Here is a 223403-nt window from a genome sequence, read left to right on the forward strand (position 1 = left end):
CGCCCACCGCGGCCTCGGCGGCGGCCGCCCGCTCCCGCTCCAGCAGCCAGCCGCGCTCCCCGACGGCCTCCTGGTACCGGCGGTGGGCCCGCTGCCAGGCCAGGCTGAATCCGGCCGCGACGGCGCATGCCACCACCAGCGCGCCGAGCAGTCCGCTGTCCCAGGAATCCCCCACCCGGTCAGTCTTTCAGTCGGCCGGTGCCTGCCGCATCACACCGGAGGTGCAGTCAGGTACATCCGTGGGATGACCTGCGACGACGGTTACATCCCAAGCGGGATGACCGGCGGGGCCAGGCCCTTCTAGCGTCGTGCCATGACCACTGACCACAAGCTGACGGCGGTGTCGACCCCCGGAGCGACCGGGGGCCGGGACACCGTGGTGCGACTGTCCGACGTCCACAAGGAGTACGGCGACACCAAGGCGCTGGACGGCCTCGACCTGGAGATCCGGGCCGGCGAGGCGGTCGCCGTGATGGGGCCCTCGGGCTGCGGCAAGTCCACCATGCTGAACCTGGCGGCCGGGCTGGACCGGGCCACCGCCGGCACCGTCGAGGTGCACGGTCAGGACCTGGGCGCGCTGGACGAGACCGGCCTGGCCCTGTTCCGGCGCCGCCACATCGGCATGATCTTCCAGTTCTTCAACCTGATCGACGACCTGCCGGCACTGGACAACGTGGCGCTGGCCGCCCAGCTCACCGGCGTCTCGGCCCGGCAGGCGCGCCGCCGCGCCCTGGAACTGCTCGACGAACTCGGGGTGGCCGACCGCAAGGACGCCTATCCGGCGGTGCTCAGCGGTGGACAGCGCCAACGGGTCGCGGTGGCACGGGCGTTGATGAACCGGCCGGCGCTGCTGCTGGCCGACGAGCCGACCGGGGCGCTGGACAGCCGCTCCGGGGAGCAGGTGATGGACCTGCTGATCGACCTCAACCAGATCGGGCAGACGCTGCTGATCGTCACCCACGACCCGCAGTTGGCCCACCGCTGTGCCAACCGCCTGGTCGAGGTCGCCGACGGCCGGGTGGCCCGCGAGACCATGCTGGAGCCGAGCGCATGAGCATTCGCGACACCAGCTGGGTTCGCCTGCGTGACGTCCGTACCGAGTGCAGCGAGGTGGGCGCATGAGCGCGGTGTGGCGGGCCTCGCGCGGCGCGGTGCGGCGGCGCAAGTTGCAGACCACCGTGATCGGACTGGTCGTCTTCGGCTGCACCGTGACGGTGGTGCTCGCGCTCTCCGTGCTCGCCGTGACCAGAGCGCCCTTCGACGACGCTTTCGGCAAGCAGCGCGGCGCCCATGTGGTGGCGAGCTTCAACGCCGCCACCACCACGCCGGCGCAGTTGGCCGGCACCGCCCACCGACCCGGCGTGCAGGCCGCCGCCGGGCCGTTCGCCGAGACGACCTTGGAGATGCCCGGCGACTGGCTCGGCTACGCCCCCGGCTCCATCACCGTGGTCGGCCGTGCCGATCCGGGCGGGCCGGTGGACCGGGTCGAACTGCGGGCGGGTCGCTGGGCCACCGGGCCCGGCGAGATCGTGATCGAGAACAACGACTTCTCCGGCGGCCAGCTGGGCGTCAAGATCACGCCCAAGGGGATGCCGCCACTGACCGTGGTCGGCTGGGCCGCCAGCATGAGCCAGTCAGCCCGTGGCTGGGTGACCCCGGAGGAGATGGCCGCGCTGCATCCGACGGCGTACCAGATGCTCTACCGCTTCTCCGCGGCCGACACCGACCAGCAACTCCACGCCTCGCTTGGCACGGCCACTGCAGGTCTCCCGACCGGTGCGTTGGCCAGCGCGCAGACCTATCTGACGCTCAAGCAGCAGTTCTCGGCGGGGGCTGACTCCTTCCTGCCGCTGCTGACCGCCTTCGGGGTGCTCGGCCTGGTGATCGCGGTGCTGCTCGTCGGCAATGTGGTGAGCAGTGCGGTGGTCGCCGGCTTCCGGCACATCGGGGTGCTCAAGGCGATCGGCTTCACCCCGCGCCAGGTGGTCGCCGTCTATCTGGGCATGCTCCTGGTGCCCGCACTGGCCGGGGCGGTGCTCGGCAGCCTGGTCGGGGCCGCGTTGGCGGTGCCGTTCATGAATGTCGCGTTCGCCGGTATCGCCACCGGCACCGCCGACGTCACGCACCCGGTCCTCTGGGCGCCGCTCAGCTGTGTCGTGGGCATGCCGGTGCTGGTCGCGCTCGCCGCCCTGGTGCCCGCGCTGCGTGCCGGGCGGCTCTCCGCCACCCGGGCGATCGCCGCCGGCAGCGCGCCGCGGGCCGGGCGCGGGCTGCGGGTGCAGCGGGCGCTCAGCGGGTCCGGGCTGCCGCGCGCCGTGAGCCTGGGCCTCGGCCAGCCGTTCGCCCGCCCGGCCAGGACCGCGCTGACCATGGCCGCCATCGTGCTCGGTGTCACCGCGGTGACGCTGGCCACCGGGCTGAGCAGCACCATCCTCGCCGCCGGTCGGAGCGGATCGCCGCCGGTCGGCACCGGGGTCGAGGTGGACCTGGGGCAGGCCACCGACCGCCAGCAGGAACCCAAGCTGAGCCCGGACGAGATCGAGGCCCGGCTGCGCGCCCTGCCCGGGACCAGGCTGCTGACCCGCCGGTACCTGACCCTGGTCAGCATGACCGGATCCAGCCAGTCGGTGTACGCCGACTTCTACGGCGGTGACGACTGGCAACGGGAGGCCAACGTGACCGTCGGCCGTCTGCCCACCGGGCCGAACGAGGTGGTGGCCGGGCCGGCCTTCCTGGCGCAGCACGGGCTGCACCTCGGCGACCGGGTCACCCTGGAACTGGCCGGGCGTCAGCTGTCGGTGGCCATCGTCGGCGAGCCGCTGGAGGGGAACGCCAGCGTGGTGACGTCCAACTGGCAGACGGCGCTCGACCTCACCCCGCAGCCCCGGGTCAACTCCTACGAGGTGCGCATCGCACCGGGCACGGACAGTGCGGCCTACGCCAAGGCGGTTCAGGCGATCGATCCCGGGCTCTACCCGTCCGTGCAGACGCCGTCCGGCGCCACGGCCCCGACCGTGTCGGTGGTCGGGTTCACCACGGTGTTCAGCATCCTGCTCGGCAGCGTCGCGGCGCTCGGCGTCTTCAACACCGTGCTGCTCACCGTGCGCGAGCGGCGGCGGGAGTTGGGGATGCTCAAGTCGATCGGCATGACGCCACGTCAGGTCGTGGCGATGACGCTCACCTCGGTGGCCGGGCTCGGCCTGGCCAGTGCGGCGATCGGCGTGCCGCTCGGGATCCTGGTGCACCGGCTGATCGTGGACCACATCCCGATCATGGTGTTCTCGGAGGCCATGAAGGACGTCTGGCACGTGCCGCAGCTGATCGGCCTCGCGCTGGCCGGAGTCGGTATCGCCCTGCTCGGCGCCCTGGTGCCGGCTCGCGGTGCGGCCCGGCTGCCGATCGCCGAGGCGCTGCGCACCGAGTAGCGCCCGGTTGCCGCCCCGTGCGGTGCCGCCACGTCGAACGCGGCGGCACCGCACGGGAGTTGTGGCGTCAGCAGCAGCCGCCAGTGTTGCCGCCGGGCGGCAGAGCAGCGGAGAGCCCGGCCTGCGCCGGCGCCTTGGGCTTGCCGCTGTCGGACGCCCAGGCGGCCCCGCCTATGACGAGCGCCAGGCCGCAAACGGCCCCGACTATGGCAGCGACGATCTTGTTCACGTGCTGGTCCCCCCAGTGACGATCCGGTAACCGACGGTCAGTCGACTACTAAAGTGACGTAGTACGTGGCTCGATGTCAAAGGGTTCAGTGTGCTTCCTGTTGCGGATTGTGCTCAGGTCGTCCCGCCGCTACGGCTGCGCGTCGTACTCCTCGCGGGCTTGCGCCACCTGGGGGAGGTTGGCGGTGGCCCAGTCCGTCAGGTGGGCGAAGACCGGGGCCAGGCTGCGGCCGAGCTCGCTGATCTCGTACTCCACACGCGGCGGCACCTCGGGGTGGTAGGTGCGCACGATCAGGCCGTCGCGCTCCAGTTGGCGCAGCCGCTGGGTGAGCACCTTGGGGGTGATCGAGGCGATCCGGCGCTGCACCTCAACGAACCGCTGGCGACCGTGCGTGTGCAGGGTCCACAGGATCGGTGTGGTCCAGCGGCTGAACACGATGTCCACCACCGGCCCGATCGGGCAGGCGAATTCCGGACCGCTCGCCGCGTCGTTCTCCATTTCCACGCCAACTCCCCTTCGGCATAGTCACTTTCCTCTAGGTACCTACTATATCGATGCTGTTAGCGTCCTCCCGTTGACCGAAACGGCCCGCAACGGGGCTGATCAGCATGGGAGTTGCAAAGATGATCGTGGTGACCGGAGCGACCGGTAACGTGGGCCGACCGCTGGTGGCGGCGCTGGCCGAACGGCGGGCCGGGGAGGTGGTCGCGGTGTCCCGCTCGGCGGCCCCGCAGCCCGCCGGGGTCCGCCACCAGGTGGCCGACCTGGCCGATCCGCAGAGCCTGCGGTCCGCGTTCGAGGGCGCCGAGGCGCTCTTCCTGCACGACGGCGGTGCCGGCGGGCAGGCCCAGCGCGCCGCCGGCATCCTGGCGTCGGCCAAGGCCGCCGGGGTGCGGCGGGTGGTGCTGCTGTCCAGCCTCGGCGTGGTGACCCGGCCCGACTCCCCCTCGCACGGCGGCGTGATGCGCGCCACCGAGGAGGCGGTGTACGCGTCCGGCCTGGACTGGACGGTGCTGCGGCCCGGCGCCTTCGCCTCCAACGCCTTCGCCTGGGCCGAGTCGGTGCGCACCCGGCGCACCATCGAGGCGCCGTTCGGTGACGTGGGACTGCCGCTGGTCGACCCGGCCGACATCGCGGAGGTGGCGGCCGTGGCGCTGTGCGAGGACGGACATGCGGGCCAGGCCTACGAGTTGACCGGTCCGGGGCTGAGCGCGCCGCGCGAGCAGGCCGCCGTTTTCGGTGAACTGCTCGGCGAGCCGGTGGAGTTCGTCGAGCAGACCGAGGAGCAGGCCCGGGCGCAGCTGCTGCGGTTGATGCCGGAGCCGGTGGTCGACACCACCCTGGCCATCCTCGGTGCGCCCACCCCGGCCGAGCAGCGGATCAGCCCCGATGTCGAGAAGCTGCTCGGCCGCCCGGCTCGGCCCTTCGCCGACTGGGCGCGGCGGAACCTGCCCGCGTTCCGCTGACGGGCGGGCCCACCGGAACCTGCCCGCTTTTGACGGGCGGGCCCACCGGAGCCTGCCCGCTTTTGACGGGCGGGCCCATCGGAACCTGCCCGCTTTTGACGGGCGGGCCCATCGGAAAATCGCTCGGCCCGGGCTGCCGTCGGCCCCTAGCATGCGGCGATACCTGGCCCAAGCCCCGAGAGGAAGTCCCACCGTGACCGAGGTCCTTGCCGCGATCAGCCTTGCAGAGCACGCCGTGTCGGCCGCCATGGCCCGCGTGCTGCCGCGCGAGCTGGCCGAGCGGGACCCGCTGGTCCGACCCTCCGAGCACGCGGACTTCCAGTCGAACGTGGCGCTGGCGCTGGCCAAGCCGGCCGGGCTGGCGTCCCGGGAGCTGGCCCAGGGGCTGGCTCGGGAGTTGGCGGCGGACGGTCCGCTGGCGGTGGAGCTCTCCGGCCCCGGGTTCCTCAACCTGGTGCTGGCGGACGCTTGGATCTGGCAGCAGGTCGAATCCCGGCTCGCCGACCCCCGGCAGCGGCTCGGCGTCGGCGAGCCGCTGACCGGCACCCGGTTCGTGGTCGACTACTCCGGCCCGAACATCGCCAAGGAGATGCACGTCGGGCACCTGCGGACCAATGCGATCGGCGACTCGCTGGCCCGGGTGCTCGGCTTCCTCGGCGCCGACGTGGTTCGGCAGAACCATCTCGGCGACTGGGGAACCAACTTCGGCATGCTGATCCAGTACCTCGTCGAGCACCCCGAGCTGAACTGGCGGCAGGCCGACCCGAGCGGGCAGGTCTCGGCGCTCGACGCGCTCTACAAGACGTCCCGCCAAGCCTTCGACGGCGACCCCGAGTTCGCCGAGCGGGCCCGGCTGCGGGTGGTGGCGCTGCAGAGCGGCGAGGCGGCCACCACGGCGGTCTGGCAGGAGCTGGTGGCGGTCTCCACCGAGGCATTCCAGCAGCTCTACGACCGGATGGGCCTGCTGCTGACCCCGCAGGACATCGACGCCGAATCCCGGCACAACGCGGAACTTCCGGACCTGGTCCAGGAGTTGGTGGATGCCGGGATCGCAGTGGAGAGCGGCGGCGCTTCTTGCGTATTCTTCGACGACATCACCGGGCCCGAGGGGGAGCCGGTGCCGCTGATCCTGCGCAAGCAGGACGGCGGTTACGGGTACGCGGCCAGCGACCTGGCCACCATCCGGCACCGGGTCGACGAGCTCGGCGCCGACCGGATCCTGTACGTGGTCGACGCCCGGCAGGCGATGCACTTCCGGATGGTCTTCGCCACCGCACGGCGGGCCGGCTGGCTGCCGGAGCACGTCGAGGCGGTGCACGTGCCCTTCGGCACCGTGATGGGCCCGGGCGGCACGCCGTTCAAGACCCGGTCCGGTGACACCGTGCGGCTGGCCACGCTACTGGACGCGGCGGTCGCGGGGGTGCGGGAGGTCATGGCAGACAAGCCGCACGACCTGACCGGCGACGAACTGGAGCAGGTGGTGCAGGCGGCCGGGATCGGCGCCGTCAAGTACGCCGACCTGTCCACCTCCAGGGCGAAGAACTATGTGTTCGACATTGAGCAGATCGTCTCGCTGCAGGGCAACACCGGTGTCTACCTGCAGTACGCGCACGCCCGGGTGCGGGCCATCCTGGCCAAGGCGGGCGCTGCTCCAGCGGACGAACTGCCTTCGGTGGACCCGTCGTTGCCGCTGCACCCGGCCGAGCGGGCGCTGATCCTGCTGCTGGACGGCCTGGACGCCGTACTGCGCGAGGTCGCCCAGGAACTGGAGCCGCACCGGCTGTGCGGGTACCTGTTCTCGCTGGCGAAGGCGTTCACCGAGTTCTACGGCGCCTGCCCGGTCCTGAAGGCCGACACCCCCGCCCTGCGCGCCAACCGGCTCGCGCTCTGCCGGCTCACCGCCGCCACCCTCGCCCAGGGCCTCGCCCTGCTGGGCTTGCGGGCGCCGGAGCGGATCTAGCGCTGTGCGGCGACAAGGGGGCTCCCCTGCCGAGGGGTTCGGCGGGGGAGTGCCCCTTTTCCGGTGCGATGCACGGGGTTCCCCCGCCGAGGGGGTTCGGCTGGGCAACACCCTTTTGGCGTTATGCATGCTTGGCGGTCGCCCGTTCGACGAGCGCCACGGCGAGCACCCCGGCAGCCAGTACCACCACGCCGGCGCCGGAGAGGGTGCTCATGGTGCCGAGGACGGCGACGCCCAGGGCTGAGCCGGCCTGGCGGATGCCGTTGAGGGCGCCCTGGCCCGTGGCGGCCAGCTCGGTGGGAGCGGCGACGGCCATCTCCGCCGCGGCGCTGGGGATGGAGAGGGTGCCGGCGGCGGCCAGGGCGAGTTCGGCGACCAGCACCAAGGCGAGCGGCGGGTGGTGGCCGGTGGCGGACAGGAGCAGCAGGCCGGCCAGCACGGTGGCCGACATGCCGGCCAGCAGCACCGGGCGGGCACCGTGCCGGGCCACCAGGCGGCCGGTGAAGAAGGGCATCACGCAGACCGGCAGGGTCAGCGGCAGCGAGGCCAGCCCGGCGTCGAGCGGCGAGAGCCGGTAGGTGTGCTGCAGCCACAGGTCCAGCAGGTAGAGGCCGCCGTAGAAGGCGAAGCAGGAGACGGCGCCGGCCACCAGGGCGGCCCGCACCCGGGGCAAGGCCAGCAGGGACGGCGGCAGCACCGGCGTGGCCACCCGGCGCTCCACCACGGTCAGTGCGGCGAACGCCGCCACCGCCAGAGCCAGCGGCACCAGGGTCAGGAGCGAGCCCCAGCCGGACACCCCGGCCTCGACCAGCCCGAAGGTCAGTGCGCCCAGGGCACCCGTGGAGAGCAGCAGGCCGGGGCGGTCCAGGGCGCGCGCTGCCTGCCGGGGCGGGGTGGGTAGCAGGCGGGACAGCGCCAGGGCGCCCAGCGCGATCGGCGGTGCGGCCAGGAACACCAGCCGCCAGCCGCCGAGTTGGACCAGCAGCCCGCCGAGCACCGGGCCGCCGGCCGCGCCCAGGCCGCTGAGGGCGACCCAGGCGCCGATCGCCCGGGTGCGGCGGGCCGGGTCGGGGTTGAGCGCGATCAGCAGGGCCAGAGAGGCGGGCACCAGGCCGGCCCCCGCGGCGCCGAGCAGGGCCCGGCCGGCGATCAGGGAGCCGACCTCGGGCGCGGCGGCGCACAGGGTGGAGAGCACGGCGAAGGCGGCGAGCGCGGCCCGGTAGACCCGGCGCGGGCCCCAGCGGTCGGCGAGCACGCCGGCGGCGAGCAGCAGTCCGGCGAAGACCACGGTGTAGGCGTCGACCGCCCAGGGCACCGCGGCCGGGGCGGGGTGCAGCGAGTGCTGGAGGTCGGGCACGGCGACGTTGAGGATGGAGGTGTCGAGCAGCACCAGGAGGTTCCCGGCCGCGATCCCCGCGAAGGCGAGGCGGGACCGGCGCGGTGACGGTGCGGTGGGTTGGTCGGTGGGGGAGGGGCGGGTTTCCGAGGTCAGGGCCTTGGTGGTCATGGCAGTCACCCTCGCCGGAACGACCCCGCTCCGGCGACGCCCAAAGTTCGATGGCCCCATCGGAGAATCCGATGGCCCGTCAGTAAGCTTGTCGCCATGGACCTCCGCTACCTGCGCGCCTTCGTGGCAGTCGCCGACCACGGCGGCATCTCGGCCGCCGCCCAGCAGCTCGGCTACGCCCAGTCCAGCGTCAGTGCGCAGCTCAAGCGGCTTGAGGCGGAGCTCGGGGCGGCCGTGTTGCTGCGGGTCGGCACCGGAGCCATCCTCACCGAGGCCGGCCGGCGCCTGCTGCCGCACGCCCGGGAGGCCCTGGAACTCGACGAGCGGATGCGGCGGGCGGTGCTCGGCGAGCGACCCAGGCTGCGGATCGGTGCCCAGGAGTCGCTGGCGCACGCCTGGCTGCCGGATGTGCTGGCGGCCTTCGAGTACGGCGCGGGCGGGCCGGACACCACCGCCGAGGTGGACCTCAGCGTGGGCAGCAGGACCAAGCTCGATGCGCTGTTCACGGCCGGGGAGCTGGACGTGGCCTTCCAGTACGACGCGGGGGTGCGCGTCCTCGGGCCGTCCGCGGTGGTCGGGCATGACCGCACGGTGCTGGCCGCCGGGTCGTCCCATCCACTGGCACGGGTCGGCACGGTGACGGCTGAGCAGCTGCTGCGGTACGAGTTCCTGGTGGCCGAGCCGGGGTGCACCTCGGAGATGCTGGTGGACCGGTTCGGCCGCGACCTGCTGGTGGGGGCCCAGGTCGCGATGGTGACCGGCTCGCTCGCCGCACTGCTCCGGCTGACCGGGCACGGCCGCGGGGTCACCCTGCTGCCGGAGATGGCGGTCGCCCGGGAGCTGGAGAGCGGCGAGCTGGTCGAGCTGCCGCTGGCCGAGCAGGTCCGGCCGGTGAGCATCGTCGCCAAGTGGCATCCCCGGCTGGGGCTGGCCGACGGCCCGCTGCGCGCCCTGCTGGAGGTGGCCCGCCGGGCCGATCCCCTCCCGGAGCCGGCGCTCCGGGGCAGCGAGGCCTCCCAAGTCTCCTGACTGACACGGGGATCGGGCACCCATGCCTCCCGAGTCTCCTGACCAAGGGCCCCCAGTACCCAGGCCGCTCAAGTCTCCTGACCGGCAGAGGGACTCAGGCGCTCGGCCCGCGCAAGCCTCCTGACCGGCCAGGTCCTCCGGCGGCTAGACCTTCAAGCGGTCAGTTCCTCCGGCGGTCAGTTCCTCCGGCGGTCAGTTCCTCAAGCGGTCAGTTCGTCAAGCAGCCAGGCCCTCAAGCGACCATCCCCTCAAGCCGCCAGGGCCAGCGCCGGCCGCCCGGCTGCCAGGCCGGCCGGCTGGCGGCGGCGCAGCACCAGGGCGGCGCAGACGGCGGCCAGCGGCAGCTCGGCGCCGGCCGCCATGGCGAGCGCGGCCCACAGGTCGCTGTCGGCGGCGGAACTGCCGATGTCCCAGCAGGCGTCCCCGACGAGCAGCAGGGCCGCCCCCGCGGCGAACGGGCGGTGCAGCCCGCTGCCCCGGTGCAGCAGCAGCGCCGTGCCCGCCAGGCAGACCGCCTCGCCGAGGTCGAGCAGCACCCAGCCGGTCGCATTCCGCAAGGTCAGCGCCAGCACGGCCATCCACGGCAGCAGCGCCAGCGCCGCACCGCCGAGCACCCGCACCCGCCACCGCATCGAGACCTTCACCGCGCCCACCGTGCCGCCCCCCGTTCCCTAAGTCCGTAAGTTCCTGAGTCCTTGAGCCCTGAGTCCCCGCCGACTCCGTGACCGCCCGTCAGACCAGCCGGGCCGGCCGCAGCCGCTCGATGCCGCCGTCCGCCCGCCGGGCCATCACCGCCAGCGCCGGCCCGCTCGTCCAGGCCAGCCAGAAGCCGCCCGCCAGCACCACCGCCTCGGTCTGCTCCCAGCGCGCCCGCACCCGGGTCTGTGCGAAGGCGACGTCGGGCGCCGAGCCGTCGGCCGCCAGCCGACCCCAGGCGAGGCCGCCGACGCGGGAGCGCCGAGCGCCGCGCAGCACCTCGGAGTTGAGCGAGCTGGCGACCAGGACGTCTATCAGCTCACCCGACTCGTAGACCTCGAGGGCGGGGCGGCCCGCCTGGCCCGCGACCGCGCGCACCGACCACGGGCCGCCGATCGGACCGACCGGCATCGTCGACTGCCGGAGCTCCCGCACCGTGTTCATCCCGTCTCCCCTGACGTGCTCGACCTGCGTGCTCGGACCGGCCGGAGCCGGTTCTCTGACACCAACAAGCTTTCCGTCTCCGGGCGCTGGCGTCGTTAGCCCTTGGGCCCGTCTTTGGGGTGTAGCTAGGTACACCCTCAGGAGTAGCCCCCGCACCCGTGCCCGGCCTCGACCAGGCCCTTTAAGCTGGCGCCGTGATCAGGACCACCAGTCGACTCCGGGAGCGGCTCCGCCAGGGCGCCGCGCACCCGAGCCTGGCCTGGGTGCGGGAGGCGGGCGAGCAGTACCGCACCGCGCCCAGCCCCCGGCCGCCGGTGCCGTGGTCCAGGGCGGCCGCCCACGAGGGGCTGCTGGTGGCCGCCGGGGCGCCGTTCGTGCTGCCCCTGCTGTTCCTGTTGACGATCGATCAGTTCTGGCTCTCCTGCACCGCCCTGATGGTGCTGTTCACCGGGTGGTTGTCGCGGGCGCAGCGCAGCCGGTTCCGCGCCCTGGGCGGGCTGGCCATTCCGGAGCTCCCGCCGGCCGCCCCGCCCGGCACGCCGTGGCCGAGGCGCCTGCTGGCCTGGTGCACCGCGGAGTCCAGCTACCGGCAGCTCGGCTACCACCTGGTGGTCGGCCCGCTGCTGACGCTGCTCGGGGCCGCGGCGCTGCTCGGCTGCGGCGCCGGTGTGCTGCTCAGCACGGTGATCGGCTGGGGCTGGATGATGCCGCGCGGCACCGCGGTGCGCGGCGGCGGCCAGACGCCGAGCGTGCTGATCTTCACGCTGATCGGCGGGGCCCTGCTGTTCGCCGCGCCCTGGCTGCTGGTGCGAATAGCCCGGATCGACCGCCGCGCGGCGCGGGCCCTGCTCGGCCCGAGCCGGGCCCGCGAGCTCCAGCAGCGGGTGGCGGATCTGGCCGAGAGCAGGGCCGGCGTGGTCGACGCGGCCGATGCCGAGCGCCGCCGGATCGAGCGGGATCTGCACGACGGCGCCCAGCAGCGGCTGGTCTCGCTGGCGATGAACCTCGGCCTGGCCCGCAAGACCCTCAAGGACGTGTCGCCCGAGGCGATGCAGGTGATCGTCGACGCCCATGAGGAGGCCCAGGCCGCCATCGCCGAGCTGCGCGACCTGGTCCGCGGCCTGCATCCGGTGGTGCTGGAGGACCGCGGGCTGGATGCGGCGCTCTCCGGCATCGCGGCCCGCGCCCCGCTGCCGGTCCGCCTCGACGTCCGGCTGGAGCGGCGGATGGCGTCCACGGTGGAGGCGGTCGCCTACTTCGTGGTCTCCGAGGCGCTGGCCAATGTCGCCAAGCACGCCCAGGCTTCCCGGGTGGACCTGTCGGTCAGCCAGCTCGGCCCCACCCTGCGCATCGTCATCACCGACGACGGGATCGGCGGCGCCGACCCCACCCGCGGTACCGGTCTGGTCGGGCTGCGCAAGCGCGCCGCCTCGGTCGACGGGACGCTCACCATCAGCAGCCCCCTCGGGGGCCCGACCGTCATCACTGTGGAGTTGCCGTGCGAGCTGTGATCGCCGAGGACTCGGTCCTGCTACGGGTGGGCCTGGTCAAGGTGCTGGAGGCGGTGGGCTTCGAGGTGGTGGCCGCCGTCAGCGACGCCGAGGCGCTGCTCGCCGCCGTCGAGGAGCACCAGCCGCAGGTGGTAGTGACGGACGTGCGGATGCCGCCCGGCTTCACCGACGAGGGCGTGCGCGCCGCGCTGCTGATCCGCCGCCAGTGGCCCGAGATCGCGGTGCTGCTGCTCTCCCAGTACGTGGAGGAGCGGTATGCCGCCGATCTGCTGGCCTCCAACACCAGCGGCGTCGGCTATCTCCTCAAGGAGCGGGTGGCCAACGTCGACGACTTCGTGGACGCGTTGCAGCGGGTCGCGGCCGGCGGCACCGCGCTGGATCCGGAGGTGGTGTCCCAGCTGCTGGTCCGCCGGCACCGGGATCCGCTGGAGCGGCTCACCCCGCGTGAGCGCGATGTGCTGAAGCTGATGGCCCAGGGCCACTCCAACACCGCGATAGCCGAGTCCCTGGTGGTCAGCGACAGCGCGGTGGCCAAGCACATCAGCAGCATCTTCACCAAGCTGGAGCTGCCCACCGCCGACGCCACCCACCGCCGGGTGCTCGCCGTGCTGCGGTACCTCGGGGAGGGCTGAGCGTGACGGGGGAGTACCGCCGCTGGCGCGCCGTCGGCCTGCTGGCGGCCGCGCTGCTGATGGTGCTCGGCGCCGGCCAGACCTGGCACCTCGTCGCCCAGCAGGCGGGCGTCACCAACTACGTCTACCAGAGTCAGGTCACCGCCCTGGAGCTGACGCTGGAGAACGCCACCGCCCGGATCATGCCCAGCCCCGACGGCGCGGTCACGGTCAACCAGATCGACCACTGGACGCTCAGCCGCCCGCGGATCACCCGCGAACTGGACGGCACCGTACTGAAGATCGCCATGCACTGCCCCGGCGTGGTGCCGATCGGCTCGATGGGCTGTGCGGCCACTTTCGACATCAGGGTGCCGTCCACCGCCGCGGTGACGCTCAAGGGCAGCAGCACCGACACCACCATCAGCGGCCTGTCGGGTGACCTCAACCTGAGCGCCACCTCCGGCTCCTTCCAGCTGACCGACGTGTCGGGCCGGCTGACCGCCCAGGTGACCAGCGGTTCCGTGACCGGCAGCGGGATCGCCTCGGCCGAGGCGAGCGCCCGGGTCAGCTCCGGGTCCGCCGATCTGACCTTCGCGGCCGCGCCGCACCGGCTGACGATGGCGGCCGCCTCGGGGTCGCTCCGGGCGGCGCTGCCGCGCGGCACCGGTTACCGGCTGGCTGTCGCCATCGGCTCCGGCGGCCGGGACGTCGACCCCGCCCTGGACAATCCCTCCTCCACCAGCAGCATCACCGCCAGCGCCGACTCCGGCTCGGTGACGCTGCGGCGCATCGGCGGCTAGGGCCGCTCTGATGGAGCATGCCGGGAGCACGACGCCGAAGCACGCGCGCCCGGCGGCGTCGGCCGCAGGCGTCACCGCGACCTGATCGACAAGAGAGGCCCTGGGCGGCCAGGCGGGGCGCTGCGCCAGGTGGGGGACAATGGAGAGTCCCGTCCACCGAATCCGCCGAGGTCCGCGCATGACGACCACGTCCGCTCCCGCCGCCGTTCCCGCGGCGGCGCCGCTGTCGATCGGCCCGCTCCAGGTCTGGCCGCCGGTGGTGCTGGCGCCGATGGCGGGCATCACCAACGCCCCGTTCCGCACCCTGTGCCGGGAGCAGTCCGACGGCCGCGGCCTGTTCGTCAGCGAGATGATCACCACGCGGGCACTGGTCGAGCGGAACGCCAAGACCATGCAGCTGATCCAGTTCGACCCCAGCGAGAAGCCCCGGTCGATCCAGCTCTACGGCGTGGACCCGGCGACGGTCGGCAAGGCGGCCCGGATGATCGCCGAGGAGGATCTGGCCGACCACATCGATCTCAACTTCGGCTGCCCGGTCCCCAAGGTGACCCGCAAGGGCGGCGGCTCGGCCCTCCCCTACAAGCGCAACCTGCTGCGCGAGCTGCTGCGCGAGGCGGTGGCCGGGGCCGGCGACCTGCCGGTGACCATGAAGATGCGCAAGGGCATCGACGACGACCACCTCACCTTCCTGGACGCCGGCCGGATCGGCGCCGAGGAGGGGGTGTCCGCGATCGCGCTGCACGGCCGCACCGCCGCCCAGCACTACGGTGGCCAGGCCGACTGGTCGGCGATCGCCCGGCTGCGCGAGGCAGTGCCCGCGCACATCCCGGTGCTCGGCAACGGCGACATCTGGTCGGCCCCCGACGCGCTGCGGATGATGCGCGAGACCGGCTGCGACGGTGTGGTGGTCGGCCGCGGCTGCCTGGGCCGGCCGTGGCTCTTCAAGGACCTGGTCTCGGTCTTCGAGGGCGTTACCGACCCGGTCCGCCCGAGCTTCGCCGAGGTGGCGGCCACCATGGTGCGCCACGCCCAGCTGCTCGGTCAGTGGATGAACGACGAGCACCGCGGCGTGGTGGACTTCCGCAAGCACGTGGCCTGGTACACCAAGGGCTTCTCGGTCGGCTCGCAGCTGCGGGTCAAGCTCGCCATGGTGAGCTCGCTGGCCGAGCTGGCCGAGCTGCTGGCCGAGGTGGACCAGGAGCAGCGCTGGCCCGACTCGGCGGACGGCCCGCGCGGCCGCACCAGCGGCAACGGCCGGGTGGTCCTGCCGGACGGCTGGTTGGACGATCCGTACGACTGCGCCACTCCCAGCATTGACGCCGAATCGGACACCTCTGGCGGCTGAGTTATACGGGACGTAGAAATAGGCCGCCGACCCCGCTGGGACGGCATGGCAGAGCCCTCTTGGCCAATCTGGCCAAGAGGGCTCCTTTTTGGCAGATCTTCATCACTCTCGGCAAGCAAAACGGCGCGTTGCGCGATGATGTGACGAGTTTCCATACGTACGATGAGCGAGCCGCGTCCGTGACTCTTGCCACACGGAGTTGCGACTGACGGTCAGTCAGGGGTGCCGAAGACGCCATGATGTCCAAATCGCCTTCCGAACGGGCAGTGGTGCGGATCCGGCCCGCTGGCTGCAGGAAATCAAGCCGGGGAAACACGGCGGTTCGCCTGCCACTACCCTCTGTCCGGGCTATGTGATCTTCGGGTGTCCATGCGTTCAATTCTTGAATGGTCGCTAGCGTCAGCCGGACGATTTCAGCAACAAAGGTGAACGGCTTCACAAGCTTTTGATCTCGGGGGTAACACGAGGCTCCGGGGATCGGACGGCCTATCGACGGCGCGCAGCAGCCTTCGATCTGGGTATGTTCTCCGGCGTCAGGGCAACCCCGTGCGAGGAGACCGACCCGTGGCGGCGACGCAGAAGTTTGTTTACTCCTTCACCGAAGGAAACAAGGACCTCAAGGACCTGCTGGGCGGCAAGGGTGCCAACCTCGCCGAGATGACCAACCTCGGTCTCCCGGTTCCCCCCGGTTTCACCCTCACCACCGAGGCCTGCAAGGTCTTCCTGGAGACCGGCGCCGAGCCGGCCTCGCTCAACGACGAGGTGAGCCGACACCTGGCCGGCCTCGAGGAGCAGATGGGCAAGAAGCTCGGCCAGGCCGACAACCCGCTGCTGGTGTCGGTCCGCTCCGGTGCCAAGTTCTCCATGCCGGGCATGATGGACACCGTCCTCAACATCGGCCTGTCCGACGCCTCGGTGGCCGGCCTGGCCGCCCAGTCCGGCAACGAGCGGTTCGCCTGGGACTCCTACCGCCGCCTCGTCCAGATGTTCGGCAAGACCGTGCTGGGCGTCGACGGCGAGCTCTTCGAGGAGGCGCTGGACGAGGCCAAGCACGCCAAGGGCACCACCAACGACCTGGACCTCACCGCCGAGGACCTCAAGGCGCTGGTCGAGACCTTCAAGGCGATCGTGCTGCGCGAGACCGGCAAGGAGTTCCCGCAGGATCCGCGCCAGCAGATGGACCTCGCCATCCACGCCGTCTTCCACTCCTGGAACGGCGACCGGGCCCGCCTCTACCGCCGCCAGGAGCGCATCCCCAACGACCTGGGCACCGCGGTCAACGTCTGCACCATGGTCTTCGGCAACCTCGGCGAGGACTCCGGCACCGGTGTCGCCTTCACCCGCGACCCCTCCACCGGCGCGCCGGGCGTCTACGGCGACTACCTCTCCAACGCCCAGGGCGAGGACGTGGTGGCCGGCATCCGCAACACCCTCCAGCTCGCCGACCTGGAGCAGCTCGACAAGAAGTCGTACGACGAGCTGATGGCGATCATGCAGAAGCTCGAACTGCACTACCGCGACCTGTGCGACATCGAGTTCACCATCGAGCGCGGCAAGCTGTGGATGCTGCAGACCCGGATCGGCAAGCGCACCGCCGCCGCCGCGTTCCGGATCGCCGTCCAGCTGGTCGACCAGGGCCTGATCGACCTGGACGAGGCGCTGCACCGGGTCACCGGCGGCCAGCTCGCCCAGCTGATGTTCCCGCGGTTCGCCCCCGAGTCCACCTCCAAGCAGATCGCCCGCGGCCTGGCCGCCTCGCCGGGCGCCGCGATCGGCAAGGTGGTCTTCGACTCCTACACCGCCGTCAAGTGGTCCCGCTCCGGCGAGAAGGTCATCCTGGTCCGCCGCGAGACCAACCCGGACGACCTGGACGGCATGATCGCCGCCGAGGGCATCCTCACCTCGCGCGGCGGCAAGACCTCGCACGCGGCCGTGGTGGCCCGCGGCATGGGCAAGACCTGTGTCTGCGGCGCCGAGGAGCTCGAGGTCGACACCAAGCGCCGCAAGATGACCACCGCCGGCGGCCTGGTCATCGAGGAGGGCGACGTCGTCTCCATCGACGGCGGCACCGGCAAGGTCTACCTCGGTGAGGTACCCGTGCTGCCGTCCCCGGTGGTCGAGTACTTCGAGGGCACCCTGCACGCCGGCGCCGACGTCCAGGGCGGCCTGGTGCAGGCCGTGCACCGGATCATGTCGCACGCCGACGGCCGCCGCCGCCTCGCGGTGCGCGCCAACGCCGACAACGCCGAGGACGCGAACCGGGCCCGCCGGTACGGCGCCCAGGGCATCGGCCTGTGCCGCACCGAGCACATGTTCCTCGGCGAGGAGCGCCGCAAGGAGGTCGAGCACCTGATCCTGGCGGACAACGACAAGGACCGCGAGCAGGCCCTCTCCACCCTGCTGCCCCTGCAGAAGGGCGACTTCGTCGAGCTCTTCCAGTCGATGGACGGACTGCCGGTCACGGTGCGGCTGCTCGACCCGCCGCTGCACGAGTTCCTGCCCGACATCACCGAGCTCTCGGTCCGGGTGGCGCTCGCCGAGGCCCGCAAGGACCCGAACGAGAACGACCTGCGCCTGCTCCAGGCGGTGCACAAGCTGCACGAGCAGAACCCGATGCTGGGTCTGCGCGGCGTCCGGCTCGGCCTGGTCATCCCCGGCCTGTTCGGCATGCAGGTGCGCGCCATCGCGGAGGCCGCGGCCGAGCGCAAGCTGGCCGGCGGCGACCCGCGCCCCGAGGTGATGATCCCGCTGGTCGGCACCGTCCAGGAGCTGGAGATCGTCCGCGAGGAGTGCGAGCGGGTCCTCGCGGAGGTCGCGGTTTCCACCGGCGTCCAGCTGGACATCAAGCTGGGTACCATGATCGAACTTCCGCGGGCCGCCGTGACGGCCGGTCAGATCGCCGAGGCCGCCGAGTTCTTCTCGTTCGGGACCAACGACCTCACCCAGACGGTGTGGGGCTTCTCCCGCGACGACGTGGAGGCCTCGTTCTTCACGGCCTACCTGGAGAAGGGCATCTTCGGGGTCTCCCCGTTCGAGACCATCGACCGGGACGGTGTCGGCTCGCTGGTCAAGCACGCGGTCAAGGAGGGCCGGGCCACCCGTCCCGACCTGAAGCTCGGCGTCTGCGGCGAGCACGGCGGTGACCCGGAGTCGGTGCACTTCTTCCACGAGGCGGGGCTGGACTACGTCTCCTGCTCGCCCTTCCGGATCCCGGTGGCGCGACTGGAGGCCGGCCGCGCCGCCATCGAGACTGCGGGCAGCGACTCGCGCTGACCCGCATCCCCCTCCGACGGGGAGGGGCGTCCGTCGGTGCTCGGCGCAGGAGAACCGCCGGACGTAACGCGGCCGGGTGGAGTGGACAACGGCGTCCGCTCCACCCGGCCGCGTGCCATGTCGGGCCGTTCCGGCCCCGGGCCGCCGAGCTGCTCCAATCGAGTGAGGGTCGGCACCCTGCTGATCATCGGACCGCCGCCGACCGGCAAGCTGGAGCCCATGACCAGCCGTCTCCGCGTGATCGCCGTCGCCATCGTGCTCTGCTGCGCCGTCGCGGCCGCCGCGGTGTACGCGGTGACGACCCACCAGACTCCCGCCGCCCGCCCCACCGGCCAGGCGCTGCCGACCACCGCGGCGGGCGGGGTCTGCCGCTCCAAGCTGCCCGGCCAGGCCCAGGACACCATCGGCCTGATCGCCAAGGGCGGCCCGTTCCCGTACCGCACCGACGGCGTCGTCTTCGACAACCGGGAGAGCCGGCTGCCCAGGCAGCGCGGCGGCTACTACCACGAGTACACCGTGGTCACCCCGGGCGCCGGGGACCGCGGCGCCCGTCGGATCGTCACCGGCGGCACCGGCGAGGAGTACTGGACGCAGGACCACTACGCCAGCTTCCAGCGGATCGACCCGGCCTGCTGACGCCGGGTCAGCGGGCCCTGGTCCAGGTGATCCGGTGGTACGGCCCGTGCGGTCCGGTGGCCAGCAGGGTGCGCAGCTCGCGGACGATCGGCCCGGCGTCGGCGCGCAGCTGCTGCGGCGTCGCCCGGACCACGGGCAGCCGCGCCGCCTGCAGCCGGTTGCCCCGGGTCAGGGAGCGCTCGTAGTCGGCGGGCCGCAGGTGCCAGGCCCGCGAGTCGATCTCCAGCGCCACGCAGGCCTGCGGCCAGAACGCGTCCGGCACCGCGAGGAACCGCCCGTCCAGCAGCAGCACCGGGTTCCACAGCGGCTCCGGCAGCCCGCACCGCCGCAGCAGGTCGCGCGCCTCGGCCTCGGCGATCGAGTACACCCCGCAGGTCAGCTCGTCCGCCACGTGCTGCACGTGCGGCAGTGCCACGCCGGCCGCCGGTCCGCCGAGCAACCGGGCCAGCAGATCGGCCCGGTCGCAGTGCCGCCCCTGCACCGCCTCCGCGCAGAGCGCCCGGAACTGCCGCCCGCCGGTCAGGAACAGCGCCGAGTCGGCCAGCGCCCGGGCCACCCCGACGCTCCACAACCCGTCGTCACGCTCCACCCCGGCCGGCATGCCGCCCACCCGGCTCGGCGCCCGGTGCACCCGGACGAAGTCCCGGCTGGCCACCCGCCGGCCGCCCGGGATCAGCACGTCGACGACCTCGACGTCCGCCGGATGCCCGGCACTGGGCAGCCCCGCGTCCGCCAGCACCGCCAGACCGGTCAGCAGCACCGAGCCGGGTTTGGGTCGCTCGCCCTTGGGCGCCGCATAGCTGAGCGCGGCCCGCAGGCGCTGATGCGGGGTCAGCCGCCCGCTCTGCAGGCAGATCACCCGGGGCAGCACCCGCTGCCAGGGCCCGCCGGGCCGCAGCCGGTGGGCGATCGTCCCGGAGGGCACCCCGTGCTCGATCAGCTGCGCACGGGTCAGGATGTGCTGCTGGTCGGCGCCGAGCAGCCGGACGGCCTCGAGGGCGGTCATCGCAGTCATGGCGGGGTGGTGCCCCGCCGGTCCGTGGGTATGCGAAAGGTCCCCCGCAGGGGGTCAGCCCGGCTGTGTGTTGACTTCGGCGACTGCGACGGATTCGACGCCCGGATGGCCCAAGCCCCGGACTCCGGCGACCCGTCAGGCGGGGATCAGCGGACCGGTGGGTCTGACGCACTCCTGGTCGAGTTCGCGCCCCATGCCCCGGCCGATCCCCCGGTCCGGCGCGCTCGGCGAGGTGGCCGCGGCGATCCGCAGCTCGATGATGTCCCGCACCGCCGGCCACTCCTCGGCCAGGATCGAGTAGAACGCGGTGCTGCGCACCACCCCGTCCAGGCCCCGGCTGTGCGCCCGCCGGACCCCCTCGGGGGTGGCGCCGAGCCGCTCGATGGCCGCCCGGGAGCGCAGGTTGCGGGCGTCGGCCCGCAGCGAGATCCGCTGCACGCCCCAGGTCTCGAAGGCGTGGCGGAGCATCAGCAGCTTGGCCTCGGTGTTGATCCCGGTGCCCTGGGCGTGCCGGGAGAGCCAGGTGCGGCCGATCTCGGCGGCATCCGGCACGGCGGTGGCCGGGTCGCCGACCGGGCCGGCCGGCAGCGGAGGCCAGACCACCGGCCCCTGCCAGTAGTCCAGCTCGAGGAACCGGGTCGAGCCCACCACCAGGCCGTCGGACGCCCGCACGGTGGCGAACGCCAGCGACCGGCCGGCCGCCAGGTCGGCCCGGGCGGCGGCGATGAACTCCAGCGCACCGTCCAGCCCTTGCGGGACGGCGGTGAAGCCGAAGGTCGAGCGGTCCTCGGCCGCCGCGGCGGCCAGGCCTTCGGCGTGCTGCTCGGTGAGGGGCTCCAGCCGAACGGTACGGCCGGTGAGGGTGACTGGTGCAGGCACGGAACCTTCGATCCTTCGGCAGTCGGAGGGACCTCGCGCCCAGCGTGCGGGCGGTTGGAGGCAGGTCGCCCCGCCCGATGCGGTCCGCTCAACCTGGGTACGCCGGAGCCTCGGTCGTACGTCGGGTGGCAGCGGCCCTCGGGCGGGCAGCGCGGTGCCGGAGAGCCCGGTTGGCATGAACCGGTCCGGCGAGGAGGTGCGGGGGGACAGTGTGCGTCCGCGAGATGGCCGAAGAGGGAATGAGTGCGCGAAGGGAAGCAGGCGGCCAGGTGAAGGCAAGGTGTGATTCTGGGGCTGACCGTACACGTTCGGGACGGCGGCCTACGGCGTGACAGACGACGTGGCGACGGCGCGACGATGCGGGGCAGCGAGAGGACGATACATGTCGATGCCGCCCGCGTCACTTCGCGGCGCGCCAGCCGGGTGCGCCGCCCTGCCCCGACTGGCCCAGCGGTGCCGTCTGAGTCACTCGATCGCCGTGCTGACCTGCGGTGATGCCCGGTCGGCGGAAGAGGCGTGAACAGTACCGGTCAATGTCATCCGAAGGGCCGGGGCGGTGTCGGGAATGTCAGCGCCCTGCGGCACGCTGGTGTGTGTGACCGACAGGCAGGACCGACGAGAAACGGATCGGGTGCGCGGTGCGTGATCCCAAGGAGCTGTACGAGCTGGAACCACACGGTGTGGCGGCGCTGGAGGCTGCCCGCGCCGGGCTGGTGGACGGTCCGGTGCTGCTCTACCAGTTCGATGGCTTCATGGACGCCGGGGAGGCCGGCGGCCAGGTGATGGCCCACCTGCAGGAGCAGGGCAGCCCGCTGGTGGTCGCCCGGTTCGACCACGACCGCCTGGTCGACTACCGGGCCCGCCGCCCCGCCATGACCTTCGACCAGGAGAGCTGGGTCTCCTACGACCCGCCGGAGCTGCTGGTGCAGCTCGTCCAGGACGCCACCGGTACGCCGTTCCTGCTGCTCACCGGCCCGGAGCCGGATGTCGAGTGGGAGGCCTTCGCGGCCGCCGTGGCCGAGTTGGTCGACGAGCTCGGGGTGCGCCTCGCGGTGGACTTCCACGGCATCCCGATGGGTGTGCCGCACACCCGCCCGGTCGGCCTGACCCCGCACGGCAACCGGCTGGACCTGGCCCCGGGCTACCCGCGCTGGTTCGAGCGGGCCCAGGTGCCCGGCAGTGCCCAGGCCCTGGTCGAGTACCGCCTGGCCGAGGCGGGGCACGACGTGCTGGGCTTCGCCGTGCACGTGCCGCACTACGTGGCCCGCTCGCCCTACCCGGCCGCCGCGGTGACGATCCTGGAGGCGGTCCAGGCCGCCACCGGCCTGGTGCTGCCCGGCAACGAGCTGCGCCAGCGGATCGCCGAGGTGCATGCCGACATCGAGGAGCAGCTCTCGCACGGTGACGGCGAGCTGCGCTCCGCGATCCGCGGCATGGAGGGGCAGTACGACGCGGTGGCCGGCGCCGAGAGCAGGGAGAGCCTGCTCGCCCAGGCCGCCGACCTGCCCTCCGCCGAGGAGCTCGGCCGCCAGTTCGAGCAGTTCCTGGCCGAGCACGAGCAGGGCGAGTAGGCGGGCCGGTTCGGCTCGGAACCATGCCGGGGGCACCGGGCGTTGGGCGGGGTGTGATGCGTCGACCGATGGGCCTGGGGCTCGTGCTGGTGCTGCTCGCGCTGGCCGGTTGTACGGCCGGCGGCGGGCGGCCCGCGCCTGCCGGTGCGTCGGGGAGCGCGCCACCCAGCGCCAAGGCCCGCGCCTGGGTGCCCGGCGGGCCCTATGCGGCCCTCGGCGACTCCTACACGGCCGGGCTGCAACTGCAGCCGGCCGGCGGCGGCCCCAAGGGCTGCGGCCGGTCGGCGGCCAACTATCCGTCGCTGGTCGCCCAGGGCCTCGGCCTGACGGGCGGCCAGTTCACGGACGTCAGCTGCACCAGCGCCACCACGGCCGACCTGACGGGCGCCCAACAGGTCTCGGGCGGTCCGAACCCGCCCCAGCTGGACGCGCTCAATGCGCAGACCAGGCTGGTCACGGTCGGCATCGGCGGCAATGACGGGGGCTTCACCAACGTCTTCACCGAGTGCGCGGAGCAGGGGCTGCTCCACCTGGTGGCGGTGGCCAAGGACCAGGCGCCGTGCAAGGCCCACTACACCGCCGCCGACGGCAGTGACCAGCTGAGCGGCGTGCTGAAGACGGTGGGCGACCGGGTCTTTGCGGTGCTGCGCCAGGTGGCCCAGCGGTCGCCCCAGGCCAAGGTCTTCCTGGTCGGCTACCCGGCGCTGCTGCCCAGCGATCCCGCCTCCTGCGGCGGGCTGCTCGGCGACACCGTCAGCAAGGGCGATCTGGCCTTCCTCGCGGAGCAGGAGCAGCGGTTGAACACCGTGCTGCGCGACCAGGCGGCGGCCGCCGGCGCGGTCTACGTGGACACCTACGCGCCCACCCAGGGGCATGACATGTGCGCCGGGCAGTCGGCCCGCTGGGTGGAGCCGCCGCTGCCGGCCGGTGGCATGGCACCGCTGCACCCCAACTTGGCCGGGCAGCAGGCGATGGCCGCCGCGGTGCTGGGGAGCATCCGGGCGGCCCACTGACCGGCGGTCCGCGCTACGGCTTCGACCAGTCGGTGCCGAGTGCGATCGCGGTGAGCTGGTCCGTGGTCAGGGCCAGCGGGCCGCCGGTGTAGGTGTAGCCGTTGGGGCCGTTCCACTCGGCGACCGTCACCCGGGTGCCGGCCGTGGTCAGGGTGTCCACCTGGGCGCCGTGCGTGGTGGCGGTGTCGCCGGAGCCGTTGGAGTCGATGCTCACGCTGGTCCCGCCCTGGGCGTGGGTGAGGTTGCCGTGGGCCCGAGCGCCCTCATCGAAGGCCTTCTGGATGGTGTCCGGGGCGAGCTTGCCGAAGCCGGGCAGCACGGTGATGCTCACCATGCTGGTCCGCCCGTTGAGCGTGACGGCCAGGTGGCCGGTGCCGGGGGTGACCTGCTTGCTGGTGTCGACCACCTTGGTGGCCTCGGTCGGCAGCAGCCGGGTGGCTGCGGCCACCACCTGCTCCGGCGTCGGCTCGGGCCCGATCTTCGGGTCCGTGGCAGTGAGCTTGGCGACCGATGGCGCCCACATCGGGCTTGCCGCCACGGCCGCCAGCTGGTCGTCGGTCAGCAGCCGGTCCTCGGGGTGGGCGATGGTACGCGGTGGGGCCTCGCTGATCCGCAGCTGCCGCCCGTCGGCACCGGTATAGACCACTGCCGTTCCCTCCGGCGTGTCCGCGGGCTGCCGCTCCACCACGAGCACCGAGCCGTCCGGCTGGGTGGAGCGGGAGCAGCCGGCGATCGGCACGGAGAACGGGTCGGGGCACTGGGTGCCGTTCGTCCACTGCGTGAGCGGCATCGGACGCCGGTTGGTGGCGATCTGCAGCCGGGCGGCGGCATGGCCGGTGTCGTAGTCCAGCGAGACGGCCGGCCCCAGCCCCGTGGCCAGACCGGAGTTGACGTCGCTGAACCGGCCCGGCGGCAGCAGCGAGCTGAGGGTGGCGAGCACGGTGTGCTCGTCGAGGGACTGGTCGGACACACCGCTGTGCGCAGTGGAAGCCGCGGCTGACACCGGCGCGGTCGCGCCGCCCGGCCGGAGCGCGGTGGCGGTCAGCCCGGCGGCCAGCAGCACCGCGGCGCCGCTCGCCAGCGCGGCCCGGCGCCTGGCCCGCAGCCGGCGGCCGCGCCGCTCGGCCGGATCGACCAGCGCGGCGCCCGGCACATCCGGCGCCAACTCGGCGGCCTCCCGCAGGACTTGGGTGAGGTTCTCGTCGAACGAAGGCATGGTGAAGCAACCCCTTCTGCGAAGTCGTCGGATGGTCAGTGCTCGGCGAGCTGCGTCAACTCATCGCCCAGCACGGCGCGCAGCCTGGCCAGCGCCCGGCTGCAGCGGGTGCGCACGCCGCTGGCGCTCAGTCGCAGCAGCTCGGCGGTCTCCTCGGCGCTGCGGTCCTCCCAGTAGCGCAGCACCAGCACCGCCCGGTCCTGCGGCGGCAGTTCGCGCAGCGCCGCGAGCAGGGTGAGCCGCAGCTCGGGTGCGCCCTCGGGCGCCGCGGCCTCGCTGAAGCCGGCCGTCACCTGCTCGCTGCTGCTGCGCCGCCGCCGGTGCGTCAGGAAGACGTTGACCAGCACGGTCTGCGCGTAGGCGGCCGGGTTGTCGAGCCGGCGCAGCCGCCGCCAGCGGGCGAACATCCGGGCCAGGGCCTCCTGCGCCAGGTCCTCGGCCAGGTGCGCGTCACCGCCCGTCAGCAGGAAGGCCGTTCGGACCAGCTGCGGTCCGCGGGCGGCGGCGAACTCCCGGAAGTCCGGTTGCCGCGGCGCCTCGCCGCTTGATGATGTGCGCTTCATACCCTTACGACGCGCCGGCCGTCAGATCGCGTCCCACCCGGTTCCGGGTGCGTCGCAGTCGGTTGTCGACCGGTCGTGCTGGTGACGGCCCGGAGTGGTGCCGAAGGCGTGCCGGAACGCCTCGATGAAGGCACTGGGGGAGTGGTAGCCGCAGGCGGTCGCGGTGGCCGTGACCGAGCGGCCCTCGGCCAGCAGCACCAGGGCGTGGTGCAGCCGCAGTTGGGCCCGCCACTGCGGGAAGCTCAGGCCCAGCTCGCGGCGGAACAGCCGGCTCAGGGTGCGCTCCCCGGCGCCGACCGCGCGGCCGAGCTCGGCCAGGGTGCGCGGATCGCCGGGGTCGGCGGTGAGCAGCGCGGCCAGGTCGCGCAGCCGGGGATCACGCGGTTGCGGCAGCCCGAGCGGCAGTTCGGGCGCCTGGCGCAGCTGGTCCAGCGCGGCCTGCTCCAGGGTGCGGGCGGGCCGCCCGGTGGGCGCGTCGGGTCCGGTGAGGGCGGCGATCAGCTCGCGCAGCAGCGGGCTGACGGCGAGCACGGCCGGGCCGGCCAGCCGCAGCGGGTTGACCGTCGCCGGGAACACCAGGCAGCGCAACTCGCTCGGCCCGTGCGCCTGATGGGTGTGCGGCACGCCGGCCGGCAGCCAGACCGCGCGGTACGGCGGCACCACCCAGCTGCCCTGCGCCGTGGTCATCCGCAGCACTCCGCGTCCGGGCCAGGCCAGCTGGTTGACGTCGTGGTAGTGCCACTCGACCTGCTCCCGGTCGGCCATCGGGCGCAGTGACGGCCCGGGCGCGTCCCGGTGGGCCCAGTTGTGGCGGGTTGGCGACACAACTGGGCAGGATAACGGAAGCCGGAACACCCTCCGGAGGGCCAGGCTGGCTCCATGACGAGCCGTGAGACCGGTGTCTGGCGCCGGATGCGACTGTGGGGCGCGGCGCATGCCGTCGACGACCTCTACCAGGGCCTGGTGCCCGCCATGGTGCCGTACTTCGTGCTGGAGCGCGGCTGGGGCTATGTGGCGGCCGGCGGACTGACGCTGGCCGCCACGCTCGGCAGCGCGCTGCCGCAACCGCTGATCGGCCTCGCGGTGGACCGCTGGCGGCTGCCCTGGCTGGCGGCGGCCGGGGTGGCGCTGGCCGGGACGGGGGTGGGGCTGTCCGGGCTGGTCAGCGGCTACCCGGTGGTCTGGGCGCTGCTGCTGCTCTCCGGGGTCGGGGTGTCGATGTTCCACCCGGCGGCCGGCAAGGCGGCCCGGCAGGCGGCGGGGGAGAGCACCACCGCGATGAGCGTCTTCGCGGCCGGCGGCAGCGTGGGCTTCTTCCTGGCCCCGGTGCTGGCCACTCCGGCGCTGGCGGCCTGGGGGGTGAAGTCGACCGCGCTCTTCCTGGCGCCGGCGCTGCTGACGGCCGTGCTGCTGCACCGGGCCGGCGGGCGGCGCGCAGTGGCGGCGACCGGGGCGCCCGCCGGGGCCGATGGGACGGACCACTGGGGGCCGTTCCTGGTGCTCACCGGGGTGGCCGTGGTGCGCTCGATGGTCTTCTTCGGGGTCAGCACCTTCATCGAGCTCTACTGGCTGCGTCAGCTGCATGCCTCGCACGCGCTGAGCGGGGCGGCGCTGGCCTGCTTCCTGGCCGGCGGGGTGACCGGGACGCTGGGCGGCGGTCGGCTGGCGGACCGGATCGGCATGGTGCGCACCGCGCAGCTGGGGACGGTGCTGGTCGTGCCGATGCTGTTGGCGCTGCTGCTGGTGCCGGGGCGGTATCTGCCGCTGCTGTTCGCGGTGTTGACCGGGGCGGTGCTCAATCTGCCGTTCGCGGTGATGGTGAAGCTGGGGCAGGACTATCTGCCGAGCCGGCCTGGGACGGCGACCGGGGTGACGCTGGGGCTGGCGGTGAGCGTTGGCGGGCTGGTCGCGCCGCCGCTCGGTCTGGTGGCTCAAGCGGACGGCCCGCGCGGGGTGTTGGCGGTGGTCTGCGCGATGCCGGTGGCCGCTGTGCTGCTCGGGGCGTTCCTGGTGGAGCCGGAGCGGCTCAGGCGGTCGGGGCGGCCGTCATCGGCCGGGTCGGCAGATCCCGGTGCCGGCGGATCGGCGAGCACAGCAGCACCGTCGCGGCCAGCGGTACGGCCGCGCAGCTGAGCCACATCGCCGTGCCGAGGCCGAACGCCTGGGCCAGGCCGCCGCCGAGCAGCGCGCCGATCGGCATGGTGCCGTAGACCACGACGGCGGTGGTGGCGCTGGTGCGGCCGAACATTTCGGCGGGCACGTACCGTTGGATGAAGGTGGCCCGCAGCACATTGCCGGCCACCACGCCGCCGGAGACCGCCAGGCCGCCGACCAGGTAGCAGGCCGCACCGGCGCCCCTGTCGGCGAGCGGGATCAGCAACGCCAGGACGGGCAGCCCGAGTTGGAAGAGCAGCAGGGCCCGCGCGGTGCCGATCGCGGTGCCGGCCCGGCGGGCCACCGCGGCGCCGGCGATGCCGCCGAGGCCGGACAGCGCGATCAGGGTGCCGATCAGGCCCTGCGGCAGCCCGGCGCGGTTCAGCAGGAAGATCACCTGGATCGACTGGTAGGCCGTCAGCGCCAGGTTGGAGAGCCCGCCGTAGGCGAGGATCGAGCGCAGCCAGCTGTCGCCCAGCACCAGCCGCAGCCCTTCGCCGACGTCCTGCCGCAGGCTGCGCCGGTCCGCCGGCGCGGTCCGCCGCTCGGCCTCGTGGATCCGGGCCGTGCAGAGCACCGAGACCAGGAAGGTCACGGTGTTGGCGAACAGGCCGTTCACCGGCCCGAAGAACTGGGCGATGGCACCGGCCGAGCTCCTGCCCGCGAACTGGGCGACCGACGCGCTGCCCTGGATCTTGGCGTTGCCCTCGGCGCGGTCCGGCTCGGCCACCAGGGTGGGCAGCAGGGCGGTGTAGGCGGTCTGGAAGAAGACGGCGCTGACTCCGGCGCAGAAGGCCACCGCCAGCAGCTGGGGGAAGGTCAGCAGGCCGAGCGTGCCGGCCACCGGAATGGTCAGGTAGAGCAGCAGCGAGCAGGCCGCCGCGGCCAGCATCACCGGCCGGCGGCGCAGCCGGTCCACCCAGGCGCCGGCCGGCAGGCCGAGCAGCAGCCAGGGCAGCCAGGCGGCGGCGGTGAGCGAGCTGACCTTGAGCGCGTCGGCGTGCAGCACGACGGTGGCGATCAGCGGTAACGCCAGGTTGGTCACCGAGCTGCCGAACTGGCCGGTCACCTCGCCGGTGTAGAGCAGCCGGAAGTCGCGGTTGCGGCGCAGCAGGCTGCTGCCGGGCGTGCCGACGGTCGGGGCGGTGGTCGGGGCGGCGGTGCGGGTCAGGGTGCGCATCAGGACTCCTCGTCGGTCGCGTGCTCGTCGGTGGCGCTGTCGGGGCCGAACATCGGCAGGGTCTGGAACTGGATCAGCACCGGGCGGGCCTCGGCGGGCCGCGGGGCGTCGGGCTCCGGCGCATGGCGGCGGATCACCGCCAGCAGTTCGGCGCCGAGGGCTCCCAACTGCTCCGGCGTCATCCACACCTCGCCCCAGTCGGACATGTTTCCGGTGCCCACCCACTCGGGCGTGAGCGGTGTGGCCAGGGCCCGGGCGGCGCGCTGGAAGGAGCGCTCCAGGTAGTGGCGCTTGTAGACGTCGAGCGCCTGGGCGGTCGCGGGGTCCACGGTCAGCTCGGCGCTGTTGAAGGTCATCTTCGGCGAGCTGCGCTGCCACCAGCGCTCGCGCTTGGTGCCGCGCTCCTGGTCCTCGTTGATGAATCCGTGCTCGGCCAGCCGGCGCAGGTGCCAGCTGAGCGTTCCGGTGTTCTCCCCGAGGCGTTCGGCGAGCTTGGCGGAGGTGGCCGGCCCCTCGTCGGTCAGCAGGTCCAGGATCCGCATCCGCAGCGGGTGGGCCAGGGCGCGCAGGCTGCGCGGGTCGACGGTACGGGCCTGCGGGGTGGGCTGTTCGTCGTTCATGTCGTCGTTCATGACCACGAAGATATCTTGCAGAGGATTCTCTGCATAGAGCAATCTGCAGAGAATCCTCTGCAACTTTGGAGCCGTGAGCGCGCTGACCCCGATCCGTCACTGGCTCGGCGTACCGTGTCGCTGATGGACGACCCGACGAACGACGAGCACGCCGAAGCCCGCTGGGTGCCCGAGCCGGACAAGCGGCCCGGCCGCACCGCCTTCCAGCGCGACCGCGCCCGGGTGCTGCACTCCGCCGCGCTGCGCCGGCTGGCCGGCACCACCCAGGTGGTCGCCCCGATGCGCAGCGACTTCCCCCGCACCCGGCTCACCCACTCGCTCGAATGCGCCCAGGTGGGGCGGGAGTTGGGGGCGGCCCTGGGCTGCGATCCGGATCTGGTGGAGACCGCCTGCCTCTCCCACGACCTGGGCCACCCGCCGTTCGGACACAACGGTGAGCAAGCGCTTGATCTGGCCGCCGCGGCCTGCGGCGGCTTCGAGGGCAACGCCCAGTCGCTGCGCATCCTCACCCGCCTGGAGCCCAAGCGCTTCGCCCCGCTGGACGAGCCGGCGGCCCGGCTGGCCCCCTGGCCCGGCCGCAGCGTCGGGCTCAACCTGACCCGGGCCGCGCTCGACGCCGCCACCAAGTACCCCTGGCCGCGCGGCGGCCACCCCACCGACCCCGACTCGCCCAAGTTCGGCGTCTACACCGACGACCTGCCGGTCTTCCGCTGGCTGCGCTCCGGCGCCCCGCACGGCCGCAAGTGCTTCGAGGCCATCGTGATGGACTGGTCCGACGACGTGGCCTACTCCACCCACGACGTGGAGGACGGCATCTACGCCGGCCACATCGACCCCGCCGCGCTGTCCAGCCCCGCCGAGCGGGCCGAGCTGTGCAAGGTCGCCGAGCAGTACGCGCCGGGCGCCGAGCCCGAGGAGTTCGCCGCCGCCCTGGACCGCCTGCAGCGCGAGGAGTGGTGGCCGCGCGGCTACGACGGCTCGCCGCGCTCCCGGGCCGGCCTCAAGGACCTCACCAGCCAGCTGATCGGCCGGTTCTGCCTGGCCGCCGAGCAGGCCACCCGGGCCCGCTACGGTCCGGGGCGGCTCACCAGGTACGCGGCCGAGCTGGTGGTGCCGCGCCCGGTGCGGCTGGAGTGCGCCGTCCTCAAGGCGGTCGCGGTGCGCTATGTGATGCAGCGCGTCGAGCAGGCCCAGCTGCGGGCCCGCCAGCGGGTGGTGATCGCGGAGCTGGCCGAGCTGCTGTCCGCAGGCGACCCCGCCGAGCTGGACCCGGTCTTCGCCGCCCAGTACGCCCACGCCGCCGACGACGGCGCCGCGCTGCGCGCCGTGATCGACCAGATCGCCAGCCTCACCGACGCCTCCGCCCTGGCCCTGCACGCCCGCCTGACCGGCACGCCACTCCAGTAAACTTCCCCGAGTGGCCGGGCGGATCAGGGACGAAGACGTACAGCGAGTGCGCGACGCGCTGCCCATCGACGTGATCGTCGGTGACTACGTACAGCTCACCAATGGTGGCGGCGGCCAGCTGAAGGGCGTCTGCCCGTTCCACGACGAGAAGTCCGCCTCCTTCTACGTCAGCCCCAGCAAGGGTGTCTTCCACTGCTTCGGCTGCCAGGAGAGCGGCGACACCATCACCTTCCTGCAGAAGATCGAGCACTTCTCGTTCGCCGAGGCCGTGGAGCGGATGGCCGCCCAGGCGAACATCACGCTGCGCTACGAGGAGGGCGGCTACAACAGCCGCGGCCAGCAGGGTGAGCGCACCCGGCTGGTCGAGGCGCACAAGGTGGCCGCCGCCTACTACCGGGAGCAGCTGGAGGGTCCGGAGGCCGAGATCGGCCGGGCGTTCCTGGCCGAGCGCGGCTTCGACGCCGCCGCGGCCGCCCACTTCGGCGTCGGCTACGCCCCGGCCGGCTGGGAGCACCTGGTGCGCTACCTGCGCGGCAAGGGCTTCACCGACCGGGAGATCCTGCAGGGCGGCCTGGCCTCGCAGGGTCAGCGCGGCGGCCTGATCGACCGGTTCCGGGGCCGCCTGGTCTGGCCGATCCGGGACGTGGCCGGCGAGGTGGTGGGCTTCGGCGCCCGCCGGCTGCGCGAGGACGACAACGGCCCCAAGTACCTCAACACCCCCGAGACGCCGATCTACAAGAAGTCGCACGTCCTCTACGGCATCGACCTGGCCAAGAAGGAGATCGCCAAGTCCGGCCGGGCCGTGGTGGTCGAGGGCTACACCGATGTGATGGCCTGCCACCTCGCCGGTGTCACCACGGCGGTGGCCACCTGCGGTACGGCGTTCGCCGAGGACCACATCAAGATCATCCGCCGGCTGCTGATGGACACCTCGGCCTACCGCGGCGAGACGGTCTTCACCTTCGACGGCGACGCGGCCGGCCAGAAGGCGGCGCTGCGGGCCTTCGAGGACGACCAGAAGTTCGCCGCCCGCACCTCGATCGCGATCAGCCCCGGCGGCATGGACCCGTGCGAACTGCGGCTGGCCCAGGGCGAGGAGGCGGTCCGCGAGCTGATCGCCCACCCGGTGCCGCTGTTCGAGTTCGCGCTGCGCACCACGGTGGCCCGGCACCGGGTGGACGCCGCCGAGGGACGGGCCGCCGCCCTGGAGGAGGCCGCCCCGATCGTCGCCAAGATCAAGGACCCGTCCATCCGGCACGAGTACGCCGTCCAACTGGCCGGCCTGCTGGGCATCCTGGACGAGCAGTTCGTGGTCCGCCGGGTGGCCCAGATCTCCCGCTGGCAGCGGGAGGCGCCGCAGCAGGGGCGCGGGCAGCAGCAGCGCGGCCAGGCGGCCCGCCGGCAGCCCGCCCCGCAGCCGGCCGCCGCGCCCCGGCTGAACCCCCACGACCGGGCCAGTTCCGCGGAGCGCGAGCTGCTGAAGCTCGCGTTGCAGCGGGCCGAGGTGGTCAACCCCTACTTCGACCAGTTCGGCGAGGACGAGTTCACCACCCCCCAGTACGCCGCCGTCCGGCGGGCCGTCGGCAAGGCCGGCGGCACGGTCCACGGGCAGGGCGTGCCGGGTTTCCTCGGCCTGGTCAACGAGGCCGCGGAGAACGACCAGGTCCGCATGGTGATCGCCGAGCTGACCGTGGAACCGCTGCGCCACAAGCTCGTTGACGAGCACTACGCGGGGCAGATCCTGGTGGCGGTCCGGCTGCAGGCGGTGGACCGCCGGCTGGCCGAGGTGCACAGCCACCTCCAGCGGATCGCCAGCCGCTCCACCGCCGAGGAGCTGACGCCGGTGCAGCAGGAGCTCTACGCGCTTCAGCAGTACAAGGAGAGCCTGAAGACGCGCGGCGCCGCCGGCCTGTAGCGCACCGGTGCGGTACCGGTGCGGCCCCGGTGTGGCGCAGCGCATGCTGGAAGGGCCACACTGAAAGGGTCTCAGTCCGTCGCGGTACGGGCCCCAGGGCTCGCGGAGGGTGGGCCCCTTGGAGATCGCCAGACCGGCCGAGGACGTGCTCGACGAGCTGGACGAGCCGCTCGGCGAAGAGTCCGGCCGGCCGTCGGACGAACCGCCGGACGAGGAGCCCGCCGAGCCGCTCGCCGCCCCGCCGGAGGGCACCGGCCCGGCCGCCGACCTGTTCCGCCAGTACCTGCGCGAGATCGGCCGGATCCGGCTGCTCACCGCCGCGGAGGAGGTGGAGCTCGCCCGGCAGGTGGAGGCCGGCCTGTTCGCCGAGGACCACCTGCGCCGCCACGGCCTGCCCGACGGCCAGCTGGCCGACGAGCTCGACCAGCTGGTGGTGCTCGGCCGCACCGCCAAGCGCCGCCTGATCGAGGCCAATCTGCGCCTGGTGGTCTCGGTCGCCAAGCGGTTCACCGGCCGCGGGCTCACCATGCTCGACCTGGTGCAGGAGGGCAACGTCGGGCTGATCCGCGCGGTCGAGAAGTTCGACTTCACCCGCGGCTACAAGTTCTCCACCTACGCCACCTGGTGGATCCGGCAGGCGATGAGCCGGGCCCTCGCCGACCAGGCCCGCACCATCCGGGTGCCGGTGCACGTGGTGGAGCTGATCAACCGGGTGCTGCGGATGCAGCGCAAGCTGCTCCAGGAGCGCGGGGAGGAGCCGACCCCCGCCGAGGTGGCGGTGGTCCTGGAGCTCACCGAGGCCCGGGTCCGGGAGGTGCTGCGGCTGGCCCAGGAGCCGATCTCGCTGCACATCCCGGTCGGCACCGAGGAGGACGTGGCGCTCGGCGACCTGATCGAGGACGCCGACGCCGCCGAGCCCGCCGAGAGCGCGGCCTTCCTGCTGCTGCGCGAGCACCTGGAGGCGGTGCTGGCCACCCTCGGCGAGCGCGAGCGCAAGGTGGTCGAGCTGCGCTACGGGCTGGTCGACGGGCGGGTGCGCACCCTGGAGGAGATCGGTGAGCTCTTCGGCGTGACCCGGGAGCGGATCCGCCAGATCGAGTCCAAGACCCTCGCCAAGCTGCGCGACCACGCCTTCGCCGACCAGCTGCGCGGCTACCTCGACTGACTACGGCACCGTGACCGACTACGGCACCGTGACCGACTACGGCACCGTGACCGACTACGGCACGGTCCAGCGCTGGGCGCCGGTGCCGTTGCAGCTCCAGATCTGGAGCTGGGTGCCGTTGGTGGTGTTGCTGTTCGGCAGATCCAGGCAGAGGCCGGACGGCGGGTTGAGCAGTGAGCCGTCCGAGCGCGGCCACCACTGCTGGGCCCCGGTGCCGTTGCACGGCCACAGGTCCACCAGGGTGCCGGGTGTCGTCCCGCTGCCCGCCGCGTCCATGCAGGCGCCGAGCACCTGGAGGCTGCCGTCCGAGGCCGGCGTCCACTGCTGGGCGCCGGTGCCGTTGCAGTCCCAGACCTGGATCTTGTTGCCCCAGGAGAGCTTGCTCTGGTCGTCGTCCACGCACTTGCCCGCCAGGCCGGTGATCTGGCCGGTAATCGGGCTGGCCGGGCCGGTGTCGAAGGACGGCGGGGCGTCCGCCGGCGAGGTGCCCCAGTTCTGCGGGTCGGTGCTGCTGAGCCCGTAGGCCAGGGTGCCGCCGTTCTGCACGAAGCCCTCGCCCAGCCACGGCTGCTGGGACGGTGAGCCGTTGACCTGCAAGCTGGTCACATAGGGCGTGTTGTCGGCCGCGCCGGGCGCGGTGATGTCGATCGTCACCCCGTTGCCCCGGGTGATCGTGATGCCCGGGAAGAGCGGGCTGGCGAGTGCCAGTTCGGCCCGTCCGGGGATCTCCGGGTACATCCCGAGGGCGGCCCAGACGGCCCAGGCGGACATCTCGCCGAGGTCGTCGTTGCCGGCCTCGCCGGTCGGGCCGTACGAGTACAGCGTGGTCAGCGCCTGGCGGACCACGGCCTCGGTCCGGTCGGGCCGGCCCGCGTAGTCGTAGAGCCAGGGGATGGCCGTCGACGGTTCGTTCGCCAGGTAGGCGCCCGCCGACCACGGGCCCGCGTTCAGGCCGTTGGCGAAGAGCGTGTCCAATCGGGAGACCACCGGGCCCGGGCCGCCCAGCGCGGCGATCAGACCCTTGGGGTTCTGCGGCACCAGCCAGGTGTACTGGGCACCGTCGCCCTCCAGCCACCCGTTCTGCGAGGTCGGGGCGAAGCTCGGAAAGCTGTGGTCGGCGTTGCGCGGTTCGAGGTACAGGTCGTTGTTGTTGAGGATGTCGCGCCAGTACGAGGAGCTGTGCAGCAGCACGTCGTGGATCGCCGTGTCGCCCAGCCGGTCCGCGAGTTGGGAGATCGCGAAGTCGGCGGTGGCGTACTCCAGGGTGGTGGCGCCGCTCCAGCTGTTCGCGGCCGGCACGAAGCCCTCGCTCGCCTCGCTCTGCCAGCCCGGCCGCTCGTTGTCCTTCACGGTGCCCTGCCAGGACTCCCAGAGCAGGTTCCAGTAGTCGAAGTCGGTGGCACCGAAGGCGACCAGGTCGCTGCCGATGATCGGCAGCGGGTCGCCGTTCATCACCCCGGTGTTGCCGTCGGCCAGTGTCCAGCGGTCCAGGTATCCCGCCTGGGCCCCCTGGTTGACGATCGACTGGGCGACGTCCGAGGCCTGCTGCGGGGCCAGGAACGCCAGCAGCTGTGCCTGGGAGCGGTAGATGTCCCAGCCGGAGAAGTCGGCGTACTCGGCGTGCCCCGCTGGGACGGTGTGGAGCTGCCCGTCGAAGCCCGGGTAGCGGCCGTCCGTGTCGCTGAACACGCTCGGGTCCTGGAGGGCGTGGTACAGCGCGCTGTAGAAGGTCACGGTGTCGAAGACGTTCCCGCCCGCCACGGCGATCCGTTGCAGCATGCCGTTCCAGGCTCCCCGGGTCGCCGACGTGACCTGGGCGAAGCTCTCACCTCCCTGCTCCGCCTGGAGGTTGGCGTAGGCGTTGGCCGCGCTGACGAAGGAGATGCCGACCTTCGCCGTGACGGTGGGGTTGGCCGAGGTGTCGAAGGAGACCTGGGCCAGTGACCCGCCGGTGAGGCTGCTGCTCGCGAACGGGCGGTCGAACACCACCGTGAAGAACAGCCGGTAGTGGTTGCCGCTGCCGCAGAAGTTGCCGCTGTCGGTGTAGCCGGCGATCCCGTTGGAGCTGATCGTCACGCTGCCGGTGGCGGCGTTGAAGGCCTTGCCCGCGTCCACGGTGAGCGAGGCGGTCTGGCCGGCCGGGTAGGTGAACTGGGCGGTGCCGGAGCGCTGGGTGACCGCGAGACCGGTTCTGATCCCGTCGTCGAAGGTGACCGAGTAGGTGCCGGGCGAGGCCGACTCGTTGCTGTGCGAGAAGGTCGAGTAGCCGGGTGGGCTGCTGCCGAGGAACGGCAGGAACGGGACGTTTCCGTAGTCCCCGCAGCCCGCGCCGGAGATGTGGGTGAGGCTGAAGCCGCGGATCCGGTTGTCGTTGTAGTCGTAGCCGCCGTTCTGGTAGGTGACGGTGTCCGGGCTCCACTGGATCATGCCCAGCGGTGCGACCGCGCCCGGGAAGGTGTTGCCGCCCCCCGCGCCGTTGCCGTAGTCGGGGGCACCCTGGGCGGTGCCGACGAAGGGGTTGACCCACTGCGCGGGGTCGCTGACGGTGATGTGCCGCGTGGTGGCCGCCGCTTCGGGGGCGCGTTGCAGACCGGCCGCGGCCATCAGGGTGACGCAGGCGGTCAGGGCGATCGCCCCGCGCCGGTGCGGGCGGCGCGGGGGGTCGCCCGGGCCCCGCCGAGTGGCGGGGCCGGACGGGTTGGCGGGACTGCCCGGCCGCCGCACGGGGCGGGGCGGGCACGGGGGCCGATGGGGCCGCAGGTGGCGCGAAATTCCGGGGCGTCGCAAGATACGCAACTGAGCCCACCTCCTGACTTTCCGTCAGTGTTCCCTTGCAGAGGGTGATGACGCAGGAGGTCGTGCATCTGTTCGGGATTTTTTCGGCAGGCGGGTTGACAGGTCGTCAGCTTGCCATTCTTGATGCCCTAGTGGTGGAAGGCGCTCGACGGCTCGATCCCGCGGTTCTGCAACGGCGCCGGCTGGGCCTGCAGTTCGGGCAGCAGCCGCTCCAGGTCGTCGAGCAGCATGTCGGCCAGATCCAGGGTGAACCCGTTGCGGCAGACCACCCGCAGCACCGACAGGTCGGTCCGGTTCTCCGGGAAGGTGTAGGCGGGCACCTGCCAGCCGCGCTCCCGCAGCCGCCGCGAGACGTCGAAGACGTCGAACGAGGTGACGCCGTCGGCCACCGTGAAGGCGAAGACCGGGAGTTGGTCGCCGCGGGTGATCAGCCGGAAGGCGCCCAGCTTCTCGATCCCGGTCGCCAGGTGGCGGGCCACATGGCGGCAGGACTGCTGGACCGCGCGGTAGCCCTCGAAGCCCAGCCGCAGGAACTGGTAGTACTGCGCGACCACTTCGGAGCCGGGCCGGGAGAAGTTCAGCGCGAAGGTCGGCATGTCGCCGCCCAGGTAGTTGACCTTGAAGACCAGCTCCTCGGGCAGCGCCTCGCGGTCCCGCCAGAGCGCCCAGCCGACACCGGGGTAGACCAGGCCGTACTTGTGGCCGGAGGTGTTGATGGAGGCCACCCGGGGCAGCTGGAAGTCCCAGAGCAGGTCGGTGTCCAGGAACGGCGCGACCATGGCGCCGGAGGCGCCGTCCACGTGCACCGGGATGTCCAGGCCGGTGCGCCGCTGCAGCGCGTCCAGTGCGTCGCAGATCTCCTTGATCGGCTCGTAGGAGCCGTCGAAGGTGGAGCCGAGCACGCCCACCACGCCGATGGTGTTCTCATCGCACAGCGCCAGCGCGGAATCGGCGTCCAGGTGGAACCGGTCGCCCTCCATCGGCGCGAGCCGGCACTCCACCTCCCAGAAGTTGCAGAACTTCTCCCAACAGACCTGCACATTGGCGCCCATCACCAGGTTGGGCTTGGCGCCGGCGTCGTAGCGGTCCTGGTTGCGCCGCATCCAGCGGCGCTTGAGCGCCAGCCCGGCCAGCATGCAGGCCTCGCTGGAGCCGGTGGTGGAGCAGCCCACCGCCTGGTCGGGATCGGGCGCGTGCCACAGGTCGGCCAGGATCGCCACGCAGCGCCGCTCCAGCTCGGCGGTCTGCGGGTACTCGTCCTTGTCGATCATGTTCTTGTCGAAGCACTCGGCCATCAGCTTGTCCGCCTCCGCCTCCATCGAGGTGGTGACGAAGGTGGCCAGGTTCAGCTTGGCGTTGCCGTCCAGCATCAGCTCGTCGTGGATCAGCTGGTAGGCGATGTGCGGCGGCAGCGGGACGTTGTGCAGTCGGTGCTTCGGCGGGGCCTGGCGCATCGCGCCGATCGGATCGGCCTCGCCCAGCAACGCGTTGACGGTCAGTCGGTGGTCGGAGCTCGACCCCTTGTGCAGCGCCATTCCTCGGATGCCCTTCGGTGGAAGACCAGCAGGGCCATCCACGCTAGGCCATCTCGGCGATCTCCGGGTGGACTTGATCCCGCACCACGCCGTACTGCTGGCGTACTGCGTTACCGAACGGCTGATCCCGCTCCGGTTCCAGCACCGTCGCCCCCGGCAGCTCCCAGTGCGGCGGTGCGGCGGTGCCGGCCAGCGCCCACGCCGCCTGCCGCGCCGCACCGCGGGCCGCGTGGGCCCCCGGTGGCGGTATCACGACCGTGGTGCCGAAGATCAGCGAGGCGATGTCGCGGACCGCGGGCAGCCGCCCGACCGCGCCGAGCAGGAACACCCGACGGATCGTCACCCCCTTGGCGCGCAGCCGGTCCAGCGCGTCCGCGATGTTGCAGAGCATGCCCTCGACGGCGGCCCTGGCCAGGTGCTCGGGACGCATCGAGTCGGCCCGAAGGCCCGTCAGGGTGCCTGCGGCGTGCGGGAGTCGGGGCGTGCGCTCGCCGTCCAGGTAGGGCAGCAGCACCAGGCCGTAGGCGCCGGGGGTGGAGCGCAGCGCCAGCTCGCTCAGCTGCTCCAAGTCGACGCCGAGCAGCTGAGCGGTGGACCGCAGCACCCCGGCGGCGTTGAGCGTGCCGACCATCGGCAGGTGCCGCCCGGTGGCGTCGGCGAACGAGGAGACGATGCCGGACGGGTCCACCACCGGTTCGTCGTGCACCGCGAAGATCGTCCCGGAGGCCCCCAGTGACACCACCGCGTCCCCGGACTCCAGCCCGAGGCCGAGCGCGGCCGCCATGTTGTCGCCGGTGCCGGCCGAGATCAGCAGCCCCTCGGGGGTGTGCCCGGCCGGCTCGTTGGGCGCCAGCACCTCGGGCAGCCGGGTCAGCTCGTGCCCCAGCGCCAGCTTCACCAGGTCCTGCCGGTACTCGCCGGTGAGCGGCGACCAGTAGCCGGTGCCGGAGGCGTCACCCCGGTCGGTGGTGCGCCGCTGCGGATGGCCGAGCAGCTGCCAGACCAGCCAGTCGTGCGGCAGCAGCACCTCGGCGATCCGGCGGGCGTTGGCCGGCTCGAACTCGGCCAGCCAGCGCAGCTTGGCGATGGTGTACGTGGCGGTCGGCACCGCGCCGATCACCGAGGTCCAGGCGGCCGGGCCGCCGAGCGCGTCCACCAGCTGGGCGGCCGCGCCCGAGGAGCGCGGGTCGGTCCACAGCAGCGCCGGGCGGACCAGCACCCCGCCCGCGTCCAGCCCGATCAGGCTGTGCCGCTGCGCGGAGACGCCGATCGCCCGCACGCTCTCCAGCAGCCCGCCGTGCGCCGCCTCGCCCAGCGAATGCAGCCAGGACTGCGGGTCCGCCTCGGTGCTGCGGGCCCGGGACGCCTCCGACTCCGGGTGCGGAGCCTTGCCGGAGCGCAGCACCTCACCGGTGTCCGCGTCACACGCGACGATCCGGGTGCGAGTGGTCGAGCTGTCGATGCCCGCGACGATGGCCATGCAGGAGATCATGCCGCAGCCGTGGCATCCGGCCCTGGCGCGGCCCGCAAGTGTTGCGCACTCGGTACGCCCCGGTGCTGCCTGGCTCAGCGGCGGACGGTGCCCCAGCTGTCGTCCTCCGGCCGGCGGCGGTTGAAGCAGGCCACCCGGTCGGTGACCGCGTCCGGCAGCCGGTCGCCGACCCGGTCGGTCACCGCGCCCACCGCCTTGCAAGCCGCCAGGCCCGCCGTCCGGCGGGCCCGGTGGGTGGCATCCTGCACCACCGGGTGCTGGGCGACCCGGCGGGCGGCCTCGGCCAGCTGCTCGTAGCGCTGCCGGCCGGCCCGGGCGCCCAGCACGTACCCGGCGGCGGCTCCCACGACGAACGAAAGCTTCATCTTCATCTCTCGGTCTCCACCCTTGTGTCGCGGCAGTTGCCGCGGTGCCCTACCCGTCGCGGCCGCCGGCGAACCCCGGAAGTTACCCGGCGGTTCACCCAGCATCCCGCGCCCTGCGCGCCCGCCGCCAACCGGGGTGCGCCGACCGGCGGGGTGCCCCCTCACCTGCTGAAGCGGGGGAAGCGATTGGCGGACCACCCCCCTGGATGCGCTAATGTATGTCCCGCAGCGAGCACCGAGCGGTGCGCGCGGCGGAACAGACGATCCCGCATAGCTCAATTGGCAGAGCAGCCGGCTGTTAACCGGCAGGTTTTTGGTTCGAGTCCAAATGCGGGAGCTCAGGCAGCCGTCCTGCGGACGCCTGGTTGTGCGATCCCCCATAGCTCAATTGGCAGAGCAGCCGACTGTTAATCGGCAGGTTATTGGTTCGAGTCCAATTGGGGGAGCCACCACGCCGAATGCCCTCCGGCCCGCGCCGGGGGGCATTCGCCGTTCTCCGGCCGGCCGGCTGCCTCCCGCCGGTCGCGCCGAATGCCGGTCACGCCGGCTGGGTGGCCTGCTGGAAGAGCGCGCTGACCCGGTCGTCGAAGCTGACGCTGTAGGAGATGTCCGGGCTGTCCCCGCCCTGCTGGTAGCCGCCGATCACCCCGACCAGCTGCCCGTCGCCGGTCAGCCACGGGCTGCCGCTGGTGCCGTCGGAGAAGCCGGCGCAGTCGAACTCCTCCTGGGTGGCGCTCTGAGAGGTGGTCCGGGCCGAGCAGGTGATCGGCTCCTCGTGGTCCGCCGGGTAGCCGGTGACGGTCACCGGGAGGTCGAAACCGCGGCCGACGGCGATCGGGCTGCCGCCGCCCACCGCGTCCTCGATCTGCCGGCCGTTGTTCGGCTCGACGGTGAGGAACGCGACGTCGTACTCCGGGTCGCCGTCGTCCTGCCAGTGCTGGTCGACGGTCACCTTGGAGACCGCCCAGCTGCCCAGCGGCCCCGAGCCGTTCCGGTAGGCGGGGACGAAGGCCAGCCCCGGCACCGGGCCGTCGCCGGTCTGGTAGACGCAGTGCGCGGCGGTGATCAGCAGATTGCGGCCCGGGCTGTCCACCACGCTGGCCGTGCAGGACCGGGCGTTGCCCTCGTCGGGCAGTTGCAGCACGCCGATCCGATCGTTCACGCCGTTGGAGACGGCGGTCACCGCCGTGACCGTGGGAGCGGGGTGCGGCGGGTCGAGTCCGGCCCCGCAGCCCGCCGTACCGGCCGCCAGTCCGGCCGCGGCAGCGCCGATCGCCACCCGGCCGCGCAGCCGCCGCGCCATCCGTGTTCCACCTCTCGGGCCTGGTGGCGCGCGCCGCGCCCACATGTCTGACCCAAGATCTACCAAATCCGCCCGGTTCTGCGCCAGGCTTGGCAGGGTGCGAACCCATTCGGTGTTTCAGCTGGTCGCACGGTTGTAGAGGGCCTGGACGGCGTCCCCGAAGTAGCTGCTGTACGAGGTGTCGGGGGTGTTCCCGCCCTCCTGGTAGCCGCCGATCACGCCGACCACCGTGCCGGTCCTGGTGCCGGGGTCGAAGCCGGTGACCCAGGGGCTGCCGCTGGTGCCGCCGCTGTAGTCCGGGCAGTCGATCCGCAGCTGGGTGGCGCTCTGCTGGCTGGTGAGGTTCATGCAGGTGATCGGTACGTCCTGGCTGCTGGGGTATCCGGTCAGCCGGACCCGCAGCTGGTAGCCCTTGTTGATGCCGAGCCTGTTGGCGCCCAGCACCTGCTGCACCTGCTTGCCGCCCTGCGGCTCGACGATCGCGAAGGCCACGTCCAGGTCGGGGTTGCCGCCGTTCGCCCAGCTCGGGTCGACGGTGATGGCGCCCAGCGGCCAGACCCCGCTGGGCGCGTCGCCGCCGCGGTAGCCGGGCACGAAGACCAGGTCGGACCGCTGCCCCGCACCCGGGTCGTAGACGCAGTGCGCCGCGGTGACGATCAGGTTCTGGCCCGCGCTGTCCACCACGCTGGCGGTGCAGAAGTGGTCGCCGCCGGTGTCGTGCGTGAAGACCGCGCCGACCAGGCCGTTGTTCGCGGTGGGGGAGGCGGTGCGGGTGGTGCCCTTGCGCTTGTCGAAGGCGGCCAGGAAGCGCTTCCGGTTCCAGCCGCTGTCGCCGTCGGCCACCGAGCTCGCCGGGGCCGTGCCGACCGAAGCCGCGCCGCCGTGCGCGCTGCCGGAGGAGCACCCCGTGACCGCCGCCGGGGTGAGCAGTGCCAGCGCCACCGCGAGCACCGCCTTACGCACCGTCATACGCCTCCTCGCCGGACGCGGGGACCGGGAGCGCGCTCATGGCACGCCCCCGGCGAGCACCACGGCTGATCGACCGGATATGCTGCCCGAGGCGGCCCAGCAGGGCCGTCTGTGCTGCGGTGTACCAGTCACGGTGGTGGCAGGTACACGTGGTGAAGTGGGGCGGTAGCTCAGCCGGTTAGAGCAGGGGACTCATAATCCCTGGGTCGTGGGTTCGAGTCCCACCCGCCCTACTCCGAACGCAGGTCCGGGCCCCGAGAAGGGGTTCTTGGCCAGGCGACACGGCTGGAGAGCCCGACCGAAACTGTAGGGCACGACGAGCCCGCGGCACGGTGCGCAACGCCGAGATTCACCCTACGGCGGACATTCCGATGACCCGGTGCTGACGGGCGACTGGTGAAGCCGGTTCAGGCGGGCCGCTGACGTTGCGCCAGAAGGATGATCTTTCCGTCGCCGGGTTGTATGCGCACAGTGGCGCTGTGTGATCGTTTGTCACATGCGACGTATGGCCCTCTCCGCACTGTTCGCCGCCGCCACCCTGGTCGGGATGGCCGCGGCGCCCGCTCAGGCCGCCTCCGGTCAGGTGGTGGTCTACAGCACCCAGCTCCGACCGCTGGACGTCTACAAGGACCCGCGCGGCTGCATCAAGCTGCCGGTGGACGCGCATGTGCTGGACAACCTGACCGACTCCACCATCACGGTCTACGCCGACCCGTTCTGCACCATCCCGCTCACCGAGAACGCGCTCACCCTCGGGCAGCTCAAGCCCGGGTACGGCACGCACGTCTCGGGAGCGGGCAGCTTCAGGGCCTGACGGGCCGTCGAACGGCGGCCGCCGGGGGATGGCAGGGCTCCGCCGGGCGGAGCCTCCCACCGGTCCGGCGTCGGAGGCGCTGACGCCGGTCCGGGCGCGGCCGACCGAGGGGCGGCGGCGGGACTCCAGGTCCCGTCGCCGCCCCTTCGCGCGCGGCCGGCCCGCTCAGCCGAGCCGGTCCGCCAGCCAGCGGGCGCCGCGCACCAGGGCCGCGCGACGGCGCCCGCGGCGCGAGTTCCCCCGGGCCTGCTGCGGGATGGCGCCCGGCGGCGCGGCGGCCAGCGAGGCCAGCCGGGCGGCGGCGCGGGCCAGGTCGGCGCGCAGGCGGCGGCGCCGGCCCGGGTCGGTGGTGTGCTGCAGGGCCGCGTGCAGCCCTTCTATCTCGGCGACGGCGGCGGCCAGTCGCAGCGAGTCTGCGGAGTTGGCGGACCGGTGGTCCCCCCACGGCATGGTCAGCGCTGTTCCCTTCGATCGGGTCCTTCGTGGTTCCTTGGGACGGGGTCTGGGCGGCTCAGCCGTAGCTGAGGCCGGAGCACGGGTCGGTGTCGGCGGGTCTGATGTTCTGTGTGATGCCGCTCGGCAGCCCGGTCGGCGAGGCACCGGTCGAGGCACCGGCCACGGCACGGGTCGAGCCCTGGGTGGAGGCGGCCGCCGAGCCGGTGGACTGGCTGCCGGAGGGACCGTCGGTCGCCGTGGCGTCGGGCGAGTCGCCGTCGGCGACCGGGCTGCCGGACTCGCTGGGCAGGGTGGCGGCGTAGTCGGCGCCGACGGTGACGGTCAGGGTGGTGACCGACGGACCCGCCACGGCCTGGGCGCCTGGGAAGTACCGGGCCAGCTGTTCGGCGGCCGCCTGCTTGCCCGCCGGGTATTCGACGACCGTGAGGGCGCGCTGGATCCCGTTGGGGTCCGTGCCGACGTCGCGGTAGCCGCGGGCCCGCAGCAACTGCGCCACCTGGGGCGACAGCCCGGGGACGGGGCTGCCGTTCTGCACCACGATCGGCACGGTGAGGTCGCCGGACGGGCCGGCCGTGGGGGCCGCCGTGCTGCCCGGGCGGTCGGCGGCGCGGTCGTTCAGGGTGCGGTCCTGGCGCAGCAGCGTCCACAGCGTGTCGACGTCCGGGTGGATCAGCGCCACCCGTTCTCCCGCGTACTGCCACGGCGCGGTCACGAAGTTCACGTCGGCGAGTTTGATCGACCGCAGTGAGCGGATGAACGAGGCCAGCTTCAGCGGGCTGCCCAGGCCCTGATCGACCGTCAGCGACTTGGTGGCGGCGTCGGCCAGCGGGAGCAGGGCGGTCAGGTCGAAGCCCTTGGCCTGGATCTTCTTGATCAGCGAAGCCAGGAAGGCCTGCTGACGCTTCATCCGGCCGATGTCCGAGCCGTCTCCGAGCCCGTGGCGCGCTCGCACGAAGTCCAGTGCGCTCTGCCCGCTGACCGTCTGCAGGCCCTTCTTCAGGTGGATCCCGAAGCCGTCCACGTCATTGGGCACGCAGACCTGCACGCCGCCGACCGCGCTGGTCATCGCGGCGAAGCCCTTGAAGTCCACCACCACGGTGTGGTGCACCCGCAGTCCGGTCATGGTCTCCACGGTGTTCTGGCTGCACGCCGGGTTGCCGGTCGGGGAGGAGCCCACCGAGAACGCCGAGTTGAACATCTGCTCGTGCTGCGGCTCGGTCCACTTGCCGCCCGGCAGCAGGCAGGGCGGGATGTCCACCAGGGCGTCGCGGGGGATCGAGACGGCCACCGCGTGACGGTGGTCGGCGTAGACGTGCAGCAGGATGGCGGTGTCGGAGTTGCCCGCACCGATGTCGCCGCCGGCCAGGGCGTTGTTGCCGTCGGCCCGGCTGTCCGAGCCGAGCACCAGCACGTTGACCGGGGTATTGCCGGCCCCGCCCGACGGGCCGTCAGGAGGACGGTGCGAGGAGAGGCCGGCGCTGGAGAAGATCGAGAGGTTGCCGTCGAGCCGTTCGTAGAACCAGAAGCCGGCCCCGGCTGTTCCCAGCACCAGGGCAGCCGCGGTCAGCACGGCGACCTTCGCCAGGCGGCGGCGCCGTGGGTGGGCAGCTGACGGTTCAGCACTTAGGCTGGTGGTTTCTACTCCGTCCTGGGCGTGCTGCTCCCCGGGATTGGCCTCGGGATCGGTCATGGGGCTGTCTTTCGTGCGGTTGCCGACAGATCAGTGGGCCGGCGGCTCCTCCGGGGCCAGTCGGGAGGACGGTCCGGCCGAATGATCCGGTTGCACACTTGCGCAATTTAGCAAGTTTTGGGCATGCCGCATACCCCCGACAACCGTGTTGGCGGAGGATGCGGCTATTCGGCGCAGGAAATCAGAACGTGGGAGTGTCGGGCTGCGTGCCGGTTGACGGCATGTCAGGAGTGCCCGGGATCCCCGGCATGCCGGGTACACCGTGAGTACCGGGCCCGCCGGGACCACCGCCAGGGGTGCCGGAGCGGTTCGCGGTGCCGTGCACCGTCGGCGCGCCGTACGGCGGCGGGGTGGGCGCGGCCGGTGCGGTGGGCGCGGCGGCCTCGCGCGGGGTGGCCCGCAGGTACATGGTGTCGTCGTCGCGCGCCTCGCCCTGGCCCGGCACCGTCCCGGCGGCCGGGGTGGCGGGCGTCGCGGCGATGGTCGGCTTGGGCGGCGCGATGACGCCGGAGGACTCCGGCTGCGGCTCCAGCTCGTTCCGCCCGGCGGCGTCGCTCAGCTTCAGCATGATCCCGGTGAGCAGCCAGTTGGCCAGCGTCGACGAACCACCGGCGGCCAGGAACGGCAGCGCCTTGCCGGTCAGCGGGATCAGGCCGCTGACGCCGCCGACCACCACGAAGACCTGCAGCCCCACCGCGCTGGCGAGGCCGGTGGCGAGCAGCTTGCCGAACGGGTCGGAGAGCGCGATCGCGGTCTTCAGCCCGCGCTGCACGAAGAGCCCGTAGACCAGCAGCACGGCCGTGACGCCGGCCAGGCCCAGCTCCTCGCCGACCGTGGTGAAGATGAAGTCGCTGCGGCCGGCGAAGCTGATCAGCCAGGGCCGGCCGCTGCCCAGCCCGGTGCCGGTGAGGTGGCCGGTGCCGAAGCTGAACAGCGCCTCGGCCGGCTGGTTGGAGATCAGCGCCGGGTCGTGGTGCGCCTTGTAGTAGTCCAGCGGGTGCAGCCACGCCACCACGCGGCCGTGCACGTGCGGCTCGATGGAGCCGACCACCGCGGCGCCGCCGACCGCCATCAGCAGGCCGAGGATCGTCCAGCTGGTCCGCTCGGTGGCCACGTAGAGCATCACGATGAAGACGCCGAAGAAGATCAGCGAGGTGCCCAGGTCGCGTTCGAAGATCAGCACCAGCAGGCTGATCACCCAGATCGCCAGCACCGGCCCGAGGTTGCGCATCCGCGGCAGGCTCATGCCCATGACCTTGCGGCCGACCAGCGCCAGCGCGTCCCGGCTCATCATCAGGTAGCCCGCGAAGAAGACGCAGATCGCCAGCTTCACGAACTCGTCCGGCTCCAGCTGCGGCAGGCCCGGGACCTTGATCCAGCGCTTGGCGCCGAAGTCGTCGCCGGGGAAGAAGGCGGGCGCGGCCAGCAGCACCAGCCCGCCGACCATCACGATGTAGACGTAGCGCTGGAAGAACCGGTGGTGCTTGACGAAGGCGATCATCGCCATCGCGATCGGCACCGAGATGAAGAGGAACTGCACCTGCGAGGGCGCGGCCGGGAGCTTCTGGTAGTCGCCCTTGGCGGAGTGGATGATCGCGTAGGACTGGTCCAGCCGGTTGAGCAGCACCAGGCCGAGCCCGTTGAGCAGCACCGCGCAGGGCAGGATCAGCGGGTCCGCGTACCGGGCGTACTTGCGCATCACCAGGTGCGCGCCGAACACCAGCACGGTGAAGGAGACCCCGTAGACCAGCAGCCCCGGCGGCATCTTGTTGTTCATCGCCAGGTCGGCGTCGATGTAGGCGAACAGGCAGATCGCGAGGGCGAAGGCCAACAGCGCCGCCTCGATGTTGCGCCGCCGGTCGGCCCCGCGTTGGCCCTCGGCACGCTGGCTGGCCCGTTGGCTGCCTATCACACGAACTCCCCACCGGCACGGCACACTGGACCGGCGAATTCTCGCATGCCGCGCCGGGTGGCCCCGTCACCGACCCGAGACCAAGGGGCACCGACCCGAGACCAAGGGGGCGTGTACCGCGACCTACGCGCCGGGGGGCGGCGCGGCTAGACTGAGCCGCCGCACAACAGGGAGAGGGGTAGCACGGATGACGGGCTGGAGCAGGCTCGACGACCCCTCGCCACAGCTGCTGCAGCAGGCAGCCGCGTCCTTCGGTCTGCTCGCCTCCACCATGCGGCTGCACATCGTCTGGGTGCTCAGTCAGGGCGAGGCCGACGTCGGCACCCTGGCCGACCGGGTCGGCGGCACCCTGCAGGCGGTCAGCCAGCACCTGGCCAAGCTCAAGCTGGCCGGCATCGTCTCCAACCGCCGCGAGGGCCGCCGCCAGGTCTACGGCGTCGAGGACCCGCAGGTGGCCACCCTGGTCCGGCTGATGGTCGAGAACCTGGACGCCGCCGCGACGCCGCTCGCCGAGGTCCGGCGCCTGCGGAGCAGCGATGGCTGAGCGCGCGGCACACCAGCTCCGGCCGGCCCGCAGCCGACCGGACGACGGTGTGCCCGCGGCGCTCGGCCCGGCCCGACTGAGCCGGCTGCAGGCACTGCGCTCGCTCGACTCCACACCCCGCGGCCTGTCGGAGCAGGAGGCCGAGGACCGCCTCGCCCGGTACGGCGAGAACACCGTGCTCCCGGAGCCCGGGCCCGGCCGGCTCCGCCGGATCCGCACCGCCCTCGCCGACCCCTTCACCGCGCTGCTCACCGGCCTGGCCGCGGTCTGCGCGCTGATCGGCTCCTGGGGCAGCACCGCGATACTGGGCGCCCTGGTGGCCGCCGCCTGCGCGCTGCGGCTCGCCGACGAGCACCGCGCCGCCAGCGCGCTGACCGCGCTGCGGGCGCTGGTGCCGACCACCGCGACGGTGCTGCGCCGGGCCGGCGAGGCGGAGCCGCTGGCCCGCGAACTGCCCATCGAGCAGCTGGTGCCCGGCGACGTGGTCCGGCTCACCGCCGGCGACGCGGTTCCCGCGGACCTGCGGCTGCTGCGCGCCGAAGGGCTGATGCTGGACCAGTCGGCGCTGACCGGCGAGAGCGAGCCGGTGCACCGCGCCGCCGTCGACCTGCCGCCGCCGGCCGCCGCGCCCAGCCCGTTCGAGGAGCCGCACCTCTGCTTCGCCGGCAGCACCGTGATCACCGGCAGCGCCACCGCGCTGGTGCTCGCCACCGGCACCGACACCCGGTTCGGCGCCGCACACCGGCCCGGCCGGGTCCGCCATTCGGGGCGCTCGGCCGTGGAGCGCGGGGTTCGCCGGGCGGCGCGGGCGATGATCATCTTCATGGCCGCCGCCGTCCCGGCCACCGTGGCGGCCGACACCCTGCTGCACGGCTGGAGCGCCTCGCTGCTGCCGTTCGCGGTGGCCGCCGCGGTCGGCCTCACCCCGGAGCTGCTGCCGCTGGTGATCAGTGCGGTGCTGGCCCGGGGGAGTGCGGGGCTGCGCCGGGACGGCCTGGTGGCGCGCCGGCTGCCCGTGATCGGCGAACTGGGCGCGCTCGACGTGCTCTGCCTGGACAAGACCGGCACCCTGACCAGCGGCGAGACCGCGGTGCTCGGCGGCCTCGACCTGGCCGGCGAGCCCGACCAGGAGCCGCTGCGCTGGGCCGCGCTGGCCGCCGAGGCCGCGCTGCTCGCGGGTGACCCCGGGCTGGCCGCACCGCTGGACGAGGCGCTGCTGGTCACCGCGGACCAGGCCGGACTGCTGGACGATCCGGGCCCGGCGGCCGGGGGCACCCCCGTGGTGCTGCCATTCGATCCGGTGCGGCGCTACGCCGGCGCGGTGCTCAGCGTTTGCGACGGCGGGCACCCGCGGCTGCTGGTGGTCAAGGGCGCGCCGGAGGCGGTGCTGGACTGCTGCCCGGGGCTGCCCGAGGAGCAGCGCGCCGCCGCACTGGCCCTGGTCGAGCGGCAGGCCGCCGCCGGGCAGCGGCTGCTCGCGGTGGCGCTGGCCGAGCAGCCGCGCCTGGGCACCGCGGTGGACTTCAGCGGGCTGCGGCTGCTGGGCTTCGTGGCCCTGCGGGACGAACCGCTGGCCGGCGCGGCCGCCGCGCTGGCCGAGCTGTCCGGCGCCGGCGTCGCCCTCACCGTGCTGACGGGTGACCACCCGAGCACCGCGCTGCGGCTGTGCGAGCAGCTCGGGCTGGCCGTGGACCGGGTGGTGGCGGGGAGCGAGCTGGCCGGGCTGACCGAGGCCGAAGTGGCCGCGGCGGCGGCCCGCGGGGCGCTGTTCGCGCGCTGCGACCCGGAGCAGAAGGCCGCCGTGGTGCGGGCGCTGCGCCGGGCCGGACACACCGTGGGGTTCCTCGGCGACGGGGTCAACGACGTGCCGGCGCTGCGGGCGGCGGATGTCGGCTTCACCACCCCGGGGGCCGTCGGCGCCGCCCGCGCCTGGGCGGACGTGCTGCTCGGCGGCACCGACCTGGCCCGGCTCGGCCGGGCGCTGGCGGCCGGCCGGGAGGGGGTCGCCCGGGTCGCCGCCTATCTGCGGATCGCGCTCTCCTGCAACCTGGGCAACGCGATCTCGATGCTGGCCGGCGGGGTGCTGCTGCCGTTCCTGCCGATGCTGCCGGCCCAGGTGCTGCTGCAGAACGTCTGCTTCGACGCGGCGCAGCTCTCGTTCGCGGTCTCGGGGCGCGCCACCGGGCCCGGCAGCCGGCCGGTGCGGCTGCGCTGGGGGGCGCTGGCGGTCTTCGCGGTCGGCTTCGGGCTGCTCAACTCGGTGGCCGACGTGGCGCTCTTCGTGGTGATGCGGCGGGTCACCGGCGGGTTCGCCGGGCCGGACGCGGAGGGCATGTTCCACACCGCCTGGTTCACCGAGAACCTGCTCACCCAGGCGCTGGCCCTGCCGGCGCTGTACGGGCTGACCGGGGCCCGGCTGCGGCCGCCGCGCCCGGTCTGGTGCGCGGCGGCGGCGCTGGCGGTGCTGGGGGTGCTGCTGCCGGAGCTGCCGTTCGGGGCGCACCTGGGCTTCGCGGCACTGCCGGTCGGCGCGGTCGTCCCGCTCGCGCTGGTGGTGCTGGGCTACGGGGTGCTGCTGCTGGCCGCCCGGCGGCTCTGGCGGCTGCTCGCGATCTGGGACGGGCGGCGGCAGCAGGCCGGCTGACGGGGCTCAGCCCTGGGCGCCGGTCAGCATCCGGTTCAGCAGGTCGCGCAGCGTCCGGCGCTCCTCCAGGGGGAGGGCGGCCAGCGGCTCGCGGGCGAAGTGCAGGGAGCTGCGCAGTTCGGCGGAGGCGGTCCGGCCGGCCTCGGTGGCGGCGACCAGCTTGACCCGGCGGTCCTGCGGGTCGGCCTCGCGGGTGACGAAGCCGCGGGTCTCCAGCCGGTCGACGATGCCGGTGATGTTGGACGGCTCGCAGCTGAGCGTCTGCGCGATCCGCCGCATCGGCAGCGGTCCGTAGCGCAGCAGGGCGAGCACCTTGGCCTGGGCGCCGGTGAGCGAGCGGGCCTGGGCGGCCTCCTCGTACTCCCGGTGGAAGACGGCCACCAGTCCCGCCATCAGTTCGACCACATCGCGGGTCAGCTGCTCTTCGTCGAGCTGCTCCTCGTTGCTCTCCATGAATTCATGCTACCTGAATATTTGACATCCTGAACCTTTCAGGTCCAGGGTTTGCTTGACCTGGTCAACCTTTCAGGTACCTCCCCCCGCACGCTAGGAGCGCCACCATGGCCGAGCAGCCGCTGCCCGCCACCGCCCGCGAATGGCACCTCAAGGCCCGCCCCGACGGCTGGCCGGTCCCGGCCGACGCCGCCCTGGTCGAGGCGCCGGTCCGGGCACCCCGGCCCGGCGAGGTGCTGGTCCGCAACCGCTTCCTCTCGGTCGACCCGTACATGCGCGGCCGGATGAACGACGTGAAGTCCTACGTCCCGCCGTTCCGGCTGGACCGGCCGATGGACGGCGGCGCGGTCGGCGAGGTGGTGGCCTCCGCCGCCGAGGGCATCGCGGTCGGCGACACCGTGCTGCACCCGCAGGGCTGGCGCGAGTACGCCACGGTGGCCGCCGAGCACGCCGCCAAGGTGGACGCCGCCCAGGCGCCGCTCTCCGCCTACCTCGGCGTGCTCGGGATGCCGGGCCTGACCGCCTACGCCGGTCTGCTCGAGGTCGGCGCGCTCAAGCCCGGTGAGACCGTCTTCGTCTCCGGCGCGGCCGGCGCGGTCGGCTCGCTGGTCGGCCAGATCGCCCGGCTCAAGGGCGCCGCCCGGGTGGTCGGCTCGGCCGGCTCGGCGGCCAAGGTGGCCAAGCTGGTCGACGACTACGGCTTCGACGCGGCCTTCAACTACAAGGACGGCCCGGTGGCCGAGCAGCTGGCGCAGGCCGCCCCGGATGGCATCGACGTCTACTTCGACAACGTCGGCGGGGACCACCTGGAGGCCGCGATCGGCGCGCTCAACGTGCGCGGCCGGGCGGTGCTGTGCGGCGCCATCGCCCAGTACAACGAGACCGGCCGGCCGGTCGGCCCGCGCAACCTGGCGCTGGCCATCGGCAAGCGGCTGCGCCTGGAGGGCATGCTGGTGAACGACCACGCCGCGCTGCGGCCGCAGTTCACCGCCGAGGTGGCGGGCTGGCTGGCGGACGGCAGCCTGCGCTACGAGGAGACCGTGGTGACCGGCATCGAGCACACCATGGACGCCTTCATCGACCTGCTGCGCGGCGGCAACACCGGCAAGATGGTGGTCGCGCTGGACTGACCCGGCGTCAGAGTCGAACGCGCGCGCCCCGATGGCCCGGCGAGGGGGTCCCCCGGCCGGAGGCTGGGGGAGGGTGGTCGGGGCGCGCGCCGCTGTGTCGCGCGACCCCCGTCGGCGAATGCCCAGCAGATCCGAGGGACCGTCAGTTCCCAGGTCAGGGGCCGCGATAGCGTGGCCGCAGCGGCGTACTGCCACCCGATGCGGCCATTCGGGGGAGAGATCCCGATCAGGGGTAGACCTCTTCGCGGATCTGACTACCATGATGGAAGGCTGTCCGTTTTGCTCAAGTTAGTGACCGAATGTCGACTGACCTGAGCAGAAGAGGGCGGCGTCGAGCCAGGTGGCGTTCACGACCAACCGGCGATGGCACGAGGCAGCTGGGGAAGGCGACTCTCGTCCACAGCCTGGAGGTCCCGGTGACGACACGTGGCGTCCTGTTCATCCACTCCGCGCCCCGCGCGCTGTGCCCGCACGTCGAATGGGCGGTGGCGGGCGTGCTCGGTGCGCGGGTCAACCTCGACTGGATCCGTCAGCCGGCCGCCCCCGGCCAGTGGCGGTCCGAGCTCTCCTGGCAGGGGGAGGCGGGCACGGCCGCCAAGCTGGCCTCCGCGCTGCGCGGCTGGCAGCTGATGCGCTACGAGGTGACCAGCGAGCCCAGCGGCAGCGCCGAGGGCGAGCGCTACTCCAGCACCCCGAGCCTGGGCATCTTCCACGCCGTCACCGGCGTCCACGGGGACATCCTGATCCCCGAGGACCGGCTGCGCGCGGTGCTGGTGCGCGCCCGCAGCCAGGGCAGCGACCTGGAGGCCGAGTTGGCCCGGCTGCTCGGCAAGCCCTGGGACGACGAGCTGGAGCCGTTCCGCTACGCCGGGGAGGGCGCGCCGGTGCGCTGGCTGCACCAGGTGGTCTGAGCAAGCGTCAGGGCGGCCTCCCCGGCTCGGGGAGGCCGCCCTGAGGGAGCGTCAGACGGTGCGAAAGGCCAGCACCACGTTGTGGCCGCCGAAGCCGAACGAGTTGTTCAGCGCGGCGATCCGGCCCTGCGGCAGCTCGCGCGGCTCGAAGCGCACGATGTCCGCGTCGACCTCGTCGTCCAGGTCGTCCACGTTGATGGTCGGCGGGGCCTGCCGGTGGTGCAGGGCCAGCACGGTGGCGACCGTCTCGACACCGCCGGCGCCGCCCAGCAGGTGGCCGGTCATCGACTTGGTCGCCGAGATCGCCACGTGGTCCAGGTGCTCGCCGAGCTCCTTGCGCAGCGCCTTGATCTCCGCGACATCGCCCTGCGGGGTCGAGGTGGCGTGCGCGTTGACGTGCACCACGGCGGCCTTGTCCAGGTCGGTGTTGTCGAACAGCTGGGCCAGCGCGCGGGCCACGCCGGAGCCGGTCGGCTCGGGCTGGGCGATGTGGTGGGCGTCCGAGGAGAGGCCCTGGCCGACCGCCTCGCAGTAGACCCTGGCGCCGCGCTTGGCCGCGTGCTCGGCCGACTCCAGGACGATCACGCCGGCGCCCTCGCCGAGCACGAAGCCGTCCCGGGCCTTGTCGTAGGGGCGGGAGGCGCGCAGCGGCTCGTCGTTGCGCTTGGACATCGCCATCATGCTGGCGAACGCGGCCACCGGCAGCGGGTGGATCGCGGCCTCGGTGCCGCCGGCCACCACCACGTCGGCGCGGCCGGTGCGGATCATCTCGATCGCGTAGCCGATCGCCTCGGCGCCGGAGGCGCAGGCCGAGACCGGGGTGTGCACACCGGCCTGGGCACCGACCTCGATGCCGACGTTGGCGGACGGGCTGTTGGGCATCAGCATCGGCACGGTGTGCGGGGACACCTTGCGGGCACCCTTCTCCCGCAGCACGTCGTACTGGTCGAGCAGGGTGGTGACGCCGCCGATGCCGGAGGCGATCACGGCGCCGAGGCGCTCGGGGTCGAGGGGAGAGGCTTCATTGGTGGCCGCCTGCTCGTAGCCGGCGTCGGCCCAGGCCTCGCGGGCGGCGATCAGCGCGAACTGGGCCGAGCGGTCCAGCTTGCGCAGCAGCGGGCGGGGCAGTACCTCGGCGGGCTCGACGGCGCACGGGGCGGCGATCCGCACCGGCAGCTCGGCGGCCCAGTCCTCCTCCAGCGCGCGCACACCGGAGCGGCCGGCGAGCAGCCCCTCCCAGGTTGACGCGGCGTCCCCGCCGAGCGGCGTGAAGGCGCCGATACCCGTGACTACCACGGTGCGGTTTTCAGTGGTCACTGGTTGTCTTCTCTCAACGTGTTGCGGGGCTTGGGGGAGGGGAGTCCGGCGGGGCGGCTCGGCCGCCCCGCCGGTCGCCGAATCAGGCGGCGTTCTTGAGGATGTAGTCGACCGCGTCGCCGACCGTCTTCAGGTTCTTGACCTCGTCGTCCGGGATCTTGACGTCGAAGCGCTCCTCGGCGGCCACGACGACCTCGACCATGGAGAGCGAGTCGACGTCCAGGTCGTCGGTGAAGGACTTGTCCAGCGCGACGTCCTCAGTCGGGATGCCGGCAATCTCGTTGACGATGTCGGCGAGACCGGACAGAACATCGTCCTGGGTGTGAGCCATCTTGGCTGCTCCTCTTGTGTGGATGGCGCTTCACGGGTGCGACGCGCCGAGTTGACGGTACTTAAGGCGTTTGCGTTGCCTAAGTGCCTAAGGGAGGGTAACGACTGCCGCCGCGTACACGAGACCCGCCCCGAACCCGATGATCAGTGCGAGGTCACCGCTCTTGGCCTCGCCGGTCTGCAGCATTCGCTCCATGGCCAGCGGAATGGAGGCCGCGGAGGTGTTGCCGGTCTCGGCGATGTCGCGGGCCACCGGCACCGAGGCCGGCAGCTTGAGGGCCTTGATCATGGCATCGGTGATGCGCATGTTGGCCTGGTGCGGGATGAAGGCGCCGAGCTGGTCGGCGGTGATCCCGGCCGCGTCCAGGGCCTGCTGGGCGACCTTGGCCATCTCCCAGACCGCCCAGCGGAAGACCGGCTGGCCATCCATCCGCAGGAACGGCCAGTGCGCCTCGTCGTCCGAGCTGCCGTTGATCGCGTCCGGCTTGGCGAAGGCGGTGTCCCAGGCCTCGGTCTGGGTGATCAGGTCCTTCTGGGTGGCGTCCGAACCCCAGATCACCTTGCCGATGCCAGGGGTGCCGGACGGACCGACCACGGCCGCACCGGCGCCGTCACCGAAGATGAAGGCGGTGGAGCGGTCGTGAATGTCCGTCATGTCGCTGAGCCGCTCGACACCGATGACCAGCACGTACTCGGCGCTGCCGCCGCGGATCATGCCGTCCGCCAGGTTGAGGCCGTAGCCGAAGCCGGCGCAGGCGGCCGAGATGTCGAAGGCCGGCGCCGTCGGGCAGCCCAGCTTCAGCGAGATCTCGGTGGCGACCGCGGGGGTCTGCTTGAAGTGCGAGACGGTGGAGACGATTACGGCGCCGATCTGGTCGGGCGTGATCCCGGCCTGGGCGATCGCCTTGCCGGCGGCCTGCACCGACATCTCGGCGACCGACTCGTCCGGGCCGGCCCAGCGGCGCTCGGTGATGCCGCTGCGGGTGCGGATCCACTCGTCGGAGGAGTCGATCCACTCCAGCACCTCGGAGTTGGGGACCACGCGGACCGGACGGTAGCCGCCGACCCCGTGAATCCGGGAGTGGGCCGCACCGGTGGTGGGACGGATCTGCGGGACTGCGGTCATGCGGAGAGCTCCTCGGTGGCGTGCTCGGCGATCAGCTCGCGGGCCTTGTCCAGGTCGGCCGGAGACTTCAGGGCCAGAGTCGCCACGCCCTTGACGTTGCGCTTGATCAGGCCGGTGAGGGTGCCGGCCGGGGCGAGCTCGATGACGCAGGTCGCGCCGAGCTGTCCGATGGTCTCCATGCAGAGGTCCCACCGGACCGGGTTCGCCACCTGGGCGACCAGCCGGGAGAGCACCTCGGCGCCGCCGGCGACCACCTCGCCGTCCTTGTTGGACAGGTAGCGCGTCACCGGATCGGACACACTCAGGGTAGGCGCCAGCTCGGCCAGACGGGTGACCCCGGGGGCCATGTAGTCGGTGTGGAAAGCACCGGCCACCTTGAGCGCGATCAGCTTGGCCTTGGCCGGCGGGTCGGCCCGCAGGGCCTCCAGCGCGTCCAGGGAACCGGCGGCCACGATCTGGCCGCCACCGTTGTTGTTCGCCGCCACCAGGCCGTGCTCGGCGAGCTTGGCCGCGACCTCCTCCGGGTCGCCGCCGAGCACCGCGATCATGCCGGTCGCGGTCGCCGCGGCGGCCTCGGCCATCGCCCGGCCGCGCTCGCGCACGAAGGTCAGGGCGTCATCGGCGTCGAAGACCCCGGCGAGCGCCGCAGCGGTGATCTCGCCGACGCTGTGGCCGGCCACCGCGCCGACCAGCTTGCGGGCCTGCTCCTCGTCCGGGAACAGGGCCCGGGCGGTCATCAGGCCGGTCGCGACCAGCAGCGGCTGCGCGACGGCGGTGTCCTTGATCTCCTCGGCATCAGCCTTGGTGCCGTAGTGCACCAGGTCGATCCCGGCCGCCTCCGACCAGCCGTGCAGCCGGTCGGCGACGCCGTCCAGCTCCAGCCAGGGAGCGAGCATTCCGGGGGACTGAGCACCCTGTCCAGGGGCGACGATAACGAGCACGGTTCAACCCTCTCTCGCCCGACCCCCGAGGACGGGTAGGCGACGGTAACGAAGAAAAGCACCTCGGATTGTGGAGTCTCTACAGGACGGGAAAATCAGTCCGCGGCGGACTCCAGTCGGCCGAGCGCAAGCGCAATACGCAGAGTGAACGCCGAACGGACGTCCGACGGGGCGTACCCCGTGACGTCGGTCACACGACGCAGCCGGTAGCGCACGGTGTTGGGATGGACGAAGAGCATCCGGGCGGCTCCCTCCAGGGAGGAGGCCTGCTCCAGGTAGACACTCAGCGTCTCCAGCAGTGCCGACCCGGCCTCGTCCAGCGGTGTGTAGATCTCCTCCACCAGCTGGCGGCGCGCCACCTGGTCGCCGGCGAGTGCCCGCTCGGGCAGCAGGTCGTCGGCGAGCACCGGCCGCGGCGCGTCCGGCCAGGCCGCGCAGGCCCGCAGGCCGGCCGCGGCCGCGTGCGCCGAGCGGGTCGCCGACAGCAGGTCGCCCACTGTCGGGCCGACCACCACCGGGCCGGGCGCGAACTGGCCGATCAGCGCCCGGGCCGCGTGCACCGGCTCCTTGTCGCCACCGACCACCACCACCAGGCGCTTGCCCAGCACCCCCGTCAGCACCTGCAGCCGGGCGTGCCGCGCGGCCCGGCGGATCGCCTCCACCACCGCCTCGCTGTCCCCGTCCGGTGCGTTGCCCATCACCACCCGCACCTGGCTGGGCTGCCCCCAGCCGAGCGCGGCGGCCCGGGACAGCAGGCCCTCGTCGGCGTCCCCGGAGAGCAGGGAGTTCACCACCAGGGCTTCGAGCCGGGCGTCCCAGGCGCCACGGGCCTCCGCGGCCTGGGCGTACACCTGGGCGGTGGCGAAGGCGATCTCCCGGGCGTAGACCAGCACCGACTGGCGCATGCCGTCCTCGTCGCCCGGCGCCGCGACCTCCGGGATCGCCTCCTCCATCACCTCGATGGTGGTGCGGATCAGCTCCACGGTCTGACGCAGCGTGATCGCCCGGGTCAGCTCGCGCGGGGCGGTCCCGAACACATCGGTACTGATCGCCTGCTTGGCCTCCGGGTGGCGGTACCACTCGGTGAAGGCCGCGATGCCCGCCTGGGCCACCAGGCCGATCCAGGAGCGGTGCTCCGGCGGCATCCGGCGGTACCAGCCCAGCTGGTCGTCCATCCGGGCGATCGCCGCGGTGGCCAGCTTTCCTGACGCCTTCTCCAGGCGCTTCAGGGTGGCGGCGCGCAACTCGGCGCGCTCGGCGGCCAGTCGTCGCTCCACGGCGGTGCCGCCGGAGGTCGCGGTCTGGCGCACGCGTCGGGGGCCCGACGGGCGGGTGGCCTTCGGGGACGGCTGCTGTTCGGGTGGATCTGACGGGTCTGGCACAGGGACAAGACTGCCTCACCGCGTAGGGTGCCCGCACACGCCCCCCGCACCTGACCCGCTACGGTGGGTCAGGTGACCGACCCCTCGCGCCCACGGGCCGACCTGCGCCGCACCGCCGAGCGGTATGTCTCCGAGCCCGCCGCCGGGGTGCTGACCCGGCACGCGTTCTCCTTCTCCGAGCACTACGACCCGAAGAACCTGCACTTCGGCGCGCTACTGGCGTGCAACGAGGAGACCCTGGCCCCCGGCGCCGGCTTCGACGAGCACCGGCACCGGGACACCGAGATCCTCACCTGGGTGCTGGACGGCGCGCTGGCGCACCGTGACACCGACGGTCACGCCGGGGTGGTGCGCCCCGGCATGGTGCAGTACCTGAGCGCCGGCTCCGGCGTGGCGCACACCGAACGCAACGTCGGCGGGGCCGACGTTCCGGTGCGGTTCGTGCAGATGTGGCTGCAGCCGGACGTTTTCGGGACCGACCCCGCCTACGGCCTGCGCCGGGTGCCGGAGGGGGACGGTCTGACCCTGCTGGCCTCGGGGATGACCCGCGACGCCGACACCGAGGCGCTGCGGCTGCGGCGCTCGGACGCGGCGCTCTGGCTGGTCACCGCCGGACCGCAGCAGGCACTGCCCGAGCTGCCCGAGGCCCCCTACCGCTACGCCCACCTGACGGCCGGTTCGCTCGGCTACCGCACCATCCCCGGGCCGCGCGGCCAGGGGCGCTCGCTCGACCCGGGCGACAGCGTGCGGATCACCGGGGAGGCGTTCGCCGCGCCGATGGCCGGGGACCAGGGCGCCCAACTGCTGCTCTGGGAGATGCACTCGGGCCTGACGTACGGCTAGTCGGCCGGCTGGAGACCGCGGATGACGGCGCGCTCGACCGGCGAGTGGGCGCCGTCGGCCCGGTCCAGCTCCAGCGGGCCGACCGGGACCAGCGGCGGCTGGGCGATGAAGCGGGCGGTGCTGCCGCGGTTGGGCTGGGCCGCGTGGATCAGGAACGGGTGGCACAGATAGACGTCCCCGGCCCGCCCGGTGGCCGGCGCGGTCTCCCGGTCCGGCGCGTCCAGCCGGCCGTCCCGGTCCATCCGGGCGCACAGCTCGAAGCCGTCGACGCCCCGCTCGCCGTACTCCGCCAGATAGCGCGGCACGTCCAGGTGGGAGCCGACCTTGATCCGGGTCGGGCCGTCCGCCTCGGTCACGTCGGAGAACAGGAAGAGCATCAGCAGGGCCCGCCCCCGGGACCGCAGGTTGAGCCAGTAGCCGTTCTCGCCGTCGGGGGTGTAACTGGCGTCCAGGTGCCAGCCGGTGTCCCCCGGGTCGGCGGGGTGCGGGAACCGGATCGGGAAGGTGCCAAGACCGGTGCGTGGCACCCAGCGCCCCTCGCCGACCAGCTGGTCGAAGGCTGCGTGCAGCCGCTCGGTGGTCGCGGCCCGTTGGAACGGCTCGCTCCCGTAACCCCAGAGCCGGACCACCGGTTCGGTCCAACTGCTCGGGTCGGCCGGGTCGCAGCCGGTCTCCTGCCAGAGGAACTCCCGGCACTCGCCCGCCAGTTCACGCGGGAAGGCGTCCCGAAGCCGGACGAACCCGGCGGTGGTGAACCGGTCGATCTCTTCAGCTGTCAGCACATGTCGCACGCCCGTGATTCTCGGTGCGGAGGTTGCCCGCGGCAATCGAATTGTGTGCGACTATGCCCACAGCTCGGCCAACAGCCCGTTCACCGCCTCGGGTTGCTCCTGGTGCGGGGCGTGCACGGCGCCCGGAACCAGGACCCGGCGGGCGCCGATCCGCTCGGCGACGAAGGCGCCGCAGGCCAGCAGCGCCTCGCCGACGAACGCGCGGTAGTCCGGTGCGGCGGTCTCCCAACTGCCGTTGACCACCAGCTTCGGGTAGTCGGCGTCCCTGATCGGCGCCAGCGGGATCATCGCGTCCCAGGCCGGCCGCTCCGCCATCGCGGAGGCGGCCGCGCGCAGCAGTTCCGGTGTGAACTCCGGCTGCGGCAGGCCGTAGTCATCCGTGGAGTAGCACAGGTACTCCACGGGGCTCATCGGCTCCCGCTGCTCGCCGAACGCCGCCCGGAGGCGCTTCAGCGCCGCCGCGATCCGAGGGACCTCGTCCTCCGCCGTGCGCAGCACGGAGGGTTCGATCAGCGCCAACGACCTGATGGCGCCTGGTTGCCTGGCGGCCGCCAGCAGGGCTCCGGCGGCGCCGTAGGAGTGCCCCACCAAGTGGGCGCCGCCGCCCAGCAGTTCGGCGATGTCCTCGGCGTCGACCTCGTAGTCGCTGTGCTCGATGTCAGGGCTGGCGCCGAAGCCCCGCCGGTCCATCAGCTCCAACCTGAACTCGGTTGCGAGCGGGCGCTGTTCGCGGAAGCAGTCGGTGCCCCAGCTCAGCGTGCCGTGCACCAGCAGCACCCGATCGGTCGCCGCCGTGCCGTCCTGCCAGACCGTCACCCGCACCGGTTCGCGTCGCATACCGACGCATCCTACGGTGGGTCAGGTCGCGGGCGGCGACCGAGTTGGGAGCCGTCAGCCCCGCTTGCCCTGGGACCAGTGCGCGTAGCTGATCCGGTCCACCGGGGTCACCGCCACGGTGGTGCCCCACTCGTTGCGGCCCAGTCGGGAGAGCGGGCGCAGCAGGCCCATCTCCGGGTGGCCGTCGACCAGCACCGACTCGTCCACCGCCGCGTGCACCACCTCGCCGAGCACCAAGGTCCCGTCGCCCAGGGTGATGGTGCTGTGCAGTCGGCACTCCAGTGCCACCGGGGAGGCGGCCACCCGCGGCGGCTTGACCCGCAGCGAGGGCTCGGTGGCCAGCCCGATCGCCTCGAACTCGTCGATTTCGGCCGGGAAGTCCGCCCCGGAGGCGTTGACCTCGGCCATCAGCGGCTCGGGCGCCAGGTTCACCACGAACTCGCGGGTCTCCAGCACATTGCGCAGCGAATCCCGGCTGGCCACCGAGGTGAACTGGACGATCGGCGGCTCGATGCTGGAGATGGTGAAGAACGAGTGCGGGCCCAGGTTGGCCACCCCGTCGGCGCTCACCGTGGAGACCCAGGCGATGGGCCGGGGCACCACGGTGGCGGTGAGCAGGCGGTAGGTGGCGTCGCGGCCTATCTCGGCGGGACTGAAGTCGATGCGCATGCATACAGTATCCACGTCGTCCGATCGACGCTGCGACGGCCTCACGGGTGGTGGCATCTGGGAACGGCTTGCGGGGGCGTCAACCGGCGTTGCACACCTGCACCACCGCGTACCGTCCGCTGGTGCGCCAGGCCTCGCCGGTGTCGTCGAGTTCGCGCACCGCCGCCTCCGGCAGGCCGGTCACCACATCCGACTTGAGGGTGCGCAGGGCGGCGACCGGCGACGGGAAGTGGCCGGCCGCCTCGGCGAACGCAGTGGTCGGCGGCCACAGCCGATCGCCCACCAGGCGACGGTAGTTGAGGTCGCCCTTGAGGATCGTCAGGGCGGCGCCGGCGAACTCGGCCGCCAGCTCGGCGGGCAGTTCGCGGTACGGCAGCGGGGCGCAGAAGAAGGCATGGGTGCGGACCGTCAGCGTGCCGTCGCCGATCGCCCGCCAGAGGCGGTCGCCGATCGCGCCGGCCTTCGAACTGCGCAACCGCCCCACCGCCGCCAGTACATCGGCCATCATGGCGTCGGAGACGTAGTACGGCTGCGGCTTCACCCAGAGTGCCACCTCGGCCGCCAGGCCGCTGGTCAGCAGGTGGTCGATCAGCACCAGGTCCGGTAGCAGCTCGCGCCCGGCGTTGTCCGCCACCAGGTCGACCCGCCCACCTGCCGTTCGCTCCAACTCCCGCCACAGCAGCGGCCCGTCGTCCACCAGCAGCCCGGTGGCGGTGACGGCGCCCGGGTCGTTCGTGATCCGGAACCCGAGGTCGGCCCGGTTGCCCCAGAGCGCCGAAGTCAGCAGTGCCGCGCGCCGTTTGGCCTCCGGGAGGTCGAGCAGCGCGCTGAGGGCCGCCAACTCCTCGTCCACCGTGGGGTTCGCCAGCTCGGCACTCTTGAACGGGCCGAACGGGTCGACGCCCTGCCAGGCGCCCGGGGTGAAGTAGCCGGTGGCGTCGAGCAGTCGGCGGTAGAAGTAGCTCTCCGCCCAGAGGAACGGCACCTCGCCCCAGGGCAGCCCCCACAGCACCTCGCCCCAGCGCAGCCACTGCTCGTGGTCGGGGGCGTCCGGCGGCAGTGGGGTGAGCACGCCGGTGGTGCTCTCCGCCAGCAGCTGCCCGACGTGCCGGCGTTCGGCCGGCCCGTACGGCAGTGCGTCAAGCACCTGCCGGAGCAGCTTGGGGTGCCGCTCGTGGAAGACGCTCCAGGGGAAGGAGCCGGGGTCGCCGCTGAGGATCACCGGTGCGTCGGGCATGGCCGGGGTCCGCCTTTCGTCAGGCTGCTGCCGCTTCTCGTCAGGCTGCTGCTTCTTCATCCTCTGCCGGGCGGCAGAGCTTCACCAGGTCGTCCAGTGACAGGTCCAGGGCGGCGGCGAGGGCCGCGATGGTGAAGAACGCGGGTGTGGGGGCCCGGCCGGTCTCGATCTTGCGGAGGGTCTCGGTGGACAGGCCCGCCTGAGCGGCGACCTGCACCATGCTCCGCTCGCCGCGGGCCCGGCGGAGCAGGGCGCCGAGCCGTTCGCCGCGTTCGCGTTCCTGAGGGGTGAGGGGTGTGCGCACCATGGCCCCAATACTAATGCCGTGATACAAATACCGGTATAAGAATTGGTGCCCAGCTGGGAGTGGACGATGGTGGAGATCAAGACCGATACGGCGCTGGACGCGATGCGCGAGGCCGGGAGGGTGGTCGCGGACGCGCTCGCCGCGGCGCGGGAGGCAGCCGGGGTCGGGGTGTCGCTGCAGGAGCTCGACGAGGCGGCGAGGGCAGTGCTCCGCGAGGCCGGCGCCGACTCCCCGTTCCTCAACTACCGCCCCCACTTCGCCCTCACCCCGTTCCCGGCGGTCATCTGCACCTCCGTCAACAACGCCATCGTGCACGGCATCCCGACGGACTACCGGCTTCGCGACGGCGACCTGGTCAGCGTCGACTGCGGAGCCCACCTCGGCGGCTGGACCGGCGACTCGGCGATCAGCTTCACCGTCGGCACGCCCCGCCCCGCCGACCTGCGCCTGATCGAGACCACCGAACGCGCCCTGCAGGCCGGCATCGCCGCCGCCGTGGTCGGCGCCCGGATCGGCGACATCTCCCACGCCATCGGCACCATCGGCCGTGCGGCGGGCTACGGCATCCTCGCCGACTTCGGCGGCCACGGCATCGGCCGCCGCATGCACGAGGACCCGCACATCGCCAACGAGGGCCGCCCGGGCCGGGGCATGGTGCTGCGGCACGGCATGGTGATGGCCCTGGAGCCGATGTTCCTGGCGGGCGGCGGCGACACCTACGTGACGGCACCGGACGGCTGGACCCTGCTCACCGCCGACGGCACCCGAGCCGCGCACTGCGAGCACACGGTGGCGGTGACGGAGGACGGGCCCCGGGTGCTGACGATGGGGTGAAGGCGCGTGCTGGGGCTGGCCGCGCAGTCCGGCATCGAGCAGACCACGGGGTCGGCCAACTGCGGATCGGCGAGCAGCCGGCCGCGCTCGTCGTCCCAGTGCTCGGTCACCACATGGTCGGTGTGGAAGTCGTCCGGCCCGAGGTAGTCGGCGAAGCCGTAGCGAATGCGAGCGGGGATGCCCGCGTGGCGCAGGAACGAGCAGTGCAGGAGGGAGAAATCGCGGCAGACGCCGACGAATCGGTCATCGGCGGAGCGTTGCGTGGTCAGCGGGGCGCCGTTCCGGTCGAGGATGATGCGCAGGACGTCGTCGGTCCGTTCGCTACCGCCCGCTGTCCTCGTGCGCGCGCACGAACTCCGCGATGCGGGCCAGGGTCCCCGGGGTGTCCGTGTGGATGTGGCCCGCCAGGCCCAGGGCGCGGGCGGTGATGACGTGGCTGGGGGTGTCGTCGATGAAGAGGGCGTCGGTGGGGGTGCAGGCGAGGCGGTACAGGGTCAACTCGTAGATGCGGGGGTCGGGTTTGGCGCAGCCGACCTCGCAGGAGAGGACGAGGGTGTCCACCAGGTCGAGCAGGCCTGCGCGTTGGAGGGCCGGGCGCATCGAGGGCCAGGCGTTGCTGACGATCGCGGTGCGGACGGACGGGCGGAGGGCGCGCAGGGCGGCGACCAAGGCCGGGTCCCATGTCTGACTGAGCGTCACATCAGCGCGCAGAGTGGCACCCTGGGCGACGTCGAGGCGCAGGCGCTCGCGGACCACGCCCCACCAGGCGTCCTCGCTCACCCGCCCGATCAGGATCTGGTCGTCGTTGCCGCCGAAGAGGGCTGCCATCACGTCGGCGGGCGTGCAACCGAGCCGGGCGGCCCAGTCGTCGGCGACGGCCGGGAGGTGGTCGGGACTGAGGACGCCGCCGATGTCGATCAGCACGGCCGGCCCGGACACGCGGCTCACCGCAGCAGGTCGAGCAGCGGCGCGAGTCCGGCGGGCCGCTCGGCGACGGGGAGGTGGTCGACCGGGAAGTACTGGCAGCCGATCGCGGTGGCGGCGGCGTCCTGGACCGGGTGGTCGCCCACCATCAGGACGTCAGCCGGCGCCAACCCGAGCCGGTCGCAGGCGGCTTGGAAGATCGCGGGGTGGGGCTTCTGCACGCCGACCTCGAACGAGAAGACGTAGGCGTCGACCAGTTCGTCCAGGCCGTGGGAGACGAACACCGGCCGCAGGTCCCAGCCGATGTTGCTCACCACGGCGATCGGCAGCCCGCGCCGCCGCAGCTCGCGCAGGGTCGGCTCGGCATCGGGGTACGGCTGCCAGGCGGCCGGCGACCGGTGGCGATCGTAGAGCGCGTCCGCCGACAGGCCGGCCGGCAACTCGGCGGCCCGGGCCAGCGCGGTGTAGGCGGCGCGGTGTTGATCTGCGCTCAGGTCGCGGGCCGACCAGAGCGGCTCGATCGCCTCAGGCAGATCGACCGGTACAGGCCCGCCCGGGAGCGCGCCGAAGTGGTCCAAGCGGCGCAGCAGTTCCGAGCGTCCACGGTCGGGGACGGCGAGGCCGGTGGGGGTGAGGCAGGCGTCGAGCCACTCAGCGGTGGACTCGATGCGGAAGAGCGTGCCGGAGAAGTCCAAGAGGACACCCTTGATCATGCGGCGAGCCTATCGGCGTCACGGCACCCGATCGATCACACGGGGAGCGCCGCGCGCAGTTTCCGTGATCCGACGCCGTCCCGTGCGTCTCCTGAAGGGGGTTCCGGACCGTGGCCGACCGCCACGGCTGATGGAGGGGTGGCACATGAGGCTCGAACTGCGGCACCTGCAGATGCTTTGTGCGATGGCGGACTGCGGGAGCGTGGGCCGCGCGGCCGGCTTGCTCGGCTATTCGCAGCAGGCCCTGAGCGGACAACTCCAGCGCATCGAAGCCCACTTCGGCCAGCCCCTGTTCAAACGCACCGCCGACGGCGTCAAGCCGACCGGCTACGGCGCCGCCATCGTGGCGCAGGCCCGCGATGTGGTGACCCGCGTCGGCGCCATCGGCGGACACCCCACACCCAGCGAGACGCGGCAGGCCGACCGCTCCCGGCCGCTGCGGCTGGCCACCACCGGTTCGCCACTCCTCGCGGGCATGGTGACCCGGGCCCGCGACCGGCTCGGCGAGCTGCCGCTGAACGTCACCAGCGTTCACCAGCCGGCGGCGGCAGCCGAGTTGCTGGAGCGGGGCGCCGCCGATGTCGCGCTCGGCGTCGACCATCCGGGGCGGACCCTGTGCCTGGCCCCCTCCCTCACGCAGCTGGGCATCGCCACCGAGCCGCTGTTCATCGCCATGCCCGCCGGGCACCGGCTGCGCCACCGCCTGGAGGTGCCACTCGCCGAACTCGCCGACGACCGCTGGTTCCTCGCGCCGGACAACGGCGCGGGGTGGCCGGCCGCGCTCCACCAAGCGTGTGCGGCGGACGGATTCACCCCGGCCGCCGTGCACGAGTACCTCGGCGACCACCAGCAGCTCCAACTCATGGTGGCCCAGGGGATGGGCGTGACGGTGGTCCACGCCACCGTGCGGGCGATTCCGGGTGTGCTCGTCAAGCCGCTGGTGGGCTCCCCCCTCTGGCGCCGCCACCTGCTCGCCTGGCGGCCGGACGCCGTGACCGGGCCGGTGCTGGAGGTCCTGCACGCCTCAGCGCTCGCCGCCTACCGCGAACTGGTCGCCGGGGCACCGCACTTCCAGGCCTGGGTCAAGCGAACGTACCAGGTCAGGGTGGCCGTCGAGGCCGAGTAGCAAGAACGCCAGAGCAGCTCGGTGTTATGAGCAGGACCTCGCAACTGCTGTGTCCCAGAGCGTTCCCCAGCCTCCCGCGCGATGGAAGTCTGCCTAACCAGCACCGGGGCCTGCACGCTCCGCTGCCGCACCTCCCCCCACGCACACGTCACTTGAGGAGCGCCATGCTGCGCCGACCCACCCTCAGAAGCCTCGCGGCCACTCTCGCCGCCACCACCCTGCTCGGCCTCGGAACCGGCACCGCGCTCGCCGCCCCACCCGGTTCGGCCCCACCCACCGCTGCGTCCAGGGTGGCAGCGGTGCCCGCCCAAGGCCACGCCCGACCCCCGGCCGCCTACGCCCCGACCGGCGTCTCGGATGCCGGCACCGACCGGGACGCCGTCCAGATCGGCCGCCTCACCCCCGCCCAACTGCCGCCGGCCCGCCCGGCCCTGCCACACCAGACCGCTGCCCAGTCCGCCCACTCGGCGGCCGCCCAGTCGTGCACCCCCGCCGACTTCAGCGGCCGCACCGGAACCGCGCTCGCCGCGTACCTCGAGTCCTCGACCACCGACTGCGTCAACACCCTGTTCGCGCTCACCGGAAAGGACGCGCACGGGGTGTTCCAGGAGTCCCAGGCGATCCCGGTCGCCGAGGCCCTGAAGACCGTGGCCGCCGCCTACAAGGGCGACGACTCCTCCGGCATCCAGCAACTCGTGCTCTACCTGCGCGCCGCCTACTACGTGCAGTTCTACGACGCGGCCGACGTCGGCCCGTACGACGACAAGCTGACCGCGCCGGTGACGGCGGCCATGGACGCGTTCTTCGCCAACCCGCACTCGCGGGACGTGACGGGCGCCAACGGCGCCATCCTGGGCGAGACGGTCACCCTCACCGACAGCGCCAACCTGCACCAGCACTACCTGGACGTCTACCAGCGCCTCTACACCGCGTACAGCAGCTCCTGGGACGCGGTCTCGGGCATGGACACCGTCGTCTACAACGCCAACAGCGCGCTCTGGCGGGCGGCGAACAACCCGGCGTTCGTCACGGCCATCAGCGGCGACCACGGCCTGGTCAACACGCTCAACGCGTTCGTGCTCAACCACACCGGCATGCTCGGCGGCGACAACACCTTCATGGTCGCGGGCGCCGGCCAGGACCTGGCAGCCTACGTCCAGTTCCCGGCACTGCGGCCGACCGTCCAGCCGTTGATGCTCGGCATGCTGCACACAGCGCGGATGACCGGCCCGATGGCCGCGCTCTGGGTCGCCGTGGCCCAGCAGAGCGTCGACTTCGACGCGGCGAACTGCGCCACCTACGGCACCTGCAACCTGCCCGACCGGCTGAAGGCCGCCGTGCTGACCGCCTCGCACACCTGCACCCCGACGATCACGGTGGCGGCCCAGGCCCTGGACGCGACCCAGCTCGCGGCGGTCTGCGACAGCCTGGCCAAGCAAGTCCCTTGGTTCCAGAACCTGGTGCGGGCCGGCGGTCCGATCCCGGGCCAGACCATCACCGGCGAGACCATGGTGGTGTTCGCCAGCCGGCAGGACTACCAGATCTACGGCCCCGCGATCTACAACATCGACACCGACAACGGCGGCATCACCGAGACCGGTGACCCGAGCCGGCCCGGCAACGCCGCGTTCTCGGTGATGTACCAGGCGCCCTACGCCACCGACTTCACCGCGAACATCTGGAACCTCAACCACGAGTTCACCCACTACCTCGACGCCGTGTACAACACCCGCGGCGACTTCACGGCCGAGACCGCCGTCCCTGACGTGTGGTGGATCGAGGGCATCGCCGAGTACACCTCCTACACCTACCGGGGTGTCGCGGACACCGAGGCGCTGGCCGACGCGCCCCAGCACACCTACGCGTTGAGCACCCTCTTCCAGAACACCTACGGCAACAGCGACACGACCCGCACCTACCCGTGGGGCTACCTGGCGGTGCGCTACATGTGGGAGCGCCACCCCGACGTCATGTACGCGATGCTGGGGCACTTCCGGACCGGTGACTACGCCGGCGGGTGCAACGTCTACAACGCGCTCGGCACCAAGTACGACGCGGATTTCGCCAGTTGGCTCAACGGGCTCGCGAGCGCAGGGAGCGGAAGCCCGACGGCGGCCTTCGGCACCTCGATCGACCGCCTGTCGGTGGCCTTCACCGACAAGTCCACCGAGACCGGCAACGGCCGTATCACCGGCTGGAGCTGGAACTTCGGCGACGGTGCCGGCGCCAACACACAGAACCCGACGCACAGTTACGCCAAGCCCGGCAGCTACACCGCCACCCTGACCGTCACCGACAGCAACGGCCACACGGCCACCACCACGGCCCAGGTCGCGGTGAGCAACACCGCCGCCTGCACCGGCGCCGACCAGCGGCTGCTGGACCGGAACTGCTACCGCGCCGACCAGTCGGCCGCGGCCGGCGGCGAGGACTACCTGTACATCTACCTGCCCGCCGGCACCACCCAGTTGACGGTCAGCACCACGGGCGGCAGCGGTACCGCGTACCTCTACTACAGCCCGAGCGGCTGGGCGACGAAGTCCCATCACTCGGTCGCGTCCACCCACCCCGGGACGGCGCAGTCCCTGACCGTCACCAACAAGACGGCCGGGTACCGGTACATCACCCTGTACGGGGCCACCGCGTTCAACGGGGTCACCGTGAGCGCCGGTTACTGACCTGCCTGACGGGCTAGTGGCCGTGGTCGACCCCGGTGGCTCTCGCGCCGCCGGGGTCGACCACGTATCCGTGCCGTGGTCCTGCCCGGAGTCCGCACGGACCTCCGCAGTCCGCCATGAACCGTTCAAGTGTCATGCTTTGGAAACAGCCCTCCAGCTGCCCCGATCACCGTTGCGGCAAGGTCACTTCGCCTCGTAATGTTCTTCACGGAATCCCCACCTCCTACTGCTCCCAGGTCTCTGGTCGAGCTGGAGTTGGGTGTTCCCGATCCGACCAAACGTTCCCTGGGGGGGAATTCATGATGCACGCACGTGCCCTTCGCCGCCGTATGGGCGGCGTCGTCCGCCGACTGGCCGTCGTCTCCGCGCTCACCGCCGCGCTGGCCGGCACGGCCATGCCGGCCATGGCCACCACGCCGCCCCCGCCGCCGTGCGACGTGTGCCACTGGGGCAACGGTGCCGACGTTCCGTCCGGCGCCACCCTGAAGAGCGGCACGCAGGTCCAGTTCGGGCAGCTGACCACCCTGACCATGCAGTCGGACGGCAACCTGGTTCTCAGGACCCAGGGCGAGCCCAGCTTCGTCCTGTGGGCCAGCGGCACCTACGGGCACGCGGGGGCGACCGCGACGATGCAGGCCGACGGCAACTTCGTCATCTACGACACCAACCACAAGGCGCTGTGGTCCACCGGCACCTACTTCCACGCCGGCGCCCACTTCAGCCTGATGGAAGACCGGAACCTGGTCGTCTACGACACCCACAACAAGGCCATCTGGCAGTCCGGGAGCAACCTCAAGAAGACCCCCTTGGACTTGGGCGGCCAGGTCGTCACCCAGCTCAACTCCGGGGCCACCCTCTACGGCACCAAGAGCCGGCTGGTCATGCAGACCGACGGCAACCTCGTCATCTACTCGCAGGCCACGGGTCGCGTTCTCTGGCACTCCATGACCTACTACCACCCCGGCGCCCACCTCGTGACGGGCACTGACCGACTGGCCATCTACCCCGCCCAGGGCGGCGCCCCGCTGTGGACCTCCCCCACGGGGGGCCACGGCCAGGTCGTCGGTATCTTCCAGAAGGACGACAACTTCGTCATCTACGACGAGCTGGGCGACGTCCTCTGGGCCACCTACACCAACTACGCCGTCTGACGGGGATCCAACAGCTTGAGCGGCTGGGCGGGCGCGCCCACCGGAACCGGCACCTCGCCCTCTGCGGGCTACTGCGCCCAACGGGGTTACGGTGACGGCTAGTTACTGACCGCAGGTATGGACTCGTGATGCAGGTCGGCCCCGATGGCACTCTCGCCATCGGGGCCGACCTGCATCACGAGCTCCTTGACCGGTGCCTGGGCACGGGGGTGGCTGGACGGGGGCGCTGCCGTGGTGCCGGTCGGTCTTCGGCGACGTCGGCAGGGGCGCGGCCAGGCCGGCGCCCCCGGGCCCGACGGCGTGGCCCCTAGCGCACGTTGTTCTCCGTAATGACATCCTCCTGGCACTGAGTGCTGTGGCGGGCCGCATCCGCCATCGCCTTCCGCACACCGGCGGGGAGCCAAGTCCCTTGTGCGGCTTGGTGGCCACTGGGTGTGCTGGTGATGCTCCAGGGGCGGTTGGCGGCGGACCACGGGACTGGGAGGATGGCGATGCCCGCGTCCTCCCAGTCGGCGAATGCATCGGCGAGCTCGGCGTTGATGTCGACGGCGGGCGTGTCGTTGGAACAGCCGTAGGTGCCGGGCAAAGTGGTGCTGCCGTAGTTATTGGGGGCGCCTACCGGGTCGGTCGCCACGAAGAGGGTTTGGGCGACGGTGATCCTCTCGTCCGTCTGACCGGTGGGGTCGTCGAGGGCGAGGGTGGCACGGGCCTCGACGGGAACGCCCTTGGCGAACGACGGTGAATCGGGGTCGGGGAGGATGGTGGTGTTCCATGGGGCATTGGAGGCCCGGCACGGTCCGCTGAGGCTGATGCTGCCCCTGGCGTCGTTCTGGGCGGTCAGGTCGATGCGCAGCCGGGCCTTGCGAGTGTCGGAGGGATCGTTGCAGCTGTAGGTGCCGGCGAGGGAGACGGAGCCGTCGGAATTGACCGTCGCGGAGTCCTGAGTGATCGACAGGTCAAGGGTGGTGCCGAGGATTTCGATGCGTGACTCGGGGCCGCCCGGATTGGGCGCGGAGGCCTGGGCGACGGTGGCCTGGGCGGTGGGGACGACGAGGGCGGCGGCCAGGGTGACGCTGCCGAGCGCGAGCGCGCAGTGGGGGGTGAATCGCATGGGGACTCGACTCCAGGTGGGGACACGTCGGCGCCCGGGAGCGGGTATCCGAGGCCGAGGGAGCACGGATGGTTGCTGTGCGTAGCAATCCGTGACTCACCGTAGAATGCGCAGTCGAGTCGTGCCACAGCAGTGCCGCCGTTAGCGTGGCGCCGGCTGGCCGGGCGGGCGCTGGGGGCGCCCGCCCGGCAGGCAGTCAGGCGAGGCGGCGGGTGGTGACGGCCTGGAGGAAGGTGGACCAGGCGGTGGGGGCGAAGCGGAGGTGCGGGCCGTCGGGGTCCTTGCTGTCGCGGACCGGGACGGTGGTGGGGAGGCATCATGCGCGCCGCACGGCGCTCGGAGCGCCCGTCGAGACTGCGGCCGCCGTCAGCGGCTGCCGTGCGGTCAGTCCGTAGCCCTGGGGTGGCCAGTCCCCGCGTAGGTGAGCCAGGCGGTGCGCGTCGCGTCGTCGATGAAGTACCAGATCCGGCCGCCGCCGGTTACCTCGTACTGCCGGCGTTCCGGATCTCGCCCGTTGAACGGATCGCCTCGGAGGAACGGCGCAGGTTGCCCGGTGCTTGGTGGCTCAGCTGCTCCCAGCCTTCCGCTGCCTCGCTGTTGGCGAAGCGGAGGCCGTATTCGTCGGCGGTCGGCGATGGGCGGCGACGCGGCCCGGTCCCCGCGCCTCGGGCTCACTCCGCCGCCTCAGGCGTGGGCACCGGGCCGAGGTCGCCCTCGGGTTCGCGGGTCAGGATGGCGTGCAGGGCGGGTCCGCATAGATCTCGGCGCTGTGCCGCCACTGGGTGAGCAGGAGCGCAATCGGGGCGAGGTTGTCCAGGGCCACCGCGCTCCGCGCCGTGTCGACAAGCTTCGAGAGCAGCGCGTCGATGTCCTCGGGCGGCAGGAACGTGGTCCACGGAAGAGCGTCCGGCAGCGCCTGGCGGAGCGCGGCGATGTTCTCCGTCCGCATCAAGCCGGCGAGCAGGCGGGAGGTGAAGTCCATGACCGTGGCATCGCGCTCCAGCCGGTCGACCCGCATCAGGGCGAGGTCCCCCGCATCGCGTCGGCGCAGGCGCAGTGCTCGGACGGCGTCCAGCCGGCGCGTGGTCGCGGCGGGATGGTGAACAGTTCGCTGAAGGGCACGTCCTCGTAGGCTGACGTCATGACATCCACGGTAGTTCGGATGTCGTGCTGCGGTCGGCCGTAGCTGCGCTCACTCGCCCGATTCGTCGGTGAATGAGTGCGCGAGGCGCCGGTAGGGCGTGGCCACGGCGGCCAGGCGCTCCGGCGTCCAGTGGTCGGCGCGTTCATCGAGGCTGAGGTCGCCGTCGCGGCGGAGCAGCCAGATGACCTCGCTCTGGAAGTGCAGCACGGCGTCGCCGGGCACTCGACGCAGGAGGCCGGCGGCAAGGTGCACCACCTCGTCCATGGCGGTGATCGTGTCCCGCTTGTCGAGCGTGAACGCGACGGCCACCGTCTCGGTGAACTCCCGGCCGTCGATCACCGTGGGCCAACGGCGTGGCCCCACCCGGCACACCCGGAACCAGGTGCCCCCGGGCGTCAACGCGCCGTCGCCGAGCATCAGTTCCGTGGTGTACCGCGCCTCGACCAGCCCCGTCCGGTCACCCACCGCGTGGAGCTCGCGGGCCACCTGCGGAGCGGGCCAGGAGGTTGCGAGGTCGAGGTAGTAGTCGAGCGCCATGGCGCCGACCGTACGGCACCGCCCGGGAACTGTCGTGCCAATACCGACCGTTCCATGCAGCGGGGAGGTCGATGATGCCGGGAGTGAGACGCCGTCCGGGCTGGTACCGGGGGGACTGCCATGTGCATTAGGTGTACTCGGACGGTGAGCTGACGCCCGCCCGGCTGGTCGCCGAGGCCCGTGCCGCCGGGCTGCACTTCATTGCCACTACGGATCACAACTCGGTTGCGAATCCTTGCACTTGGGAAGCTGAGGCCGGAGATGGCCTGCTGGTCGTGCTGGGCACGGAGGTGACCACCCGCACCGGCCACTGGCTCGCCCTCGGTATCGAACCGGGCCAACTGATCGACTGGGACTACCGGGTGCGGGACGGACGCATTGACCAGGCGAGGGCGGGCGTGCACGAGGTGGGCGGGCTCTGCGTGGCCGCGCATCCCCATGCGCCGTACCCGACGGGCCGGTTCATGTACGCCTACCAGGGATTCGACGCGGTTGAGGTGTGGAACGGGCCGTGGAGCTCGGACCGGCCGTGGCAGGCCGACAACGAGGCGGCGCTCGCCGAGTGGGGGCGGAGCCTGGCCGCCGACGTGGAAACCGGGCAGTGGCGGCCCGCCATCGGCAACAGCGATGCGCATCTGGCGGGCCAACTCGGCACCCCGCAGACGGTGGTGTTCGCCGAGGAGCTGAGCAGCCCGGGTGTGCTGGCGGGGATCAGGGCCGGGCGCAGCTGGATAGCCGAGTCGGCCGCCGTCCGACTCTCGTTCCTCGCCGATGCCGCGGGCCGCAGCGCCGGGGTGGGCGAGCGGCTGGCGACCGTGGGGGAGCCGGTCACGGTCCGGGCGCGGATCCAGGGGGTGCCGTCCGCCACCGTGACCTTCCACAGCGATCGGGGCGCCGTGCACCGGGGTTCGCTCCCCGCGCACGGCGCGGGCACCGCGACCTGGTGCACGAGTGCGGCGGAAACAGCCTTCGTCCGGGTCGAACTGCGCCACCCCGACGGCCGGATGGCCGCACTCAGCAACCCGATCATCCTGCACTGAGGCCGCGCCGAAGCAGCGCCGAGGCCCCGCTGAGGCAGCACTCCGAGCCCGCACCAACGCGTGTACCAAAGCGCGCGAGGGTCATTGACCCGAATCCAACCAGTGGGTAACTTCCCGGCCAGTAACCTCGCGGAAACCCGGCCCCGCCGCCCCCAACGGCCCGGCCGGTCCTTCTCCCTGGCACAGCCCCCACCCCTGGTTTCAAGGAGAGCCCCCGCATGTCCCTCCGTGCCCGTTCACGCCGTCTCGCGGCCGCCGTCGCGGCGTCCGCCACCCTGGCCGGCCTCGGCCTCGCGCTGCCCGCCCAGGCCCAGGCCGACTCACCCGTCAACTACGTTGCGCTCGGCGACAGTTACAGTGCCGGGTCGGGCGTCCTGCCGCTCGACCTGAGCGCCCCGCTGGAGTGCGCCCGCTCCAGCCTGAACTACCCGCACGACCTGGCCGCCGAGGCCGGGCTGAACCTCACCGACGTCACCTGCGGCGGCGCCCAGACCAAGGACTTCGCCGGCACCCAGTACCCGGGCGTCGCACCGCAGTTGGACGCGCTCGACGCCAATACCGGCCTGGTCACCATGACCATCGGTGGCAACGACAGCGGCGTCTTCATCGACGCGATCCTCGCCTGCGGCTCGGCCGGTGTGGTCACCCTCGGGTTCGGCCACCCCTGCCAGACGCTCTACGGCTCCAGCTTCGACAACACCATCGACAACAGCACCTATCCGGCGCTGGTGTCGGCGCTGAACGCCGTCCGGGCCAAGGCCCCCAACGCCCGTGTGGCCATCGTCGGTTACCCGTGGATCGTGCCGAGCCAGGCCGTGCCCGGCTGCTTCGTCAAGATGCCCATCGCGTCCGGCGACATCCCCTACCTGCGCGACCTGGAGGCACACCTCAACTCGGCCGTGCAGCGGGCCGCCGCCGCCACCGGCGCCGGCTACGTCGACATGTCGGCCGCCTCCGACGGCCACGACGCCTGCCAGCCGATCGGCACCCGGTGGATCGAGCCGGTGCTGTTCGGCACCAACTACGTGCCGGTCCACCCCAACGCCCTGGGCGAGGCCGCGATGGCCGGCCAGGCCGCCGACACGCTCGGCCTCAACTGACCCGCTGACCCACCCCTGAGCCGGCCTGGGGTCGAACCCCGGGCCGGCTCGGCTCACCTGTGCTTGAGCGATTCAGCGCTGTCCGCGCAGCTCCGCGAGTACGGCGTCGGTGAAGGCCGGCCACACCTCGGCGGCCCACGGACCGAAGTCGCGGTCGGCGAGGGCCACGCAGGCCACGCCCGCCACCGGGTCGACCCAGAGGAAGGTGCCGGACTGGCCGAAGTGCCCGAAGGTGGCGGGGGAGCTGGTGGCGCCCGTCCAGTGCGGGGACTTGCCGTCGCGGATCTCGAAGCCCAAGCCCCAGTCGTTGGGCCGCTGGTGGCCGAAGCCCGGCAGCACCCCGCTCAGGCCGGGGAAGGACACCTCAAGGGTGGCGGCGGCCACCGTGGAGGGGTGCAGCAGGCGCGGGGCCTGCAACTCGGCGGCGAAGACGGCCAGATCGGCGGCCGTGGAGACGCCGCCGGCGCCGGCCGGGCTGCGGTGCGCCGGGTCGATCGCGGTGTCCGTCATGCCCAGCGGCTGGAACACGGCCTCGGCCGCATAGCGGTCGAACGGGATGCCGGACGCCTTGGCCAGGGTGTCGGCGAGGACGTCGAAGCCGGCATTGGAGTAGAGGCGGCGGGTCCCGGGGGCGGCCATCGCTCGGGGCTCGTCGAAGGCCAGCCCCGAGGTGTGGGACAGCAGGTGGCGGACGGTGGCGCCGTCCGGCCCGGCCGGGTCGTCCAGGTCGAAGACGCCCTCCTCGACGGCGACCAGCGCCGCGTAGGCGGTCAGCGGCTTGGTCACCGAGGCCAGTTGGAAGCGGTGCCGCTGCGGGCCGTGCGCCCCCAGCAACGCGCCGTCCGCGCCCCGCACCACTGCCACCGCAGCCGTCTCGACCGGCCAGTCTTCGATCATCCGCACGCTCTGCATGACCTGCACTGTAATGCGAAGGAGGGATTTCACGGATTGCGCTTGCTTGGAGTGCACTCCAACTCGATAGCGTCAAGGACGTCAGCACCACACGGACCAACCGCACGGACCAGGGGAAGTGACCGATGAGCGCGGAACTCCTGGCGTCGCTCGACGATGCCGAACGGACGCCGCGGCACAGCATCAGCGAGGTCGCCGAGCTGACCGGGCTCACCGCCCACACACTGCGCTGGTACGAGCGGATCGGCCTGCTCGAACCGGTGGACCGCACGCACGCCGGCCGCCGCCGCTACAGCGACGCCGACCTGGCCCGCCTGGAGTTCCTCGGCAAGCTGCGGCTGACCGGCATGTCGGTGGCGGACATGGTCCGCTACATCGAGATGGTCCGGGAGGGCCCCGCGACCATGGACGCGCGGCGCGACCTGCTGATCGAGCACCGCGCCGAGGTCCGGGAGCGGATAGCCGATCTGCATGCCAGCCTCGCGGTGCTGGACTACAAGATCGACTTTTACGGCGCGCAGGCGGCGACGACCGCGACCACGAGCGCGCAGGCGACCACGAGCGCGCAGGCGACCACGAGCGCGAAGACGAGCGCGAGCGCGAAGACGAGCGCGACCACGAACGACAGCACCACCACGCACGAGCGCACCACCACGAATGACAGCAACTCCCGGAAGGCAGTAAGCGCATGAGCAACACCAAGCTCCCCACCGTCGAGCTCGGCAAGGGCGGTCCGCTGGTCGGGGCGCAGGGCCTGGGCTGCATGGGCATGAGCGAGTTCTACGGCCCGACCGACACCACCGAGGCGCTGGCGACCCTGGACGCCGCGCTGGAGGCGGGCGTCACCCTGTACGACACTGCCGACATGTACGGCTCCGGCGCCAACGAGGAGCTGATCGGCCCGTTCGTCCGGGCCAACCGCGACCAGGTGGTGATCGCCACCAAGTTCGCCATCGAGCGCAGGGCCGACGAGCCGACCTACCGCAAGGTCCGCAACGACCCGGCCTACATCCGCCAGGCCGTCGACGCCTCGCTCAAGCGTCTGGGCATCGACGTGATCGACCTCTACTACATGCACCGCCGCGACCCCGGCGTGCCGCTGGCCGAGTCGATCGGCGCCATGGCCGAGCTGGTGCAGGCCGGCAAGGTCCGCCACCTGGGCCTGTCCGAGGTGACGGGTACCGAGCTGCGCGAGGCGCACGCGGTCCACCCGATCGCCGCCGTGCAGTCCGAGTGGTCGCTGTTCACCCGCGATGTCGAGCAGATCGTGGTGCCCACGGCCGCCGAGCTGGGCGTTGCCCTGGTGCCCTACTCGCCGCTCGGCCGCGGCTTCCTGACCGGCTCCTTCGCCCGGGCCAGCGAGCTGACCGAGGGCGACTTCCGGCACAGCCAGCCGCGCTTCACCGGCGACAACGCGGCCGCCAACGCCGCGCTGATCGCGCCGATCCAGCAGATCGCCGCCGAGCGCGGGGTGACGGCGGCTCAGGTCGCGCTGGCCTGGGTGCAGCAGCAGGCCCAGGTACACAACCTGACGGTCGTTCCGATCCCGGGCACCCGCAAGCGCACCCGTCTCGCCGAGAACGTCGCGGGCGCCGTCCTGAAGCTCACCGACGCCGAGTTGGCCAAGCTGGAGCCCATCGCCGGCGAGGTGACGGGCGACCGCTACGCCGACATGAACTCCACCTTCACCGGGCGGGAGTGACGGCGGCTCATCTCGGATGAACCAGCAAAGGCGCCCTGTCAGTTGATGACAGGGCGCCAGTCGCGGTGCCACCGCAGCGTCAGCTGTACTTGACGTCCTGGTAGTCGCCCAGCGCGATGGTGGCGAAGTTGTAGAGGCTGTCGGTGCCCCGGTCGAAGTAGCCGGCGTGCCCGACGGCCCCGGCGGACGAGATGCGCTCGGCGCCGAAGTCGGGGCTGGTCGGGTCGGCGCCGTGGCCGAGACCGCCGACCTCCAGGTACGGGACGTTGCCGATCCAGTCCGCCGGGTTGCGGGTGGCCCAGACCTGGACGCCGGTGCCGAGCTGGGCGGCGTTGTCCACGTTCATGCCCGGGCTGCCGAGGATCATCATGTCGGTGGTCGCGCCGCGCAGCTTGGGCGCCGCCTCGCCGCAGACCACGCTGCCGTAGGAGTGGCAGATCAGCGACGGCGGGGCGGCCGGGGCCGTGGTCCGGTGCAGTCCGTCGAGGAAGCGCAGCAGCCGCGGCGCGGCCGCGTCGGCCAGCCGGGAGGTCACGGCGTCCGGGCCCAGGCCGAGCGGGCTGACGTAGTCGGTCCAGGCGATCACCGCGGTCGGGACGCCGGGCGAGAGCTTCTGCTCCTCGGCCTGCACGGCGCGGGCCATGCCGGCGGAGCTCTGCAGCGGGCGGTCCTTGGGGTCGTGGTGAGCGAGGTCACTGTCGGAGCCGGGCACCACCACGGAGATCCGCTGGGCGGCGGCCAGGTCGCCGAAGACCTCGGTGACCAGGCCCCGGCCGCGCGGGTCGAAGGCGAGGATCTGGCGGCCCGGTTCGAGCAACGGGCGGGAGTCGTTGGCCCGGGTGGCCGCCTGGGCGCGCTGGTCGGCGTGCAGCTTCTTGTCGGTGCTCGCTGCCAGGGCGCGGTCCAGCTCGTTCTGCACCGCGATGCGGTTGGCCTGGTAGCGCAGCTGGATCGGGGCGCCGTCCAGGTTGCCGACCACCAGGGGGTAGCGCTGCGCGAGCTGCTGCTGCTCGGCGGGGGTGAGCGAGGCGAAGAAGGCTGCCACGGTGGCGGCGTCCGCGGTGGCCGGGTCGGGCAGTGTGCGACCCAGGGAGTGGTCCTGCACCCAGGCAGTGGCGCCGGCCGGCGGAGTGGTGATCGCCACCTGCTCGTTGGACCGGGTCGCCTGGGCCGCCGCGTTGCCGGCATCTGCCAGCACCGCGCAGGCCGCGAAAGCGCCGATCATCACGCGCTTCAGCCGGCGGCGCTGCATCGCCTCAACTCCTGGTGGTACGACGGCTGGTCGGGGACCGCCGAGCGGGGCACGTCTGGATACAAGCGGCCAGCGTAACGGGCGATGGCGCCCCGTCGAACTGTGGGGTGAATCACAGTGAAGCCGACCAGGTGTGTCGTGGACGACACGATGGAAGTCACAGAGTAGCGGAGTCACTCGACGGAGTGTCAGGCGCCTGTTGACGCAGGGTCAGGGTCGGTGACCGGCGTCAGGCGGCCAGTGACCGGTGACCAGCGCCGGGCCGAGCTGGTCCAGCTGCGCCTCGATCACCGCGATCATGCCCTCCGGGCCCTCCTCGCGCTGCCGGTCGCCGGTGGTGGACCAGGCCAGGTGCGCGGTGCGGATCGCGGCGCCGAAGACCGCGGCGAGCAGCCGGGGGCGCAGGTCGGCAGCGGCGTCCACGCCCTCCCGGGCGGCCAGGATCACGGCCACCCGCTGCTCCTGCTCGGCGGAGCGGCGCAGCTGGGCGGCGAGCAGGCTCGGGGTCGACTCGATCAGCTGGAGCAGCTCCAATGCCGCCGAGACGCCCCGGGAGCCCTGCTGGTAGTCCTCGGTGCTGAGGTCCCGCCAGGCCGCGCAGACCGCCATCCGCAGGGCGAGCAGCGGGGGCTCGTCGGGCGGGCGGTCGGCGAGGCGTTCGATGAAGTAGTCCTCCGCATCGGCCAGGACGGCGAGCGCGGCCTCCTCCTTGTTGGCGAAGTAGCGGAAGAAGGTCCGCTGCGATACGTCCACCGCCGCGGCGATCTCGTCCACCGTGGTGCGCGCATAGCCCTGGCTGAGGAACAGCCGGTGCGCGGCGTCCACCAGGGCGTCCCGGGTGCGCTGCTTCTTGCGCTCACGCAGACCGGGTGCGGGAGCGGTCACAGCTGTCGAGGTCGAGCCCATGCCCTCACGATATCGCCTCCGCCGCACCCTGTGACTGCTTGCTGTCAGCCACTGCCATAATCTCCCCAGGTGGCGCCCGCAGGCCGACGCGCTCGTGGGGACGGGCAGGACCCGGGCGCCACTACCCACACTCATCCGGAGAAACGGCCGAGGGCCGGCTCCCCGCCGAAGCGGGGAGCCGGCCCTCAGGCGTGCCGGCGGCGGGGGATCAGGCGTCGCCGCCGGCCGCGCCCGGGTGGGCGGCGGTGACGTCGAGCAGCTGGTAGCGGTCGATCGCCTCCTTCAGCGCGGAGCGCTCGATCTTGCCCTGCTTGGCGAGCTCGGTGAGCACGCCCAGGACCACCGACTGCGCGTCGATGTGGAAGAACCGGCGGGCCGCACCGCGGGTGTCGGCGAAGCCGAAGCCGTCGGCGCCCAGCGACTGCCACTGGCCCGGCACCCAGCGGGCGATCTGGTCCGGCACCGCGCGCATCCAGTCGGAGACCGCGACGAACGGGCCCTCGGCGCCCTGCAGCTTCTGGGTGACGTACGGCACCCGCTGCGGCTCCTCCGGGTGGAGCAGGTTGAACTCCTCGGTGGCGACCGCGTCGCGGCGCAGCTCGTTCCAGGAGGTGGCCGACCAGACGTCCGCCTTGACGTTCCACTCCTCGGCGAGGATCCGCTGCGCCTCCAGGGCCCACGGCACCGCGACACCCGAGGCGAGGATCTGCGCCGGGATCTGGCCGGCGGTGCCGGCCTGGTACTTGTGGAGGCCCTTGAGGATGCCCTCGACGTCGACGTCCTCCGGCTCGGCCGGCATCTGGATCGGCTCGTTGTAGACCGTCATGTAGTAGAAGACGTCCTCGCCGTGCGGGTGCTCGGCGGTGGAGCCGTACATCCGGCGCAGACCGTCCTGGACGATGTGGGCGATCTCGAACCCGTAGGCCGGGTCGTAGGCCACCACGCCCGGGTTGGTGGACGCCAGCAGGTGCGAGTGGCCGTCGGCGTGCTGCAGGCCCTCACCGGTCAGCGTGGTGCGGCCGGCGGTGGCGCCGATGACGAAGCCGCGGGCCAGCTGGTCGGCCATCTGCCAGAACTGGTCGCCGGTGCGCTGGAACCCGAACATCGAGTAGAAGACGTAGACCGGGATCAGCGGCTCGCCGTGCGTCGCGTAGGACGAACCGGCGGCGATCAGCGAGGCGGTGCTGCCGGCCTCGGAGATGCCGTCGTGCAGCATCTGGCCGGTCGGCGACTCCTTGTAGGCCAGCAGCAGCTCGCGGTCGACCGACTCGTAGGTCTGGCCGAGCGGGTTGTAGATCTTGGCCGACGGGAAGAGCGAGTCCATGCCGAAGGTGCGGTACTCGTCCGGCGCGATCGGCACGAAGCGGTTGCCGATGCCCTTGTCCCGCATCAGGTCCTTGAGCAGCCGGACGAAGGCCATCGTGGTGGCGATGGTCTGCTGGCCGGAGCCCTTCTTGACCGCCTTGTACGCGTCGTCGCCGGGCAGCACCAGCTGGCGCGGGCGCACCTTGCGGGTCGGCATGTAGCCGCCGAGCTCCTGCCGGCGGTCGTGCATGTACTGGATCTCTTCCGAGTTGCGGCCGGGGTGGTAGTAGGGCGGGTAGCCCTCCTCCAGCTGCTTGTCGGTGATCGGCAGGTGCAGCCGGTCGCGGAACCGCTTCAGGTCCTCGACGGTCAGCTTCTTCATCTGGTGGGTCGCGTTGCGGCCCTCGAAGTTCGGACCCAGGGTCCAGCCCTTGACGGTCTGGGCCAGGATGACGGTCGGCTGGCCCTTGTGCTCGGTGGCCGCCTTGAACGCCGCGTAGATCTTGCGGTGGTCGTGGCCGCCGCGACCCAGGTGCTGGATCTGCTGGTCGGTCATGTCGTCGACCATGCCGCGCAGCCGCAGGTCGCCGCCGAAGAAGTGGTCGCGGATGTACGCGCCCGACTCGGTGGCGTAGGTCTGGAACTGGCCGTCCGGGGTGGTGTTCAGCTTGTTGACCAGGATGCCGTCGCGGTCCTGGGCCAGCAGCGGGTCCCAGCTGCGGTCCCAGATCAGCTTGATGACGTTCCAGCCCGCGCCGCGGAACTGCGACTCCAGCTCCTGGATGATCTTGCCGTTGCCGCGGACCGGGCCGTCGAGGCGCTGCAGGTTGCAGTTGACGACGAAGGTCAGGTTGTCCAGGCCCTCGCGCGCGGCCAGGGAGAGCTGACCGAGCGACTCCGGCTCGTCCATCTCGCCGTCGCCGAGGAAGGCCCAGACGCGCGAGTCGGAGGTGTCCTTGATGCCGCGGTGCTCCAGGTAGCGGTTCATCCGGGCCTGGAAGATCGCGCCCAGCGGGCCGAGGCCCATGGAGACGGTCGGGAACTCCCAGAAGTCCGGCATCAGCCGCGGGTGCGGGTAGCTGGACAGACCGTACGGGGCCTTCGACTTCTCCTGGCGGAAGGCGTCGAGCTGCTGCTCGGAGAGTCGGTCCAGCAGGAAGGCGCGGGCGTAGATGCCGGGGGAGGCGTGGCCCTGGAAGAAGATCTGGTCGCCGGACTCGCCCTCGGCGTCCTTGCCGTGGAAGAAGTAGTTGAAGCCGACGTCGTACAGCGACGCGGAGGAGGCGAAGGTGGCGATGTGGCCGCCGACGCCGATGCCGGGGCGCTGGGCGCGCGAGACCATGACGGCCGCGTTCCAGCGGGTCGCGTTGAGGACCTTGCGCTCGATCTCCTCGTTGCCGGGGAAGAACGGCTCGTCCTTGGTGGCGATCGTGTTGACGTAGTCCGTGCTGCGCATCTCGGGCACGGCCACGCGCTTCTCGCGGGCACGCTCGATCAGGCGGAGCATCAGGTAGCGGGCGCGCTCACGTCCCCGCTCGTCGATGGCCGCGTCAAGCGACTCCAGCCATTCCGCGGTCTCTTCGGGATCGAAGTCCGGGACCTGACTCGGAAGGCCGCCAATGATGATCGGGTTGCGATCTGATCCGGAAGCCACGCTGTTCCTTCACTGTCGGACGAATTCTCTGGTGTTGTCGCGCCGCCTCCATCGTGCTACCGCGTTCGGAGATCCGTCATCTCTACCGATCGGTAACCATTGTCCCTGCTGGTTATCTGCCATGGGGAACCCGGTCAGGTGGCGTGCGGCCGGCGGTCCACCGTGGGTCCGCCGGAGTGAGGGCCAACAGAAGACTTTACGCCCGTGATCGGCATGCACTCGAATGCCGTTCGTATGGCGGGCGCGGTGACCGGATCTCGGCCATCCGCCGCCAGGCATCCGCAGCATGGGCGAACGGTCCGCAAAAGGGCAAATCGGTGTGATTCCCGGCACAGGTTACGGCGTGTCTTGGGACGACACGTCAACCTTTGGGTGGGATCGGGGGTCGGGTACTTGCGCGAACCGCCGCGCACGTGTGGACTACGGCCACAGCCCTGGCATCGACGCCGGGTCGAAATACTGGAGGTTATTCCCGTGAGCGCGACCGCGGACCCCGCGGACAAGTCCAACCCGGCCCTCAAGCTGGGCTTCGAGCCCGGTCAGGTCATCCAGGAGCTCGGGTTCGACGATGACACCGACCAGGTTCTCCGCGAGGGCATCGAGGAGATCACTGGGGAGGAGCTCGCCGACGAGGACTACGACGACGTCGCCGACGGCGTCCTGCTGTGGCACCGCGATGATGACGGGGATCTGACCGATGCCCTCGTCGACGCCCAGGAGTACCTGGTCGAGGGCGGTCTGATCTGGCTGCTGACGCCCAAGAAGGGGCGCGACGGCCACATCGAGGCCCACGAGATCGCCGAGGCCGCGCAGACCGCGGGTCTCTCCCAGACCAGCTCGATCAGCGTCGCCGCCGACTGGGCGGGCACCCGCCTGGCCACGCCGAAGGCCGCGAAGTCCAAGCGCTGAGCCGTCCCGGCAGCTGGTGATCCGGCCCCCGTTGGAGTCCCCTCCAGTGGGGGCCGTGTGCGTTCCCGGACTGTTCGCCCCGGGCGCTGCCTTCAATGGCTGTTCGCCTCCGGCGCTGCCCTCAACAGCTGTTCGCCTCCGGCGAAACTGTTCAACCGGTGTCTTCAGGACTCACCCGTTAGGCCGAAACCGGTCCGCCGGATGCGAGGATGAGCCCCGCGACCGGCCGTAGCGCCGCCGCCACCCTGCGGGATCCACCGTGACCCGCGGGGCCCTACCGAGACCCGTGACGAAAGGTCCTCACCATGGCCATCGAGGTCGGCACCCAGGCTCCGGACTTCGAGCTCAAGAACCAGCACGGCGAGCTGGTCAAGCTCTCCGACTTCCGGGGCGAGAAGAACGTCGTCCTGGTCTTCTACCCGTTCGCCTTCACCGGTGTCTGCACCGGCGAGGTCTGCGAGATCCAGAACGAGCTGCCGCGGCTGCAGAACGACGACGTGCAGGTGCTGGCGGTCTCCAACGACTCGCCGTTCAGCCTGCGGGTCTTCGCCGAGCAGCAGGGCCTGGACTACCCGCTGCTGTCGGACTTCTGGCCGCACGGCACCGTCTCCCGGGCCTACGGCGTGTTCGACGAGGAGAAGGGCTGCGCGGTGCGCGGCACCTTCGTGATCGACAAGGCCGGCGTGGTGCGCTGGACGGTCGTCAACGGCCTGCCGGACGCCCGCGACACCAAGGAGTACCTGACGGCGGTCGACGCGCTCTGAGCGCGGCGCCAGGGCCCGGCGCGGCGGGACATCCCGGCGCACCGGGCCGCCGCGCCCCGGCGGCGGTCCGCCCGGGCCGCCCGCCGACCCTCGTGGCGCCAACTCCCGTGGCGGGAACCGGCACTACGATCGGCCCGTTGGGCGATTCAGAGAGCCCGCACGGCACAACGAGACGCGACCCGAACGACGACAGCTTCATGGAGGACCTGTGGGTGTGAGCCTGAGCAAGGGCGGCAACGTCTCGCTGACCAAGGAGGCGCCGGGCCTGACGGCCATCCTGGTCGGCCTGGGGTGGGACGCCCGGACCACCACCGGTGCCGACTTCGACCTGGACGCCAGCGCGCTGCTCTGCAACGAGCAGGGCAGGGTGGGCAAGGACAGCGACTTCGTCTTCTTCAACAACCTCAAGAGCCCGGACGGCTCGGTCGAGCACACCGGCGACAACCTGACCGGTGACGGCGAGGGCGACGACGAGGTCATCAAGGTCGACCTGTCGACCGTGCCGCCCGCCGTGTCGAAGATCGTCTTCCCGGTGTCGATCTACGACGCCGATGTCCGCAGCCAGAACTTCGGCCAGGTCCGCAACGCCTACATCCGGGTGGTCAACCAGGTCGGCGGCCAGGAGATCGCCCGTTACGACCTCTCCGAGGACGCCTCCACCGAGACCGCGATGGTCTTCGGTGAGCTCTACCGCAACGGCGCCGAGTGGAAGTTCCGCGCGATCGGCCAGGGCTACGCCTCCGGCCTGCGCGGGATCGCCCAGGACTTCGGGGTGAACGTCTGATCCCCGTCCGGATTCACCCGATGGCCCGCCCGAGTGGCGGGCCGTCGGCGTTTCTGACCGCCCGTGCCCTGAGGAGGGATCAGGAGCAGCCCGGGCGGCAACCCGAAACAGTGGCCGGGAGCGGGCGCGACCCGCTTGATAGGTTCCAAGTTCAGCATGTTCAGTGGGCGGTCCAGGACTGATCGGCTGTGAGTGGGCGTAGACATGGAAGTCGGCCCGCACACGTCCGATCGTGGCGCGGACCGCCAGGGAGTGGGAGGAAAATCCACCATGAGTGTCACGCTCGTCAAGGGCGGCAACGTCTCGCTGAGCAAGGCGTCGCCGAACCTGACGCAGGTGCAGATCGGCCTCGGCTGGGACGCCAGGTCGACCACCGGCGCGCCCTTCGACCTGGACGCCAGCGCGCTGCTCTGCTCCGGCGGCCGGGTGCTCGGCGACGAGTACTTCGTCTTCTACAACAACCTCAAGAGCCCCGAGGGTTCCGTCGAGCACATGGGCGACAACCTGGTCGGCGGGGTCGAGGGCGAGGACGGGGACGACGAGGTCGTGGTGGTCAACCTCGACCTGGTGCCCGCGCAGGTGGACAAGGTGGTCTTCCCGGTCTCGATCTACGACGCCGACGCCCGGACGCAGAACTTCGGCCAGGTCCGCAACGCCTACATCCGGGTGGTCAACCTGCAGACCGCCCAGGAGATCGCGCGCTACGACCTCACCGAGGACGCGTCCAGCGAGACCGCGATGATCTTCGGGGAGCTCTACCGCTACCAGGGCGAGTGGAAGTTCCGTGCCGTCGGTCAGGGCTACGCGTCGGGATTGCGAGGGATCGCCTTGGATTTCGGGGTCAACGTACAGTAAAGATCGCGTCAAAGAGATGATGTGATCTGTCACCGAAAGGTAGTCATAGCGTGTTCCTCCGAACCTTCGGATGGCCGTTCGCGGCCACGATCGCCGCACTGATCGCGGCAGGGCTGGTCTGGGGACCCACCGGGTTCGGCGTGGTGCTGATCCTGGCGATCCTGGAGATCTCGCTCTCCTTCGACAACGCGGTGGTCAACGCCACGGTCCTGAAGCGGATGAACCCGTTCTGGCAGAAGATCTTCCTGACGGTCGGCGTGCTGATCGCGGTCTTCGGCATGCGCCTGCTGTTCCCGCTGCTGGTGGTGGGGCTGACCGCGAAGATCGGGCCAGGAACGGTGCTGGACCTCGCCCTGCACAGCGACCACACCTACCACGGGCTGACCTACGCTCAGCACCTGGAGGCGGCCAACCCGGCGATCGCCGCGTTCGGTGGGATCTTCCTGCTGATGATCTTCCTGGACTTCGTGCTGGAGGAGAAGGACTACCACTGGCTGCGGTTCATCGAACGCCCGCTGGAGAAGATCGGTCGGCTGGCCTCGGTCTCCACGGTGCTGGCGCTGGTCACCTTGGTGCTCGCCGCCCGCTTCTTCGCCGGCGACCGGGCCGAGACGGTGCTGCTCGCCGGGGTGCTGGGCCTGGCCACCTACCTGGCGGTGAACGGCCTGTCCGGGCTCTTCGAGTCGTCGATGGAGGCCGAGGAAGAGACCGAGGAGGAAGACCGGCGGGCCGGGCGTTCGCTCGTGCAGGTGGCCGGCAAGGCGGCCTTCTTCCTGTTCCTCTACCTCGAGGTGCTGGACGCGTCGTTCTCGTTCGACGGCGTGGTCGGCGCCTTCGCCGTCTCCGACAACATCTTCCAGATCGCGCTGGGTCTGGGCATCGGCGCGCTGTACATCCGCTCGCTGACGGTCTTCCTGGTCCGCAAGGGCACCCTGGACGACTACGTCTACCTGGAGCACGGCGCGCACTACGCGATCGGGGCGCTGGCCGGGATCCTGCTGGTCTCCATCGCGCACAAGATCCCGGAGATCGTCACCGGCCTGATCGGCGTCGCGTTCATCGGCGCCGCGCTCATCTCCTCGGTGCTGCGCAACCGGCGGCAGCCGGAGGACCCCGAGCTCGTGGCGACGGACGAGCCCTCGGTGGCAGCCAGGCGCTGATCGGGCGGCCGGCAAGCGAGGAGCCCCGCACCTGGTGATCAGGTGCGGGGCTCCGGTGCGTTCGGGGCCGGTCGGCCAAGCCCGGCTCGGATCCGGGCCTGGTCGGCCCGGCCCGGCCCGGAAGGGTCAGCCGAGCTTCTTCTCCATGGCGCGCAGCTTGCGCTCCAGCGAGTCGAACGGCGAGTCCAGCTTGGGCAGCGACAGCGTGTCGTCGTCCGGGGTCAGGTCGATGGCCTCCCGGCTCTCCCAGCTGTCCCGGCCCTCCCAGCTGTCCCGGCTGCTCCGGCCCTCGCCGCGCAGGCCGGTGGAGAGCGCCGCCGGCTCCAGCGCCGACGGGCCGACCTTGGCCATCGGGTCAGAGGCCTCCGCTAGCGCAGGCTCCGTAGCGGGCTGGGCGTCGCCGCTGCCGCGGGTCAGCGCGGGCACTTGGCGGCCACCGCGGCCCCGGGGCAGGCCGGCACCGGTCCGGGCGATCGCCTTCAGCTCGGCCCGCTCCCGGCGGTCGGCGCTGCGGGCCGCCGCACGGGCCTCCAGCTTGGCGGTCCGCTCCTCGCGGACCTCCTCCACCGCCTCGTCCAGGCTGCGCACGTTCTCCAGCAGCATCAGCGACCAGGCCGCGTAGGTCTCGCGCGGCGCCCGCAGCCAGCGGACGATCCGGATCTGCGGCAGCGGGCGCGGAATCAGGCCCTGCTCGCGCAGCGCGGCCCGGCGGGTCTGCTTGAGCGCCCGGTCGAAGAGCACCGCCGCCGAGATCGACATGCCGGCGAAGAACTGCGGGGCACCGTTGTGGTCGCCGCCGCGCGGGGCGTGCACCCAGTTGAACCAGGCCGAGGCGATGGCGAAGAGCCACACCAGCATGCGGGAGCCGAGCGCCGCGTCACCGTGGCTGGCCTCCCGCACCGCGAGCACCGAGCAGAACATGGCCGCACCGTCCAGGCCGAACGGCACCAGGTACTGCCAGCCGTTGCTCAGGCCCAGGTTCTGCGTGCCGAAACCGACCAGGCCGTGGAACGAGAGCGCGGCGGCCACGCCGGCACAGACGAACAGCAGCACGTAGGAGGAGATCCCGTAGACCATCTCCTTGCGGCGGCGGCGCTCCTCGCTGCGCTCCCACGAGTCCGTGTTCTCCTCGGACTTGGCGGCCTTGAAGCGCAGGGTGGCCACCAGGATTGCAGTGAAGATCAGGGCCGCGCCGCCGACGACGGCCCAGACGACCTGTATGGAGGAGAGTGACATGCGGGTGTGAGCCTCTGCTTTCCGCGGTCGGGCGGGGAGGTTGGAGAGGTGCCCGCGGGTGACGGGGGACACCTGTGCGCCAAGACGATATCGCGTCCGAGAAGGCCGCATGGTACGGGAGTGCGAGTTGGACCGCCAGCACCGTGACGGGTGGTATGCAAACCGAGTGACGGGGTGTCGGATCCGACGATGGCTCAGTCCCGCTACTGGGTAGGGAACCCGGTGCACAATGGTGCGTCAGACGATCGTCGCGGCAGGTGACGACGGGTCCGAGGGCTGGGGGTCGGCTGTGGGTGCGGTCTGGGAGTTCCTGCGCGGTGAACGGCATCTGTCCGACGTGCAGCTGAGCCAGGGCGGCAAGATCACCCTGACCAAGTCCAGCCCCGCGCACGCGATAACGGGCGAGGGCGCGATGACCGGCAACCTCTACGTGAACCTGCACTGGACGGCGCGCGAGGTCGACGGCGGGCAGGGCCAGTTGCGCCGCAAGCTGCTCCAGCCGCGCCAACTGCTGCGCAGCGAGACCGAGGTCGGCCAGCCGATCGGGCCGCAGAACGTCGACCTGGACCTCGCCTGCATGTATGAACTCGCCAACGGCGCCCGGGGCGTGGTGCAGCCGCTCGGCCAGTTCTTCGGCGACCTCAACCAGCCGCCGTACATCAAGCTGAGCGGCGACGACCAGTACGGTGCGCCGTCCGGCGAGACGATGTTCATCAACCTGGAGAAGAAGGACGAGTTCAAGCGGCTGCTGATCTTCGTCTACATCTACGACGGAACGCCGGCCTTCGCCCACACCCATGCCGTGATCCAGATCATCCCGCCGACCGGGCCGCGCCTGGAGGTCAACCTCGACCGCCGGGAGGCGGCCGCCCGGTCCTGTGCGGTGCTGCTGATCGAGAACCAGGGCGGCGTGCTGATGGCCCGCCGGGAGCTGCGGTACGTGCACGGGTTCCAGTCGGACCTGGACCGCCTGTACGGCTTCGGCATGCAGTGGCAGCGCGGCTACAAGGACAACTGAGCCGGCGGCCGTGCCCCGCGGGCCCGGTCGCCGTGCGCCGGGCCGGTCAGCGCGGCTGGAACTGCGGGCCCTGCGGCGGGAGCGCGAAGTTGGGGTCCACCACCGGCGCGGGCTGCGGCGGCACTCCGGGTACCCCGGGTACCCCCGGCGCCTGCTGCGGCGCGGGCGGGTAGCCGTAACCGGGGTGCGGGGGCTGGGTCTGCGGCGGCTGCATGGTCTGAGGGTAGCCGTAGCCGGGCTGCTGCTGCGGATAGCCGTAGCCGGACTGGGTCGGCTGCTGCGTCGGCTGGCTCGGCGGGTAGCCGTACTCGGCGGCCACCGGGGCGGGAGCGGGCGCCGCGGCGGGTGGCGCCGGCACGGTGGGCGGGGCCGCCGGGGGCGGCGGCAGGGCCGGGCCGGCGGTGGGCTGAGCGGCCTGCGGTTGAGCGGCGGGCGGTTGGGCGGCAGGCGCGGGGGCGGTGATGCCGCCGTGCGGCGCGGTGGCCGGCGGGGCGCTGGGCGGTGGCGGCACGGCCGGTGGGCCGGGCTCGGAGGCCGGCTCCGCGGCCGCACCCGGCACGGGAGCCTCCTCGTCCACCGTGATGCCGAAGTCGGTGGCCAGGCCGCTCAGGCCGGACGCGTAGCCCTGGCCGACCGCGCGGAACTTCCAGCCGCCGTCCCGCCGGTAGAGCTCGCCGCAGACCAGCGCGGTGACCGCCTCGATGCCGCGCACCTGGAACTCGGCCAGCGGGTCGCCGCCCGCCGCGCCGACGGCGTCGTAGAGCAGCATCCGCAGCCCGCTGACGTCGTGGAAGGTGCCCGGCTCCACCGAGCCCGCGACCACCACCCGGTCGACCCAGGCCGGGAGCTTGGCCAGGTCGACCTCGATGGTGTCGGCGATCTCCGCGGCGCCCGCCACCCGCTGCTTGGGCAGGTGGCGGACCACCCCGGAAGGGTGGCGCGGCTGGTTGTAGAAGACGAAGTCGGTGTCCGCCTGGACCTTGCCGCCCGCGCCGAGCAGCAGAGCCGAAGCGTCCACGTCCGGTGCGTCCGGCACCGCGCTCCAGCGCAGCACGGCCCGGACCGCGGCTGCGGCCAGCGAGATATTGGCACCCTTCGCCATCACGTGCGTCATACCGGCCATCCTGCCTGCCCACCCGACCGCCGGACAACGCGGGTGCACGGGCGTGTCCGGGCCGCGGGGCCCGGCGGTGCGTGCCCGGAGCGCCGCCGAGTGGCCGAAAAACTTGCCTGATATCGCAACTGATTAAACGTTTATCGCGCGTCGAAAAGTTCAGCGAATTCCGGGTCCGTGCGCGCCGGAACCGCCTCTGACGGGTCGTACGATAGGCCGCTACCGACAGGGTGGGCTGCGGCAACGGGCGTGCTCGCGCAGCATCGCGGGGGATATTCGGCGCAATGCCGGGGGCGGTTCCCGAGCCTTGCCCTGCCGCTGCTTTCCGATGCCCCGCCGGCCATGGGCCGGCCCCGTCACGGGAGATTGTTTTGCGCCATTTCGGCCAGCTGGGCGCGGAGGTCCGCCGACGGCTCTTCCACATCGAGCCGCAGTCGTTCGATCGACGAAGCGATGCCCCCGTGCTGGCCGCCGCCCTGGGTGCCACCCTCTACTGCCCCGCCACCCGGCCCACGCTCGCCGCCGACGTCCGCCGCCAGGCGGCCCGCGGCGCCGTCTCCATGGTGCTCTGCCTGGAGGACGCGATAGCCGACTCCCAGGTCCGCGCCGCCGAGGCCAACCTGCTGACCCAACTGGCCCGGCTTGCCGCCGGCCCCGAGGACGGCCTGCCACTGCTCTTCGTCCGGGTCCGCACCGCCGAGCAGATCGGCGACCTGACCCGGCGGCTCGGGGCCGCCGCCCGGCTGCTCAGCGGCTATGTGCTGCCCAAGTTCACCGAGGCCACCGGCCCCGGCTATCTGGAGCGGCTGGCCGAGGCCGAAGCCGCCCTGGGGCAGCGGCTGTTCGGGATGCCCGTGCTGGAATCGCCCGAACTGGCCCACCTGGAGCGACGCGGATCCGAACTGCTGGGCGTGGCCGAGGTGCTGGCCAAGCACCGCGAGCGGGTGCTGGCTGTCCGGCTGGGCGTCGCCGACCTGTGCGCGGCCTACGGGCTGCGCCGCTCACCCGAACTGACCGCCTACGACCTGCCGTTGGTCGCCGGCGCGATCGGCGACGTGGTCAACGTCCTCGGCCGGACCGACGGAACCGGCTTCACCCTGACCGGGCCGGTCTGGGAGTACTTCGGGCTGCCCGGCGGCGGCCCCGAGCTGGACGGCCTGCGGCGCGAACTCGAACTCGACCTGGCCAACGGGCTGCTGGGCAAGACCTGCGTGCACCCCAGCCAGCTGCCGGTGGTGCACGCCCGCATGGTGGTCAGCCACGAGGAGTACCGCGACGCCTCGGACATCCTGCGCCGGGAGGCGGGCGGGGTCTCGGCCTCCGACTACCGCAACAAGATGAACGAGGCCGGGCCGCACCGGCGGTGGGCCGAGCGGGTGCTGAGGCGGGCGGCGGCCTTCGGGGTGGCCCGGGCCGGGGTCGGGTTCGCGGAGCTGCTGTCGGCGGTGCGGGGTGGGTGAGGTGGTGGCGGGCCAGCCGGAGGGCGGGGCGGCGGCCGGCCGGCAGGCGGGCGGGGCCTGGGACGGTTCCTGGGTGGCGGAGCAGGTCGGCATCGAGCTGTCCGGTGCACCCGGCCTGCGGGGCCTGGTGGGGATGGCGATCCGGCGTGGCAACCCGGCGCGCGCCCAGCTGCTGGTCTCCCGAGTGCTGGGCAAGCACGTTCCGCAGCACCCCTCGGTGGTGCTCGGCACCGGGCGGCGGCTGGGTGCCGAGGTGCGGGCCGTGCTCGGGGCGGAGCCGGCCGTGGTGCTCAGCTACGCGGAGACCGCCACGGCGCTCGGGCAGTGCGTGGCCGACGAGTTGGGCGCCGTCCACCTGCACTCCACCCGGCGCGCGGTGCCCGGCTACACCTCGGTGGCCGGCTTCGAGGAGGAGCACTCGCACGCCACCTCGCACCTGCTGCTGCCACGCGATCCCGAACTGCTGGCGGCTGACGGCGCGTTGGTCCTCGTCGATGACGAACTGTCGACCGGTCGGACGGTGTTGAACACCATCGCCGCGCTGCACCGCCGGTGGCCGCGCCGGCGGTACGTACTGGCCGCGCTGGTCGATCTGCGCACCGCGCGGGACCGGGCGCGCCTCGCGGAGTTCGCCGCCGGGCTCGGGGCCTCGGTGACCGCGGTCGCCCTGGCCCGCGGCGAGATCCGGCTGCCGGCCGACGTGGTGGCACGGGCGGCTGCGGTGGTGCGGGGCGACGTGGCGGCACGGGCCGGAGCGGTGGTGCGGGGCGACGTGGTGGCACGGGCGGCTGTGGTGGTGCGGGGCGGAGCGGTGGTGCGGGGCGAGGGTGCGACCGGCGCGCCGGCTGGTGAGTGCGCCGGCCTGGTGCGCCTGGAGCTCGACTGGCCACTCGGGGTGCCGGAGGGTGCGCGGCACGGCTGCACGCCCGACGAGGTGCGCCGGCTCACCGCGGCGCTGCCCGCGCTGGCGGACACCCTGGCCGGCCGGCTGCGCGGCGACGAACGGCGGATCCTGGTGCTCGGCAGCGAGGAGTTGATGTACGCGCCGCTGCGGCTGGCCGAGGCGCTGGCGGGGGTCCTGCCCCAGGCGGAGGTCCGGTTCTCCAGCACCACCCGCTCACCGGTGCACGCGGTGGACGAGGAGGGCTACCCGATCCGCACCGTGGTGGATTTTCCGGCACCCGAGGGTGAGGGCGAGCGGTACGCCTACAACGTGGCACCCGGCCGGCGCCCGGCGAGCCGGTTCGACGCCGTGGTGCTGGTGGTCGACGCGACCGCCGACACCCCCGCGCTGCACGCGCCGGACGGCCTGCCGGCCCGGCTGCTCGCGACCACCGACCGGGTGGTGCTGGCCGTACTGCCCACGGTCGGGGCGCTGCCGCGCCCGCTCGGCGGCCCCGACTTCTCCTCCTACTCGGCGAGCGAGGTGCGCTGGCTGCTGACCGACCTCTCCGGCGCCGCCCTGGAGGCGCCGACCGCCGAGCGCGAGGCCGCGACGCAGTCCGGGCGGGCGCACTACGCCCAGTCGCTGCCGGTGGAGTACCAGCCCGGCCCCCACTACCAGGAGCTGTTCCGGCAGGCGCTGGCCGCCTCGGCCCGCCGGCTCGCGGTGGCCGTCGGCGTGGTCGCCGAGACCCTGCTCCGGGAGCGCGGCAGTGGCCTGGTGCTGGCCTCGCTGGCCCGGGCCGGCACGCCGGTGGGCCTGCTGGTGCGGCGCTGGCTGGCCCGCACGCACGGTCTGACGGCGCCGCACTACGCGGTGTCGATCCTGCGCGGTCGGGGCGTCGACCGGGTGGCACTGCGCTACCTCGCCCATCACCACGAGCCGCGGCAGGTGGCCTTCGTGGACGGTTGGACCGGCAAGGGCGCGATCACCCGGGAGCTCACCGCCGCGCTGGCCGGTACCCCGTTCGATCCCGCGCTGGCCGTACTGGCTGACCCCGGCCGGTGCGTGCGCACCTACGGCACCCGGGAGGACTTCCTGATCCCGTCGGCCTGCCTCAACTCGACGGTCTCCGGGCTGGTTTCGCGCACCGTGCTCCGCGCCGACCTGATCGGCCCCGGGGACTTCCACGGCGCCAAGCACTACCGGGAGTTGGCCCCGCACGACCTCTCCGCGCGGTTCGTCGACGCGGTCTGCGAATGGTTTCCGACGGTCCGTCAAGAAGCCATGGCAGCAGCGGACGTGCTGGCTCGGGCGGGCGAAGGCCGGGAGCCGGACTGGGCCGGCTGGGCGGCCGTCGAGCGGATCAGCGAGCAGTACGGGCTGGCGGACGTCAACCTGGTCAAGCCCGGCGTGGGGGAGACCACCCGGGTGCTGCTGCGCCGGGTGCCCTGGCGGGTGCTGGTGCGGGCCGACGCGGGCACCGAGCTGGAGCACCTGCGGCTGCTGGCCAAGGAGCGGGACGTTCCGGTGGAGGAGGTGGCCGGGCTGCCGTACTCGTGCGTCGGATTGATCCGGCCGCTGGCGAACGGCGGGAGGTGACCGCAGGGGGCCTCCCGCCGCCCCGGTGCGCGGGCTCAGCCGCAGCAGCCGCCACCGCAGCAGCCCCCGCCACCGCCCGAGGACTGGGGCGCGGCTGCGCCGCCCGGCGTGGTGATGGCGACCGTGGAGAGCAGCTTGGTGGTGTCCGGGTGGCCCTGCGGGCAGACCGCCGGGGCGTTGGCCTGCGCCATCGGGCGGCGCAGTTCGAAGGTGGCACCACAGGTGCGGCAGCGGAAGTCATAACGTGGCATGACCGCAGCGTACCCGCGGGGGCACCCCGCCGCCCGGGTGCTGCGGCAGGACCCTGGTTCCAGCTAGCGGGCGTCCGCGCGGATCAGCGCGACCACCTCGGCGGCCGCCTGCCGGGCGCCGTCCAGCTCGGTGAGGAACAGCCAGTAGTCGGGGTGCCGCCCGGCCGCCGACAGCGCGGCCACCGCGCGGTCCACCCGTAGCACCGCGGCGTCCAGCGGCCCGGCGTGGCGCGGGTCCGGGGTGCTGCGGCCGGCCATCGCCAGGCGCTGGGCGTCCCGCAGCGCGAACCGGGCCCGCTCCACCTCGGCCGTCGGCTCGCTCGCCACCGCGGTCAGCCGGCGCAGCCGGTCCGCGACCGCCTGCGCCGAGCCGTCGGCGGTGTCCAGCAGCGCGCGCACCGTGCCGAGCGCGGCCGTCGCATCCGCCCAGCGCTGCTCGTCACGGGCCCGGGCAGCCTCGGCGAGCCGGGCCTCGGCGGACCGCACGGCCTCGTCCAACTGCAGCGGCACCCGCTGCAGGTCCTGCCAGCAGGCCGAGGCGAACCCCCGGCGCAGCTCGCTGAGGGTCGGCTCGACCACCGCCGATCTGGTGCGCAGCGCGTCGATCCGGGTGCGCAGGCTGGCCAGCCGGCGGTCGATCCCGGCGGCCTGCTCGGGCAACTGCTCGGCCTCGGCCCGGATCTGAGCCGCCTGCCGCCGGACCTCCGCGGCGCGCCGCAGGGTGTCCTTGATGCCGTGCCGGGTGACGCCCTCGTTGAGCTTGGTCAGCTCCGGCGCCAGCGCGGCCAACCGGGCCGCCGACTCGGTGGCGGTCAGCCCGGCGGCCCGCACGGCGTCCAGCGCGGTGGTGGCTCCGAGCAGCTCCCGCTTGGCCTGCTCCACCGCCGGGGCGACCCGGGCCAGCTGGTCCTCGGCGTGCTGCACCAGCGGCTGCAGCCGGGCGAGGTAGGCGCTCAGTTCGGCCTGCCTGGCGTTCAGCTGCTGGTGGGCGTGTGCCAGGCGCTGCCGGGCCTCGGCGACGGCCCCCGGCGCCAGCTCGGCGGCCTCCAGGTCGGCGACGTCCAGCGCGGCGAAGTAGCCCAGCGTGACCTGGTTGATCCGCTCGGTCAGACCCCGGTAGTCGGCCAGCGCCTGCCGCACCATCGCCGAGTCCTCGGCCGCCCGCACCGTCTCCACCGCGAGCTCCGCTTCCCGCTGGGCGGCCTCCAGGTCGTAGAAGGCCAGCTGCGCCGCGTCCCGCGCGGCCACCGCCTCGTCCCGCTGAGCGTCGTTGCCGCGCCGCCACCAGGAGCCGCGCCCACCGCCACTGCCGAACGACCCGCTCACCCAGCACCCCCTGCTCAACCCGCCGACCGGACCCCTCATTCTCCCCGATCGCCCCGCCCACCCTTCGTACCGCCATATCCGGCACGACGCCAGGCCGCGGATTAGGTACTCTTACCTCTCGCCGCACGGCCCCTCGGGACGCCGCCCTGCGGCGGGGGTGCGTAGCTCAGTGGTAGAGCGCTGCTCTTACAAAGCAGATGTCGGCGGTTCGAAACCGTCCGCGCCCACCGTGTGACCAGCAGCCCCGGACCGTGGAGGTCCGGGGCTGCTGTCGTCAACGGGTGGGGGTCAGGCGGGCTTGGCGGTGACGGGGTTGATCTGGTCCTGGCCGTTCTCGATGATGAGGTAGCTGTTCGGCTTGACCTCGGTCCAGTCCGCGGAGAGGTCGTCGAGCGGTTCGGAGACCACCAGGCTGGTCCCGGCGGAGAGCAGTTTCAGGTTGTCGTTCTCCGGGTGGAGGCGCTGCAGGGCGACGGGGTCGGTGCTGTAGAAGAGGGAAGGCGGCTTGCCCTCGGTGGCGTAGCGGAAGGCCCAGATCCGGAAGCCGTCGGACACGGCGAGCGTCATCAGCAGCGGTGGCTTGGCCACGCCGTGCTTCTTGGCGGTGGCCTCGACCAGGTGGATCATGCGCTCCACCGCGCCTGGCACGTCGTCCACCAGGCCGAAGGTGAGGGCGAGGTAGAACATGACCTCGGTGTCCGTGGTGCCGTCGATGAGCGGGAAGAGCGTGGGGTCGACCGCGAGCATCAGGTCCCGGCGCACTTCCGTGAAGCCGTTGATCTCGCCGTTGTGCATCCACAGCCACTTCCCGCAGCGGAACGGGTGGCAGTTGGTCTCCTGGGACGCGGTGCCGGGGCTGGCGGCGCGGATGTGGGCGAAGAACAGGCTGGAGCGGACGTGGGCGGCCAGGTCCCGCAGGTTGCGGTTGCTCCACGCGGGTTCGATGCCGCGGAACACCGCCGGGGTCTCGTCGGGGTCGAGTTCCTCGACGGCCGGGTCGGTGTACCAGCCGATGCCGAAGCCGTCGCCGTTGGTCGTCTGCTGGTCGGACATGAGCCGGGAGTGCAGGCTCTGGTCGATCAGCGAGTGCTTGGGCTTGTAGAGCAGTTCGTCGAGGAGGATGGGTGTTCCGCAGTACGCCAGCCAACGGCACACGAGGCATCACCACCTTGCCGGTAGGGGCACATGGGTCTCTCCACGGTAGGGCGGCAAGGTGATCCCGGGCCTGCTGGACTACTCCGGGAGTCAGGCTGCAATCAGGCTGCCACGGGCACGAGGTCGTGCATCTCGTCCTGGCCCTCCTGGATGATGCCGTAGCTGCACTCCGGGACGGGGTTCCAGGCGCCGGAGAGGTCGCCGAGCGGTTCGGAGACGACGATGCGGGTCTCGTCGGAGACCAGGCGCAGGGTTCCGACCTCGGGGTGCAGGGCACGCAGCGAATCGACGTCCGTGCTGTAGAAGAGCGACCGCGTGGCGCGCTCGGTGGAGTACCGGAAGGCCCACAGGGTATCGCCGTCGGAGACCGCCACCGTCATGTTCACGGCGTTGGGTATGCCGTGGCGGGCGGCGGTGGCCTCGACCAGGCCGATCATGCGCTCCACCGCGCCCGGGACGTCGTTCTCCATGCCGAGGGTCAGGGCGAGGTAGAACATGGTCTCGGAGTCGGTGGTGCCCTCGATCGAGGAGAACAGGGAGGGGTCCACCGCAAGCATGAGCTCCCGGCGCAGTTCGTGGAAGCGGTTGACCAGGCCGTTGTGCATCCACAGCCACTGGTTGTGGCGGAACGGGTGGCAGTTGCTCTCCTGGGTCGCGGTGCCGGTGCCGGTGGCGGCGCGGATGTGGGCGAAGAAGAGGTGCGAGCGGACATGGCTGGCCAGGTCGTGCAGGTTGCGGTTGCTCCAGGCCGGTCCGACGCCGTGGAACACCGCCGGCGTCTCGTCCGGATCGAGTGGGCCGACGGCCGGGTCGGTGTACCAGCCGACGCCGAAGCCGTCGCCGTTGGTCGTCTCAGCGCCCAACTTGGAGTGGCGGCTCTGGTCGATCAGGGAGTGTTCGGGCTTGTAGATCAGTTCGTCGAGCAGGATGGGTGTCCCGGAGTAGGCCAGCCATCGGCACATGGGTGCTCACCACCTTGCCGGCGCTGCGAGGCGCGCGGCGTCGAGGCATGCCGTCCCTTCCACGGTAGGGCGGTGCGCGGGCGGCGGCGCGTCGACGCTGGGCGGGTGGGCGGCCGGGCGGGTGGCAAGCAAGCGCTTGCTCAGTAGTCCAGCCCCGGATACCAGTCGTCGCGCCCCTGCGGGGTGAGGTCCAGCAGGTTCCAGACCGGCGAGAGCAGGTCGATGCCGCGCTGGTCGATGTCGGCGTCCATCCGGGGGCGGGTCGAGTACTGGTGGCGGATGGTGCCGTCGGGGTCCTTGGTGAACACCGAGATCGTCGAGTCCTGGTTTCCCGCCTCGTCCTCGCTGCCCAGCAGGTACTTCCGTAATCCGTACTACGGGAGCGAACATGGACGATGTGATTACGAGCGAGTACGACGGGTGCGGGCTGTGCTTCGTGGGGGTGCGTCGACTCAGCCGCAGGACCGATAAGACCAACAGCCCAGAGAGGCAGCAAGGTCAGATCCTACGGGCCGTCACGAGCGTCGGAGGGCATGTCATCGGGTGGGCAGATGACTGGGAGGTGTCTGGCGCCACCAATCCGCTAACCCGGCCGCAGTTCGGTCCGTGGCTTCGAGGTGAGATGGGTCCGTACTCTGGGACCGCCGCCGCCTCAGTGGACCGTATCGGCCGCAACGTCCGCGACACGCTCAACACCCAGGCGCTCCTGACCGAACAGGGCCGGCTGATCGTGACCGGCGATCATGACGGGATCTGGGATTTCAGTGACTCCAATCAGGAGAATGACTGGATGATCAAGGCTTGGGGATCACAGATGGAACTGAGGGCAATTCAGAAGCGCAATCGCGACGAGACAGTGCGCGCGCGTGAGGCTGGCCAGCCCAAGCAGCGCCCGTCATATGGATACCTGTACGTGCGGCTTGTGCCCATGGGCAAAGTTGACCACGTCGAAATCGACCCCATCGCAGCCGAGATCATCCGGCAGGTTGCCGAGCGGATCCTCTTGGATGAGACGGGCACGATCACTTGTGCCACCGAGGCAGCTCGGTTGACCCGAGCCAAGATCCCCTCGCCGAGTGACCGCCGTGCTGAGCTCTATGGGCGGAAGCCGAAAGGAAGCCCTTGGACGGGCCAAACTCTCTATTTCATCCTGACCAGCGAAGCCGCGTTGGGCTACCTCATGCACCAGGGTAGGCCGGTCCTGGGCCAGGATGGCCGGCCGGTGCGTCTTGCGGATCCGCTGTGGGACCAGGCCACCCATGACGCCCTGGTCGCGAAGACTGCCCCGAAGCGGAAAGAGGGCCGCGCCCCTAAGAGCGTGCACCGACTGTCAGGCCTATCGTCCTGTGGCAACTGCGGAGTACGCCTGTACATCGGTAGCGGAAGCCGTGAAATGACTTACGGCTGTACCGGCCGGTTTCGTGGCCTGCCGCAGAGTCAGGATTGCAGGCCCGCTCCGTCGATGACCATCTCTCATATGGATAGTCATGTTGAGAACTGGTTTCTGGAGACGTACGGCCATATGGAGGAGGTGAAGCGGATCTACGACCCGGGCACAGGCTACGCAGCCCAGATCAAGGCGCTTCAGGTCGACCGTGACCGCTTGCTAAAGGACCGTGAGGCAGGCGTGTACGACGACCCGCAGCGGGAGGCTTGGTTCTATGAGCGCCACCGGGCCATGGGTGCGCAAATCCAGGAGTTGGAGGCTTTGCCCGAGCGGGAGCCGGGAATGCGGATGATGCCCACCGGACAAGAGATCGCCGACGTGTGGAACGCCGCCGCTGATGATGTCGCCAAGCGGGAGTTGCTGAACGAGTTCGGCGTACGGGTCGTGCTGCACCCCCGAGGCGTCAGCAATCGGCTTGTGATCACTGGAACGAACCCGTTCGCCTCCGTCGCCTAGGAGCACGACACGGCCCCGGGGAACCGAGATCGTTCTCCGGGGCCCTACGGACTCAGGCGCACAGCGCCAACCGTGGGACGGCAAACCGCAGCAGTCGACCGCCCAGCGTCGTGAACTCACCCACCCGCGCGGACAACTCCACCATCACGGGCAGCACGGCCAGCAGTTCGCCCGCCGCATCCCCCAGGACCCCGGCTACACCCCAAGGAGCGAGCCGCAGTTCGAACGCTCCCACATCGGGCGCCGTAGCCAGGGTGAACCTCAGGCCCGCATCACTGGCGGTGATCACCTCCGCTCGCAGGCCGGACGCAGCGGTGACTACTTCCCAACCGCCCGACGCCTCACCAGGCGTGCCCCCGAGCAGACCAGCCACCACCGCAGCCAGCCGCGCGCCGAGGCAGGAGAACCGCCACCACACCTGATCGCCACGAACGACGGCTGAGGCACGCCCCACGACCTCACTGTTCATGATCAACAGCCCTCTCGTGCCGCTCCTTGTCAGCCCCCCGGGGTCCCCGCCGCGCCCCACCCACCCACCCAGGGGTCAGGTGGTCGCGGGCAAGCTCGCGGGCCCGGTGCAGGTCTTCCGCGATACCGGCAGCGATCAGCGCTTCCGCCGGGGAGTGCCCCGACCCCGCAAAGCGCCACTCACCAACGGTGATCTCGTCATCGGAGCCGACCAGGTGGCGCCGCTCGAACCGGGCCCGATCCGCTCGCAGCTGACGGAACGTCGTGGAGTACGCGCGCGTCTTGGTCAGGCAGTGCCCCCGGTAGCCGAACATGTGCGCCCACAACCGCAGCCGCAGATGCTCCAGCTCCGCCAGGCCACCCAGGCGCCAGGCCGTACCGACCAGAGCCCGCACATGATCCGACACCGACAGCAGTGGGATCTGCTCAGCGCTGGTGATCCGGTGATCCAGCGCCCCGGCCGCCTCAGCGCTCTTGGTGGTGTACTTCGCCACATAGGCCGCCACCCGCTCATCAGTGAGCCGACCACCGCCACCCGTGATCGCGTGCACCTCCACCTGGCCCCCGAAGCGCAGCACTGGCACCGCGTACGCGTCCGAGGACGGAACCCGCACCCGCGCCGCCCCAGCAGCCGAGCGCACCGCCGCGACCAGGACATCAACGGACGCCCATTCGGGCGGCTCATTTTCCAAGAGCGCCGGAACCGCCGTGGCACCGACCGCAGCACCCGGACCAACCGCCCCAGTCGGGCCGTCGATCCGCAGCACCGCATGGAAGTGCACCGCCCCGCGCCGCTGGAACTCAGCCACCTTCACAGCCGAGACCCGCAACAGCCGCCGCACCGCTCCCTTGCCAAGCCCGCCGACCACACCAAGCCGGTAGTAGAGGCAGTCCATAAAGACCATCCACAAGCGGCCAGCGTGCGCGTGCCACAGCACGTGGGCGACGTAGTCATAGCAGGCCGGGCACAGCGGCTGACCGACCGATGAAGCGTCGTCGTCGTGGCGCCGCCCGCAGCCCAACGGCAGACCGTGCTCACAGACTTCGGATCGGCGTGGACGGCAGCGGCCCGCCCGGTGGACCGCCCCGAACGAGGGGGCCGTGAGCGTGGCGAACACCATCGGCCGACGACCCACCGCGATCGGCACGCCCTTGCCACCGGCGAGCCCCGCCCGCACCAACTGCCAGGCATCACCCTGGTACAGGCGCGAGCAGGGCAGGCACACCGTCGCCCGCCGGTTGCGGCACCGCACTGCCAGCCGGCCGCCCGGCTCACCATCAGTCGAGTACTGCCGCAGCAGCTCGCCCGACACCGCATCGAACGTCGAGGACCGCCCGATCAGGTAGACCGGGTGCTCGCACCCGCCGGTCGCCTCGATCTGCTCCAACCACCGGTCCAGCCGGTGCATTTGCCCCAGCCGCACCAGATCACGATCCACCGCCGACAAGCGCCGCAGCCGCTCCTGCTGCTCCAGGAACAACCGCCGCGCCTCTCGGCTTTCAAACGGATTGCCGTTCATGGGGGATGACTCCAAGGAAGAACGGGCCGCCCCGGCCACACCAGGCAAAGCCCGGCATGACCGAGAACGACAGGGAAGGGGTGGGCTGGGAAGGGGTCGTCGGCTGGTCGCATGGGAACTCCAGTTCGATTAGAGAGTGGAATCGCTGCTACTGCGTGAAGCGCGTCACGAGCCAGGACACCGCGTTGCCGACGGGGTCACCCAAGTGGCTCTGCGCCATGTAGAAGCCCCACAGGCCGATCAAGATCACCTGCCAGACGTACAGGATCCGGGTCCGCAGGAACACGATCACGAACGTCCCCAGGAACAGGGCCATGCCCAGTTGGCTGGTCATTCGCCACCCACCCCGCCCACGCTCGCCGGGTACAGGTCGACCATCGCCGGAGTCAGGTGCGCGAACTCCTTAGCGATCTCCTCTGCCTGGCGCGTCGTGATCGCGTGGGTCCGGGCCCGACGCCAGCCACCACCCGGAGCACCGAGCGCGACCGCCAGTCCCGGGTAGTCCTCGGAGATCATCTGCGCCGCATCCACGGCAGTGCTGTCGATGTCACCCAGCACCATTTCGGCGGTGCCCCCGTCCGCGACCCGGAAGCAGACTCGCCCGCCGAGCTGTGCGCGAAGCGAGGTGACACCCTGGCCCAGCTCGGAGCCGAACCGCTGTCCGGCCAGCACCAGGTGCACCCCCAGCGCCGCGCCCAGCTGACCGATTCGAAGCATGGACGTCGACACCCGGGCAACCTCCGCCTTATCGGCAGTGGAGGCCATCAGGTACAGCTCGGCCACCTCATCCACGAGCACGATCACCGGGACAGGCCGCTCACGCTCCGGCAACTCCCAGACCGAGCGCACCCCCTCCATCCGGCACAGCGCCATCCGCCCGAGCGTGATCTCCACCAACTGATCCAGCAGGTCAGCCGCCTCACTGCGGGTGCTGGCCAGGGCCGTCAGGCGCGGCCCGAACAGGGACAGCTCCATGCCGCCCTTCAGATCGATCCCGACCAGCGCCACCCGCTGCCGGGACCACTGGTGAACGAGCGCGGCGATCAACGTCGACTTACCCGAACGCGTCGCACCCACGATCAGCCAGTGCGGCACCTTCCGCAGATCGATCCGCCACCACGCCCCGTCATCCCAGATCCCGACCACCGCCGACAGGAAGCCGGCCGAGCGCGCCAACGGCGTGAACGGCATCACCAGCGGATCCCAGGCCAGCGCCGACAGTCGCACCGTCCCGCGCTGCTCGGACACGACCCGCACCGAGAACACCCGCCAGGCATGCGCCATCGATTCAGCCGCCGCCGCATACTCCTCCGGGGTCTGCCCCGGGTGCAGCCTCACCTCCACGACCAGGCCGCCCAACTGCCAACGCGGAAAGCCCATTCGAGGCTTGACCGGCCGCAGCGCCCGGCCCCTCAGCACCACGCCGCCGACCAAGGCAAGCGGGGGCCGCCGAGCGACCGACAGGCCTTGAAGATCAGCCAGCCGACGCCACGTCCACACCACCCGCAGCGCCGTCGACGGGAAACCCCACACCGCCCACCACGCGTGCGGCACCCTGCGCTTGAGCCACGGCGACACGATCGCCACCACGATGCACACACCGATCGCCGCCGCCAACACCCATATCCCGTAAGGGAATTGGGACGACTGGACGGCGCCACCGTCCAACCTCATGTTGCTCATGCCTTCACCTCCTGAGTCTCAGTTGCGATTTGGTTGATCACGTCCATCTCCACCACCAGCGAGCGGCAGATCTGATCGGCCAGCGTCTGGCGCCGGTAATGCACCACCGGCCGCAGGAACCCGAAGAACACCGTGCCGATGTCCACCACATGCAGCACGGAGCGCATCACCGAACGGGCCGGACCCAGCGGAGCGGCGGTGTCCTCATCCACCGTCACAATCCGCATCAGCCGCTGCCCCAGCGACTGGCCCGTGCGACCGCGCAACGCTGCCTGCCACACCAGGAACGCCAGCGGCAGCACCCAGTAGAAGAACCGGAACACCGGCTGCATCTGGACCCCGACCAGCAGCGCCAGCGCCTGAATCAGCGCGAACGGCGGCCGAGCCAGATACAAGACCACCGAATACGCCTGCATGATCCCCATAGCGATCGTGATCTCCAGCAGCGTGGACATGGCCCGAGTCGACCAGTCCGCCAACCCCGGCACCGCAGACGGTCGACGCTCCCGCCCCGGCGACGGGCGCCGCTCACCCACCAACGCCCGCCACCCCTGAAGATCCGTCACGAGCCTTCACCGCCCGACTCCAGCGGCGGCAGCTCAATCCCGTTCTCCGCCGCCGAGTTGAGTAGTTCGGTCTCCAGATCCTTGGCGAGCGCGGCAGCGTCCGCCGCCTTCAACGCGGTGATCGCGAACAGGAACCGGGCCGTACCGCACTCCATCCCGACATGCATCTCGTCGCCCAGGTCCGACAGTTCCCACAGCCTCTCCCGCAGCTGCACCCACGTGCGGTGACTCACTTCGCACCGCCACGCGAGCCACGCGGATCAGCCGCAGGCATCTCCGGCACCGGCGGAACACCGCCCGCAGGCGCCACCGCCACCGAGTCGGCCCGGTACGCCAGACCCGCCCGACCCTCGATCTCCCACAGCGACGCCTCCAAGTTCACGAAGGACAGCACCTGACCCACCTCCACCGCCGGCTCGCCAGCCACCGTCACCTCGATTACCGACGCCCGGTAACCGACCGGCCGCACCGCCACACCGACCGTCCACAAAGGGACCCCATCGCGATTGGCACGCTGTGCGCCCGAGTCGCGATCGGTCTTCTGCTCCTTGGACACGCACAGGAAGACACCCACACGCGTCACATCAACGGGAACGTTTCGCAAGGTCAACCTCCTTGTAGGCCCCCGGAGATGACCACCTAGGTCAGCAGTCATCCTGATGAATCTGGAGGGACCACTGATGATGCGTCAGCTTGACGGTGCGCGCAAGGGGATTCATCCTGATGACTGCTGAATGAGCGTCAGCGCATGCCCGTTGACCAGGCATAAGATGATCGAAAAAACGTTCCAATGAGACCGGGCCCAGACAGGCCAGCATGACCCGAAGGGACGGACACCACATGGCAGTGCGACCAAAGACCCTGCATCAGCAGGTCGCCCATGAGATGCGACGCTCCATCGCACGCGGCCGATGGAAGCCAGGCGAGAAGATCCCCACCGAGGACCAACTCACCGTCCTGTACGACGTCTCGCGCGCCACCATCCGCCAAGCCGTCGCCGCCCTGCGCAACGAAGGCCTACTGTCCGTCGAGCAGGGACGCGGAACCTTCGTCCGCGAGCCCCGCCACGAACCCGAGCCCGTCTACATCGAGCGCACCGTCTTCGAGCACGAGGACGGCACATTCGGCGGTCCGGACTGCTGGCAGTTCGATGAGAAGCCCACTATCTACACGGTCCGCGTGGACGAACCCTCCGCCGCAATCCTTCGCACCGAGGAAGGCGAAGCCGCCTACCTCGTCGACCGGATGATCACCCACAAGCCCAGCGGGGCACGCACCCGACACGCCATGCTGCTGCCCATGGAGCGCATCATCGGCACCCCCCTCGCCGCCGACCCCGACGTTCGCCCCCGCCAGGCCTACGCCGCACTCACCGCCGCTCACGGCCCGATCGAGTTCCGCGAGGGCATCACGGCCCGCATGCCCAACCCCGACGAGAACGCCGCGCTTCACGTCCCCGACGGCACGCCCGTTCTCATCACCCAGCGCGTCACCCAGACCCAAGACGCCGCCAAGCGCCTGATGCTGGAAACCCTGACATTCGGCGCCACCGGGGTGCACCTCACCTACACCCACCGCGCCGTGACCGGCGGTTTCTGACTGCGCAGTCTGGAAGATGTCTTTACGTACTCAAGAGCGGCGGCGCGTTCGCGCCGCCGGGCGGCCCTTGCGCCCCGGCCGGGCATGCGGCCTGGCGGCCGGTCCCGGCCGGGCGCCAGGCCGCCCCACGCGAACACCACCAGCCCCGAGCACGACACCACCGAACGGCAGTCAGGCCCCACTGCCACGCGCAGTATCAGGCCGAGTCGCCCCCGTCGTTCGAGTCAGCGAACCGCTCAAGCAGCGTTGCCAGTCTCCGCGCTCCCGCGGCTGTCCCTCGTAGACAAACGACCCCGCTCCCGTCGTCCGCCCAACCGGCCTGTGCCCGCACGACCTCATCGCCCACCAGGCCAAGCCGACCGAGCACCGCGTTCAACGCTGAGACCGCCTGTCTCGCCTCCAGCCACGCCCCCGCATAGTCGACGCCCGGCAGCTTCGGGCCGCCGCCCAACCAGTTCATGCCCCCGTCATATGCCGGAGCATCGTCTCTATCCCAGTCGTCCATGCCTTCCCCCTCGGCCGCACCCGATGAGCAACACACTCAAGATCCGCACGGGCCGCCCCCGACACCCGGTGCGCGACCAGTACTGTAGTCGCAGCATCACACAAAGCAGCGACAAACACGCAACCGCCGTGTCACCGTCAACAAACCACCCACAATCACCACCGCCCCACAACGAAACAGCCCGACCACCCACAACAAGGGTGATCGGGCCGCCACTTCAAGCCGCTACTACCTGCCCAGCAGCAAGCGCCTCACCGCGCCAGCACACGCCAGGCACGCCCACACAGGTCGGGCAACGCCGGTCACCATCGGAAGGCTGCCGACGCGGACCGGGATCAACGGGCGCTCGTAGCACCGCACACACGCAGGCCTGTCGATCATCACGCCACCGCCCCAGGCATGCACTGTGCACCCGGATACGTGTACCCCGGATCCGGCCAACCAGCCGCCACCACCTCCAACGCCCGCCGCCGCACCGCCTGTTGCTGCGCCTCCCCGAACGCCACCCACAGCGGAACCACCTGACCGGGAGCGGCACAAGGCTGAACCGGTGCCAGCCGCAGAGCCTCCCGATCCTCCACGAGGCGCCCATAGCGACCACGGACCAGCGCGTTGTCTTCCCCTGCGAGGGGCTTAGCCCGCTCCACCACATGCGGCGGAATCGCCGTCAGCACTTCCCACGACCCGGAAGCCGGCGGCTGCCACGAGCCAGGCTGACGCACGCCAAGCTGCACGCGGATCGGTTCGAGTTCGACAGGCCGATCCGGCACTGCCGAGATGGCCCAGGCCAGCGCCCAGGCAGCCAAGAGGCAGATAGCCCAGGCAAACGCCCAGGCGATAGGGTGTGTCATGTCGGAGCCCTCCAGTGGCTTCGGCCATGCCCCGGGGGTGTTACCAGCACCCGCCGGGGTCCATCTTCTGTTATGGGTTCGAACGGTAGACGGATGGTCCTGATCTGTCTAGCCGTCAGCTTTGGCGCTACCGCCGAAGCCCCGCCCGTGCGTCATGATCGACGCGCGATCGGGGCCGGTCTACGGGGTCACGCTGGTGTGGACTGCCCGCTGTGACTGCCGGGCGGATCATCCGGCCTGTGGATCCGTGGCCGGTACGGACGACCCTTTAGGGTGTACCGGTTCGGGTCCGGCTGATCCGGGTAGGCAGTGATCCACTCGTTGCACCGAAAGCAGAATCCTTGCTTGGCTTCCGGGTCGAACGCGATGGGTTGATCACACAGCGGACAGTCCATGGCACTCCTACGCGCTCAGGTCGAACTCCCCGGCCTTCACGGCGGCCGTGAACGTCGCCCAGGACTCCGGGCTCATGGTGACGATCTCATCGGGCCGCTCGCTGTCTCGCAAGGCGACCACGCCGGAGACGTTCACCGCCACCTGCGGGCACGACTTGCGCACCGTGTTCTGGCAGGCAGCCACGGTGACGAACTCGAACTCGGTCTCGGGACGCTTGCTCATTGCGTTGATCCCTTCTCGTAGATTGCCAGCACGGGGATACCCCTGTGCCGTTGTGCACTTTCAGGACCCGCCCCGGCGTCCGGGGATCCGACCGAGCACTGTGATCGAGCCCGTCCCGGGGCGGGGGTCTTTGGGGATGGAGCTCAGCTGCCGGTACAGATCATCTGTTTGCCGTTGGGCATGATCTTGACGCCCGACCCGAAGCAGATCGGGCAACTCGGGTTGCCGTAGCTTCGAAGGACGGCAATCGCAGCGTTGAGCTTGCGCTTCAAGGGTGTTACTCCTGTTTGATGTTGAGCGTGAGCGGCACGTCCTCGGGGATGTTCAGCGCCTTGCGCACCTCGTAAGCCACCGCCCGTTCCAGTGCTCGCGTCCGTCGTCCTCGGTGATGAACGGGCACTCATCGGCCCCTTCGATCTCCAGCTCGAAGCCCACGGCGGGAACAACGTTGACGTTGACGACGCGGGGCTCGGGGTTGGCCATCAGGCGACGGCGGACAGGTGCCCGGTTCCCTGGGTGGCCGGGGTTCGGCGCAGCCTGCGGACGGCCGCCATGTTGGCGGACTGCCCGGACGTCCCGCGCAGCTGGTTCACGGCGGACTCGTGCAGGAACTTCATGATGCTGAGCTTCGCGTCCAGCTCGGCCGTGCTCGCGTGGCGGTTGGCCATCGCGTGGAGTTCTGTGCCGTTGGCGTACAGCTCGGCTCGGATCGCACTGAGGGTGCTCATAGCGCTTTCCTCTCAAGGGAGTTGGATGGTCCCGCCCGCCGACGTGCGCGCGCCGACGGACGAGACCAGGGCCCGTGCTGGCCTTGGGTAGCCCTACCGGGCCAGCACGGGGGCTTAGCGGGTCGGCTACTGCCGCCGACGACGGGCCCCGGCTTCGGCGAGACGCAGGCTCACCAGTGGGCCCGTGCAACCCAAACGGGCAGCGATTTGGGTTACAGACAGCCCTTCCTCCACGTGCAGACGCACCATTTCCTCGGCCGAGAACTGGCGCGCGCTGCCTCTGAGCACAGGGTCCGCACGAGCGAGCGTGAGCGGTGAAATGTCAAGCACCGCAACGGAGTTGTCACCCCACTCAATCCAGCTCACGCTATGTCCCTGCCGCTCCGGACTTGGGCGCGAATCTCTACCTTGCGGGCGTACCTCGCTGCGCGCTCGTAACCGACCTGACAGAACGGCAGCGTGACCACCTGCCCGTCATCCCTGGTGATCTGGGGACCAGGAGCTACCAGGGTCGGACGGTCGCAGCAGACGCACCGGCCGAGCTGCCACATGTAGGGCGGCGGCAACGAGACCGGCGACGGCACGAACTCAGCATCAGTGGGCGGGGGTTGAGTCATTCCCCGGCTCCCTGCATCGAGGGCACTGACAGTCTGCCGGCGGCCCGTACTGGAAGTTCCGACCCTGCCGCAACGCCTCGCCAGCGAGGTACTCAAGGCGCATCGCCTCGAAATCGGCTCGGGTCGCCGTGCGCTTGCTCCGGTACAGCGGTGAGTCCGCCTGTCTCGCCACAGCGCCGCTCCTCTCGGAAGTGCCCGCATTGGCTTTTCCCTGAGTAGCCGACTGACTACCGAAGGGGGACTACCATCTCGACTGTCGGGAACTCATGCAACTATCCGAAAGATCAACGTGAGTTGAGAGAGGCAGTATGAATATCAAGAAACTCAACCCTGCCGCTTCCCCGCGCGCTGCCTTCGGGGCCCAGCTGCGCAGGTCACGGGAGGAAAGGGGATGGACTCAAGATCAGCTCGGAGAGTACTTGGAGTGCACCGGCGGCCACGTCTCTGGCGTAGAAACAGCCGTCAAGTCACCTAGCAAGGCGTTCTCGATCAAGTGCGATCGTCTGTTCGGCACAGGCATGGTGTTCCAAATCCTCTGGCGAGCCATCAAGGGAAATCCCTTCATGGATGGCTTCCCTGCGTACACGGCGGAGGAAGCTTCGGCCGAGGCGCTACGCGTGTACGAAGACCGGCGAATTCCGGGACTCTTACAGACCGCTAGCTATGCGGCCGCCCTGGAGTCGGGGAACGTGCTACGCGGCAAGATCACGCAAGAGCAGGCAGACGCACGGGTCAGCTTCCTCATGGAGAGGCAGCAATTGCTGACGAAGATCCCCCTGGTGACCCTTCATGTGATCATGGATGAGAGCTGTCTTCAACGAACCATCGGCGGACCCAAGGTGATGATCGACCAGTTCCGCAAGATCGAGGAGATGTTCAAGCGCCCCAAGACGACGATTCAGGTAGCGCCCAACTCGATCGGGGCAACTCACCCACTGGCGCACCCCGTCACCCTCCTGACCATGCCCGGACGTGGGACTCTTGGGTACACGGAGACCCTGCAACGCGGCTTTGTAGAGAAGGATCTTGACACACTCCACCAATGGGGCGGTGACTATGATCAACTTCAGGTCGAGGCACACCCCCAAGCTGCTTCGCTGGGCCTGATCCAACAGGTAAGAGAGGACCTTGAACATGGTTGATCTGTCTGGCGCCAGCTGGCGCAAGAGCAGCTACTCCGGCAACGGTGGCACGTGTGTCGAGGTGGCCGATGGCTTCCCCGGCGTCATGCCCGTGCGGGACTCGAAGGACCCCGAGGGAGGTGCCCTGGTGGTCCCGGCGGACGCATGGCGGGCATTCGTGGGCGCCGTCAAGGCAGGATCCTTCCCGAACGCCTGATTACCACACTCCCGTGTCGACAGCCCCCGACGATGCTCATCCGTCGGGGGCTGCCGCCTTGTAGCCGGGGCCGGCGAGGGAAGCTTTACGCACCTACCGCTGGCGGAACCCGAGTCGAGCAAGACCGGGGGGCCACTCGGCCAAATTGCGGTCAGGCCCAGAAGCCCTGACCGAGTCGCAGCAGCTTACGGCCCCCCGGCCATGCCCGACCCCACCACCGGCAGGACACCGCCCAAACCTTCCCCCGCCTCCGCGCGCCCGCGCGCACCGCATGCGGCTGGGCATCAAACTCGCGGTTGACCAGGGGACTTATCGAGACCGGCCGGTTGACGCTGGATCGACGGGGTATCATGTATAGAGGAAGTAACCGAGGTCGTACTTGAACGAGCTGGCGCCGCAGCTGAGCAGCCGCAGCCGGTCCCAGCGCCGCCGCCGGGCGTGCTCGCGCAGCTGCTCAGGGTCGGCGGCGGCGATCACCACGAAGTCGGCCCGGCGCTGCACATGGCCGACCACGCCGTTGAAGCCGTCGATCCACAAGGTGCACATCGGGCAGGGGTCGACCTGCTTCTTGCCGTACATGAACTGGTAGACCAGCAGGGGACGTCCGGGCTCGGTGAAGAGCGAGGACAGCTGGACCGGACGGACCGGCAGGTCGCCCTGGTCGAGAGAGGCCGGGCCCTCCAGGAAGATGTAGTCGGTCACCGCCGGACCGGGTGGCAGGGCCCGCCGCCGCTCCGCGGCACCCTCCCGCTGCCGCATCAACTCGATCTCGGCGCGCTGCAGTTGTTCGCGCGCCCCGGCGTACTCGGGGCTCTCGTTGGGCAACCGGGTGGCATACGGGTGGAACGGCGAGACAGAGGACATGCGGCCAGCGTCGGCCGGGGCGGTGGGCCGGGCAACCGGGGTGTGCCGGACGGGTGGTGCGGGGCGCGGCCCCCGCACCACCCGTCCGATGGCTCAGCGGTGGCTCGGGAACTCCACCACCTGCTGGTAGGTCGGCCGGTTCTGCCAGGTGGTGGTGGCGTCGGTGATCCCGCCCAGCGGGCGCTGGATGATCGCGTCGGCGCACCACTGGTCACCGGCCGAGCAGTTGCCGTCGCCCGGGTAGACCTGGGACGCGCTCTCGGCGGCGGCCTGCTGCAGGGTGTTCAGCAGCACCGTCCGGCAGGCCGCCAACTGCCCGCCGCCGCAGAACTGCTGAGCCAGCGGACCGGCCACCGGGTGACCGAGTACCGAGCGCAGGTCCTTGTCCAGGTAGCTCCACCAGCCGTACTGGAACGACGAACCCTTGTGCGGGATCGACTCGTTGGCGCTCACCGAGCCGTTGGTGGACCCGGTCTGCCCGCCCGAGGGCGACTCGTTGATCTGCAGGGCACCGGTCAGCGCGGTGTAGGCCTGGTCGCCGAGGCCGGGGTGCATGACGCCGTCGGCGAGCAGCGGCCACCAGGCGTCCAGCACCTGGATCGCGGTGGCGTCGGTGTAGGCGTGGCTGCCCGCGGAGGTCTCCACCCGTTTGCTGCCGGACGCCTGCCAGGAGGTCAACTCCTGGACGACCGATGCGAGCTGGGGGTCGGTCACCGGAGCGCTGCCGATCACCTGGAGCAGCTCGGGCAGCACGTCCTCGCCGCGCAGGTCGGTGACCGCGGCGTCCTCCATCGCCTGGGTGAGCGAGGCCCGGGTCACCCCGCCCTTGGCGACCAGCGCCTTGACCCGGGAGTCCAGCAGATTGGCCCGGTGCACCGAGCCGTCACCGAAGCCGGCCGAACCGTAGTCCGCGGCCTGCTTGTTGTTCCACGAGACGTAGTAGTCCTGGTCGACGGACTGCGGGTGCTGGGACGGCGGGGTGTACTGGGCGGTGTTGGTGGCCGGGTCGAACCCCTGCCACTCGTAGGCGGGTTGGGCCATGACCGGCAGGCCCGGGTCGACTCCGGGCGCCCGCACCGGGTTGTTCCCGGAGTTGTAGTAGGCGGTGTGCTGGGAGTCGGCGTAGAACCAGTTGAAGGTGTAGTTGATGTTCTGCACCGCCTGCTGGAAGCCGGCGGGGCCCTGCACCACGGACGGGTCGTTGAGCATCTGGAACCCGACGATCGAGTCCACCTCGTGCTTGTAGCTGGAACGCAGCGAGGTGAACGCCACCGGCTGCCCGCCGACCGTGCCGCGGGCCGTCACCAGGCCGTAGTCGGAGCGGTACATCACCAGTGAATAGGAGCCGGCCGGGGTGGAGTCGGCGGTGGTCGGCGACCAGGAGTCGTTCTGCACCAGCTTGTCGAACGGGGTGCAGACCCCGTGGTAGAGGTAGGACTCGGCGGCCGGCGTCACCGGGGAGCCGTCGGTGGTGCAGAGCGGCACGGCGTAGGTGTCGGTGATGTCCTGCCCGGCCGAGGTGGCGCTCCACGCGTAGTCCTGGCCGCGGCCCAGCTCGACGTAGAAGCTCAGCCCGGCGAAGGCGGCACCGCGGGCGCTGATCCCCGGGCCCTGCAGCTCCTCCAGCATCAGCAGCTGCGGCGCGAAGTAGCCGGTCTGCGGGCCGAAGACCGCCACGGGATGTCCGCTGGCGGTGTACTTGCCGGACACCACGAGGGCGTTGGACATGCCGTGCTTGGCCGTCAGCAGATTGCCGGGCAGCACGCCGGGGGCGGCCGTGGTGCTGCTGGTGGCCGATCCGGTGGCGTTGTAGATCAGTTGCTCGGGCACCACCGAGCCGGGGTCCGGCATTGCCGTGCCCTGCGGGTTGTTCGGCGGCAGCGCGTACGGGAACGACTGGCCGTTGTGCAGGGTGGTGACCGCCTCCGGGTCGTTGGCCTCGCGCAGCGAGAGCCACAACTGGTCGCCGAGCGCGGTGCCGTAGCGGGCCTCGGCGGCCTGCTTGACTGCGGCCGACTGCAGTTCGCCGCCGCCGCCGGAGCCGAACAGCGCGCCGATCACCGAGGCCAGTGCGACCAGGTCGGTCAGCTTGAACGGCTGGATCGAGCCGGCGTTGGTGATGGCGTTGACCTGCCCGGTCAGGTCGTACTCGCCCGGGAAGTAGCGGCCGCTGTAGGACTCGTTGATGTACTGGTTGATCCCGTCGACATAGGCCTGGGCGTCGGTGAGGGCCTGCTTGGTGCGGGCGTTCTGGTTGGCCAACACGTCGATCTGCGCCTGGAGTTCGTCCTCGGTGTAGGGCGCGGCCTGCCAGAAGCTCTGCTCCAGCTGCCGGTTGGCGGCCGCGCCGCCGGCGAAGCCGGACAGCTCGCCCCGGCCGACGTGCCGGAACAGGTCCATCACCCAGAGCCGGTCCTGGGCGGCCGCGTAGCCGGCACCGAACTCGGTGCCGTACCTGGTCGTTCCGGTGATGTGCGGCACGCCGACCTTGTCGCGCAGGATGGTGACGTCCGGGCGCGGGTTGCTGGTGCTGGTCACCTGGCCGGCCGGGATGCCGAACGAGGAGTCGTTGAAGAAGTTGTTCAACTGGTCGTTGGTGAGGCCGGGGTAGCTGGACGCGAGCGCGGAGTAGGGACCGAGCTGGTCGTCGGTGTGGGCCGGTTTGGTGCCGAACACCTTGTTGGCGAGGATGTCGGCAAGGGTGGCGTTGCCGTTCTCGCCGGGCGGCAGGATGTCGTTGCACTGTCCGGCGCAGTAGTCGTTGGCGGCGGCCCGGCCGGTCGTGGCGTGGCCGGTTGCGGCCTGGGCGGTCACGGCGCCCGGCACGGCCGCCAGCAGAGCGGCGGCCAGGGTGGCGGCGAGCGCGGTTCTGATCCCGGTGGAGCGACGGGCACCGGCGTGTGGTCGCCGGATCCGCAAGGGCATGCGTGGGGGCACGATCAGGCTCCTCGCTGTGCAGGAAAGGAAACCTGACGGTAAGTCGGATTCTGTTCGGTGCCTAGCCGCTGTGCGCGGATTCAGTGTGATTATTTGTCATGTCTTGACGACTTCGAGGGTCGGGGCGGCGCCGGACGCGGTGGGGGTGAAGCCTGCCGGTTGTAAGGGAGAGATAAAGCGCTGGCAGCAGTTCGCCTGTTCGACAGATCCCTTTGGCCCAGCGCACGTCCAGGGCGGCAACAACCAAGGCATGCGAGTCGCCATCGTCACCGAGTCCTTTCCGCCGGAAGTCAACGGCGTCGCCCACAGCGTGCTGCGCACCGCCGAGCACCTGGTGCGGCGCGGCCACCAGCCCCTGGTCATCACCCCGGCCCCGGCCCGCGGCTCCAGCAGCCCGGAGCACACCTTCGGCCCCGGGGCCGCCGACCTGCCGGTGGTGCGGATCCCCTCCGTCCCACTGCCCGGCTATCCGCAGGTGCGGCTCGCCCTGCCCAGCTCCCGGCTGGGCGCGGCACTGGCCGCCCACCGGCCCGACCTGGTCCACCTGGCCAGCCCGTTCATCCTCGGCGCCCGAGGCATCGCCCAGGCCACCCGGCTCGGCCTGCCCAGCGTGGCCGTCTACCAGACCGACCTGGCCGGCTACGCCCAGGCGTACCGGATCGGCGGCGGTCTCGGCGCAGCGGCCGCCTGGCAGCGGATCCGCACCATCCACCGGGCCGCCACCCGCACCCTGGCGCCGTCCACCCCCGCCGCCCAGGACCTCACCGCGCACGGCGTCCCGCGCGTCCACCTGTGGCCGCGCGGCGTCGACTCGCTGCGCTTCCACCCCCGCCACCGCGACCAGGCGCTGCGCCGGGCGCTCGCCCCCGGCGGCGAGGTGCTGGTCGGCTACGTCGGCCGGCTGGCCCCGGAGAAGCGGGTCGACCTGCTCGCCGGAGTGGCCGCCCTGCCCGGTGTCCGGCTGGTGGTGATCGGCGACGGGCCGAGCGCCGGCGCGCTGCGCGAACTGCTGCCCGGCGCCGTGTTCCTGGGTCGGCGCACCGGCGAGGAACTGGCCCGCTGCTACGCCAGCTTCGACCTGTTCGTGCACACCGGTCCGCTGGAGACCTTCTGCCAGACCATCCAGGAGGCGATGGCCAGCGGCGTCGCGGTGGTCGGCCCGGCCGCCGGCGGGCCGCTCGACCTGATCGGGCACCGCCGCACCGGCCTGCTGGTCGCCCCGCGCGACCAGCGCGCCGTCACCGAGGCGGTCGCCGAACTCGCCGCCGACCCGCAGCGCCGTGCCGCCTACGGGCAAGCCGGCCGGGGCGACGTCACCGCCCGCACCTGGGAGGCGATGGGGGACCTGCTGCTGCGGCACTACGCGGAGGCGGTGGCGGAGCACCACGGCACGCCGGTGCGCTACGACGCGGTGCCGCCGGCTCCCGCGCAGCCCGTCGAGGAGCTCCCCGCTCCGGTCGCTCCGGTCGAGCACCCGGCTCCCGTCGAGGAGCAGGCGGTATGAGCTCCTCGCTGCGCATCGTCCGGCTGGCCAACTTCGTCACCCCGGTGTCCGGCGGGCTGCGCACCGCGCTGCGCCACCTCGGCGCCGGCTACCTGGCCGCCGGGCACGAGCCGGTGCTGGTGGTGCCCGGCCCCGAGCACCGCGACGAACTCACCGAACAGGGCCGGGTGGTGACCCTCCCTGGCCCGGTGCTGCCGGCCAGCGGCGGCTACCGGCTGCTCACCGACCGGATGGCCGTCGCCCGGCTGCTGCACCGGCTGGCCCCCGATCGACTGGAGGTCTCCGACCGCACCACGTTGCGCTGGACCGGCAGTTGGGCCCGGCGCAACGGGGTGCCCGCGGCGATGGTCTCGCACGAGAGCGCCACCGGCCTGCTCCGCACCCGGGGCTTGCCCGAGCCCGCCGCCCGGGCGCTCGCCGACCGGCTCAACTCCCGCACCGCGCGCGCCTATGACACCGTGATCTGCACCACCGACTGGGCCGCCGACGAGTTCCGTCGACTCGGCGTCCAGCACCTGGTGCAGGCGCCGCTCGGCGTGGATCTGGACCGACTGCACCCATGGCGGCACGACCAGGCCGTGCGGCAGCGCTATGTGACGGAACGTCAGACCATGCTGATGCTCTGCTCGCGGCTCTCGGCGGAGAAGCGGCCGGGACGGGCGCTGGACGCGCTGGCCGAGCTGCGCCGCACCGGACTGGACGCCGTCCTGGTGGTGGCCGGCACCGGCCCGCTGCGGGAACGGCTGCAACGGCGCGCCGGGCGCGAGGGGCTGCCGGTGCGGTTCCTCGGCCACATCGCCGAACGGGCCGAGCTCAGCGCCCTGTTGGCCTCGGCCGATGTGGTGCTGGCGCCCGGGCCGATCGAGACCTTCGGGCTGGCCGCGCTGGAGGCGCTGGCCTGCGGCACCCCGGTAGCGGTCAGCCGCTCCTCGGCGCTGCCCGGCATCGTGGCCGACGCGGGCGCGGTGGCCGCCGACACCGGACCCGGATTCGCCGCAGCGGTACGGGAGTTGCTGGCCCGCCCCGAGGGCCGGCGGCGTGCCGCGGCCCGGGCCCGGGCCGAGCAGTACAGCTGGGACGCGGCGGTCGCGGCGTTCCTGGCCATCCACGAACGGAGCAGAGCACGCAGCGTCGGGAGCATGACATGATCGCACCCACCCACTCCGCGCCCGCGATCGCGGACGCCCCGGCCGAGATCGTCCGCTTCGCCGCCCTGGGCGACTCGGTCACCGAGGGGGTCGGCGCCCCGGCCGGCCCGGCCACGCCCGGCTGGCGGGGCTGGCCGGCGCTGCTGGCACCCGCATTGGCGGCCGACCCGGCCCACGTACTGCACCGCAACCTGGCGGTCAGCGGCGCCCGCAGCGCCGACCTGGTCAGCCGGCAACTCCCCGCCGCGCTGGCCATGCGGCCGCATCTGGTGGCGGTGGTGGCGGGCGGCAACGACACCCTGCGGGCCGACTTCGACATCGCCCGCACCGCCGCCGACCTCGACACCGCACTGCGCGAACTCGCCGCCGCCGGATCGGTGTTGCTCACCGCCTGCCTGCCCGACCCGGGCCGACTGCTCGGGCTGCCCGGACCGCTGGCCCGCCCGCTCGCCCGCCGGATGGCGGCCGTCAACACCGTGGTGCACGAGCTCTCCCGCCGCCATGACGCGATCCATCTGCACCTGGCCGAGCTGCCCTGGCTGCGCGACCGGCCGCTGCTCAGCGCCGACCGCCTGCACCCCAGCCCCGCCGGGCACCTCCTGATCGCCCGCGAGTTCCATGCCTGCCTCGCCGCCGCCGGTCACCCGGTGGGCCCGCCACCCGCCGCGGTGCTGGCCCCGCCGGCCCCCGGCCGCTGCGCCGACCTGTGGTGGCTGGCCACCCGGGGAACAGCGTGGCTGGCGCGGCGCAGCGTCGACCTGCTGCCCGGCCTGCTGGCCCTGGCGGCCGCCGAAACCGTGCAGCAACTCCGCGGTCGGGGCGCCGAGTTGGACGCCCGCGCCGAAGCGGCGGCCCGGGCGGCGATGGCGACGGTCGGGCCGGCAGGCGGCAGGGGGATGGAGTGATCAAGAGGCGGGCCAGCTGTGGTCGAAGTGGGTGCACCCGTCTACGATCTCGGTTGCCGACCTGGCAGTGAACAACTGAATGGGAGCCGTTGCTGTGAGACTGCTGATCGTCGCGGGCTACGCCGCCGTCCTCGCGCTGCTGGTCGTGGGGACCCTGGTGGGGAACGTCTTCGGCCTTGGCGACGGCGGCCGACTGCTGCTGACGCTCGTCGAGTTCGTCACCGGCCTGCTGGTTCTGAGCATCGTGATGGCGGCGCTGCCTCGCCGGATGCAGCAGCGGGTGGCGGGTGCGCAGCCCACCTCGGCGATGATGCGGCGGCGGGTGGACCGACTGCTGGTCGCCCTCGGAGCCATCCCGGCGCGGTCGGCGCGGGCCGACATCGCCGCCCTGGCCGACGGAACGGTGCTGTACGCGCGGGCGGTGCGGATCGACGGTCTACGCCCGGCACTTGGCACGCTGCTGTTCGAGGCCCCGAGCGGCGGGCAGCCCGTGTTGAGGTGGCGTCAGGGCATGGCGGTCCAGACGATCCCGACACCGTACGAGCTGACCGAGCTGGAGAACATCCCCCGCACGGCAATCGCACGCTCGCTGAAGGCCACCAGCACCGTGTGGATCGGCGATGCCGTCAACGTCCAGCTGACGCCGATGGATCTGGAGGTGCTGCGGCACGTGGTGACGGCGGCGTAGCCGTGGCCTGGGCAATCCGGGCTCTCACCGGTAGGCTCGCCGCCGTCGTCGTCGAGTGAGGAGGTGAGGGTTATGGGTGCCGTGAGCGAGCTTCGCCATGCCCTCATCCGGGTCGCCGACTGAGCAGAGCGCACCGGCGCCATGCCGCCGCGGCCCGGGCCACGACAATGAATTCCGGAGTCGCAGACCGTGCACAGCAACACCGCTCAACCGATGAACCTCCTTGTCCTCGGCGGCACCCGCTTCCTGGGCCGCGCCATCGTCGAGGCCGCGCTCGGCGGCGGCCACCAGGTGACCCTGTTCAACCGGGGCCGCACCGACCCGGGCCTGTTCCCCGAGGTCCGGACCGTCATCGGCGACCGCACCGAAGACCTCGCCGCCCTGACCGACGGCCGCTGGGACGCCGTCGTCGACGTCGCCGGCTACGACCCCCGGGTGGTGGCCAAGTCCGTCGGCGCACTCCAGGGCCGGGTGGGCCGGTACGTCTTCGTCTCGTCCCTCTCCGTCCTGGCCGACCAGAGCACCCCGCAGAACGAGGACGGCGAGGTGCTCCGGCTGCGCGAGGACCTGCCGCCCCACGAGGAGTACGGGGCACGCAAGGCCGCCTGCGAGCGGGTGGTGCTCGACGCCTTCGGGCAGCAGGCCACGATCGTCCGCCCCGGCATGATCGTCGGCCCACACGACCCCACGGACCGCTTCGTCTACTGGCCCCGCCGCTTCGCCCGCGGCGGCCGGGTCCTGCTCCCCGGCGATCCGTCGGACGCCGCCCAGTTCATCGACGTCCGCGACCTCGCCGACTGGATCCTCGGGTGCGCACGAGCAGGGCTCGGCGGCGTCTACAACACCACTGGCCGGTCCATGCCGTTCGGTGCGTTCTTCGAGGCCTGCCGTGCCGTCACGCGGTCGGCCGCCGAGCCGGTGTGGATCCCGAGCGACCGGCTGCTCGCCGCGGGGGTCGACCCCTGGATGGGGGTCCCGATGTGGATCGCCGACCCGGACTGCGCCGCCATCAACCAGGTGGACGTCTCGCGGGCGCTCGCCGCCGGCCTGGCCCTGCGGCCGCTCGCACAGACCCTGGCCGACACCCTCGCCTGGGACACCGCCCGGGGCGGCCCGGCCGCCGACGGCGAGGGACTCGGCGCGCAGGAGGAGCAGCGCCTGCTGAGCGAACTGGCAGGCTGACCCGATGACGTGAAGCCGGCCGGCAGCAGGCCGGCCGGCTTCACCGACAGGGGCACCACTGGTGCACCGGACAAGGAGCGAACCGGATGACGGCAACGCCGAGCACACCCTGGTCGGTCACCATGGACTACTCGCAGGATGTGGCCCTCGCGCTCGCCGTGCGCGACGCGTTCGGCTACCCGGATCCGCTCCGCCTGCCGCCCGTCGACCCGCCCGTGGCACTGGAAATCCGCCGGGAGGAGCACCAAGACCCGGTGATCGCGGAGCAGTGGCGGACGTGGTGGGAACGCGCCATGGCGTCACCGACCCACGAGTCCCAGATCGCCCGCACCCTCGACGGCCCGCTCGGCGTGGTCCTCCACCGGAACTCCGCCGCGCTGCTGGCCTGGAGCTCCGCTCGGAAGAGGGAACTCGCACGGCTGAGCAGGCCGACCCCCGGCCGGCAGCGCACCCGCCTGGCCGACGCCCTCCGCGACCACAGCCGGCAGACCGGCTTCCAGTTCTCCGAATTCCACCTGGCGATCACTGCCATCCCGGCCGGAGAAGTCTGCTTCCAGCCGATCCGGGACGATGTGATCGCGGCGAGCATCGCGCTGATCCGGGACCAGGGCGCCTACGTCGCCGAAATCATCGAGCACGTGGTGAGGCGGCAGGCCTGAGGGCCCTCCCTTGACTTCAAGCCTCCTTGAGCTACCAGGATGGGCCGCAGGCGGTTGTCCGATCAAGGAGTTGAAGCTGATGCGCGCGATCTGGCTCAAGCAGTTCGGTGACCCCTCGGTGCTGGTGCCGGGTACGGCTCCCGATCCGGTGCCCGGGGCGGGGGAGGTGCTGGTGGCCGTGGAGTTCGCCAACATCACCTTCGTGGAGACGCAGTTCCGGGCCACCGGGGCGGGGCCGTTCCGGGCCGAGCTGCCGATGATCCCGGGCAATGGGGTGGCCGGCACGGTGACGGCCGTCGGGCCGGGCGCGGATCCGGCACTGCTCGGCCGGCGGGTCGTCACCGGCACGGGCGGCAGCGGTGGTTACGCCGAACTCGCCGCGGTGCCGGCCGCCGGGGTGTTCGAAGTGCCGGACGGGCTGGCCCTGGACGACGCGCTGGCGCTGCTGGCGGACGGGCGGACGGCGGTGCTCCAGCTGCGAGCGGTGCGGCCGGTGGCGGGGGAGCGGGTGCTGGTGGAGGCCGCGGCCGGCGGGGTGGGCAGCCTGCTGGTGCAGTTGGCCAAGGCAGCCGGCGCCGAGGTGGTCGCGGCGGCCGGTGGGCCCCGCAAGCCGGCGCTGGCCCGGGAGTTGGGCGCGGACCTGGCGGTCGACTACCGGGAGGCCGACTGGACGGCCGCGGTGGGGGCGGTGGACGCGGTGTTCGACGGCGTGGGCGGCGCGATCGGCCGGGCCGCCTTCGAACTGCTGGGCCCGGGTGGGCGGATGGTGAGTTACGGGCTGGCCAGCGGGGAGTGGGCGGCGATCCCGGCCGAGACCGCGGCGGCCCGGGGCGTGGCGCTGGTCACCGGCGACCGCACCCCGGACGCCCTGCGCGACGCCACCGAGTACGCACTCGCCGAGGCGGCGGCGGGCCGGCTGCGCCCGGTGATCGGCCAGCGCTTCCCGCTCGCCGAGGCGGCCGCCGCGCATGCCGCGATCGAGTCCCGGGCGACGGTGGGCAAGACGCTGCTGGAGGTCGGCACGCCCCCGCGACCCAAGCGGTGAGCGGCTAGCATGGGCCCCATCATGCGGCTGCACCCGATCTCCTGGACCCGGCTCACCGAGCAACTCGCCGACCGGGTCGAGCAGCTGACGCCGGCCGACGGCGGGCAGTGGCCGCGGGTCGCGGTGGACGGTGCGGGCGCGGCCGAGCCGGGGCGGCTGGCCGAGGCGCTGGCCGACGAGCTGCGGCTGCGCGGTCGGGCGGTGCAGCGGATCCGGGCGCAGGGGTTCCTGCGGCCGGCCTCGATCCGGCTGGAGTACGGCCACCAGGACGCGGACGCCTACGTCGACCTGTGGCTGGACACCAACGCGCTGTTCCGCGAGGTGTTCACGCCGCTCGACCCGGGCGGCAGCGGCAAGGTGCTGCCGGACCTGTGGGATCCGCGCACCGATCGCGCAACCCGCAGCCCCTACCGCCAGTTGGCCCCCGGCACCGTGGTGCTGGTGGACGGGCCGCTGCTGCTCGGCCGCTGGTTCCCGTTCGACCTGACGGTCCATCTGCTGATGTCCCCACAGGCATTGGCCCGCCGCACCCCCGACGCCGAGCAGTGGACGCTGCCCGCCTTCGCCCGCTACGACGCGGAGGTCCGGCCGGCCGAGAACGCGGATGTGCTGGTGCGGGTGGACGACCCCAACCACCCGGCGACCGACCTCAGTTGAGCAGCCCCACCAGCACCTGGTGCACAACCGGACCGGCAGCGACGAAGCCGGTCGACGAGGCTCGCCAGGGCGCCCCGCGCTCGTCGGTGACCAGGGCACCGGCCTCGGCGGCGATCAGCGCACCCGGCAGCAGATTGGGCCCGTCCAGGCCGAACTCCCAGAAGGCGTCCAGGTGTCCGGAGCCCACCTGGGCCACCTGGAGCGCGGTCGGCCCCAGGTTGCGCACGGCGACCACGCCCCCGGCGAGCACGGCGCTCAGCGAGGCACCGGCCCGGTGCAGCGCCCACGGGTCCTCACGGACCGCCGGCGGCTGGCTGGTGGCGACCACGGCGGCGGCCGGCTCTCGCGCGGACGGGGTGATCGGCCGGCCGTTCAGCCAGGCACCGGATCCGCGCAACGCGGTGTAGCTGAAGCCCAGTTGGGGCGCGTGCACCACGGCGAGCACCGCCTCGCCGTCCCGCAGCAGGGTCGCGGTGACCGCCCAGTGCGGCTGGCCGAGCAGGTACTGCACCGCGCCGTCCGTGGCGTCGCACACCCACCAGTCGCCGCTGTCCGGCACCGCACCCGCCAACTCGGCGTCCAGCCAGCCGACTTCCGGGCGCAGCGCGGTCAGCCGGTCGCGCAGCAGGCCGGCCGCCGGCTCGTCGATCGCGGCGAAGGCGGCGAACGCCTCGGCGCGGCCGGCGGCCGGCAGCGGCTCGCTGTGGTGCTTTTCCGCGAGCCAGTCACCGGTCTCGCGCACTGCCGCCAGCACGCCGTCCAACAGCTCGGTCATCGCCCGCTCCGTCCCAGTCCATCAGCTCTCCCGTGTGGGACAAGGAGTATCGTGAGCCCGGTCGAGTATGTCGTGGACCACCCTGGATGTGGCGGAGATCGGACAGCGATGGCACCCAGAACAGCGGATCTGGACACCGTGGAGACCCTGGACACCTTGGACCGCCGACTGGTCTGCGCCCTGCAAGTCGACGGCCGTGCCGAGCCGGGCCGGATCGCGGCCGCACTCGGCGTCTCGGCGCGCACCGTGACCCGGCGGCTGGCCCGGCTGCGGGAGACCGGGGTGGTCAAGGTGGTGGTGCAGCCGCGGGCCGTGGACGGCGCGGTCGGTGCGCTGCTGCTGCGGATCCGGGTGCTGCAGGGCCGGGTGGCCGCGGTGGCCGACGCGCTCGCGGACCGCTCGGACGTGCCGTTCGTCGATGTGATGCTGGGCGGGCAGGAGGTGGGCGCGGTGCTGGTCAGCGACCAGGCCGGCCGGGACGGCCTGCTCTACCGCCAACTGCCGGTCACCGGCGCGGTCACCGAGACCACGGTGTACGCGGTGCTGCACCCGTTCGCCGACGCCGCGCAGTGGCACGCCGGCCTGCTCACCCCCGAGGAGACGGTCGCCCTCACCCCGCAACCGACCACCCCGTCGCCGACTCTGCCGTCCCCGGTCGCGTCGAAGGACGACTCGCTGGACCGCGCGCTGGTGGCCGCCCTGACCGAGGACGCCCGCAGCTCGGCCGCCGCCCTGGCCGCCGCCGTCGGCGCCCCCGAGTCAACGGTGCGCCGGCGACTGCAACGGCTGGCTACGGCCGGGCAGTTGCGCACCCATGTGACGGTCGACCCGCGCCTGCTCGGCATGGCCGTGGACGCCAACCTCTACCTCTCGCTGCCGCCCGGCCGGCTCGCCGCGGCCGGCACGGCACTGGCCGCCCACCCGCAGGTGCACGGGGTGGTGGCCACCAGCGGCCCGCACAACCTGATGGCCGCCGTCTTCTGCCCGGACCACGCCGCGCTCTACCGCTTCACCACCGAGGTGCTCGGCCCGCTCGGCGTGGATCGGATGGAGACGGTGATCGTCGCGCGAGCCGTCAAACGCGCGGGCGCGCGCGTGGTGCTGCCCAGACCATGAGCGTCAGGCGCGTGGCGCTGCCCAAGCGGTGAGCGTCAAGCGCGCCTGGTGCTGCCCAGACCGTGAACGTCAGGCGTGCGTCGTGGAGCCCGGCCGGACCACCATCAGCACCGTGACCACCGCCCAGAGCAGCGAGAACAGCCCGGTGCTCATGGCCAGCATCTTGAGCCCGCCCAGCGCCTTGCCGGCGTCGGCCTCCGCCTCGCCGGCCAGGGTGTCGACCACCGCCTGCTGCGGGGGCAGCACAAGCACCAGCAGCACCAGCGCCGCCACGATGGTGAGCACCAGCGAGGTGATCAGCCAGGGGCTGCTCATGACGCCCATCACCTGCGCGGTGCCGATGCCCAGCACCGGCACCGCGACGCCGATCGCCGCGTAGACCTTGGTGATCCGGTTCAGGGTGTGCACCGCCGAGGCCTCGCCGGCCGCCTCCGGCCCGCCGGCCAGCGCGGCGCGCGCCTTGCGCGGGAACATGCTCGCCGCGACCGTCACCGGCCCGATGGCGATCACGGCCGCCAGAACGTGCAGGCTCAGCAGGAACTTGCCCATGGAAACGATCGCTTTCGTGCGGTGGGTGCGGCCATCCGGGGGAGACGGCTCCGCCCGGCACGCTAACACCCGCCCCCACCGCCCACGGGCCCGGCCCTGAGGCCGGGCCCTCCGCAGGAACCGTCAGGCCACCGCGGGAACCCTCAGGCCACCGCGGGAACCCTCAGGTCACCGCGCCCCGCTGGTGGAACCGCTCGGCGCGCCACTCACCGCTCGCCAGCACCTCGCGCAGCGCCTCGGCCGCGTCCCAGGCGTCGGTGTACGAGGTGTAGAGCGGGGTGAACCCGAAGCGCATCAGGTCGGGCGCCCGGAAGTCCCCGATCACCCCGCGCTCGATCAGCGCCTGCACCACCGGGAACCCGTCCGGGTACCGGATCGCCACCTGGCTGCCGCGCCGCTCCGGCTCCCTCGGGGTGACGATCTCCAGGTCCGCCAGCCGCGTCATGAACAACTCGGTCAGCGCCAGGCTCTTGGCCCGCACCTGGTCGAGGTCGACCTGCTCCCAGATCTCCAGGGTGGCCCGCAGCCCGGCCAGTGCCAGCAGCGGCGGGAAGCTGGTCATGAACCGGGTGATGCCCTGCGCGGCCTGGTACTCGGGCCGGAAAGCGAACGGTTCGGCATGCCCGAACCACCCGGTCAGCGGTTGCCGCACGGCGTCGTGGTGGCGGGTCGCCGCGTAGAGGAAGCCGGGCGCGCACGGCCCGGCGTTGAGGTACTTGTAGGTGCAGCCGACCGCGAAGTCCACCTCGCAGGCCGTCAGGTCGATCGGCAGCGCGCCGGCCGAGTGGCACAGGTCCCAGATCATCAACGCGCCCGCGCGGTGCACCCGTTCGGTGATGCCGGCCATGTCGAGCAGCACACCGGTGCGGTAGTCCACGTGCGAGAGCACCACCGCGGCGACGCCCTCGTCGAGGTGGGCGTCCAGGTCGTCCAGCGAGTCGAGCAGCACGCTGCGGGCGCCCTCGAAGAGCCCGGTGACGCCCTCGGCGATGTACAGGTCGGTCGGGAAGGTGTCCCGCTCGCCGAGCACCGTGTGCCGTCCGGGGCGCATCCGCAGCGCCGCCGTGAGGATCTTGAAGAGGTTGACCGAGACGCTGTCGCAGACCAGCACCTCGCCGTCGCCGGCCCCGATCAGCGGCGCGATCCTGGCACCCAGGGTGTGCGGCAGCTCGGTCCAGCCGGCCGCGTTCCAGCTGGTGATCAGGCCCTGGCCCCACTCCTGCTCGACGGTCCGTCGGACCATCTCGGGGGTGCGCACCGGCAGCACGCCGAGCGAGTTCCCGTCCAGGTAGATGCCCTCGGCGGGCAGCGTGAACTCCTTGCGCAGCGGCGCCAGCGGGTCGACGGCGTCCAGCGCCGCGCACTGCTCACGGGTGGTGGGGACGGCCAGGCTCTTCGGGTCGGTCACAGCTCTCCTCGCACGGTCCACAGCTCCGGAAAGACGTCCTGCTCGGTGGCGGCCTTCAGCCAGGCCAGTCCGCTGGAGCCGGCGGTGCCCGACTTGGCTCCCATGGTGCGCTTGACCGAAGAGTAGTGGCGCTGGCGCCAGCGGGTGACCCGTTCGGCGGTGTCCAGCAGCGCCTCGGCCAGCTCGACCAGATCGGCGTGCGCCGGGTCCGTGTAGACGGTGCGCCAGGCGGCCTGCACGGCCTCGCTCGGCCGGTAGCGCTCCGTGCCGGGGGCCGCCGGCTCGCTCAGCAGGCCGCGGCGGGCCAGCAGCGCCAGCACCTCGTCGTAGAGGCTCGGGCCGTGCAGGGCGGCGGCGAGCTGCTTGCGGACCTCAGGCGCACCGCCGTACATCTCCAGCAGCCGCTCGGACTTGTTGCCGAGCATGAACTCCAGCAGGAGGTAGGCCGAGGACTGGAACCCGGAGGCCTCGCCGAGCAGCGGGCGGAAGGCACTGAACTCCACGGGGGAGAGCGTGGCCAGCAGGTCCCAGGAGCTGTTCAGCACGTCCTGGGTGAGCGCGCCCCGGCGCAGCGCGGCCCGGGCGGCCGGCAGATCGTCCGCGCGCAGCGCCTGCTGGGTCAGCGTCCACTCGTGCCGCACCAGGTCGAAGAGCAGCTCCATCACCTGGGTGGTGATGATGAACGACATCTCGGCGTCGACGGTGCTTCGCGGCTGCTGCAGGGTGTGCAGCACGTCGAGGCGGGCGTAGGCCTCGTAGGGCGTGGCGCCGCCGTGCGCCGCGGCCGGGTCGGCGTCGTACGCCAGCTTCGGCTTCTGGACGGTGGACTGGGCCATAATCTCGCTCCCTCTCATGGCAGGCGCGGACTATTGTGCGGCGGCTCACGGCAGTCTTGAATGGGTACCGGCTACCAGATCACGGTCATCGCTTTCCGATCACAAGGTGTTTTCCCCGATGACTTGGCGATCACTCCGGGTAGCGGCTACTGCCCTGGAGGAACCCGATGGCGCTGGACGCGCTGGACTGCCGACTGCTCGCCGAGTTGCAGGCCGACGCCCGGCTCTCCTACAACGAATTGTCGCGCCGGGTCAGCCTGTCCGCACCGGCCGTCGCCGAGCGGGTTCGGCGGCTGGAGGCGGACGGGGTGATCGCCGGCTACCACGCGCAGGTCGACCTCTCCCGCGCCGGACTGCCGGTGACGGCGCTGGTCCAGGTGCAGTGCTACGGCCCGCGCTGCCTGCTGCGCGACCCCGAGGTGGCCGAGTGGCCGGAGGTGCTGCAACTGCACCGGGTCACCGGCGGGGCCTGCTGCGTCCTGCTGGTGGCGGTCCCCGGGATGGCCGAGTTCGAGGCGCTGACCGACCGGTTCGCCCCCTACGGGCAGCCGACCAGCTCGATGATCCTCTCCACCCCGGTGCCCTGGCGGCCGGTCACCCCGCCGTAGGCCCGCCTCACTGCCTGTTGGTGCCGGCCAGGTGCACCCCGAGCCCCTCCAGGCCGTTGAGGATGAGCTCCACACCGACCGCGGCCAGCAGCAGGCCGAGCAGTCGCGAGAGCACCTCCAGGGAGGTCTGGTGGGTGCGGCGCAGCAGCGGGGCCAGCGCCAGCACACTGACCGCGTTGCACGCGACCACCAGCAGATAGGCGCCGGCCACCATGAACCGCCAGCTCACGGCGTCGTTGGCGAGCGACTCCACCAGCACCGCGGTGATCGCCAGCGGGCTGGCGACGTACGGCAGGGACAGCTCCCGCAGACCTTCGGCCAGTGGGTGGCTCAGCCGGTCGTCGTAAGCGGTCGTCGCGACGCCGAAGTGCACCCCGAGCACCAGGCCGACCGCGTAGAGGAAGAAGATCGTCCCGCCGGCCAACTGCAGCGACTCGTCGCTGACGTGGAAGAACCCGGTCACCGTCTCGGCGAGCAGGGCCATCAGCACCCCGACGGCCGCGGCCAGCCCGGTGCTCACCGCCACCAGCCTGACCAGTTCGCGCTGGCTGCGGGTGCGGCTCAGCTCGGCGTACGTCAGCAGCACCTTGGGCGGGCCGACCACGGCGAAGAAGGTGATGAACACGCTGCTGAAGTTGAAGGTGGCCATTTCCCCAGAATGAGCGAGCGGACCGGGCCGGGGCGGTCGGCGCACCGGCGGGCGCGCCGGCTGTGGGCGGCGTCTCAGCGGGCCAGGCGGGGATCCCCCGGATGGCCGCGCCGGGGTGAGGAGTGGGCAGCGGTCGGTTGGGATGGAGGCGTCATCCGGGGGCGGCAGAGATGAGGACACCATGGGCTGCGTCAACCGCAAGGATCTCGGACTGCTCGTGCTGCGGGCGGCCGTCGGCGGGGTGCTGTTCTCGCACGGCACCCAGAAGCTCTTCGGCTGGTTCGGCGGCGGCGGGCTGGAGGGCACCGCGAAGGCGATGGAGTCGATGGGGTTCAAGCCGGGCGGGCAGAGCGCGCTGGCGGCCGGCCTGGGCGAGGCGGGCGGCGGCGCGCTGCTGGTCGCGGGGCTGGCCACGCCGGTGGCCGGGCCGGTGGTGGCGGGCACCATGGCCGGGGCGGCCTCGGTGCACTTCCCGCACGGCTTCTTCGTCACCAAGGGCGGCTACGAGTACCCGGCGCTGCTCGGCGTCTGCGGTCTGGCGCTCGGCATCGCCGGCCCGGGCCGCTACTCGCTGGACGAGCTGACCGGCAACGCGTTCAACCGCTCGGTCCTCGGCGCGCTGTCGTTCGCGGCCGCGGCGGCCGGCGCCTACGCGGTGGTGACCAAGCGCGAGCGCGCCGTCCGGGAGGCGGCCGCCAAGGCGATGGAGTCCGAGCCCGAGTAACCCCGAACGTCCCTGCCACCCGCGGTCGGACGGCGGGAGGAGTCCGCAAACCAACCCTCAGTCGAACAGCTGGTGAACTTCGGGTCCAACCCCGCCTGACGTCTACACGGACGTAGTACGTTCTCGCGGGGAGGGGCCCGAAAGCCGTTTCGAACGGCTCGGTGCGGTGTCGCCTCCCACCAGACCCGTACCGCGACTGAGGGTGTGCCGATGTCCCTGACCTACCCGGAATCCATCGGCGTGGGCCTGCTGCAAGGTGTGACCGAGCTCTTCCCGGTCTCCAGCCTGGGACACAGCATCCTGATCCCGGCCCTGGTCGGCGGCCAGACCAAGAGCGACCTGGACCTGACCGCCGCCCAGTCCCCGTACCTGACGGTCCTGGTCGGCCTGCACCTGGCCACCGCGCTCGCCCTGGTGGTCTTCTTCCGCCGGGACTGGGTGCGGGTGATCCGCGGGCTGTACACCTCCATACGCGAGCGCCGGATCCAGACCATCGAGCAGAAGCTCGCCTGGCTGCTGGTGGTCGGCACCATCCCGGTCGGCATCGCCGGCCTGGTCGCCGAGAAGGCGCTGCGCAACGCGCTCGGCAAGCCCGTTCCGGCGGCGATCTTCCTGGCGCTCAACGGTTTCGTGCTGCTGGGCGCGGACCGGCTGCGGCGCGGCGGCGGCGGTCGGCGCCGGGCCGGCGCGGCCGTCCAGCACAACCCGGGTGTCGACCCGGACCTCGCCTCGGACCGCCGGCTGGTCAAGATGAGCTTCGGCAAGGGCGCCTGGATCGGCGCCGCCCAGATCCTCGCCCTGCTGCCGGGCATCAGCCGCTCCGGTGTCACCATGAGCACCGGCATCCTGCGCGGGCTGAACCACGAGGACGCGGCCCGGTTCTCCTTCCTGCTGGCCACCCCGGTGATCCTGGCCGCCTCGGCGCTCAAGCTGCCCGAGCTGGCCAAGCCGGAGAACGCCGGGATCCGCGGCCCGCTGCTGGCCGGCTCGGTCGCCGCCTTCGTGGCCGGCTACATCTCGGTGAAGTTCCTGACCAAGTACTTCGAGAACCGCAGCCTGACCCCGTTCGCGATCTACTGCATGGTCGCCGGCGTCGGCAGTGCGGTCTACCTGAGCATGTGACGGTCCACCTGCGCGTGTGACGGTCTCCCTGCGCGTGTGACGGTCTCCCTGCGCATGTGACGGCCCTCACCCGGTTGCCCGGCCCGCCTGGCACGGGTCCCGGCGCCGGTCGACGGTGGGTGGGTAGTTCCCGACCCAGGAGGCCACCCGATGGACCGCCGCACCCCGCCCCGCGCCACCGCGCCGCGCCGCGTCCGCGCGCTCGCCGCCCCGCTCGCCCTGGCGACCGGGGCGGCACTGTCGTTGGGGCTGGCCCTGACCGGCTGCTCGTCCAGCACCAAGGCCACGACCTCCTCGGCGGCCTCCTCCGGTCTCGCCGGGGCCCAGTCGGTCCTGTCGTCGATCGCTTCCGGGGCCGGCTCGCAGGCCGCCTCCGCGGCCTCCTCGGCGCTCTCCGCCGCCGCCTCCGTGGGCTCCTCGGCGCTCTCGTCCGCGCAGTCCGAGGCCGCCTCCGCGTTCGCCGGCGCCACCGGCGGCGTGAACGCCACCAAGGACGTCACCCTGGGCACGGTGGGCACCACCTCGGACGGCGAGCTCCAGGTGCCGGTCACGGTGGCCAACCACGGCTCCGGCAGCGCCCGTTACACCGTCCAGGTCGCCTTCAAGGACGCCAGCGGCGCCCTGCAGGACACCACGGTGGTCACCATCGGCCCGGTGGCCGCCGGCCAGACCGGCACCGGCACGGCGGTCAGCCACCGCGCCCTCTCCAGCGGCATCACCGCGACCGTGGAGACGGCGCTGCGCTATTAGGGCCGCTCTTATGGATCATGCCGGGCGCGCGACGCCGGAGCGCGCACGCCCCGGCCTTCGGCCGGGAGGGACCCCAAGCTGCGTTGTCGTCGGTTGCCTATGGCTGGGGCAGCCGCGCGCCCTGCGGCGCCGGCCACAGGTGTGACAGCCGACCTGATCCATAGGAGAGGCCCTGAGCCCGGTCAGGTCGGGCGCACCAGCCGGTTCTCGTAGGCGAAGACCACGGCCTGCACCCGGTCGCGCAGGCCGAGCTTCAGCAGGATCCGGCTGACGTGGGTCTTCACGGTGGCCTCGGCGAGCTGGAGTTCGGCGGCCACCTCGGCGTTGGACAGGCCCCGCGCGACCTGGACCAGCACGCTGCGCTCCCGGGCGGTCAGCGACTCGATCGCGGTCGCCGCGCGATCGGGGGAGCTGCGGTCGGGCAGCTTGTCGGCGAAGTGGTCGAGGAGCCGCCGGGTGATCCGCGGCGCCACCACGGCGTCCCCGGCCGCCACGCTGCGGATCGCGCTGAGCAGCTCGGCCGGCTGGGCGTTCTTCAGCAGGAAGCCGGAGGCGCCGGCCCGCAGCCCGGCGAAGGCGTACTCGTCGAGGTCGAAGGTGGTCAGGATGAGCACCTTGGTGTCAGGGGACTCCTCGACGATCCGGCGGGTCGCCTCGATGCCGTCCATGCCGGGCATCCGGACGTCCATCAGCACCACGTCCGGGCGCTGCTCGGCGGCCAGCCGGACGGCGGTGGCGCCGTCCTCGGCCTCGCCGGCCACCGCCAGGTCGGGTTGCGAGTCGAGGACCAGGGTGAAGGCCACCCGCAGCAGCGGCTGGTCGTCCACCAGCAGGACGCGGATGGTCATGACGGCTTCTCCTCGGCGAGGTCGGGCAGGGCGAGATCGAGGGTGGCCGCCACCCGCCAGCCGCCCTGCGGCAGCGGCCCGGCGCTGAGCTCGGCGCCGTAGGCGGCGGCCCGGTCGCGCATCCCGGCCAGGCCGTGGCCGGTGCCGAGCAGGCCCTCGGCGGGGCGGGGCAGGGCACGGCCGTCGTCGCACACCTCGACCGCCACCGAGCCCGGCCCGCAGACCACGGTGACGGTGGCGCGGGCGCCGGCGGCGGTGTGCTTGATGGTGTTGGTCAGCGACTCCTGGACCAGCCGGTAGACGGTGAGTTGGGCACCGGGGGAGACATGGGCGTGGTCGCCGGTCAGCACCAGCTCGGTGGGCAGCCCGGCGGCGCGCACCTGGGCGGTCAGCGCGGGCAGCTGGCCCAGGCCCGGCTGCGGGTGGCGCAGCGCGTCCGGCTCGTCGGCGCGCAGCACGCCTAGGAACCGGCGCATGTCGGTGAGCGCCTGGCGGCCGGTCTCGGCGCTCTGCCGCATCGCGGCGGTGGCCTTCTCGGGCGCGTGCTCGTTGGCGTAGACGGCGCCGTCGGCGAGCGCCACCATCACCGACAGGTTGTGGGTGACGATGTCGTGCATCTCCCGGGCGATCCGGCTGCGCTCCTCGGCGACCGCCAGCGCGGACTGCTGGTCGCGCCGGCGCTCCAGGTCGCGGGCCCGCTGCTGCAGCGCGGCCAGCTTGGCTTGCCGGGCCCGCACGTTGCGGCCCAGCACCACGGCGGCGGTGGTGACGCCGGAGAGGAAGAAGACCGTTTTGAGGACCGCCTCGATGGGGGAGGCGATCGGGTACTCGGGGCGCCAGCGCAGCACGCACAGCAGTACGCCGACCTCGAGCGTCCCGTATGCGGCCAGCGTCCAGCGGAACGAGCGGTGCGCGGCCACCGTGTAGAGCGCGATCAGCGCGGCGATGTCGGCCGGCAGCACATGGCTGCCGGCCCACCAGCTGATCACCCACTGGACGAACGCGACCACCGCGACCACGGCGAAGACCCCGACCGGGTGGCGGCGGCGCAGCGTGAGCGGCAGCACCAGGGCGGCCTGCAGCGGCAGCTCCCAGAGCCCCGGCATCATCCGGGCGTGCACGGCGGAGGTGAGCACCAGCAGCAGCACCGCGCCGCAGCCGTCGACCAGCACCGGGTGGCGCTCGCCGAGCCGCCGGGCCCGCAGCGCCGCGAGCCCTCGGGCGGCGCCGGGGAAGCGCCGCCCGAGGGCGGTCATGGGCAGCTCGGGCAGTCCAGCCACTGTCATTGCGCCATTGTGCAACGAACCGGGCGACCGGTGACGGTCACGCGTCCCGCCGCTTGAGCACCGCGGCGGCGGCGACCAGGGCGATGGCGACATAGCCGCAGAGCAGGCCGAACCCGGCCCACGGCGCCATCTCGTGCGGGGCCTGGGTGATGTGGGTGAGCGCCTGACCGGCAGTGCCGGGCAGATACGGGCTGATGTTCTGCTGCCAGGAGCTGGGCAGCGCCTCGCAGAGCACCGGCAGCACCAGCAGCACGCCGAAGACCGAGGCGATGCCGCCGGCGGTGTTGCGGATCAGGGTGCCGAGGGCGACCGCGAGCAGGCCGATGGCGGTCAGGTAGAGGCCCATGCCGAGCACCACCCGGGTCACCCCGGGTGCGGAGAGCGTGGTGTCCAGGTGCTTGCCGGCCAGGATCGACTGGCCGACGAAGAAGGCGACCAGGCACGAGACGGTGGCCACCACCCAGGTGACCGCGCCGAAGACCAGCGCCTTGGCCCAGAGCACCGGCAGCCGCTTGGGCACGGCGGAGAGCGAGGCCCGGATCATGCCGGTGGAGTACTCGCCGGTGACCACCAGCACGCCGAGCACGCCGATCGCCATCTGCGCCAGGTAGAAGCCGCGCAGGCTGTGCTCGGCGGGCGTGAAGGCAGCCCGCTCGTCGGCCGGCAGGTGGTCCCAGCGGTTCATGGTGGCCCAGCAGAACAGCGCGCCGAAGCCGATGGTGAGCGCGGCCGCCACCGCCAGGGTGATCCAACTGGAGCGCAGCGAGCGGAACTTGATCCACTCGGAGGTGACCACCCGGGGCAGCGTGACCTTGCCGTCGCCGGCCCGGTTCGAAAGGTACGTCGCACTGCTCATGCCGCGGGCTCCTTGACCAGCTCGGCGGGCCGGACCACGGCCTCGTACTCGACGGCGTCCCGGGTGAGTTCCATGAACGCCTCCTCCAGCGATGCCTGACGCGGCGTCAACTCGAAGAGCACCACGCGGTTTTCGGCGGCCAGCTTGCCAACCGCCTCGCTGTCGACACCCTCCACGGTGAGCACTCCGGGCTCGTCCTCGACGGCGACGGCCGCACCGGGAAGGTCGCGCAGCAGCAGCGCCAGCTCGTCCGCCTGCGGGGTGCGCACCCGCACGCCGCCCTGCGAGGCGCCGGCGGTGAAGTCGGCCACCGAGGTGTCGGCGATCAGCCGACCGCGGCCGATCACGATCAGGTGCTCGGCGGTCAGGGCCATCTCGCTCATCAGGTGCGACGAGACCAGCACCGTACGGCCTTCAGCCGCAAGCGACTTGAGCAGGTTGCGGATCCACAGGATGCCTTCGGGGTCGAGCCCGTTGACCGGCTCGTCGAGGATCAGCGTGGCCGGGTCGCCGAGCAGCGCGGAGGCGATGCCCAGGCGCTGGCCCATGCCGAGCGAGAAGCCGCCGGCCCGCCGGCGGGCCACCTCGCGCAGGCCGACCAGGTCGATCACCTCGTCCACCCGGGAGGTCGGGATGCCGTGGGTGGCGGCCAGTGCCAGCAGGTGGTTGCGGGCCGAGCGGCCGGTGTGGATGGCCCGGGCCTCCAGCATCGCGCCGACCTCGCGCAGCGGGGCCGGGTGGTCCGAGTAGCGGCGGCCGTTGACCGTGGCGTGCCCCGAGGTCGGGGTGTCCAGGCCGAGCAGCATGCGCATGGTGGTGGACTTGCCGGCTCCGTTGGGGCCGAGAAAGCCGGTCACGATGCCGGGACGGACGCTGAAACTCAGGTCCTGGACGGCGGTTTTGGGGCCGTAGCTCTTGGTGAGGCCGACGGCTTCGATCATCTGTGGTCCTCGGGCGAGGGGGTGGACGGGCGACGGTGTCCACGCTAGGCGCCGGCAATGGCCGAAAACGTGCCGCGTGAGGAGGAACCGCAGGTGGCGGGGGTGGTCCACAAGACCCACCGGACGTACATCTTGAGACGGACCTTGCTTCGGATGCAGAGGGTTTGCCGGACGCGCCGTGCCCCCGGAGCGGCTGCGCTCCGGGGGCACGGGTCGTCGGGTCGTCGGTCAGGAGCTCTCGGGCATCTGCGGCTTGATCAACCAGAACGCGCCGCCCTGCGGGTCGGTGAGCGCGCCCATCTTGCCGACCGGCGTGTCCATCGGTGGGACCAGCACCGAGCCGCCGGCCCGGACCGCCGCGTCCACCGTGCTGTCCACGTCGTCCACCGCGAAGTAGACGGCCCAGTGCGGCGGGGTGCCCTCCGGGTGGTTGGCCAGGCTCTGCGCGCCGCCGACCGGCTTGCCGCCGACCTCGAGCCCGTAGTACTCGGGCATGTTCTCCGCGCCGGGCATCTCCATCAGCTTGATCTCGATGCCGAGGGCGGCCTGGTAGAACGCCTTGGCACCGGGGATGTCGCTGGTGTTCAGCTCGTTCCAGATCACCGCGCCGGGCTCGTTGACGATCTGGGCGCCGAAGAAGTCCAGCTTCTGCCACACCCCGAAGACCGCGCCGGCCGGGTCGGCGGCGATGAACATCCGGCCGACCGTGCCGACGGTCATCGGGCCGAAGAGCACCTTGCCGCCGTTGGCGCCGACCCGGGCGGCGGCGGCATCGGCGTCGTCGGTGGCGATGTAGGTGGTCCAGGTGGTGGGCGGTGGCGGGTTGCCGTCCATCGGCACGGCCGCCATGATGCCGCTCACCGCCTTGTCGTCGAGCATCATCACGGCGTAGCCGCCGAACTCCTCGGGGCCCTTCTCGCCCTGCCACTCGAGCAGGTCCTTGTAGAAGTCGATGGCCGCCTGCTGGTCGGGAGCGGCGAGGTCGACCCAGCACGGAGTGCCGGGGGTGTACGGGGTGGTGACCACGGGCATGGGTGTCGCCTCCAGGGCGGAACTGGTCCGGTCAGACGTTTGTTGCCCCCCGGACACACACTGCCGCCGTCCCACCGCCCCCGCCACTCAGAGGGCCCGCCACTCGGGAGCGCTCAGGGCGCGCCGGTCTCGATCCGGGTGAGCATCCGCCCCAGCAGCCCGGAGAGCACGGTGCGCTCCTCGGCGCCGACGTCCTGGAGCAGCTCCTCCTCGAAGACGGCGGCCATCCGCATCGACTCCAGCCACTTGTCGCGGCCGGTCTCGGTCAGCTCGATGATCACCCGGACCCGGTTGGCCTCGTCGCGCTCCCGGGTGACCAGGTCCTCGGCCACCATCCGGTCGATCCGGTGGGTCATCGCCGCCGGGGTGAGGCCCAGCCGCTTGGCCAGCTCGCCCGGGCCGAGCCGGTACGGGCTGCCGGCCACCACCAGGGCCTTCAGCACCTCCCACTCGGCGCTGGTGATTCCGAGCACAGTCAGCTGCCGGTCGTAGGCCACCGACATCCGCCGGGCGACCCGGGACAGGGACGACACGATGGTCTCCACCTGCGGGTCGACGGTGGGGAACTCCCGCTGGTAGATGGCCACTTGCTCGGCGATGCCGAGGTCACCGCAGTCCGGTTCGGCCGCCGTGGCGGCCTTGCGTGCGCTCATGGGCCACAGTCTCCCACGCCTTGTAGCGGAGTTAAGGCTTTGACAGTGGAGTCTTTCCACTCATAGAGTTTAGCTCTGAAATCTTGAGGGTTGAAACCGGTGAGGGGTGGTCTCCATGATGCAGCTGAAGTTCGGTACGGGTGGCGCCCTTCGCCGGGTCCAGCTCGGCAACGCGCTGAGCGCCTTCGGCAGCGGGTTCACGCTGCCGTACATGTTCATCTACGTGGACCAGGTGCGCGGGCAGGGTTCCCTCGCCGCCACCATGGTGTTCACCCTCTTCGCGCTGGCCGCGCTCGCCGTGCTGCCGTTCGCCGGCCGCTCCATCGACCGGTACGGGCCGCGCCCGGTGCTGCTCGCCGGGTGTGCGATGGCCGCCGTCGGCGCGTTCGCCTTCGGGCAGGCGCAGAGCACGGCCGGACTGCTGCTCTCCGTCTTCCTGTTCGGCGGCGGCGTCACCACCTGCCAGCCGGCGCTGGCCACCATGATCGTGCGCAGCTCCACGGCCGCGACCCGCTCGCACGCCTTCGCGCTCCAGTTCACCCTGGTCAACCTGGGGATGGGCATCGGGGCGCTGGTCGGCGGGCAGATCGTCGACGTGGCCGAGCCGGCCAGCCTGACCCGTCTGTTCACCATCGAGGCGCTGACCTACCTGGGCCTGGCCCTGGTCACCGGCACCGCCAAGCTGCTTGATGAGCGAGGGGCCGGCCCCGGCCCGGTGCCGGTCACCGACGACCGGCAGCCCAGCGGCCTGCGGACACTGGCCGGCGACAAGGCGATGCTGAACCTGCTGGTGCTCGCCGCACTGATCTTCTTCACCTGCTACGGCCAGTACGAGTCGGGTGTGGCGGCCTTCGCCACCACCACCGTGCACACCGCGCCGTCCACCCTGGGCCTGGCGATCGGCGCCAACGCGGTCACCATCGTGGTGCTGCAGATGATGATGGTCCGGATCACCGCCAAGCGCCGCCGTACCACCGCGATGGCCGCCACCGGCGTGGTCTGGGTCGGCGCCTGGGGCATGGCGCTGCTGGCCGGCCTGATCCGCGGCGAGGCCGCGCTCGCCACCGCGGCGATCGTCTCCATCTACGTGCTGTTCGGCATCGGCGAGTCGATGCTGGCCCCGACCCTGGGCCCGATCGTCGCCGACCTGGCCCCGACCCGGCTGCTCGGCACCTACAACTCGGCGTTCTCGCTGGTCAAGCAGACCGCGACGGCGGTCGGCCCGGCCTTCGGCGTGCTGCTGGTCGGCTCCGGAACCTGGCCGCTCTACCTGGCCGCGATGGCCGGCAGCACCCTGCTGATCATCGTCATGGCGCTGCGGCTGCGCGGCCACCTGACGCCCGCGCAGGACAACGCCGAGCGGCCCGCTCCGGTCACCGTGCCGGTCCGTGAGCTGCAGACGGCGGCATGAGAGGGTGACGGGGGAGACCGCGGCCGCCTAGAGTCGTCGGTGATCAACGAGTCGACGACGGTGGGGCCATGGCGAATACGGCAGTCATCGAGCGGCCGGCCGGTGCGCACCCGCAACCGGTCGGCCGCACGTCCGTGCTGCTGGAGCTGGGCCGCCGGCTGCCCTGGCTGGTCCGGCACGCCGGCTGGCTCGGGCCGATCGCTGTGGCGCTGTTCGCCGGCGTGCTGCGGTTCTGGAACCTCGGCTACCCCAACGCCTTCGTCTTCGACGAGACGTACTACCCCAAGGACGCCTGGTCGCTGCTCCACCAGGGATACGAGGGCAGTTGGGCGGAGAACGCCAACAGCGCGATCCTCTCCACCCCGCAGCAGATCCCGCTGAACACCCAGTGGGCCTTCGTGGCGCACCCGCCGCTCGGCAAGTGGGTGATCGCGATCGGTGAGGCGGTCTTCGGGCTCCATCCGTTCGGCTGGCGGGTGATGGTCGCGCTGGTCGGCACGGTCTCGGTGCTGATGCTGGCCCGGATCGGCCGCCGGCTCTTCGGCTCCACGCTGCTCGGCTGCACCGCCGCGCTGCTGATGTCGGTGGACGGCCTGCAACTGGTGATGAGCCGCACCGGCCTGCTCGACGGCATCCTGATGTTCTTCGTGCTGGCCGCCTTCGGCTGCCTGCTGATCGACCGCGACCACACCAGGGCCAAGCTGCTGGCCGACGGGGTGGACGGCGACCGGATCCGGCTCGGGCTGCGCCCCTGGCGGCTGGCCGCCGGGCTGATGCTCGGCTGCGCCTGCTCGGTCAAGTGGACCGGCGCCCCGATCCTGGCCGCCTTCGCGCTGCTCACTGTGCTCTGGGACCAGGCCGGCCGACGCCGGGCCGGCGCCCGGCACCCCTGGCGCAGCATGCTGCGGCACGACTTGGTGCCCGCCTTCTGCTCCATGGTGCTGGTCGGGGCGGTGGTCTACATCGGCTCCTGGGGCGGCTGGTTTCTCAGCTCCGGCGGCTACGACCGGCACTGGGCGGACACCCACCCCGGCGGCTTCCTGCCCGGACCGCTGCGCAGCTGGTGGCAGTACCAGACCGAGATGTGGCGGTTCAACACCACGCTGACCACCCCGCACACCTACCAGTCCAACCCGTGGAGCTGGCTGGTCCAGGGGCGCCCGGTCAGCATGTACTGGCAGCCGGTGCCCTTCGGGCAGCGCGGCTGCACCGACTCCGGCGGCTGCACCACCCAGATCCTGGCGCTCGGCACCCCGCTGCTGTGGTGGGCGGCCTGCTTCGCGCTGGCCTATCAGCTCTGGGCCTGGCTCTTCAAGCGGGACTGGCGCTCCGGCGCGGTGCTCTGCGCGGTGGCCGCGATCTACCTGCCCTGGTTCCAATACCAGCAGCGCACCATCTTCTCGTTCTACATGGTGGTGCTGGTGCCGTTCCTCTGCCTGGCCGTGGCCCAGATGCTGGGTGCCATGGTCGGCCCGGCGACGGCGACCGTGCGGCGGCGGGCCTGGGGCGGGGCGGCCGCCGGCGGCCTGGTGCTGGCGATCATGGGCTGCTTCCTCTACTTCCTTCCGCTGTACACCGCCCAGGTGATCCCGATGTCCGACTGGCAGGACCACATGTGGTTCACCAGCTGGATCTGAGCGCGGCCGGCTCCAGCCAACTGCTGCCGGTCACCCCGCTGCTCGGGGTGCTGATGGCGGTGCTGCTCGCGGCGGCCGTCGCGGTGGCGGGGTGGGGGAAGCTCGGCCACGGGCGCTCGGTGCTGAAGGCCGGCGTGCGGGCGGTGGTGCAGCTGGTGGCGGTCTCGCTGGTGATCACGGGCGTGGTGCACTCGCTCTGGCTGACCGCGCTCTTCGTGCTGCTGATGTTCACGGTGGCGGTGCGCACGGCCGGGCGGCGGATGACCGAGGCACCGGGCTGGTCCTGGGCCTGGGCCGCCGCGCCGATCGGGGCCGGGGTGCTGCCCCTGCTGGCCCTGCTGCTCGGCACCCGGCTGCTGCCGTGGCAGGGCCTGTCGATCGTGCCGGTGGCCGGGATCCTGATCGGCGGCGGGCTGACCGCCACCTCGCTGGCCGGTCGGCGGGCACTCGACGAGCTGACCCAGCGCCACGGCGAGGTGGAGGCGGCACTGGCGCTCGGCTTCGAGGACCGGGACGCCCGGCTGGAGATCTGCCGCACCGCCGCCGCCACCTCGCTGGTGCCCGCGCTGGACCAGACCCGCACCGTCGGCCTGGTGACGCTGCCCGGTGCGTTCGTCGGCATGCTGCTCGGCGGTGCCTCGCCGGTGGCGGCGGGGGCGGTGCAGCTCTTCGTGCTGGTCGCACTGCTGGCGGTGGAGGCCGTGGCGATCGTGGTGGTGCTGGAACTGGTCGGGCGGGGCCTGGTGAGGCGTCCGGTAGACTGGCGGGGTTGAAGGGGAGTAGCCCTCCACCGGACCGTCGACATACTGGCCGCCCCAGCGGGGTGGCCCGGCGCCCGGGACACCACGTGTGTTGGCGAGACCTTCGGCCGCAGTGCTGTCCGTGATGACCAGTGCTGTCGGGCCGGGGTCTCCTCTGTTTTCGGGGCCGCGCGGCCGGGCAGCCCGACCGTGGAGGAACGTCCCCCGATGAATCCGACCGTGTTCGCCGTGACCTTCGGCATCATCTTCCTGGCCGAGCTGCCGGACAAGACCGCGCTGGCCGCGCTGATGCTGGGCACCCGCTACCGCGCGTCGTACGTCTTCGCCGGGGTGGCCGCCGCGATGGCCGTGCAGGTCGGCCTGGCGCTGGTGGCGGGCAGCCTGCTGGCGCTGCTGCCGCACCGCTGGGTGGAGGGCGTGGCCGGGCTGCTCTTCCTGGCCGGCGCCGTGATGCTGCTGATGCACAAGGACGAGGACGAGGAGCACGAGGCCCGCAAGCCCGCCGCTAACAGCTTCTGGAAGGTGGCCGGAACCAGCTTCCTGGTCGTGGCGGTCGCCGAGTTCGGCGACCTGACCCAGATCATGACCGCCAACCTGGCCGCCAAGTACGCCGAGCCGCTCGCGGTGGGCCTGGGCGCCTGGCTGGCGCTGTGCGCGGTCGGCGGCCTGGCCATCCTCGGCGGGCAGAAGCTGCTGAAGCACGTGCCGATGAAGGCGATCATCCGGGTGGCCGCCGCCGCGATGCTGGTGCTGTCCGGGATCAGCATCGTCGAGGCGGTGACCGGCTGAGGCCGGCGGGGGCGAGGGGTCAGCAGGTGTCGCCGGCGTTGAGGGCGTCCTGGGTCTGCTGGTCCAGCACGCCCGGCTGATCCGCGTTGATGTTGTTCCAGTCCTGGAACTGCGCCACCTCGTTCGCGGTGCGGGCGTCGTAGGTCCCGCTGTGGGTCCCGCCGCAGCCCGCCGAGCGGAGCTGCCGCTGCAACGCCACCACCGCCGGGCCGGAGTCGTTTGGGGCGGGCAGGGCGGCGCTCGGACTCGGGGCGGCGCTGGTGGGCGGCGCCGTGGTGGGCGGCGGCGCCTGGGTGCTCGCGGGCGGGGGCGGCGGGGCGGCCGCGCTGGTGCTGGGGGCCGGCGGCGCGGTGGTGCGGGGCGCCGCCTTGGTTCTGGGCGCGGCCGGTCTGGCCGAGGTCGCCGGGGCCGCGCTGGCGCTGGCTGCGGTGGTGGCGGGGGCGCTGCTGGGGGCGGCGCTGTCGGTCGGCGCGCTGCTCGGCGAGGCGGCGCCGGTGGGCACGACCGGCAGCGCCTGGTCGGTCGACGAGCCGCCGGGGGAGAGGACGTAGGCCAGCCCCACGCCGAGGGCGACCACACCGGCACCGGCCGCCGCGACCAGGCCGCTGCGGCGCCGCCGGGCCCGTCGGGCGGCGGCGCGGCCGCGGGCGCCGTCCTGGCTGTCGGCGATCGGGAACAGGCCGAGCTCCCGGGGCGGTGGCGCGGTGCTTTCCTGGCGGACCGGGTTCAGGCCTGCCGGGTTCGGGCCGGGCGGGTTCGGGCCGGGCGGGTTCGGGCCGAGCGGGGGCAGTACGGCGGTGGCGTAGGGGTCGGTGGGCGCGGTGGCGTACGGGTCGGTGGCGTACGGGGCGGCCGGGGGCAGTACGGCGGTGGCGTACGGGTCGGCTGGCGCCGGGGCGTACGGGGCGGGGTACTCCTCGACCGGCACCGACGGGACGTACGGGCGGACCAGCGGGGGCCCCTCGGTGTGCGGGAGGACCGCCGTCTCGGTCAGATCGGGATCCTGGCCGGGACCTGGCTGGGCGAACCCCGGCATGGGCCGGTCCTCCTGGAGATTGCGACGGGCTTCGGAACGCGCCCGATTATGCAGGACGCCACAGCGGGCGAACAGTGCCACCCGGCTAACGAATGGCCCAACCCCGAGCCGCAAAAGCAGACAAATCTGACACGATGAGAAGTCAGAAGCTGCCGGATCATCAGGATCACCGACGAATCACCGACGGATCACCAGACGGAGGTTCTGTCATGGCGGAACCGGCGGCCGAGACCCGCGTACCGGCCCCCCAACAAGCGCCGGTCCACAACCTCTGGGTCCCGATCGGCGCGCTGCTGCTGGCCCTGCTGCTGGCCGCGCTCGACCAGACCATCGTCTCGACCGCGCTGCCCACCATCGTCAGCGACCTCGGCGGGCTGGAGCACCTCTCCTGGGTGGTGACGGCTTATCTGCTGGCCGCCACCGCCGCCACCCCGCTCTGGGGCAAGTTGGGCGACATGTACGGCCGGAAGCGGTTCTTCCAGGCCTCCATCGTGATCTTCCTGGTCGGCTCGGCGCTCTGCGGGCTCTCCCAGAACATGGGCGAGCTGATCGCCTTCCGCGCGCTGCAGGGGCTGGGCGGCGGCGGCCTGATCGTGCTCACCCAGGCGATCGTGGGCGACCTGGTGCCACCGCGCGAGCGGGGCAAGTACCAGGGCCTGTTCGGCGCGGTCTTCGGCGCCACCAGCGTGCTCGGCCCGCTGCTCGGCGGGTTCTTCGTGGACCAGCTCTCCTGGCGCTGGGTCTTCTACATCAACCTGCCGATCGGCGCGGTCGCCCTGGTGGCGATCGCGCTGGTGCTGCACAGCGCCGAGGTCACCCACAAGCACGCCATCGACTACCCCGGCATCGTGCTGATCGCCGCCGTGGCCACCTGCTTCGTGCTGATGACCTCGCTCGGCGGTGTCAGTTACGGCTGGGGCAGCTGGCAGATCATCGGCCTGGGCGTGCTCGGCGTGCTGCTGCTGATCGCCTTCGTGCTGGTCGAGCGGCGGGCGGCGGAGGCCGTGCTGCCGCCCCGGCTGTTCACCTCCCGCACCTTCAACCTGGTCGCGGTGATCTCCTTCGTGGTCGGTTTCGCGATGTTCGGGGCGCTCACCTACCTACCGACCTTCCTGCAGGTGGTGCAGGGCGTCTCGCCGACCATGTCGGGCGTGCACATGCTGCCGATGGTGCTCGGCATGCTGGTCACCTCGATCGGGTCCGGCCAGATCGTCGCCCGCACCGGCCGCTACCGGCTCTTCCCGATCATCGGCACCGCGGTGATGGTGGTCGGGCTGGTGCTGCTCTCCCGGCTCACCGAGTCCACCTCCACCACCGTGATGAGCTTCTACTTCCTGGTCTTCGGACTGGGATTGGGCCTGGTGCTGCAGGTGCTGGTGCTGATCGTGCAGAACTCCGTCGGCTACCAGGACCTGGGCGCCGCCACCGCCGCCGCCACCTTCTTCCGCTCGATCGGCGCGTCGTTCGGCGTCTCGATCTTCGGCACCATCTTCACCACCGGCCTCAACCACCGGCTCCGGGACGTACTGCGCGGCGTCCCGCTGCCACCGGGCTTCTCTCCCGGGAGGATCACCGCAGACCCCCGGGTGATCCGCACCCTGCCGCCCGCCACCGCGCACAACGTGCTGCACGCCTACGCCAGTTCCATCTCCCAAGTCTTCCTCTACGCCGCCCCCGTGGCGGCCGTGGCCTTCGTGCTGGCGCTGTTCATCAGGGAGCAGCCGCTGCGCGAGTCGGTGACCGCGCCGGACCTCGGCGAGTCGATCGGGATGAACCCGGTGCAGCGCAGCTCGGTCGACGAAATCGCCCGCGCCCTCGCGGTGTTGAACACCCGGGAGGCCCGCCGCGACCTCTACCGGCGGATCACCGCCGAGGCCGGGCTCGATCTGCAACCCGCCTCCAGCTGGCTGCTGCTGCAGCTGCTCCGCCAAGGCTCCATGGAACCGGCCGAGTTGGCGGAACACCGGATCGTGCCGCCGGCGGTGATCGAGGCCGCCGCCCGCGAGATCGAGGGCAGGGGCCTGGCGATCCGCAACGGGCTGCCGATGCGCCTGACCGAGGAGGGCGAGCGGGTCGCCCAGCAACTCGTCACCGCGCGGCGCACCCAACTGGCCAAGCTGCTCGGCGACTGGGACGAAAAGCAGTTCGCCGACCTGGCCGCGCTGCTCACCACGCTGAGCCACAACCTCTGCGGCGACCCGCACGACCGCCCCGACCGCGTCCCCGAGCCGCACGTCCCGCACAACGAGGGGCGCACGCTCTGAGTCCGGCAGTTCAGTTCAGTTCAGTTCAGTTCTTTCAGTAGGTATGCAAGGGCGTTGCGGAGGTCGGCCGGCTCGCGGTAGTCCACCCCCGTCATGCCGAGCGCGCGAGCGGCCGCCACATTGCCCGCGGTGTCGTCGACGAACAGGCAGCGCTCCGGCGCAACTCGGGCGCGCTCGGCGGCGATCCGGTAGATCCGCTCCTCCGGCTTGACCGCGCCCACCTCGGCGCTGTTCACCACCGCATCGGCCAGCCCGGTCAGCTCCATCGCCGCCAGGTCGGCATCCAGCCAGGCCGTGGCATTGGTGACCACCACCACCGGGACGTGCTCGCGCACCGCGCGCAGCAGCGACACTATTGCCGGGTCAGCCCGGAACGGCGCGCTGGTGAAGGCCGCGGCCAACTCCGCTGCCGCGGCCGGCTCCGGTGTTGTGGCCGACTCTGCTGCCAGCCGTTCGGCGATCCGCGCCTGCCACTCTGCCTTGCCCAACTGCCCCAGCAGCAGCGGGCCGCGCAGCTCGGGGTGGAAGGCGGTCCTCATGGTGTGGCCGGCCGGCAGACCGGCGGCTCGCTCCAGGCGGTTGAGCTCGCCGTGGTCGAAGAGCCGGATCACGCCGTCGAGATCGGTCAGCACGGCATCGAAGGGCCGGATGGTGGTGGTCATCCGCCCGGTATACCGGGGGCTTTGCGATCTTGTCGAGGGGCCGGCCCGCCACGGCGGCCGGCGGCCTCCCGGAGGTCGCGCCGCGAGCTGTCCGGCCGTCCGGCCCGGGGTGGCTCAGTCGCCTTCCGGCGTTCTCAGACGCTGAACGGTACCGAGTGGATCTCGTCCGCCCGGTGGCCCGCGCGCTCGTGCACCCGTTGCACGGCGTCGGCCGACGGCGCCTCCGAGAGGCACCAGACGGTGCCGGAGGCCGGGTCGGCCCAGGCCTGCTTGAAGTGCACGCCCTCGTCGCGCTGCGCTCGCAGGTCGGCCTGGTGGGCCTTCTCCAGCTCCTCGGCGGTGATACCGGTCATCCCGTGGTGGACGTCCATGAAGGTGGCCATGGCAATCCTGCCTCCGTCCGTGTCGCCGAACCTTGCCACCTCCAGCCTGGCGCAGTGCGGCAGATCCGCAACGGGGCCGGGATCACCGAGGTCAGCGGGGGGTGGGGTTCGGTGCTTCGAGGGTGGGGTGGGGTGGGGGCTGGTGCGGTGGGTGGTGCGGGATTGGGTGCTGGTGGTCAGGTGGGGTGGGGTGGGTCGTGCGTGGTGGGTGGTGCGGGACCGGGTGTCCGGTGGTTAGGCGGAGTGGGGTGGTTGGGGTGGGTTGGTGCTTGGTGCTTCGAAGGTCGGGTGGGCGTCGAAGGCGGCGCGGCGGGTGGCGCGGCGCAGGGCGCGCAGTACCGGGCGCCCGGTGACCAGGCAGAGCACGGCGGTCAGGGCGGCGCGCGGTAGGTCCCAGCCGAGCGAGGTGGTCAGGCAGTAGACCGCGAACCGCGGCAGGTTGGCGCTCAGCGGGTCACCGGGCACGAAGGCGATCGAGCTGCTCAGGCCCGCGATGTACGGCCAGCCCTGGAGGTTCATCACCGTGCCGTACAGCACCGCCGCCACCGCGCCGTACCCCGCCAGCAGCAGCACCTCGGGCCGCCCGCGCAGCCGGTCCGCCCCGGGCAGCAGGCCGGCCCCCAGGCAGACCCAGCCCATGGCCAGCATCTGGAACGGCAGCCAGGGCCCGACCCCGCCGGTGAGCAGCGCCGACGCGGCCATCGTCACCGCGCCGAGCACGAACCCGCTGCTCGGGCCCAGCACCCGGCCCGCCAGCACCATCAGGAAGAACATCGGCTCCAGGCCCGCCGTCCCCGCCCCCAGCGGTCGCAGCGCCGCACCCGCCGCGGCCAGCACCCCCAGCAGCGCCACCGCCTTCGGCTCCAGCCCGGAGTCGGCGAGCTGGGCCAGCAGGACGGCGAGCAGCAGCGGCAGCAGCAGGGCGAACAGCCAGGGCGCGTCGGCCGCGTGCGCGACCACCGCTGAGCGGGCCGAGGCGATCAGCGGCCAGGTGAACGCGGCCAGGCCGAGCAGGCTGGTGAGGGCGAGCGTGGCGACCGAGCGGGGGCCGAGCGGCGGGAGCGGGCGCTGGTTCACGAGGTGCCGCCCTCCTCGGCGCGAGTGGGAGTGGGGGTGGGGGTGCGGTGGGCTGCCCCGGGTGCGGGTGCGGGTGCGGGTGCGGGTGTGGGGGGCTGGCTGGGCTGGGGGTGGGCTGGGGTCATTGGGCGGGTGGGCTCTGCGGTCCGGGTGCCCTCTTCGGCGGATGGGAGGGGCTGGCTGGGCTGGGGGTGGGCCGGGGTCACTGGGGGGTCGGGCTGCTCGGTTGGGGTGCCGTCGTCAGCCAGGGCGGCCGCGACCTGGGTCACCGTCAGCCACGGCTGCGGGGCGAGCACCTTGGCCACCTGCGGGGCGTACACCGGGGAGGCCAGCACCACCTCGGCGGACGGGCCGTCGGCCACCAGCTCGCCGTCGGCCAGCACCAGGGTGCGGTGCGCCAGCTCGGCGGCCAGCTCCACGTCGTGGGTGGCCAGCAGGATCGCGTGTCCGTCCGCGGCGAGGCCGCTGAGGATCTCGACCAGCCGGGCCTTGGCCGGGTAGTCGAGGCCGCGGGTCGGCTCGTCGAGCAGCAGCAGCGCCGGGCGGGCCGCCAGCACCACGGCCAGGGCCAGGGTGAGCCGTTGCCCCTCGGAGAGGTCGCGCGGATGGGCGGCGTCCGGCAGGCCGGGCAGGAGGCGCTCCAGCAGGGCGCGGCAGCGTCCCGGTTCGGCGCCCGCGTCCCGGTCGGCGGCGGCGCACTCGGCGGCCACGGTCTCGGCGTAGAGCAGGTCGCGGGGGTCCTGCGGAACCAGGCCGACCCGGCGGACCAGCTCGGCCGGGCGGGCCCGGTGCGGGGTCAGGTCGCCCACCCGCACCGAACCGTTCGATGCGGCATGCAGGCCCGCCAGCGCGCCGAGCAGGCTGGACTTGCCCGCGCCGTTGCGTCCCATCAGCGCGGTGACCTCACCGGCGCGCAGTGCGAGTGAGACGCCGCGCACGGCGGGGACCGGGCCGCGCCGGACGGCCAGCCGGTCGACGACGGCGACCGGGGGTGGGGTGGTGGCCGGGGCTTGGCGGTTGGCGAGGTGGCGGAGCAGTCGGGTGGGTCGACTTTCGGTGGGGGCGGTGGTGGGGTCCTGGGGGTTGGTGAGACGGCGGAGCAGTCGGGTGGGCCGACTTTCGGGGGAGGTAAGGGCGGTGGTGGGGTCCTGGGGGTTGGTGGTGCGATGGAGAAGTCGGGTGGGTCGACTTTCGGTGGGGGCGGTGGTGGGGCCCTGGGGGCTGGTGGTGCGGTGGAGAAGTCGGGTGGGTCGACTTTCGGTGCCTGGGCCCTGTGAGGCGGTGGGTGGCTGGTGGTGTGCCAGGCGTTCCCGCAGGTCGGCGGCGCGGCGGCGGGCGTCACGCACCGAGAGCGGCAGCGGCGACCAGCCGGCCAGCCGGCCCAGGCCCACCACCGGCGGGAAGACCGGCGACTCGGCGAGCACCTCGCCCGGCGCGCCGAGCAGCGGCGCACGGCCGTCACCGGGCAGCAGCAGCACCTGGTCGGCGTACTGCACCACCCGTTCCAGGCGGTGTTCGGCCATCAGCACGGTGATGCCCAGGTCGTGCACCAGCCGCTGCACCACGGCGAGCACCTCCTCGGCCGCGCCGGGATCGAGGGCCGAGGTGGGCTCGTCCAGCACCAGCACCCTGGGGTGCACGGCCAGCACCGAGCCGATCGCCACCCGCTGCTGCTGACCGCCCGACAGGGTGGCCAGTGGGCGGCCGCGCAGCTCGGCCAGGCCGAGCAGGTCCAGTGTCTCCTCCACGCGGCGCCGCATCACCGCCGGCGCGATCCCCAACGACTCCATGCCGTAGGCGAGTTCCTCCTCGACGGTGTCGGTGACGAACTGAGCGCGCGGGTCCTGGCCGACGGTGCCGACCAGGTCGGCCAGTTCGCGCGGCCGGTGCTCCCGGGTGTCCCGGCCGGCCACCGTCACCCGGCCGCGCAGCAGCCCGCCGGTGAAGTGCGGCACCAGGCCGCTGACCAGGCCCAGCAGGGTGGACTTGCCGGCCCCCGACGGGCCGACCAGCAGGCACAGCTCGCCCTCGGGGATGGTGAGATCGAGGCCGGCGAGGGCCGGGGCGGCGGCGTCCGGGTAGTGGACGCTGACCTGGTCGAAGGTGATCACGAGCGGCCGTCCAGGGCGGGAGTGAGGGGGAGCGGTCGGGGTGCGGCGATGGCGGGGAGCAGCGCCAGCAGTACGGCGAGCGCGGCGAACAGCGGCAGTACCGGGGCAGTCGGCGGAACCACGGTGGGTGTGAAGGGAGCCGGGTCGCGCACCGAGAGCACCGTCACCACGGCCGCCGCGGCCAGCCCCGAGCCGGCCACCAGCCACTCGGGCCAGGACCATCCCTCCGGCCGGTAGCGGGTCCGCACGGTGCGGCGACTGCCGAGCGCCAGGCCGGTGGCGGTCAGCGCCAGGCCGGCGAGCAGCGCGGGCAGTGCCCAACCGCCGCCGTCCGAGCCGAGCAGCCCGAAGACCGCCGCGCACAGGCCCAGCAGCCCGAGGACGGTGCAGGCGGTGGTGGCCCGGGCGAGGGCACGCGATACCGGACGGGTGCGGCCGAAGCCCCGGGTGTCCATCGCGGCGGCGAGCGCGATCGAGCGCTCCAAGGCGCTCTCCAGTACGGGCAGTCCGACGCTCAGCATCGAGCGCACCCCGCGATCCGGGCGGCCCCGCAGCCGCCGGGCCGCCCGCAGCCGCTGCACGTCCGCCAGCAGGTTGGGCGCGAAGGAGAGCGCGACCACCACCGCCACCCCCACTTCGTAGAGCGCGCCGGGCAGCAGTCGCAGCAGCCGGGCCGGTGAGGCCAGCGCATTGGCCGCGCCCACGCAGACCAGCACGGCGGCCAGCCGCAGCGCGTCGTAGAGCGTGAAGAGCAGCCCCTCCAGGGTCACCCGGCCGCCGATCCGCACTCCCTGCGCCCAGGCGGGGAGGGGGAGTTGGGGGAGCGTCAGGATCGTGTGCGAGCCCGCCACCGGGGAGCCGAGGAGCAGCGTGAACACCAACCGCAGCGCCAGCACCGCCAGTGCCACCCGTAGGAAACCGGCGTAGCTACGGGCCCATGGTGCCTCGGTCCGCCGGGCGGCCACCACCAGGGCGGCGCTGGCCATGATCAGCAGGAGCAGCAGCGGGTTGGTGCTGCGCGACGCGGCGGCGGCCAGCCCGAGCGCCCAGAGCCACCAGGCGCCGGGGTGCAGCGGGCGGGAGTTGGGGGTGGCGGTCATGGGGTTGGCCGGGGGTGGGGGTGCGTGTGGGTGTGGGGGGTGGCGGTGGTGGTGTGCGTGTGGGGCGTGGTGGTGGGGTGGGCGGGGAGTCGGGTGGGCCGACTTTTGGGGAGGGCGGTGGTGGTCATGGGGTGGGCCGGGGGTGGGTGTCGGGGGCGGGTATCTCGCACTGGGGCGGCTTCGGGCGGATGCCGCGCGAGGTCGCGGTGAGGGCGAGTGCGCCGAGGGCTCCCGCGGTGTGCAGGGTGAGCAGCGGCAGGGCGGCGGCGCAGAGGTGCTGCGGGGGTGTCATGGGGCGCGCTCGATGGGGTCGGTGGGCGGGCGTTGGTGATGAGGGTGCTGGGCAGGGCGGGGCGGGGGCTGGGCGCTGGCGCTGGGTGGTGGGGCGTGGGTGGTCGGGTGTGCGGTTCATGGGCGGTCGGGGGTGCTGTGTGTGGTGGTGCGTCGGCGGTGGGCCAGCCAGGCGGCGCCCCCGGTCACCAGGGCGATCAGGGCCAGGGCGGCGGGGAGTGGCAGGGCGGGGGTGGTCGCGCGCGGTGCGGTGGGCGCCGCTGCTGTGGCCGGGGCCGGGCCGGTCAACGCCTCGCCGCAGCCGCTGACCGGGTAACCGGCGATGGCGCAGAGGATCCCGTTGGTGTCGTAGCGCAGCGGCGGGGCGATGGCAGCCAGCACCTCGGCGGAGCTCGCCTGGGTTGGCACCTGGGCACAGGTGGTGCGAAGTGACGGGGGATCAACATGGGCTGACGGTGCGTCAGTGGGCGTGCCGAAGTCTAGGACGACGCCGACCCGCTTGCGCCCGGGCTGCGCCGGGACGTTGGCGCACAGCGTGGCGAAGTCGGGGGCAGCGCCCGGGCGTTCGTCGGCTTGGCCGACGCCCTGGCTGAGGGTGAAGCGCCAGCCGTCCACGCTGCCGTCCGGCGGCTGGTACATGGCCGGGCCCTGCTGCTGATAGGCCCAGCTGCCCGAAGTCCCGCGCCAGAACGACCAGTAGCGGTAGTCGGCGGCCTGCGCCGGGCCGGCGGCCGCGAGCAGCAGGCCGACCAGGGTGGCGAGCAGCGCGGCAACGACGGTGGTGCGGTGGGTCGTTGCCCGCCGGGTGCCGGGGGTGCCGGGGGTGCCGGGGGTGCCGGGGGTGCCGGGGGTGCCGGGGGTGCCGGGGGTGCCGGGGGTGCCGGGGGTGCCGGGGGTGCTGGGGGTGCTGGGGGTGCTGGGGGTGCTGGGGGTGCTGGGGGTGCTGGGGGTGCCGGGGGTGGTGGGTTGCGCTGCGAGGGGCGTGGCAGCGGTTCCCGGGTGCCGGGTGGTCTGGGCGGCTGGGGGTGTGACTGCGGTGGCCCCGGCGGTGGTTCGGGTGGTGGTTCGCGGGTGCTGTGCGGTCGGGCGGGGTGGGTGTGGGGTTGCGGGGGACTTGTCGTTGGCTGTGGTGGTGGCCGGGTGCCGGGTGGTCTGGGCGGCTGGGGGTGTGACTGCGGTGGCCCCGGCGGTGGTTCGGGTGGTGGTTCGCGGGTGCTGTGCGGTCGGGCCGGGCGGGGGTGGGGGTGTTGTGGTTCCGTGCCCCGCCCGGTGGGGCCGGGTCACGACTGGCGCTTGCGCTTGCTCAGGTAGACGCCGTAGCCGATGCCGATCAGCAGGCCGCCGCCCGCGATCCAGAACGGGTTGAGGCCGCCCGAGCCGCTGCTGTGCTTGGTGGCGGGGGTGCTGGTGGCGGCGGACGGCGCGGCCGGGCCGGCGGCGGCCAGGCTGCTGACCAGGTCGGTGCCGGCGAACGAGTGCGGATCGCGCCCGGCGGCCTTGGCGGTGAGGATCAGCGTGGCGGTGGCGGCCGCGTCGGTACCGGACTTGTTGTGCAGCCAGCCGGCGGCGTTGGCGGACAGCCAGTCCACGGCCGGGCCCGCCTGTGCGCCGTAGCCGGCCTTGGCGAGGCTCAGCACCGCCCAGGAGGTGGCCGCGAAGTCCGGCGTGGGGGCCGCACCGGGCATGGCGAGCATCAGGTGCCGGTCGTTGGCGCCCAGCGCGCCCACCAGGTAGGCGGCCGAGCCCTCGGCGGGCGCGACGGCACCCGAGCAGTCCAGCGGCTTCGGCGCACCCGGCTGCGCACTGCCCGCCGTCACCGGCAGCGAGCCGTCGGCCAGGGCCAGCCCGGCCTGGGCGGTGGCCAGCGCGTTGGCGGCCGGCGCGGCGCCGGGGGCGGCCGCCTGGTAGGCGAGCGCGCCGCGCTGGTCGGCCGCCGCCTTGCAGTCGAGCTGCAGTGCCGTCAGCGCCTGCACCCCGCTCTTGCCCTGCTTGGCGACGGTCTTCGGGTCCACTCCGGCCGCGTGCAGCGCGCTCACGGCCAGACCGGTGGAGTTGGCGTCGCCCGCGTTGCCGGGGTTGTAGGACCAGCTGCCGTCGGCGTTCTGGTTGGCCTTCAGCCAGCCGGTGCCCTTGTCCACCGCGTCCTGGTGCCCGCCGAGCGCCACCAGGGCCTGCATCGCCAGCGCGGTCGCGTTGCTGTCCTCGGTGGCGGCCGCGCAGGCGGTGCCGGTGTCGGCGCGGAACGACGGCCAGCCGCCGTCCGTGCACTGCTGGCCCTTCAGCCAGTCCACCGCGGCGGTCGGGGGCGTCTGGCCGGTGGCCTTCAGCGCGAGCAGCGCCAGCGACTGCCGGTAGACGCCGTCATAGGTGGGGTCGCTCTTGCCGTACAGCGCACTGGGGGCCGCCGCGGGGGCGGGCGGCGAGGACGGTGCCGTCGCCGACGCGGGGGCGGACGGTGCGCCCGAGTCCGCCAGCGCCGGGCCGGTGGCGAGACCGGTGAGCAGGCCGGCGGCGAGCAGGGCGGCCCCGATACGGGCGGGTGCGAGCATGGCGGAGCGCGGGCCTTTCGGTGGACGGGCAGACGGAGCAGACCGGCCGCGGTCCCCGCACCCGGCCATGGCCGGGGCCGAGCGCGGCCACCAAGACTCTAGCCGGAGCCCACGGCAGGGCCCCGCGAGCCGTCGTGCCGGCGCCCCCGCGGGCCCACGCGAGTCGTCGCCCGGGCCCCGCGAGTCGCCGATCCGGATCCGCCTCAGGGCCCCTGCGGGCCGTCGTCACCGCGGCCGCAGGCCCACGCGGGCCGCCGCAGGACCCCGAGAGCCGCTGTCCCAGACCCGCCGCAGCGCCGCGCCAGCCGTCGTGCCAGCGCCCTGCAGCGCCCACGCGCCCCGTCGCCCCGTCGCCCACGCGCCCCGTCGCCCCAGCGGCCCGAGAGCCGCTGTCCCAGACCCGCCGCAGCGCCGCGCCCCGTCGCCCCAGTGCCCCCGCAGCCCCCCGCGCCCCGTCGTCCCCGACCCGTCGCAGCTCCCCCACCACCCCCCACCGACCCGTCGCACCCCCGCAGGCGCCGCAGTACCAGTGCCCCCAACGTGGCGTGGTGTGAATCACCAGCCCGCCCTGCGAAGCACAAGCTACGGGCCGGTAATCTTCAGGGTCTCTGGAGTTCACACGCTCGGCCCGGTGGGCGTGGGCAAGAAGGGGCCGACCATGACGGGGCAGCCACCCACCGCCGACCAGCCGCTGCGGATCGCGCTGCTCTCCTACCGGGGTGACCCGTTCTGCGGTGGCCAGGGTGTGTACGTCCGCCACCTGTCCCGGGAGCTGGCCCGGCTCGGTCACCACGTCGACGTGATCGGCGCCCAGCCCTACCCCGTGCTAGACGAAGGCGAGGACACCAGCCCCGGCAAGGTGCGCCTGGTGAAGCTGCCCAGCCTGGACCTGTACCGGGCCGACGACCCGTTCCGCACCCCGAAGGCCGCCGAGCTGCGCGGCCCGGTGGACGCGCTGGAGGTCGCCACCATGTGGACCGGCGGGTTCCCGGAGCCGCTCACCTTCTCGCTGCGGGCCCGGCAGTACCTGGCCAGGCACCGCGGGCGCTACGACGTGGTGCACGACAACCAGACCCTCGGCTACGGCCTGCTGGGCCTGGCCCGGCACGGTTTCCCGCTGGTCACCACGGTGCACCACCCGGTCACCGAGGACCGCCGCCTGGAGCTGGCGGCCGCCGACACCCGGGCCCGTCGGCTGTCGCTGCGCCGCTGGTACGCGTTCACCCGGATGCAGCGCCGGGTCGCGGCCCGCCTCGACCATGTGATCACGGTGTCCGGCAGCTCCAAGGCCGACATCGTCGACCAGTTGGGTACCGCGCCGGGCAGCATCCAGGTGGTGCCGATCGGCGCCGACACCCGGCTCTGGTCGCCGTCCGACGCGGTGCCCGTGGTGCCCGGACGGATCGTCACCACCTCCAGCGCGGACGTGCCGCTCAAGGGGCTGGTGTACCTGGTGGAGGCGCTCGCCAAGGTGCGCACCGAGCGTGACGCGCATCTGGTGGTGGTGTGCAAGAAGCAGGGCGAGGGCCCGGTCGCGGACGCGGTGAAGCGGTTCGGGCTGGAGCGGCACATCGAGTTCCGCACCGGGCTGAGCGACCAGGAGCTGGTCGAGCTCTACCGGTCCGCCGAGGTGGCCTGCGTGCCCTCGCTCTACGAGGGGTTCTCGCTGCCGGCCGCCGAGGCGATGGCCACCGGCACCCCGCTGGTGGCCAGTACCGGCGGGGCGATCCCCGAGGTGGCCGGGCCGGACGGCGAGACCTGCCTGGCCGTGCCGCCCGGGAACGCGGACGCGCTGGCCGGCGCGCTCGCCCGGCTGCTGGACGATCCCGAGCTGCGGGCCCGTCTCGGGGCCGCCGGCCGGGCCCGGGTGCTGGCCGGCTTCACGTGGGAACGGGCCGCCGAGCGCACCGCCGTCTGCTACCGGGCGGCGATCGCCACCGGGGTCGGGCAGCGGGCCCGCTCCGGTCCGGGCTGGCGCTATGTCTGACCGTCCGCGGCCGTGAACCTCCGTCACCTGATCACCCGTCACCCCCGCTTGACGTCGTAACGAAGGCGTCGTAACGAATGGGAGTCCCGCAGTGCTGACCGTCGACTTCTCCCGCTTCCCACTCGCCCCGGGCGACCGGGTGCTCGATCTGGGCTGCGGCGGTGGCCGGCACGCGTTCGAGTGCTACCGCCGCGGCGCCAACGTGGTGGCCCTGGACCAGAACGCCGACGAGATCGCCGAGGTCCGCAAGTGGTTCGCCGCGATGGCCGCGGCCGGCGAGGCGCCCGAGGGGGCGAGCGCGGTGGCCATGGAGGGCAACGCGCTGGCGCTGCCGTTCGAGGACGAGTCCTTCGACAAGATCATCATCTCCGAGGTGATGGAGCACATCCCGGACGACAAGGGCGTCCTCAACGAGATGTTCCGGGTGCTCAAGCCCGGCGGGCTGCTCGCCGTCACGGTGCCGCGCTGGCTGCCGGAGAAGATCTGCTGGTCGCTCTCCGACGAGTACCACGAGGTCGAGGGCGGCCACATCCGGATCTACCGCGGTGACGAGCTGCTGGACAAGCTGCGCGACGCCGGCCTCAAGCCGTACGGCACCCACCACGCCCACGCCCTGCACTCGCCGTACTGGTGGATCAAGTGCGCGGTCGGCGTCAACAACGACAAGGCGCTGCCGGTGCGGGCCTACCACCAGCTGCTGGTCTGGGACATCGTCGGCACCCCGGTGATCAGCAAGCTCACCAAGGCCGCCGAGGCCGCGCTCAACCCGGTGATCGGCAAGAGCTTCGTCGCCTACGCCAGCAAGCCCAACCGGACCGCCGAATGACGATCCCCGAGGGTGTGGCGGCCCCCGAGACCCTGCTGCTGACCGGCGTGCTGGACGCCGCCGAGGCCGCCGCCACCGTGCGCTCGATCCTGGCCGAGCAGCGCCCCGACGGCGGCATCCCGTGGTTCACCGGCGGCCACCTCGACCCGTGGGACCACACCGAGGCGGCGATGGCCCTGGACGCGGCCGGCGAGCACGCCGCCGCCGAGCGCGCCTACCGCTGGCTGGCCGAGCAGCAGAACCCGGACGGCTCCTGGTACGCCGGCTACTACGGCGACGGTGCCCCGGGCGTCAGCAACCGGGCGGTCGAGAGCAACTTCTGCGCCTATGCGGCGGTGGGCAGTTGGCACCACTACCTGACCACCGGCGATGACGCCTTCCTGGACCGGATGTGGCCGGTGGTGCGCCGGGCACTGGACTTCACGGTGGGCCTGCAACTGCCCGGCGGCCCGATAGCCTGGCGGCTGGACGAGGACGGCGCACCCGCGCAGGAGGCGCTGCTGACCGGCTCGTCCAGCATCCTGCACGCCCTGCGGTGCGGTCTTGCCATCGCCGAGCACCGCCAGGAGCCCCAGCCCGACTGGGAGTTGGCGGCCGGTCTGCTGCAGCACGCGGTGGCCGAGCACCCCGAGCGGTTCCTCGACAAGGGCCGCTACTCGATGGACTGGTACTACCCGGTGCTCGGCGGCGCGCTGAGCGGTGCCGCGGCCGAGCGCCGGCTGGCGGCCGACTGGGACCGCTTCGTGGTCGACGGGCTCGGGGTGCGCTGCGTCAGCGACCGGCCCTGGGTGACCGGTGGCGAGAGCGCCGAACTCGCCCTCGCGCTCTGGGCGGTGGGCCGGCACGAGGACGCCGCGACCATCCTGCGCTGGATCCGCCGGCTGCGGAACCAGGACGGCTCCTACTGGACCGGCTACGTCTTCGAGGACGACGCCATCTGGCCCGAGGAGCACACCACCTGGACCGCCGGCTCGATGCTGCTCGCGGTGGCCGTGCTCGGTGGCGACCCCGCCACCTGCGCCGTCTTCGCCGCCGACCAGCTGCCGGGCGGGCTTGCCGTGCAAGGCTGCTGCTGACCGCAGCGCGGAAATGCCGAACGGCCCGGCGGGAGAACTCCCGCCGGGCCGTTCGCAGTTGAGCTCGGCTGCGGTCAGCCGCGCTGGATGCCGGTGACATCCACCAGCACACCCTGGGTGCCGTCCTGCAGCTGGGCCACCAGGGCGGTGCCGCGCTGCTCCACCGCCAGGTACCAGGTGCCGGGCACCAGCTGGCCGACCGGCGGGCCGGCCGAGCCGTCCTTGGGGGCCAGCGACCGCGGCGCCGGAACGGCGAACCAGAACGGCGCGAACTCGGCGACCGGAGCGCTCTGGGCGGGCGCCGCGGCCGCCGGGGCCGGGTCGGCGGCCAGGGTCGGCGGCAGTACGGCGGTCTGCTCGGCGGCCGACTCGGGGATGCCCTGAGCGGCCACCGGGGCGGCAGCGGCAGCCGGAGCGGGGGCCGGGAAGGCGTCCTGCGGCTGCGGCTGGGCACCCACGCCCGGGGCCGGCTGGCCGAACTGCGGCTGCTGGCCGGGCTGCTGACCGAACGCGGCCGGCGCACCGGCCTGGCCGGCGCCCGGAGCCGGGAAACCGTAGCCGCCCGGCTGCTGGCCGGGGAACTGCTGACCCGGCGCCTGCTGCTGACCCGGGTAGCCGTAGCCGCCCGCCTGCGGGAAGCCCTGGCCCGGGAAGCCCTGCTGGAAGTTCGGGGCGGCCGGCTTGTCGCTCACCAGCGGCGCCTGGAGCGCCGGCACCAGCGGCCCGGCGACGGCCGCACCGGTCAGCACCGCGGTGGCGATCAGACCCAGGTAGGCGCCCCAGGAGTGGGAGAAGGTCACGTCCGGGGTGTCGGAGCTGCTGGCCAGCGACCAGAGCGCGGCCCACAGCGAGGCCACCGCGAGCCCGCTGCCCCACTGGTCCAGCCGCAGGCCCAGGATCTGCCGGGTCTTCGCCGCCTCACCCTGGAGCCGCTGCAGCAGGATCAGCACCGCCGCGGCGATGCCCAGCAGGTAGATCGACGGCAGCACCGGGAGCAGGTAGGTGGACCAGGCGTTGTCCGGCATGCCGCTGATGGTCTTGCAGGTGCCCTCGTAGCAGGCCTCGGCCGTGACGAACGGCAGGAAGGACGAGATGAGCAGAAGCACGGCCGCACCGGCGACGGCGGCATCTCCCCTGGTGAGAGCGCGCAGATTCACGGTCTTGGTTCCCCTCGCTGGTGTGTCGTGTCGGCGTAACGGCCTGTGATTCTACTGATCCCGGTACCAACCGGTCAGCCGGTGGGGCTCGGCGTGGCTTCGGCGTGGCTCAGAAAGGCGGTGAACCCGTCGGCGATGCCCTGGGCCGCCTGCTGCCGCCACTGCGGATCCGTCATCCGCTGGGCGTCGCCCGCGTTGCGCATGTTGCCGCATTCGATGAACACCTTGGGCACCTTGGACAGGTTCAGTCCGCCCAGGTCGTCACGGGTGTCCAGGCCCTGATCGGCGATGTAGTCGGCGAACTGCTCGCCGGTGGCGCGCTGGAAGTCGTCGCGGACCAGCAGGCCGAGCTGGTGCGAGGGCTCGGTGATCGCGGTGGTGTCGGCCTGCCCGGCGACCACCTTGGCCGGCATGATCACGTGGAAGCCGCTGCCGGAGGCCGGTCCGCCGTCCCCGTGTACCGAGATGGCGGCGTCGGCGTGCGCGTCGTTGCCGATCGCCGCGCGCTCGGTGACGCACGGGCCGTACGGGCGGTCGCCGTCCTGGGTGAGGATCACCGTGGCGCCGAGGCCCTGCAGCAGGTCGCGCAGCCGGTGCGAGACGTCCAGGGTGAAGTCGGCCTCGGTGTAGCCCGCGTCGGTCGAGGTGCCGGTGGTGTCGCACTCCTTGTGCCCGTTGCCGACGTCCACCTGCTGGTTGATCTCGGTGGGGTGGTTGACGTTGTTCGGGTTGTGGCCCGGGTCGAGCACGATGGTGCGGCCGGCCAGCGGCTTGCCCGCGGGGCTGCCGGGGCCGGCACTGCCGGGGCTGGCGCTGCCAGGTGGCGCGCTGCTCGCGGCGGCACTCGGGCTGGCGCTGCTAGCGGCGGCGCTGCTGGGGGAGGCGCTCGGGCCGGCGCTGCCAGGCCTGGTCGGTGCCGGGGCGGCGGCACCGGCGGCCGCGCTGCTGCCGCCGCAGCCGGTGAGCGCGAGTGCCGTGGTCAGGCCCAGCGCGGCGAGCAGCGCGCCGCGGGCCGGGCGGGCGGCGGCGCGGTGACGAGTGGGCTGGGCGGGCCGGGTGGTACGGAGGTTCACGAGCTGTCAGATCCTGTCCCAGGTCCGGCTGGCCAGGCCGTAGCTGCCGGCCAGCGCGTTCCACTTGGCGACGAAGTCCTTCTTGGCCTGAGTGGCCTGCGGGTTGAGCTGGTCGGCCTTCTGCTTGTCCGCGGTGTCGGGCGCCTGATTGCCGTTGGCGCAGCCGCCGGCGCTGACCGACTGCGCCCAGGCCGCGTACGCCCGGTCGATGTCCGCGGACGTCTGCCAGGCCGACTTCAGGCTCTGCACGGCGTCGGCGCCGCCGGGGATGTCGGCCACGTTGAGGACGGCCAGCTGGGCGACCAGCTTGTCGCGCTGGTCGGCGCCGCTGGTGAAGGTCTGCACGGCGGCGTCGATGTCGGCCTTTGCGGGGCAGCTGGCCACCTGGGCGACCGCGCTGCCGATCGGGGCCTTGGCAGCCTCGCCCTGGGTCAGCAGGGCGTCCAGCGCCTGGGCCTCGCTCTGCGCGTTCGCCCCGCCACTCGCGCTCGCGCTCGCACTGGCGCCCGCCGAGTCGGACGCGCCGGCGCTCGGGCTGTCAGTGGCCGACGGCGAGCCGGACACCGGCGCGCCGCCCGTGCTCGGCGCCGTTGCACCGGTGGCGGGCGGGGCCGCCGCCTTGGCGGTCGGGCTGCCGGAACCGGAGTTCTGCATCGCCAGCACCGCGCCGCCGCCCACCGCGAGCAGCAGCACCAGGCCGGCGCCGACCAGCAGCGGGACGCGGCGGCGGGCCGGGCGGTCCTCGTCGTCCGGATCCTCGTACCGGCCCGGCAGGTCCAGACCGCCGCCGGGCGGGGCCTGGGGCGGCGGGGGGTAGCCGGCGGGGACCGGGGGCAGCATCGCGGTGGGCGCGTCCGGCGGGGTGCCCGGGGGGTAGCCGTAGCCGCCCGGTGCGCCGGGGGGCGGGGGCAGCAGGGGAGCGGCCGGCGGGTAGCCGTAGCCGGGTTGCAGGGCCGCCGGGCCGGGGGCGGCCGGGGGTGCGGTGGGCGGGGCCGGCAGGGGAGCGGTCGGCGGATTCGCCGGGGTGCGCGGCGGCGGGTAGCCGTAGCCGGGTTGCAGGGCCGCCGGGCCGGGGGCGGCCGGGGGTGCGGTGGGCGGGGCCGGTGGCACGGGCGGTGGCGGGCCGGCCTGCAGATACGGACGGGCGGTCAGCATCGGACCCTGGTCGCCCACTGCCCCGGCCTGTGGCTGCGGCGCCATCGGGGAGGCGGGCACACCCCCGGGCGGCGTGGGCCCGGTCGGACGCGGCGGGCCGCCGGCCGCCGGACGGCGCACCCAGCCGCCCGCGCCGCCGTTCGCGGCCGGATCCCAGACCGCGGGTGTCATGTCGCCCTGATGGTCCGTCATGCTCAGTGGCCCCCGCCTTCAGGTCCGGCCGTGCCCGTGGTCGCTGGTGGTCAGTGGTGCGCGGTGCGGCGCGCCCGCCGGTCCCGTCCGGATCGTCGGTGCCGGTACGGACCCCGCGAGTGCCCGTCGTCACCGTACCGGCCGTTCGCGGTCCCGAGGGGATCGGCTCCGGAAAAATCGAGCCGATCCGCCGTAACGGACCACGCACGGTCAGCGGGCCGTCTCAGACGGTGCGGCGCAGCACCCGCAGCGAACCGGAGACCGAGACCTCCTCGAACCCCTCGGCCAGCGCCCGCAGGTACACCCGGTACGGGGCCTGGCCGCCGTCGGCGGGGTCGGGGAAGACGTCGTGCACCACCAGCAGGCCGTCCTCGGCGAGGTGCGGCACCCAGCCCTCGTAGTCGCCGGTGGCGTGCTCGTCGGTGTGCCCGCCGTCGATGAAGACCAGCGAGAGGCGGCCGCCCCAGACCGCCGCCACCTGCGGGGAGCGGCCCACCAGGGCGATCACGTGCCGCTCCAGGCCGGCCCGGTGCAGGGTGCGGCGGAACCGGGGCAGCGTGTCCATCAGGCCGACCTCCGGGTCGACCAGCGTGTCGTCGTGGTACTCCCAGCCCGGCTGCTGCTCCTCGGAGCCGCGGTGGTGGTCGACGGTCAACGCGACGGTGCCGGTGCGGCGGGCGGCGTCGGCCAGCAGGATCGCCGACCGGCCGCAGTAGGTGCCGATCTCCAGCACCGGCAGGCCGGTGCGCTCGGCGGCCTCGACGGCGGCCGCGTACAGCGCCAGGCCCTCGTCCACCGGCATGAAGCCGTCGGCGGCGCTGAAGGCCGCCAGCACCTCGGGAGCCGGGGCGGGGGTCTCGGTCATGGTGCTGCTCCTGCGCTGGTGGATCGGGCGGACGGGGTGGGGACATCCTCGCACCGCATTACCGGCCGGTAGCCGGCTGGGTGCCCCGGACATGGGGACGGGCCCGACCCCGCCGGTGGCGGAATCGGGCCCGGGATCGCGCATGCGGCCGTCGGCCGTCAGTTCGCGGTCGCCTCCATGCGGTGGCGGCCGCGCCCGCCGGCCTCGCTGTTGTCGTCCGAGGCGAGCAGACCGCGGTGGCGGCCGTGGGCGGCGTCCTCCGAGTTGGCCTCGTCGGCGCCGTGGTCGCTGGTGTCGTTGAGGGTTTCGGACATCTGTCGTCTTCTCCGTGCGTGGGTGCAAGGTCTGTGGTGCCGCGCGGCACCGCCGGCCATGACCGGGCCCGTACGCCGTGACCGGGCCTGGCACAGGGAAATGCCGCCTCGGTATGGCGCGGCGACCCGCGGCACACCGAAGCGATCTCGCCCCGTTGGTAGGTCACCCTAATGGCCGACTCTGACAAAGCCTATCTACCCCCGCGCCTGGCGGACGATCAGACGCGGCGTGTCGCCGGCGGCGGCACGCAACGTCGATGCCGTCGCTCCTGACATCCGCCGCGACGCCCGCCCCGCGGCCCGGCCCTGGCGCCGGCTGGGCAGCACCGCTCTCAGAGTCGGTCGAGCAGCTCCGGCAGCCGCTCGATCAGCGCGGTCGCGCCGGCGTCGACGAGCCGTTGAGGTGGCATCAGAGCGGTGTAGCCGAGCACGTCCATGCCGGCGGCCCGCGCGGCCCGCACTCCGTTGGGGCTGTCCTCGACCACCAGGCAGTCGCCCGGCGCCACCCCGAGCGAGGCCGCCGCGTGCAGGAAGAGGTCCGGAGCGGGCTTGCCCACGCCGTCGACGTCCTGCGCGCTGAACACCACCTCCCGCGGCAGCTGCGGACGCAGCCCCGCCCGGTCCAGGGTGAGGTCGATCCAGGCGTGGTCGGAGGAGGACGCCAGGCAGTACGGCACACCGCGCTGCCGCAGTTCGGTCAGCACCGCCGCGGCGTCCGGCGTCGCGGCCAGCCCCTCGCGGAAGGCGGCGAAGACCCGGTCGTGGCAGCGCGCCGTGAAGTCCTCGGGCAGGACGCCCCGGTAGCGGTCGGCGATCACCTGGTGGACCGTCCGGCCCGCGTTGCCGAGGAAGTGGTGGTAGGACTCCTCGAGGGTGGTCGGGAAGCCGAGTTCGGTCAGATAGCCCGAAAGGATCCGGTGTGCGGTCGGCTCGCTGTCGACGAGCACCCCGTCATTGTCGAAGATCACCAACTGATAGGCCATCAAGGCAGCCTATCGACTCCCTGATGTGTGGCCCTGAATGGTCATAGACCTGCCCAAAGCGCGGGCTTGTCGATAGGTTTGGCCTCGTGACCAACGAATTCAAGGACGGAAGCGCCGGAGACGCCGACTACAGTGCCATCGGTGCTGGCTACAGCAACTACCGCCAGCCGGATCCGCGCATCGCGGAGCTCATCCAGCAGGCCCTGGGCGAGGTTCGCACCGTTGTCAACGTCGGTGCGGGGGCGGGGTCCTACGAGGCCGGGCCGTTCGAGTTCACCGCGGTGGAGCCGTCCCAGGTGATGCGGGAGCAGCGGCCCGACCACCTGGCGCCCGCCATTGACGCCACGGCCGAGCAACTGCCCTTCGAGGACGGCTCGTTCGACGCCGCGCTGGCCACCTTCACCGTGCACCAGTGGAGCGACGTCAAGGCCGGACTGCGCGAGCTGCGGCGCGTCGCCCGCGGTCCGGTCGTCATCCTGACCTGCGACCCCGCACTGGTGCGGGACTTCTGGCTGCACCAGTACGCGCCGGACGTCCTCGACCACGAGGCCCGGCGCTACCCCGCGATCAGCACCATCTCCGACACCCTCGGCGGTGCCGTCGCGGTGGACCGGGTGCCGATCCCGGCCGACTGCACCGACGGCTTCAACGAGGCCTACTTCGCCCGCCCGGAGCGGCTGTTGGACCCGGGCGCCCGCCAGGCCTGCTCGGCGTGGAGCTTCGTCGAGCCGGAGCTGCGGGAGCAGTACCTCAAGAAGTTCCGCCGCGAACTGAGCTCCGGCGCCTGGGACGAGCGCCACGGCGCCCTGCGGCACCAGGAGAGCTACAACGGTTCGCTGGTGCTGATCCGCGCGATTCCCTGATCCGCACTCCGCTCGGTCCCGCCCGGTTCGGTCCCGCCCGGTTCGGTCCCGCCCGCTCGCCCGGGCGGGACCGAACTGCTGCCCGCGCTCAGCCGGTTGCGGCGGCCGGGTCCAGCACCGCCGTCAGCAGCCGGTTGGCCAGGGGGGCCGGGGCGGCGAAGTCCAGGCTCAGGTTGGAGACCGAGTAGACGGCGCGGACGCTCAGATCGCGGCTGGCGAACATGCCGTTGGCGTAACCGAGATCGTGCCCGGTCTTGCCCCAGAGCAGTTGCCCGTCGGGCAGTTGGACGGACATCAGGCCGGCACCGAAGCAGGCCAGCTTGTTGCAGGAGGTGCCGTTGACGAACGGCACGGGCTTGCCCTGGCCGTCCTTGGGCAGGGTGAACAGCTCCTGCTGCTGCGCGGCGGGCAGCAGGCGGCCCTGGAGCAGGGTGGTGAGAAAGCGGTCCAGGTCGGCCGGGGTGGAGATCATGTTGGACGGGTCGCCGCCCTGCTCGCTGACGTCCACGTCCTCACCCTGACTGCCCGTCAGGTAGCCGTGCAGGTAGGGGCGCGGCATGGTCGGATCATCCTCCGGCACCGAGGTCTGTTCGAGGTGCAGCGGCTTCAGGACGCGCTCGGTGACCTCGTCCCTGAAGGAGCGGCCGGTGGTCTGCTCGATCAGCTTGCCAGCGATCCGGAAGCCGAGGGAGTTGTACTCCTGCTCGGTGCCGGGGGTGAAGTGCGGGCCGGGCCAGGGGCGGTCGGTGGGGCGCAGGGTGGACTGGATGATCTCGTCGAAGGTGCGGTACCGGTAGCGGTCGGCGATCGTCTGGTCGGCGCCGACGGCGGGCGCGCCCTCGTCCACGTCCGGCAGGCCGCTGGTGTAGTTGACCAACTCGCGCACGGTGATCGGCTGGAAGGTGCCCGGCAGCAGGCCCGGCAGGTAGTGCTGCACGGTCTGGTCGAGGTCGATCCGGCCCTCGGCGGCGAGCTGCAGCAGCACGGTGGTCTCGAAGACCTTGGAGATGCTGCCGACGTGGAAGTGCGCGTTCGGCGGGATCGCCCGGCCGGTCACGCCGTCGGTGGTGGAGCCGGTCCACAGCTGCCCCGGCTCGCCGACCCGGGCGATCGCGCCGGCGGTCCCGTCGGTGGGGTGGGTCTGGAGGGCGGCCCGCAGGGCGGTGGGGTCGAGAGGCGGGAAGGCGGTGGCCGTGTTCGGGTGCGTCGAGGCCGGGGCGCCTGCAGCGAAGGCCTGGGCGCCGGTGCCGGCGGTGAGGCCGATCAGGGCGGTGCAGGCCAGGCCGAGGGTGGCGGCGCGACGGGCGAGCGGCTGCATGCGGTGGCTCCGGTGGTTCGGGGGTGCGGTCCTTGGTGACGTGAACCAGCCTGACGGCGGGTCAGCTCGCCGGGTATCGGGATCAACCCGGAGCCGTCCCGGAGTAGCCCCTGAGCCGACCCTTGAGGGTCTGATAATCGGAGTTTCGTCCGTGCACGATTTTTTTCCGCCGGGCCCTCCCGTCCGCCTTGCCACGGTGGCACCCTGGGATCATGACGCCGAGCTATCGGACGATCGCCGAGCGTGCTGTCCGGGAGGTGGCTCCCGCGGCCGAGTGGCGGGTTCAGGAGGACGAGACCTGGTGCATGGTCTCCCCTCCGCGACACGTGTGCCGTGACCAGGGCTGGAAGTTGCATCTGTCGGCGACCCCGAGGGTCGCGTGCCGACTGCTGGCGGCGGCGGCCCGGGTGCTGGTGGCGCACCACTGCGCGTTCAAGTTCGCCGTCACCCCGCAGGTCGCCGCCGAGCTGAACTCGGTGTGGGCGGTCCGAGGCCAGTCGGGCAAGTTCATCACCGCCTATCCGGCCGACGACGACCAGTTGCGGCTGCTCGCCGAGCAGCTCCACCGGGCCACGGCCGGCTTGGACGGCCCCGCTATCCTCTCCGACCGGCGCTACCACCCCGACAGCCCGGTGTACTACCGCTACGGCTGCTTCGCCCGGCCGCACGAGCTGAACGACGAGGGGTTCTACGAGGGCCGACTGCGCGCCCCTGACGGTAGTTCGGAGCCCGACCGGCGGGAGGCGTGGTTCTCGCCGCCGACCTGGGTCCCGCTGCCGTTCGACCCGCCCGCGCCCGAGGATGCGGCGTGGCGGCGGCGTGGCGGACCAGTGCGCCTCGCCGACCGCTATCTGGTCAAGGAGGCCATCCGGCACTCCAATCGGGGCGGCGTCTACCGGGCCCGGGACGAACGGACCGGCGCCGACGTCCTGTTGAAGGAGGCCCGGCCCCACGTCGCCGCCGACCCCAGTGGGCGGGACGCGCGGGACTGGCTGCGTTATGAGGCCGAGGTGCTGCGCGGCCTGGCCCCCCGGGGTGTCGCCCCGGCTGTGCACGAGGTGTTCACGGCCGCCGAACACGTCTTCCTGGTAGAGGAGTTGATCCATGGCGGCACCCTGCAGCAGTGGGCGGTCGACCGCGCGCGGCAGGCCGGCGGCCGGATGCCGGCGCGACTCGTCCGGCAGTTGGCGGGCCGGCTGGCACGGCTGATCGGCGAGGTGCACGCTGCCGGGTTCGTGCTGCGGGACTTCAAGCCGAGCAATGTGATGATGGCGGCCGACGACACACCCGTGCTGGTCGACCTGGAGTGCGCCGCCCGCCCGGGCGAGCCGGTCCGGGTGGTCGGCACCCGGGGATTCACCGCCCCCGAGTACCTGGCGACCGCCGAGCCGGACGATCCGCCGCGGCCCGCGCCCGGCCCGGCGGTCGACTGCTACAGCCTGGGCGCGACCCTGCTCTACGTGAGCACCGGCATCAACCCGGTGCTCACCCCCGACATCCCGGCCGCGCGGACGGACAGCGAGCGGATCGCGGCGATCGTCCGGGCCGCGCTGCCCGAGTTCCCGGCCCTGCGGGCGCTGGCCCCCGCGATCCTCGGGCTCACCGCCGAACCGGCCGGCCGCTGGTCGCTGGCGGCGGTCGCTTCATTCCTCGCGGCCGAGCCCCAGGACGGGCCGGTGCCACCGGCCGCCGAGTTCGCCTCCGAGGACCTCGACCGGCTGCTGACCGACGGGCTCGCCCATCTCGCGGAGACCGTCGACCCGGCGGCCGAGTACCTGTGGGCCCGCCCGCGCTCGCTGCCGTACGGCGACGCCTGCAATGTGCAGATGGGCGCGGCCGGCGTGCTGGCCGTGCTGGACCGGGCCGTCCGCTGCGGGCACCGCGCGGCCGAACCGACGCTGCGCACCGCCGCGCACTGGCTGGACCGCCACCTGGAGCGGCCCAGCAGGACGTTGCCCGGCCTCTTCTTCGGCCGCTCCGGCACGGCCTGGGCCCTGTACGACGCCGCTCGCACCCTCGGCGACGAGGCACTGGCGAGCCGGGCGGTCGACTACGCGCTGCGCATTCCGCTCGACTGGCACAACCCCGACGTCTGCCACGGCCTGGCCGGCGCCGGCACCGCGCAGCTGCACCTGTGGCACGCGACGGGCGACCAGCGCTTCGCCGAGCGGGCATCGGAGTGCGCGGACCGGGTGGTGCGACTGAGCTCGCAGGCGCAGGGCGGGGTGGACTGGCCGCTTGGCGAGGGGGTCCGCTCCGAGCTGGCGGGTGCCGGCTCCTATGGCTTCGGACACGGGGTCGCCGGGCTCGGCACCTTCCTGGCTGCCGCCGGCCGCGATCTGGGCCGGCCCGAGCTCCTGGAGATCGCGGTCGGCGGCGGCCAGGTGCTCTGCGCCGTCGCGGAGTCGGCGGGTGACTCGGCCGAGTGGCCGAAGGGCCCGGGCCGCACCGAGCGCATGGGCCTGAACTTCTGGTGCAACGGCAGCTCGGGCATCGGCACCTTCCTGGTCCGCCTCTGGCAGCAGACCGGGATCGACCGGTTCCGCGCCCATGCGGAGCGGGCTGGCGTCGCCGTCCACCAGAACCGCTGGCGGCTCGGCCCCGGCGACTGCCACGGCGTGGCCGGCAACGCGGAGTTGCTGCTCGACCTGGCGGAGGCGACGGGGGAGCAGCGGTACCGGGGGTGGGCGGCGGAGAGCGCCACCTGCCTCTTCGTCAGGGCGGCGCATCGCGGCGGCCGACTGGTGGTGCCGGACGACACCCTGCGTGACATCTGCGCGAGCTACCACGTCGGCTTCGCCGGCGTCCTGGACTTCCTGTTCCGCCTCAGACACGGCGGCCACCGTTCATGGCTGGTCGACACGGGTCGACCCGTCGGGAGGCCGTCGGCAGCAGAGAAGTACACCCCGAGAGGAGAGTCGAACCATGGATACCCAGGTTCTGGAACTGCAGGAACTGCCCGAAACCGACGAGGAGTTGCTGGAGCCGCTGATGTGCTGTGACACCGGCCATCACAGCTTCGAGGTCAGTGACTTCTGCGCCGTCCCACCGGGCGACGAGAAGTAGCGGTCCACGGGGCCTGCGCGGGCGTGCCGACTGCGCTCGCGCAGGCCCACCGACTCCGTGGCGGTCAGTCGGCACCCCGCCTGCGCCAGGATGCCCAAGCTGGGCCTGTCAGCAGCAGCGGCCGGCCATGGACCAGCCGCCGGACGGCGGGCGTTACGACGGCGGACAGGCCTGCCTGGAGTTCTGGCGGGCGCCGGCCGTCGACCGCACCGCTCGGTTCGGGCCGGACGAGGTGGTGGTGATGGGTGAGCACGCCACCATCCGCCGGCGGTACCGGTACGGCGACGGCCCCGCCGACTGGGTGCGGGGCGTCGACCCGAGGAGGGTGCGGGACGGCCGCATCGTCGAGGCCCTCGGCTGCAGCAACCCGGCCGGCGAGGTGCCGCTGGCGGCCGAAGCGTGAACGGCGCCAGGAGGCCCCGGCGTTCCGGCAGTAGGCACTACGCCTCGGCGCCGGCGTTCGGCAGGGTGGCCATCTCCATGGGGGACTGGCGCGGCAGTAGCAGCGGAGTCGCCAGCAGGAGCAGGCCCGCGGCCGCGATGGCGGTGCGCGGGCCAGTGAGGGCGGCGAGCAGGCCCCAGAGGGCGGTCAGGGCCGCGATGGTGGCGCTGCTGGTGATCGACCAGGCGGAGATGGTGCGGGCCACCAGGTGCTGCTCGGTGTGGTCGAGCCGCATGGTGGCCAGGACCGGGTTGGTGATGCCGATGAAGGCGATCAGGGCGAACTGGAGGGCGATCACCAGCAGCATGCCGCCCGTGCCGGGGCCGACGAAGGCCAGGCCGATCGGCCAGCACGCGCGCAGGGTGCCGCCGACCAGCAGCACCCGGTGCCGGCCGTAGCGGTCGACGACCCGCTTGGAGAGCCGTGAGCCGAGCAGGCCGCCGATGCAGGGGGTGGCGAAGGCCAGGGTGTACTGCCAAGGGGCGAAGCCGAGTCGGCCGAGCATCAGCACGGAGAGCAGCGGTTCGGTCGCCATGATCAGGGCGTTGAACAGGACGGAGTTGAGGAACAGCGGGCGCAGCACGGGGTGGCCGAGGATGTGGCGCCAGCCGTCCAGCAGCCCGCCGCCGGCGCGGGGCGAGCTGGGTGGCGCCGGCTGCGGTTCGCGGTGCCGGATGGCGGCGATCCCCACCGCGGAGAGCAGATAGCTGACCGCGTCGGCCAGTACCGTCACCACCGAGCCGAACCAGCCGATCGCGGCGCCGCCGAGCGGCGGGCCGAGCACGGTGGACGTCCAGGTGGTCGACTCGAAGCGGGCGTTGGCGGCCAGCAGGTCCTCGGGCGGGACCAGCGACTTGAGGTAGGCGCTGCTGGCCGCCCGGAAGGCGATCTTGGCCGCCGCCACCACCACGGCCACGACCAGGAGTTGGAGGAAACTGAGCCGGCCGATGGCATAGGCGGCCGGGATGGTCAGCAGGGCGGCGAACCGCACCGCGTCCATCGCCACCATCACCCGCCGCTTGCGGCGGAACTCCACCCAGGGCCCGAGCGGCACCGCGATCGCCGCCCCCACCGCCAGCCCGGCCGCCGCGAGCAGCGAGACCTGGGCCGAGCCGGCGTGCAGCACCCGGATCGCGATCAGCGAGAAGGCGCCGAAGCCGAGCCCCGAACCGTAGGCGCTGACGGCGTAGGCACCCCAGAGAAGGTGGTAATTCCGCCCGAGTGATCGCCGCTTCGCCATGTGTGCCTTCCCCAGTCGTACAACTCCGCCGTGATACGGACCATCCAAGCGGGCGGCGTACATGCTGTTCAAACCCATCGGAGGGGGCATAGCCACAACGGATCGTTGTGACAGTAGCATCACGACCCATGGACCTTGAAGCCGTGCGCACATTCGTGGCCGCCGCCGACGCGGGCCGATTCCAGGACGCGGCCGTCGACCTGGCGATCACCCAGCAGGCCGTCTCCCGGCGGATCGCGACGCTGGAGGGGGAGCTCGGGGTGCGCCTGTTCACCCGGACCGCGCGCGGCTCGGTGCTCACCATCGACGGGCAGGCGTTCCTCCCGCACGCCCGCGAGCTGCTGCGGTCCGCCGAGCGGGCGGTGGCCTCGGTGCGGCCGGGGCAGCGCGCGCTGCGGGTCGATGTGATCGGCATGCGGATCGCGCCGGCGGCGCTGCTGCGGGAGTTCCACCGGGCCCACCCCGAGATCGAGCTCGACGTGGTGACGCTCTTCGACGGTGACACGGCGATCGCCGCCGTCGCCTCCGGGGCGATCGATGCGACGTTCCGTGCCGTCGTCCAGCCGGGGCGCCAACTCCCGGACGGAGTACGGTCGATGCGGGTGATCGACGAGCCCCATCAGCTGCTCGCCGGGCCCCGGCATCCGCTGGCGGCGGCCCGGGAGGTCACCATCGCGGAGCTGACCGGCCACCGGATCTGGATCCCGGGTGCCTCTCCGGGCACCGAATGGACCGCGTACTACGACGAGTTGGTGGCCGAGTTCGGGCTCGCCATCGACGCGGTCGGGCCCAACTTCGGCAGCGAGGCGCTGCTGGAGGTGATCGCCGACTCGGCGACGGTGGCCACCCTGACGGCGGAGCGGACCAGATTGGTCTGGCCCGCGGAGTACGACCTGCGGCGGATCCCGGTGGTCGACCCGGTGCCGCTGTACCCGCACGCGCTGGTCTGGCGCGACGACAACTCGCACCCGGCCCTGGCGGCGCTGCGCGAGTTCGCGGCAGCCCAGGCATGCCGCGTGGAGGGGTGGGTGCCCGGCTGGGTGCGGTGAGAAGGTGGAGGTGAGCGGGCCGCAGGCCCCCGCAGGAGGTGGCGCACCGATGGAGCAGGAGAGCCCCACCGCCCGGCAGCGCAGGCTGTGGGACTCGGCGGCCCCCGGCTACGACCGGCAGATCGCCTTCTTCGAGCGCGTCTGGTTCGGCGGCGGACGGGAGTGGATCGGCTCCCGCGCCTGCGGCCGCGTGCTGGAGGTGGCGATCGGCACCGGCCGCAGCCTGCCCCACTACCGGGCCGGCGTGCGGCTCACCGGGATCGAACTGAGCCCGGCGATGCTGGCGATCGCCGTCCGGCGCGCGGCCGAGCTCGGCATCGACGCCGACCTGCGTGACGGCGACGCGGAGGAACTCCCCTTCGCGGACGGCACGTTCGACACCGTGGTGTGCGTGCTGGCGCTCTGCTCCATCCCCCGGCCGACCCGGGCGGTCGGTGAGATGGCCCGGGTGCTCAGGCCCGGCGGCACGCTGCTGCTGCTCGACCACGTCGGCAGCAGCTGGCCGCTCCTGCACGCCGTCCAGCGGCTCGCCGAGCGGGGCACGATCCGCGCCGCCGGGGAGCACTTCACCCGCCGCCAGCGCCCGCTGGTCGAGGCGGCCGGGCTGCGGATCACCGAGGCCCAGCGGCTCAAGGCCGGCACGGTGGAACGCATCGCGGCGGTCAAACCCGCTCCGGGGCAAGGCCGGGTGGCCCGGAGCGCGAACGCCCTGGGCCACCCGGGGTGACTGCTGATCCCGATCGCGTCAGGCGATGGTCGTCAGGCGATGGTGAAGATCAGGCAGGTCAGGAGCAGGCAGGTGAACTGGCAGCCGTTGCCGCCGTTCAGCTCGACCGACTCGGTCTCCGGCAGGTCCTGCAGGGCCGCGAGGTCGGTCTCGAAAGCGGTCATCTCCATGATGGGTTCCTCCCCTTGATGGTCGCGCCCGGGTCAGGCGCGGTGTTGTGTGGTGCCCCGCCCGGCCACGGTGGCCGGGCAGTCCCCCCGGGTCGCGTCGCGATCGCGAAGCGGGGAAGTCTGTGATGTGACGTTTCGTCAGCCGGTGCGCCCGGTCCGCAGGAAGCCGGCCAGCAGCTCGTGCAGGACGGCGGAGCCCTCCTCGGCGAGCACCTCGTGCCCGGCCCCGGCGGCCTCCACGTAGCGGAAGTCGCTGCCCTCCGCACGGCCCAGGCGCAGCAACTCGTGGCGCAGCGCCCGGGACTGGCCGACCGGGACGGCCTCGTCGCGGTCGCCGTGCACGATCAGCAGCGGCGCGGTGAGGCGGTCGGCGAGCGCCAGCACGTCACGCGGGCCGAGCTCGTCGTCGACCGGTTCGCCGCCGCCCAGCCGCCTGGTGAGCGCCCGCACCGGTGGTGTGGCCTCGGCCAGCAGGCGGGCACCGGACAGGAACGGCGCGACCACGGCGCACCGCGCCACCCGGTCCGCCGGGGCGTGGGCGGCGGTCAGCAGCGCCAGGAAGGCGCCGTAGCTGACCCCGAACAGGGCGGGTGGCTCCAACCCGATCGCGGCCCGCTGCCCGGCCAGTCCCTCCAGCAGGCCGAGCACGTCGGCCAGGTCGGGCCCACCCCAGGCGCCGCGGATCGCCATCGCGTGCTCGGTGCCGTAGCCGGTGCTGCCGCGCTGGTTGGGCGCGAGCACCGCCAGGCCCTCGGCGGCCATCCGCTGCAGCATCGGGTCGAACTCCAGGCGCCAGGCGTCGGCCGGACCGCCGTGTAGCGCGAGCACCAGCTGCGGGCTGCTCAGCCAGGCCTCGCCGCCGTAGACCACCGCCTCGATCGGGCCGAGCGGTCCGGCGAGTTCCAGCGCCTGTGCGCTGTGCCAGCGGCCGCCCTCGGCGGGCGCCGAGCTGCCGTCCAGCCGCCAGCCGAGCACCGGAGTCGATGGGGCGCCGGTGACCTGGGCCGGGACCAGCCCGGTGCCGGGTACGGCGGCGGCCGGGTTGGGCAGCAGCCGCGGCCCGGACAGCGGGGCCAGGGCGAGCGGCAGCGGCCCCGCGGCGGCCACCCCGGCCCCCGGGCTGCGCAACCGGTCGACCCGCAGGGTGGCCAGCGCCGCCGGGCGGTCCGGCGCGGAGTACGGCATCCGCAGGCCCGCCGCCGACCAGTGGCCGACCGCGCCCAGCCGGCCGGGCGGCACCGCGAGCGGCTCCAGCCGTCCGCCGCCCGGCCGCCACAGCGCGAGGGCCGACGAGACGCCGTGGTCGACCTGGATCGCCACCCGGGTCTGCTCCGGCGCGCGGGCGCCGGGTTCGAGCACCACGGGACGCAGGAACAGTCCGGGTACGTGCAGGCACTCGGGGAACCGCACGGGGGCCGAACTGCCCAGCACGCCCCAGCCGAGCCGGTCCGCGCCGGGCGCGTCGCTGCGCAGCAGCAGGAACGAGGTGTCGGGGTCGAAGAGCACCAGCCGGTCGTTGCTCCGCTCGGAGATCTCCAGCAGCGGCGTCACGGTGCCCAGCCGCAGGTCGAGCACCACGGACTTGACCACGCCCGCGCGCACCCGGTCCAGCGCCAGCAGCCGCCCGGTGCGGTCCAGCCAGACGCCGCCGCCGTGCAGCCCGGCGAACTCGGCGACCTGGCGGGGCGGGCGCCCGTCGGCGAAGACCAGCCAGGCGTGGGTGGTCGGGGTGGTGTCGGTGCCGAGCGCCACGGCTACCGGTGCGTCGGATGGGGAGGACGCGGCCGGGTCCACTGGGAGCGCCACCAGCCGCAGCCCGGGCATCCGCAGCGTGGCCACCGGCTGCTCCGCGGCCGCGGCACCGGCCGGGCCCGGCGCGAGCAGCACCAGGTCGTGGCGTTCGCCGTCGTGCCGGCAGGCCAGCAGCCGGCCGTCGGGCAGCGGGACCAGCTGGGTGCGCAGGCTCTCGAAGCGGCCGCCGGGCAGCGGCAGCGGAACGGGCTCGGCCAGGGCGCCCGGGGCGAGCCGCCAGCTCTCGGCGTACCAGCCGCCGTCGGGGCCGGCGGCCAGGCAGGCGGCGTGCGAGCCGTCCGCGGCGAAGGCGAAGCTGAGCCGGCGCAGTGCGGGAGTGGTGGCACGTATCGCGGTGTTCATGCGGTCGGCTCCTGACGGGCGGTGGGCTGCCGGACGGCGGTGGCGGCGACCGGGTCGACCCAGAGCCGCGGCCCGCCGTGCAGCAGGCGCAGCAGGAAGGCGAGCGGTCCGGCCGTCCCGGTGCCGTAGCCGGCCGCGCAGCCGGTGCCGGTTTCGTCGGGCAGCACCAGCAGGCCGTCGTGCAGCACCGCGCGGGCGCCGAGCAGCTCGGCGAACTCCCGGGCGCCGTCCGTAAAGCGCGCCTCGCCGGTGGCCTCGGCCAGGTCGAGCAGGTACTCGCCGTCCCCGGCCAGGCCGTGGCAGGCGCTGGTGCCGCAGTGCCAGCGGTTGTCCAGCACCGCCTGGCCGGCGGCCAGGGCCAGTTCACCCGCGCCGGTGTCGCCGGTGGCCTGCCAGTAGCGGAGCAGGAAGCTGCCCACCCCCGAGGAGCCGTTGCACCAGTGCGCCAGCCGGACGGTCGCCGGGTCGCCGGCGCTCTGCGGCCACCAGGCGGCGCCCTGGCCGTCGTAGCGGGCACCGGCGGCGGTGCGGGCGGTGGCGGTCAGCGTCCGGACGGCCCGTTCGGCGCCGGCCAGGGCGGCGGCGTCGCCGGTGGCCCGGTGCACCGCCAGCAGGAAGGCGCCGACGCCGGCCACGCCGTGCCCGTACCCGAGGTGGGTGATGCCGACCAGGCTGGAGTCGAAGGTCTTCGGCACCGGCCAGACCGTGCCGTACGGCTCCGCCACGGCGGCCGCGAGCAGCCCCCGGGCAGCGTCCAGCGCGGCTTGGTGGTCGCCGAGCCGCAGCCGCAGGAAGCCGGCCCCGGCGGCGCCGTGGCAGACGTCCGGGTTGGGCCACCGGTGCGGGATCGGCTCGGCGAGGCGCCGGGCCCGCTCGGCGGCGGCCTCGTCGCCCAGCGCCTCGGCGGCGTCCAGCAGCGCCCAGGCGACCCCGGAGCGGCCGAAGTGCAGGCCGGGCAGCACCACGGGTTCGGCGGCGCAGCGCCGCTCGATCCAGCGGGCGGCCTGGCGGATCGTCGGCGCCGCGGCCGGATGGACGGCCAGCCCGCGGGCCAGCACGGCGAGCACGCCGGCCGCGCCGTGCTGCACATTGCACGGGTCGGTGCGCTGCCCGTTCGGCACGGTCGGCCAGAGCCGGTCGGGACGGTGCGGGGTGGCGGTCTCGGCCAGCCGGCGCAGCCCGTCCCGGACCAGCCGGTCGAACGGCTGCGGCGCGGGGACGGGCGGGGGAGCGGCCGGGGCGCCGAGCAGTCGGCGGACCTCGGCGAGGGGGGCGCGCTGCTCGGGCCGCTCGGCGCGCAACTCGCGGACCAGCGGGGCCAGTCGGCGCGCGGTGGCGCCGGTGCGGGCGGCCAGTGCCAGCCATCGGTCGAGGCGCTGCGGGAGCGGACGGCCGGGGGCGGGCTGCTCGGGGAGCAGCGGGTCGTGCCCGGTGGCCAGCAGGAAGAACAGCCCGCCGAGCGCGAACAGGTCGGCCTGCGGGTCGGCCACCGCGGCCGACCCGCGCTGCTCCGGGGCGCGGTAGCCGGGGGTGCCCGCGGTGCCGGCCAAGGTGCCGACGGCGCAGGCGAGTTCGAGGTCCACCAGGCACAGCGACCCATCGGTGCGGACCAGGACGTTGCCGGGTGCCAGGTCGCGCAGCACCACGCCGGCCGCGTGCACCCGCGCCAGCAGGTCGACCAGGGCCAGCGCCATCGGCTGCGCCTGGTCCCACGGCACGTCCGGCGCGCCGTCCCTGGTCAGCCGGGCCGCCACCCAACTGCCCAGCGCCTGGCCCGCGATGTGCTCCTGCACCAGCAGCAGCGAGTCCTGCTGCTCGATCAGCTCCAGTGGTCGGGCGGTCAGCCCGAGGTCGGCCAACTCGGCGAGCATCCGGGCCTCGTGGCGCAGCGCGCTGCGGGCCTCGGTGCCGGAGCGGTCCACCTCGATGTGGGCGCGGGCCTGCTTGACCACCACGGGGGTGCCGTCGGTGGTGTCGGTGCCCAGGAACACCCCGCCCTTCGCGGAGTGCCGCAGCGCCGCGGTGAGCGCGAACCGCCCGCCGACCAGCACCCCGCCACCGCCGCGCCGTGCGCCGCTCGCCACCGCCGCCTCCGCTCCCCGTACCGGGTCGACCACCCAGGGCGGGCAGCGGTAGCCGGCCATACGAACATCTTCGAACCGTTCATCGTCAGGTCCGTGCAACATCGATCGATAAGCGCCGTCATTACCGAGTTCGGCCCGCCGGGAAAACGCGCCGTACCGGTAGTGCACCAGACTGTCGGGCGCGAAAGGGCGATCCGACAGCACCACCGGCCCCGGCATTCCCTCGGTGGCCCGGTGCAATTCCTCGGCGAGCCGCAGGAACTGCACCTCGTCCGCCGGATAGACGGTGATGAACTTTCCGGCCGAACCGCGCTCGCTGTTCCGGGAATTGATCTGGTGCAGCTTTTCCCGGTCGGCCGCGAACTTGAAGGTGCACGGATCCTCGGCGATCGCCCCGGCCACCGCCGAGAGCACCTCGGTGGCCACCGTGCCGGCCGCACTGACATGGATCTTCCACCCCTGGGCGGGCGGCGCCGGCACGCCCTCGGGCGGCCGGACCGTGCACCAGAAGCCGTCGCAGGCGGCCCCCCAGCCGCCCGCGACCTCGGCGCCGCCCGGTGCCGCGGCACCGGTCACGGCCGCCCGCGCCACCTCCACCAGCGTGTCGTCCGCGAGCGCCCCGGTCCGCCACGCGTCGTCCACCGACTCCGCCCCCCCGACCGAGCGCAATGGTGTGCCCGTCCCCATGCTGCTTTCACACCCCTGTTCTGGCTCGACGGTCCGGATTCGATGTCCGCAAGGCCGGCCCGGGAATCCCCCGGAGGCCTTCGGAAGTGCGGGAAGTCACCTGCCGCCGCTACCCGCGTCGAATGTCGACTGCGGCTTCGCGGCTCTTTCTCAGCCCCCCGGCCCGAGTAACTTCCCGGCGCACCAGAGAAGTTACTTTCAGTGCGAGGGGTGCTCAACGCCAAGCGGGTCACTTCACTCGTAAGGGTGATCTGGATTCGTTTTCGCCGTCATGCGGGCCGCCGATCATGCCTCATTCGCCCCCGCACTCCCGGGCGAGCGCGGCGCGGCAGAGGGCCGGCGGGCCTCGGAGCGCCCTCGCACGCGGGTTGACGAGCACCCGTCCGGCCCGCTCCGGCCCAGGCAGGCGGTAGTCTCAACGGGTGCCGAAACTGTCCGAGGTCATCACCGCACTGGAAGAGCTGTACCCGCCCCGGTGGGCGGAGTCCTGGGATGCCGTCGGACTGGTCTGCGGCGATCCGGACGCCGAGGTGCGCCGGGTGCTCTTCGCGGTCGACCCGGTGCCGGCGGTGGCCGAAGAGGCCGCCGCCTGGGGTGCCGACCTGGTCGTCACCCACCACCCCCTCTATCTGCGCGGCACCACCAGCGTGGCCGCCACCTCCTTCAAGGGCCGGGTGGTGCACTCGCTGATCCGGGCCGGCATCGCCCTGCACGTCGCCCACACCAACGCCGACCACGCCGACCCCGGGGTCTCCGACGCGCTGGCCGAGGCGATCGGCGTGCGGGTGCTCGGCCCGCTGGTGCCGGACCCGACCGACCCGGCCGGGCGGCGCGGCACCGGGCGGATCTGCGAGCTGCCCGAGCCGCTGCCGCTGGGCGCCTTCGCCGACCGGGTGGCGGCCGGACTGCCCGCCACCGCCACCGGGATCCGGGTGGCCGGCGACCCCGGCCTGACGATCCGTCGGGTCGCGGTCAGCGGCGGCTCCGGCGACAGCTTCTTCGCCGAGGTCCGGGCCGCCGGCGTGGACGCCTATGTCACCGCCGACCTGCGCCACCACCCGGCCTCCGAGGCCTCCGAGGCGGCCCCGATCGCCCTGGTCGACGCCGCCCACTGGGCCACCGAGTGGCCCTGGCTGAAGCAGGCCGCCCGCGAACTCGGCGGCGTCGCCGAGAAGCACGGCTGGACGCTGGAGACCCGGGTCTCCACGCTGGTCACCGACCCGTGGACGGCGCACGCGCCGATGCCGCACCCCGCGTCCTCCTAAGGCGCACCACCCACCCGACCGCTCGACCCCATTCCCCCAGGAGCTCCCCGCGTGAACGCCGCGCCCGCCGACCAGATCCGCCTTCTCGACCTGCAGGCCATCGACTCCAAGCTGGACCAGCTGGCCCACCGGCGCCGCAGCCTGCCCGAGCACGCCCAGATCGACAAGGCCACCGCCGACCACACCGCGCTCAAGGACCTGGTGGTCGCCGCCGAGGCCCAGCACGGCGACACCACCCGCGAGCTGGCCAAGGCCGAGCAGGACGTGGAGCAGGTCCGCACCCGGGCCGCCCGCAACCAGCAGCGGATGGACTCCGGCGCGGTCGGCTCCGCCAAGGACCTGGAGAACCTGCAGCACGAGAACGCCTCGCTGGCCAAGCGCCAGGGCGATCTGGAGGACGTCGTGCTGGAGGTGATGGAGCGCCTGGAGACCGCCCAGACCCGGGTGACCGAGCTGACCGGCCGGCTGGAGCACGCCGAGGTGGTGCTCAAGGAGGCCACCGGGCGCCGGGACGCGGCCCTCGCCGAGATCGACGCCGAGGTGGCCAAGGTCGCCCGTGACCGCGAGGCCGTCGCCGCGGTCATCCCGGCGGACCTGCTCAAGCTCTACACCCGGCTGCGCGAGCAGCAGGGCGGGGTCGGCGCGGCCCGGCTCTTCCAGCGCCGCTGCGAGGGCTGCCGGGTGGAGTTCGCCCACGCCGACCTCAACGCGATCAAGGCCGAGCCGGCCGACGCCGTGGTCCGCTGCGAGAACTGCGGCCGGATCCTGGTCCGCACCTCCGACTCGGGCATCTGAGGGCAGCTCTGATGGCGGAGCGCAGGTTCATCGTCGAGGCGGACGGCGGCTCCCGGGGCAACCCGGGCCCGGCCGGCTACGGCGCGGTGGTCCGGGACGGCGACACCGGCCGGATCCTGGTCGAGGCCGCCGAGTACATCGGTACCGCGACCAACAACGTGGCCGAGTACCGGGGCCTGATCGCCGGCCTGCGCGCCGCCCGTGAGCTTGACCCCGAGGCCCGGGTGGACGTCCGGATGGACTCCAAGCTGGTGGTCGAGCAGATGTCCGGGCGCTGGAAGATCAAGCACCCGGACATGCAGCCGCTGGCCGCCGAGGCCCGCGAGGTCTTCCCGCGCGGCCGGGTCGGCTACGAGTGGATCCCGCGCGAACGCAACAAGGACGCCGACCGGCTGGCCAACGAGGCGATGGACGCGGGCAAGGCCGGCAAGCAGTGGGAGCCCAAGGTCCGGCCCGCCGCCCCGGTGCTCGCGACCGACCCGGAGCCGCTGCCGGAGCCCGCCGCCCCCAAGGCCGGCTGGGGCGCCGACCTGGGCATCACCACCACCTTGGTGCTGCTGCGCCACGGCGAGACGGCGCTCACCCCGCAGAAGCGGTTCTCCGGCTCCACCGGCAGCGACCCGGAGCTCTCCGCCAGGGGCCGCTGGCAGGCCGAGCGGGCCGCCGAGGCGCTGGCCGGGCGCGGCACCGTGCAGGCCGTGGTCTGCTCGCCGATGCTGCGCACCCGGCAGACCGCGGAGGCGGTGGCGGTCCGGCTCGGCCTGGAGGTCCGGGTCGAGGAGGGGCTGCGTGAGCTGGACTTCGGCGCCTGGGAGGGGCTCACCTTCGCCGAGGTGCAGGAGCGCCACCCGGCGGACCTGGACGCCTGGCTGGCCTCCACCAAGGCCAGGCCCACCGGCAGCAGCGAGAGCTTCGCCTCGCTGACCCAGCGGGTCTCGGTGGCCCGGGACAAGATCCTGGCCCGCTACGCCGGCAAGACCGTGCTGGTGGTCTCGCACGTCAGCCCGATCAAGACGCTGGTCCGGCTGGCCCTCGGCGCGCCGCCGGACGCGATCTACCGGATGGAGCTGTCGGCGGCCTCGATCTGCGCGGTGCAGTACTACGGCGACGGGAACGCCTCGCTGCGGCTGCTGAACGACACGGGGCACCTGCGCTGACTGAGCGCTTGGTCACTGAGCTGCAGTGACCCTGCGCTCAGTGCAGGCCGGTGACCACCACGTCCAGCTGCCACGGCTTGCGGGCGGTGCCCTCGGCGGCCAGCTCAACGGTGTAGCCGAGCCCGCCCAGCACCTCGAACAGCTCGCCCGGAGTGGCCGGTTCGGCACCGGAGTTCAGCAGGTCGCGGACCAGCCGCCCCTTGGTGGCCTTGTTGAAGTGGCTGACCACCGAGCGCTTGCCGTCCTTCTCGTGCAGCACCCGCACCGTCGCGGTCCGCGCCGCCACCTCGCCGGCCGGCTTCCAGGACGCCGCGTACGCCGAGCTGCGCAGGTCCAGCACCAGCGAGTCGGCCGCCGCCTCGCGCGGCAGCACCTCGGCCAACTCCCGCCGCCAGTAAGCGCCCAGCGCCCCGAGCGGCGGCAGCTTGACCCCGCCAGAGCAGCGGTAGGCGGGGATCCGGTCGCCGATCCGCACCGCGCCCCACAGCCCGGAGAACACCAGCAGCGAGCGCTCGGCCCGCCCGTAGGCGGCCTCGTCCAACTTGCCGAGGGCCAGCGCGTCGTACAGCACTCCGGTGTAGAGCTCGCCGGCCGGCAGCGTGCCGGCGGTGCGCAGCCCCGCGTTGCGGGCCACCTCGCCGCGCAGGCCCTTGCTCAGCCCGAGCACCGAGGCGGCGTCGTCCTCGTCCCCGCGACAGAGCTCCACCAGCGCCGACAGCACCCGCTCGCGGGCCTCGGCCAGCCCCGGCAGCGACAGCTCGGCCAGGTTCAGGGGCGCCCCCTCGGGCGCCTCGGCCTTGCCCTCGGACGGCGGCAGCAGGACCAGGAACGGCATGCGCGTGACTTCTCCTCGATACTCCTCAAGAACCTTCCGCAGCAATCTACCCGCCCGCCGTCACCCTCCCTACCATGGGCAATCTCCCTACCATGGGTGAGGAGGGGGTGGCACGCGATGTTCCACCGAGAACAGGTCGAGATCGAAGCCGAGCCCGCGGCAGTCTGGGCCGTGCTCACCGATGTGCAGCACTGGCACACCTGGACGCCGTCCGTCGAGCTGATCCGCCGCCCGGACCCCGAGCGCCCGTTCGGCGTCGGCTCCCGGGTGTGGATCAAGCAGCCCCGGCTGCGCGGCGCGCACTGGCAGGTCACCGCGTACGAGCCGGAGCGCTCGTTCGTCTGGCACACCCGTGCCCCGGGAGTGACGACCGAGGCCGGCCACCGGCTGCAGGCCACCCCGACCGGCACCCGGGTCACCCTGGACCTGCGCCTGACCGGCCCGCTGGCCCTGCTGGGCCGCCTGCTCTACGGCCGGCTGATCCGCCGGTACCTCGCCCTGGAGGCGCTCGGCCTCAAGACCCAGTGCGAGACGACGCCCGCCGCCTGGTGACCGCCCTCGGTCCGGGGGACCGGTCACGACCGGCTACGATGACCAGTACGGCGGACGAGCCGGCCGGGCGGTCGCGACGGGTCCCTCACGGGGCCCGCCGAGGAACGTCCGGGCTCCACAGAGCAGGGTGGTGGGTAACGCCCACCCGGGGTGACCCGCGGGACAGTGCCACAGAAAACAGACCGCCTACCTCGGTAGGTAAGGGTGAAACGGTGGTGTAAGAGACCACCAGCGACCGAGGTGACTCGGCCGGCTCGGTAAACCCCACTCGGAGCAAGGTCAAGATCGGGACCCTCGGGTCCCGTGCGCGGGTGTTCGAGGGCTGCTCGCCCGAGCCCGCGGGTAGACCGCACGAGGCTGTCGGCAACGGCAGCCCTAGATGGATGACCGCCTCCCCGGGCCGCGCAAGCACCCCGGGAGACAGAACCCGGCGTACAGGCCGACTCGTCCGCCCCTAGCTGGGGCTTTGCCCGGGAAAGGGCCTCTGACCTGCGTCGGAGGCCCTTTCCGATCTTTCGGGGGCTGCCGTGTTACGCGGCCGAAAGTCCCTCGAACGTCCCTCGGACAGCGCTGAAAGTCCCTGAAAAGTCCCACCGATTGAGGGCCGGTGAAGGTGCGGCCGGGCAGGAAGCTGCTCTCCAGGTAGCCGTTGCACCCGTTGCCGACAAGCGCTGCGCCATCATCCGTTAGTTCCTCTTCGAAATGGCTTTCCGCGGCCGCCACGAGATCAAGTCGTGGGTGCTGAGCCCCGAAGCGGGTGAACACGTCATCGAGGTTGCCTTGGTACGTCTCGGCGTGAACGAGGTCCGGGCGTGGCTCTGTCAGCGCCTCCCATTGGCGAACCCAGGGCATCAGCTCCTGGATGGCGACAAGTAGGGGAGCGATTCTTGGCCCAGCGCCTCCGGGGCGACGACCGTTCAACCTCCGCCCGCGCGATCCAACCCGATCACCTCATCAGGATCTGCCGCTGCAGTACGAGCGACCGTGGTGCGCCTCAGATATAGGTGTAGTTCACCGGGTTGCTGGGGCCGGACGAGGTGTGGACGACGATCGGCACCGTGCCGGCGGCATGGGCGGGCGTCAGGACCAGTACGAACATCCCCAGGTCCTGCGAGACGATGGTGGCCGGAGTGCCGCCGAATGTGACCGCGACGACACCGTTGAGGTTCGCGCCGATGAGCAGGACGGTGCCGCCGCCGCTGGCGAGGCCGATGTCCGGAGCAACGACGTGCAGCGACGGGGCGGAGTGGCCAGTGACGGTCTGGGTGTCCACGGGCGACGTCGACCCGTTGAAGTCGGCGTCCCCGCTGTAGACGGCGGTCAGTGAGTGGCTGCCCACACTCAGCGTGGTGGTACCGAACGTGGCCACGCCTTCGGCGAGGGCGCTGGTGCCCAGCAGGGTCGCGCCGTTGAAGAACGACACCGTTCCTGTCGGTGTGCCCGCTCCAGGGGCCACCACGGTGACAGTCGCCGTCAGAACCTTCGCCTGACCCGATGCCGACGGATCGGGCGCCGAGCTCAGGGCGGTCGCGGTGTCGGCTTTCCCGACGGTCTGGGTGTCCACGGGCGACGTCGACCCGTTGAAGTCGCCGTCCCCGCTGTAGACGGCGGTCAGTGGGTGGCTGCCGTCGCTGAGTGCGGAGGTGGTGAAGCTGGCGACGCCGGCGGCGAGGGCGCCGGTGTCCAGCAGGGTCGCGCCGTTGAAGAACGACACCGTTCCTGTCGGTGTGCCCGCTCCAGGGGCCACCACGGTGACAATCGCGGTCAGAACCTTCGCCTGACCCGATACCGACGGATCGGGCGCCGATGACAGGGCGGTCGCGGTGCCGGCTTTCCCGACCGTCTGGGTGTCCACGGGCGACGTCGACCCGTTGAAGCTGCCGGTCCCGTTGTAGACGGCGGTCAGCGAGTGGCTGCCCACGCTGAGGGCGGAGGTGGTGCACAAGGCCACGCCTCCGGCGAGCATGCCGGTACCCAGCAGGGTCGCGCCGTCGAAGAACGACACCGCCCCCGTCGGAGAGCCGTCCTCGGAGGTGACGGTGGCGGTGAGAAACTTCGCCTGGCCGAACACCGACGGATCGGGCGCCGAGCTCAGGGCGGTGGTAGTCGTGAAGGTGGCGGTGTCGATCACACTGACGGTGTTGTCACTGTTGTTGGTGACGTAGGCGTGCAGGCCGTCGGGGGTGATTGCCACATCGAATGGCCCGGTTCCCACGGGGACGGTGCTGGGGACGGTGTTGGTGGTGGTGTCGATGACGCTGATGGTGTTGTCGCCGTTGTTGGTGACGTAGGCGTGCAGGCCGTCGGGGCTGATCGCGAGGCTGGTCGGCGCGGCTCCCACGGGGATGGTGGTGGTGGCGGTGTTGGTGGTGGTGTCGATGACGCTGATGGTGTTGTCACTGTTGTTGGCGACGTACGCGTGTAGGCCGTCGGGTGTGGTGGCGACCCCGAACGGTGTGGTCCCGACGGGGATGGTGGTGGTGGCGGTGTTGGTGGTGGTGTCGATGACGCTGATGGTGTTGTCGCCGCTGTTGGCGACGTACGCGTGTAGGCCGTCGGGTGTGGTGGCGACCCCGAACGGTGTGGTCCCGACGGGGATGGTGGTGGTGGCGGTGTTGGTGGTGGTGTCGATGACGCTGATGGTGTTGTCGCCGCTGTTGGCGACGTACGCGTGTAGGCCGTCGGGTGTGGTGGCGACCCCGAACGGTGTGGTCCCGACGGGGATGGTGGCGGTGACGGTGTTGGTGGCGGTGCTGATGACGCTGACCGTGTTGTCGCCCTCGTTGGTGACATAGACACGCAGACCGTCCGGCGCGGCAGCCACCTCGAACGGTGCGGTCCCCATCGGGATGGTGGCGGTGACGGTGTTGGTGGCGGTGCTGATGACGCTGACCGTGTTGCTGCCCTCATTGGCGACGTACACGTGCAGGCCGTCGGGAGTGATGGCCTCTCCCGTCGGAAAGTTGCCCACTGGCACGGTCGGGTCCAGCGGTCCACCCTTGGGCCCTGCGATGCCCAACAGTTGACGCCACTTCGCCTGAAATGCGTTGGCCATGACACACCCCTTTGATCCGGTTTGATCGTGAGGTGAGGTGCCTGGAAAGACGAACTGATGAACCGTCAGGTAATAGCAACGGTGCCAACGAGAGCGTCTCGCAACCTTCCAGGGGGCGCCCATCTGGTGCCGCCACTGGCCGTCGCAGCCAGAACAGGCGACAGCCCGTCCCCCGGGAAGGGATGGGCAGCCCACCGGGTCCAATAGCAGAAGTAATGCACCATCCCCTGTAACCGGAACAGGCGGTAGGCACGTAAGTCACCCGTACGGAGCAACCAGCCCAACCAGTTGATGAGTAGTCACTCACCACCTCTCCCCTCAGCGTCGGCAGCCACCTGCTGACCGGCGTCTACGGCGGAAGTACGAAGTTCAACGGCTCCACCTCGCCCGTCGACACCCAGGTGGTGGTCTGATCGTTTGAATTCCCGTGCCCGGGCCGGCCTTTGAGTCGGCCCGGGCACGGACTGTCCGGGGCACGCACTAGGCTCCGGGCGGCCCATGGGGACTACCTGGCCAACAGTTCGTTCCTCCGTCGCGATGTGCGACAGGTCCGCCGACAGCGCGGGCCCGCCAGTACCGCCGCGCGACGCCCATGCTGCGCGCGGTGGTACTGCTGCTCCTTGATTCGTCATCCACGCCTGTGACCTGCTGAGGCGTAGTGCGGTAGATCGAGAAGCACAGTCGCCGTTCAGCTTGGCGAGAGCCTTCGTGGAGCTGGTGCGCCACTCTTACTGATAGTGGTAGCGAGCCTTGAGGATCTTCACCTCCTTCTCGTCGGCTCGGTACACCAGGCGGTGTTCGTCATCGATCCGGCGTGACCAGTAGCCGGCCAGGTCGCCCTTCAGCGGCTCGGGCTTTCCGATCCCGTTGAACGGGTCGCGCTGGATCTCGCCGATCAGGCGGGTGATCCGCTGAGCCATCTTCCGCTTCGAACCGAGCCAGAACAGGAAGTCCTCCCAGGCGTCCGGATCGACGTGGATGCTCCTCACACCTCACCGGCCAGGGCTTCCAGCTCCTCCATGGTCTTGGTGGCGCCGGGGTGGCCGACCCTGTCCCGGGCGGCGGCCTCCATGAGCCGCTGGGCATTGGCGGGGGAGCGCAGGAGATAGATCGTCTCCTGCCACGAGTCGTAGTCCTCGGCGGACATGAGGACTGCGTCCCCGCTCTTGGAGGTGATCCGTATCGGGGTGTGGTCATCGTTGACCTTTTTGATCAACGGGAAGAGCTGCTTGCGTGCGTCGCTCGCGCTGATGGCCATCGGAGTACCCTCCGCGTGAGTCCAAATTTCTGTACTGGAATGGTACGAGTTCCTGGTACCAGACACCACTCGCTCCACTCCTCGCGGCGATCGGAGCGCAGGCAGCGCCAACGCCGGCATCGGGATCAGCGGCTCGTCGGTCGGCGGGTGCGCGGCGGTGGTCATGGTGCCGTCTCCGTTGCTGCTCTGGGCACCGCCAGCATGCCGAGGAGCACGGCTGGAAACCAACGAACCTACGAGACCGGAGGCGACAACGGCTCGGGGTGCACCTTGGTCGCGCCGCGGGGCGTCAAGACGGGCGAGAACTGCCCGGGCTCCCGGCTCGGCGCCGCCCCGGATGCCCGCTCCAGCGGGCGGGCGCCGGGCTGACGGTGTGTCATGGGACCCATGGCACACCGACAGCACTGGCTGATCCGCTTCACCGACGAGTTGATGACGCTGACCAGCGATCTGACGCAGGAGCAGGCCGCCGACTTCGTCCGCCGGGTCTACCAGGCCGGCCACGAGGCGGGCGTGGCGGAGGCCCGTGAGGAGAACCGCCGCGAGGGCGAGTGACCCCGGGGCGCCAGGCGCTCGGAGCCAGGAGCCGGCAGGCGGAGCGTCAGTGCGGGATGGCGTCGATCACCTCGCGCGCGCCCTGCCGCAGCAGCGCCACCGCGACCGAGGTACCCAGGGTCGCCGGGTCCAGCGGACCGGCCCACTCATGGGCGTCCAGCACGGTCTTGCCGTCCGGTGAGAAGACCCGGCCGCGCAGCGAGAGCCGCCCGTCCCGTTCGGCCCGGGCGAAGCCGGCGATCGGGCTGTTGCAGTGCCCCTGCAGCACGTGCAGGAACATCCGCTCGGCGGTGGTCTCCCGCCAGGCGTCCTCGTCGCCGAGCCCGCTGACCGCCGCGATGGTGGCCGCGTCGTCCTCCCGGCACTGGATGGCGAGCACCCCGGCACCGATCGGCGGGCACATCAGCTCCACCGGCAGGATCTCGCTGATCCGGTGCTCGGCGCCGATCCGGGCCAGGCCGGAGGCGGCGAGCAGCAGCGCGTCGGCCTCGCCGGCGGCCAGCTTCTCCAGCCGCCGGTTGGCGTTGCCGCGCATCGGCACGCAGATCAGCTGCGGGTGGGTGACGGCGAGTTGGGCGATCCGGCGGACCGAGGAGGTGCCGATCCGGGAGCCGGGCGGCAGCTGATCGAGGGTCAGGCCGCCGGGGTGCACCAGGGCGTCCCGCACGTCGTCGCGGCGCAGGAAGGCGGCGAACACGGTGCCGGCCGGCAGCGGACGGTCGGCGGGGACGTCCTTGACGCAGTGCACGGCCAAGTCCGCCTCGCCGGCCAGGAGCGCGGCGTCCACCTCCTTGGTGAACGCGCCCTTGCCGCCGAGTGCCGAGAGCGCCCCGGTCCAGCGGTCCCCGGAGGTGGTGACCGGCACCACCTCGGTGTGGATTCCCTGGTGCAGGGCCGTCAGTTCGGCCTGGACCCGGGCGACTTGGGCCATGGCCATCGGGGACGAGCGGGAGACGATCCGCAGCACGGCGGGCACAGGCAGCGTCATGGCACCACGATAGGGGGTCCGGGCCCTCGCGAGCGGCGGAACACCGCCGCCGCCACTGTGCCGCTCGGGCGGGCACGCGGTAGCCTGCACCCTTCGCACACCGGTCGGCGAGAACACCGCGGAACAGTACGAGCACAGCACGAGCACAGCACGAGAGCGGAAGGGGCCCTGCCCGGATGGCCGAGACCCGCGAGTCCGCGATCCCGTCCCAGCGGGTGCCCGTCTGGGGCCGTACCGGGCGGGCGGCCCAGGCGGCCCGCCAGGGCCGGCTGCGGGAGGCCGGGCCGCACCTGGCGCTGGCCGTGCTCTTCCTGCTCGGGTACGGGCTGGTGGAGCTGCTGCGCTACCAGCGGTTCGCGGCGCCCTCCTGGGATCTCGGGATCTTCACCGAGGCGGTCAAGGGCTATGCGCACTTCGGCGCGCCGACCCTGTCGATCAAGGGCCCGGGCTACAACGCGCTCGGCGACCACTGGTCCCCGATCGTCGCGCTGCTGGCCCCGGTCTGGTGGGTGTGGCCGTCGCCGGTGATGCTGCTGGCCGCCCAGGCCGCACTGTTCGCCTGGTCGATCGGGGTGGTCTCGGACACCACCGAGCGGGTCCTCGGCAGTCGCAGCAAGGGCCTGCTGATCGGTGCCGCCTACGGCCTGTCCTGGGGGCTGCAACGGGCGATCGACTTCGAGTTCCACGAGATCGCCTTCGCCGTCCCGCTGCTCGCCGTGGTCTGCCGCCAGCTGCTGTTCAAGCGGTGGGACCGGGCGGCCTGGTGGGCCATGCCGCTGGTGCTGGTCAAGGAGGACATGGGGCTGACCGTGGCGGCGGTCGGCGTGGTGCTGCTGGTGACGGCCCGGCGCCGGTCCACCGCGGCCGGGCTGGTGCTGTTCGGCCTGGGGTTCGCGGCACTCACCGTCGGCGTGCTGATCCCGCACTTCAACCCCCAGCACCAGTACGACTACTGGGCCAAGCTGCCCGGCGGCACCCATCCGCAGCTGTGGCAGCTGGCGATCGCGCCGTTCACCCGGCTGACGGTCTGGAAGACCTGCGGCTGGCTGCTGGGCATCGTCGGGTTCCTGGCGCTGCGCTCGCCGCTGGTGCTGCTCGCCCTGCCCACCCTGGCCTGGCGCTTCGCCTCCTCGAACTCGATGTTCTGGGGGCAGGACTGGCACTACAACGCGACCCTGATGCCGATCCTCTTCCTGGCCCTGGTGGACGCGATCGCCCGGCTGCGGGCCGGCAATGCGGGGTCGGTGCTGCGGGGCTTCGCGGAGGGCATGGTGCCCGGCGCCCTGGCGATCGGCGCGGCCTGCACGGTGAGCCTGCCGGTCGGCGTCGGCGGGTTGGCCGACCCGGGCACCTGGAGCGGCGGGCAGCACGCGGCGGCGCTGCGGGACGCGCTGGCGCTGGTGCCGCGCGGCGTCACGGTGGAGTCCACCATGGGGCCGCTCTCCCGGCTGGCCGCCGCCGACGACGCCTACTGGGTCGGTGGCTGCAAGCCGAACCCGCCGCAGTACCTGGTGCTCGACACGGAGGGCTGGAACAACCCCCCGACCGATCTGCCCGCCTACGGCGCCGCGTTCCACCCGGGGGCCCGGTTCACGGTGGTGTTCAACCGCGACCAGGTGACGGTGCTGCGGCGCCAGTGAGGTGCGACCGCGCTCGCCGTCAGCCGGCGGCGAGCCGCTCCAGCACCCGCACCGCACGCTCGGCGTGGTCGGCGGCCACGAACAGGTGGTCGTGGTGGAAGCCGGCCACCACGTTGCAGCTGATCCCGTGCTCGGCCAGCCGGCCGGCGACCGCGGTGGCGATCGCCATCCCGGTCTCGTCCCGCACCATGGGGGTCCCCCCGGCCGAAGGCTGGGGGAGGCTGCGCAGCGTGATCCAGACCGCCGGATAGGCGTAGTCGAGCCCGAGTGCCTCGGCCTCCTGCTGTTCGACCACCGCCGTGATGCCCTCCGGCTCCGCGACGGTCACCACCGGACGCAGCCCGGCCGGCACCCGCCCGGGGAAGCTGCAGAAGACATACCGCCCCGGGGCGACCTCGGGGCGCAGCTGCCTGAGCAGCTCATGAAGATCTCTCTCGCCGGCCATGCCTGCCACGGTAGCGGCCCGGCCTGCCCGGATCCGGGAACCCGCCGCTGGAAGTTCTTTCCGATATATCGTTGCCAGTCGACAGTCACCGATATATCGTTGAGCCATCGAGACAGTACGCGACAGTCATACCGACAACGGGCGCGTACGACAACGAAAGGCAACCAAGGAGGTGCGCATCATGCGCGCAGAACGACATGGCAGGCGCGGCTACCGGGCCCGGTTCGGCGAACCGCTGGGTGAGTACGGCGAGGGGCGCGGCGCCTTCGGGCCGCCGATGCCGCCGGGCGGCCCGTTCGGCGGTGGCCCGTTCGGGGGCTTCGGACCGCACCGCGGCGGCCGCGGGCGCGGCCGGCACGGGCGGGCGCGGCGCGGCGACGTCCGGGCCTCGCTGCTGGCGCTGCTGAAGGAGCGTCCGATGCACGGCTACGAGATGATCACCGAGATCGGCGAGCGGACCGGTGGCGCCTGGCGGCCCAGCCCGGGATCGGTCTACCCGACCCTGCAGCTGCTGGAGGAGGAGGGCCTGATCGAGGCTCAGGAGTCCAGTGGCAAGCGGCTGTTCACGCTCACCGAGACCGGTCGCGCCGAGGCCGAGGGCGGTTCGGCCGAGCCCTGGCAGGAGGCCGGGCGCGGCATCGACTGGGCAGCGGTGCAGGAGGTGGGGCAGACCATGGCCTCACTGGACCACGCGATCCGCCAGGTGATGACCACCGGCACCGAGGAGCAGCGCACCAAGGGGCTGGCGGTGCTGGTGGAGGCCCGCAAGAAGCTCTACCTGATCCTGGCCGAGGCCGAGGAGGCGTGAGTCCGCGGGCGGGGGAGGAGGGTTACTGGACGACGTCCTCGGGCGCCCGGTACTCGTACCGCCAGCGCATCCGCCCCTTGGCGTTGTACACCTTGGCCCGGTCGTACAGCAGGGTCCGGGCCGGCTCGTCACCATGGGCCGGCACCGGCACCCGGTAGACCTTGGGCACCCCGTTGAACAGGCTCACCATGATCGGCAGTACCCGGCCGTCCAACGGTCCGCCGACGAACTCGGTGTCCTCGCTCCGCATGACCAGTGCCCTTCCCACGTGCTGATCCGTCCAGCTTCGCACCTGGTGGGGGCCGCTCCAAACCCGCGGGCCGACACCCCCGGGTCAGAGCAGCCCCGCCGCTCCCTTATCCTGCTCAATACGCCTCCGGGACCAGAGCCCGGTCAGCGGGCCCCGAGCGCACCCCCTCCACGGCAGCACCCCACGTCCGGTGAACCCCGGCGCGGCCGCCCGGTGGACGGCCCCGGGCCTGACCGGGAAGCTGCGGACCGCGCCCGGTGTTGCGTCGGTAGGTGCGTAGAACGCTGTGGCGCACCGGTGACAGCTGTGCGGAAGGGGCCTGATGGTAGCCAGCAGCAGGTGGACGGCGTGGTTGCGGCGTGATCGGAACCCTGGGCCGACCGCGGGCCGCCCGGCCACTCCGCAGGCCCGACTGGAAGAGCTGCTCTCCTCGGTGCGGGCCGGCTTCCCGCTGGCGCCGGCGGCGCATCCGGCCGGCCACCGCTGCTCCTGTGACCGGGTCGGCTGTCCGGCGCCGGCCCGGCATCCGCTCTCGTTCGCCTGGCAGTCCCAGGCGACCACCGACACCGAGCAGCTGAACCGCTGGCTCTCCCGCGACCCGCAGGCCAACTTCATCTCCGCCACCGGCCGGGCGCACGACGTGCTGGACGTGCCCGCCGAGGCCGGCCGGCTGGCGCTGGAGCGGCTCGCCAAGCTCGGGGTCGAGGTGCCGGTCGCCGCCGTCGGCGAGGACCGCTACCTGTTCTTCACCGCCACCCGGGGCACCCCCGAGGACGAGGACGAGTTCTGGTCCTCCGAGCTGGACAGCCACCCGGACTCGCCGACCGAGCACCCGGGGCTGCGCTGGCACTGCCGCGGCTCCTACACCCTGCTGCCCCCGGCCGCGCTGCCGGACGGCACCGAGGTGCGCTGGGTGCGCGGCCCCGAGCACCCGCTGCCCGATCCGCTGCGGGTGCTCGACGTGCTCACCGACGCCTGCACCGAGGTCGGTGCGGTCGCCGAGGAGCAGTGGCTGATCGGCTGACGCCGCGTCAAGACGCCGCGTCAAAGGGCTGGTGGGGCAAAGGGCCGCTCAGGGGAGCGTCAGGATCTCCGCGCCGTCGGCGGTCACCAGCAGGGTGTGCTCGAACTGGGCGGTGCGCTTGCGGTCCTTGGTGACCACGGTCCAGCCGTCCGGCCAGACCTCGTAGTCGTAGGTGCCCAGGGTGAGCATCGGCTCGATGGTGAAGGTCATGCCGGGCTTGATCACCGTGGTGGCCCGGTCGCTGTCGTAGTGCGGGATGATCAGGCCGGAGTGGAACGAGGTGTTGATCCCGTGCCCGGTGAAGTCCCGCACCACGCCGTAGTCGAAGCGCTTGGCGTAGGACTCGATCACCCGGCCGATCACATTGATCTGACGACCCGGCTTGACCGCCTTGATCGCCCGGTTGAGCGACTCCCTGGTCCGCTCGACCAGCAGCCGGGACTCCTCGTCCACGTCGCCGACCAGGTAGGTGGCGTTCAGGTCGCCGTGCACCCCGTGGATGTACGCGGTGGCGTCGATGTTGACGATGTCGCCGTCCTGCAGCACCGTCGAGTCCGGGATGCCGTGGCAGATCACCTCGTTGATCGAGGTGCAGATCGACTTGGGGAAGCCGCGGTAGCCCAGGTCGGACGGGTAGGCGCCGTGGTCGCACATGTACGCGTGGGCCACCGCGTCCAGCTGGTCGGTGGTCACCCCGGGCGCGATCAGCTCGGCCGCCGCCGCCATCGCCTGTGCCGCGATCCGGCCGGCGATCCGCATCTTCTCGACGGTCTCCGCGTCCTGCACCTCGGGACCGGTGTACGGGGTCGGCATCGGCTTGCCCACGTACTCCGGCCGGGCGATGTGCGCCGGAACCTTGCGGACGGGGGACTGGGTGCCGGGAACGAGGTGAGCCATGGGCGGAGTCTATCCCGCAGGGCCCGCCCGGCCCGGCTGTGTGTGCGAAGGCGTGGCCGGGCATGATCCAGCCAGAGCGACGAAGGAGACACCATGCCCCTGTTCCGCCACCAGCCCACCGGCAAGCCCGGTGAGTGGTACTACTGCCTCAAGCACCAGAAGGTCGAAGAGGGGCCGGAGTGCGCCGCCAAGGACCGGCTGGGGCCCTACGCCACCCGCGAGGAGGCGCAGAACGCGCTGGAGATCGCCGCCGAGCGCAACCGCGAGTGGCGCACCGACCCGGCCTGGAACGACGACCGCCCCGAGGACGACCGGAGCTGAGGCCGGCTACCAGCGGTTGACCGGCTCCGCGGTGAACTGCCGGACCAGCCGGGCCAGCCGGGAGCGCGGCCGCTCCCCGGCCGCCGCGCTCACCAGGTGCTGCACCAGGTCGAAGCCCGGCTCGGCCGGCTCGTCGACGGTCAGCCGCTCGTGTGCCAGCTCGCCCAGCTCCCGGTCGCCCGCCTCCAGCGCCAGTACCACCGCGCCGCCCCGCCGGGCGTCCGACACCCGCGCCAGCAGCTCCTCGCCCGCCGCGCCCGGGCTCACCACCAGCACCGTCTCGCCCCGGCCGGCGGCGGCCAGCCGGTCCGGCCCCGGATGCCGCGGCCCGGCCGGCTGACGGCGGATCAGCAGCGGCGACAGCTGCGGCACCGCCGACCAGGCCGCCTCGTCGTCCAGGTGCGCGGCCAGGTGCCAGGGCTCGTACTCCGCCGTGCCGACCAGCAGCAGGCCACGGGCGGTGCGCCGGGTCACCGCGCCGCGCAGCGACCCCGCGAAGGAGCGGGTGGCCGCCAGCAGCTCGGAACCGGCCAATGCTTCGCGGACTTCCGACAGGCTGGTTGCATCCATCCCCGAAGCATGGAGCCTGCCGCAGGCGTTTGGCAGGATCACCGGTATGACTTCCCTCGAATCAGCGACCGACAGCGGACCCGACGTCAACGACCTGGTGGTCGGCGTGCTCGGCGGGACCGGCGACCAGGGCCGGGGCCTCGCCTACCGGCTGGCACGGGCCGGCCAGCAAGTGATGATCGGCTCGCGCAGCGCCGAGCGGGCCAAGACGGTGGCCGACGAGCTCGAGAACGGCGTGCTGGGCGCCGACAACCACACCGTCGCCAAGGACTGCGACGTGGTGATCGTCGCCGTCCCGTGGGACGGCCACGCCGAACTGCTCGGCGGCCTGCGCGCCGAGCTGGCCGGCAAGATCGTCATCGACTGCGTCAACCCGCTCGGCTTCGACAAGCAGGGCGCCTACCCGCTGCGCCCGGAGGAGGGCAGCGCCGCCCAGCAGGCCGCCGCGCTGCTGCCCGAGTCCCGGGTGACCGGCGCCTTCCACCACCTCTCGGCGGTGCTGCTGCAGGACCCGCAGGTCGACCGGATCGACATCGACGTGATGGTGCTCGGTGACGACCGCGCCGCCACCGACGTGGTGCGTGCGCTGGCCGACCGGATCCCGGGCATGCGCGGCGTCTACGCCGGCCGGCTGCGCAACGCCCACCAGGTGGAGTCGCTGGTGGCCAACCTGATCGCGGTCAACCGCCGCTACAAGACGCACGCGGGTCTGCGGATCACCGGCGTGTGACGGAATGTGACAGTCTGGTCACGGAATGACGGGTCCGGAGTCACCCGGCTGCGGGCGGCTCCGGACCGTCGGCGACAATGGACGCCGACCGACCCGCGACAGACCCGTCGCCTCACCGACCGGAAAGCCGGACAGATGCCCCGCAACGCCCTCTACGCCTCGATCGTCTTCGTCCTCGCGGTGTCCGCCGCCGTGGTGTCCTTCGTGGAGGGCAATTGGCTGGGCGTGATCTGGGTGCTGCTGGCCGGTGTGTCCAGCAACATCGCCTGGTTCTACCTGCGCAAGGAGAAGCTGGCCCGGCAGGGCGACCAGGCCTGAGCGCCCGCTAGCCCCGCCCCGTCACAGCTGCCAGAACCGGAACAGGTGCTGGCCGAAGTAGATGTAGAAGTCGTCCACCCCGAACAGGTTCATGATCTGGTAGACCAGGTTGAAGAACCACTGGTTCACCTGCGACTGCCAGAAGATGATGAAGACCGCCAGCAGGCCGTACGGGGCGAACGGCTCGACCGCGCGCCGGGTCTTCAGCGACAGCCAGGGCTCGATGATGCCGTAGCCGTCCAGGCCCGGGACCGGCAGGAAGTTCAGCAGCGCGGCACTCACCTGCAGCAGCGCCAGGAAGGTCAGCGCCGCCGGGAAGGTGTGCACCAGGTAAGGGCCGACCTGCGCGGTGCCCGGAGTGCCGTCCAGCCAGCCGGAGCCGACCGGCACCAGCAGCACGATCGCGAAGGCCAGGTTGACCAGCGGGCCGGCCGCCGAGATCAGGCTGTGCTTCAGCCGCCCGCGGATCCGGTGCCGCTCGATGAAGACCGCCCCGCCGGGCAGGCCGATCCCGCCCAGCAGCACGAAGACCACCGGCAGGATGAAGCTGGTCACGGCGTTGGCGTACTTGAACGGGTTGAGCGTCAGATAGCCCTTGGCGCCGACCGTGATGTCGCCGCCGTGCAGCGCGGTCCGGGCGTGCGCGTACTCGTGCAGGCAGAGCGAGACCATCCAGCCCGCCACCACGAAGAGGAACACCCCGAAGCCGGGGGCCCCGTATCCCTGCCACACCGCCCACGCCGAGGTGCCCAGTATCGCGAGCAGCACCCAGAAGACCGGGCTGATCCGGCGCTCGTCGCTGGACCGGCGCGCGTCGGCAAAACTCATCACAGCTCCCTGGGGGATGTCGCCTGCTTCATCCCGCGAGCGTATAGGGCCGCCGCGCCGGGCGGAGCCCCCGTCCGGGACGGCCCGGATCCGCAGGCAGCAGAATGGTGCGGTGCACTATGGGATTCTCGGGACCACGACCGCGCAGCACGACGACGGCACCCCGGCGCCGCTGGGCGGTGCCCGGCTGCGTGCGCTGCTCGCCGCACTGGTGCTGCGCCAGGGGCGGCCGGTGCCGGCCGAGGTGCTGGCCGCCGAAGTCTGGGCCGACGAGCCGCCCCAGGACCCGGCCGCCGCGCTGCAGACCCTGGTCGGCCGGCTGCGCCGCACCATCGGCCGCGCCGCGGTCGGCTCCGGGCCCGGCGGCTACTGGCTGACGGAGGATCAGAGTGACCTGACCCGCTTTCAGGAGCTCACCGCCCGGGGCACGGCGGCGCTCGCGGCGGGCGAGGCGGCCACCGCGGCCCCGCTGCTGCGCGAGGCGCTGGCGCTGTGGCGCGGCCCGGCGCTGGCCGACCTACGGGACCGGGCGGGCAGCGCGGTGCGGCTGGAGGCGCAGCGCACCGAGGCCCACCGGGCCCGGATCGCCGCCGACCTGGCGCTCGGCCGGGCCGCCGAGCTGCTGGCCGAACTCGCCGGCCTGAGCGCCGACCATCCGCTGGACGAGCCGCTGCAGGTGCTCTGGATCCGCGCGCTGCACGGCGCCGGGCGCACCGCCCAGGCGCTGGAGCAGTACGAGAAGGTCCGCCGCGCGCTCGCCGAGCAGCTCGGCGCGGATCCGGGCGCCGAACTGCGCGCGCTGCACCAGGAGCTGCTGCGGCCCGCCCCGGCGCCGGCGGCGACACCCGCACCCGCCGCGCTGCCTGCTGCCGAGGCCGGCAACCTGAAGGCCCGCCTCACCAGCTTCGTCGGCCGCGAGCAGGACCTCGCCGCCGTCGCCGAACTGCTCGGCACCGCACGGCTGGTGACCCTCACCGGCCCCGGTGGCTCCGGCAAGACCCGCCTCTCGGTGGAGGCCGGCCGGCTGGCCCAGCACGCCGGCAGCTGGCCGGACGGCGTCTGGCAGATCGAGCTGGCCCCGCTGGAGGACCCGGCCGCGGTGCCCGGGGCGGTGCTCACCGCGCTCGGCCTGCGCGCCGTGCTGCACCACTCGGTCGGCTCGGTCACCGAGGGGCCGGTCGACCCGGTGCGGCGAATAGTCGAACACTGCGCCCGCGCCAAGATGCTGCTGCTGCTCGACAACTGCGAGCACCTGATCCAGAGCGCCGCCGAGTTGGTCGACCTGCTGCTGGCCGAGTGCCCGCAGTTGACCGTGCTGGCCACCAGCCGGGAGCCGCTGGGCGTCCCGGGTGAGGCGGTGCTGCCGGTCGAGCCGCTGCCCGACCCGACGGCCCGCCGGCTGCTCGCCGAGCGCGGCGCGGCGGCCCGGCCCGGCTTCAGCATCGAGCAGGACCCGGACGCCTGCGCCGAGATCTGCCGCCGCCTGGACGGCCTGCCGCTGGCCATCGAACTGGCCGCGGCCCGGCTTCGCTCCCTGACGCCCCGCCAGCTGGCCGACCGCCTGGACGGCCGCTTCGCGCTGCTCACCGGCGGCAGCCGGGTGCTGCTGCCCCGCCAGCAGACCCTGCGCGCGGTGGTCGACTGGAGCTGGGAGCTGCTGGACGAGCGGGAGCGCGCGGTGCTGCGCCGGCTTTCCGTCTTCGCAGGCGGCTGGACCCTGGAGATCATCGAACAGGTGTGCGCCGACGGCGAGTTGGTGCGTACCGGTGAAGTGGCCGAGCTGCTCGCCTCGCTGGTCGACAAGTCGCTGGTGGTGGCCGGGCTCAACCAGCCCGAGCAGCCCCGCTACTGGATGCTGGAGACCATCCACGAGTACGCGACCGAACGGCTCGCCGAGGCCGCCGAACCGCAGGCCGCCGACCGGCACCTGATCGCCTACCGCGAGCTGGTCCGGATCACCGAGCCGCAGCTGCACGGGCACCAGCAGCTGCCACTGCTCGGCGTGTTGGAGCGCGAGCAGCAGAACATCCGGGCCGCGCTGCGCCATGCGGTGGCGAGTGGCGCGGAGGCGGACGCGCTGGCGCTGGTGCTCGGCATGGCCTGGTTCTGGGCAGTGCGCGACTTCCGTGGCGAGACCCGCAGTTGGGTCGACCAGGTGTGCGCGATGACATCTGACCCGTACGGCCCGGACGCCCCCGCGCCGGTGCCGCTCGCCGAAGACCCGCTCACCTACCCGTTCCCGTGGCCGGAGCCGGTGCTCCAGGAGGCCCGCCGCCAGCTGTGGATCTACCACCTGGTGGTCCGCTTCGAGGGGGACATGGCGGTGATCGGGGACGCCGAACTGACCGAGCGGGCGCCCAGGATCCTCGCCGCCTACACCCCGGAGCTGCCGCAGTCCTACAGCCTCGGGCCGCTGCTGCGGCTCTTCGCCTGCTTCCTGGCCGGCCAGGCGCAGCAGATGCTGGAGCTGATCGACCAGGCGGTGGACGGCTGCCGCCGGCTCGGCCGGGAGTACGAGTTGGCCTGGACGCTGCAACTGCGCGCCAAGATGTCGAACGACCAGATCGGTGGCCTGGAGCAGGCCCGCCGGGACGGCGACGAGGCGATGGCCATCTACCGTCGACGGGGCGACAGTTGGGGCATGTCCGAGACGCTGGCCGCCCAGGCCGAGACCGCCGGCTTCTCCGGGGACAGCGCCGAGGCGGTGGTCCGCTACCGGCAGGCGATCGAGCTGGCCCTGGAGCTGGGCGCGCCGCAGGAGCTGCCGATGCTCCAGGTGCGGTTGGGTGAGGCACTGCTGGAGCAGGACGAGGCCGAGGGGGAGCGGGTGATCCGGGAGGGGCTGGCGGGTGCCTCCCGGACCGGTCGGTACACCGACGGCGCGCTGGTCTACGGCCACATGGTGCTCGCCGCCCTCCATGCCCACCGGGGGGAGACCGCGGCGGCACTGGCCCAACTCGCCGTCCTGGATGCCTCCCACCAGGTGGTCGAAGCAGCGGCGCCGGGCCTGATGGGCGGCCTGACGGCCTGCGCGGCGGCCCTGATCCTGGCCCGCTGCGGTGACATCGACGCCGGGGTGGCGCGGATGCGCGAGGGGGTGCGGATCCTGCGGGTGGTGCCACTGGCCGCCTCCGTCTTCGCCCAGCACATCACCCAGCAGATGCTTCCGGTGGTCGCCGGGGTGCTGGAGCTCCGGGCCGAACGGGACGGCGACCTTGAACTGGCCCGGCTGGCCGCCGTCCTGTCGGGCGCCCACGGCGACCGGATGGGACTGCAGGGCACCTACATGGAGCGGCTGGAGCGCTCCCGGCGCGAGGCGGAGCTGGTCGCGATGCTGGGCCGGGAGGAGTTCGACCGGCTGATCGAGCAGGGCGGTGGCCTGTCCTGGGACGAGACCACCGCCCTGCTGGACGCGCTGATGGACGGTGACTGACGCTTCGTCAGGCCACCTTCCGGAACCGGGCCACCGCCAGCGGTGCGGTGACGGCGGTGATCGCCACCGACCAGAGCAGCACCATGGTGACCGAGTGGGCGACCGGCCCGCCGTTGATCAGGTGGCGGCTGGCGTCCGCCAGGTTGGAGAGCGGGTTGTACTTGGTGAACGCCTGCAGCCAGCCCGGCATGGTGCTCGGCGGTGCGAAGACCGAGCTGCCGAACTGCAGCGGCATCAGCACCAGCATGCCGACGCCCTGGACCGCCTGGGCGTTGTCGAGGGTGAGGCCGAGCAGCATGGAGATCCAGACCAGCGACATCCCGAACAGCAGTGACAGCGCGACCGCCGCCAGCACCCCGGTGATCCCGGTCTTCAGCTGCAGTCCGAGGATCAGCGAGAAGACGATCAGCACGGTGTAGGCGACCAGGCTGCGGCAGGCCTCGGCCAGCAACTTGCCGATCAGCACCGAGGCGCGTCCGATCGGCAGGGTGCGGAACCGGTCCATCACCCCGGTCTTCAGATCGGCGTTGAGGCCGGTGCCGACCGCGATCGCCAGGTTCGTGCCGGTGGTGCCGAGCAGGCCGGGGATCAGCCACTGCTTGTAGGAGCCATGGGTGCCGGAGATGGCGCCGCCGAAGACGTAGACGAAGAGCAGGGTGAAGATGATCGGCATCAGCAGTGCGTCGAACATCGACTCCGGATCGGCCTTGATCCGCATCAGGTTGCGCCGGGTCAGCGCGCCGATGTGGCGCAGATGGGCGGTGAGGCTGATCCGCTGGTCGGCGGACTCGCTGCTGGTGAAGGTGCTTGCGATGCTCATCGCGCGGACTCCTCGGCGCTCTGCGGGGTGGTGGCCAGTGAGGTGGTCTGGAGCCCGGTGAGGGCCAGGAAGACCTCGTCCAGGCTGGGAACCGCGGTGTCGATGCCGGTGATGCCGAAGCTGCGGCCGCCCAACAATCCGATCACTGCGGTGAGTTGCTTATCGCCGGTGATCGGCACGGCGAGCAGGTCGGTATCCGTGGCGGTGGCGGGGATGCCGTGATCGGCCAAGCAGTGGACCATCTCGGGCAGTTCGGCCGGCCGGGCGGGCCGGACCTGCAGGGTTCGGCCGCCGACCTGCTGCTTCAGGCCGTCCACCGTGCCGTCGGCGATCACCCGGCCGTGGTCGATCACCGTCAGGTCGGTGGCCAACTGCTCTGCCTCCTCCATGTACTGGGTGGTGAGCAGCACGGTGGCGCCGTCGGCCACCATCCGCTGCACCTCCTCCCACACCTCGTTGCGGGTGCGCGGGTCGAGGCCGGTGGTGGGTTCGTCGAGGTAGAGCACCCGGGGGCGGCCGATCATGCTGGCGGCCAGGTCCAGGCGGCGGCGCATCCCGCCGGAGTAGGTCTTGGCCGGGCGCCCTGCGGCCTCGGTGAGCGAGAAGCGCTCCAGCAGCTCCGTGGCCCGGGCCTTGGCCCGCTTGGCCGGCAGGTCCAGCAGCCGGCCGATCAGATAGAGGTTCTCGGCACCGGAGAGCAGCTCGTCGACCGAGGCGTACTGCCCGGTCAGGCCGATGGTGCGGCGCAGTTGCTTGGGCTGGCGCAGCACGTCGTAGCCGCCGACCACGGCGGTGCCCGCGTCCGGCTTGAGCAGCGTGGAGAGGATCCGGATCAGCGTGGTCTTGCCGGCCCCGTTGGGCCCGAGCACGCCCAGCACGGTGCCCTGGCGGACCGTCAGGTCGACGCCGTCCAGGGCCTTGGTGGCACCGAAGTGCTTGACGATGCCGCGGGCCTCGACGGCGTGGCCCGATCCGGCACTGCGACTGGTGTGCTGCCCCCGGTCGTTCGGGGCGGGTGCGATCTGCGTTGTCATGACGCCAGACTGTCCGGCGCCGCTGTCAGGCCCCGGGCATCCGGCTGTCAGTGCTGTCGGCCCGCTGTCACCGGATGACAGCGGGCCGACAGCGCCTGTTCAAAGGGCTACTTGAACGCGTGCTCCGGCGCCGGGAAGGTGGCGCCGCGCACCTCCTCGGCGTACTCGCGGGCCGCGTCACCGAGCACGGCGCGCAGGTTGGCGTACTGCTTGACGAACTTCGGCACCCGGCCGGCCGTCATCCCGGCCATGTCCGTCCAGACCAGCACCTGGGCGTCGCAGCCCACCCCGGCGCCGATGCCGACGGTCGGGATGGCCAGCGTCTCGGTGACGTGCGCCGCCAGCTCGGCCGGCACCGCCTCCAGCACCACCGCGAAGGCGCCCGCGTCCTGCACCGCCTTGGCGTCCCGCTGCAGTCGGTGGGCCGCCTCGTCGCCGCGGCCCTGCACCGGGTAGCCGCCGAGCGCGTGCACCGACTGCGGGGTGAGGCCGATGTGCGCCATCACCGGCACCCCGGACTCGGTGAGCAGCTCGATGGTGCGGGCGCTGCGCTCGCCGCCCTCCAGCTTGACCGCGCCGACCCCGGCCTCCTTCATCAGCCGGGCCGCGTTGCGCAGCCCCTGGGCGGGGGACTCCTGGTAGGAGCCGAACGGCAGGTCGCCGACGACCATGGCGCGCTTGGTGCCGCGCACCACGGCGGCCGAGAGGATGGTCATCTCGTCCATGGTGACCGGCACGGTGCTCTCGTAGCCGAGCGCGCAGTTGCCGGCCGAGTCGCCGACCAGCAGGACCGGGATGCCGGCCTCGTCGAAGACGCCGGCCGTCAGGGCGTCGTAGGCGGTGAGCATCGCCCACCTCTCTCCGCGCTGCTTGGCGGCGGCCAGGTCCCGGACGGTGACGCGGCGGTTGGTGACCCCGCCGTAGAGCGAGTGCCCGCCGGACGCGGTGACCGCGGCGGCCGGCGCCTGGGTGGATCCCTGGTCCGGCGTCTGGGCAGGCGAAAGCTGAGAAGCGTTCATTGAACAGGCTCCTGATGGGTTGTGGTCTCGTGGCGCCGTGTGGCGTCCCCGGATCTCCTCCATGCTTGCACGGCCGGTGCGCCGCGCAAAGAGCCGGGGCGGGGGCTCCGGTTTTTCCCGAGGTCGCCGGTTCTTCACAAGGCCGTCCTCGGCAGTTTCCGAGACGGTCGGCCGCCGTTCCCGGCACAGTCCGCGGGCATTCCCGGGACAGTCCCCGGGCGCTTCCGATACGAGACGTACTCGTATCGGAAATCAGGTACAGTCATGCCAGGGGGATTACGAGACGATCGCGTCTCGCTGCGCCCGCCACCAGCCGCTGTTCTCCGCATGGACGGGACATTCACGCACATGACCACCGCGATACCAGGCGCCGCACGACGGGTGCCGGACCACATCCATCGCCGCCGCTGGGCGATCCTGAGCACGCTGATCCTGGCGCTGCTCGTCGTCGTCCTCGACAACTCGATCCTCAACGTCGCGATGAAGACCATCGCGACCCCGGCCCCGGTCGGCCTTGGTGCCACGCAGAGCGACCTCGAATGGGCCATCAACTCCTACACCCTGGTCTTCGCCGGCCTGCTGTTCACCTCGGGCCTGCTCGGTGACCGGTTCGGCCGCAAGAAGGCGCTGCTCAGCGGCATGCTGGTGTTCGGCGTCGGCTCGCTGCTGTCGGCGCTCGCCACCAGCCCTGGCCAGCTGATCGCCTACCGCGGCGTGATGGGCCTCGGCGGTGCCTTCGTGATGCCCGCCACGCTGGCGATCATCATGAACGTCTTCGAGCGCGCCGAGCAGCCCAAGGCGATCGGCGTCTGGGCCGGCGCGGTGGGCCTGGCGATCGCGATCGGCCCGATCACCGGCGGGCTGCTGATCCAGCACTTCTGGTGGGGCTCGGTCTTCCTGATCAATGTGCCGATCGTGGCCGTGGCGCTGGTGGCCATGTTCCTGATGGTGCCGGACTCCAAGGACCCCAACCCGGGCCGGCTCGACCCGGTCGGCGTGCTGCTGTCGATCATCGGCCTGGTGGCGCTGATCTACGGCATCATCAAGGGCGGCGACCTGGCCTCCGTCACCGCCACCCAGGCCTGGGTGCCCGGCCTGATCGGCGTGCTGGCGCTGGTCGCGTTCGTGCTCTACGAGAAGCGGATCGAGCACCCGGCGCTGAACGTCAGCTGGTTCCGCAACAAGGTGTTCTCCACCTCGGTGGCCGTGGTCGGCGTGGTCTTCTTCGCGCTGATGGGCGTCTCCTTCTTCGGCGTCTTCTACACCCAGAGCGTGCGCGGCTACAGCGCGCTGCAGTCCGGCGCGCTGATGCTGCCGCTGGCCTGCGCCCAGCTGGTCTTCGCGCCGCGGGCCCGCCTGGTGGTGGACAAGATCGGCGTCCGGGCCACCTGCTCCGGCGGCATGGCGCTGATCACCATCGCCTTCCTGGGCTACCTGCTGCTCGGCCAGCACACCCCGATCTGGGTGCTGGAGGTGATCGGCTTCGTGATGGGCGCCGGCATGGCGCATGTGATGCCGCCGGTGACCGTGGCCATCATGGGCTCGCTGCCGCGCGAGAAGGCCGGCGCCGGCTCGGCGATCAACAACACCTTCCGCCAGGTCGGCGGCTCGCTCGGGGTGGCGGTGCTGGGCGCGGTGCTCTCCACCGTCTACCGCAACGGCATCGCCGACAAGCTGCCCCCGCAGGCACGGGACAAGGCCGGCGAGTCGCTGGAGGCCACCCTGGGCTTCATCCAGGCGCACAAGGCGCAGGCCGGCGGGCTGGTCCAGCCCGCCTACGACTCGTTCCTGCACGCGATGCACACGGTGGCGGCCCTGTCCGCCGGGATCACCCTGGTCGGCGCGCTGCTGGCCTGGTTCTTCCTGCCGGCGCGGATGGCCGGGCCGGGCGGGGCGCCCGAGCCGGCCGGCGCCGCAGAGCGGGTCGACGCAGCCGACGCCGTGCCCTCCGCCAAGGGCTGAGCAGGGCGAAGGAGAATAGGGCCATGGAGACAGATCGCCAGATTCCGCAGCCGACCCCCGAGCCGCCACGCTGTGGGGCGCCGCGTCGCGGACGTCCCCGCTCGGAGGCGGCGGAGCTGGCGATCTGTCAGGCCGTGGAGCGGCTGATGGCCGACGGCGGCACCCTGGCCGACCTCACCATCGAGGGCATCGCCCAGGAGGCCGGCGTCGGCAAGGCCACCATCTACCGCCGCTGGCCGAACAAGGACGCCCTGCTGGTCGACGTGATCGCCCGCCTGGAGGAGCCCGAGCCGGAGCTGCCCGGCACCAGCGTGCGGGACGACCTGGTGGTGATGATCGACTACATGCGCCGCCGCGGCCTGGCCAAGCGCTCGCGGTGGGCGCTTCGGGTCGCCCTGGACCAGATGAACGCGCTGCCCGCGCTCAAGGAGGTCTACTACGACCGGGTGATCCAGCGTCGCCGGGTGGCGTTCCGCTCGCTGGTCGAGCGCGGCATGGCCGACGGCGAGATCCGCTCCGACCTGGACTCCGCGCTGATCGCCGAGATGCTGGTCGGGCCGATGCTGATGCGGGCCATGGTCTACCCCGACTCCCCGCTGGACGACCCCGGGCTGCCCGGGCTGATCGTGGACACCCTGATGGAGGGCCTGGGTGGCCCGGCTCACAGCTCCGCGAATCCGGAACCCGCCGCACCGGTGGACGCGTCGCTATCCGCATAGGCTGAGCCGACGAGCCGATCATCTCGGTGCGAACCCGTCCTTTCCGGGTGAGCCCGATGGGCCGGGACCGTCGGGCTCGGCGCCGATGACGACGAAGGGGCCACCGGATGACCCAGGCCGATCAGGTTGGGCTGCCCACGGACGCCGACCAGCCCGCTCCCGAGGCCCCGGCCGGCCGGTGGCGATGGCGGTGGGGGACGGACTCCCGCGGCCGGAACTGCTGGCGGCGCGGCTGGGTGCTCGCCGTGCTCGCCGCCGCCCTGGCCGGGCTGCTGGCCGGCCACCGGCTGGTGCCCGACTCCTTCGGCAACTTCGGCAGCCTCTTCGAGACCTTCCTGCCCTGGGCGGGCCTGCTGGTGCTGCCGCTGCTGGTCCTGGCGCTGCTGCGGCGCTCGGCGACCGCACTGATCGTGCTGCTGCTGCCGGTCGCCGTCTGGACGCAGCTCTTCGGCGGCCTGCTGGGGGACAAGAGCGGCGGCAAGGGCGACTTCACCGTGGTGCAGCACAACGTCGAGGCCGACAACCCCGACCCGGCGGGCACCGTGCGGCTGCTCAACTCCTCCGGCGCGCAGATCATCGCGCTGGAGGAGCTGACCGGCCGGGCGCTGCAGGTCTACACCGCCGGGCTGGCCGCCAAGTATCCGTACCACGTGGTCGAGGGCACGGTCGGGCTCTGGTCCAGCTATCCGATCAGCGGCACCCGGGTGGTGGACATCAAGATCGGCTGGACCCGGGCGTTCCGCACCCAGGTGGACACCCCGCAGGGTCCACTAGCCGTCTACGTGGCCCACATGCCGTCCGTCCGGGTGAAGTTCGACGGCGGCTTCACGGCGGGTCGGCGCAACGTCAGCGCCCAGGCGCTGGGCGACGCGATCCAGGCCGAGCCGCTGCAGAAGGTGCTGCTGCTCGGCGACCTCAACGGCACCATGAACGACCGCAGCCTGGCCCCCGTCACCTCGCAGCTGCGCTCCGCCCAGGGCTCGGCCGGCTCCGGGTTCGGCTTCAGCTGGCCGTCCGACTTCCCGATGGCGCGGATCGACCAGATCATGAGCCGGGGCATGAAGCCCACCGACTCCCGGGTGCTGCCGGCCGACGGCAGCGACCACCGGGCGATCGCTGCCGACTACCGCTACAACCGGTGATCACCCCCTTCGCCAGCCGTTGGTGATCGGCAGCCGGCGGTCGCGGCCGAAGCCCTTCTGGGAGATCTTCGGGCCCGGCGGGTACTGGCGCCGCTTGTACTCGGCGGTGTCCACCAGGCGCCCGACCCGGTCCACCACGGCCGGGTCGAAGCCCTTGGCCACGATCGCCTCCCGGCCCAGGTCGTGCTCGATGTACAGGTCGAGCACCGAGTCCAGCAGGTCGTAGTCGGGCAGCGAGTCGGAGTCCACCTGGTCCGGGCGCAGCTCGGCGCTCGGCGGCTTGAGGATGGTGTTCTCCGGGATCGGCGGAGTCTCGCCGCGCTGCTCGGCCAGCTCGTTGCGCCACTTGGCGAGCCGGAAGATCAGCGTCTTGTAGACGTCCTTGATCGGGCCGAACGCGCCCACCGAGTCGCCGTACAGCGTCGAGTAGCCGACCGCCAGCTCGCTCTTGTTGCCCGGGGCCAGCACGATGTGGCCCTCCTGGTTGGAGATCGCCATCAGCAGCGTGCCGCGCAGCCGGGACTGCAGGTTCTCCTCGGCCAGACCGGTCAGGCCGAGCGACTCCATGTAGGCGTCGAACATCGGGGCGATGGACACGGTACGGAAGTTGAGCCCGGTGCGGTGGGCCAGCTCGGCGGCGTCGTCCCTGGAGTGCTGCGAGGAGTAGCGGCTCGGCATCGACACGCAGTACACGTTCTCGGCGCCGATCGCGTCGCAGGCGATGGCCGCCACCAGCGCCGAGTCGATGCCGCCGGAGAGGCCGATCAGCACCGACTTGAAGCCGTTCTTGCGGACGTACGCCCGGGTGCCGGTGACCAGCGCGGCGTAGATCTCGGCCTCGTCGTCCAGCAGCCGGAAGTCCTGCGCCGGGGCCGGCTCGGACTGCTCGACGGGGGCGGTGCCCAGGTCGAGGCGGACCAGGCGCAGGCCGTCGCTGTAGACCGTCCCGTCCGGATCCTGGTGGTCGGCGGTCGGCAGCTCCAGGTCCATGACCAGCAGCGCCTCCTCGAACTTCGGTCCGCGGGCGAGGAGTTCGCCGTCCTTGGTCACCACCAGGGTGTCGCCGTCGAAGACCAGCTCGTCCTGGCCGCCGACCATGTTGAGGTAGGCCAGGGTGCAGCCCGCCTCGGCGGCCCGGCGCCGGACCAGCTCCAGCCGTTCGTCGTTCTTGCCCTGCTCGTACGGCGAGCCGTTGACCACCAGCAGCAGCCCGGCGCCGGCCTCGCCGCTCGCGCGCACCCGGCCGCCCTCCTGCCAGATGTCCTCGCAGATGGCCAGGGCGACGTCCACCCCGTCCACCCGCAGCACCGGCAGCTGGTCGCCGGGCACGAAGTAGCGGTACTCGTCGAAGACGCCGTAGTTGGGCAGGAAGTGCTTGGCGAACCGCAGCGCCACCTCGCCCCGGTACAGCACCGCGGCGCAGTTCTGCGGCGACGAGGTCTCCGGCTTGCGCCCCAGGTAGCCGAGCACCACCGGGACCTCGCCCAGCCCCTCCGCGGCGAGCCGCTCGGCGGTCTCCACCAGCGCGGCCCGCGACGCCTCCACGAACGACGTCCGCAGTGCCAGGTCCTCCACCGGGTACCCGGTCAGGGCCATCTCCGGGAACGCCACCAACCGCGCCCCCGCCGCCACGGCCTGCCTGGACCAGCGGATCACCTCGTCAGTGTTGTGCGCGATATCGCCGACCCGCGGGTCGGTTTGGGCCAGGGCAAGACGCAGATTCGGCATGGGGCCAGTGTAATCGTCGTTCTGACGCTATGGGGGGTGAGGGGCGCTGATGGACGCCGGGGGCCCTCGGTGTTCGACCGGTTCGCACCCCGTTCCCGAGCTGTTCCGCGTCCCGGGTGCCCGGCTGGGGTCGGGATCCGGGATGATGGGGACTGGTCGGTCAGGTGTCCGGTGATCACGCTCGCAGGCGGGGTGCGAACGTAACACGAACGTAAAGAGCAGAGGTGAGACTGTCCCCATGGGCAAGCAGCAGGAGTTCGTGCTTCGTACGCTCGAAGAGCGTGACATCCGGTTCGTCCGGCTGTGGTTCACCGACGTGCTCGGCTTCCTGAAGTCGGTGGCCGTCGCCCCGGCCGAGCTGGAGCAGGCCTTCGAGGAAGGCATCGGGTTCGACGGCTCGGCGATCGAGGGCTTCGCCCGGGTGTACGAGTCCGACATGATCGCCAAGCCGGACCCGACGACGTTCCAGATACTCCCCTGGCGGTCCGAGACCCCCGGCACGGCGCGGATGTTCTGCGACATCCTGATGCCCGACGGCTCGCCGTCGTACGCCGACCCGCGGTTCGTGCTCAAGCGCACCCTGGAGAAGGCCTCCGCCCAGGGCTTCACCTTCTACACCCACCCGGAGATCGAGTTCTTCCTGCTGAAGAACCTCCCGGGTGACGGCACCGTGCCGGAGCCGGCCGACCAGTCCGGCTACTTCGACCACACCCCGCGCGGCGTCGGCCACGACTTCCGCCGACAGGCCATCACCATGCTGGAGTCGATGGGCATCTCGGTGGAGTTCTCCCACCACGAGGGCGCCCCCGGCCAGCAGGAGATCGACCTGCGCTACGCCGACGCGCTCTCCACCGCCGACAACATCATGACCTTCCGGCTGGTCATGAAGGAGGTCGCGCTGGAGCAGGGCGTGTACGCCAGCTTCATGCCCAAGCCGTTCTCCGGCTTCCCCGGTTCCGGCATGCACACCCACGTCTCGCTCTTCGAGGGCGACCGCAACGCCTTCCACGAGTCCGGCGCCGAGTACCAACTCTCCAAGATCGGCCGCTCGTTCATCGCCGGCCTGCTCCGCCACGCCGCCGAGACCGCCGCCGTCACCAACCAGTGGGTCAACTCCTACAAGCGCATCTGGGGCGGCTCCCAGCGCACCGCCGGCGCCGGCGGCGAGGCCCCCTCCTACATCTGCTGGGGCCACAACAACCGCTCCGCCCTGATTCGCGTCCCCATGTACAAGCCGGGCAAGCAGGGCTCCACCCGCGTCGAGGTCCGCTCCCTGGACACCGGCTGCAACCCCTACCTCGCCTACGCCGTCACCCTCGCCGCCGGCCTCAAGGGCATCGAGGAGGGCTACGAACTCCCGCCCGGCGCCGACGACGACGTCTGGGCCCTCTCCGACCCCGAGCGCCGCGCCATGGGCATCCAGCCGATGCCGCAGAACCTCGGCGAGGCGATCGACCTGATGCAGCGCAGCGAACTGGTGGCCCAGACGCTGGGCGAGCACGTCTTCGACTTCTTCCTGCGCAACAAGAAGCAGGAGTGGGAGGAGTACCGCAGCGAGGTCACCCCGTTCGAGCTGCGGAAGAACCTGCAGGTGCTGTAACCGGGTTCAGAGGCCGACCACGCACACGAGAAGGCCCCGAGCCGGCGGAACGCCTCCGCTGTCCCGGGGCCTTTGCGATCACGCCGGGCTGCTTGAAGTTCTCCCCGCGGCGACTCGGCGCGGGTACCCGGGGGTTACGCACCCGCCGTTGCGGTCCAGGCGTGGGCATTGCGCCGCGCGAACTCCCGGAAGGCAGTGGGCTTGCGACCGGTGACCTTCTCGACGTCCTCGTTGGGCGTGGAGCCGTGCCCGCTGCTGACGGTGCCGGTCAGCCAACGGAGCATCACCGCGTAGTCGGCGGGGACGATTCCGGCGGCGACGGCGCCGCCGATCCAGGACTCGGGGTCGAGGTCCTGGTGTGTGACGGGCTGTCCGGTCACGGCGGCGATGATGTCGGCGACATCGCCGACCGTGAGGGCCTGCGGGCCGGTGGGCGCGTACCGGGCGCCGGCGTGGACCTCGGGGGCGAGCAGCGTCTCGGGCGCGACGGCTGCGATGTCGGCCGCGTCGACGAAGGCCTCGGTCCCGCTGCCGGTGGGAACCGTGATCGCCCCGTTGATGACGGGCAGGTGGGTGTCGGTGAAGTTCTGCATCACCCAGGCGGGACGTACGACGGAGTGGGTGATGCCCGTTCGGGCGGTGAGGTCGGCTTCGACGGCCCTGATGTCGATCTGCGGTGGGGCGTCGTCGGCGCCGTAGGTGCTCAGGTAGGTGACGTGGCGTACGCCTGCGGCCTCGGCGAGGTCGAGGAAGGCCGCGACCTGGTCGACGTACTTCGCCCGCAGGACGGGCGTCACGAGGTAGAGGCTGTCGATGCCGCGCAGGGCGTCGGCGTGGGTGGCCGGGCTGTCCCAGTCGAACAGCACCTCGGCGCCGTGGCGGGCGGCGGTGCGGGCGTCCCGTCCTCGCCCGGCGAGGCTCTTCGCCAGGAGCGAGCCGGTGCGGCCGGTGCCGCCGAGAATGAGCGTGGTGTGCGGTGATCCAGTCATGCCTCCATCGTGAGAGAGACCACAAGAGCGGATCAATGCGTGAATCACTCCTTCTTTTATGCCAAACGCTCTGATCATTGCCCGCCATGGGCGTGCTGCTGATACTGGTGGCATGGACCCACTGCGTGATCACCTGGCGCGGGCCCGCGCGGGCGGCGCGGTCTTCGCCCGGACGGTCGCCGAGCCCCCGTGGGGGCTGAGGCTGGCCGGCACGATCCAGTTGTCCGTTCACACCGTCGTCCGCGGTCGGGCATGGCTGTGGTTCGCCGCCGACGACCCGGGGAGCGCGGTGGAACTCGTGCCCGGGGAGGTGGCCCTCGTCCGCGGCGGCACGGACCACTACATCGGCCACGCACCCGGCACCGACTGCCTCGAACCGGAGGAGTTCCGGGCCCGGCACGCTCACGACGGGGAGACGGACGCGCCGGGGGCGACGGTGTTCCTCTGCGGCGCCTACCGGTTCTCCGGCGACATCGGCAACGGGCTGCTGGAGGCACTTCCGCAGGTCCTGACCCTGCAGGCGGCCGTCGGCGATCCGCTGCGGGACGTGATCACCCTGCTCTCCCACGAGCTGGCCAACCCCGAACCGGGCCAGGCCACCGTGCTCGACCGGCTCCTGGACGTCCTCCTGGTCCTCGCCATCCGCACCGACTTCCGCCGCAGCCCGACCGCGCCCCGCTGGTACCGGGCTTCCGTCGACCCCCGTCTGAGCCCCGCGCTCCAGGCGGTGCACGAGGACGCCGGCCGCCGGTGGTCCGTCCCCGAACTCGCCGCGATCAGCGGCCTGTCCCGAGCCGCTTTCGCACGCGCCTTCCACGACGTGCTGGGCCAGACCCCCATGCAGTACCTGACCGACTGGCGCATGGCCCTGGCGAGGGACCACCTGCGCACGGGTGACCTCGGCATGGCGAGCATCGCCCGCAGCGTCGGTTACAGCTCGCCCTACGCCTTCGCAGCCGCGTTCCGCCGCCACCACGGCGAACCACCCGGCGCCTGGCGACAACGAGAGTCGACGCGCGGCAAGGAACTCCAGCCGAGCGGCCCGCACATCCACTGACACCCGGCAGCCCGAGGCTTCGCCCGGTCAGCCTGCGAGCGCAGTATGCGGGTGCTCAGGGGCGGGAGTCTCCGCTCGGTTCCTCCTGCGATCCCCGCTTCGCGCGTTGCTTCATGACGAGGAACACGATCGCTGTGACGACGGTGATGCCCAGTGCTACCAGGCCGATCCAGTGCTGCCGCAGAATGATGCCGGCGTACGCCAACTCGACCACGACGACGCCCATCACGGCCTGCAGGGCATCCAGCCACCGTCTCCGGATGACCTGCACCGTCGTCATCACGACGCCGACCACTGCGAAGAGCACCACAGCTGCAATCACCGGAAGAGCATAGGTGTGGCCGTGACGGAGCGGTAGGCATCGCCCAACCGCCAGGCCCGCTCGCCGGGTACAGCCTGCTGGCTCGGGGCCGGTTGGCGTCTTCTGGTGGATGATCAGAATGCCATGTGGAGGAGTGGTGTAGGCGGGATGAGTGAATGGCGGGGGATATTTGGCGGGCACTCGGCGTGCTCATCGTATTAGCGGACGTGGGCTGCTCATGATCTGAGTCACTGTTGGCTCGGTGTCGTGAGGGAGTCCCTGTGAGTAGTCGTCAGGAATCGGCGAGCGGGGTGGTGAGCCGATGAGAGGCGCACGCCGCTGGATCGCCCCGCTCGTGGCACTCGGTGCTGCCAGTGGTGGGTTGCTGTACACCGCGCTGCCGGTCAGCGCGCATGTCGGGCACGCGGGCCGGGTGGCGCTGGTGGGTTCGGCTGCGGCAGGGGACTCGCAGGCGCCCCGGGCCTCGGCTTCGCCTGCGCCGGCCGCCGCGCCTGACATGGCCTCGGATCCGGCTTCGCCGTCCGCATCTGCGTCCCCGTCCGCGTCTGACTCTGCGTCTGCGTCGCCGTCCGGATCGGATTCCGGGTCGCCGTCCGCCTCGGCGTCGCCGTCCGACGCCGCGTCGGCGTCCGCGTCCGACTCGCCCTCCGCGCCTGACTCGGCGTCGGCCTCCGCCTCCGCGTCCGACGCTCCGTCCGACTCCGCGTCGCCGTCCGCGTCCGCGCCCGCGTCGCCGCAGGCCGAGGCGAGCCCCTCGGCGTCCGACGCCGCGTCGTCGCCCGCGCCCGAGCAGAGCTCGACGCCCGTGCAGCAGGGTACCGACGGGCAGGAGCGGTGCCATCTGAAGATCGTCAAGACCGCCGACCGGGACCACTACCTGCCCGGCGAGATGGTCACGTACACCATCACGCTCACCAATGACGGCAATCAGATGATCACCGGCGCGGTGGTCAGCGACGACCTCAGCGGTGATCTGCAGGACGGCGTGTACAACGACGACGCCCATGTCGGCACCGGCACGCTGAGCTACGCGCCGCCGGTCCTGACCTGGGTCGGCGACCTGAAGCCGGGCGACAGCACCCAGATCGTCTACACCGTCACCGCGAACAACCCGGACAGCGGCCCCAAGCACCTCAAGGACGCGGTGACCGGCCCGGGGTTCAGCAACTGCCCGACCGGCACCGAGGACGGCTGCCACCTGGACCTGGGCTCGCCGAGCCTGACGGTGAGCAAGGAGGCCGATCGCAAGCAGGCGAAGCCGGGTGAACTGGTCACCTACACCGTGCGGTTCGGCAACTCCGGCAGCGACCGGTTCCCGGACAACGACCTGCCCGTCATCACCGACGACCTGAACCAGGTGCTCCAGCACAGCACGTTCGTAGCCGGTTCACTGAGCTCGACGGTGCCGACCGCGACCTTCGACCCGACGGCCAGGACGATCACCTGGACCGGTGAGTTGGCGGCCGGTGAGGAGGGCTCGTTCACCTACCAGGTGCAGGTCGACGATCCGTACTCGGGCGAGCGGTTCCTGCACAACACCATCGTGTCGCCGCAGTCGACGGACTGCCAGGAGGGCTCCACCGACGTCCGCTGCAGGGCCCACATCGAGATCCGCGTGGAGGACCGCACACCGCCCCCGAGCCCCACCCTGGCTCCCGTCCCGCCCCCGACCCCCACCCTGGCTCCCGTCCCGCCCCCGGCCTCGGTCCCGTCGGCGCCTGAGCCCCACCACACTCAGCCCCAGGGCCACCACGAGCTGCCGCACACCGGCGTCAACGGCACCGCGCTGCTGGCCGGCTCCGCGTTGGCGCTGGTCCTGAGCGGCGGCGGTCTGCTGATGCTGACCCGCCGACTGCGCAGGCACCGGCACTGATCACCAGCAGGTACCGACCGGCCTGACGGCCGATGCGGGGCCCGACCACCACCCGGTCGGGCCCCGCACGCATGCCCGCCGGCGACTCCCGACCCGCACTGACGGCCGACTGCGGCAGGTGCGCCGGGTGATCGACGCGGGTAGGTGCGAGATGATCGAGCCAAGCGCACGGAGCGACGGGAGGGCGCATGTCCGCTGCCGGGAACCGCCTCAGCCGACCGGAGAACCGGTTGGTCCGCCGGGGTTTCACCGACCCCGAGGCCGCCGTCCGCCGGCTGAGCGCACCCGCGCTGGTGGGCCTGGCGGACGACCCGATCCTGCTGGACGCGCTCGGGGCCACCGCCGATCCGGACCTGGCGCTGCTCGGCCTGGCCCGCCTGCTGGAGGCGCTCCCGGACGACGAGCGGCAGGCCCTGCGCGACACCCTGACCGCCTCCAAACCGCTGCGCGACCGGCTGCTGGGCGTGCTGGGAGCCTCCGCCGCGCTCGCCGACCACCTGGCCACCCACCCCCGGGACTGGCATGCGCTGGTCACCTTCGAGCTGCGCGACATCCACCCGGGCATCGCCGACTTCCGCCAGGAGCTGGAGCAGCAGGTGCGCGACTCGCCGGCCGAGCCCGCCGACGCGCTGCGCGCCGCCTACCGGCGCTGCCTGCTCACCATCGCCGCCCGCGACCTGAGCGACACCGCCGACTTCGAGCAGACCGCGGCCGAACTGGCGGACCTGGCCGGCGCCACCCTGCGCACCGCGCTGCAGATCGCCGCCGAGCAGGAGCCGGCCGCCGCCGACGCCTGCCGGCTCGCCGTGATCGGCATGGGCAAGTGCGGCGGCCGGGAGCTGAACTACGTCTCCGACGTGGACGTGATCTTCGTGGCGGAGGCCCGCGAGGGCGTGGAGGAGAGCCGCGCACTGCAGGCGGCCACCCGGCTGGCCGCGGCGATGATGCGGCTCTGCTCGGACACCACCCGGGAGGGCACCATCTGGCCGGTGGACGCCAATCTGCGCCCGGAAGGCCGCAACGGCCCGCTGGTGCGCACCCTGGCCAGCCATCTCGCCTACTACCAGCGCTGGGCCAAGACCTGGGAGTTCCAGGCGCTGCTCAAGGCCCGCCCGGTGGCCGGCGACGCCGAGCTGGGCGAGGCCTATGTGACGGCGCTGGCGCCGATGGTGTGGCAGGCGGCCGAGCGGGAGAACTTCGTCGCCGACGTCCAGCAGATGCGCCGCCGGGTGATCGACGCGATCCCGCTGACCGAAGTGGACCGGCAGCTCAAGCTCGGCCCGGGCGGCCTGCGCGACGTCGAGTTCTCGGTCCAGTTGCTGCAACTGGTCCACGGGCGCACCGACCCCGAGCTGCGCAGCGGCAACACCCTGACCGCGCTCCGGGCGCTCTCCGCCGGCGGCTACGTGGGCCGGGCCGACGCCGCCGCGCTGGACAGCGCCTACCGGTTCCTCCGCTCCCTGGAGCACCGGATCCAGCTGCACCGGCTGCGCCGCACCCATCTGATGCCGACCGACCCGGCCGATCTGCGCCTGCTGGCCCGCTCGCTGGCCCCGATGATCAACGACGACACCCGGGCCGACCCGGTGGCCGCGCTGAACCGGGAGTGGAAGCGCCATGCGCTGGAGGTCCGGCGGCTGCACGAGAAGCTCTTCTACCGTCCGCTGCTGACCGCGGTCGCCAACCTGTCCGGCGGGGAGGCGCTCACCCCGGGCACGCCCGCGATGACGCCCGAGGCGGCCAAGGCCCGGCTGGAGGCGCTGGGCTTCGCCGACCCGCCGGCCGCGCTGCGCCACCTGCAGGCGCTGGCCAGCGGGGTCAGCCGGAAGGCGGCGATCCAGCGGACCCTGCTGCCGGTGCTGCTGGCCAGGTTCAGCGACTCGGCCGACCCGGATGCCGGGCTGCTGGGGTTCCGCCAGGTCTCCGACGCGCTCGGCCGCACGCCCTGGTACCTGCGGCTGCTGCGGGACGAGAGCGCCGCGGCCGAGGACCTGGCCCGGGTGCTGTCGGCCGGCCGGCTGGCGCCCGACCTGCTGCTGCGGGCGCCGGAGGCGGTGGCGCTGCTGGGCGATCCGCGCGGTCTGGAGGCGCGCGGCCGCCAGGCGCTGGAGGGCGAGATCATGGCGGCGGTGGGGCGGGCGCCGAGCGCCGCCCAGGCGGTGGCGGCGGCCCGCTCGGTGCGCCGCCGCGAGCTGTTCCGCACCTCGGCCGGGGATCTGCTCGGCCGGTTCGGCGACGCAGCGACATCTGAGGGTGGGGCCGAGGCGCTGGAGCTGGCCTCCAACGCGCTCACCGATCTCAACGCGGCCACCCTGTCCGGCGCACTGGCCGGCTGCGTCGCGGACTGGGAGCGCAAGCACGGGGAGCCGCTGCCGGCCCGGATCGCGGTGATCGCGATGGGCCGGTTCGGCGGCCATGAGCTGGGCTACGGCTCGGACGCCGATGTGCTCTTCGTGCACGAGCCGCTGCCGGACACCGAGCACGACGCGGCTGCCGCGGCCCGCTCGGTCTGCAACGAGCTGCGCACCCTGCTGGCCGCCCCGGCCACCGAGCCGCCGCTGCTGGTCGACGCCGACCTGCGGCCGGAGGGGCGGCAGGGCGCCCTGGTCCGTACCCTCGGCTCCTACCGGGCGTACTACCAGCGCTGGTCGCACGTCTGGGAGAGCCAGGCGCTGCTGCGGGCCGAGCCGGTGGCCGGGGACCAGGAGCTGGGGGAGCGGTTCGTCGAGCTGATCGATCCGATGCGCTACCCGGCCGAGGGGGTGTCCGAGACCGATCTGCGGGAGATCCGGCGGATCAAGGCGCGGATCGAGAACGAGCGGCTGCCGCGCGGGGCGGATCCGACCACCCACACCAAGATCGGCCGGGGTGGTCTGGCCGACGTCGAGTGGACGGTGCAGCTGTTCCAGCTGCGGCACGGCCATGAGCTGCCCGGACTGCGCACCACCCGGACCAGGCAGGCGCTGCTGGCCGCCGTCCGGGCCGGGCTGCTGAACGCGGAGGACGGCGAGGTGCTGGACACCGCCTGGGTGCTGGCCTCCCGGGTGCGGTCCGCGGTGATGCTGGTGCGCGGCCGCCCGGGGGACAGTTTCCCCAGCGAACCGCGCGAGCTCGCGGGGGTGGCCCGCTACCTGGGGTACGGTGCGGGCCGCACCGGCGAGCTGGTGGACGACTACCGGCGGCTCACCCGACGGGCGCGCTCGGTGGTCGAGCGGGCCTTCTACGGGTGACGGCGCCTACGGGTGACGCGGCCCGCGGCTGATTACGGGTGACCCGCCTGCGGCTGGGCGGTCACGGGCGGCTCAGCGGGAGACCTTGGCCCGCACCGGGGTGGGCCGCTGCTCCGGCAGCGTGCCGGCCTCGGCCTGCCAGGAAGCCGGGATCTGCGGGAACTGGAAGGCCCAGCGGTGGTACACCAGCCGGGCGACCAGGAAGCCGATGGCCAGGCAGGTCGCGCCGCCGACCGCGTCCATCCAGAAGTGGTTGGCGGTGGCGATGATCACCACCAGGGTGGCGGCCGGGTAGGCCAGGCCCAGGGCCCGCACCCAGGTGCGCTCGGCCAGGAAGAAGATGCTCAGCCCGCACCACATCGACCAGCCGATGTGCATCGAGGGCATCGCCGCGTACTTGTTGGTGACGCTGGCCGCCGCGCCCGAGGCCAGGGAGCCCCAGGTGTGGTGGGTGATCACGGTGTCGACGAAGCCACCGCCGTTCATCAGCCGGGGCGGTGCCAGCGGGAAGAGGTAGAACCCGGCCAGGGCGATGATCGTGGTGACCGCTAGCACCAGGCGCGCGGCCGCGTACCGCCCGGGGTGGCTGCGGTAGAGCCAGATCAGCACCGCGAGGGTCACGATGAAGTGCAGCGTGGCGTAGTAGTAGTTCATCCCCGTGATCAGCCAGCCCACCTTGTCGAGGGTGTGGTTGACCCAGCGCTCGATGGAGATGCCGAAGTCCTGCTCGGTGTGCCACACCCAGGTGGCGTGCCGCTGGGCGATCGCGTCCTGCTGCGGGATCGCGTTGCGCACGATGTTGTACAGCCAGTACGTGATGCCCATCAGGGCGATCTCGAACCAGAGCCGGGGCCGCTTGGGGCGGCGGCGGGCGCGGGCGATCCGGTGGCGCAGCGAGCCGGCCGAACTGACGGCCGTGCTGCCGCCGGTTCCGTCCGCGGCCTCGGCGGCCGGGCCGCCCGGGGTCTGAACGGAATCGCCGTGACGGGCTGCGGCGGTGTGGTCGCCGCCTGGCACATGGATGGTCGATTCCCCCATGGGGGAAGAGTCTGCCAGACGTTCTGTGGCCGTCCGATCATCCTTTGGTCGTGGATTCGTCACCGGCTGTCCTCCCGCGGTACTAGGTGACCACCCCCAGTCGGGACGGGGGAGTCGGCACGCTACGCCCGATGGCGACGCGTCGGAGGAACACACATGGATTCCATTGTTACGCCGTCGCCGGGGGCCCGGCCAGGCAGGGTCCTTGCGGGGCAAGGGGCTTGGGGATTCCGGACAGGTGGCTGATTGTCCTTTCCGCATCTTGCTGAAAGATATTTCAGCCGCTAGCGTCCTCGCCACCCGAACGACGACGAGCCCGGCAAGGGAGCCGCTGTGCCCGCTGTTCCGCGCTACCCCAGGAGCGCCACCAGAAGGAGACGGAGCCGGACAGGGGTGCTGCTGGCCGTCGCACTCACCGCCGCCGCCCTGGGCGCGGTCTCCCCGCTGCCCGCGGCGGCCGCCGCCCCGGCCCCGCCGTCGGACCGCGCCGTGGCCGGCCAGGCCGACCGCCACGACCTCACCAGGGAGCAGTACTACTTCGTCCTCCCCGACCGGTTCGCCAACGGGGACCAGGGCAATGACACCGGCGGCATCACCGGCACCCGGATGCAGAACGGCTTCGACCCCACCGACAAGGGCTTCTACCACGGTGGCGACCTCGCCGGCGTGATCGACAAGCTCGACTACATCAAGGGGTTGGGCACCACCGCGATCTGGCTGGCGCCGATCTTCAAGAACAAGCCGGTGCAGGGCACGGGGGACACCGCCTCGGCCGGCTACCACGGCTACTGGATCACCGACTTCACCCAGGTCGACCCGCACTTCGGCACCAACGACCAGCTCAAGGAGCTGATAGCGAAGGCGCACCAGCGCGGGATCAAGGTTTTCTTCGACGTCATCACCAACCACACCGCGGACGTCATCGACTACGCCGAGGGCAGCCACGCCTACCGCTCCACCGGCGCCTACCCGGTGCTGGACAAGAACGGCGCCCCCGTCGACACCACCGCGATCGCGGATGCCAACGCGGCCAACCACACGGCCGGTTACCCGGATCTGACGCCAGACTCGTTCCCGTACACCCCGGTGGTGACCCAGCCCGGCGTGAAGAAGCCGGACTGGCTCAACGACCCCACGCTGTACCACAATCGCGGCGACTCCACCTTCGCCGGCGAGTCCGGCACCGAGGGCGACTTCTCCGGCCTGGACGACCTGGACACCCAGGATCCGCGCGTGGTGCGCGGCTTCGAGCAGGTCTACCAGGACTGGGTGCGCACCACCGGCGTCGACGGGTTCCGGATCGACACCGTCAAGAACGTCAACATGGCGTTCTGGCAGCAATGGGCGCCCGCGCTCAAGCAGTTCGCGGCCAAGCAGGGCAACAAGAACTTCTTCATGTTCGGCGAGGTCTACTCCGCCGACCCGGCCGTCACCTCGCCCTACGTGACCAAGGGCAAGTTGCAGGCCACCCTGGACTTCCCGTTCCAGGACGCGTCCCGGCGCTACGTCTCACAGGGCGGCTCGGCGCAGGCGCTGGCCGACCTGTACGCGCAGGACTACCGCTACACCACGGCCGACACCAACGCGTACGAGCTGCCGACCTTCACCGGCAACCACGACATGGGCCGGATCGGCTCGTTCCTGCTCGCCGACAACCCGGGTGCCGATCAGGGCACCCTGCTGGCCAAGGACCAACTGGCCGACCAGCTCCAATTCCTGACGCGCGGCCAGCCCGTCGTCTACTACGGCGACGAGCAGGGCTTCACCGGGCCGGGCGGTGACAAGGACGCCCGCCAGGACATGTTCGCCACCAAGACGGCCTCCTACGCGGCCGACCCGGTGATCGGCGCAACCTCCGGCTCGATGGACCGCTACGGCACCAACGGGCCGCTCTACCAGGGCATTTCCGACCTCGCCAAGTTGCGCGCCGCCAACCCGGCGCTGGCGGACGGCGCCCAGATCCAGCGGTACGCGGCCAACGGGCCCGGGGTGTACGCCTTCTCCCGGATCGACGCCAAGCAGCAGGTCGAGTACCTGGTGGCGGTGAACAACGCGACCACCCCGCAGACCGTCCAACTGGGCACCTACTCGGCCGACATGGGCTTCGACCGGATCTACCCGGCCACCGGACAGGGGTACCTCCCGGCCGGCGGCCGGGGGAGGCTCACTACCGGTGCGGACCGGCAGTTGACCGTCACGGTGCCGCCGCTCTCCTCGGTGGTGTACCAGGCCGACGCCAAGCTCGCGCCGTCCCCGGCCGCACCCGCGATCACGCCGGTCATGCCGGCCGACGGGAGCACCGGCCAGGTCACCCTGGGTGCGCAGGTGTCCGGCGACGGCTTCCACCGGGTCGGCTATGCCGCTCAAATCGGCAACGGCCCATGGCAGTTGCTCGGCACCTCGGACTCCGGCGCCGACAAGGTGACCCAGGACCTGTCCGGTGTGGCCCCCGGCACCGTGGTGCGCTTCAAGGCGGTGGTCGCGGACGACGCCGGCCATCTGCGCGCGGCCACCGGCAGCTTCACCACCGGCACCCCGGCCCCGCAGCCGCCGCCGACCGCCGGTTCGCATCCGTACGCGGTGGTGCACTACCAGCGCAAGGACGGCAACTATGACGGCTGGAACCTCTACGCCTGGGGTGACATCGCCGACGGCGAGCAGACCACCTGGCCCGCGGGGCACCCGTTCATCGGCCGCGACGCCTACGGCGCCTTCGCCTACGTCAAGTTGAACCCTTCCGCCTCCGACGTCGGCTTCATCGTGGAGAACAACGGCACCAAGGACGTCGCGGCCGACCGCCACATCGACGTCGGCAGCACCGGCGAGGTGTGGGTGAAGGAGGGCGATCCGACCGTCTACACGACCGATCCGGGGCCGACATCGACGCCGGCGGCCGGCACCGCGGTGATCCACTACCACCGGGCCGACGGAAACTACGCCGGCTGGGGCCTGCACGTCTGGACCGGTGCCGCCTCGCCCACCGACTGGACCCACCCGCTTCCGCCGGCCCGGCAGGACGCCTTCGGTGACGTCTTCGAGGTGCCACTGGCCGCCGGCGCCACCAGCCTGAGCTACATCCTGCACAACGGCGACACCAAGGACCTGCCCGACGACCAGTCGCTCAGCCTGGCCACCTATGGCAGCGAGGTCTGGGTGCTCGGTGGTCAGGAGGGCTATCTGCTGCCCGAAGTCGCCACCAGCAGCGCACAGTTGGATCTGAGCACGGCGAAGGCGCAGTGGCTGGACGCCTCGACGGTCGCGGTACCCGCCGGTTACGGCGCGGGTGACGCAGCGCTGCAGGGCGGCACCAGCGCCCAGCTGGTCTACGACCCGGAGGGAGGGATCACTCTGGACAAGGGCGTGCTCAGCAAGCCGGGTTACTGGCTGCGGCTCAACCCGGTGGCCGGTGGCCTGACCGACGCCCAGAAGAAGAAGTACCCCAACCTGGCCGGCTACCGCGCCTTCAGCGTCGACCCGCGGGACGCCAAGCGGATCCCGCAGGCGCTGCGCGGTCAGCTGGTCTTCACCGAGCACCTGCCGAACGGCGCCGTGCCGGCCGCCACCGGCGTGCAACTGCCAGGCGTGCTGGACGACTTGTACGGCGGCAAGGCCGCGCAGGCCAAGCTCGGCCCGGTCTACCAGGACAACCGGGTGACCCTCGCGCTCTGGGCGCCCACGGCGGCCGACGTCGCCGTGCAGCTCTACGACGGCCCGACCGGCGGCACTCCGAGGACGGTGGGGCTGAAGCGTGACGACGCCACCGGCATCTGGTCACTCACCGGCAGCCGGTCCGAACTGGCCGGCAAGTACTACCAGTACCAGGTGAAGGTCTGGGCGCCCAGCGTCCAGCAGCTGGTCACCAACCTGGTGACCGACCCCTACTCGGTGGCGCTCTCCCCGGACTCGCAGCGCAGCCTGGTCGCCGACCTGACCGACCGTTCGACCAAACCGGCCGGCTGGGACACCGACCGGGCTCCGGCGCCGGTGCCGCCCACCAAGCAGCAGATCCAGGAACTGCACGTGCGCGACTTCTCGGCGGCGGACGGCACCGTGCCGGCCGCCGAACGCGGCACCTACCTGGCCTTCACCGAGTCGCAGTCGGCCGGCATGCAGCATCTGCGCGAGCTGGCCAAGGCCGGCGTGACCACCATCCACCTGCTGCCCACCTTCGACATCGCCTCCATCCCGCCGGCCGCCGACCAGAAGCTGCCGCCGTGCGATCTGGCCGCGCTGCCCAAGGACAGCCCCAAGCAGCAGGAGTGCATCGCCACCGTCGCCGACCAGGACGCCTACAACTGGGGCTACGACCCGCTGCACTACACCGTCCCGGAGGGCGCCTACGCCACCGACCCGACCGGCGTCCAACGCACCGTGCAGTTCCGGCAGATGGTGCAGGCGATCCACCAGGCCGGCCTGCGGGTGGTGCTGGACGTGGTCTACAACCACACGGCGGCCGCCGGGCAGGACCCGCACTCGGTGCTGGACCGGATCGTGCCGGGCTACTACCAGCGGCTCAGCGACACCGGTGCCGTCACCACGGACAGCTGCTGCGCCGACACCGCGCCCGAGCACACCATGATGAACAAGCTGGTGGTCGACTCGGTGACCACCTGGGCCGGCCAGTACAAGGTGGACGGCTTCCGCTTCGACCTGATGGGCCTGGATCCCAAGTCGACCATGCTGGACGTGCAGTCGGCCCTGCACAAGCTGACCCCGCAGCACGACGGGGTGGACGGCGCCGCGGAGTTCCTCTACGGCGAGGGCTGGAACTTCGGCGTGGTGGCGAACAACTCCCGGTTCGAGCAGGCCACCCAGCTGAACATGGCCGGCACCGGGATCGCCACGTTCAACGACCGGATCCGCGACGCCGGGCGGGGCGGCACCTTCATGCTCTCCTCCGCGCCGCAGCAGGGCTTCGCCTCGGGGCTGTTCACCGACCCCAACGGCAATGCGGCGAACAGCACTTCGGATCAGCAGAAGTCGACGCTGCTGCACCAGATGGACCAGATCAAGGTCGGTCTGAGCGGCAACCTGGCCGGCTACGCGTTCACCGATAGCTCCGGCAAGGCGGTCACCGGCGCGCAGGTCGACTACAACGGCTCGCCCACCGGCTATGCGGCCAACCCCGGTGAGGCGGTGGAGTATCTGGACGCGCACGACAACACCGACCTGTTCGACGCGCTCGCCTACAAGCTGCCGACCGGCACCAGCCCCGCCGACCGGGCCCGGATGCAGGCGCTGGGCCTGTCGCTGACGGCGCTCACCCAGGGTCCCGGCTTCGCGGTGGCCGGCAGTGACCTGCTCCGCTCCAAGTCGCTGGACAGCAACTCCTTCAACTCAGGGGACTGGTTCAACGCGATCCACTGGCAGTGCGCCGACGGCAACGGCTGGGGCCACGGGCTGCCGCCGGCCGCCGACAACCGGTCGATGTGGCCCACCGATGCCGCGCTGCTGGACAACTCGGCGCTCACCATGGGCTGTTCGCAGATCAGCACGACCGCCGAGCAGTACCGCCAGTTCCTCCGGATCAAGCAGTCCTCCCCGCTGTTCGCCCTGCCCACCGCGGCGGACGTGCAGCGCCGGCTGAGCTTTCCGCTCTCCGGCACGGCGGGCGAGGTGCCGGGCGTGATCACCATGCACCTGGACGGCACCGGCCTGCCGGGCGCCGAGCGCGGCCTGACGGTGGTCTTCAACGCCACCCCGGTCACCCAGGCCCAGCGGGTGGACGCGCTGCGCGGCACCGCCGAGCAACTGCACCCGGTCCAGGCCGGCGGCGCCGATTCGGTGGTCAAGCAGGCCGTTTTCCAGTCGGATTCGGGGATCTTCACAGTTCCTGCACGCACGGTGGCGGTGTTCGTTCAGCAGTGAGTCAGTATCAAGTCGGCACCAGCCGAGTACCAAGTCGGCGACCGATCGCGAGCCGTCTCGGCAGGCGGCAGAACTGGAGTCGCCGCTGATCGGGCCGCTGATCAGCACTAATTGAGGAAGTCGGGTCCGGATAACGGGCCCGACTTTCTGTCAATTGATGCTCCGGCGGACTTGGAGTGGCGTTGTCAATCCTGTAAACAATGGAGTCAAGTTGGCTTCGGGTCGCCCCGCCGGCCGACGGCGAGTTGCGCGCACACCCGCCGCCGACGGGCCTACGCGCACGCGGTCGACCCGGCTTGTGACAACTCGAACGCAAGGACGCGCATGGAATCGGGGCAGGACGCCACCAGTGAGATCGGCCGCCGCCTTCGCGATCTGCGCCGCGAGCGCGGGCTCAAACAGAGCGACCTGGCCGGCGAGGGCCTCTCGGTCAGCTACCTGTCGCTGCTGGAGTCCGGCAAGCGGCCGCTCACCCCGGCGATCCTGCGCCGACTGGCCGGCGAACTAGGCTGCACAGTCGAGTACCTGCGCACCGGGCGGGAGAGCAGCCAGGAGCGGGAACGCCAACGGGAGTTGCTGCTCTGCGTCACGATGGGCGAGCTGGCCCTGCGGGAGGGCGACTACCAGCGGACGCTGACGGCCTGCGAGGCGGTGCTGGCCGAGGAGCCGCCCGCCGAGGGCCCCACCCTGCGGCGGGCCATGATCGCCCGGGCCGACGCGCTGGAGCGGCTCGGCCGGCCCGGCGAGGCGCTCGGCGAGCTGCACCGGCTCTACCGGGAGACCGTGCTGGGGCCCGGCTCGGTGGAGTGGCTGCGGCTGGCCATTTCGCTCTGCCGCTGCCACCTGCTGGCCGGCGAGCCCGACAGCGCGGTGGAGGCGGGCGAGCACGCCCTGGCCCGGCTGGACGCCGTGCTCAGCGAGCCCACCGAGGACCACCTGGGCCTCGGCGTGGTGCTGATCGAGGCGCACCACCGCAACGGCGACCTGCGGGCCGCCCGCTGCCTGGCCGACCGGCTGCTGCCGCAGGCCGAGCAGCCGGCCACCCCCGTGGTGCGCGCCACCGCCTTCGAAGCGGCCAGCCGCCGCGCCCAGTCGGTCGGCAACACCGCGCTCGCCCTCACCCTGGCGGAACGCGCCCTGGCGCTGCCCGCCGAGGACGACGTGGCCCGCTGCCTCGGGCTGCTCAAGGCGGGTTACGGCTCGCTACTGCTGGACGGGCCGATGCCGGAGCCGGACCGGGCCAAGAGCTACCTCGCCTCGGCCGGCCGCGAACTCGCCCTGCACGGCCGCCGACTGGACCGGGCCGGCTGCGAACTCAGCCTGGCCCGGGCCGACGTGATGCTCGGCGAGTACGCCCAGGGAGCCGCCCACGCCGAACGCGCGCTGCAGCTGGCCGGCACCGAGCCGACCGGCGTCTGCGTCTGGGCCTGGCTGCAACTGGCCGAGGCCCGCCGGCTGCAGGGCCGCCCGGATCAGGCGGCCGCCTCGCTGCGCACCGCCGAGCGGCTGCTGGACGGCCCCCAGCTGGCCGCCGGGCGCGATCTGGCCGAGGCCTGGCGGGCGCTCGGCGACCTGTGGCTGAACAACCAGGACTCCGAGGCGGCGATGCGGGCCTACCGCCAGGGACTCGCCGC

Annotated in this window: 202 protein-coding genes, 4 tRNA genes, 1 other RNA gene and 3 pseudogenes (2 of these 210 running past the window's edge); 95 read left to right on the plus strand and 115 right to left on the minus strand. The window is 72.2% G+C overall.

The genetic code is table 11. The features are described from left to right. Nucleotides 1-175 carry the 5' end (the start) of a histidine kinase gene (locus P3T35_RS04060; protein ID WP_218976671.1) on the minus strand. The gene continues 677 nt to the left of window position 1, outside the view, so the window shows 175 of its 852 coding nt (coding positions 1-175); its start codon is at nucleotides 173-175; its stop codon lies beyond the left edge, outside the window. A gap of 138 nt (nucleotides 176-313) precedes the next feature. Between P3T35_RS04060 and P3T35_RS04065 the strand changes: the two genes are divergently transcribed. Next, nucleotides 314-1054, plus strand: a complete 741-nt coding sequence (locus P3T35_RS04065; RefSeq protein ID WP_101380200.1) for an ABC transporter ATP-binding protein — start codon at nucleotides 314-316, stop codon at nucleotides 1052-1054. Nucleotides 1055-1118: 64 nt separating this feature from the next. Beyond that, a complete protein-coding gene (locus tag P3T35_RS04070) occupies nucleotides 1119-3425 on the plus strand; it encodes an FtsX-like permease family protein (protein WP_101380199.1) in 2307 nt (768 codons plus the stop codon). Between the two features lie 67 nt (nucleotides 3426-3492). Here the strand turns inward: P3T35_RS04070 and P3T35_RS04075 are convergent, their stop codons facing one another. Continuing rightward, nucleotides 3493-3654 carry a hypothetical protein gene (locus tag P3T35_RS04075; protein WP_180356436.1) on the minus strand — a complete coding sequence of 54 codons (162 nt, stop codon included), beginning with the start codon at nucleotides 3652-3654 and terminating at the stop codon, nucleotides 3493-3495. Nucleotides 3655-3783: 129 nt separating this feature from the next. Further along, entirely contained in the window at nucleotides 3784-4152 is a 369-nt protein-coding gene (locus P3T35_RS04080; RefSeq protein ID WP_101380198.1) for a helix-turn-helix domain-containing protein, read from the minus strand. 125 nt (nucleotides 4153-4277) lie between these two features. Here P3T35_RS04080 and P3T35_RS04085 point away from each other — a divergent pair, with 125 nt between their 5' ends. Together P3T35_RS04085 and argS are read left to right on the plus strand one after the other, a co-directional pair. Then, a complete protein-coding gene (locus P3T35_RS04085) occupies nucleotides 4278-5120 on the plus strand; it encodes an NAD(P)H-binding protein (RefSeq protein ID WP_101380197.1) in 843 nt (280 codons plus the stop codon). Between the two features lie 193 nt (nucleotides 5121-5313). Beyond that, entirely contained in the window at nucleotides 5314-7080 is a 1767-nt protein-coding gene (gene argS, locus P3T35_RS04090) for an arginine--tRNA ligase (RefSeq protein WP_280704221.1), read from the plus strand. 121 nt (nucleotides 7081-7201) lie between these two features. Here the strand turns inward: argS and P3T35_RS04095 are convergent, their stop codons facing one another. After that, nucleotides 7202-8587, minus strand: coding sequence for an MFS transporter (locus tag P3T35_RS04095; RefSeq protein WP_101380195.1), 1386 nt, complete (start codon nucleotides 8585-8587; stop codon nucleotides 7202-7204). Between the two features lie 96 nt (nucleotides 8588-8683). Between P3T35_RS04095 and P3T35_RS04100 the strand changes: the two genes are divergently transcribed. Further along, nucleotides 8684-9616, plus strand: coding sequence for a LysR family transcriptional regulator (locus tag P3T35_RS04100; protein ID WP_101380194.1), 933 nt, complete (start codon nucleotides 8684-8686; stop codon nucleotides 9614-9616). A 248-nt stretch (nucleotides 9617-9864) separates the two neighbouring features. Here the strand turns inward: P3T35_RS04100 and P3T35_RS04105 are convergent, their stop codons facing one another. Together P3T35_RS04105 and P3T35_RS04110 are read right to left on the minus strand one after the other, a co-directional pair. Further along, nucleotides 9865-10260: a hypothetical protein gene (locus P3T35_RS04105; RefSeq protein ID WP_180356435.1), complete on the minus strand. Its 396-nt coding sequence runs from the start codon at nucleotides 10258-10260 to the stop codon at nucleotides 9865-9867. 88 nt (nucleotides 10261-10348) lie between these two features. After that, nucleotides 10349-10756: a hypothetical protein gene (locus P3T35_RS04110; RefSeq protein WP_101380193.1), complete on the minus strand. Its 408-nt coding sequence runs from the start codon at nucleotides 10754-10756 to the stop codon at nucleotides 10349-10351. 194 nt (nucleotides 10757-10950) lie between these two features. On the opposite strand from P3T35_RS04110, the gene P3T35_RS04115 reads away from it, so the two are divergent. The 6 genes from P3T35_RS04115 to P3T35_RS04140 all read left to right on the plus strand — a co-directional run bounded on the left by P3T35_RS04115 (nucleotide 10951) and on the right by P3T35_RS04140 (nucleotide 18935). After that, nucleotides 10951-12267, plus strand: a complete 1317-nt coding sequence (locus tag P3T35_RS04115) for a sensor histidine kinase (protein WP_280704224.1) — start codon at nucleotides 10951-10953, stop codon at nucleotides 12265-12267. Next, on the plus strand, nucleotides 12255-12899 hold the full coding sequence (locus P3T35_RS04120) for a response regulator transcription factor (RefSeq protein WP_101380192.1): 645 nt from the start codon (nucleotides 12255-12257) through the stop codon (nucleotides 12897-12899). The genes P3T35_RS04115 and P3T35_RS04120 overlap by 13 nt, the downstream gene beginning before the upstream one ends. Nucleotides 12900-12901: 2 nt before the next feature. Then, a complete protein-coding gene (locus tag P3T35_RS04125; protein ID WP_101380191.1) occupies nucleotides 12902-13681 on the plus strand; it encodes a DUF4097 family beta strand repeat-containing protein in 780 nt (259 codons plus the stop codon). A 178-nt stretch (nucleotides 13682-13859) separates the two neighbouring features. Further along, nucleotides 13860-15026 (plus strand): tRNA dihydrouridine synthase DusB, encoded by a 1167-nt coding sequence (dusB, locus tag P3T35_RS04130; RefSeq protein WP_101380190.1) that lies wholly within the window; start codon nucleotides 13860-13862, stop codon nucleotides 15024-15026. A gap of 564 nt (nucleotides 15027-15590) precedes the next feature. Continuing rightward, a complete protein-coding gene (gene ppdK / locus P3T35_RS04135; RefSeq protein ID WP_101380189.1) occupies nucleotides 15591-18299 on the plus strand; it encodes a pyruvate, phosphate dikinase in 2709 nt (902 codons plus the stop codon). A 219-nt stretch (nucleotides 18300-18518) separates the two neighbouring features. Beyond that, nucleotides 18519-18935 (plus strand): ribonuclease domain-containing protein, encoded by a 417-nt coding sequence (locus P3T35_RS04140; protein ID WP_101384988.1) that lies wholly within the window; start codon nucleotides 18519-18521, stop codon nucleotides 18933-18935. 7 nt (nucleotides 18936-18942) lie between these two features. Here the strand turns inward: P3T35_RS04140 and P3T35_RS04145 are convergent, their stop codons facing one another. Both P3T35_RS04145 and P3T35_RS04150 read right to left on the minus strand, forming a co-directional pair. Continuing rightward, nucleotides 18943-19941, minus strand: coding sequence for a hypothetical protein (locus tag P3T35_RS04145; protein ID WP_101380188.1), 999 nt, complete (start codon nucleotides 19939-19941; stop codon nucleotides 18943-18945). Nucleotides 19942-20085: 144 nt separating this feature from the next. Then, a complete protein-coding gene (locus P3T35_RS04150; protein ID WP_101380187.1) occupies nucleotides 20086-20829 on the minus strand; it encodes a GNAT family protein in 744 nt (247 codons plus the stop codon). A 638-nt stretch (nucleotides 20830-21467) separates the two neighbouring features. Between P3T35_RS04150 and P3T35_RS04155 the strand changes: the two genes are divergently transcribed. Together P3T35_RS04155 and P3T35_RS04160 are read left to right on the plus strand one after the other, a co-directional pair. Beyond that, nucleotides 21468-22400, plus strand: a complete 933-nt coding sequence (locus P3T35_RS04155) for a PAC2 family protein (RefSeq protein ID WP_101380186.1) — start codon at nucleotides 21468-21470, stop codon at nucleotides 22398-22400. A 56-nt stretch (nucleotides 22401-22456) separates the two neighbouring features. Beyond that, nucleotides 22457-23413 (plus strand): SGNH/GDSL hydrolase family protein, encoded by a 957-nt coding sequence (locus tag P3T35_RS04160; RefSeq protein ID WP_180356433.1) that lies wholly within the window; start codon nucleotides 22457-22459, stop codon nucleotides 23411-23413. Between the two features lie 13 nt (nucleotides 23414-23426). Here P3T35_RS04160 and P3T35_RS04165 read toward each other — a convergent pair whose 3' ends face one another. From P3T35_RS04165 to P3T35_RS04175, 3 genes are read right to left on the minus strand one after another with little or no spacing between them, the layout of a single operon-like run. Further along, nucleotides 23427-24629 carry a hypothetical protein gene (locus P3T35_RS04165; RefSeq protein ID WP_101380184.1) on the minus strand — a complete coding sequence of 401 codons (1203 nt, stop codon included), beginning with the start codon at nucleotides 24627-24629 and terminating at the stop codon, nucleotides 23427-23429. A gap of 35 nt (nucleotides 24630-24664) precedes the next feature. Next, a complete protein-coding gene (locus P3T35_RS04170; protein ID WP_101380183.1) occupies nucleotides 24665-25192 on the minus strand; it encodes a SigE family RNA polymerase sigma factor in 528 nt (175 codons plus the stop codon). 21 nt (nucleotides 25193-25213) lie between these two features. Beyond that, the gene (locus P3T35_RS04175) at nucleotides 25214-26017 is read right to left on the minus strand and encodes a helix-turn-helix transcriptional regulator (RefSeq protein ID WP_348533395.1); all 804 of its coding nucleotides are present in this window, start codon (nucleotides 26015-26017) and stop codon (nucleotides 25214-25216) included. Between the two features lie 54 nt (nucleotides 26018-26071). On the opposite strand from P3T35_RS04175, the gene P3T35_RS04180 reads away from it, so the two are divergent. Continuing rightward, on the plus strand, nucleotides 26072-27325 hold the full coding sequence (locus tag P3T35_RS04180; protein WP_101380181.1) for an MFS transporter: 1254 nt from the start codon (nucleotides 26072-26074) through the stop codon (nucleotides 27323-27325). On the opposite strand, the gene P3T35_RS04185 is transcribed toward P3T35_RS04180, so the two are convergent. Then, the gene (locus P3T35_RS04185; RefSeq protein ID WP_101380180.1) at nucleotides 27219-28526 is read right to left on the minus strand and encodes an MFS transporter; all 1308 of its coding nucleotides are present in this window, start codon (nucleotides 28524-28526) and stop codon (nucleotides 27219-27221) included. The genes P3T35_RS04180 and P3T35_RS04185 overlap by 107 nt on opposite strands. Then, nucleotides 28526-29158 (minus strand): helix-turn-helix domain-containing protein, encoded by a 633-nt coding sequence (locus tag P3T35_RS04190; protein WP_280704234.1) that lies wholly within the window; start codon nucleotides 29156-29158, stop codon nucleotides 28526-28528. The genes P3T35_RS04185 and P3T35_RS04190 overlap by 1 nt, the downstream gene beginning before the upstream one ends. Nucleotides 29159-29281: 123 nt before the next feature. On the opposite strand from P3T35_RS04190, the gene P3T35_RS04195 reads away from it, so the two are divergent. The 3 genes from P3T35_RS04195 to P3T35_RS04205 all read left to right on the plus strand — a co-directional run bounded on the left by P3T35_RS04195 (nucleotide 29282) and on the right by P3T35_RS04205 (nucleotide 33645). Continuing rightward, nucleotides 29282-30565, plus strand: a complete 1284-nt coding sequence (locus P3T35_RS04195) for a deoxyguanosinetriphosphate triphosphohydrolase (RefSeq protein ID WP_101384987.1) — start codon at nucleotides 29282-29284, stop codon at nucleotides 30563-30565. A gap of 10 nt (nucleotides 30566-30575) precedes the next feature. After that, a complete protein-coding gene (gene dnaG, locus P3T35_RS04200; RefSeq protein WP_101380178.1) occupies nucleotides 30576-32480 on the plus strand; it encodes a DNA primase in 1905 nt (634 codons plus the stop codon). Nucleotides 32481-32637: 157 nt separating this feature from the next. Beyond that, nucleotides 32638-33645 carry an RNA polymerase sigma factor gene (locus tag P3T35_RS04205; protein ID WP_280704463.1) on the plus strand — a complete coding sequence of 336 codons (1008 nt, stop codon included), beginning with the start codon at nucleotides 32638-32640 and terminating at the stop codon, nucleotides 33643-33645. 54 nt (nucleotides 33646-33699) lie between these two features. On the opposite strand, the gene P3T35_RS04210 is transcribed toward P3T35_RS04205, so the two are convergent. From P3T35_RS04210 to P3T35_RS04225, 4 genes are all read right to left on the minus strand, one after another. Next, complete coding sequence (locus P3T35_RS04210; protein WP_101380176.1) at nucleotides 33700-36369, minus strand: GH92 family glycosyl hydrolase; 2670 nt, start codon at nucleotides 36367-36369, stop codon at nucleotides 33700-33702. 200 nt (nucleotides 36370-36569) lie between these two features. After that, complete coding sequence (locus P3T35_RS04215; RefSeq protein WP_101380175.1) at nucleotides 36570-37976, minus strand: glutamate decarboxylase; 1407 nt, start codon at nucleotides 37974-37976, stop codon at nucleotides 36570-36572. 43 nt (nucleotides 37977-38019) lie between these two features. Next, a complete protein-coding gene (locus P3T35_RS04220) occupies nucleotides 38020-39456 on the minus strand; it encodes an FGGY family carbohydrate kinase (protein WP_101384986.1) in 1437 nt (478 codons plus the stop codon). A gap of 86 nt (nucleotides 39457-39542) precedes the next feature. Further along, complete coding sequence (locus P3T35_RS04225) at nucleotides 39543-39839, minus strand: hypothetical protein (RefSeq protein ID WP_101380174.1); 297 nt, start codon at nucleotides 39837-39839, stop codon at nucleotides 39543-39545. A gap of 258 nt (nucleotides 39840-40097) precedes the next feature. On the opposite strand from P3T35_RS04225, the gene P3T35_RS04230 reads away from it, so the two are divergent. Further along, a tRNA-Asn gene (locus P3T35_RS04230) sits at nucleotides 40098-40170 on the plus strand. Between the two features lie 36 nt (nucleotides 40171-40206). Next, nucleotides 40207-40282 (plus strand) — tRNA-Asn (locus P3T35_RS04235). An 89-nt stretch (nucleotides 40283-40371) separates the two neighbouring features. On the opposite strand, the gene P3T35_RS04240 is transcribed toward P3T35_RS04235, so the two are convergent. Together P3T35_RS04240 and P3T35_RS04245 are read right to left on the minus strand one after the other, a co-directional pair. Further along, on the minus strand, nucleotides 40372-41136 hold the full coding sequence (locus P3T35_RS04240; protein WP_101380173.1) for a trypsin-like peptidase domain-containing protein: 765 nt from the start codon (nucleotides 41134-41136) through the stop codon (nucleotides 40372-40374). Between the two features lie 117 nt (nucleotides 41137-41253). Continuing rightward, nucleotides 41254-42105 carry a hypothetical protein gene (locus P3T35_RS04245; protein ID WP_101380172.1) on the minus strand — a complete coding sequence of 284 codons (852 nt, stop codon included), beginning with the start codon at nucleotides 42103-42105 and terminating at the stop codon, nucleotides 41254-41256. 159 nt (nucleotides 42106-42264) lie between these two features. Here P3T35_RS04245 and P3T35_RS04250 point away from each other — a divergent pair. Together P3T35_RS04250 and P3T35_RS04255 are read left to right on the plus strand one after the other, a co-directional pair. Further along, a tRNA-Ile gene (locus tag P3T35_RS04250) sits at nucleotides 42265-42338 on the plus strand. Between the two features lie 263 nt (nucleotides 42339-42601). After that, entirely contained in the window at nucleotides 42602-42919 is a 318-nt protein-coding gene (locus P3T35_RS04255) for a hypothetical protein (RefSeq protein WP_218976670.1), read from the plus strand. Nucleotides 42920-43084: 165 nt separating this feature from the next. Here the strand turns inward: P3T35_RS04255 and P3T35_RS04260 are convergent, their stop codons facing one another. The 3 genes from P3T35_RS04260 to P3T35_RS04270 form a co-directional block, all read right to left on the minus strand. Further along, nucleotides 43085-43369: a hypothetical protein gene (locus P3T35_RS04260; RefSeq protein WP_101380170.1), complete on the minus strand. Its 285-nt coding sequence runs from the start codon at nucleotides 43367-43369 to the stop codon at nucleotides 43085-43087. Nucleotides 43370-43430: 61 nt separating this feature from the next. Then, nucleotides 43431-45065: an LCP family protein gene (locus P3T35_RS04265; RefSeq protein WP_101380169.1), complete on the minus strand. Its 1635-nt coding sequence runs from the start codon at nucleotides 45063-45065 to the stop codon at nucleotides 43431-43433. Nucleotides 45066-45246: 181 nt separating this feature from the next. Further along, nucleotides 45247-46977, minus strand: coding sequence for an FtsW/RodA/SpoVE family cell cycle protein (locus P3T35_RS04270; RefSeq protein WP_280704241.1), 1731 nt, complete (start codon nucleotides 46975-46977; stop codon nucleotides 45247-45249). A 187-nt stretch (nucleotides 46978-47164) separates the two neighbouring features. On the opposite strand from P3T35_RS04270, the gene P3T35_RS04275 reads away from it, so the two are divergent. Then, a complete protein-coding gene (locus P3T35_RS04275; RefSeq protein WP_101380168.1) occupies nucleotides 47165-47521 on the plus strand; it encodes a metalloregulator ArsR/SmtB family transcription factor in 357 nt (118 codons plus the stop codon). Further along, nucleotides 47514-50165 carry an HAD-IC family P-type ATPase gene (locus tag P3T35_RS04280; protein ID WP_101380167.1) on the plus strand — a complete coding sequence of 884 codons (2652 nt, stop codon included), beginning with the start codon at nucleotides 47514-47516 and terminating at the stop codon, nucleotides 50163-50165. The genes P3T35_RS04275 and P3T35_RS04280 overlap by 8 nt, the downstream gene beginning before the upstream one ends. A 6-nt stretch (nucleotides 50166-50171) precedes the next feature. On the opposite strand, the gene P3T35_RS04285 is transcribed toward P3T35_RS04280, so the two are convergent. After that, complete coding sequence (locus P3T35_RS04285) at nucleotides 50172-50618, minus strand: MarR family transcriptional regulator (protein ID WP_101380166.1); 447 nt, start codon at nucleotides 50616-50618, stop codon at nucleotides 50172-50174. A gap of 107 nt (nucleotides 50619-50725) precedes the next feature. Between P3T35_RS04285 and P3T35_RS04290 the strand changes: the two genes are divergently transcribed. Together P3T35_RS04290 and P3T35_RS04295 are read left to right on the plus strand one after the other, a co-directional pair. Further along, nucleotides 50726-51748 carry an NADP-dependent oxidoreductase gene (locus tag P3T35_RS04290; RefSeq protein WP_101380165.1) on the plus strand — a complete coding sequence of 341 codons (1023 nt, stop codon included), beginning with the start codon at nucleotides 50726-50728 and terminating at the stop codon, nucleotides 51746-51748. Nucleotides 51749-52164: 416 nt separating this feature from the next. Continuing rightward, nucleotides 52165-52659: a DUF3145 domain-containing protein gene (locus P3T35_RS04295; RefSeq protein ID WP_101380164.1), complete on the plus strand. Its 495-nt coding sequence runs from the start codon at nucleotides 52165-52167 to the stop codon at nucleotides 52657-52659. A 51-nt stretch (nucleotides 52660-52710) separates the two neighbouring features. On the opposite strand, the gene fabF is transcribed toward P3T35_RS04295, so the two are convergent. The 5 genes from fabF to P3T35_RS04320 all read right to left on the minus strand — a co-directional run bounded on the left by fabF (nucleotide 52711) and on the right by P3T35_RS04320 (nucleotide 57638). Then, a complete protein-coding gene (fabF, locus tag P3T35_RS04300; protein ID WP_101380163.1) occupies nucleotides 52711-53976 on the minus strand; it encodes a beta-ketoacyl-ACP synthase II in 1266 nt (421 codons plus the stop codon). An 82-nt stretch (nucleotides 53977-54058) separates the two neighbouring features. Next, nucleotides 54059-54307, minus strand: coding sequence for an acyl carrier protein (locus P3T35_RS04305; RefSeq protein ID WP_101380162.1), 249 nt, complete (start codon nucleotides 54305-54307; stop codon nucleotides 54059-54061). A gap of 87 nt (nucleotides 54308-54394) precedes the next feature. Beyond that, nucleotides 54395-55432 (minus strand): beta-ketoacyl-ACP synthase III, encoded by a 1038-nt coding sequence (locus P3T35_RS04310; protein WP_101380161.1) that lies wholly within the window; start codon nucleotides 55430-55432, stop codon nucleotides 54395-54397. Then, nucleotides 55429-56373: an ACP S-malonyltransferase gene (locus P3T35_RS04315; RefSeq protein ID WP_101380160.1), complete on the minus strand. Its 945-nt coding sequence runs from the start codon at nucleotides 56371-56373 to the stop codon at nucleotides 55429-55431. Before P3T35_RS04315 ends, P3T35_RS04310 begins: the two co-directional genes overlap by 4 nt. Before the next feature lie 95 nt (nucleotides 56374-56468). Continuing rightward, the gene (locus tag P3T35_RS04320; RefSeq protein WP_101384984.1) at nucleotides 56469-57638 is read right to left on the minus strand and encodes a helix-turn-helix domain-containing protein; all 1170 of its coding nucleotides are present in this window, start codon (nucleotides 57636-57638) and stop codon (nucleotides 56469-56471) included. 189 nt (nucleotides 57639-57827) lie between these two features. On the opposite strand from P3T35_RS04320, the gene P3T35_RS04325 reads away from it, so the two are divergent. Continuing rightward, nucleotides 57828-58598, plus strand: a complete 771-nt coding sequence (locus P3T35_RS04325; RefSeq protein ID WP_101384983.1) for a pirin family protein — start codon at nucleotides 57828-57830, stop codon at nucleotides 58596-58598. Here the strand turns inward: P3T35_RS04325 and P3T35_RS04330 are convergent. The 5 genes from P3T35_RS04330 to P3T35_RS04350 form a co-directional block, all read right to left on the minus strand. Next, a complete protein-coding gene (locus P3T35_RS04330) occupies nucleotides 58595-59389 on the minus strand; it encodes a phytanoyl-CoA dioxygenase family protein (RefSeq protein ID WP_280704248.1) in 795 nt (264 codons plus the stop codon). The two genes, P3T35_RS04325 and P3T35_RS04330, sit on opposite strands and share 4 nt — an antisense overlap. Nucleotides 59390-59440: 51 nt before the next feature. After that, nucleotides 59441-60226, minus strand: a complete 786-nt coding sequence (locus P3T35_RS04335; protein WP_101380158.1) for an alpha/beta hydrolase — start codon at nucleotides 60224-60226, stop codon at nucleotides 59441-59443. 54 nt (nucleotides 60227-60280) lie between these two features. Continuing rightward, a complete protein-coding gene (locus tag P3T35_RS04340) occupies nucleotides 60281-60895 on the minus strand; it encodes a flavin reductase family protein (RefSeq protein ID WP_101380157.1) in 615 nt (204 codons plus the stop codon). 79 nt (nucleotides 60896-60974) lie between these two features. Continuing rightward, on the minus strand, nucleotides 60975-62132 hold the full coding sequence (locus P3T35_RS04345; RefSeq protein WP_218976669.1) for a damage-control phosphatase ARMT1 family protein: 1158 nt from the start codon (nucleotides 62130-62132) through the stop codon (nucleotides 60975-60977). 40 nt (nucleotides 62133-62172) lie between these two features. Continuing rightward, entirely contained in the window at nucleotides 62173-62439 is a 267-nt protein-coding gene (locus P3T35_RS04350) for a helix-turn-helix domain-containing protein (protein ID WP_101380155.1), read from the minus strand. Between the two features lie 66 nt (nucleotides 62440-62505). On the opposite strand from P3T35_RS04350, the gene map (P3T35_RS04355) reads away from it, so the two are divergent. Continuing rightward, on the plus strand, nucleotides 62506-63273 hold the full coding sequence (gene map, locus P3T35_RS04355) for a type I methionyl aminopeptidase (protein WP_101380154.1): 768 nt from the start codon (nucleotides 62506-62508) through the stop codon (nucleotides 63271-63273). Here the strand turns inward: map (P3T35_RS04355) and P3T35_RS40365 are convergent. The 3 genes from P3T35_RS40365 to P3T35_RS04370 are packed head-to-tail and all read right to left on the minus strand — an operon-like array spanning nucleotide 63156 to nucleotide 64910. After that, nucleotides 63156-63575 carry a transglutaminase-like domain-containing protein gene (locus tag P3T35_RS40365; protein ID WP_101380153.1) on the minus strand — a complete coding sequence of 140 codons (420 nt, stop codon included), beginning with the start codon at nucleotides 63573-63575 and terminating at the stop codon, nucleotides 63156-63158. The two genes, map (P3T35_RS04355) and P3T35_RS40365, sit on opposite strands and share 118 nt — an antisense overlap. 19 nt (nucleotides 63576-63594) lie before the next feature. Continuing rightward, a complete protein-coding gene (locus tag P3T35_RS04365) occupies nucleotides 63595-64212 on the minus strand; it encodes an HAD-IA family hydrolase (RefSeq protein WP_280704253.1) in 618 nt (205 codons plus the stop codon). A 5-nt stretch (nucleotides 64213-64217) separates the two neighbouring features. After that, entirely contained in the window at nucleotides 64218-64910 is a 693-nt protein-coding gene (locus tag P3T35_RS04370) for an HAD-IA family hydrolase (RefSeq protein WP_101380151.1), read from the minus strand. Nucleotides 64911-65055: 145 nt separating this feature from the next. On the opposite strand from P3T35_RS04370, the gene P3T35_RS04375 reads away from it, so the two are divergent. From P3T35_RS04375 to P3T35_RS04385, 3 genes are all read left to right on the plus strand, one after another. After that, a complete protein-coding gene (locus P3T35_RS04375; RefSeq protein ID WP_101380150.1) occupies nucleotides 65056-66036 on the plus strand; it encodes a LysR family transcriptional regulator in 981 nt (326 codons plus the stop codon). 164 nt (nucleotides 66037-66200) lie between these two features. After that, complete coding sequence (locus P3T35_RS04380; protein ID WP_180356432.1) at nucleotides 66201-68714, plus strand: collagenase; 2514 nt, start codon at nucleotides 66201-66203, stop codon at nucleotides 68712-68714. Nucleotides 68715-69013: 299 nt separating this feature from the next. Further along, the gene (locus tag P3T35_RS04385) at nucleotides 69014-69865 is read left to right on the plus strand and encodes a hypothetical protein (protein ID WP_180356431.1); all 852 of its coding nucleotides are present in this window, start codon (nucleotides 69014-69016) and stop codon (nucleotides 69863-69865) included. Nucleotides 69866-70172: 307 nt separating this feature from the next. Here the strand turns inward: P3T35_RS04385 and P3T35_RS04390 are convergent, their stop codons facing one another. From P3T35_RS04390 to P3T35_RS04415, 5 genes and pseudogenes are all read right to left on the minus strand, one after another. Beyond that, nucleotides 70173-70976: a hypothetical protein gene (locus P3T35_RS04390; RefSeq protein ID WP_101380147.1), complete on the minus strand. Its 804-nt coding sequence runs from the start codon at nucleotides 70974-70976 to the stop codon at nucleotides 70173-70175. 196 nt (nucleotides 70977-71172) lie between these two features. Then, a pseudogene (locus tag P3T35_RS04395) lies at nucleotides 71173-71286 on the minus strand (DUF397 domain-containing protein); the annotation flags it as partial. Between the two features lie 417 nt (nucleotides 71287-71703). Next, the gene (locus P3T35_RS04405) at nucleotides 71704-71994 is read right to left on the minus strand and encodes a hypothetical protein (protein WP_280704259.1); all 291 of its coding nucleotides are present in this window, start codon (nucleotides 71992-71994) and stop codon (nucleotides 71704-71706) included. After that, nucleotides 71994-72119 carry a hypothetical protein gene (locus P3T35_RS04410; protein ID WP_280704261.1) on the minus strand — a complete coding sequence of 42 codons (126 nt, stop codon included), beginning with the start codon at nucleotides 72117-72119 and terminating at the stop codon, nucleotides 71994-71996. The genes P3T35_RS04405 and P3T35_RS04410 overlap by 1 nt, the downstream gene beginning before the upstream one ends. A 49-nt stretch (nucleotides 72120-72168) precedes the next feature. Next, nucleotides 72169-72657 (minus strand): SitI3 family protein, encoded by a 489-nt coding sequence (locus P3T35_RS04415; protein WP_101380146.1) that lies wholly within the window; start codon nucleotides 72655-72657, stop codon nucleotides 72169-72171. Nucleotides 72658-72788: 131 nt separating this feature from the next. Between P3T35_RS04415 and P3T35_RS04420 the strand changes: the two genes are divergently transcribed. Together P3T35_RS04420 and P3T35_RS04425 are read left to right on the plus strand one after the other, a co-directional pair. Next, a complete protein-coding gene (locus P3T35_RS04420) occupies nucleotides 72789-73697 on the plus strand; it encodes a CehA/McbA family metallohydrolase (protein WP_280704264.1) in 909 nt (302 codons plus the stop codon). A gap of 218 nt (nucleotides 73698-73915) precedes the next feature. Continuing rightward, a complete protein-coding gene (locus P3T35_RS04425) occupies nucleotides 73916-74797 on the plus strand; it encodes an SGNH/GDSL hydrolase family protein (protein WP_101380145.1) in 882 nt (293 codons plus the stop codon). 72 nt (nucleotides 74798-74869) lie between these two features. Here the strand turns inward: P3T35_RS04425 and P3T35_RS04430 are convergent, their stop codons facing one another. Continuing rightward, nucleotides 74870-75709 carry a serine hydrolase domain-containing protein gene (locus tag P3T35_RS04430; protein ID WP_101380144.1) on the minus strand — a complete coding sequence of 280 codons (840 nt, stop codon included), beginning with the start codon at nucleotides 75707-75709 and terminating at the stop codon, nucleotides 74870-74872. Nucleotides 75710-75834: 125 nt separating this feature from the next. Here P3T35_RS04430 and P3T35_RS04435 point away from each other — a divergent pair. Together P3T35_RS04435 and P3T35_RS04440 are read left to right on the plus strand one after the other, a co-directional pair. Further along, nucleotides 75835-76221, plus strand: a pseudogene (locus P3T35_RS04435) (MerR family transcriptional regulator); the annotation flags it as partial. A gap of 176 nt (nucleotides 76222-76397) precedes the next feature. Continuing rightward, complete coding sequence (locus P3T35_RS04440) at nucleotides 76398-77411, plus strand: aldo/keto reductase (RefSeq protein ID WP_101380142.1); 1014 nt, start codon at nucleotides 76398-76400, stop codon at nucleotides 77409-77411. Nucleotides 77412-77490: 79 nt separating this feature from the next. Here P3T35_RS04440 and P3T35_RS04445 read toward each other — a convergent pair whose 3' ends face one another. The 3 genes from P3T35_RS04445 to aceE form a co-directional block, all read right to left on the minus strand. Continuing rightward, nucleotides 77491-78663, minus strand: a complete 1173-nt coding sequence (locus P3T35_RS04445; protein WP_101380141.1) for an alpha/beta hydrolase — start codon at nucleotides 78661-78663, stop codon at nucleotides 77491-77493. A gap of 210 nt (nucleotides 78664-78873) precedes the next feature. Further along, nucleotides 78874-79569 (minus strand): TetR family transcriptional regulator, encoded by a 696-nt coding sequence (locus tag P3T35_RS04450; protein ID WP_101380140.1) that lies wholly within the window; start codon nucleotides 79567-79569, stop codon nucleotides 78874-78876. A gap of 208 nt (nucleotides 79570-79777) precedes the next feature. Next, a complete protein-coding gene (aceE, locus tag P3T35_RS04455) occupies nucleotides 79778-82528 on the minus strand; it encodes a pyruvate dehydrogenase (acetyl-transferring), homodimeric type (RefSeq protein WP_101380139.1) in 2751 nt (916 codons plus the stop codon). 474 nt (nucleotides 82529-83002) lie between these two features. Between aceE and P3T35_RS04460 the strand changes: the two genes are divergently transcribed. The 5 genes from P3T35_RS04460 to P3T35_RS04480 all read left to right on the plus strand — a co-directional run bounded on the left by P3T35_RS04460 (nucleotide 83003) and on the right by P3T35_RS04480 (nucleotide 87000). Then, complete coding sequence (locus P3T35_RS04460) at nucleotides 83003-83437, plus strand: DUF3052 domain-containing protein (protein WP_101380138.1); 435 nt, start codon at nucleotides 83003-83005, stop codon at nucleotides 83435-83437. 305 nt (nucleotides 83438-83742) lie between these two features. Further along, on the plus strand, nucleotides 83743-84201 hold the full coding sequence (locus P3T35_RS04465; protein WP_101380137.1) for a peroxiredoxin: 459 nt from the start codon (nucleotides 83743-83745) through the stop codon (nucleotides 84199-84201). A gap of 208 nt (nucleotides 84202-84409) precedes the next feature. Beyond that, nucleotides 84410-84985 carry a TerD family protein gene (locus P3T35_RS04470; protein WP_101380136.1) on the plus strand — a complete coding sequence of 192 codons (576 nt, stop codon included), beginning with the start codon at nucleotides 84410-84412 and terminating at the stop codon, nucleotides 84983-84985. A gap of 270 nt (nucleotides 84986-85255) precedes the next feature. Then, nucleotides 85256-85840: a TerD family protein gene (locus P3T35_RS04475; RefSeq protein ID WP_101380135.1), complete on the plus strand. Its 585-nt coding sequence runs from the start codon at nucleotides 85256-85258 to the stop codon at nucleotides 85838-85840. Nucleotides 85841-85890: 50 nt separating this feature from the next. Continuing rightward, on the plus strand, nucleotides 85891-87000 hold the full coding sequence (locus P3T35_RS04480; RefSeq protein WP_101380134.1) for a DUF475 domain-containing protein: 1110 nt from the start codon (nucleotides 85891-85893) through the stop codon (nucleotides 86998-87000). Nucleotides 87001-87126: 126 nt separating this feature from the next. Here P3T35_RS04480 and P3T35_RS04485 read toward each other — a convergent pair whose 3' ends face one another. Further along, a complete protein-coding gene (locus P3T35_RS04485; RefSeq protein WP_101380133.1) occupies nucleotides 87127-88236 on the minus strand; it encodes a DUF2637 domain-containing protein in 1110 nt (369 codons plus the stop codon). A gap of 229 nt (nucleotides 88237-88465) precedes the next feature. Here P3T35_RS04485 and P3T35_RS04490 point away from each other — a divergent pair, with 229 nt between their 5' ends. Continuing rightward, the gene (locus tag P3T35_RS04490) at nucleotides 88466-89254 is read left to right on the plus strand and encodes a Tellurium resistance (RefSeq protein WP_280704276.1); all 789 of its coding nucleotides are present in this window, start codon (nucleotides 88466-88468) and stop codon (nucleotides 89252-89254) included. A gap of 46 nt (nucleotides 89255-89300) precedes the next feature. Here P3T35_RS04490 and P3T35_RS04495 read toward each other — a convergent pair whose 3' ends face one another. Continuing rightward, on the minus strand, nucleotides 89301-90368 hold the full coding sequence (locus P3T35_RS04495; RefSeq protein ID WP_101380132.1) for a TerD family protein: 1068 nt from the start codon (nucleotides 90366-90368) through the stop codon (nucleotides 89301-89303). Between the two features lie 371 nt (nucleotides 90369-90739). Between P3T35_RS04495 and P3T35_RS04500 the strand changes: the two genes are divergently transcribed. Together P3T35_RS04500 and P3T35_RS04505 are read left to right on the plus strand one after the other, a co-directional pair. Continuing rightward, a complete protein-coding gene (locus P3T35_RS04500) occupies nucleotides 90740-91828 on the plus strand; it encodes an HpcH/HpaI aldolase/citrate lyase family protein (protein ID WP_101380131.1) in 1089 nt (362 codons plus the stop codon). Nucleotides 91829-91832: 4 nt separating this feature from the next. Continuing rightward, on the plus strand, nucleotides 91833-94313 hold the full coding sequence (locus P3T35_RS04505; RefSeq protein ID WP_280704279.1) for a phosphoribosyltransferase: 2481 nt from the start codon (nucleotides 91833-91835) through the stop codon (nucleotides 94311-94313). 35 nt (nucleotides 94314-94348) lie between these two features. On the opposite strand, the gene P3T35_RS04510 is transcribed toward P3T35_RS04505, so the two are convergent. After that, a complete protein-coding gene (locus P3T35_RS04510) occupies nucleotides 94349-94564 on the minus strand; it encodes a zinc ribbon domain-containing protein (RefSeq protein WP_101380130.1) in 216 nt (71 codons plus the stop codon). A gap of 63 nt (nucleotides 94565-94627) precedes the next feature. Beyond that, a complete protein-coding gene (locus tag P3T35_RS04515; protein WP_280704282.1) occupies nucleotides 94628-95890 on the minus strand; it encodes a hypothetical protein in 1263 nt (420 codons plus the stop codon). 155 nt (nucleotides 95891-96045) lie between these two features. Here P3T35_RS04515 and P3T35_RS04520 point away from each other — a divergent pair. Continuing rightward, nucleotides 96046-96117 (plus strand) — tRNA-Val (locus P3T35_RS04520). Between the two features lie 61 nt (nucleotides 96118-96178). Here P3T35_RS04520 and P3T35_RS04525 read toward each other — a convergent pair. The 3 genes from P3T35_RS04525 to P3T35_RS04535 form a co-directional block, all read right to left on the minus strand. After that, the gene (locus P3T35_RS04525; protein WP_101380128.1) at nucleotides 96179-97045 is read right to left on the minus strand and encodes a class II glutamine amidotransferase; all 867 of its coding nucleotides are present in this window, start codon (nucleotides 97043-97045) and stop codon (nucleotides 96179-96181) included. Between the two features lie 101 nt (nucleotides 97046-97146). After that, a complete protein-coding gene (locus tag P3T35_RS04530; RefSeq protein ID WP_101380127.1) occupies nucleotides 97147-98007 on the minus strand; it encodes a class II glutamine amidotransferase in 861 nt (286 codons plus the stop codon). Between the two features lie 140 nt (nucleotides 98008-98147). Beyond that, on the minus strand, nucleotides 98148-98363 hold the full coding sequence (locus P3T35_RS04535; RefSeq protein ID WP_101380126.1) for a DUF899 family protein: 216 nt from the start codon (nucleotides 98361-98363) through the stop codon (nucleotides 98148-98150). Between the two features lie 32 nt (nucleotides 98364-98395). Between P3T35_RS04535 and P3T35_RS04540 the strand changes: the two genes are divergently transcribed. Beyond that, the gene (locus tag P3T35_RS04540) at nucleotides 98396-99910 is read left to right on the plus strand and encodes a recombinase family protein (protein WP_218976668.1); all 1515 of its coding nucleotides are present in this window, start codon (nucleotides 98396-98398) and stop codon (nucleotides 99908-99910) included. A 52-nt stretch (nucleotides 99911-99962) separates the two neighbouring features. Here P3T35_RS04540 and P3T35_RS04545 read toward each other — a convergent pair whose 3' ends face one another. The 7 genes from P3T35_RS04545 to P3T35_RS04575 all read right to left on the minus strand — a co-directional run bounded on the left by P3T35_RS04545 (nucleotide 99963) and on the right by P3T35_RS04575 (nucleotide 104751). Then, nucleotides 99963-100379 (minus strand): hypothetical protein, encoded by a 417-nt coding sequence (locus P3T35_RS04545; RefSeq protein ID WP_101380125.1) that lies wholly within the window; start codon nucleotides 100377-100379, stop codon nucleotides 99963-99965. Then, nucleotides 100369-101898, minus strand: coding sequence for a replication initiator (locus tag P3T35_RS04550; protein ID WP_280704287.1), 1530 nt, complete (start codon nucleotides 101896-101898; stop codon nucleotides 100369-100371). Before P3T35_RS04550 ends, P3T35_RS04545 begins: the two co-directional genes overlap by 11 nt. Before the next feature lie 148 nt (nucleotides 101899-102046). Beyond that, nucleotides 102047-102232, minus strand: a complete 186-nt coding sequence (locus P3T35_RS04555; RefSeq protein ID WP_101380124.1) for a hypothetical protein — start codon at nucleotides 102230-102232, stop codon at nucleotides 102047-102049. Beyond that, entirely contained in the window at nucleotides 102229-103518 is a 1290-nt protein-coding gene (locus P3T35_RS04560; RefSeq protein WP_280704289.1) for an FtsK/SpoIIIE domain-containing protein, read from the minus strand. The genes P3T35_RS04555 and P3T35_RS04560 overlap by 4 nt, the downstream gene beginning before the upstream one ends. A 59-nt stretch (nucleotides 103519-103577) precedes the next feature. Next, nucleotides 103578-104147, minus strand: coding sequence for an RDD family protein (locus P3T35_RS04565; protein ID WP_348533397.1), 570 nt, complete (start codon nucleotides 104145-104147; stop codon nucleotides 103578-103580). Then, complete coding sequence (locus tag P3T35_RS04570) at nucleotides 104144-104362, minus strand: hypothetical protein (RefSeq protein ID WP_101380122.1); 219 nt, start codon at nucleotides 104360-104362, stop codon at nucleotides 104144-104146. Before P3T35_RS04570 ends, P3T35_RS04565 begins: the two co-directional genes overlap by 4 nt. Nucleotides 104363-104376: 14 nt before the next feature. Then, entirely contained in the window at nucleotides 104377-104751 is a 375-nt protein-coding gene (locus P3T35_RS04575; RefSeq protein WP_143676793.1) for a hypothetical protein, read from the minus strand. A gap of 212 nt (nucleotides 104752-104963) precedes the next feature. On the opposite strand from P3T35_RS04575, the gene P3T35_RS04580 reads away from it, so the two are divergent. After that, on the plus strand, nucleotides 104964-105746 hold the full coding sequence (locus tag P3T35_RS04580) for a GntR family transcriptional regulator (protein WP_101380120.1): 783 nt from the start codon (nucleotides 104964-104966) through the stop codon (nucleotides 105744-105746). Between the two features lie 885 nt (nucleotides 105747-106631). Here the strand turns inward: P3T35_RS04580 and P3T35_RS04585 are convergent. From P3T35_RS04585 to P3T35_RS04605, 5 genes are all read right to left on the minus strand, one after another. Then, complete coding sequence (locus P3T35_RS04585; protein ID WP_101380118.1) at nucleotides 106632-107102, minus strand: hypothetical protein; 471 nt, start codon at nucleotides 107100-107102, stop codon at nucleotides 106632-106634. 402 nt (nucleotides 107103-107504) lie between these two features. Beyond that, nucleotides 107505-107720, minus strand: coding sequence for a DUF397 domain-containing protein (locus P3T35_RS04590; RefSeq protein ID WP_101380117.1), 216 nt, complete (start codon nucleotides 107718-107720; stop codon nucleotides 107505-107507). Nucleotides 107721-107863: 143 nt separating this feature from the next. After that, the gene (locus P3T35_RS04595; protein WP_280704294.1) at nucleotides 107864-107992 is read right to left on the minus strand and encodes a hypothetical protein; all 129 of its coding nucleotides are present in this window, start codon (nucleotides 107990-107992) and stop codon (nucleotides 107864-107866) included. Between the two features lie 5 nt (nucleotides 107993-107997). Next, nucleotides 107998-108120: a hypothetical protein gene (locus P3T35_RS04600; RefSeq protein WP_280704296.1), complete on the minus strand. Its 123-nt coding sequence runs from the start codon at nucleotides 108118-108120 to the stop codon at nucleotides 107998-108000. A gap of 82 nt (nucleotides 108121-108202) precedes the next feature. Then, entirely contained in the window at nucleotides 108203-108448 is a 246-nt protein-coding gene (locus tag P3T35_RS04605; protein ID WP_101380116.1) for a hypothetical protein, read from the minus strand. A gap of 925 nt (nucleotides 108449-109373) precedes the next feature. On the opposite strand from P3T35_RS04605, the gene P3T35_RS04610 reads away from it, so the two are divergent. Further along, nucleotides 109374-110207 (plus strand): helix-turn-helix transcriptional regulator, encoded by an 834-nt coding sequence (locus P3T35_RS04610; protein WP_101380114.1) that lies wholly within the window; start codon nucleotides 109374-109376, stop codon nucleotides 110205-110207. After that, nucleotides 110200-110403 carry a DUF397 domain-containing protein gene (locus P3T35_RS04615; RefSeq protein WP_101380113.1) on the plus strand — a complete coding sequence of 68 codons (204 nt, stop codon included), beginning with the start codon at nucleotides 110200-110202 and terminating at the stop codon, nucleotides 110401-110403. The genes P3T35_RS04610 and P3T35_RS04615 overlap by 8 nt, the downstream gene beginning before the upstream one ends. Nucleotides 110404-110751: 348 nt before the next feature. Here P3T35_RS04615 and P3T35_RS04620 read toward each other — a convergent pair whose 3' ends face one another. Both P3T35_RS04620 and P3T35_RS04625 read right to left on the minus strand, forming a co-directional pair. Continuing rightward, complete coding sequence (locus P3T35_RS04620) at nucleotides 110752-111267, minus strand: DUF899 family protein (RefSeq protein ID WP_101380112.1); 516 nt, start codon at nucleotides 111265-111267, stop codon at nucleotides 110752-110754. A 93-nt stretch (nucleotides 111268-111360) separates the two neighbouring features. Continuing rightward, the gene (locus tag P3T35_RS04625) at nucleotides 111361-114192 is read right to left on the minus strand and encodes a penicillin acylase family protein (RefSeq protein ID WP_101380111.1); all 2832 of its coding nucleotides are present in this window, start codon (nucleotides 114190-114192) and stop codon (nucleotides 111361-111363) included. Nucleotides 114193-114454: 262 nt separating this feature from the next. Here P3T35_RS04625 and P3T35_RS04630 point away from each other — a divergent pair, with 262 nt between their 5' ends. The 8 genes from P3T35_RS04630 to P3T35_RS04665 all read left to right on the plus strand — a co-directional run bounded on the left by P3T35_RS04630 (nucleotide 114455) and on the right by P3T35_RS04665 (nucleotide 121992). Beyond that, nucleotides 114455-115708, plus strand: a complete 1254-nt coding sequence (locus tag P3T35_RS04630) for a glycosyltransferase family 1 protein (RefSeq protein ID WP_101380110.1) — start codon at nucleotides 114455-114457, stop codon at nucleotides 115706-115708. Next, a complete protein-coding gene (locus tag P3T35_RS04635) occupies nucleotides 115705-116856 on the plus strand; it encodes a glycosyltransferase (protein ID WP_101380109.1) in 1152 nt (383 codons plus the stop codon). The genes P3T35_RS04630 and P3T35_RS04635 overlap by 4 nt, the downstream gene beginning before the upstream one ends. Beyond that, complete coding sequence (locus P3T35_RS04640; protein ID WP_101380108.1) at nucleotides 116853-117761, plus strand: SGNH/GDSL hydrolase family protein; 909 nt, start codon at nucleotides 116853-116855, stop codon at nucleotides 117759-117761. The genes P3T35_RS04635 and P3T35_RS04640 overlap by 4 nt, the downstream gene beginning before the upstream one ends. Before the next feature lie 94 nt (nucleotides 117762-117855). Then, a complete protein-coding gene (locus P3T35_RS04645) occupies nucleotides 117856-118449 on the plus strand; it encodes a hypothetical protein (RefSeq protein ID WP_101380107.1) in 594 nt (197 codons plus the stop codon). A gap of 213 nt (nucleotides 118450-118662) precedes the next feature. Further along, complete coding sequence (locus tag P3T35_RS04650; protein ID WP_101384978.1) at nucleotides 118663-119631, plus strand: NAD-dependent epimerase/dehydratase family protein; 969 nt, start codon at nucleotides 118663-118665, stop codon at nucleotides 119629-119631. Between the two features lie 86 nt (nucleotides 119632-119717). After that, the gene (locus tag P3T35_RS04655; protein WP_101380106.1) at nucleotides 119718-120290 is read left to right on the plus strand and encodes a hypothetical protein; all 573 of its coding nucleotides are present in this window, start codon (nucleotides 119718-119720) and stop codon (nucleotides 120288-120290) included. A gap of 79 nt (nucleotides 120291-120369) precedes the next feature. Continuing rightward, entirely contained in the window at nucleotides 120370-121335 is a 966-nt protein-coding gene (locus tag P3T35_RS04660) for a zinc-binding dehydrogenase (RefSeq protein WP_101380105.1), read from the plus strand. Between the two features lie 21 nt (nucleotides 121336-121356). Continuing rightward, nucleotides 121357-121992: a uridine kinase gene (locus P3T35_RS04665; RefSeq protein ID WP_101384977.1), complete on the plus strand. Its 636-nt coding sequence runs from the start codon at nucleotides 121357-121359 to the stop codon at nucleotides 121990-121992. Here the strand turns inward: P3T35_RS04665 and P3T35_RS04670 are convergent. Continuing rightward, nucleotides 121985-122767: an inositol monophosphatase family protein gene (locus P3T35_RS04670; RefSeq protein WP_101380104.1), complete on the minus strand. Its 783-nt coding sequence runs from the start codon at nucleotides 122765-122767 to the stop codon at nucleotides 121985-121987. The two genes, P3T35_RS04665 and P3T35_RS04670, sit on opposite strands and share 8 nt — an antisense overlap. A gap of 108 nt (nucleotides 122768-122875) precedes the next feature. Here P3T35_RS04670 and P3T35_RS04675 point away from each other — a divergent pair, with 108 nt between their 5' ends. After that, the gene (locus tag P3T35_RS04675; RefSeq protein WP_101380103.1) at nucleotides 122876-123883 is read left to right on the plus strand and encodes an Lrp/AsnC family transcriptional regulator; all 1008 of its coding nucleotides are present in this window, start codon (nucleotides 122876-122878) and stop codon (nucleotides 123881-123883) included. A 69-nt stretch (nucleotides 123884-123952) separates the two neighbouring features. Here the strand turns inward: P3T35_RS04675 and P3T35_RS04680 are convergent, their stop codons facing one another. From P3T35_RS04680 to P3T35_RS04690, 3 genes are all read right to left on the minus strand, one after another. Further along, nucleotides 123953-124432: a DUF2269 family protein gene (locus P3T35_RS04680; RefSeq protein WP_101380102.1), complete on the minus strand. Its 480-nt coding sequence runs from the start codon at nucleotides 124430-124432 to the stop codon at nucleotides 123953-123955. Between the two features lie 163 nt (nucleotides 124433-124595). Beyond that, nucleotides 124596-125840 (minus strand): kynureninase, encoded by a 1245-nt coding sequence (gene kynU / locus P3T35_RS04685; protein WP_280704306.1) that lies wholly within the window; start codon nucleotides 125838-125840, stop codon nucleotides 124596-124598. Beyond that, on the minus strand, nucleotides 125837-126676 hold the full coding sequence (locus P3T35_RS04690) for a tryptophan 2,3-dioxygenase family protein (protein WP_101380101.1): 840 nt from the start codon (nucleotides 126674-126676) through the stop codon (nucleotides 125837-125839). The genes kynU and P3T35_RS04690 overlap by 4 nt, the downstream gene beginning before the upstream one ends. 167 nt (nucleotides 126677-126843) lie before the next feature. On the opposite strand from P3T35_RS04690, the gene P3T35_RS04695 reads away from it, so the two are divergent. Then, a complete protein-coding gene (locus P3T35_RS04695; protein ID WP_101380100.1) occupies nucleotides 126844-127284 on the plus strand; it encodes an Lrp/AsnC family transcriptional regulator in 441 nt (146 codons plus the stop codon). A gap of 7 nt (nucleotides 127285-127291) precedes the next feature. Here P3T35_RS04695 and P3T35_RS04700 read toward each other — a convergent pair whose 3' ends face one another. Continuing rightward, complete coding sequence (locus tag P3T35_RS04700) at nucleotides 127292-127933, minus strand: MarC family protein (protein ID WP_101380099.1); 642 nt, start codon at nucleotides 127931-127933, stop codon at nucleotides 127292-127294. A 181-nt stretch (nucleotides 127934-128114) separates the two neighbouring features. Here P3T35_RS04700 and P3T35_RS04705 point away from each other — a divergent pair, with 181 nt between their 5' ends. From P3T35_RS04705 to P3T35_RS04715, 3 genes are all read left to right on the plus strand, one after another. Next, nucleotides 128115-128657, plus strand: coding sequence for a DoxX family protein (locus P3T35_RS04705; RefSeq protein WP_101380098.1), 543 nt, complete (start codon nucleotides 128115-128117; stop codon nucleotides 128655-128657). A 210-nt stretch (nucleotides 128658-128867) separates the two neighbouring features. Next, entirely contained in the window at nucleotides 128868-129779 is a 912-nt protein-coding gene (locus tag P3T35_RS04710; protein ID WP_101380097.1) for an undecaprenyl-diphosphate phosphatase, read from the plus strand. A 150-nt stretch (nucleotides 129780-129929) separates the two neighbouring features. After that, on the plus strand, nucleotides 129930-130529 hold the full coding sequence (locus P3T35_RS04715; protein ID WP_101380096.1) for a hypothetical protein: 600 nt from the start codon (nucleotides 129930-129932) through the stop codon (nucleotides 130527-130529). Nucleotides 130530-130711: 182 nt separating this feature from the next. Here P3T35_RS04715 and P3T35_RS04720 read toward each other — a convergent pair whose 3' ends face one another. The 6 genes from P3T35_RS04720 to P3T35_RS04745 form a co-directional block, all read right to left on the minus strand. After that, nucleotides 130712-131377, minus strand: a complete 666-nt coding sequence (locus P3T35_RS04720) for a response regulator transcription factor (protein ID WP_101380095.1) — start codon at nucleotides 131375-131377, stop codon at nucleotides 130712-130714. Continuing rightward, nucleotides 131374-132663: a histidine kinase gene (locus P3T35_RS04725; RefSeq protein WP_280704311.1), complete on the minus strand. Its 1290-nt coding sequence runs from the start codon at nucleotides 132661-132663 to the stop codon at nucleotides 131374-131376. Before P3T35_RS04725 ends, P3T35_RS04720 begins: the two co-directional genes overlap by 4 nt. 37 nt (nucleotides 132664-132700) lie before the next feature. Next, nucleotides 132701-133519 (minus strand): ABC transporter permease subunit, encoded by an 819-nt coding sequence (locus P3T35_RS04730; protein WP_101380093.1) that lies wholly within the window; start codon nucleotides 133517-133519, stop codon nucleotides 132701-132703. Next, entirely contained in the window at nucleotides 133516-134460 is a 945-nt protein-coding gene (locus P3T35_RS04735) for an ABC transporter ATP-binding protein (protein ID WP_101380092.1), read from the minus strand. The genes P3T35_RS04730 and P3T35_RS04735 overlap by 4 nt, the downstream gene beginning before the upstream one ends. A 228-nt stretch (nucleotides 134461-134688) precedes the next feature. Continuing rightward, a complete protein-coding gene (locus P3T35_RS04740) occupies nucleotides 134689-135492 on the minus strand; it encodes a VOC family protein (RefSeq protein ID WP_101380091.1) in 804 nt (267 codons plus the stop codon). A gap of 113 nt (nucleotides 135493-135605) precedes the next feature. Continuing rightward, nucleotides 135606-136145 carry a MarR family transcriptional regulator gene (locus tag P3T35_RS04745; RefSeq protein ID WP_101380090.1) on the minus strand — a complete coding sequence of 180 codons (540 nt, stop codon included), beginning with the start codon at nucleotides 136143-136145 and terminating at the stop codon, nucleotides 135606-135608. 115 nt (nucleotides 136146-136260) lie between these two features. On the opposite strand from P3T35_RS04745, the gene P3T35_RS04750 reads away from it, so the two are divergent. The 4 genes from P3T35_RS04750 (at nucleotide 136261) to P3T35_RS04765 (ending at nucleotide 140743) form a co-directional block, all read left to right on the plus strand. After that, nucleotides 136261-137556 carry an MFS transporter gene (locus tag P3T35_RS04750; protein WP_280704314.1) on the plus strand — a complete coding sequence of 432 codons (1296 nt, stop codon included), beginning with the start codon at nucleotides 136261-136263 and terminating at the stop codon, nucleotides 137554-137556. Nucleotides 137557-137624: 68 nt separating this feature from the next. Beyond that, the gene (locus tag P3T35_RS04755) at nucleotides 137625-139193 is read left to right on the plus strand and encodes a phospholipid carrier-dependent glycosyltransferase (protein WP_101380089.1); all 1569 of its coding nucleotides are present in this window, start codon (nucleotides 137625-137627) and stop codon (nucleotides 139191-139193) included. Nucleotides 139194-139246: 53 nt separating this feature from the next. Then, nucleotides 139247-139966 carry an ABC transporter permease gene (locus P3T35_RS04760; RefSeq protein WP_101384974.1) on the plus strand — a complete coding sequence of 240 codons (720 nt, stop codon included), beginning with the start codon at nucleotides 139247-139249 and terminating at the stop codon, nucleotides 139964-139966. A 195-nt stretch (nucleotides 139967-140161) separates the two neighbouring features. Further along, entirely contained in the window at nucleotides 140162-140743 is a 582-nt protein-coding gene (locus P3T35_RS04765; RefSeq protein ID WP_101380088.1) for a TMEM165/GDT1 family protein, read from the plus strand. Nucleotides 140744-140762: 19 nt separating this feature from the next. Here P3T35_RS04765 and P3T35_RS04770 read toward each other — a convergent pair whose 3' ends face one another. Beyond that, entirely contained in the window at nucleotides 140763-141779 is a 1017-nt protein-coding gene (locus tag P3T35_RS04770; RefSeq protein ID WP_101380087.1) for a peptidoglycan-binding protein, read from the minus strand. 209 nt (nucleotides 141780-141988) lie between these two features. Here P3T35_RS04770 and P3T35_RS04775 point away from each other — a divergent pair, with 209 nt between their 5' ends. Beyond that, a complete protein-coding gene (locus P3T35_RS04775) occupies nucleotides 141989-144043 on the plus strand; it encodes an MFS transporter (protein WP_101380086.1) in 2055 nt (684 codons plus the stop codon). 20 nt (nucleotides 144044-144063) lie between these two features. Here P3T35_RS04775 and P3T35_RS04780 read toward each other — a convergent pair whose 3' ends face one another. From P3T35_RS04780 to P3T35_RS04815, 8 genes and pseudogenes are all read right to left on the minus strand, one after another. Continuing rightward, a complete protein-coding gene (locus P3T35_RS04780; RefSeq protein WP_101380085.1) occupies nucleotides 144064-144705 on the minus strand; it encodes an HAD-IA family hydrolase in 642 nt (213 codons plus the stop codon). Nucleotides 144706-144839: 134 nt separating this feature from the next. Beyond that, nucleotides 144840-145088: an SCO4226 family nickel-binding protein gene (locus P3T35_RS04785; protein ID WP_101380084.1), complete on the minus strand. Its 249-nt coding sequence runs from the start codon at nucleotides 145086-145088 to the stop codon at nucleotides 144840-144842. Nucleotides 145089-145322: 234 nt separating this feature from the next. Further along, complete coding sequence (locus P3T35_RS04790) at nucleotides 145323-146165, minus strand: ECF transporter S component (RefSeq protein WP_143676792.1); 843 nt, start codon at nucleotides 146163-146165, stop codon at nucleotides 145323-145325. A 245-nt stretch (nucleotides 146166-146410) separates the two neighbouring features. Next, nucleotides 146411-148276 (minus strand): annotated as a pseudogene (locus tag P3T35_RS04795) (ATP-binding cassette domain-containing protein); the annotation flags it as partial. Then, the gene (locus P3T35_RS04800; RefSeq protein ID WP_101380082.1) at nucleotides 148273-149376 is read right to left on the minus strand and encodes an energy-coupling factor transporter transmembrane component T; all 1104 of its coding nucleotides are present in this window, start codon (nucleotides 149374-149376) and stop codon (nucleotides 148273-148275) included. The gene P3T35_RS04800 and the pseudogene P3T35_RS04795, both read right to left, overlap by 4 nt. Before the next feature lie 124 nt (nucleotides 149377-149500). Further along, the gene (locus tag P3T35_RS04805; protein WP_180356429.1) at nucleotides 149501-149668 is read right to left on the minus strand and encodes a hypothetical protein; all 168 of its coding nucleotides are present in this window, start codon (nucleotides 149666-149668) and stop codon (nucleotides 149501-149503) included. A 116-nt stretch (nucleotides 149669-149784) separates the two neighbouring features. After that, nucleotides 149785-150951, minus strand: a complete 1167-nt coding sequence (locus P3T35_RS04810; protein WP_280704321.1) for an SCO2322 family protein — start codon at nucleotides 150949-150951, stop codon at nucleotides 149785-149787. Next, nucleotides 150948-152216 carry a prenyltransferase/squalene oxidase repeat-containing protein gene (locus tag P3T35_RS04815; protein WP_101380080.1) on the minus strand — a complete coding sequence of 423 codons (1269 nt, stop codon included), beginning with the start codon at nucleotides 152214-152216 and terminating at the stop codon, nucleotides 150948-150950. The genes P3T35_RS04810 and P3T35_RS04815 overlap by 4 nt, the downstream gene beginning before the upstream one ends. Nucleotides 152217-152874: 658 nt before the next feature. Between P3T35_RS04815 and P3T35_RS04820 the strand changes: the two genes are divergently transcribed. The 3 genes from P3T35_RS04820 to P3T35_RS04830 all read left to right on the plus strand — a co-directional run bounded on the left by P3T35_RS04820 (nucleotide 152875) and on the right by P3T35_RS04830 (nucleotide 156105). Beyond that, on the plus strand, nucleotides 152875-154203 hold the full coding sequence (locus P3T35_RS04820; RefSeq protein WP_101384972.1) for a glycosyltransferase family 4 protein: 1329 nt from the start codon (nucleotides 152875-152877) through the stop codon (nucleotides 154201-154203). Between the two features lie 91 nt (nucleotides 154204-154294). Beyond that, nucleotides 154295-155029 (plus strand): class I SAM-dependent methyltransferase, encoded by a 735-nt coding sequence (locus tag P3T35_RS04825; RefSeq protein WP_101380078.1) that lies wholly within the window; start codon nucleotides 154295-154297, stop codon nucleotides 155027-155029. Continuing rightward, entirely contained in the window at nucleotides 155026-156105 is a 1080-nt protein-coding gene (locus P3T35_RS04830) for a prenyltransferase/squalene oxidase repeat-containing protein (protein WP_101380077.1), read from the plus strand. The genes P3T35_RS04825 and P3T35_RS04830 overlap by 4 nt, the downstream gene beginning before the upstream one ends. 74 nt (nucleotides 156106-156179) lie before the next feature. On the opposite strand, the gene P3T35_RS04835 is transcribed toward P3T35_RS04830, so the two are convergent. The 6 genes from P3T35_RS04835 to P3T35_RS04860 form a co-directional block, all read right to left on the minus strand. Next, entirely contained in the window at nucleotides 156180-157262 is a 1083-nt protein-coding gene (locus P3T35_RS04835) for a hypothetical protein (protein ID WP_101380076.1), read from the minus strand. Nucleotides 157263-157336: 74 nt separating this feature from the next. Beyond that, the gene (locus tag P3T35_RS04840) at nucleotides 157337-158335 is read right to left on the minus strand and encodes an N-acetylmuramoyl-L-alanine amidase (RefSeq protein ID WP_280704326.1); all 999 of its coding nucleotides are present in this window, start codon (nucleotides 158333-158335) and stop codon (nucleotides 157337-157339) included. 6 nt (nucleotides 158336-158341) lie between these two features. After that, nucleotides 158342-159682: a hypothetical protein gene (locus tag P3T35_RS04845; protein ID WP_180356428.1), complete on the minus strand. Its 1341-nt coding sequence runs from the start codon at nucleotides 159680-159682 to the stop codon at nucleotides 158342-158344. Between the two features lie 223 nt (nucleotides 159683-159905). After that, on the minus strand, nucleotides 159906-160547 hold the full coding sequence (locus tag P3T35_RS04850) for a class I SAM-dependent methyltransferase (RefSeq protein WP_101380075.1): 642 nt from the start codon (nucleotides 160545-160547) through the stop codon (nucleotides 159906-159908). Between the two features lie 158 nt (nucleotides 160548-160705). Beyond that, nucleotides 160706-160861, minus strand: coding sequence for a hypothetical protein (locus P3T35_RS04855; protein ID WP_180356427.1), 156 nt, complete (start codon nucleotides 160859-160861; stop codon nucleotides 160706-160708). Between the two features lie 332 nt (nucleotides 160862-161193). Then, nucleotides 161194-161844 carry an HAD family phosphatase gene (locus P3T35_RS04860; protein ID WP_101380074.1) on the minus strand — a complete coding sequence of 217 codons (651 nt, stop codon included), beginning with the start codon at nucleotides 161842-161844 and terminating at the stop codon, nucleotides 161194-161196. An 86-nt stretch (nucleotides 161845-161930) separates the two neighbouring features. Here P3T35_RS04860 and P3T35_RS04865 point away from each other — a divergent pair, with 86 nt between their 5' ends. Then, a complete protein-coding gene (locus P3T35_RS04865) occupies nucleotides 161931-162707 on the plus strand; it encodes a class I SAM-dependent methyltransferase (protein ID WP_101380073.1) in 777 nt (258 codons plus the stop codon). Between the two features lie 88 nt (nucleotides 162708-162795). Here the strand turns inward: P3T35_RS04865 and P3T35_RS04870 are convergent, their stop codons facing one another. Beyond that, entirely contained in the window at nucleotides 162796-164025 is a 1230-nt protein-coding gene (locus tag P3T35_RS04870; protein ID WP_101380072.1) for a serine hydrolase domain-containing protein, read from the minus strand. 212 nt (nucleotides 164026-164237) lie between these two features. Between P3T35_RS04870 and lanL (P3T35_RS04875) the strand changes: the two genes are divergently transcribed. Both lanL (P3T35_RS04875) and P3T35_RS04880 read left to right on the plus strand, forming a co-directional pair. Further along, nucleotides 164238-167027, plus strand: coding sequence for a class IV lanthionine synthetase LanL (lanL, locus tag P3T35_RS04875; RefSeq protein WP_101380071.1), 2790 nt, complete (start codon nucleotides 164238-164240; stop codon nucleotides 167025-167027). Nucleotides 167028-167218: 191 nt separating this feature from the next. Beyond that, nucleotides 167219-167494, plus strand: a complete 276-nt coding sequence (locus tag P3T35_RS04880) for a nuclear transport factor 2 family protein (protein WP_101380070.1) — start codon at nucleotides 167219-167221, stop codon at nucleotides 167492-167494. 37 nt (nucleotides 167495-167531) lie between these two features. On the opposite strand, the gene P3T35_RS04885 is transcribed toward P3T35_RS04880, so the two are convergent. Beyond that, nucleotides 167532-168773, minus strand: a complete 1242-nt coding sequence (locus tag P3T35_RS04885) for an MFS transporter (protein ID WP_101380069.1) — start codon at nucleotides 168771-168773, stop codon at nucleotides 167532-167534. A gap of 128 nt (nucleotides 168774-168901) precedes the next feature. Between P3T35_RS04885 and P3T35_RS04890 the strand changes: the two genes are divergently transcribed. Further along, the gene (locus tag P3T35_RS04890; protein ID WP_101380068.1) at nucleotides 168902-169822 is read left to right on the plus strand and encodes a LysR family transcriptional regulator; all 921 of its coding nucleotides are present in this window, start codon (nucleotides 168902-168904) and stop codon (nucleotides 169820-169822) included. Nucleotides 169823-169871: 49 nt separating this feature from the next. Beyond that, entirely contained in the window at nucleotides 169872-170549 is a 678-nt protein-coding gene (locus tag P3T35_RS04895) for a class I SAM-dependent methyltransferase (protein WP_101380067.1), read from the plus strand. A gap of 32 nt (nucleotides 170550-170581) precedes the next feature. On the opposite strand, the gene P3T35_RS04900 is transcribed toward P3T35_RS04895, so the two are convergent. The 3 genes from P3T35_RS04900 to lanL (P3T35_RS04910) all read right to left on the minus strand — a co-directional run bounded on the left by P3T35_RS04900 (nucleotide 170582) and on the right by lanL (P3T35_RS04910) (nucleotide 175599). Then, complete coding sequence (locus P3T35_RS04900) at nucleotides 170582-170719, minus strand: VenA family class IV lanthipeptide (protein WP_180356426.1); 138 nt, start codon at nucleotides 170717-170719, stop codon at nucleotides 170582-170584. 138 nt (nucleotides 170720-170857) lie between these two features. Beyond that, nucleotides 170858-172873 carry an alpha/beta fold hydrolase gene (locus P3T35_RS04905; RefSeq protein ID WP_101380066.1) on the minus strand — a complete coding sequence of 672 codons (2016 nt, stop codon included), beginning with the start codon at nucleotides 172871-172873 and terminating at the stop codon, nucleotides 170858-170860. Beyond that, complete coding sequence (gene lanL, locus P3T35_RS04910; RefSeq protein ID WP_101380065.1) at nucleotides 172870-175599, minus strand: class IV lanthionine synthetase LanL; 2730 nt, start codon at nucleotides 175597-175599, stop codon at nucleotides 172870-172872. Before lanL (P3T35_RS04910) ends, P3T35_RS04905 begins: the two co-directional genes overlap by 4 nt. A 467-nt stretch (nucleotides 175600-176066) precedes the next feature. Here lanL (P3T35_RS04910) and P3T35_RS04915 point away from each other — a divergent pair, with 467 nt between their 5' ends. Genes P3T35_RS04915 through P3T35_RS04925 form a run of 3 tightly spaced genes read left to right on the plus strand, consistent with a single transcriptional unit; the run spans nucleotide 176067 to nucleotide 178861 of the window. After that, complete coding sequence (locus P3T35_RS04915) at nucleotides 176067-176909, plus strand: Nif3-like dinuclear metal center hexameric protein (protein WP_101380064.1); 843 nt, start codon at nucleotides 176067-176069, stop codon at nucleotides 176907-176909. A 51-nt stretch (nucleotides 176910-176960) separates the two neighbouring features. After that, complete coding sequence (locus P3T35_RS04920) at nucleotides 176961-177704, plus strand: C4-type zinc ribbon domain-containing protein (protein ID WP_101380063.1); 744 nt, start codon at nucleotides 176961-176963, stop codon at nucleotides 177702-177704. Between the two features lie 11 nt (nucleotides 177705-177715). Beyond that, complete coding sequence (locus P3T35_RS04925) at nucleotides 177716-178861, plus strand: bifunctional RNase H/acid phosphatase (protein ID WP_101380062.1); 1146 nt, start codon at nucleotides 177716-177718, stop codon at nucleotides 178859-178861. Between the two features lie 37 nt (nucleotides 178862-178898). Here P3T35_RS04925 and yaaA read toward each other — a convergent pair whose 3' ends face one another. Continuing rightward, nucleotides 178899-179696: a peroxide stress protein YaaA gene (gene yaaA, locus P3T35_RS04930; protein WP_101380061.1), complete on the minus strand. Its 798-nt coding sequence runs from the start codon at nucleotides 179694-179696 to the stop codon at nucleotides 178899-178901. 117 nt (nucleotides 179697-179813) lie between these two features. On the opposite strand from yaaA, the gene P3T35_RS04935 reads away from it, so the two are divergent. Then, nucleotides 179814-180248 (plus strand): SRPBCC family protein, encoded by a 435-nt coding sequence (locus P3T35_RS04935; protein WP_101380060.1) that lies wholly within the window; start codon nucleotides 179814-179816, stop codon nucleotides 180246-180248. Between the two features lie 55 nt (nucleotides 180249-180303). Next, an RNA gene (gene rnpB / locus P3T35_RS04940) (RNase P RNA component class A) lies at nucleotides 180304-180699 on the plus strand. A 543-nt stretch (nucleotides 180700-181242) separates the two neighbouring features. Here the strand turns inward: rnpB and P3T35_RS04945 are convergent. The 4 genes from P3T35_RS04945 to P3T35_RS04960 form a co-directional block, all read right to left on the minus strand. Continuing rightward, nucleotides 181243-183426 (minus strand): Ig-like domain repeat protein, encoded by a 2184-nt coding sequence (locus P3T35_RS04945; RefSeq protein WP_143676791.1) that lies wholly within the window; start codon nucleotides 183424-183426, stop codon nucleotides 181243-181245. A gap of 605 nt (nucleotides 183427-184031) precedes the next feature. After that, the gene (locus tag P3T35_RS04950) at nucleotides 184032-184292 is read right to left on the minus strand and encodes a Txe/YoeB family addiction module toxin (protein WP_101380058.1); all 261 of its coding nucleotides are present in this window, start codon (nucleotides 184290-184292) and stop codon (nucleotides 184032-184034) included. Next, nucleotides 184289-184561 (minus strand): type II toxin-antitoxin system Phd/YefM family antitoxin, encoded by a 273-nt coding sequence (locus P3T35_RS04955; protein WP_101380057.1) that lies wholly within the window; start codon nucleotides 184559-184561, stop codon nucleotides 184289-184291. The genes P3T35_RS04950 and P3T35_RS04955 overlap by 4 nt, the downstream gene beginning before the upstream one ends. A gap of 233 nt (nucleotides 184562-184794) precedes the next feature. Further along, a complete protein-coding gene (locus P3T35_RS04960) occupies nucleotides 184795-184941 on the minus strand; it encodes a hypothetical protein (RefSeq protein ID WP_180356425.1) in 147 nt (48 codons plus the stop codon). A gap of 7 nt (nucleotides 184942-184948) precedes the next feature. On the opposite strand from P3T35_RS04960, the gene P3T35_RS04965 reads away from it, so the two are divergent. Then, nucleotides 184949-185116: a hypothetical protein gene (locus tag P3T35_RS04965; RefSeq protein WP_180356424.1), complete on the plus strand. Its 168-nt coding sequence runs from the start codon at nucleotides 184949-184951 to the stop codon at nucleotides 185114-185116. A 46-nt stretch (nucleotides 185117-185162) separates the two neighbouring features. Here P3T35_RS04965 and hemC read toward each other — a convergent pair whose 3' ends face one another. After that, nucleotides 185163-186104 carry a hydroxymethylbilane synthase gene (gene hemC / locus P3T35_RS04970; protein ID WP_101380056.1) on the minus strand — a complete coding sequence of 314 codons (942 nt, stop codon included), beginning with the start codon at nucleotides 186102-186104 and terminating at the stop codon, nucleotides 185163-185165. Between the two features lie 176 nt (nucleotides 186105-186280). Here hemC and P3T35_RS04975 point away from each other — a divergent pair, with 176 nt between their 5' ends. Further along, nucleotides 186281-187744, plus strand: coding sequence for a DUF2079 domain-containing protein (locus P3T35_RS04975; protein ID WP_101380055.1), 1464 nt, complete (start codon nucleotides 186281-186283; stop codon nucleotides 187742-187744). A gap of 19 nt (nucleotides 187745-187763) precedes the next feature. Here the strand turns inward: P3T35_RS04975 and P3T35_RS04980 are convergent, their stop codons facing one another. After that, nucleotides 187764-188189 carry an ACT domain-containing protein gene (locus P3T35_RS04980; RefSeq protein ID WP_101380054.1) on the minus strand — a complete coding sequence of 142 codons (426 nt, stop codon included), beginning with the start codon at nucleotides 188187-188189 and terminating at the stop codon, nucleotides 187764-187766. 181 nt (nucleotides 188190-188370) lie between these two features. Between P3T35_RS04980 and P3T35_RS04985 the strand changes: the two genes are divergently transcribed. Beyond that, the gene (locus tag P3T35_RS04985; protein ID WP_101380053.1) at nucleotides 188371-188997 is read left to right on the plus strand and encodes a PadR family transcriptional regulator; all 627 of its coding nucleotides are present in this window, start codon (nucleotides 188371-188373) and stop codon (nucleotides 188995-188997) included. A gap of 22 nt (nucleotides 188998-189019) precedes the next feature. Here the strand turns inward: P3T35_RS04985 and P3T35_RS04990 are convergent, their stop codons facing one another. Beyond that, nucleotides 189020-189247: a hypothetical protein gene (locus tag P3T35_RS04990; protein WP_101380052.1), complete on the minus strand. Its 228-nt coding sequence runs from the start codon at nucleotides 189245-189247 to the stop codon at nucleotides 189020-189022. 322 nt (nucleotides 189248-189569) lie between these two features. On the opposite strand from P3T35_RS04990, the gene P3T35_RS04995 reads away from it, so the two are divergent. After that, nucleotides 189570-190271, plus strand: a complete 702-nt coding sequence (locus P3T35_RS04995; RefSeq protein ID WP_101380051.1) for a bifunctional DNA primase/polymerase — start codon at nucleotides 189570-189572, stop codon at nucleotides 190269-190271. Nucleotides 190272-190319: 48 nt separating this feature from the next. Here P3T35_RS04995 and map (P3T35_RS05000) read toward each other — a convergent pair whose 3' ends face one another. Beyond that, nucleotides 190320-191168 (minus strand): type I methionyl aminopeptidase, encoded by an 849-nt coding sequence (gene map / locus P3T35_RS05000; protein WP_101380050.1) that lies wholly within the window; start codon nucleotides 191166-191168, stop codon nucleotides 190320-190322. 93 nt (nucleotides 191169-191261) lie between these two features. On the opposite strand from map (P3T35_RS05000), the gene P3T35_RS05005 reads away from it, so the two are divergent. Continuing rightward, on the plus strand, nucleotides 191262-191489 hold the full coding sequence (locus tag P3T35_RS05005; RefSeq protein ID WP_101380049.1) for a hypothetical protein: 228 nt from the start codon (nucleotides 191262-191264) through the stop codon (nucleotides 191487-191489). Nucleotides 191490-191495: 6 nt separating this feature from the next. Here P3T35_RS05005 and P3T35_RS05010 read toward each other — a convergent pair whose 3' ends face one another. Next, a complete protein-coding gene (locus P3T35_RS05010; protein ID WP_101380048.1) occupies nucleotides 191496-192059 on the minus strand; it encodes a hypothetical protein in 564 nt (187 codons plus the stop codon). A gap of 46 nt (nucleotides 192060-192105) precedes the next feature. Here P3T35_RS05010 and npdG point away from each other — a divergent pair, with 46 nt between their 5' ends. Beyond that, nucleotides 192106-192789 carry an NADPH-dependent F420 reductase gene (gene npdG / locus P3T35_RS05015; protein ID WP_101380047.1) on the plus strand — a complete coding sequence of 228 codons (684 nt, stop codon included), beginning with the start codon at nucleotides 192106-192108 and terminating at the stop codon, nucleotides 192787-192789. A gap of 135 nt (nucleotides 192790-192924) precedes the next feature. Next, nucleotides 192925-193107, plus strand: coding sequence for a hypothetical protein (locus P3T35_RS05020; protein ID WP_101380046.1), 183 nt, complete (start codon nucleotides 192925-192927; stop codon nucleotides 193105-193107). Between the two features lie 21 nt (nucleotides 193108-193128). Here P3T35_RS05020 and P3T35_RS05025 read toward each other — a convergent pair whose 3' ends face one another. Then, entirely contained in the window at nucleotides 193129-193935 is an 807-nt protein-coding gene (locus P3T35_RS05025; RefSeq protein ID WP_101380045.1) for a site-2 protease family protein, read from the minus strand. Between the two features lie 112 nt (nucleotides 193936-194047). Here P3T35_RS05025 and P3T35_RS05030 point away from each other — a divergent pair, with 112 nt between their 5' ends. After that, nucleotides 194048-197368 carry a BTAD domain-containing putative transcriptional regulator gene (locus P3T35_RS05030; RefSeq protein ID WP_101380044.1) on the plus strand — a complete coding sequence of 1107 codons (3321 nt, stop codon included), beginning with the start codon at nucleotides 194048-194050 and terminating at the stop codon, nucleotides 197366-197368. 7 nt (nucleotides 197369-197375) lie between these two features. Here the strand turns inward: P3T35_RS05030 and P3T35_RS05035 are convergent, their stop codons facing one another. The 3 genes from P3T35_RS05035 to panB form a co-directional block, all read right to left on the minus strand. After that, on the minus strand, nucleotides 197376-198188 hold the full coding sequence (locus P3T35_RS05035) for an ABC transporter permease (RefSeq protein ID WP_101380043.1): 813 nt from the start codon (nucleotides 198186-198188) through the stop codon (nucleotides 197376-197378). Beyond that, nucleotides 198185-199222, minus strand: coding sequence for an ATP-binding cassette domain-containing protein (locus P3T35_RS05040; protein WP_101380042.1), 1038 nt, complete (start codon nucleotides 199220-199222; stop codon nucleotides 198185-198187). Before P3T35_RS05040 ends, P3T35_RS05035 begins: the two co-directional genes overlap by 4 nt. A gap of 107 nt (nucleotides 199223-199329) precedes the next feature. Further along, nucleotides 199330-200241 (minus strand): 3-methyl-2-oxobutanoate hydroxymethyltransferase, encoded by a 912-nt coding sequence (gene panB / locus P3T35_RS05045; RefSeq protein WP_101380041.1) that lies wholly within the window; start codon nucleotides 200239-200241, stop codon nucleotides 199330-199332. Nucleotides 200242-200589: 348 nt separating this feature from the next. Between panB and P3T35_RS05050 the strand changes: the two genes are divergently transcribed. From P3T35_RS05050 to P3T35_RS05060, 3 genes are all read left to right on the plus strand, one after another. Further along, nucleotides 200590-202203, plus strand: a complete 1614-nt coding sequence (locus tag P3T35_RS05050) for an MFS transporter (protein WP_101380040.1) — start codon at nucleotides 200590-200592, stop codon at nucleotides 202201-202203. A gap of 23 nt (nucleotides 202204-202226) precedes the next feature. Next, complete coding sequence (locus P3T35_RS05055; protein WP_101380039.1) at nucleotides 202227-202922, plus strand: TetR/AcrR family transcriptional regulator; 696 nt, start codon at nucleotides 202227-202229, stop codon at nucleotides 202920-202922. A 107-nt stretch (nucleotides 202923-203029) separates the two neighbouring features. Then, the gene (locus tag P3T35_RS05060; RefSeq protein ID WP_101380038.1) at nucleotides 203030-204064 is read left to right on the plus strand and encodes an endonuclease/exonuclease/phosphatase family protein; all 1035 of its coding nucleotides are present in this window, start codon (nucleotides 203030-203032) and stop codon (nucleotides 204062-204064) included. Here P3T35_RS05060 and P3T35_RS05065 read toward each other — a convergent pair whose 3' ends face one another. Next, on the minus strand, nucleotides 204065-205792 hold the full coding sequence (locus P3T35_RS05065) for an NAD+ synthase (protein WP_101380037.1): 1728 nt from the start codon (nucleotides 205790-205792) through the stop codon (nucleotides 204065-204067). It abuts the gene before it with no gap. Between the two features lie 238 nt (nucleotides 205793-206030). Here P3T35_RS05065 and glnA point away from each other — a divergent pair, with 238 nt between their 5' ends. Further along, a complete protein-coding gene (gene glnA, locus P3T35_RS05070; protein ID WP_101380036.1) occupies nucleotides 206031-207392 on the plus strand; it encodes a type I glutamate--ammonia ligase in 1362 nt (453 codons plus the stop codon). 134 nt (nucleotides 207393-207526) lie between these two features. Here glnA and P3T35_RS05075 read toward each other — a convergent pair whose 3' ends face one another. After that, a complete protein-coding gene (locus P3T35_RS05075) occupies nucleotides 207527-208381 on the minus strand; it encodes an NmrA family NAD(P)-binding protein (RefSeq protein ID WP_101380035.1) in 855 nt (284 codons plus the stop codon). A gap of 112 nt (nucleotides 208382-208493) precedes the next feature. On the opposite strand from P3T35_RS05075, the gene P3T35_RS05080 reads away from it, so the two are divergent. Next, nucleotides 208494-209438, plus strand: a complete 945-nt coding sequence (locus P3T35_RS05080; protein WP_101380034.1) for an AraC family transcriptional regulator — start codon at nucleotides 208494-208496, stop codon at nucleotides 209436-209438. Nucleotides 209439-209493: 55 nt separating this feature from the next. Here the strand turns inward: P3T35_RS05080 and P3T35_RS05085 are convergent, their stop codons facing one another. Further along, nucleotides 209494-209760, minus strand: a complete 267-nt coding sequence (locus tag P3T35_RS05085) for a hypothetical protein (RefSeq protein ID WP_143676790.1) — start codon at nucleotides 209758-209760, stop codon at nucleotides 209494-209496. Between the two features lie 805 nt (nucleotides 209761-210565). Here P3T35_RS05085 and P3T35_RS05090 point away from each other — a divergent pair. Together P3T35_RS05090 and P3T35_RS05095 are read left to right on the plus strand one after the other, a co-directional pair. Continuing rightward, complete coding sequence (locus P3T35_RS05090) at nucleotides 210566-211633, plus strand: LPXTG cell wall anchor domain-containing protein (RefSeq protein ID WP_143676789.1); 1068 nt, start codon at nucleotides 210566-210568, stop codon at nucleotides 211631-211633. 188 nt (nucleotides 211634-211821) lie between these two features. Next, the gene (locus P3T35_RS05095; protein WP_101380031.1) at nucleotides 211822-214863 is read left to right on the plus strand and encodes a bifunctional [glutamine synthetase] adenylyltransferase/[glutamine synthetase]-adenylyl-L-tyrosine phosphorylase; all 3042 of its coding nucleotides are present in this window, start codon (nucleotides 211822-211824) and stop codon (nucleotides 214861-214863) included. A gap of 72 nt (nucleotides 214864-214935) precedes the next feature. On the opposite strand, the gene P3T35_RS05100 is transcribed toward P3T35_RS05095, so the two are convergent. Continuing rightward, nucleotides 214936-215901 carry a phosphatase PAP2 family protein gene (locus P3T35_RS05100; protein WP_101380030.1) on the minus strand — a complete coding sequence of 322 codons (966 nt, stop codon included), beginning with the start codon at nucleotides 215899-215901 and terminating at the stop codon, nucleotides 214936-214938. Between the two features lie 393 nt (nucleotides 215902-216294). Here P3T35_RS05100 and pulA point away from each other — a divergent pair, with 393 nt between their 5' ends. Together pulA and P3T35_RS05110 are read left to right on the plus strand one after the other, a co-directional pair. Next, nucleotides 216295-221769 carry a pullulanase-type alpha-1,6-glucosidase gene (pulA, locus tag P3T35_RS05105; RefSeq protein ID WP_280704358.1) on the plus strand — a complete coding sequence of 1825 codons (5475 nt, stop codon included), beginning with the start codon at nucleotides 216295-216297 and terminating at the stop codon, nucleotides 221767-221769. Between the two features lie 324 nt (nucleotides 221770-222093). Continuing rightward, nucleotides 222094-223403, plus strand: the 5' portion of a protein-coding gene (locus tag P3T35_RS05110; protein WP_101380028.1) for a helix-turn-helix domain-containing protein. Its footprint extends 79 nt past the window's final position; the window shows 1310 of its 1389 coding nt (coding positions 1-1310); its start codon is at nucleotides 222094-222096; its stop codon lies off the right edge, out of view.

The organism is Kitasatospora sp. GP30, from assembly GCF_029892145.1.
Classification (GTDB): Bacteria; Actinomycetota; Actinomycetes; order Streptomycetales; family Streptomycetaceae; genus Kitasatospora; species Kitasatospora acidiphila.

What these genes read in the sequence shown, in the direction of transcription:
- dusB (WP_101380190.1), top strand. Translation starts at nt 13,860, where the DNA reads ATGACGACCACGTCCGCTCCCGCCGCCGTTCCCGCGGCGGCGCCGCTG.
- yaaA (WP_101380061.1), bottom strand. Translation starts at nt 179,696, where the DNA reads ATGCCGTTCCTGGTCCTGCTGCCGCCGTCCGAGGGCAAGGCCGAGGCG.
- P3T35_RS04775 (WP_101380086.1), top strand. Translation starts at nt 141,989, where the DNA reads ATGGCGGAACCGGCGGCCGAGACCCGCGTACCGGCCCCCCAACAAGCG.
- P3T35_RS04745 (WP_101380090.1), bottom strand. Translation starts at nt 136,145, where the DNA reads ATGAGCGCACGCAAGGCCGCCACGGCGGCCGAACCGGACTGCGGTGAC.
- P3T35_RS04215 (WP_101380175.1), bottom strand. Translation starts at nt 37,976, where the DNA reads ATGGCGCTGCACAAGGGGTCGAGCTCCGACCACCGACTGACCGTCAAC.
- P3T35_RS04925 (WP_101380062.1), top strand. Translation starts at nt 177,716, where the DNA reads ATGGCGGAGCGCAGGTTCATCGTCGAGGCGGACGGCGGCTCCCGGGGC.
- P3T35_RS04375 (WP_101380150.1), top strand. Translation starts at nt 65,056, where the DNA reads ATGAGGCTCGAACTGCGGCACCTGCAGATGCTTTGTGCGATGGCGGAC.
- P3T35_RS04510 (WP_101380130.1), bottom strand. Translation starts at nt 94,564, where the DNA reads ATGCCACGTTATGACTTCCGCTGCCGCACCTGTGGTGCCACCTTCGAA.
- P3T35_RS04495 (WP_101380132.1), bottom strand. Translation starts at nt 90,368, where the DNA reads ATGACGCACGTGATGGCGAAGGGTGCCAATATCTCGCTGGCCGCAGCC.
- P3T35_RS05050 (WP_101380040.1), top strand. Translation starts at nt 200,590, where the DNA reads ATGACCACCGCGATACCAGGCGCCGCACGACGGGTGCCGGACCACATC.
- P3T35_RS04725 (WP_280704311.1), bottom strand. Translation starts at nt 132,663, where the DNA reads ATGACAGTGGCTGGACTGCCCGAGCTGCCCATGACCGCCCTCGGGCGG.
- P3T35_RS04335 (WP_101380158.1), bottom strand. Translation starts at nt 60,226, where the DNA reads ATGCGACGCGAACCGGTGCGGGTGACGGTCTGGCAGGACGGCACGGCG.
- P3T35_RS05005 (WP_101380049.1), top strand. Translation starts at nt 191,262, where the DNA reads ATGCCCCTGTTCCGCCACCAGCCCACCGGCAAGCCCGGTGAGTGGTAC.
- P3T35_RS04640 (WP_101380108.1), top strand. Translation starts at nt 116,853, where the DNA reads ATGATCGCACCCACCCACTCCGCGCCCGCGATCGCGGACGCCCCGGCC.
- P3T35_RS04165 (WP_101380184.1), bottom strand. Translation starts at nt 24,629, where the DNA reads ATGCCTTCGTTCGACGAGAACCTCACCCAAGTCCTGCGGGAGGCCGCC.
- P3T35_RS04255 (WP_218976670.1), top strand. Translation starts at nt 42,602, where the DNA reads ATGCGACGTATGGCCCTCTCCGCACTGTTCGCCGCCGCCACCCTGGTC.
- P3T35_RS04620 (WP_101380112.1), bottom strand. Translation starts at nt 111,267, where the DNA reads ATGTCCTCTGTCTCGCCGTTCCACCCGTATGCCACCCGGTTGCCCAAC.
- P3T35_RS05010 (WP_101380048.1), bottom strand. Translation starts at nt 192,059, where the DNA reads ATGGATGCAACCAGCCTGTCGGAAGTCCGCGAAGCATTGGCCGGTTCC.
- P3T35_RS04345 (WP_218976669.1), bottom strand. Translation starts at nt 62,132, where the DNA reads ATGCCCGACGCACCGGTGATCCTCAGCGGCGACCCCGGCTCCTTCCCC.
- P3T35_RS05095 (WP_101380031.1), top strand. Translation starts at nt 211,822, where the DNA reads ATGTCCGCTGCCGGGAACCGCCTCAGCCGACCGGAGAACCGGTTGGTC.
- P3T35_RS04690 (WP_101380101.1), bottom strand. Translation starts at nt 126,676, where the DNA reads ATGGCCCAGTCCACCGTCCAGAAGCCGAAGCTGGCGTACGACGCCGAC.
- P3T35_RS04860 (WP_101380074.1), bottom strand. Translation starts at nt 161,844, where the DNA reads ATGGCCTATCAGTTGGTGATCTTCGACAATGACGGGGTGCTCGTCGAC.
- P3T35_RS04965 (WP_180356424.1), top strand. Translation starts at nt 184,949, where the DNA reads ATGGCACACCGACAGCACTGGCTGATCCGCTTCACCGACGAGTTGATG.
- P3T35_RS04740 (WP_101380091.1), bottom strand. Translation starts at nt 135,492, where the DNA reads ATGCCCGTGGTCACCACCCCGTACACCCCCGGCACTCCGTGCTGGGTC.
- P3T35_RS04340 (WP_101380157.1), bottom strand. Translation starts at nt 60,895, where the DNA reads ATGCGCATCGACTTCAGTCCCGCCGAGATAGGCCGCGACGCCACCTAC.
- P3T35_RS04750 (WP_280704314.1), top strand. Translation starts at nt 136,261, where the DNA reads ATGATGCAGCTGAAGTTCGGTACGGGTGGCGCCCTTCGCCGGGTCCAG.
- P3T35_RS04735 (WP_101380092.1), bottom strand. Translation starts at nt 134,460, where the DNA reads ATGATCGAAGCCGTCGGCCTCACCAAGAGCTACGGCCCCAAAACCGCC.
- P3T35_RS04280 (WP_101380167.1), top strand. Translation starts at nt 47,514, where the DNA reads ATGGCTGAGCGCGCGGCACACCAGCTCCGGCCGGCCCGCAGCCGACCG.
- P3T35_RS04675 (WP_101380103.1), top strand. Translation starts at nt 122,876, where the DNA reads ATGGCACCCAGAACAGCGGATCTGGACACCGTGGAGACCCTGGACACC.
- P3T35_RS04830 (WP_101380077.1), top strand. Translation starts at nt 155,026, where the DNA reads ATGACGATCCCCGAGGGTGTGGCGGCCCCCGAGACCCTGCTGCTGACC.
- P3T35_RS04610 (WP_101380114.1), top strand. Translation starts at nt 109,374, where the DNA reads ATGAATATCAAGAAACTCAACCCTGCCGCTTCCCCGCGCGCTGCCTTC.
- P3T35_RS04185 (WP_101380180.1), bottom strand. Translation starts at nt 28,526, where the DNA reads ATGCGCACCCTGACCCGCACCGCCGCCCCGACCACCGCCCCGACCGTC.
- P3T35_RS04770 (WP_101380087.1), bottom strand. Translation starts at nt 141,779, where the DNA reads ATGCCGGGGTTCGCCCAGCCAGGTCCCGGCCAGGATCCCGATCTGACC.
- P3T35_RS04410 (WP_280704261.1), bottom strand. Translation starts at nt 72,119, where the DNA reads ATGACGTCAGCCTACGAGGACGTGCCCTTCAGCGAACTGTTCACCATC.
- P3T35_RS05040 (WP_101380042.1), bottom strand. Translation starts at nt 199,222, where the DNA reads ATGACAACGCAGATCGCACCCGCCCCGAACGACCGGGGGCAGCACACC.
- P3T35_RS04945 (WP_143676791.1), bottom strand. Translation starts at nt 183,426, where the DNA reads ATGGGCGCCCCCTGGAAGGTTGCGAGACGCTCTCGTTGGCACCGTTGC.
- P3T35_RS04665 (WP_101384977.1), top strand. Translation starts at nt 121,357, where the DNA reads ATGCGGCTGCACCCGATCTCCTGGACCCGGCTCACCGAGCAACTCGCC.
- P3T35_RS04815 (WP_101380080.1), bottom strand. Translation starts at nt 152,216, where the DNA reads ATGCTCGCACCCGCCCGTATCGGGGCCGCCCTGCTCGCCGCCGGCCTG.
- P3T35_RS04705 (WP_101380098.1), top strand. Translation starts at nt 128,115, where the DNA reads ATGGGCTGCGTCAACCGCAAGGATCTCGGACTGCTCGTGCTGCGGGCG.
- P3T35_RS04260 (WP_101380170.1), bottom strand. Translation starts at nt 43,369, where the DNA reads ATGCCGTGGGGGGACCACCGGTCCGCCAACTCCGCAGACTCGCTGCGA.
- P3T35_RS04975 (WP_101380055.1), top strand. Translation starts at nt 186,281, where the DNA reads ATGGCCGAGACCCGCGAGTCCGCGATCCCGTCCCAGCGGGTGCCCGTC.
- P3T35_RS05100 (WP_101380030.1), bottom strand. Translation starts at nt 215,901, where the DNA reads ATGGGGGAATCGACCATCCATGTGCCAGGCGGCGACCACACCGCCGCA.
- map (WP_101380154.1), top strand. Translation starts at nt 62,506, where the DNA reads ATGGTGGAGATCAAGACCGATACGGCGCTGGACGCGATGCGCGAGGCC.
- P3T35_RS04630 (WP_101380110.1), top strand. Translation starts at nt 114,455, where the DNA reads ATGCGAGTCGCCATCGTCACCGAGTCCTTTCCGCCGGAAGTCAACGGC.
- P3T35_RS04580 (WP_101380120.1), top strand. Translation starts at nt 104,964, where the DNA reads ATGACCCGAAGGGACGGACACCACATGGCAGTGCGACCAAAGACCCTG.
- P3T35_RS04490 (WP_280704276.1), top strand. Translation starts at nt 88,466, where the DNA reads ATGGTGCGTCAGACGATCGTCGCGGCAGGTGACGACGGGTCCGAGGGC.
- P3T35_RS04225 (WP_101380174.1), bottom strand. Translation starts at nt 39,839, where the DNA reads ATGAAGATGAAGCTTTCGTTCGTCGTGGGAGCCGCCGCCGGGTACGTG.
- P3T35_RS05065 (WP_101380037.1), bottom strand. Translation starts at nt 205,792, where the DNA reads ATGCCGAATCTGCGTCTTGCCCTGGCCCAAACCGACCCGCGGGTCGGC.
- P3T35_RS04080 (WP_101380198.1), bottom strand. Translation starts at nt 4,152, where the DNA reads ATGGAGAACGACGCGGCGAGCGGTCCGGAATTCGCCTGCCCGATCGGG.
- P3T35_RS04710 (WP_101380097.1), top strand. Translation starts at nt 128,868, where the DNA reads ATGTCCCTGACCTACCCGGAATCCATCGGCGTGGGCCTGCTGCAAGGT.
- P3T35_RS04850 (WP_101380075.1), bottom strand. Translation starts at nt 160,547, where the DNA reads ATGACCGAGACCCCCGCCCCGGCTCCCGAGGTGCTGGCGGCCTTCAGC.
- P3T35_RS04855 (WP_180356427.1), bottom strand. Translation starts at nt 160,861, where the DNA reads ATGTCCGAAACCCTCAACGACACCAGCGACCACGGCGCCGACGAGGCC.
- P3T35_RS04350 (WP_101380155.1), bottom strand. Translation starts at nt 62,439, where the DNA reads ATGGTGCGCACACCCCTCACCCCTCAGGAACGCGAACGCGGCGAACGG.
- P3T35_RS04845 (WP_180356428.1), bottom strand. Translation starts at nt 159,682, where the DNA reads ATGACGGACCATCAGGGCGACATGACACCCGCGGTCTGGGATCCGGCC.
- P3T35_RS04670 (WP_101380104.1), bottom strand. Translation starts at nt 122,767, where the DNA reads ATGACCGAGCTGTTGGACGGCGTGCTGGCGGCAGTGCGCGAGACCGGT.
- P3T35_RS04245 (WP_101380172.1), bottom strand. Translation starts at nt 42,105, where the DNA reads ATGACGGTGCGTAAGGCGGTGCTCGCGGTGGCGCTGGCACTGCTCACC.
- P3T35_RS04960 (WP_180356425.1), bottom strand. Translation starts at nt 184,941, where the DNA reads ATGACACACCGTCAGCCCGGCGCCCGCCCGCTGGAGCGGGCATCCGGG.
- P3T35_RS04290 (WP_101380165.1), top strand. Translation starts at nt 50,726, where the DNA reads ATGGCCGAGCAGCCGCTGCCCGCCACCGCCCGCGAATGGCACCTCAAG.
- P3T35_RS04545 (WP_101380125.1), bottom strand. Translation starts at nt 100,379, where the DNA reads ATGAACAGTGAGGTCGTGGGGCGTGCCTCAGCCGTCGTTCGTGGCGAT.
- P3T35_RS04700 (WP_101380099.1), bottom strand. Translation starts at nt 127,933, where the DNA reads ATGGCCACCTTCAACTTCAGCAGCGTGTTCATCACCTTCTTCGCCGTG.
- P3T35_RS04385 (WP_180356431.1), top strand. Translation starts at nt 69,014, where the DNA reads ATGATGCACGCACGTGCCCTTCGCCGCCGTATGGGCGGCGTCGTCCGC.
- P3T35_RS04800 (WP_101380082.1), bottom strand. Translation starts at nt 149,376, where the DNA reads ATGACCGCCACCCCCAACTCCCGCCCGCTGCACCCCGGCGCCTGGTGG.
- P3T35_RS05025 (WP_101380045.1), bottom strand. Translation starts at nt 193,935, where the DNA reads ATGAGTTTTGCCGACGCGCGCCGGTCCAGCGACGAGCGCCGGATCAGC.
- P3T35_RS05080 (WP_101380034.1), top strand. Translation starts at nt 208,494, where the DNA reads ATGGACCCACTGCGTGATCACCTGGCGCGGGCCCGCGCGGGCGGCGCG.
- P3T35_RS04310 (WP_101380161.1), bottom strand. Translation starts at nt 55,432, where the DNA reads ATGACCGCAGTCCCGCAGATCCGTCCCACCACCGGTGCGGCCCACTCC.
- hemC (WP_101380056.1), bottom strand. Translation starts at nt 186,104, where the DNA reads ATGACGCTGCCTGTGCCCGCCGTGCTGCGGATCGTCTCCCGCTCGTCC.
- P3T35_RS04785 (WP_101380084.1), bottom strand. Translation starts at nt 145,088, where the DNA reads ATGGCCACCTTCATGGACGTCCACCACGGGATGACCGGTATCACCGCC.
- P3T35_RS04530 (WP_101380127.1), bottom strand. Translation starts at nt 98,007, where the DNA reads ATGTGCCGATGGCTGGCCTACTCCGGGACACCCATCCTGCTCGACGAA.
- P3T35_RS04145 (WP_101380188.1), bottom strand. Translation starts at nt 19,941, where the DNA reads ATGACCGCCCTCGAGGCCGTCCGGCTGCTCGGCGCCGACCAGCAGCAC.
- P3T35_RS04760 (WP_101384974.1), top strand. Translation starts at nt 139,247, where the DNA reads ATGGCGGTGCTGCTCGCGGCGGCCGTCGCGGTGGCGGGGTGGGGGAAG.
- P3T35_RS04635 (WP_101380109.1), top strand. Translation starts at nt 115,705, where the DNA reads ATGAGCTCCTCGCTGCGCATCGTCCGGCTGGCCAACTTCGTCACCCCG.
- P3T35_RS05020 (WP_101380046.1), top strand. Translation starts at nt 192,925, where the DNA reads ATGCCCCGCAACGCCCTCTACGCCTCGATCGTCTTCGTCCTCGCGGTG.
- P3T35_RS04615 (WP_101380113.1), top strand. Translation starts at nt 110,200, where the DNA reads ATGGTTGATCTGTCTGGCGCCAGCTGGCGCAAGAGCAGCTACTCCGGC.
- P3T35_RS05055 (WP_101380039.1), top strand. Translation starts at nt 202,227, where the DNA reads ATGGAGACAGATCGCCAGATTCCGCAGCCGACCCCCGAGCCGCCACGC.
- P3T35_RS04220 (WP_101384986.1), bottom strand. Translation starts at nt 39,456, where the DNA reads ATGGCCATCGTCGCGGGCATCGACAGCTCGACCACTCGCACCCGGATC.
- P3T35_RS04715 (WP_101380096.1), top strand. Translation starts at nt 129,930, where the DNA reads ATGGACCGCCGCACCCCGCCCCGCGCCACCGCGCCGCGCCGCGTCCGC.
- P3T35_RS04555 (WP_101380124.1), bottom strand. Translation starts at nt 102,232, where the DNA reads ATGACCAGCCAACTGGGCATGGCCCTGTTCCTGGGGACGTTCGTGATC.
- P3T35_RS04895 (WP_101380067.1), top strand. Translation starts at nt 169,872, where the DNA reads ATGGAGCAGGAGAGCCCCACCGCCCGGCAGCGCAGGCTGTGGGACTCG.
- P3T35_RS04485 (WP_101380133.1), bottom strand. Translation starts at nt 88,236, where the DNA reads ATGTCACTCTCCTCCATACAGGTCGTCTGGGCCGTCGTCGGCGGCGCG.
- P3T35_RS04100 (WP_101380194.1), top strand. Translation starts at nt 8,684, where the DNA reads ATGGACCTCCGCTACCTGCGCGCCTTCGTGGCAGTCGCCGACCACGGC.
- npdG (WP_101380047.1), top strand. Translation starts at nt 192,106, where the DNA reads ATGACTTCCCTCGAATCAGCGACCGACAGCGGACCCGACGTCAACGAC.
- P3T35_RS04430 (WP_101380144.1), bottom strand. Translation starts at nt 75,709, where the DNA reads ATGCAGAGCGTGCGGATGATCGAAGACTGGCCGGTCGAGACGGCTGCG.
- P3T35_RS04680 (WP_101380102.1), bottom strand. Translation starts at nt 124,432, where the DNA reads ATGGGCAAGTTCCTGCTGAGCCTGCACGTTCTGGCGGCCGTGATCGCC.
- P3T35_RS04605 (WP_101380116.1), bottom strand. Translation starts at nt 108,448, where the DNA reads ATGAGCACCCTCAGTGCGATCCGAGCCGAGCTGTACGCCAACGGCACA.
- P3T35_RS04305 (WP_101380162.1), bottom strand. Translation starts at nt 54,307, where the DNA reads ATGGCTCACACCCAGGACGATGTTCTGTCCGGTCTCGCCGACATCGTC.
- P3T35_RS04990 (WP_101380052.1), bottom strand. Translation starts at nt 189,247, where the DNA reads ATGCGGAGCGAGGACACCGAGTTCGTCGGCGGACCGTTGGACGGCCGG.
- P3T35_RS04370 (WP_101380151.1), bottom strand. Translation starts at nt 64,910, where the DNA reads ATGATCAAGGGTGTCCTCTTGGACTTCTCCGGCACGCTCTTCCGCATC.
- P3T35_RS04180 (WP_101380181.1), top strand. Translation starts at nt 26,072, where the DNA reads ATGACGAGCCGTGAGACCGGTGTCTGGCGCCGGATGCGACTGTGGGGC.
- P3T35_RS04755 (WP_101380089.1), top strand. Translation starts at nt 137,625, where the DNA reads ATGGCGAATACGGCAGTCATCGAGCGGCCGGCCGGTGCGCACCCGCAA.
- P3T35_RS04110 (WP_101380193.1), bottom strand. Translation starts at nt 10,756, where the DNA reads ATGAACACGGTGCGGGAGCTCCGGCAGTCGACGATGCCGGTCGGTCCG.
- P3T35_RS04900 (WP_180356426.1), bottom strand. Translation starts at nt 170,719, where the DNA reads ATGGAGATGACCGCTTTCGAGACCGACCTCGCGGCCCTGCAGGACCTG.
- P3T35_RS04995 (WP_101380051.1), top strand. Translation starts at nt 189,570, where the DNA reads ATGGTAGCCAGCAGCAGGTGGACGGCGTGGTTGCGGCGTGATCGGAAC.
- P3T35_RS04195 (WP_101384987.1), top strand. Translation starts at nt 29,282, where the DNA reads ATGGACGACCCGACGAACGACGAGCACGCCGAAGCCCGCTGGGTGCCC.
- P3T35_RS04405 (WP_280704259.1), bottom strand. Translation starts at nt 71,994, where the DNA reads ATGCGGGTCGACCGGCTGGAGCGCGATGCCACGGTCATGGACTTCACC.
- P3T35_RS04425 (WP_101380145.1), top strand. Translation starts at nt 73,916, where the DNA reads ATGTCCCTCCGTGCCCGTTCACGCCGTCTCGCGGCCGCCGTCGCGGCG.
- P3T35_RS04415 (WP_101380146.1), bottom strand. Translation starts at nt 72,657, where the DNA reads ATGGCGCTCGACTACTACCTCGACCTCGCAACCTCCTGGCCCGCTCCG.
- P3T35_RS04440 (WP_101380142.1), top strand. Translation starts at nt 76,398, where the DNA reads ATGAGCAACACCAAGCTCCCCACCGTCGAGCTCGGCAAGGGCGGTCCG.
- P3T35_RS04625 (WP_101380111.1), bottom strand. Translation starts at nt 114,192, where the DNA reads ATGCCCTTGCGGATCCGGCGACCACACGCCGGTGCCCGTCGCTCCACC.
- P3T35_RS04695 (WP_101380100.1), top strand. Translation starts at nt 126,844, where the DNA reads ATGGCGCTGGACGCGCTGGACTGCCGACTGCTCGCCGAGTTGCAGGCC.
- P3T35_RS04285 (WP_101380166.1), bottom strand. Translation starts at nt 50,618, where the DNA reads ATGGAGAGCAACGAGGAGCAGCTCGACGAAGAGCAGCTGACCCGCGAT.
- P3T35_RS04870 (WP_101380072.1), bottom strand. Translation starts at nt 164,025, where the DNA reads ATGCAGCCGCTCGCCCGTCGCGCCGCCACCCTCGGCCTGGCCTGCACC.
- P3T35_RS04190 (WP_280704234.1), bottom strand. Translation starts at nt 29,158, where the DNA reads ATGAACGACGACATGAACGACGAACAGCCCACCCCGCAGGCCCGTACC.
- P3T35_RS04885 (WP_101380069.1), bottom strand. Translation starts at nt 168,773, where the DNA reads ATGGCGAAGCGGCGATCACTCGGGCGGAATTACCACCTTCTCTGGGGT.
- P3T35_RS04140 (WP_101384988.1), top strand. Translation starts at nt 18,519, where the DNA reads ATGACCAGCCGTCTCCGCGTGATCGCCGTCGCCATCGTGCTCTGCTGC.
- P3T35_RS04730 (WP_101380093.1), bottom strand. Translation starts at nt 133,519, where the DNA reads ATGAGCAGTGCGACGTACCTTTCGAACCGGGCCGGCGACGGCAAGGTC.
- P3T35_RS04935 (WP_101380060.1), top strand. Translation starts at nt 179,814, where the DNA reads ATGTTCCACCGAGAACAGGTCGAGATCGAAGCCGAGCCCGCGGCAGTC.
- P3T35_RS04380 (WP_180356432.1), top strand. Translation starts at nt 66,201, where the DNA reads ATGCTGCGCCGACCCACCCTCAGAAGCCTCGCGGCCACTCTCGCCGCC.
- P3T35_RS04890 (WP_101380068.1), top strand. Translation starts at nt 168,902, where the DNA reads ATGGACCTTGAAGCCGTGCGCACATTCGTGGCCGCCGCCGACGCGGGC.
- P3T35_RS04655 (WP_101380106.1), top strand. Translation starts at nt 119,718, where the DNA reads ATGACGGCAACGCCGAGCACACCCTGGTCGGTCACCATGGACTACTCG.
- P3T35_RS04805 (WP_180356429.1), bottom strand. Translation starts at nt 149,668, where the DNA reads ATGACACCCCCGCAGCACCTCTGCGCCGCCGCCCTGCCGCTGCTCACC.
- P3T35_RS04085 (WP_101380197.1), top strand. Translation starts at nt 4,278, where the DNA reads ATGATCGTGGTGACCGGAGCGACCGGTAACGTGGGCCGACCGCTGGTG.
- P3T35_RS04590 (WP_101380117.1), bottom strand. Translation starts at nt 107,720, where the DNA reads ATGAGCAAGCGTCCCGAGACCGAGTTCGAGTTCGTCACCGTGGCTGCC.
- P3T35_RS04765 (WP_101380088.1), top strand. Translation starts at nt 140,162, where the DNA reads ATGAATCCGACCGTGTTCGCCGTGACCTTCGGCATCATCTTCCTGGCC.
- panB (WP_101380041.1), bottom strand. Translation starts at nt 200,241, where the DNA reads ATGAACGCTTCTCAGCTTTCGCCTGCCCAGACGCCGGACCAGGGATCC.
- P3T35_RS04540 (WP_218976668.1), top strand. Translation starts at nt 98,396, where the DNA reads ATGGACGATGTGATTACGAGCGAGTACGACGGGTGCGGGCTGTGCTTC.
- P3T35_RS04820 (WP_101384972.1), top strand. Translation starts at nt 152,875, where the DNA reads ATGACGGGGCAGCCACCCACCGCCGACCAGCCGCTGCGGATCGCGCTG.
- P3T35_RS04660 (WP_101380105.1), top strand. Translation starts at nt 120,370, where the DNA reads ATGCGCGCGATCTGGCTCAAGCAGTTCGGTGACCCCTCGGTGCTGGTG.
- P3T35_RS04955 (WP_101380057.1), bottom strand. Translation starts at nt 184,561, where the DNA reads ATGGCCATCAGCGCGAGCGACGCACGCAAGCAGCTCTTCCCGTTGATC.
- P3T35_RS04465 (WP_101380137.1), top strand. Translation starts at nt 83,743, where the DNA reads ATGGCCATCGAGGTCGGCACCCAGGCTCCGGACTTCGAGCTCAAGAAC.
- P3T35_RS04390 (WP_101380147.1), bottom strand. Translation starts at nt 70,976, where the DNA reads ATGCGATTCACCCCCCACTGCGCGCTCGCGCTCGGCAGCGTCACCCTG.
- P3T35_RS04265 (WP_101380169.1), bottom strand. Translation starts at nt 45,065, where the DNA reads ATGACCGATCCCGAGGCCAATCCCGGGGAGCAGCACGCCCAGGACGGA.
- glnA (WP_101380036.1), top strand. Translation starts at nt 206,031, where the DNA reads ATGGGCAAGCAGCAGGAGTTCGTGCTTCGTACGCTCGAAGAGCGTGAC.
- P3T35_RS04070 (WP_101380199.1), top strand. Translation starts at nt 1,119, where the DNA reads ATGAGCGCGGTGTGGCGGGCCTCGCGCGGCGCGGTGCGGCGGCGCAAG.
- P3T35_RS04980 (WP_101380054.1), bottom strand. Translation starts at nt 188,189, where the DNA reads ATGGCCGGCGAGAGAGATCTTCATGAGCTGCTCAGGCAGCTGCGCCCC.
- lanL (WP_101380071.1), top strand. Translation starts at nt 164,238, where the DNA reads ATGACGCCGAGCTATCGGACGATCGCCGAGCGTGCTGTCCGGGAGGTG.
- P3T35_RS04985 (WP_101380053.1), top strand. Translation starts at nt 188,371, where the DNA reads ATGCGCGCAGAACGACATGGCAGGCGCGGCTACCGGGCCCGGTTCGGC.
- P3T35_RS04065 (WP_101380200.1), top strand. Translation starts at nt 314, where the DNA reads ATGACCACTGACCACAAGCTGACGGCGGTGTCGACCCCCGGAGCGACC.
- map (WP_101380050.1), bottom strand. Translation starts at nt 191,168, where the DNA reads ATGGCTCACCTCGTTCCCGGCACCCAGTCCCCCGTCCGCAAGGTTCCG.
- P3T35_RS04905 (WP_101380066.1), bottom strand. Translation starts at nt 172,873, where the DNA reads ATGAACACCGCGATACGTGCCACCACTCCCGCACTGCGCCGGCTCAGC.
- P3T35_RS04240 (WP_101380173.1), bottom strand. Translation starts at nt 41,136, where the DNA reads ATGGCGCGGCGGCTGCGCGGCCGGGTGGCGATCGGCGCTGCCGCGGCC.
- P3T35_RS05060 (WP_101380038.1), top strand. Translation starts at nt 203,030, where the DNA reads ATGACCCAGGCCGATCAGGTTGGGCTGCCCACGGACGCCGACCAGCCC.
- P3T35_RS04275 (WP_101380168.1), top strand. Translation starts at nt 47,165, where the DNA reads ATGACGGGCTGGAGCAGGCTCGACGACCCCTCGCCACAGCTGCTGCAG.
- P3T35_RS04650 (WP_101384978.1), top strand. Translation starts at nt 118,663, where the DNA reads ATGAACCTCCTTGTCCTCGGCGGCACCCGCTTCCTGGGCCGCGCCATC.
- P3T35_RS04475 (WP_101380135.1), top strand. Translation starts at nt 85,256, where the DNA reads ATGAGTGTCACGCTCGTCAAGGGCGGCAACGTCTCGCTGAGCAAGGCG.
- P3T35_RS05075 (WP_101380035.1), bottom strand. Translation starts at nt 208,381, where the DNA reads ATGACTGGATCACCGCACACCACGCTCATTCTCGGCGGCACCGGCCGC.
- P3T35_RS04170 (WP_101380183.1), bottom strand. Translation starts at nt 25,192, where the DNA reads ATGAAGCGCACATCATCAAGCGGCGAGGCGCCGCGGCAACCGGACTTC.
- P3T35_RS04550 (WP_280704287.1), bottom strand. Translation starts at nt 101,898, where the DNA reads ATGAACGGCAATCCGTTTGAAAGCCGAGAGGCGCGGCGGTTGTTCCTG.
- P3T35_RS04160 (WP_180356433.1), top strand. Translation starts at nt 22,457, where the DNA reads ATGCGTCGACCGATGGGCCTGGGGCTCGTGCTGGTGCTGCTCGCGCTG.
- P3T35_RS04450 (WP_101380140.1), bottom strand. Translation starts at nt 79,569, where the DNA reads ATGGGCTCGACCTCGACAGCTGTGACCGCTCCCGCACCCGGTCTGCGT.
- P3T35_RS05035 (WP_101380043.1), bottom strand. Translation starts at nt 198,188, where the DNA reads ATGAGCATCGCAAGCACCTTCACCAGCAGCGAGTCCGCCGACCAGCGG.
- P3T35_RS04720 (WP_101380095.1), bottom strand. Translation starts at nt 131,377, where the DNA reads ATGACCATCCGCGTCCTGCTGGTGGACGACCAGCCGCTGCTGCGGGTG.
- P3T35_RS04780 (WP_101380085.1), bottom strand. Translation starts at nt 144,705, where the DNA reads ATGACCACCACCATCCGGCCCTTCGATGCCGTGCTGACCGATCTCGAC.
- P3T35_RS04445 (WP_101380141.1), bottom strand. Translation starts at nt 78,663, where the DNA reads ATGCAGCGCCGCCGGCTGAAGCGCGTGATGATCGGCGCTTTCGCGGCC.
- P3T35_RS04095 (WP_101380195.1), bottom strand. Translation starts at nt 8,587, where the DNA reads ATGACCACCAAGGCCCTGACCTCGGAAACCCGCCCCTCCCCCACCGAC.
- P3T35_RS04585 (WP_101380118.1), bottom strand. Translation starts at nt 107,102, where the DNA reads ATGACACACCCTATCGCCTGGGCGTTTGCCTGGGCTATCTGCCTCTTG.
- P3T35_RS04880 (WP_101380070.1), top strand. Translation starts at nt 167,219, where the DNA reads ATGGACCAGCCGCCGGACGGCGGGCGTTACGACGGCGGACAGGCCTGC.